Origin of the sequence: Janibacter sp. YB324 (genome assembly GCF_014217915.1) — a bacterium.
Taxonomy (GTDB): Bacteria; Actinomycetota; Actinomycetes; order Actinomycetales; family Dermatophilaceae; genus Janibacter; species Janibacter indicus.
The window spans coordinates 2037711-2259404 of the sequence record NZ_CP060120.1 but is presented as its reverse complement, the minus strand read 5'-3'; the positions used below and the strand labels follow the sequence as shown (position 1 = coordinate 2259404).

Here is a 221694-nt window from a genome sequence, read left to right as displayed (position 1 = left end):
GAGGACGAGTGGCTGGCCAGCGTCCAGCGGTACAAGGACTGGCTCGCAAGCGACGACCAGAGTCCCTTCACGGGCTGAAAGGGCGGTAGGGCCGCGCGGCCAACCGCGAGCCGCAGGTCGTTGGTGCGGATGCATCGGCTCTGAGACGGCCTGTGCGGTGACACCTCGACCACGGTCGTCTGGTGCGGCTCGTCGACGGCTGACCGCCCTGCTCCCACACGGACCCTCAAGGTGACACGATGAGCGCGCGGGGAGACCGCACCATCTCGTCCCAGGAGGATGCACGCGTGGAGCAGGAACGGTCGGGTGAGGACGCGCAGCCGGACGGTGTCGAGGCCGATGTCGTGGAGGAGCCCGTCCAGGAGGAGCCCGACGCGGAGCCGGTGCAGGACGAGGTGACGGACCCCCCTTCGGACGTCGCTTCGAGACGCTCGCATAGCGAGCTCCTCAGCGACCGGGATGGGGACTCGCAGAGCGAGCTCCGCCCACGCGGAACGTGGGACCCAAGCGAGCGTGATGGGGACTCGCAGAGCGAGCTCCTCAGCGAGCGTGAAGGCGAGGAGGTCGTGCACACGACCGACGGGGAGGTGCGGCCGGCCGACGAGGCCGACGACGACGCCGAGACGATCCCCGTTGCCGAGGTGCGGACGCCCGACCCGACCCATGAGCACGAGGCGCCCGAGGAGGAGTCGCGGGTGCGGGTGTCGCTGTCGCCGACCCTGACGATCCTGCTCGGGCTGGCCGCCGGAGCCGTGGCGATCTCCGGCCTGCGGGAGGTGTCGGGCATCATCGCGCCGACCTTCCTCGCGATGACCCTGATCATCGCCGTCTACCCGGTCTACAAGGTGTTGCGCCGTTTCCTCGGCTCGATCATCTCCGGGCTGCTGCTCATCGTCATGCTCTACGGGATCCTCGCCTTCCTCGGAGCGTCCATTGGCCTGGCCGCGAGCCGCTTCGCGACCGAGCTGGCCAGACCGGAGTACACGAGCACCTTCACCGGGCTGGTGCGCGACGGACGTGACCTGCTGCTCGAGCAGGGCATCGAGGCCCAGGAGATCGACGAGGCGATCTCCAACTTCGACCTGCGCAACCTCACCGGCCTGGCGACGTCGCTCGCCAACACGATCACCGGCCTGACGACGACGATGCTCTTCCTGCTGACGGTGATGATCTTCCTCGTCATGGACGCCGGCGGCTTCAAGGGGCGCCTGTCGGCCATCCACCGGCACAAGCCCGACGTCGCCGACGCCCTCGTCGACTTCGGCTACCGGGTGCGCAAGTACTGGATCGTCTCGACCGTCTTCGGCATCATCGTCGCCGTCATCGACTACTTCGCCCTTGTCTGGCTCGGCGTGCCCTTGGCGATGACCTTCGGTCTGCTCGCCTTCGTCACCAACTACATCCCCAACATCGGCTTCGTCCTCGGCCTCATCCCACCGGCCTTCATCGCGCTGCTGTCGGGCGGGGTGTCGACGATGATCTGGGTCATCGCGATCTACTGCGTCGTCAACTTCGTCATCCAGTCGATCTTCCAGCCGAAGTTCACCGGTGACGCCGTCGGCATCAACGCGACAACCGCCTTCCTCTCGCTCGTCTTCTGGGCCTACGTCTTCGGCGCCCTCGGCGCGCTCCTCGCCATCCCGTGCACCCTGCTCGTCAAGAGCCTGCTCATCGACCGTGACCCCAGGGCCCGCTGGATCAACCAGTTCATCGCCAGCGACCCGCGCGAGCGACGCAGCGCCCAGCCGACGTAGGGGAGCGGGCCACCCCTGCCGTAAGGTGACCTGTCGTGGCTGTCGACTTCGAGACCGAGATCAAGCACCTGCGCACGACCATGGCGTCCGTGCGCGAGGTGACCGACCTGCCTGCGCTCGAGCAGCAGATCAGCGACCTCGAGCAGCAGGCCGCCGCCCCCGACCTGTGGGACGACCCCGAGTCGGCCCAGGGCGTGACCTCCGCGCTGTCGCGGGCCAATGCCGAGCGCGACCGCATCGTCGGCATGGACTCGCGCATCGACGACCTCGAGACGCTCGTCGAGCTCGGGACCGAGGAGGGCGACGCCGACACGCTCGCCGAGGCCGAGACCGAGCTGACCAAGGTCGCCAAGTCGGTCAGCGAGCTCGAGGTCCGCACGCTGCTGTCCGGGGAGTACGACGAGCGCGAGGCCGTCGTGACGATCCGCGCCGGCGCCGGTGGCGTCGACGCCGCCGACTTCGCCGAGATGCTCATGCGCATGTACCTGCGCTGGGCCGAGCGCCACGGATACCCGACCAAGGTCATGGACACCTCCTACGCCGAGGAGGCGGGCCTGAAGTCGGCCACCTTCGAGGTCAATGTCCCCTACGCCTACGGCAACCTCTCGGTCGAAGGGGGGACCCACCGCCTGGTGCGCATCTCCCCCTTCGACAACCAGGGCCGGCGCCAGACCTCCTTCGCCGCGGTCGAGGTCATCCCGCTCATCGAGGGCACCGACTCCATCGAGATCCCGGACAACGAACTGAAGATCGACGTCTTCCGCTCCTCCGGCCCCGGCGGCCAGTCGGTCAACACGACCGACTCCGCCGTGCGCATGACGCACATCCCGACCGGCATCGTCGTGTCGATGCAGAACGAGAAGTCGCAGATCCAGAACCGCGCCGCTGCGCTGCGCGTCATGCAGTCGCGACTGCTCCTGCAGAAGAAGGCCGAGGAGGCCGCCGAGCGCAAGGAGCTCGCCGGCGACGTCAAGGCCAGCTGGGGCGACCAGATGCGCTCCTACGTGCTCAACCCGTACCAGATGGTCAAGGACCTGCGGACCGAGCACGAGACCGGCAACCCGTCCGCGGTCTTCGACGGTGACATCGACGGCTTCATCGAGGCCGGCATCCGCTGGCGCATCGAGCAGGCCAAGTCCGAGGACTGATCCTCCCGCTCCCCGGGACTCGATGGGGAGTTCTCCCCACTTCGTGACGCCCGTCATGCCTCTACGGTGGTCCACGGACCATCAGGGGGTGGCGCATGGACCCGAAGGGGACGGCCGTCAAGGCGACGGCCATGAGTCGTGAGGCGTGGGACGTCGTGCTCGACGCCGGGCGCCGGCCGGGGGCGTCGAGCGCCGTCTGGGCCGAGCTCGGTGAGCGGGGCATGGCGAAGGGGAGAGAGCTCACCCCGCTGTGGAGAGACGTCGTGGCGGGCCTGTCGCGCGCCGACGCCCGGCTGGAGGTGCTCGCCCGTTCGGGCGCGATGCGGTTTCGCACCACCCTGTCGGTGATGGGCAACCTCTGCCTGCTGGAGACGTCTCGCGAGCGAGTGATCGGCGAGGGTGGGGTCACCCGGGAGCCGCGGGTCCTCGTGCAGATCGTGCGGCCCGAGGCGGTCTTCGACGCGGTGGCGCGGGTCTTGCCACCGGTCGACGCGCTGCGGGCCGATGACCGGGTGGCTGACGAGGTCGGTGTCCCGGTCCCGGCGACGGACCTCCCCTTCGGCGGGGAGGCGGTCTCACTTGACCAGCGTGATCCGGGCCCGGTGGGCGCGACGGCCGGTGTCGGCGCGCCGACGGGTGACGGGGGCTGGCTGTCCCCGGCGGAGCTGACCGAGGGCCACCAGGGCGACGACCTGCGGCCGGACGAGGCGATGGTGCGGGCCTTCGCCGCTCTGCTCGGCGAGATGTCCGACGAGCCGACTGCTGACGAGTCTGCGGACGCGCTGGCCTCCGTCCCGGGCGTGGACCCGAGGCTGGCCGAGATGCTGCGGGAACCGGAGACCGAGGTGGTCGTGCTGCGTAGTCCGGGGCGCCGTGAGGCTCGCTCGGCGGAAGGCATCATGCAGATGCTGGGTGGGCTCGCGCTGCGCCAGTGGGTGGTCACGGACGAGGGACTGGTCGCCGTGCGCGCGGACGTCGGGGGAGTGCGGATGCTGGGTGTCGAACCGGGCGATCTTGCCGACGAGGTGCGCCGGCTGGTGGCCGGAGACGTCGCGGACATCGAGGCGGTCGCGGAGTACTTCGGGGAGGACTCATGAGCGTGCAGGAAGGGCTGGAGCCCAAGGCTGTTCGTGCGGCCGGTGAGCGCATCGAGTCCTTGGGCAAGCAGGTCTCGGGCATCCAGGACGACGGCAACGCGATGCTCAAGGTCCTGGCCGCGGTGTGGGAGGGGCCCGACCTTGGGACCTTCGAGAGCGGGTGGTCGGAGGCCGGACCGCAGGTGGCGCAGGCGGCCGAGACGCTGCGTGCCGCGGGGGCTGAGCTGCGTCGTCAGGCTGAGGACCAGGTCCGTGCCAGCGATGGCGAAGGGAGTCGCGGCGGCGGTGGCGGCGGCTGGGGTTGGCCCGACTGGGACCTGCCGGACTTCGACTTCCCGGACCTCAACCCCCTTCGACGGGTGGGACTGGGACCTGCCGGACATCGACTGGCCGGACATCGATCTGGGCAAGATGCTCAGCGACTTCTGGGACGGCTTCCTCGACCTGCTCGAGGGCATCGGTGACTGATGGGACGACATCCCGTGGTGGGGTCAGCTGATCATCGGGGTCGTGGCGGTGATCGTCATCGCTGTCGTCCTCTTCTTCGTCGGCCTCGAGGTCGCCGCGATCGTGGCGGCGCTCGGCACGATTGCGATGATCGTCGGGGCGATCATGACTGTCCTCGACCTTCTCGACGAGATCGCCGAGTTCCTGCGTGACCCGAAGGCGGCGATCGAGAAATTCCTGAACGACCCTCTCGCCGCTCTGGACGACCTGATCTGGTTGGTCGTCGGCGCGCTGCCCTGGGGTATCGGCAAGGTCTTGCAGCGCTTCCGCAAGCCGCTCAAGGAGCTCTTCGAAAACGCCGCTCCCTGGCTGAATGAACCGCACTGGGTCTGATGGAGGCTCGGGCTATTGGATTCCGACCAAGGGGTGGTCGGACCGTTGCGTAGCGTAGAACGCTTCCTCGAACTCTGCTGGCGGGACGTCGCCCAGGTAGCCGTGGAGGCGGTCGTGGTTGTGCCAGTGGACCCAGGACAGGGTGGCGAGCTCGACATCCTCGATACTCTTCCAGGGCCGTCCCTGGCGTGCGGGGCCGCGGATTAGCTCGGCCTTGTAGTAGCCGTTCACGGTCTCGGCAAGGGCGTTATCGTACGAATCCCCGACGGTGCCGATCGAGGGCACCGCACCGATCTCAGCCAGTCGTTCTCCGTAGCGAATCGACGTGAATTGGCTGCCCGCGTCGCTGTGACACCGCAGCCCGTCGAGCTGGGTGCCGCGTGACCACCTGGCCATCTCGATGGCGTCGAGGACCATCGTGGTCCTCATGTGCGAGGCGACTCGCCACCCGACGATCGTGCGGGAGTAGGCGTCGATGATGAAGCAGACGTAGGCGACGCCGGCCCAGGTCGGCACGAAGGTCAGATCTGTGACCCACAACTGGTTCGGCGCGGTGGCGGTGAAGTCGCGGCCCACCAGGTCCGGGTGCCGCGGCATGCCCGGGTCTGGCGTGGTGGTGCGCACCCGCTTGGTGCGCCGCACGCCCTCGATACCCTCGGCGCGCATCAGCCGGGCGACCTGGTCGCGGCCGATGTCGTGACCAGAGCGTCGCGCGGCCTTCCAGATCTTCCGTGCCCCGTAGACCCGGTAGTTGGCTTCCCACAGCTGCCGCACCACCGGGCCCATCACCGCGTCACGTCGGGCACGGGCCGATGGCTGCCGGCTCTTGACCTGGTAGTAGCTGCTGGGGGCCACCTGCAGCACGCTGCAGATGAGCTCGACCCCCAGCCGCCGACCCGCGACGACGTCGTCGCGGTTGGCGTCGATGAACGCGGCTACTTCTTGTGCTGGCGGTCGAGCTCCGCCCCGAAGAAACTGGCGGCCCTCTTCAAGATTTCGTTGGCGCGCTTGAGCTCACGGTTCTCCTGCTCCAGAGCCTTCATCTTCGCCGCGTCACTGGTACTGATGCCCGCGACGTGGCCCTCGTCGATATCAGCTTGACGGACCCAGGACCGCACCGACTCGGTGCCGTACCCCAACTGCTGGGCGACGCGCTGGACCGTGCCGTGCTCTGTGCCTAGCTCTGCGCGCAGAGTCCTGACCATCCGCACCGCAGCGGCCTTCTCGTCGGGGCTGTAGCGACGCGTGGTCGGCTTCCCCGGGGTGGTGTCCTTCGGCATGAGTACATCCTCGTTTCCAAACGATGGAGACTCCAACCAACCCAGTGCGGTTCAGAAGAGGAAGTGGGACGACGTTGCGGCCTGGGGTAAGAAGAAGTGGGACGACGCGGAGGGCGCCATCCGTCGAAAGTACGACGAGTTCTTGGACTGGGCATCAGCCAGGCGCAACAAGAAGGACCTTGGAGGTGGCCTCGACGTACACGAAGGGCGCACGACTGAGGGGTCGAAGCGGGGACCGGGGCACGTCCAACGGGACCACGTCGGCAAATCGGATCAAGACATGATCAATCGGGCGAACGGGGACAAGCCAGTGCCGACTTCGAGTTACCCGTCGAATGCTCGCGCCGAGCGTGCAATCGCGGACAACGTGAATGAACACGAGAAGCAGATTCAGAAGTGGCTGAAGAATGCGAAGCCGAATGAGTCGAAATCGTTCGACTCCCAGCACGACTACCCCACTGGACGGCACGTTCCGAAGGGCGGGACGAGCGCTTCCGACGTAACTGGTAGCAGAGTCGTCATCGTGCCCGACCCGAAGATGCCGAAGGGGTACCGAATCCTTACGTCCCACCCGATTCCCTAGGTAGGCTGATGAGCATGTCGCTTGAGCTCAGTTTCCCGGCGTTGCACAACTTGATGAGCGCTGGCTTCAATCAGGACTTTTGGGAGCTCGATGGGTCACCCCAAGCAGTAGTCAGCGCCTTCACCCCTGAGCCGATATTTTGCGCTCGGATCCCCGGCGAGGTGGATCGGCTTGTGGCTCAATTCGAGGGCGAGGCATTGGACGATGCCCTGCAAGAGATGGGTAACTGCTACGACTATGCCAAGGACGGCCTGACCGGAGGAGACTGGCTCGCTGCCGTGGTGGCACAGGTCCGGGCCGAGGCTCCGACGACTGACGAGATCAGCGCGCTGGTGGGACGTGACGTCACGCAGGTGCTGTGGTCGGCGCCGATCAGTATCCGGACTGCCAGTTCGGAAGTCGTGTTCGAGGGAGAAGTGAGTGTCGATAACGGAGTTGACTACTACGACGTTCCAGCAGATGGAGAGCCCAGCATCGATGGTCTGGTTGGCCACGAGATCCTTGCGGCCTTCGTGGAAGACGACCAAGCTTGGCTGGCCACAGCCCAGGTGCGGGTCATCGGTGCGATGGCCGCCGTTTCGTCTCCTTCAGCCTGAAGTGCTGGGGCGCACGTGCGTGTCGGCTTCGTCGATGGCTGGACCTGACCCGGATGTCCTGCAGCCAGCCGCGTCAGGCCAACGCCGCTCATGATCTCAAGCATCGACCCGACGACTGGGAAGGCAGCCAGTCCACTTGATCAGGAGTGCCGGTAGCGGGGAGGCGGCCCTCTCGCCTGAAGGAGCGACGCGTGGATCTCAAGCTCGAGTACCCGGCGCTGGCCGACCTGCTGTCAGGCGGCTTCAACCAGGACTATGAAGACATCTTCGGTGATGCGGAGGACGTCCTCGCCATGTACACGGCGGACCCGGTGTTCTGCGCGCGGGTGCCTCGGGAGGTCGACCAACTGGTCTCGACCAACGAAGGGGCGGCGCTCGACGAGGCACTTGCTGCCCTGCACAACGGGTACGCGTACGAGGCCCACGGACAGACGGCTCGGGAGTTCCTCGAGATGGTCGCCGAGCGGGCGCTGGAGCGCACGGTCGCCCCGGTCGCTCCGTATTCGGAGCTCGTGGGCCAGCAGGTCAGCTCGGTCGTGGAGGGCCCGCCGGTGGGCGTGGTCGTCGGTGACGCGGTGGTCGTTTTCACCTCCGGGATGATGTGCTCTGCGTCTGGGGGAGGTGGTCTCACCGATGTCGAGCAGGCACGTCTCGCGATCGGCCAGCACGTGCTGTGGGCGGGGGAGAGCAACGGCGGGATCAGCATTGCCACGGCGCGGGTGCGGATCTTCACGCCAGCGGGCCCGAACGCGCCGGAGCCGTCCTTCGAGATCCGGCAGGCCGCGGGACACGGGCTACTGCGAAGGGAGGCGGACAACCGGTGAGGCGATTCGATGCCATGGAGGACCCCACGGTGGCAGCTTGGGTCAACGGACTCGAGCCGCCCGGGAACGTGGGCTTGTACGTTAAGTACAAGGTGGGCGTGGCTGGCCTCGTCGCTGTCGCAGACATCGCCTTCCCGGAGCTCATTGAAGTCGACGGGCTGGTGCTCATCAAGGCTCGATATTCCGGTTTCTCCCAGAAGACACTCGATGACTGGCGTGAGCGTCTTGGAGACGATCGAGCGGCCTTGTCCCGTGTGGTGAACCACTTCGTCGTCTGGGACGAGCTCGAGGTGGAAGGGGAGGGCCCTGACGACAGTGACAACATGGCCGCTGAGTTCGTCGCCGCGTGCTGGCGGGCGAGGGCAGCCGCCGACTTCCCTGACCGCAACATCGTCGTCGAAGTCATCGAGCAGTACGGGCCCACCGTGGTGATGTACGAACCGAACGCCTAGCGGGATGGGGCCAGATGCCATGAATGACGAACTCGGAGTCTTGGACGAGACGTACGCAGCGCTCTTCGACGCCTTCCTCAGCGGTGCCGTCGAGGCTGCGGCCTTTCGGTCGCAGTTCCACGCGACCATGACATCGGACGCTCGCCTCGGGGACCACGTCCGCTACGCCATCCTCCAACGGGTCTTCTTCGGCCTCGAGGATCTCGTGCTGGATGCGGATCTTCCCGACGGCGAAGAGCGCGATGACGACGAGATCGACGAGGGCACCTTCCGGGACATCGTGGCCAAGGCTGCCCACGACCTCAAGCACCGACCCGACGACTGGGAAAGCAACCACACCGAGAAGGGGGGACTGTGAGCCCGGTCGACGACGAGACGTACATCGACATCTTCACGGCATTCTTGGAAGGGCGCTGCGGAACGGCTGACATGTTTGCCAGCTATTGGTCTGCATACAGCGAGGACAAGCGAGTCGACGATCTGGCCCTGTACGGCATCCTCCAAAAGGTCTTCTACGTCATGGAGGAGTACGAGTCCGACCCGGAGCTCAGGTCCCGTGATTCCCCTTCGGAAGGGGACGTGCGCGAGACGGTCACGAAGGCGAAGGCTGCTCTCGAAGCCCGTCGGACTCTCTGACGGACGCATCAGACGGTTGTCATCACGAATCGAGGACTGACGTGGCCGACCATTTCAGCCAGTTCCACATCGACCTTCTGACCGCATGCGAGGAGGACTGGCAGTCGGCGGCGGGGGTGTACTCGCTGGCGTTGTCGGCCGGCCTCGATGACCCCGTCGCGACCAGGGCTCTGGCCATCGGTCTCACGGTTGAGGCCCTGCATGCGGGTTGGCTGGTGCCGGGCGATCTCACCGCGGAAGGATTTGTCCCATGGACCGGCGTCTCCCGGGACCACGCGCACCGCGTCGCCCAGGCATGGTTGGGGGCTGACGATGTGATCGTGGGCGTCGGCGACGTCGCGTGGTTCGACATCACGGCTGAAGGATCGGAACGGCTCGCTCAGCGTGACGCCCTGTGACGTCGCAGGGCATGGATCTGGAGCGCGATTAGCCAGCGCTCGCTGACGTGATGATGTCGGGCTTCCACCTGGACTTCTGGGACTTCCACGAGTCGCCGGTCGCCGAGACGCCGTCGGTCGAGATGATCGACGCGCTCGTAGGGGCGCGTCCTCGGTGCGACCGGAGGGAAGGTGCTCACGGTCCGGACGGACGCCGACTCGATCCGCTACCGCGGTGGCGCTCTGGTCCACGCGTTGGGCCGTGGCCGAGTCCTTGCCCCGGGGGCAGATCTTGCGTCCACGGCCGTCGGCGAGACCATCCTCGTCGCCTACGACACCGGGGAGCGGCTGCGGCTTGCCACGCGCTCGCTCCGGCTGGTCAGCGACACAGAGGGTCGCCGGCCACACTGGACGTGCACCCGGGTCGCCGCGTGAGATGTCGCGGACCTGGAGGCGCGCCGTGACGGTCATAGCCTGACCTCATGCACTCGCACCTCACCGGGTCGTCGACGGTCTGCGACTTGAGACGGGTCGCCGGCCTGCTGAGCCCGCCTGGGCCGGGCACCGCTGACCCGTCACCCGGGTAGACCGGCTGAGGGCGGCCACCTAACGCGCCGAGGTCACGCGGGTGTCACGGCCTCGCAGCGAAGCGACATATCCTGCAGGCGGCCGTTCACCCCCTTCGTCCGCGTAAGGCCCCGAGCACCTGATGATCCGTTTTGAGAACGTCACCAAGAGATATCCCAACCAGAGCCACCCCGCTCTCGACGGGATCGACCTCAACATCGACCGCGGTGAGTTCGTCTTCATCGTCGGCGCCAGCGGCTCCGGCAAGTCCACCCTGGTGCGCCTGACAATCCGCGAGGAGGTCGTCAGCTCCGGGCGGCTGCTCGTCGGCGGTCATGACCTGCGCAAGATGCCGCAGCGCAAGGTGCCGCAGCTGCGTCGCCAGGTCGGCACGATCTTCCAGGACTTCCGGCTGCTGCCCAACAAGACGGTCCAGCAAAACGTCGCCTACGCGCTGCAGGTCATCGGCCGGCCCCGCCGCGCGATCCGGGCGCTCGTGCCCGAGACCCTCGAGCTCGTCGGCCTCGCGGGCATGGAGAAGCGGATGCCCCACGAGCTCTCCGGCGGTGAGCAGCAGCGCGTGGCCATCGCCCGCGCGGTCGTCAACAAGCCGCCGGTGCTCCTCGCCGACGAGCCCACCGGCAACCTCGACCCGGCCACGAGTCTGGACATCGTCCAGCTGCTGCGCCGCATCCACGACTCCGGCACGACGATCGTCATGGCCACCCACGACAACGTCATCGTCGACGAGATGCGCAAGCGCGTCGTCGAGCTCGAGGACGGCGTGATCATCCGCGACGAGGAGGGCGGCAGCTACGTGCCCAAGGCCGTCGACTCCCGCGACCGCGACGAGCGCGAGGCCGACCGGGCCCACGACGACCACGACGACGACCACGACGACGGGGCGCTGCCGCCCCAGGAGGACCGACCGATCGGCGAGGTGCACGCACTGGACGACTGGGACGACGACGCGGAGGACCTGCTGCGATGAAGCCGTCTGTCTTCGCCGACGCCTGGGAGGGCCTGCGGCGCAACAAGTCGATCGCCGTCTCGGTCATCCTCGTGACGATGATCTCGCTCTACCTGCTCGGCGTCGGTCTGCTCGCGCAGCGCCAGGTCGACCAGATGAAGGGCTACTGGTACGACCGCGTCCAGGTCTCGATCTACATGTGCACCGACACCTCGGCGCAGCCCAACTGCTCCACGGGGGCGGCAACGCAGGACCAGCGCGAGTCCGTGGCCGCCCAGCTCGAGGAGATGGAGCCGCTCGTCAAGGACGTCTACTGGGAGTCCGAGGAGGAGGCGTACTCGCGCTTCAAGCAGGACTACAAGAACTCCCCGCTCGCCGGGCACATCCGGGTCGGGGACATCCCGCCGAGCTATCGCGTGCAGCTGTCCGACCCGGAGGAGTTCGAGACCGTCGCCTCCGCCTTCGAGGGAGCGCCGGGCGTCGCCAGCGTGCCCAACCTGCGCGAGGTCTTCTCCCCGCTCTTCCGCGCGATCAACATCATCACCGCGGTGATGGTCGGGCTGGCCGCGCTCACCCTCGTCTCGGCGGTGCTGCTCATGGCGACGACGATCCGGCAGGCGGCCTTCACCCGCCGCCGTGAGATCGCGATCATGAAGCTCGTCGGCGCGTCCAACCGCACGATTCGCACCCCCTTCATCATCGAGACGGTCGCCTCCGGGCTGATCGGGGCGCTGATGGCGATCGGCCTGCTGTGGGTGTCCGCCTGGGCGCTCTTCGACAGATATCTCCTGCAGGAGAACTCGGGAACGGCCTTCATCTCGTCCAACGACGTGTGGGTCATCGCACCCTTCCTGCTCGTCGGCGTCGTCGTGCTCGCCATCGGGACCTCGACGGTGACCCTGTGGCGCTACCTGCGGGTGTGATGCGCGGCCACGCCGAGCGGCGCAGGGTCCTGTTCACCGGCCCCCTTCGGGTCTACCGTTGAGCGCGATGCCCCGCCCAGCCCGTCCCCTCGCCACCCGACGCGCCCGTGCCCTCACCGGTGCGGCCCTGTCGGTGTGCCTGCTCACCGGAGCGGGTTACGCCTTCGCCGCCGACCCCGACCCGCAGCAGGAGAAGGACCGCGTCGACGGCCAGCTCTCCGACGCCCAGGGCGACCTGCACGAGACGTCCAAGGACCTGCTCGACGCCTACACCAAGCTCAAGTCCACCCGCTCGAAGCTCCCCGGCGCCCGCAGCGCGGCGAAGTCGGCCGAGCAGGCGGAGACGACGGCCAAGGGCGAGTACGACGACGCGGTCGCGGCCTACGACCTGGCCAAGGCCAACGAGGACAAGGCCGAGCGGGACCTGAAGTCGACGAGCTCGAAGATCACGACCTCGCGCCGAGCCGTGGCCAGCTTCGCCGGGCAGGTCTACCAGCAGCAGGGCATGGGCAGCATGTCCGTGGCCGTCGGCAGCGAGGACCCGGGCGCCTTCGTCGACAAGATGATCATGGCCGAGTCGGTCGGCGACTCGCAGAGCTCGGCGCTCGAGGAGCTGAGCACCTCGCGGGCCAACCTCGTCTCCACGGGCGACAAGCTGAGCGCCCTGCGCAAGAAGACCAGCGACGCCAAGGCGACCAAGGAGACCAAGCTCGCCGCGGCCCGCACCGCCAGCGACAAGGCCGACCGCACCCAACGCAGCCTCGAGACCCTCGAGAGCGACCAGACGACCCAGGCCGCCGACCTGCGCGCGGCCAAGCGCGAGGACCAGAAGAAGGTCGACGGGCTGCAGGCCGAGTCCGACAAGCTGACCAAGATCCTCGAGGAGCGGGCTCGCAAGGCGCGCATCCGCGAGGCCGAGATCCGCAAGGCGCGCGAGGAGCAGGCGGCCCGCGAGGCCGACGCCCGGCGTCGCGCCCAGCAGTCGACCTCGAGCGACGACACCGGGTCGGCCGCGCCGGCCGACCCCAACCCGCCGGCCCCGACGAGCAGCGGCGTCCTGCAGGCCCCCAGCAATGCGCCGGTCAGCTCCGAGTTCGGCCTGCGCTTCCACCCGATCCACCAGACGTGGCGGCTGCACGCCGGGCGCGACTACGCCGGCGCCTGCGGGTCCCCGGTCTACGCCGCGACGGACGGCACGGTCATCGCGGCCAACCCGCCGAGCTCGACCGGTGGCTACGGCAACCAGATCGTCATCGACCACGGCATCAAGCGCGGCTCCTCGCTCGCGACGACCTACAACCACCTGCAGTCCTTCGCGGTCCGCAGCGGTCACGTCAGTCGCGGTCAGGTCATCGGCTACGTCGGCACGACCGGCACGTCGACCGGCTGCCACCTGCACTTCGAGACCCGGGCCAACGGCACCCCGGTCGACCCCCGCGGCTGGCTCTGACCTCCCTTCGGGCACAAAACCGGTGGCGATCCGGTTGTCCCGTCGGGGTACCGTGACCCCTCGACCACCACGAGCAGCGAAGGGGGAGACCCATGGCCAAGAAGACCGAGACGGGTGAGCTCGTCGTCGCACGCAACCGCAAGGCGCGTCACGACTACATCATCGAGGACACCTACGAGGCCGGCCTCGCGCTCATGGGCACCGAGGTCAAGGCGCTGCGCATGGGGCGGGCCAGCCTGATCGACGGCTACGCGATCTTCTACGGCGACGAGCTGTGGCTCGAGGGCGTGCACATCCCCGAGTACGTCCAGGGCACGTGGACCAACCACACGCCGCGCCGACGTCGCAAGCTGCTGCTGCACCGCGCCGAGCTCGACAAGATCATGGTCAAGGCGCAGGGGAGCGGTCGGACCATCGTGCCGCTGTCGCTGTACTTCAAGAACGGCCGGGTCAAGGTCGAGATCGCCCTGGCGACGGGCAAGAAGGCCTACGACAAGCGGCACACGCTGCGCGAGCGGCAGGACCGGCGCGAGGCCGAGCGGGCGATGTCCGACCAGTTCAAGCGGCGGCGCTGACCCGCGACGTGGGTCGAGGAGCGACGAAGGAGCCTCGAGACCTGGGTGTCAAGGCTCGCTGGCGCTCGCACCTCCACCAGCGGGGTGGGGGCGCTCGCACCTCCACCAGCGGGTTGGGGGCGCTCGCACCTCCACCAGCGAGACGGGAATGTGTTTGGCCCCGGCCGCCGTTGAGTCCATACTGAGTGACCACAACTGAACAGCGTGACGTGTCCATCCCATGGGGGTGATCGGTTTCGACACTGGCCGGTCCTTCAGGGGAAGCGGGTCGAGGATGCACGGTCATCTCGTCAACGCCCCGTGCAAACCCAATAGGTGCCAATTCCAAGCGCACCGACTTCGCCCTCGCCGCCTGAGCGAGCCCGAAGTCCGTTGGCCTAGGTGTGATCTCGACCTAGATCCCAGCGTCAGCTAGAGATCTTGCTGCAGTGCCATGTCGCGGGGCACTGCGGGACTCCTACGCGACTGGGCCTGTCGGGGAACGTGTGCGCGCGAGCCCCGGGGCCGAGAAAATCCATAGCGCACTGCACCCGGAGAAGCCCTGATTGTCTGCCAGTGGACGCGGGTTCGATTCCCGCCACCTCCACCATCTGGGCCACGTCACGCACCCCTTCAAGACGCTTGCAGAGCAAGCTCCTCAGGGAACGTTGGGAAGCCGCCCTCAGGGACGGCGCATGACGAAGGGCGGGACCATCGCGGTCCCGCCCTTCGTCATGTCCGTGGTCAGCGGGTCACTTGAAGGCGTCCTTGACCTTTTCGCCGGCGGCCTTGAGGTCGCCCTTGGTCTCCTGGACCTGGCCCTCGGCCTGCAGGTCCTCGTTGTCGGTGGCGTCGCCGGCCGCGCCCTTGGCCTTGCCGACGAGCTGGTCCTTGGCGTTGTCGATCTTGTCGCCGATGCCCATGAATCCTCCTGATGTGGTGGGTGGTCCTCCACGCAACCACAGGATCCGGGTGCGCGCCACCCCCTTCGGTCTGCTGCCTAAGGTCGGGTGCGCCTGCGCTCAGCCCTGCGAGGTCTCGTTGGCGGCGACCTGCGCCTTGACTTCGTCCATGTCGACGTCCTGGACGGCATCGAGGAGCTGGTCGAACTGCGCCTTGGGCAGCGCCCCGGCGCTCTGGTGCAGCAGGATGCCGTCGCGGAAGGCCATGAGGGTCGGCACGGACGAGACATTGGCCATCGACGCCAGCTCCGGGTTGTCGTCGATGTCGACCTTGCCGAAGGTGATGTCGTCCCGGGCGTCCGCCGCAGCCTCGAAGACCGGGGCGAACTGACGGCACGGGCCGCACCAGCTCGCCCAGAAGTCGACGATGACCGTTCCCTCGCCGGTGACGGCGGAGCGGAAGCTCTCGAGATCGAGTTCGGTGATCTTGCTCATGACCTCAACTGTAGGCCGGACCGGCCCTGGGGGTGGTGCCGGTGGTGTGCTGTGCTGTCACGGTGACCCCCTCGACACCTCGGCGACATCTCGTCACCGCAGCGGTGGCGCTGGCCGTCGTGGTGCAGGCCGTCGTGCTCTACGCACCCGAGGCGCCCGGCCCGCCATCCCCGATACCGCACGGGGACAAGGCGGTTCACGCGATGGTCTTCGCCCTGCCGGTCCTCGTCGCAGGTCTCGGGCGAAGGGGGTGGTGGCCCGTTGTCGTGGCGCTCTGCGCCGTCCACGCCCCTGTGAGCGAGATCATCCAGCACACCGCCCTCGCGCAGCGCTCGGGCGACCCGTGGGACGTCGCCGCCGACCTCGCCGGGACCGCGATGGCCGCAATAGGGGTACTATTTGTGGTTCGGCGCCCACGACGTCGCCGGCCATAGAAGCTCGCACGATCGCCTCGACCTCTGCTGTGTCGACCCGCGCCGGAGTTGCGGGTTTACCCATCACACACAGACCGAGAGAGTCGACCCGTGCCTGCGAAGAAAAAAGCCCGCTGGACCACCGCCCAGAAGAACGCCGCCAAGAAGAAGGCCGTGACCAAGGGTCCGAAGAAGCCCTATCACCGCGGCCAGGCCCCGACCGAGGCCCCTCGGGGCAAGGACCGCTGGCGCGACCGCGACGACGTGCCCGCCGGCGACCGCCCCAAGCGCGTGCGACGCGACGGGACCGAGGACCGCGGCCAGCGGACCTGGGAGCGGCGTGAGGACCGCGGCGGGCGACCGCGCCGCGACGACCGCTCCGACGACCGGGGTGGCTACCAGCGCCGGGACGACCGCGGCGGGTACCAGCGTCGCGAGCGGGACGACCGTGGCTTCCAGCGCCGCGACGACCGCGGTGACCGTCGCCGTGGCGCGAAGCCGCGCTTCGAGCGCGAGCAGCAGCAGCGCGGCTGCGCCCCTCGGACCGAGCAGGTCGAGGACCCGGACGTGCTGCGTCAGGAGGCGGACACCTGGACGTCGTCCGCCCGCACCTCACTGACCGGCCCCGTCGAGGTCGCCGAGGACAACGGCTTCGCCGCCCTCGGGCTGCCCGAGGTCCTCGTGGAGCGGCTCGCCCGCGATGCCATCACCACCCCCTTCGCCATCCATGCCGCCGCGATCCCCGACGCCCTCTGCGGGCAAGGACGTGCTCGGCCGCGGTCAGACCGGGTCGGGCAAGACGCTCGCCTTCGGCCTGCCGATGCTCGCCCGCCTCGCCGGCGGCCGGGCGCGCAGCCGCAAGCCGCGCGGTCTGGTCCTCGTGCCGACCCGTGAGCTGGCCATGCAGGTGAGCGACTCGCTCGAGCCGCTCGTGCACGTGAGCGGCCTGCGGATCAAGCTCGTCGCCGGTGGACTGTCCTACACGGGTCAGACCGCGGCTCTCGACAAGGGCGTGGACGTCCTCATCGCGACGCCGGGACGCCTGGTCGATCTGCTCGACCGGGGCGCCCTGACGCTCGACGAGGTCGAGGTCGCCGTCCTCGACGAGGCCGACCACATGGCCGACATGGGCTTCCTGCCCGACGTCACCCGCATCCTCGACGACTGCGCCGACGGCGGGCAGCGACTGCTCTTCTCCGCGACGCTCGACCGCGGGGTCGGTGACCTCGTCGACCGCTACATGAGCGACCCGGTGACCCACAGCACCGACGAGGCCGCCGCGAGCGTTTCGACGATGGACCACCACCTGCTGCTCATCGAGCCCAACATCAAGAAGCAGATCACCGCCCGGATCGCCTCGCGCCCCGGCCGCACCGTGATCTTCGCCCGCACCAAGCTCGGCTGCGAGCGGATCGCCGGCGAGCTGCGTGACGCGGGTGTGGCGGCCGCGCCGCTGCACGGCGGGCTGACCCAGTCCGCCCGCAACAAGACGATCGGCGCCTTCCGCAGCGGCACCCTGCCGGTGCTCGTCGCCACTGACGTCGCCGCGCGCGGCATCCACGTCGACAACGTCTCGCTCGTCATGCAGGTCGACCCCCCGGGCGACCACAAGGACTACCTGCACCGGGCGGGCCGCACGGCGCGCGCCGGCGAGGCAGGCGTCGTCGTCACGCTCGTCCTGCCGCACCAGCGCAAGGAGGTCACCCGGATGGCCGACCAGGCCGGCATCGAGGCGCGTCCGACGAAGACCGCGCTCGACGACGAGGTCCTCACGGCCATGGGCGCCACCGAGCCGAGCGGGGAGCCGATCTCCGACGCGGACTTCCGCAAGCTCGTCGACCCCCGACCGGCCCGCCGACACTCCGGCACCCGCGGACCGCGCGGAGCCCGGGAGCACCGCGGCGGCGGTCGTGGTGGTCGCGGTGCCGGCGGTGGCGGCGGCCGTGGCGGGCGACAGGGCGGTTACCGGGGTCGCCCGCGCGACTAGGGTCGGAGCATGGACACCTCGCTCGCCGGCAAGCTGCTCGTGGCGACGCCCGACCTGACGGACGACCTCTTCGCCCGCAGCGTCGTGCTCGTGCTGCAGCACGACGACGAGACCGCCGAGGGCGTCATCCTCAACCGTCCGCTCGACACCCCGGTCGACGACGTCCTGCCCGGCTGGCAGTCGGGTGCCAGCGCCCCGCAGCTGGTCTTCCAGGGTGGTCCTGTCCAGCTGGACTCGGCCATCGGCATCGCCGGGCTGCCGGGTGACCAGGAGCCCCCGCCGGGGATCAAGCGGCTCTTCGGCGCGATCTCGCTCGTCGACCTCGACTCGCCGCAGGAGATCATCTGGCCCCAGGTGAGCGCCCTGCGGATCTTCGCCGGCTACTCCGGCTGGAGCGCCGAGCAGCTGGCGGGGGAGCGCGCCCGAGGCGGCTGGTATGTCGTCGACGCCGAGATCGGTGACGTCTTCGACGAGGACCCGACGACCCTGTGGCGGCGGGTGCTGCGGCGCCAGGGCGGCTCGCTCGGATGGGTGTCGACCTACCCGGTCGACCCGGACCTCAACTGACCTCGCGCGGGCGGCTGGCAGCGTTGCTGTCACCTGTCGGCGTTGGCGCCACCCGGTTGCCCGGAGAAGGGGGACCGGGTGACACCAACGCCGTCAGGCTGACCGGGGAGACCCACTCGGGCAGTCGGGTGGCAGGGGCGCCCTCGCGGGGGAAGGGAAGCGGGCCGCGTCCTACGATGGAGGCATGAGCACGCCTGCCGACCCCAGCCAGCCCGGAGGCCCGATCGCCGACCCCGGCGGTCCCTCGACGTCGACCTCGGTCCTCGAGCGGACGGAGCCCACGCCGCAGCTGGCCGAGCCGGGCGACCACGAGCGCTTCAGCCACTACGTGCGCAAGGAGAAGATCCTCGAGAGCGCTCTCTCGGGGGAGCCGGTCAAGGCGCTGTGCGGCAAGACGTGGGTCCCCGGTCGCGACCCGGAGAAGTTCCCCGTCTGCCCCATCTGCAAGGAGATCTACGACGGTCTGCGCGACCCGCAGGACGGAGAGGACTGACCGCCGGAGTGGAGTCCTTCTACCGTCAGCTCGACGAGACCACCTTCGACTCCCGCGGCGACCTGCGGTCGACGCTCGACCACGCCCGGGACGCCGAGGCCTCGCAAGACGCCGCGCACGCCCGAGCCTGGCGGATCACGCGGGCGCACGAGGACTTCCCGCGCCTCACCGGCGACGCGCCGAGGGCATCGGTGCGGTGCCCGGTGCCACCGACACCTCGTCGCGCTTGGAGCTGCCGGGCATGCACGCCGACGGCTACGTGGCGGTCATCGAATGGCGCTTCGTCGAGGGTGGGGTCGGTACCGGCGGCACCGCGACCGCGTGGGGGCGCCAGCTCGTCCCGCTGCTGCCCGACGAGGAGCCGAGCCCGTGGGAGCGCACGCTCGTGCTCGCCGACTCGGGCGGCGGGATCACCATGACCGTCGACCCGCGACGGCACGGTCCGCACGACGCTCGCCGACCGTCACGGTGAGATCGGCACCGGCCTGCAGACGATGGTCGCCCAGGACGCGCGGTCCTGACGGACCGTTTGGGAGGACGTCACCTCGGCGATCTAAGGTGACCCTGCGATGAGTCAGTCTGCTGCGTCCCACCTGTCACCCGCCTTCCCGAGACGGGCGGCGTGGGGTACCGCCGGAGCCCTGCGTGCCTGGCAGGCCGAGGCCCTCAAGCTCTACCTGCAGTCCGGTCGCACCGACTTCCTCGCCGTCGCGACCCCGGGGGCCGGCAAGACGACCTTCGCGCTGCGGGTGGCGGCCGAGCTGCTCAGCGCGGGTGAGGTCACCGGCGTGACCGTCGTCGCGCCGACGGAGCACCTCAAGACCCAGTGGGCCGACGCCGCGGCGCGGGTCGGCATCCACCTCGACCCCAAGTTCTCCAACACGACCGCGGTGACCTCGAGCGACTACGACGGGGTGGCCGTCACCTACGCCCAGGTGGCGTCCCGCCCTTCGGTCCATGAGAGCCGCACCAGGGCCGAGCGGACCCTCGTCATCCTCGACGAGATCCACCACGGCGGTGACAACAAGTCGTGGGGTGACGGCATCCGCCAGGCCTTCGAGCCCGCGGTCCGGCGGCTCTCGCTCACCGGGACCCCCTTCCGCTCCGACACCAACCCCATCCCCTTCGTCGGCTACGAGTACGGCGACGACGGGATCCTCCGGTCGAGCAGCGACTACACCTACGGCTACTCCGAGGCCCTGCGCGACGGCGTGGTCCGGCCGGTGCTCTTCATGGCCTACGGCGGGGCGATGCGCTGGCGCACCCGCGCCGGCGACGAGGTGGCCGCGCGGCTCGGCGAGCCGATGACCAAGGACCTCGTGGCCCAGGCCTGGCGCACCGCGCTGGACCCGAAGGGGGAGTGGATCCCGTCGGTCCTCGCCGCCGCCGACAAGCGGCTGACCGAGGTGCGTCGCGGTGTGCCCGACGCCGGCGCGATGGTCATCGCGACCAACCAGACCCAGGCCCGTGCCTACGCGCGGATCCTCACCGAGCTCACCGGCGAGAAGCCCACCGTCGTCCTGTCCGACGACAACGGCGCCTCGCAGAAGATCGAGGACTACTCCGCGAGCACGTCGCGCTGGCTCGTCGCGGTGCGCATGGTGAGCGAAGGGGTCGACGTGCCCCGCCTGTGCGTCGGCGTCTACGCGACGTCGACGTCGACCCCGCTCTTCTTCGCCCAGGCCGTGGGGCGCTTCGTGCGGGCCCGTGGTCGCGGTGAGACCGCGAGCGTCTTCCTGCCGAGCGTCCCGGTGATCCTCGCCCACGCCGGCACCCTCGAGGAGCAGCGTGACCACGCCCTCGACCGGCCCGAGGCCGCCGAGGACGAGGCGCCCCTGTGGTCGGAGGAGGAGGGCATGCTCGCCGCCGCCAACCGCGCCGACGGCGCGAGCGACGACCTGCTCGGGTCCTTCGAGGCGCTTGAGTCCGACGCGCACTTCGACCACGTGCTCTACGACAAGCAGCAGTTCGGTCTGCACGCCGAGGTCGGCTCCGAGGACGAGCAGGACTACCTCGGCCTGCCCGGGCTGCTCGAGCCCGACCAGGTGCACGCGCTGCTCAGCGAGCGGCAGACCAAGCAGTCGAAGAAGACGGGCCGCACCCGCCAGGACGACGACGCGCCGATCGCGGCCCACCGGGCCCTGGCCTCGCAGCGCAAGGAGCTCAACAAGCTCGTCGCCGCCTATGCGACCAAGACCGGTGCACCGCACGCCAACATCCACATGGACCTGCGGCGCGCCTGCGGCGGGCCCGAGCTCGCCCAGGCGACGAGCGAGCAGGTGACCGAGCGGATCGAGCGGATCCGGCGCTGGTTCGTCGGGCGTCGGTGACCTTCTGAGCGCCCCGCCCTCCCCCTATCGGGCGGACGGTGTGGGCATCATGGGTCCATGACCGTCTTCGCGTGGATCCTCGTGGGCCTGGGTGTCCTCGTGCTCGTCCTGACTCCGCTCCGACTGCGGCGGTCCAAGGGCGAGCGTGGGATGACCGACTTCTCCGGGTGGGCGCTCAACGCCCACTCGATCACGCTCTTCGTCGGGCTGGGGCTGATCTCGCTCCGGCTGCTCGACGTGCACTCGTCGACGGGCGCGACGTGGTTGGCCATCATCTGCATGGTCATCGCCTCGCTCATCGGGCTGAGTTTCCTCGGCCGGTGGCGGCGGACGGGGTCGCGGCACTCCGAGGCCTTCGAGGGCGACTCGTGGACGCGCGGGCCCTGGTTGTCGCAGGTCGCCCACTTCGGGGTGACGATCGGGACGATCATCTTCGCCTGGCTGCTGCTCGCCGACAAGATCTAGACGCGAGGCGCCCGGCCGGGCGGTCACTGCCGACGCGCGGCCGCCTCGACGAGGGGACCGGTGCGCATCTCGAGGTGGGTCACGAGGCAGATCGACGTGCTCGCCCGCACGACGTGCACGTCGTCGATGATCGCGTCGATGACCCGGCCGAGGTCGGCATTGTCCGTCGCGACGATCCGGATGATCAGGTCGCCGACGCCCGTCGTGCTGTGGATCTCGAGGACCTCCGGGATCGCGGTGAGGTGGTCGACGACGGCCTGGTGCCCGAGCCGCTGGCGGATCTCGAGGGTGCACAGGGCCGTGACCGGGTAGCCCAGGGCCGCCGGGTCGATCGTCGGGGCCAGGGTGCGGATCACTCCCTTCGTCCTCAGGCGGTCGAGGCGCGCCTGGACGGTGCCGCGGGCCACGCCCAGCTCTCGTGAGGCTCCGAGGACCCCGATCGTCGGGCTCGTCGAGAGCAGGGCGAGGAGGCGGGCGTCGAGGTCGTCGACGACCTTGGACGGCGTGGGGACGGTGCTCATGGTCACATTGTCTCCGTGTCACCGACGTGACGGCAACAGATTGCGCAGCGTGTGCACCCTTCGTGGGGTCCGTTGCACAGCCGGGAGCGCGGCGGCATCCTGACGCCATGTCCAACACCGCGGTTGAACTCACCAGGCAGGAGCGCGAGGCCGAGCTCGACCTCGACCAGCTCAAGCAGCTCGTCGGGCTCGTCGACTACGACGAGGAGCGTGATCCCTTCCCGGTGACGGGCTGGGACGCCATCGTCTTCGTCGTCGGCAACGCGACCCAGACGGCGCACTACTACCAGAGCGCCTGGGGCATGGAGCTCGTCGGCTACTCGGGGCCGGAGCACGGCAACCGCGACCACAAGGCCTTCGTCCTCAAGTCCGGCTCGATCCGCTTCGTCGTCAAGGGCGCGGTCAGCCCGGACAGCCCGCTCATCGCCCACCACACCGCGCACGGGGACGGCGTCGTCGACATCTCGCTCGAGGTCCCCGACGTCGACAAGTGCATCGCCCGGGCCAAGGCGGCCGGTGCCACGGTGCTGCAGGAGCCCGAGACGGTGAGCGACGAGCACGGCTCGGTGCGCACCGCCGCGATCGCGACCTACGGCGAGACCCGCCACACGCTCGTGCAGCGGACCGTCGACGGCCAGACCTACGGCGGCGTCTACCTGCCGGGTTACGTCGCTCGCAGCTCCGCCTTCGTCAAGCGCGAGGGCGCGCCCAAGCGGCTCTTCCAGGCGCTCGACCACATCGTCGGCAACGTCGAGCTGGGCAAGATGGACGAGTGGGTCGGCTTTTACAACCGGGTCATGGGCTTCGTCAACATGGCCGAGTTCGTCGGGGACGACATCGCGACGGAGTACTCCGCGCTGATGTCCAAGGTCGTCGCCAACGGCAACCACCGCGTGAAGTTCCCGCTCAACGAGCCGGCGATCGCGAAGAAGAAATCGCAGATCGACGAGTACCTCGAGTTCTACACCGGGCCCGGCGCCCAGCACCTGGCGCTCGCGACCAACGACATCCTGCGCACCGTCGACGAGCTGCGCACGGAGGGCGTCGAGTTCCTCGACACCCCCGACGCCTACTACGACGACCCCGAGATGCGGGCGCGGATCGGGCAGGTCCGGGTGCCGATCGAGGAGCTGAAGAAGCGCAAGATCCTCGTCGACCGCGACGAGGACGGCTACCTGCTGCAGATCTTCACCAAGCCCCTGGGTGACCGGCCGACGGTCTTCTTCGAGATCATCGAGCGGCACGGGTCGCTCGGCTTCGGCAAGGGCAACTTCAAGGCGCTCTTCGAGTCGATCGAGCGCGAGCAGGACAAGCGCGGCAACCTCTGACGTCACCACGTCGGGACAGGGGCGAGGAGCGGACGACAGCGCTTCTCGCCCCTGTCGTGCGGCAGCGTCCGCCAGTTAGGATGAGGTAACCCTCACCTCATCTGGAGCACCCATGAACCAGCCGTTGTCGCTCGCCCTGCGCGCCGAGACGGCCTCGGCCCACGACGACGCCGAGGGCTCGGCCTTCGTCGAGCAGGACATGGCCTGTCTGTGCGGCGGTGACGTCGACGGCCGTCTCGCCGACGGGGACATCCACATCGTGCCCGACCTGTCCGGCGGGCAGATCAACGCGCGGATGGTGCAACGGCACTACGGCATCGACCCGGCGGGTCTGAGGTTCTACCACTTCGAGGAGATCCCCAAGCCGAAGCCCTACAAGGACTCCTACCGGGCCACCCTGGACTCGCTGGTGCTCGACGAGGCCACGCGACGCCGGGTCCTCGACGCGGCGGTCGACAGCTTCGAGCTCAACCGGCGGGTCTTCGCCGACCTCGGCGCGGCGCGTGCCTCCGAGCAGGCAGCCGCCGGCGGGCCTGCGTGACCTGGTCCCAGTTCCTCGCGGCCTTCGCGGCGCTCTTCGTCATCGTCATGCTCCGGGCCAATGCGACCTACTGGCTGGGCCGCGGGGCCGCCGCCGGGAGCCGCCGATGGCGCAAGGTCGAAGGGGATGGCTCACCCGCCTGGCAGCGTGCCCGCGACCTCGTCAACCGGTGGGGGCCGATCGCCGTGGTCCTGTGCTTCTTCACCGTCGGCATCCAGACCGCGGTCAACGCGACCGCCGGGGTGACCCGGATGCCGCTCCGCAGATACCTGCCGGCAGTGACCCTCGGCTCGATCGTGTGGGCCACGATCTACGCGACCGTCGGGCTGGCAGCCGCGCGTGCGTGGCTCGCGGCCGCGGCCCGCTCTCCGGTCGGCGCCACCCTCGCCGCCGTGGCCCTCGTCGCCGTGGTCGTCACCATCGTGGTGGTGCACCGGCGGCGCGCGCGGCGCCCGGCGCCCTCGGTGGTCGACGGCACGGACCGAGGGATGTCAGAGGCGACGCGGGGGCCGTGAGATCGTGAGGGCATGAGCACCCCCGACCGCGCCGGCTGGTACGACGATCCTGACGACGACTCCCGGCTGCGGTACTTCGACGGCATCATCTGGAGCGACCGCACCGAGCCCAAGAGCACGCGGGTGGCCCGGGTACCGGCCGACCCGGCCGCCGGCGTCGGGGGCGGTTCGCCCGCCGGTGACGTCCCCGGGCACGCAGCTCCCGGCACCGATGTCTTCGGTCGCCAGACCCAACAGCCGAGCGCGCCCCAGTGGCAGCAGCCGACAGCGCACGGCCACCCCGGCCACTCGGGTTACTCCGGGTACGCAGCAGCCCCCGAGCCGACGACCGAGGACGGGCAACCCCTCGCGAGCTACGGCGCCCGTGCGGGCGCCTACCTCATCGACGGACTCGTCGTCGCGGTGCTCAACCTGCTCGTCACCGGCTGGGCGTGGTGGCTGTGGATGGCCGACTACTGGGACTTCGTCTACGGCGCGGCCCTCGACGGCAACCAGGACGCCGTCAACGACCTCACCCCCGCCGAGCTGACCGGCATGTTCGACTGGCAGTACTTCTTCATCGCCGCGGGGCTCTCGCTGCTCCTTCAGGCCGTCTACCACGTCGGCTTCCTGAGCACCCGCAGCGCGACGCCGGGCAAGATGCTGCTCGGCATCTCGGTCCGCAAGGTCGAACGACCGGGGCGGATCAGCGCGGGCACTGCCTTCATGCGGATGCTGCTGCCGCTGTCGGTCGGGGTCTTCTCCCTCATCCCGCTGGTCAGCTATCTCGTCTTCTTCGTCACCCTCGCCGACCTCATCTGGCCGGCCAAGGACCCGCGACGTCAGGCGCTGCACGACAAGATCGCCGGCACCCAGGTCGTCCGGGGCCGTCAGCAGCGCTGACGGACGCGCTCAGTCGACGGCGTCGCCGAAGTGGAGCAGAACCGCGCGGATCAGCGCGCCCATCCGGCTGCGCTCGGGGACGAGCGGCTCGACCCCCTTCGCCCGTAGCGGTGCCGCGGTGACCGGTCCGACGGCGGCGACGAGCAGGTCGTCGCGGGAGCGGCGTACGATCTCGTCGGCGACCCCGGCCTCCTCGGCGGCGGTCCACCACGAGGCCACGGCAGGAGCCGAGGTGAAGACGACGACGTCGATCTCGCCGGCAGCCGCCTCTCGGGTGGATGCGGTCACCGCTGCGGGGTCCGGCGCGGGACCCCAGCGGTAGACGACGAAGGGAGCGACCCTCGCCCCGGCCTGCGCGAGCGCGTCGTCGATGCCGTCGGAGCCGTTGCCGTGGTGCTGCACGGCGACCGTCGTGCCCTCGACACCGCGGTCGAGCAGGTGCTCGATGATCTCGGCGGCGGTCTCGGACTCGGCGACCCAGTCGGCGCGCAGACCACGGGAGATGAGCGCTCCCTTGGCCTTGGGGCCGCGCGCGACGATGTAGGCGTCGGCGAGGGCCGCGCGCAGCGCGTCGTCGAGACCGGCGACCTCGGCGGCCTCCATCCACCCCCGCAGGCCGGCCCCCGTCGTGATGACGAGCGCGTCGGGCGGGTCGGCGACCAGGGCGCGGGTGTCGTCGACGAGCTGCTCGTCGTCGCTGTGGTGGACGATCGTCATGGCGGGCGCGTGACGGATCGCGGCGCCGCGGCGGGCGAAGGCGTCGGCGAGGTCCTCGCTGCGGCGGTCGGCGGTGATCAGGACGGTGCGCCCGGCCATGACCGGGGGCAGGGGTGCGCTCACGAGGCGTCCGTCGTGGCGCCGGCGGAGATCATCTCGGTGAGGGCGGCCTCGGTGGTCGCGGGAGCGACCCCGGCGATCGAGTCGGTGAGCAGGCGCACGGCGAAGCCCTCGCGGAGCCCGTCGAGGACCGTGGCGCGCACGCAGTGGTCGGTGGCGATGCCAGCGACGTCGAGGTCGGTGATGCCGTGGTGGCGCAACCAGCCGGCGAGCCCGGTGTGCCCGTCGCCGGCGGCGACCCCCTCGAAGCCGCTGTAGGCGGCGTCCGTCATCCCCTTGCGGAAGACCTCGTCGAGGTGCGCCAGAGCCGGCTCGAGCGCGGGGTGGAACTCCGCGCCCGGGGTGTCGGCGGCGCAGTGCACCGGCCAGGTCGTCGCGTAGTCGGGCTCGCCGTCGACCGCCCAGTGCTCGCCCGGGTCGTGGTGCCAGTCGGCGGTGGCCACGACGGCGGTGTAGTCGCGGTGCCCGAGGTCGTGCCCCTGCCAGTCGTCGAGCACGCGCTCAACCGCCCGTGCGGCGACCGCGGCTCCACCGGTGACGGCGAGGGAGCCCCCTTCGCAGAAGTCGTTTTGGATGTCGACGAGGACGAGTGCGCGGCCCATGCCTGTGAAGGATGCCATGTCGCTCAGTCGAAAAGGCCCCAGAAGCTGTCGAAGGCCGTGATCGTCGCGGGGGAGTCGACGGTGACCGCCGTTGCGAGGAAGGCGGCCCGCCCAGTGGCCGGGTCGGCGTAGCCGATGGTGCCCAGGCCGCCGGCCCAGCCCACCTGCCCGCCTGGACGGACCTGACGGTGAGGCCCCAGTCGCAGCCCGGCTCGATGAACCCCGCTGCGGTGCGGCGCTGCTCGTCGGTGAGCGTGCCGGTGCGCAGGGCCGCGAGGGACTCGGGCGAGAGGACGGCGGGCCCGCCGACGAGCGAGCGCAGGAAGGCCAGCTGGTCGGGCAGGGTCGACACGAGCCCGGTGGCGAGCGAAGCGAAGGGAGGTGGGGCCACGAAGGTGCCTGCCGGGAGCTCGACGGGCCCGGGCCCTCCCTCCTCGGGTGCCAGCGGTGGGGCCAGGCGGGTGGCGGTGTAGCCGGTCTCGGTCATCCCGAGCGGCTGCAGCACGTGCTCGGTGAGCAGCTCGGGGACGCTCGTCCCCGTGGCCCGGGCGAGCAGCACCCCGAGGACATCGCTGCTCGTGTGGTAGCGCCAGGCCGTGCCCGGCTGGTCGGCCAGCGGCAGGCTGCCGAGCCGGCGCATGAAGTCGTCGGGTGACATGGGTGGGCAGAAGGGGCCGGGGGCGACCTGCTCACGGGCGAGGGCGTCGGCAAGCGGGCCCGGTTCGCTCACCCACCCGAAGCCCGGGGTCATCGTCAACAGGTGGCGCAGCGTGATCGGTCGCTCGGCGGGGACGGTGGCGGTGAGGTCGGCCTCGGGACCGACGAGGACGCGCGGCTCGTCGAGCTCGGGCAGCCAGGGCGCGACCGGCTCGTCCAGGGTGAGCGCTCCGAGCTCGACCAGACGGAGCGCGAGCACGCCCCCGATCGGCTTGGTGCTCGAGCTGAGGGCGACCTGGGTGTCCGGCGTCATCGGCACTCCGCCGGGGGAGCGGGCCCCGCCCACGCGCACGCTCGCTCCGTCGGGATCGGCCACGCCGACCGCCCAGCCCGCGAGGTCGCCGGCGCCCAGCAGCCGGTCGAGGGTGCGGGTGAGGTCCTCGAGTGCACGCATTGCTCCACCGTGGCACGGATCTGCCCGGGCGCGGCGAAGGGAGGGGTGGCTCCCTTCGCACGGAAGAGCAGCCGCTCGGCCTCCTCGTCCTGCGTGGCGTCGGTCGCCGCGGGTCGAAGTGCATCTTGTTCTTGCCGGAGTCGGGCCGGGCACCTCGATGAAGAGCACCCGGTGGTCCGTCGCCGCAAGCGGATTGCCTCAGGCCGTGGCCAGGCGGTAGCCCCGCTTGACGACGGTCTCGACGACGCGGCGGTCCCCGATGGCCTCGCGCAGCCGGCCGACGGCCACCTCGACGGCGTGACCGCTGGCGGAGTCGCCCGGCAGCACCTCGAGGACGTCGGCGCGGGTGACGACGTCCCCCTTCGCGTCGACGAGCAGGTGGAGCACGGACATGCCGCTCGGGGAGACGGCGAGCACGCGATCACCCAGGACGGCGGCGGTGCTGCGCAGCTGCAGCGGTCCGGCGACGGTCTCGACGGCGGTGGCCATCACCGCCTCGTAGTGACCGACGACGGCGCGCACGAGCGACCCCAGCCGCGCCCGCTCCGGGAGCAGCGGGGCGATGCCGACGTGCTCGAGCGGACGTGCGGTGACCGGCCCGACGGCGGCGACGACGAGGCGCCCGGTGCTGGCCCGGCCGATGATCGACGGCAGGACGCCGGCGTCCTGCGCGGCGTCGAGCCAGGCTGCGGCGGCGGGGGCGGAGGTGAAGACGACGACGTCGACGTCGCCGACCGCCGCCTGCTGCACGCCGCAGGTCACCGCGTCGGCGTCCGGTGGTGGGCCCCACCGGTAGACGACGAGGGGAGTCACCGAGGCACCGGCGGCGGCGAGGTCGACGTCGAGCTCCTCGCACCCGGCGCCATGGTGCTGGACCGCGATCCGTTGTCCGGCAACGCCCTCGGTGATGAGGAAGTCGCGGATCTCGGCGGAGGTCTCCGACTCGGCGACCCAGTCGGCGTCGTGCCCGGCGGCCTGGATCGCACCCCGGGCCTTGGGCCCGCGGGCGATGATCCGGGTGGCGTCGAGCACGTCGTGCAGCTCCTCGCCGAGTCCGGCGGCGTCGGCCGCCTCGACCCACCCGCGGAACCCGATCGCCGTCGTCACGACGACGACGTCGGGCGTTGCGGCGAGCAGTGCCCGGGTCCGCTCCACGAGCTCCGCGTCGGCGGTGTGCGGCACGATCGTCAGCGCCGGGGTGTGCACGACCCGGGCACCGCGCCGCTCGAGGGCGGCGCGCAGGTCACCGGCTCGCCGGTCCCCGGTGACGAGGACGACGCACCCGGCGAGCAGCTGCGGCAGGCTCACGTGACGCCACGGTCGAAGGGGGAGCCCGTCACCTCGTCGCTGGACGGCTCGATCCAGACCTCGCCGTCGACGACCGCCACGGGCCAGGTCCGCAGGTCGACCGGGTCGCTGCCGGCACCGTCGAGGCAGGCGCCCGTGCGCAGGTCCCACACCTGCTTGTACATCGGTGAGATGACCGTCGGGACCCCGCCCCGCGTGCCGACGAGCCCGCGGGCGATGACGTGGGCGCCGCTGTAGGGGTCGAGGTTGTCGATGCCGTGAACGACGTCGTCGTGGGTGCGGACGAGCGCGACCTGCAGTCCGTCTACGAGGGCGACGGCGCCACGCTCGGGGACGAGATCGGTGAGGGCGCACAGACGCACCCGGGTCTGCGGGGGAGCAGTGGTCATGAGCGGACCTCCAGGGTCGTGCCGGCGATGAGGACGGACGCGTCCGAGCGTTCCTGCGGGGTGGCGGGGCGGGCCTGGCCGCGCTCGCCGACGTAGGCGAGCGAGTCGTCGACGGCGTCCGGGGCGTTGACGAAGGACGCGAAGCGGGCCAGCTTGTCGGGGTCGGCGAGCGTGGCCGCCCACTCGTCGCGGTAGTTGCCGACGTGCGCGGCCATCGCGGCGTCGAGGTCGTCGGCGATGCCGAGGCTGTCGTCCATGACGACGGCACGGATCGCGTCCAGACCCCCTTCGTGCTCCTCGACCCAGGGGGCGGTGCGCTGCAGGCGGTCGGCGGTGCGCACGTAGTACATGAGGAAGCGGTCGATGGTGCGCACGAGCGTCTCGGTGTCGAGGTCCTCGGCGAGCAGGCGGGCGTGCTTGGGGGTGAAGCCGCCGTTGCCGCCGACGTAGAGGTTCCACCCCTTGTCGGTGGCGATGATGCCGACGTCCTTGCCGCGGGCCTCGGCGCACTCACGGGCGCACCCGGAGACGCCGAGCTTGATCTTGTGCGGTGAGCGGAGGCCCCGGTAGCGCAGCTCGAGGTCGATCGCGAGGCCGACGGAGTCCTGCACGCCGAAGCGGCACCACGTCGAGCCGACGCAGGACTTCACCGTGCGCAGCGACTTGCCGTAGGCGTGACCCGACTCGAAGCCGGCGTCGACCAGCCGCCGCCAGATGCCGGGCAGCTGGTCCATCCGGGCACCGAAGAGGTCGATCCGCTGGCCGCCGGTGATCTTCGTGTAGAGGCCGAACTCCCGGGCCACCTCGCCGATGGCGATGAGCCCCTCGGGCGTCACCTCGCCGCCCGGGATGCGCGGGACAACCGAGTAGGAGCCGTCCTTCTGCAGGTTGGCCATGACGTGGTCGTTGGTGTCCTGGAGGGTCGCCTGCTCGCCGTCGAGGATGTGCCCGGTGCCGAGCGAGGCGAGGATCGAGCCGATGACCGGCTTGCAGATGTCGCAGCCGCGGCCGGTCCCGTGGCGCTCGATGATCTCGCTGAAGGTCCGCAACCCCTGGACCCGGACGATGTCGAAGAGCTGGGCACGCGACTGCTCGAAGTGCTCGCACAGCGCACTGCTCACCTCGACGCCGGCGGCGGCGAGCTCGCTCGTCACGAGCTTCTTGACCAGCGGCAGGCAGGAGCCGCAGCTCGTGCCCGCGAGGGTGCACGCCTTGACCCCCGCGAGGTCGGTGCAGCCACCTTCGCCCACGGCACAGCGGATCTCACCTGCGGTGACGTTGTTGCAGGAGCAGACCGCGGCCTCGTCCGGCAGGTCCCCGGCGGGTGCCGCGGCGGCCCCCTCGGGCAGGAGGTAGGCCGCGGGGTCTCCGCCGAGCTCACGGCCGACCATCGGGCGAAGGGAGGAGTAGGCGCTGGCGTCGCCGACGAGGATGCCGCCGCGCAGGGTGCGGGCGTCGTCACTCATGACGAGCTTCTTGTAGACGCCCGCGACGGGGTCGGAGATGACGACCTCGAGCGAGCCGGGCTCCTGCGCGAAGGCATCGCCGAAGCTCGCGACGTCGACACCGAGGAGCTTGAGCTTGGTCGACAGGTCGGCCCCGGGGAAGGTCCCCGCGCCGCCGAGCAGCCGGTCGGCGACGATCTCGGCCATCGTGTAGCCGGGGGCGACCAGACCGAGGCAACGACCGCCGATGCAGGCGACCTCACCGATCGCGTGGATCGCGGGATCGGCTGTGGCACAGGCGTCGTCGACGACGACTCCGCCGCGCTCGCCGATCTCGAGACCGGCCTCGCGGGCCAGTTCGTCGCGCGGACGGACACCCACGGCGAAGACGACGACGTCGACGTCGAGCGAGGGACCGTCGCTGAACCTCATCCGGGAGACGGCTCCGCGCTCGCCGACGATCTTCGACGTCGCGGTCGAGGTGCGCACCGAGACGCCGAGACCCTCGATGAGCCGCTTGAGGCCTTCGCCGCCTCCCTCGTCGACCTGCAGCGGCATGAGGCGCGGCGCGAACTCCACGACCGTCGTCTCGACCTCGAGCGCCCGCAGGGCACCGGCCGCCTCGAGGCCGAGCAGGCCGCCGCCGACGACCGCGCCGCGCACCGGCCGGTCGAGTTCCTCGCGGCGGGTCTCGACGAACTCGCGCAGGTCGGCGACGTCGTCGATCGTGCGGTAGACGAAGGCCCCGCGCAGGTCCTTGCCGGGCACAGGCGGCACGGCGGCGTAGGAGCCGGTCGCGAGGACGAGGGAGTCGTAGGGCAGGACCTGGCCGGTGCTCGTCGTCACCGTCCGCGCGTCACGGTCGATGTTCTCGGCCCGGACACCGCGGCGCAGCGTGACGAGCGGGTCGTCCCACAGCTCCTGCCCGCCGAGGGCGAGGTCCTCGGGGTGGCGCCCGGTGAAGTAGGAGGTGAGCGCGACGCGGTCGTACGGCGCACGCGGCTCCTCGCACAGCAGCGTGACGGCCCATCGGCCGGCATCGTCACGGGCACGGAGCGCGTCGACGAGCCAGCGCGCGACCATGCCGCCGCCGACGATCACGAGCTGCTGCGGCCCGGTGGTGGGGGTGGTGGTCTCTGGCATGGTGCTCAACTTAGGAAGCCCTCGTTTCGGCTCGGTCTTGGTCGTGTTTCCCCGGTGTGAACCCGTCCTCACCAGGCGTGGTCGGGGGCTGTGAGGGGCCTGCGTCGGCGCCGAGCCAGTCGAGGATCCCGCACACGGCGTCGGTGCAGCCGCCGCAGCCGGTCGTCGCCCGCGTGCTCGCGGCCACCTGCTCCAGCGTCGTTGCGCCGGAGGCGAACTCGGTGCGGATGTCCCCCTTCGTCACGCCGTTGCAGCGGCAGATCGTTGCCCGGTCCGGGATGAGCGAAGGGGAGTCCCGTCGCGTCGTCGTGGCCGCAGGCGCGACCGCCGGCAGCAGCAGGTGCGCCGGGTCGGCCGGCAGGGGCGTGCGGCGGGTGTAGGTGGTGATCAGGTCGGTGCCGACGCGACCCGCGCCGACGGTCGTGGCGCCCAGGAGCAGGCCGTCGCGCACGACGATCTCGAGGTGCCGGCCGGCAGAGGGGTCGCTGAGCCGCACCACGCGCAGTCCGGGGTCGTCGGCCCGGCCGCTGCCGCACACGCCCATCGTCACGATGTCGACGCCGTGGGTCTTGGGCTTGACGACGTCGCCGACGCCGGTGGTCACGGTCTCGGGGTCGCGGCCGGTGAGCAGGTCGGCGAGACGGCGGGCCTGCTCCCACCCCTGGGCGACGAGACCACTGGCGCCACCGGGAGGCTGGGCGCAATCACCGATGGCGTGCACGTGCGGGTCGCTCGTCGTCAGGTCGGCGTCGACGAGGACGCCGCGGTCGACGTCGATCCCGGCCGCCTCGGCCAGCTGGGTGCTGGGCACGGTGCCGGTCGACAGCACGAGCAGGTCGGCGGCGAGCACCTCGCCGTTCGTCAGGTGCACCCGTCGCAGCCGGCCCTCCTCGACGACGATCTCCTGCGCCCCGACGCCGACCCGCTGGTCGACACCGTTCCGGCGCAGGGTCGACTCGACGACCCGGCTGGCGGCCTCGTCGAGCTGGCGCTCCATGAGGGCAGGGGAGGGGTGGACGACGGTGACGGCGAGGTCGCGTCGGGCGAGCCCGCTCGCGGCCTCGAGGCCGAGCACGCCGCCGCCGAGGACGATGGCGCGGCGGGCGTTGAGGGTCGCCGCGATGATCTCGCGGGCGTCGTCGATGGAGCGCAGCACGTGCACCCCGGTCGGCAGGTCACCCGGACCGGGACCGTTACCGAGACCCGGGACCCTCGGGACCCGGGCGGCCGCCCCGGTGGCGATGACGAGCTCGTCGTAGGGGACCCGCGTGTCGTCGGCGAGCAGGACGTCGCGGCGCTCGCGGTCGATCGCCCGCACCGCGACGCCGCGCTGCACCGTGACGCGCGGGTGGTCGGGCGCGGGGAGGGCGATCGCCGAGAGCCCGCGCGTGCCCGCGACGACGTCGCTGAGCAGCACCCGGTTGTAGGGCTCGCAGGCCTCGTCGCCGAGCACCGTGACGAGGTGTTCGCCGGCGTGGTCGGCGGCCGTGAGGTCCTCGACGAATCGGGACCCGACCATCCCGTAGCCGATGACGACGATGTGGCTCATGCGCTGACCTCCAGCGGCTCGGGGACGTGATCGGCCGTGCTGGCGGCGACGTCGACGGCGCACACCTTGAACTCCGGCATCGACGAGATCGGGTCGACCGCGTCGTTGGTCGCCCGGTTGACGCTCCCGGCACCGGCGAAGTGGAAGGGCATGAAGACCGTGTCCGGCCGGACCCGGTCGGTGATCCGCGCGGGCGCGCTGACCGTGGCCCGCGCGGTGCGCAGGTCGAGCTGGTCGCCCTCCTCGATGCCCAGGCGGTGGGCGAGGAGTGGATGCACCTCGACGAAGGGGGTCGGTTGCGCCGCGAGGAGCGCTGCCACCCGGCGGGTCTGTGCCCCCGACTGGTAGTGCTCGAGGACGCGCCCGGTGATGAGGAAGAGCGGGGCATCGCGCCGCAGGTCCTCGGCCGGTCCGACGTGGTCGACGGGCACGAGCCGGGCACGGCCGTCGGGCGTGGGGAAGTCTTCGAGGAAGGCGCGCGGGGTGCCCGGGTGCGGGGCCTCCCCTTCGCCGCTGGCCGGGCAGGGCCAGTGCAGGTCGCTCTCGCGGTCGAGGCGGGCGTGGCTCAGCCCGGAGTAGTCGGCGCGGCCGCCGACGCTCGCCCTGGCCAGCTCGTCGAAGACCTCTGACGGGACCGTCGACCACGTGCCCGGGGCATCGAGGCGAGCGGCGAGCTGCGACCACACCCACAGCTCCGAGACGACTCCCTCGGGCGGATCGATCGCCTTGCGGCGACGGATGATCCGGCCCTCGAGGTTGGTCATCGTGCCCTCCTCCTCGGCCCACTGCGTGACCGGCAGGACGATGTCGGCGAGGGCCACGGTCTCGGAGGGGACGACGTCGCAGACGACGAGCAGGTCGAGTGCGCGCAGTCGATCGGCGACGGCATCGGCGCGGGGTGCGCTCACGACGGGGTTGGCCCCATGGACGAGAAGTGCCCGGGGTCCGCCGGGGGTGCCGAGGGAGCGCAGCAGCTCGACGGCCGGCAGGCCCGGGCCGGGCAGGTCGTCGGCGTCGACGCCCCAGACCGCGGCGACGTGCTCGCGGGCGGCCGGGTCGGCGATCATCCGGTAGCCGGGCAGCTGGTCCGCCTTCTGCCCGTGCTCGCGCCCACCCTGGCCGTTGCCCTGACCCGTGAGGGCGCCGTAGCCGCTCCCTTCGCGTCCGACGAGGCCGAGCGCGAGGGCGAGGTTGATCGCGGCGGTGACCGTCGCGGTGCCCTGGGTGGACTGCTCGACGCCGCGCCCGGTGAGGACGTGGACGCCCGCGCCTCCCCGTGCGGGGCTGGCCGCCGCGAGCAGCCGAGCGGTCGCCCGCAGGTCGTCAGCGGGCACCCCGCAGACCTGCTCGGCCCGCTCGGGCCACCACGCGGCGACGGAGCGGGCGACGTCGTCGAGCCCGCTCGTCCGCTCGGCGAGGTAGGCCTCGTCGGCGAGCGACTCGGCCAGGACGACGTGCAGCAGCGCCTGGAGCACGACGAGGTCGGTCCCGGGGACGGGCTGCAGGTGGACGCCCTGCCCGTCGTCGGTGAGGTCGGCCGTGGCCGAGCGGCGCGGGTCGACGACGACGAGCCCACCGGCCGCGCGAGCTCCCGCCAGGTGCCCGACGAAGGGAGGCATCGTCTCGGCGACATTGCTGCCGAGCAGCAGGATCGCGCCGGAGGTGTCGAGGTCGGTGACGGGGAAGGGCAGGCCCCGGTCCATCCCGAGCGACCGGTTGGCGGCGGCCGCGGCGGAGGCCATGCAGAAGCGGCCGTTGTAGTCGATGTGCTTGGTGCGCAACGCGATCCGGGCGAACTTGCCGAGCTGGTAGGCCTTCTCGTTCGTCAGCCCACCACCGCCGAAGACGGCCACCGCGTCGGGCCCGTGCTCGTCCGCGATCGCCCGGAGCCGGTCGGCGAGGAGGCCGAGCACCTCGTCCCAGCCCGTCGGGTGCAGCTCCCCGTCGGCGCCGCGCACCAGGGGAGTGGTGAGCCGGTCGGGGGCGCGCAGCACCTCGGCCGAGGTCCACCCCTTGCGGCACATGCCGCCCCGGTTGGTCGGGAAGTCGCGGCCCTCCACCTCAATTCGCTGGTCTGGGTCCCACGTTCCGCGTGGGCGGTGGGAGGCCGTCCGCGGCCGACCCTCGAGATCTGCCGTCCCGAGACCCACCGGCTCCATCGTCATCGCGCACTGCAGCGCGCAGTAGGGGCAGTGGCTGTCGACCATCAGATGCCCTCGCCGGCCAGACGCGAGCCGCGGCGGACGTAGACCGCCCAGGTGAGCGCGGCCATGAGGACGTAGGCCGCGATGAAGACCCCGATCGCGGGAACGAGGGAGCCGAAGCTCGTCGTCGACATCGCGAAGCCGCGCGGCACGAGGAAGCCGCCGACGGCACCCACGGCGCCGGCGATCCCGATGCAGCCGGCGGCACTGCGGCGTGCGATGGCGAGCTCCTCGCCGTCACGCACCCCGGCCCGGAAGACGGCCGGGATCATCCGATAGGTCGCGCCGTTGCCGATGCCGGCCCCGGTGAAGAGCACGAGGAAGGCGAGGAGGAAGAGGACGAAGGAGTGCGCGGAGAGGGCGAGGATCGCCAGCCCCGCGGCGAGCCCCATGACGACGAAGGCCGCGATGGTCACCCGCGCGCCGCCCAGCCGGTCGGCGATGGTCCCGCCGAGCGGTCGGCTCGCGGCGCCGAGGACCGCGCCGACGAAGGCGATCGACGTCGTCACCTTCGGGGAACTGGCTCGTAAGCAGCGTCGGGAAGGCCGCCGAGTAGCCGATGAAGGAGCCGAAGGTGCCGATGTAGAGGAAGGAGATGATCCAGGTGTGGGGGTGGGTGGCGGCCTTCGCCCAGCTGCGGTGGTCGGACCGCGCGGTGCTGAGGTTGTCCATGCCGCGCCAGGCGCCGAGCGCGGCGAGCAGCACGAGCGGCACGAAGAGCAGGCCGGCCCGCTCGATCCCGGCGCCGATCGCGATGACGGCGGGGACGACGAGCTGCACGATGCCGGTGCCGAGGTTGCCGCCGGCTGCGTTGAGCCCCAGCGCCTTCCCCTTTTCCGCCTCGGGGAAGAAGAAGGAGATGTTGGTCATCGACGACGCGAAGTTGCCCCCGCCGAAGCCGGCGAGTGCGGCGATGCCGAGGAGCAGCGCGAAGGGGGTCTCCGGCCGGCCCACGACCCAGGCCAGGGCGAGGGTGGGCAGCAGGAGCAGCAGCGCCGAGATGATCGTCCAGTTGCGCCCGCCGACCAGCGGGACCATGAAGGTGTAGGGGACGCGCAGGAAGGCACCGACGAGGCTCGGCACCGCGATGAGCCAGAACTGCTGGTCCAGGGTGAGCGCGAAGCCGACGCCGTTCAGCTGCGGGACGACGACGCTCCACAGCGCCCACACGCAGAAGCCGAGGAACTCGGCGAGCACCGACCAGCCCAGGTTGTGGCGGGCGACCGCCCGGCCGCCGCCCTCCCAGAAGGCCGTGTCCTCCGGGTCCCAGTGGTCGATCCAGCGTCCGGCCCGACGGACGGGACCGGCGGGGGTGGTGGCGTCAGCGGTGCTGGTGGGCAGCGTCGTGGTCATGCCGGGAGGCTTGCAAGACCGTGTTTCGCGCCCGGTCTGAGTACGTAAAGGCCGCGTTACCCTGCCCGCACATCCGGGAGCGGGGCGCTGTGAGGGACGTCCTAGGGGGTGTCGGTGAGGAAGACCGTCTCGACCGCGGGCTGGCCCTGGCTCAGCTGGTGCGCCGAGCGCGGCAGCTCGGCCACGGACGCCTCGTGCCGGGCGCGGGCGGCCTCGAGGCTCGCGTGCTCGCGCCCGACGACCTCGCCGCCCTCGACGAGCCGCACGAGCAGGTCGCGGTCGTCGGCGTCGCCGACGGGCTGCTCGCCGATGCCGAGCACCTCGGCCTCGACGACACCCAGCGGGTTGCGTCGACGCAATGCGTACTTGCGCCCGCCAACCGACTGCTTGTCCTTGCTCTTCTTGGCGACGCCGATCATCCGCCCTTCGTCGTCCTCGCGGGCGACGAGCTTGTAGACCATCGACGCGGTCGGGTGGCCCGACCCGGTGACCACCCGGGTGCCGACGCCATAGGTGTCGACGGGGGCGGCCGCGAGGGCCGCGATGGCGTACTCGTCGAGGTCGGAGGTGACGACGATCTGGGTCTCGGTCGCGCCCAGCGCGTCGAGCTGCTCTCGGACCTCGCTCGCCTGGACCACGAGGTCACCCGAGTCGAGACGCACGCCACCGAGCGAGGTGCCGGCGACCTCGACAGCCGTCCTCACCCCTTCGGTCACGTCGTAGGTGTCCACGAGCAGGGTGGTGTCGGCTCCCAGGGACGCCACCTGCGCCTCGAAGGCCTCGCGCTCGCTCTCGTGCAGCAGGGTGAAGGCGTGGGCCGCGGTGCCACCGGTCGGCACGCCGTGCCGCCGACCGGCCTCGAGGTTGGACGTGGACGAGAACCCGGCGATGTAGGCCGCCCGCGCCGCCGCGACCGCCGCCTCGTCGTGGGTGCGGCGGCTGCCCATCTCGATGACCGGCCGCGACCCGGCGGCACCGGTCATCCGCGACGCGGCAGAGGCCACGGCGGAGTCGTGGTTGAGGATCGACAGGATCACCGTCTCGAGGATCACGCCGTGCGCGAAGTCGGACTCGACGACGAGCACGGGGGAGTAGGGGAAGTAGGTCTCGCCCTCGGCATAGCCCCAGATGTCGCCGTCGAAGCGGTAGTCGGCGAGGAACCCGAGGGTGTCCTCGTCGACGACCCGGCGCTCGCGCAGGTCGCGCAGCTCCTCGGGGCCGAAGCGGAAGTCCTCGATGGCGTCGAGCACCCGACCGGTGCCGGCGAGGACGCCGTAGCGGCGCCCGCTCGGCAGCCGCCGCGCGAAGGTCTCGAAGACGCACCGACGCGAGGCCGCGCCGCTGCGCAGGGCGGCCTGGAGCATCGTCAGCTCGTAGTGATCGGTGAGCAGGGCGGTGCTGGGTCGGATCGTCACGCCGGCCACTCTAGGGTGGAGGGCGTGTCCATCGCCCCAGCCGAGCAGCAGACGTCCGAGCCCGACGTCGTCGAGGCCGTCGACACCCCGTGGATCACGCTGGTGTGGAACGACCCGGTCAACCTCATGTCCTACGTCACCTGGGTCTTCCAGACGCACTTCGGCTACCCGAAGCAGCAGGCGGAGAAGCTCATGATGGACGTGCACCTCAAGGGCCGCGCCGTCGTGGCTCACGGCCCCAAGGAGCAGATGGAAGCCGACACGGAGGCGCTGCAGGGCTACGGCCTGTGGGCGACCTTCCAGAAGGACGCCTGATGGCCCACGCCTTTGCCGCGGACGGGGAAGACCTCGTCGCGATCATGGACGACAACGAGCGGGCCGTCGTGGCCGGCCTGTGCCTGCAGGTCATGGACCTCGTCGCCCCCGCCTCCGTGACGAAGGGGGAGCACGCCGACCCCTTCGAGGCGATCGTCGCCGGGCTGGGTGACCTGTCGACGGACACCGAGCACGGGGCTGCGGGCGTCGAGGTCCCGGACCGGGCCTTCGGCCTCGGCGAGGACCGCGACCCGGCGCTCGACCGGCTCTTCCCCACGGGCAACCGGGAGGACGAGCAGGAGGCCGCGGAGTTCCGTCGCTTCACCGAGCAGGGGCTGCGCCAGCGCAAGCACGACGGCCTCGCGACCACGGTGCGCACCCTCGAGTCGGTCGACGAGGACCGGTGGGTCGTCACCCGCGCGCAGGCGCCGCAGGTGCTCGTCGCCCTCACCGACGTGCGCCTCGTCATGGGCGAGCGGCTCGGGCTGCGCACCGACGAGGACGCGACCCGGCTCGAGGAGCTCATCGAGACGCTCGACGCCGACGACCCGGCGGTCTTCGCCCTCGGCGTCTACGACTTCCTCACGTGGCTGCAGGAGTCGCTGACCCGCGCGCTCACCGGCGAGGACGAGGAGTGAGCGGGCCGGCCACGGCCGCCCAGCCCATCGGCATCTTCGACTCCGGCTTCGGCGGGCTGACGGTCGCGCGCGCCGTCATCGACCAGCTGCCGCACGAGTCGGTCGCCTATCTCGGTGACACGGCGCGAGCGCCCTATGGCCCCAGGCCGATCGCGCAGACCCGTGAGTACGCGCTCGAGTGCCTCGACCGGCTCGTCGAGCACGGCGTCAAGGTCCTCGTCATCGCGTGCAACACCGCCAGCGCCGCCGTCCTGCACGACGCCCGCGAGCGGTACGACGTGCCGGTCATCGAGGTGATCCGACCGGCGGTGCGCCGCGCGGCGCTCGCGACCCGCAACCACCGCATCGGGGTCATCTCGACCGAGGGCACGCACCGCTCCCGCGCCTACCTCGACGCATTCGCCGCCGCGCCGACCGCACAGGTCGTCTCCCAGCCCTGCCCGCGCTTCGTCGAGCTCGTGGAGGCCGGGACGACGTCCGGGCCGGAAGTGCTGGAGGTGGCACGCGGCTACCTCGCCCCCCTTCGTGAGGCGGAGGTGGACACGCTCGTCCTCGGCTGCACGCACTACCCGCTGCTCACCGGTGCCTTGTCCTATGTCATGGGCGAGGGTGTCACCCTCGTCTCATCGGCCGAGGAAACGGCCAAGGACGTCTACCGTGTCCTTGCGGACCACGACCTGCTGCGTCCCGAGTCGCTGCCGGCTCCGGGGCACGGCTTCACCACCACGGGAGACCCGGATCGCTTCCGGTCGCTGGCCCGCCGCTTCCTCGGCCCCGAGGTGGCGGACGTCTTCGGCAACATGGGGGAAGAGTCGTGAGGCTCACCGTCGTCGGGTGCTCCGGGTCCTTCGCGGGCCCCGAGTCGCCGGCTTCCTGCTATCTCGTGACGGCCGAGCACGAGGGGCGCACCTGGCGCATCGTGCTCGACCTCGGCAACGGCGCGCTCGGCGCCCTGCAGCGGCACGCCGACCCCGCCGACCTCGACGCCGTCGTGCTCAGCCACCTGCACCCCGACCACTGCATCGACCTCACCGGCATGTACGTCACCCGCACCTACCGGCCCGAGGGTGCGCTCACCGAGCGCCTGCCGGTCTACGGCCCCGCAGGCGCGGCCGAGCGCCTCGCCGCGGCCTACGAGGGCATCGACGAGGCCGGCATGACCGGGGTCTTGGACTTCCGTCGCATCTCCACGAGCGTGCCGACGCACATCGGACCCTTCGTCGTGCGGCCCTTCCTCGTGAACCACCCGGTCGAGGCGTACGGCTTCCGCGTCGAGGCGGACGGCAGGGTGCTCGCCTACAGCGGTGACACCGACTCGTGCGACGCGCTGTCGCCGCTCTTCGCCGACGCCGACCTCGTGCTCGTCGACTCGGCCTTCGTCGAGGGGCGCGACGAGGTGCGCGGCATCCACCTCACGGGACGACGGGCCGCCGAGGCCGCCGTCGCCGCCGGTGGCGTCCAGCGCCTCATGCTCACGCACATCCCCGCGTGGAACGACCCGCAGGCCTGTCGCGCCGAGGCCGCACAGGTGTGGCCCGGTGAGGTCGAGCTCGCCCGGCCGGACGCCACCTACGAGGTGTGAGCCTCCCGCCGCTGGAGATCAGCGACCTCATCACACCCGGCCCGGCCCGGCGGTCCGAGGCGGCTGCGCGGCTGCGTGCCTCGGGGCAGGAGCGGGCAGCGCGGCTCGTCGAGCGACTGCCGGCCACGGACGACGTCCTCGACGCCGGGCACGTCGAGGCGCTCATGCGGCGCGTGCACGCCGAGCTGCAGCGGTTCGGTGAGGAGATGGAGATGCCGCACCGGATCAGCGAGGAGCTCGGCCGCCTGCGAGGACGGACGGGTCGCCCCCTTCGCCGTGTCGTGGACTTGGGCTGCGGCAGCGGTTACGTCCTGCGCTGGCTCAGCCACGACCCGATCCTCGCCGGGGTCGAGCTCGTCGGCGTCGACCACGACCCCGGGCTCATGGCCTGGGCCGGTGAGCTGGCGCGTGCCGACGGCTGCCGGGCGCGGTTCGTCGTCGGCGACGCCTTCGAACCCGGGCTCGCGATCGACGACCCGGAGGCGACCGTCGTCATCTCGTCCGGCGTGCTCCACCACATCCCGGCCACCCACCTGCCGGGATTCTTCGCCCCCACCACGAGGCCGGTGTCGCGGCCTTCGCCCACGACGACCCGGAGCCAGGGCCGGTGACGCGCCTGGGCGCCTGGGTCTTCCACCGGGCACGGATGCGCGTGGCCCTGTCCCGGCACGACGGCAACCTCTCCGCTCGGCGCGCGCACCCCGCGGCCGTCCTCCTGGCCGCCGTCGCCGAGGGCGCGCCAGGTTACGCCGCCCAGTGCATGGCCGGTCAGAGCGTGCGGCACGTCGTGCGACCGGTCATCGGGACGAAGGGGGCCTGATGGGCTGGGTGGTCCTGCTCGGGGTCGTCGTTGCGTTCGACGGTGCCTTCAGCGGGTACCGCGCGGCGCAGGGCCGCACCGGTCGGTTGCCGTCGTGGCGGCGGGACCTGGCAGCCAACGCTCTCGGACTGGCTGTGGCTGTCGCCCTCCTCGTGGTGCCCGTGGTCGTCGGTGCCGTGGTGACGACCGGACCCGAGCGCGAGGCGATCGCCCGTGCGGGAGTGCTGTGGTCGGCCTGGCTCAGCCTGCCGACCCTGCTGGCGGTGCTCGTGCTCGTCACCCTCGGCTGGCGCTGGCGTTACCTCGCGATGGCACTCGTGCTCGGACCGATGACCTGGCTGCGGCCGGTGGCCGCCCTCGCGACGGGCGCGGCTGGTGCCCTGGCCGCGCCCGGGCCGATCGCCGCAACCGCGGTCCTGCTCGCCATGGTGACGGTGCTGCTCGTCGAGCCGGTCGCGGGGCGTGTCGTCGCGCGTCGTACTGCAGTTCACCTCAGTACCGGTGAGGCGTCAGCGGCCTGACGGGTTCGGACGCCGAACTGCAGTACGACACGCGGTGCCGTTCGACGCAGTGCCCTGCGGCTGCTTGGCTGGACCCATGGACGCGCGACTGCCCGCCCCCCTTCGCCCCGGTGACACGATCGCCGTGACTGCACCGAGCTCGGGCGTGGGTCCCGCGCTCTGGCCGCGCCTCGATGTGGCGATCGCCCACCTGCGGCGGCGTGGCTTCGAGGTCATCGAGGGGGTCTGCCTGCGCGATGCCGACGACCACCACGTGAGCGCCTCCAAGGAGGCCCGGGCCGACGAGCTCATGGCCCTGCTCGTGGATCCCGACATCGCCGCCGTCATCCCGCCGTGGGGTGGTGAGACCGGCATCGACGTCCTGCCCTACCTCGATCTCGACCTCCTCGCCGAGTGCGAACCGTGCTGGTACGTCGGCTTCTCCGACACTACGACGACGATGCTGCCGCTGACCCTGCGCTCGGGGTGGGCGACCCTCCACGGGATGAACCTCATGGACTCGCCATACGCGCCGGCGACCGGTCACCTGCACTGGCTCGACGTCGCCGCGAGTGAAGGGGGAGCGCTCACCCAGTCCGCGGCCAGCCACAGGCGGGCGAACGGTTGGGACGACTACGTCGGGGACCCCGGCGTCGACGAGATGACGCTCACCGAGCCGACGGCGTGGTCCCTGCTCGAGGGGGAGTCGGCGAGCTTCGCTGGGCCGCTCGTCGGCGGGTGCATCGAGGTGCTCTCGCCGCTGGCGGGGACTCCCTTCGGCGACGTGCGCGGCTGGGCTCAGGAGCAGGACAAGGCGCCGATCGTCCTTCTCGAGGCGGCGGAGGGGAATGCCTTCGAGGTGGCGCGGTGCCTCCACGGGATGCGGCTGGCGGGGTGGTTCGACCGCTGTGCGGGCGTGCTCGTCGGACGGACCTCGGCGCCGGACGCCGAGACCCTGACCCAGCACGACGCCGTCCGTGACGCCCTCGGCGAGCTGGACGTCCCGGTCGTGGTCGACGTGGACTTCGGGCACCAGCAGCCGATGATGCCGCTCGTCCTCGGTGCCACTGCGGAGGTGGAGGTCGGCGTCGGCGTCCAGCGGATCACGCAGGACCTGACCCGCGGACGGTGACTGCTAGCATTGCCATCAGGGAGTGATGGCAATGGCAGCGATTACGGTACGCAATCTGGACGACGAGGTACGAGACGAGCTCCGCCTGCGTGCGGCGAGCCACGGCCACTCGATGGAGGCCGAGGTCCGGTCGATCCTGACCGCGGCAGTCAGTCAGAGACGGCATCGGCCCAACGCGCTCATGGATCTCTACTGGGCCGGGCGGGGTGGAGTCGAGGCCGAGGCGGAGTTCGTGGAGCCACGGGGGGAGGCGGAGCAGCCTCGAGTCGACTTCAGCGGAGCCGAGTTCGGATGATCGCGGTCGACACCAACGTCGTGTCGGAGCTGATGAAGGTCCAGCCCGACCCTGAGGTGATCACCTGGGCCGGTGAGGTGGACCCCGCCGATCTGGCCGTGCCCGCCATCGTGGCAGCTGAGTTGCTGCGCGGACTCGATCGACTCCCGGACGGGGCCCGGCGGGATCGTCTCGAGCGAGCTCTCGATGCCTTCTTCGGGCGTCTCGGCGATGATCGCGTCCTGCCCCTGGATGCTCGCGGGGCTGCGGAGTACGCACACGTCAAGACGGCACGGGACCGTGTTGGCATGCCGATGGGCCCCATGGATGCACTCGTCGCGGCGACGTGCCGCTCGTACGGGGCAGTCCTGGCTACGCGCAACACCAAGGACTTCGTCGGCGTGGGTGTCGAGCTCGTGGATCCCTGGTCTGGCGAGGTGCAGGGATGAACGATGTCGTCGCACTCACCGAGTCAGACGCAGGTGAGCTGCTCACGCTGCAGCGCGGCGCGTACGTCACCGAGGCGCAGGCGCACGACGACCCGCGGCTGCCACCTCTCGTCGAGACGCTCGACGACCTCCGGTCGGCGCTGACCGACCCGGCCGTGACGACCCTCGGGATCCGCGACACCACCGCCCGACTCGTGGCATCGGTCCGGTTGACGCTGCGGACGGGGGAGGGCTGGGCGGAGCTGGGCAGGCTCATGGTGGCGCCCGACCTCCAGGGGCGCGGCCTGGGCGGGCGGCTGCTGGACGTGGTCGACGATCACCTGCCGGCGAGAGTTGTCGGGGTGCGCCTCTTCACCGGCGAGCGGAGCCCGGCCAACCTTCGGCTGTACGCCCGCCACGGGTACGAGGAGACGGGGCGGGAGCAGACACCCGCCGGCTACGCCGTGGTGCACCTCGTCAAGCGGCTGCGCTGATCCCCTTCAGGCAGAAGGGCGTCGCTCACTGACACGGTCCAGCGCCCAGGTGGCGATGCGCTCACCGATGATCTCGGGGGAGCGGGCGAAGGAGTAGTGGTCGACCGGCTTGCCCAGGTCGTCGGGCTGCTTGGCGAAGGCGCAGCGGTCGACGTCCGCGCCGGCGAACATCGCGACCAGTCCGTCGACGGCCGAAGGGGGAGCGAGGGTGTCGTTGTCGAGGTCGACCACGAGCAGCGGCAGGTCGCGATGCGCCAGCCCCGGCGCGATGTCGCGACCGCCGGGGGCGAGCCGGCCGGTCCGGCCGAAGGCCGCCCACTCGACCATGAGGGTCTTCGACTGCGTGCCACCGAAGCCGAAGCGCGTGCCCGGCCAGTAGCCCAGCGCCCGGCTGACGAGGCCGATGAACTGGGTCTGGACCAGCGTCTTGATCCCCTGCTGGTCACGCCAGTAGGGCGTACCCGAGCCGATGAGGACGACGGCGTCGACGTCGGCCTCGTCCGCGGAGAGGTGGGCCGCGAGCACGTGCCCACCGAGGGAGTGGCCGATGGCGACGACCGGGCCGGGATGCTCCCTTCGCAGCTCGTGGACCACGGCGGGCAGCCACGCGTGTGCCAGCGCGTCGTACCCGAGGTCCCGGCCCCGGCCGGATCGCGGGCGTGACTCGCCCTGACCCGGGTAGTCGGCCACGGCGGCGCTGACACCGGCCCGGGCCAGCTCGTCGACGAAGGGCCCGTAGTACCCCGCCGGCACGCCCATCGCGGGCAGCAGCAGCGCGACCGGGGCGTCGTCGCCCGCGGCGCGGGTGCCGTGCAGGACGGTGGTCCCGCCGCCGGGCAGGGTGATCTCGCGGTGCTTCTCCACGGCAGTGAGCGTAAGGGGTCGGCCGATCGTTAGCCTTGAGGACATGTCTGACACCCCCCGCCACGACGGACGCACCCCCGAGCAGCTGCGCGAGGTGCGCATCACCCGCAACTGGCTCGACCACGCCGAGGGCTCGGTGCTCGTCGAGTTCGGCCGGACGCGCGTCCTCGTCGCCGCCTCCTTCGAGGCCGGTGTGCCGCGCTGGCTCAAGGGGCAGGGCACCGGCTGGGTCACCGCCGAGTACGAGATGCTCCCGCGCAGCACCAACACCCGCAGCGGCCGCGAGTCGCGCAAGGGCAAGGTCGGCGGCCGCACCCACGAGATCTCCCGGCTCATCGGCCGCAGCCTGCGCGCCGTCATCGACACCAAGGCGTTGGGGGAGAACACGATCGTCCTCGACTGCGACGTCCTCCAGGCCGACGGCGGCACCCGCACGGCCGCGATCACCGGCGCGTACGTCGCGCTCGCCGACGCCATCGCGGACGCCCGGACCCGCGGCCTGATCGCGGCCAAGGCCGAGCCGCTCACCGGCTCCATCGCCGCCGTCTCGGTCGGCGTCGTCGACGGCCGCGCCGTCTGCGACCTCGACTACCCGGAGGACTCGACCGCCGAGACGGACATGAATGTCGTCATGACCGGCACCGGCGAGTTCGTCGAGGTGCAGGGCACGGCGGAAGGCGCCCCCTTCGACCGGGCGCTCCTCGGCGAGCTGCTCGACCTCGCGACCACCGGCTGCGCCGAGCTCACCACGCGGCAGCAGGCGGCCCTGGCCGAGACCCCGCGCGAGCGCGTGCAGTGACCCGGAGTGTCGTGCTCGCGACGCACAACGAGCACAAGGTCCACGAGTTGCAGCAGATCCTCGGCGGTGCCGATCTCGACCTCGAGATCGTGTCGATGGCCGCCTTCCCGGAGGTCGGGGAGATCGCGGAGACCGAGGTGACCTTCGTCGGCAATGCCCGGCTCAAGGCGGAGCACGTGGCGCAGCGGACCTCCCTTCCCGCGCTCGCGGACGACTCCGGCCTGGCCGTCGAGGTTCTCGGTGGCAGTCCCGGCATCTTCTCCGCGCGGTGGTCGGGTCTGCACGAGGGTGCGGACCTGTCGCGGGCCGACAAGGACCGTCGCAATCTGCAGCTCCTGCTCGACCAGCTCGCGGACGTGCCCGACGAGCACCGTCGGGCGGCCTTCCGTTGCGCGGCGGTCCTCGCGATCCCCGGCGGCACCACCGTGACGAGCGAAGGGGAGGTCCCCGGCGTCGTCGTGCGGGAGCCGGTGGGGGACAACGGGTTTGGTTACGACCCGATCTTCGTCCCCGACGGAGACACCCGCACCCTGGCGCAGTACACCGACGTGGAAAAGAACGCGATCAGCCACCGCGGCCGCGCCTTCCGTGCCATGGTCCCGCTGCTGCGCGAGCAGCTCGCTCCCTGAGGAGGCCGCCCGCGGCCGAGCCTCGAAACCTGCCCGGACCCGCGTCCTGCCTCAAGCGCGGCCGAGGGCCGATCTGGGAGCGTGCCCACGCAAGGACCTGACCATTCAGAGGGGGTCGGTGAACGAGACAGGCGTGTCGGTGGCGTGAGCGTAGGCAATCTCTGAACGAGTGGACTCACCGATGTACCCGCCCGGGTTGACCACGAGCACCCTGTCGGCAAGGTCGATCTTCCGCAGGTGGAGTGCGTCCAGCATGGCCTTCTGGTCGCTCGTGACCTCCCCGTCTATCTCGGCGGGCATGAGGGCGATCAGTCCCGAGACGGTCAGGTCCCGGTGGGCCCTACGCAGGTCATCTGCGAACCGCATCGAACCGCAGATGCACACGATCTCCGGTTGCTCTGACACGGTCCAGTCCTCCGCTCAAATTCTTGTGCCGAAGGCGGGACTTGAACCCGCACGCCCGTGGACACGGCATCCTAAGTGCCGCGCGTCTGCCAATTCCGCCACTTCGGCTCGGTCGTGCAGTCTAGGCGCTGGTGTAGCGACCCGTCTGTCGGCCGGCGAACGTTTCGGTTGTGGAATGGCAGTTCGGACATAGGTAGCGAACGTTCTCAGGCACGTTGTTCGTCATGTCGCCGTCGATGTGATCAACATGCAACGAGATGGCGTGGCCTTGCCAGTTTCCATCGCACCCGCACATCTCGCACTCGTATGGCCGACCGATCTCGTTGAGCGCACGTCGGAGTTGCTCAGGCGTGGTCCGGTTTGCGTCGCGAGGCTTCCGGACGAGGATCTGTGCCGCCGTCAGTGGAGGTCTCGTGGGAGGCCGACCACGTTGCGTGAAGTGAGACGTGTCCACTTCGAGCTTCTTCAGCATGCGACCTATGTGCGCCTGGGTGCCTCCGGCTTGTCTCAACCCCAGGTATCTGAGAATCCCCGCGACCGAAGTCGAGTTGGCAGCAGCCTCTTCCAGCAGTTCCTTTGTGTACTTCCTCCCCATGAATGAACTCTAGAGTTGACCACCGACAACGATTCTCGCTCAGGGAGGTGCCCGGTCAGAGACCACTCCTTCACCACGACCCTCGCGTGGTCGGGCTCGACGGGCGTCGGCTACGACGACTACTCCCGCGAGCACGAGCTGACGATGGCGTCGACGGCGACGCGGGCGAGCAGCGACGTCGCCTTCCGGGGCGATGCATCCCTGCCCAACCCCGAGCAGCTCCTCGTCGCGGCGGCGAGCAGCTGCCAGATGCTCTCCTTCCTCGCCGTCGCCGCGCGGGCCCGCCTCGACGTCGTCGACTACCGGGACGAGGCCGTGGGGGAGATGCCCGAGAGTGAGCGGCCGATGTGGGTGACCCGGATCGTCCTGCGCCCGCACATCACCCTCGGCAGCCCGGCCCCTCGCGCCAAGGTCGAGCGGCTCGTCGAGGTCGCCCACCGGGAGTGCTTCATCGCGCAGAGCCTGCGCAGCGAGATCGTCCTCGAGCCGACCTTCGTCGGGCTCGCCTGATCCCGAGCGATCGGGAGCCGGACCGGCATCAGGTGGTCACCTCGTGCACCATGCCCGTTGGCATGCCGCACCAAGCGACCACCTGACCGGGTCGAGCCGGCCGTCAGCCGCGCTTTCGCCCCGGCACCGACCGCGGGTCGAAGCCGTAGGGCAGCTCCAGCCGATGGGCCGCCATGAGCTCGCCGTCCGAGAGCACCTCGCGCGTCGCGGCGTCGGCGACCATCCTCCCTTCGGAGAGCACGACCGAGCGCTCGCACAGCTGGAGGGCGTACGGCAGGTCGTGCGTCACCATGAGCACCGTGATGTCGAGGCCGTCGACGATCTCGGCGAGCTCGCGACGCGAGGCCGGGTCGAGGTTGCTGCTCGGCTCGTCGAGCACGAGGATCTCCGGTCGCATCGCGAGCACGGTCGCGACCGCGACGCGCCGCTTCTGCCCGAAGGACAGGTGGTGCGGGGGACGGTCGGCGACGTCGAGCATGCCGACGGCCGTGAGGGCCTCCTCGACCCGGGCGTCGACCTCGTCCGCAGAGAGCCCGAGGTTGCGCGGGCCGAAGGCCACGTCCTGCGCCACGGTCGTCAGGAAGAGCTGGTCGTCGGGGTCCTGGAAGACCACCCCGACCCGGCGTCGTACCTCGAGCAGGTGATCGCGCTCGACGGGCAGCCCAGAGACGGAGACCGAGCCGCTGGACGGGGTGAGGATCCCGTTGAGGTGGAGCACGAGCGTCGTCTTGCCGGCGCCGTTGGGTCCGAGCAGGGCGACCCGCTCACCGGGGTGGATGTGCAGGTCGACCCCGTCGAGCGCCCGGTGCCCGTCGGGGTAGAGGTGGCGCAGGCCGCGCAGGTCGATGACCGGGATGCTCATGCGCCCAGCCTCGCAAACGCGAGCACGATCGCCGCGCCGAGGGGCAGCAGCATCGCCACTGCCCACGTGGCGCCGGGCACGGGTGTCCGCTCGACGTGGGTCCGCCCGTCGAACCCGCGCGCGAGCATCGCGAGGTGCACCCGCTCGCCCCGCTCATAGCTGCGGACGAAGAGCGAGCCCGCGGTGCTCGCGAGCGCCGGCCACGCCCGAAGCCCGCGACCGCTGAAGCCCCGCGACTCCCGGGCCACCCGCATCGCCCGCAGCTGCCCGGTGACGATGTCGGCGTAGCGAACCATGAAGCCGAGGATGAGCACGAGCTGACCGGGCAGCCGCAGCCGTGCCAGCCCCGTGACGATGTCGGCCGGCTCGGTCGTCGCGGCGAGCAGCAGCGAGGCGCCGACGCCGAGCGTGCCCTTGGCCAAGAGGTTCCACGCGCCCCACAGCCCCGCCTCCGACAGCGACAGCGGCCCGACGTCGACCCGCGGCCCCGTCGCGACGAACGGCATGAGCAGCGCGAAGACGACGAAGGGCACCTCGACGAGCAGTCGCGGGGCCAGGTGCCGCAGCGGGACCCGGCTGGCGAGGACGGCACCCAGCAGGAGCAGTGCCTGCACCCCCAGGGCCCAGACCGCCTCTCGGGGGGTGAGCACGACCGCGACGACATAGGCGAGGGTCGCGACGATCTTGACGTGCGCCGGCAGCGCGTGCAGCCGCGTGCGCCCGTGGGTGGTCAGCGCGTGGCCGTGCGGTCCGCCCACGTCAGTCGCGGCGGCGGACCAGCCGCAGCACGAGCCACATGACGGCGCCGGTGAGCGCGACGCCCACGATGCCCGCGACCGGACCCGACAGGGCGCCGCCCACCCCCTTCGTCTCGTAGTCGGCGAAGGGGGAGCCGGCCGCGCCGTGGTCACCGGCGGCGTCGGCGAAACCAAGGGTCTCGGCGACGTGCTCGAGGCCGTCGGGGTGCCCGGAGGCCCAGGTGCTCACCACGGCAGCGAGGAGCAGGCAGACCACGAGACCGCCGACGACGAGGGTGCGGGTCGAGATGCACGATCTCATCGGACGACCACCGCCTCGACGTCCGCGCCACCCCGGGTCAGGTGCTCGGCGCCGCGCACGAGATCGGGTCGCACCCCCACGACGGCCGAGACGACGAGGCCGGTGATGACCGCCTCCCCGATGCCGATGAGCAGGTGCCAGCTCACCATGGCGGTGAGGAGGGCGCCTCCGTCGACGGGCGCGGTGCCGCCGACCATGAAGAGCCCGGCGAAGACGACCGCGGCGCAGGGCACGGACGCAAAGGCGCCGATCGCGGCGGCCACGGGGATGCTGGCCGGCCGCGCCGGCAGGAGGCGTCGCGCGAGGACGAAGACGACCCAGCCGACCCACACGCCGACGAGCGCCATGAGTGTGACGTTGGTTCCGAGGGCGGTGAGGCCGCCGTCAGCGAAGACGAGCGCCTGGACGAGCAGGACGACGGTGATGCACAGGGTGGCGGTCCACGGTCCCACGAGGACTGCCGCGAGTGCACCGCCGAAGAGGTGGCCGGAGGTGCCGCCGGCGACGGGGAAATTCAGCATCTGGGCGGCGAAGACGAAGGTGGCGACGAGACCGGCGAGCGGGGCCACCCGGTCGTCGAGATCGCTCGGGGTTCGTCGCAGCGCTAGGGCCACCCCCGCGATCGCCACACCCCCCGTGGCGAGGGAGGTCGGAGCATCGAGGAAAGCATCGGGCACGTGCATAGGTCACTCCTACGTGACTCTGCCCCTGGGAGGATAGGTTGGGGAGACCATACTGCATTCCGCCGAGACAGGAGATGCGATCCGTGGGCGAGAGACTCACCCCGGGCGATGCAGCCCCCGACTTCACCCTCCCCGACGACACCGGCGCGCAGGTCACGCTGAGCGACCTGCGCGGCAAGCGCGTCATCGTCTACTTCTACCCGGCGGCGATGACCCCCGGGTGCACCAAGCAGGCCTGCGACTTCAGCGACTCCCTCGAGGCGCTCCGGGCCGCCGACACCGAGGTCGTCGGCATCTCGCCCGACAGTCCCGACAAGCTGGCCCGCTTCCGCGAGCGCGACGGGCTGACCATCACCCTCCTGTCCGACGCGGACAAGTCGGTGATGACGGCCTGGGGCGCTTATGGTGAGAAGAAGTTGTACGGCAAGGTCGTCGAGGGAGTGATTCGCTCGACGATCGTCGTCGGACCCGATGGCGTGGTCACCCACGCCCAGTACAACGTCAAGGCGACGGGCCACGTGGCCCGCATCCGCCGCGACCTCGGCATCGAGTAGGACAGGACCCCACGTGAGCAATGACAACCCGAGCATGACCAAGCTCGAGAACGACATCATCACGACCCGAGACCGACTGGCCCAGACGATCGACGAGCTGACGGTCCGCGCGGCGCCCAAGAACGTCGTCGCCCGGCAGAAGGCGCAGGCCAAGGCCTTCTTCGCCCAGGCGACCCGGACCGAGTCCGGTGAGTTGCGCATGGACCGCGTGGCCATCGCGGCCGCCGCAGTCGTCGGTCTCGTCGTGCTCAAGGCGATCTCCACCAGCCGCAAGCACAAGAAGTGGGAGCGCCAGCGCGCCAAGCGCTCCTGGTGAGCTCTGCACCGCCTCGAAGGGGGTCGCACCGGCGGGTGCGGCCCCCTTCGCCATACCGGGCCGGGCGCCTCGTCAGGCCCCGGCAGCCCTGTCGCGGAGTCGATTTCGTCCCTGCGTCATCGTGGTGCTAATGTTTCTCCTCGCGCGCCAATAGCTCAATTGGCAGAGCAGCTGACTCTTAATCAGCGGGTTCGGGGTTCGAGTCCCTGTTGGCGCACAGTGTCGAAGGCCCGGTTTTCCGGGCCTTTTGCATGTCCGGGACCGGTTGTCCCGTCGACGACGCAGGGCCCCACCGCGATGCGGTGGGGCCCTGCGTCGTGTCGGCCGGGAGCGGGTCAGCCGCGCCACTCCTCGAGGTCGACCTGCTCGTCCTCCTCGGTGTCGCGCCGGCCGCGCAGGGCCAGCCCGATGCCCGCGAGGACCACGAGGACGGCACCGATGATCGCGGCCCAGCCCCAGGCGGGGAAGCCGTCGCTGCTCGAGGTGTCGTCGCCCTCGACGGGCGCCGCGGTGTCGCTGGACGTGCTCGAGCCCTCACCGCTCGGCTCGGTCTCGCCGTCACCGGAGGTGCTCGAGGAGCTGCTGGAACTCGAGGTGCTCGTCGACGACGGCTCGCTCGTCGAGGAGCTCGGGGCGCTCGTGCTCGTCGGAGCCGACGTCGTGGACTCGCTCGGGGGCGGCGGGGTGGTCGCGCTCGAGCTGGGGGAGTCGCTCGTCGCGCCCCCACCCGAGGTCGTGGTCTCGCTGGAGCCGTCGTCCCCGGCGCCGGTGTCACCACCGGGCGGGGCGTAGGTGAAGGAGAGGGACCCGCTGATGGGGTGCCCGTCGGCGCTCACGACCTTGTAGGTGACGGTGTAGGAGCCGGACTTCAGCGAGGACTTGATCGGCTGGTAGACGGTGTTGCCCTCGATCTCGAGGTCCCCGTCGGTGACGTCGGTCGACCCGCTCTTGACGCTCACCTGGTTGAGCCCGTCCTTGATCGGCTCGTTGAAGCGCAGCATGATCTCCGGCGGCGTGGCCGTGAGCGTCGAACCGTCCTTGGGGCTCGAGGCCTCCAGCCGCGCGTGCGCCGCGGCGGGGGAAGCGAGAGTGACCATCGTCGCGAGCATCGCTGCGAGAGCGAGGATCGCGGTCGTGCCACGGGCGAAGGGGGGTGCGGTCCGGGGTGTCGTCGTCACCTGACCCATCGTGCCCGATGTGCCTGCGCGGTCGCTGGAGGTGGGTGGTCATGAGCACCCTCCGAGAGCAGGTACGATGGTCCGCGCTGCCTGAGACAGGCGGTACATGGTGGGTATAGCTCAGCTGGTAGAGCACCGCGTTGTGGTCGCGGGTGTCGCGGGTTCAAGTCCCGTTACTCACCCCAGCAGTCGAACGGCCCCGGGCAACCGGGGCCGTTCGCATGTCCGGGGGCGTCGAGCGGCCCCGGGATCGCGTGTTCTTGGTCACGGGATCAGGTGCGCGATCGGCGTGAACTCCCGATGAACCAGGGCCGTCCGGCGCATCGGCAGGGCACCAATACGACACATTTCGGCACGTCGAGTTAACCTTTGCGACGATTTCAGGCCATTATTGTTCGGATGCAGACCGTACGCAGCTGGCCCTACACCGTTGCTGTGGTCGTCTCGATGCTCGTCGGGGTGGCCGCAGTCGTCGGCACCTACTCTCTCGGGATCCCGATCAAGGACCCCGAGGGCTTCCTCGGCCCCGCATACGTGCGGCTGCCCCTCCTGGCGCTCCTCCTCTTCGGCATCGGCCTGGTCATCGCCGGCGCCCGCCGACGCGGCTGGCGACAGCTGCGGCAGGGCATGGTCGAGGTGGCCCGCTACGAGTGGAGCCTGGGCCGCATCATCTACATCGCGACCGGCCTGCTCACCTTCTACGTCTGCTACGTCGGGTACCGCAACCTCAAGAGCGTCCTGCCTGTCTACCGCGAAGGCGTCCTCTACGACCGCCAGCTGCTCGAGGTCGACAAGTGGCTCTTCGGTGGCACCGACCCGGCCGTGATCCTGCACGCGATCTTCGGTGTCGACCTGACGGCGGGCGTGCTCTCCTTCGTCTACCTGCTCTACCTGCCCCTCGTGCCGATGAGCCTCATGGCCGTGCTCGTCCTGTGCCGTGACCTGGCCGTCGGCGCCTGGTACGCCACCGCGCTCAGCCTCAACTGGGTCCTCGGTGCGATGAGCTACTACGTCCTGCCGGCGCTCGGGCCCATCTACACCCGGCCCGACCTCTTCTCGACGCTGCCCGACACCGGGGTGAGCGACCTGCAACAAGCCCTGTTGAGCAACCGCCTCGAGTTCCTCGCCGACCCGATCGCGAGCGACGCGATCCAGGGTGTCGCGGCCTTCGCCTCCCTGCACGTCTCGGTGACCTTCGCGCTCGCGCTCTTCCTCCAGCGCACCGGCCAGTCGCGCTCGCTGCGGATCGCCGCGTGGACCTTCTTCGGCCTGACCTTCGTCGCGACGATCTACTTCGGCTGGCACTACGTGCTCGACAACCTCGCGGGCGTGCTCATCGGCTACCTCGCCATCGTCATCGGCGGCTGGGCCACCGGTCAGCGCGGCGGCCGGGTCGGCGGTGCCGTGGTGACGACCAAGGAGAGCGAGCCGGCGCCGTCGCTCGTCAACGCCGCCTGATCGACGTCCGTCGGCGGGCGCCCGCGACGCCGCGTGTGTGCGGCGACCGACCGTGAGTTCGCAGCCTGCCGTCGCCACGGCCACCGAGGAGCGCAGCGGCTACATCGCCGTCCTGGTCTTCCACCTGCTCATCGCCGCCGGGGGAGTGATCGGCTACCTGGCCGCTGACACCGTCTCCGGGGCGGCCCCCTTCGTCAACCCGCTGCTCGGGCTCGTGATGTTCACGATGGGTCTGACCCTGCGGCCGGCCGACTTCGCGCTCGTCGTGCGACGTCCGCTGCCGGTCGTCCTCGGGGTGATCGCCCAGTACGTCATGATGCCGTTGTGCGCGGTGCTCGTGGTGAGTCTGCTGGGCCTGCCCTCCGAGCTGGCCGCGGGCGTGATCCTCGTCGGGTGCGCCCCGGGCGGCACCGCCTCCAACGTCGTGTCCTATCTGGCGCGTGGTGACGTGGCTCTGTCCGTGGCGATGACCTCGGTCTCGACGCTCCTCGCCCCGCTCCTCACGCCGCTGCTCACGCTGTGGCTGGCCGGGCGCTACATGCCGCTCGACGGTGCGGGGATGGCCCGCACCATCGTGACGATCGTCCTGCTGCCCGTCATCGCCGGGATCATCGTGCGCCTGCTGCTCGCGCCGCTCGCCGAGGCCCTGCTGCCGGTCCTGCCGTGGCTGTCGGTGGCCGCGATCTCGATCATCGTCGCGATCGTCGTCTCGGGCAGCGCCGACGCCATGCTCTCGGCCGGTGCCCTCGTCCTCGTGGCGGTCATCGCACACAACCTGCTCGGCATGGCGCTGGGCTACGGCGCTGCCACGCTGGCGCGGCTGCCCGTCGCGGCCCGTCGCACCACGGGCATCGAGGTCGGCATGCAGAACTCCGGACTCGCCGCCGGCCTGGCGGCGCAGTACATGGACCCGCTCTCGGCCCTGCCGGGTGCCGTCTTCTCCGTCTGGCACAACGTCTCGGGCGCCCTCTTCGCCGCCTGGTGCCGGCGCCGCGACCGGCGGTCGTAGGACCGCCCGTCAGCCCACCTGGTGGCGCGCGGCGATCTCCTTGAGCTCCGCGGTCTCCAGCCCCGGCTGCGGACGGAAGACCGCCTCGCGGTAGTAGCGCAGCTCGGCGATCGACTCGGTGATGTCGGCGAGGGCGCGGTGGCCACCGTTCTTGTCCGGGGCGGCGAAGTAGGCCCGCGGGTACCACCGTCGGGAGAGCTCCTTGATCGAGGAGACGTCGATCATCCGGTAGTGCAGGTGCGCCTCGAGACCGGGCATGTCACGCACGAGGAAGGCCCGGTCGGTGGCGACGCTGTTGCCTCCCAGGGGCGCCTTGCCCGCGTCGGGGACGACCTGACGGATGTGCGCCAGGACCGCCTCCTCCGCCTCGGCCAGGGTGGTCCCCTCGGCCAGGACGTCGAGCAGTCCCGAGGTCGTGTGCATCTCCCGGACGAAGTCGTTCATCTGCGTCAGCGCGGCCTCCGGCGGGCGGATGATGATGTCGATGCCCTCGTCGAGCTGGTTGAGCTCGTAGTCGGTGATCAGCGCCGCGACCTCGATGAGGGCGTCGTGCTCGAGGGAGAGCCCGGTCATCTCGCAGTCGATCCACACGATGCGCTCGGACGAGTTCGAAGTCGATGAAGTCACGTCCGCCACCATATCCACCGGGGCACGTGGGTAGTCCTCCCCACCGACGCAAGGGAGTTGGCGCACTAGCGTGTAAGCCATGACGACGCCACCTCCTCCGCCCTCCGGGCAGCCTCCGGCTCCCGCCGGGCCTCCGCCGCCCCCTCCGGCCGCCGCCCCCCGGACGGCGACGCCGCCACCGCCGCCCGTGGGTCAGCAGCCCCCGCCGTCTCCGACCGGGCAGCAGCCCCCGCCGCCTCCGGGCCAGCCCGCGCCACCGTCCCAACCGTCCGAGGACACCCTCAGCCGGCGGCTGCTGCGACGTACGGTGCCGGACGAGCCCGAGTGGTACCGCACGGCGACCCGGTCGGTGCTGCTGGCCGAGGAGGAGGCTCGGACCGACTCCCGGGCCGAGGTGCTCGAGCAGCAGCGTGCCTACGAGGAGCAGCAGCGTCTGGCCCAGCAGGCCCAGGCGCAGCAGCAGGCCCAGCAGGCCTACGCCCACCCGGGTGGCGCGCATCAGCAGGCCCAGGCCGCGCTCGCCTACCAGCAGGCACAGCAGGCGGCCTGGCTGCAGCAGCAGAGCTACTCGGCCCACTACGTCACGGCGCAGGCACAGGCCAATCCGACGCCCCGGCCGAGGCTGCGCACGTGGATCCTCAGCGGGATCGTCATCGTGCTCTCCCTCATCGGTGCCGGGCTCATGGCACTGATCATCGGGGCGGAGTCGGGCGTGCTGGCGACCCTGGTCGGCCTGCTCTTCGCCCTCATCCCCCTCGTCTTCGTGCTGCCCCTCTTCCTGTGGCTCGACCGCTTCGAGGCCGAGCCGTGGCGTTACCTCGCCACGGCCTTCCTCTACGGCGCCTTCGGGTCGACCCTCGCGGCGCTCGTCCTCAACTCCCTCGGTGGGTTCGTCCTGATGGGCTACACCGACGCGGAGTCCGCCAACGTGCTGAGCGCGGTCTTCATCGCACCGCTCACGGAGGAGACCTTCAAGGGGCTCTTCCTGCTCGTCATGTGGTGGTTCATGCGCAAGGAGTTCAACGGCCTGACCGACGGCATCGTCTACGCCGGCATCGTCGCCGCGGGCTTCGCCTTCACCGAGAACATCCTCTACCTCGGGCGGGCCCTCGACCAGGGCGGCACCGAGGCACTGCTCGGCACCTTCGCCCTCCGCGGGCTCGTCAGCCCCTTCTGCCACCCGATGTTCACCGCCATGACGGGCATCGGGGTCGGCATGGCCTCGCTGTCGCGCCAGACCCCGGTGAAGATCATCGCTCCCTTCGTCGGGTGGTGCGCGGCGGTGCTGCTCCACGGCCTGTGGAACCTCGGCGCCTCCGCCGGCGTCACCGGGCTCGTCGTCAACCTCTCCTTCGGCTTCGTGGTCTTCGTCGTCTTCGTGGCCTTCGTCGTGTGGACCCGCCAGCGTGAGGGCAAGGTCATCGGTCAGCACCTGCTGCCCTACGCCGACTCCGGGTGGATCTCGCGCGACGAGGTCTCGATGCTCGCGTCGATGAAGGAACGGCGGGTGGCCCGCCGCTGGGCCCGGGCACGTGGTGGCAGCAGTGCCGTGCAGTCGATGCGCTCCTTCCAGGACACCGCCTCCGAGCTCGCGCTGCTGCGCTTCCGGACGTTGCGCCACGAGGCGGACCACGAGTCGCTGCACAAGGAGCGGGTGCTCCTGGACTCGATGACGGCCCGGCGACGGGAGTTCGCCGGAGCCTGACCGTGCCGGCGGGAGCAGCCCGGCCGATGCGGGTCGGGGCGGGTCAGACCGCCTCGACCCGCAGGTCGTCCTCGGTGAGGGCGGCGACGGCCGCCCGGTGGTCGGGCGTCGTCGGGTCGACGTCGGCGAGGGCGATCATCGGTGGGCGGGGCTCGCCGGCGCGCCAATCGACGAGCCGCGCCGGGTCGCGCGGAGCGGACACGAGAACCTCGGAGGGGTCGACAACCAGGCCACGACCGGTGGCCTTGAGCACGGCCTCCTTGCGGGCCCACACCCGGGCGCGTGCGACGAGCAGGTCGTGCCCGTCGAGTCCGTCGAAGCCGGCCACCTCGTCGCGGGCCAGGGTCGCCGCGGCGAAGCCCTCGAAGTCGGCGTCGGTGAGGTCCTCGATGTCGACCCCGACCTCGACCCCCTCGGCGACGGCGACGATCGCGCTCGCACTGGTGTAGGAGAGCGAGAAGTGCCAGTCGGGGACGTCGCGCAGGCTCGGCTTGCCGTGCTGCTCGCTGCCGCAGGTGGTGCAGCGGCGGGCGAAGGCCAACCCGGCGGGGTCGCGGTCGAGGAGCTCGCCGAGCACCCGGCGCACCAGGGCATGACCCGTGACGAAGGGAGCTGCCTCCCGTTTGCGCCCGGCCCGCGCCCGCTCGCCGTCGTCGAGGATCGCCAGGTCGTCGGGGGAGTCGGTGACTCCCCTCTCGCGCACCACGATCCGGACGGACATGGTGCCGATGATGGCAGGTCGTCCCGCTCATTACACTGAAGCCGCCCGGGTCGTGGACACGTCCGTTCACCCGGGCATGCCTCCGTAGCTCAGCTGGACAGAGCAAGGGCCTTCTAATCCCTAGGTCGCAGGTTCGAGTCCTGCCGGGGGCGCCGACCTCCTCGGCGCCGATCTCGTCGACGCCGCTGCCGCCCGTCAGCCGGTCGTCGTCACCGGTGCTGGCGGGTCCACGGCCAGGTCATCAGGGCCCACACGAGGGCGACGATGACGACCTCCACGGCGAGGTAGACCGGCCACGGGCCGAGGAGGTCGAGCAGCGATCCCGTGCCCGGCTTGCCGTTGACGAAGCCGTAGTTGGTACCGAGCAGCAGGTTGAGCGGGTAGAGCACGAGCATCCAGGTCGCGGTGAGCGCCACCGTGCGGCGGTAGCCCGACCAGTCCGGCCGGTGACCCAGCCCGAAGGTGAGGAAGACGGCGGCCCAGACGACGAGGATGTGCATGGCCCAGAAGACGACGAACCGCGGGTCGGGGAAGTCGGCGGCCAGCGCCGGGGTGACGAGTGCCTGCGGCGTGAGGAGCAGTCCCCACAGGTAGGTCACGCAGATCGCGGTGTGGTTGCGGGTCCACAGGGCGATGACGGCGACGAGCGCCGCCAGGTCGCACAGCTGCAGCGGCAGGCTGACCCCGAGCTGGAAGTTGCCCGGCAGATGGTCGAGGACCTGCAGCGGCAGCACCGCCGCGACGAGGACGAGCGCGAATCCTCGGGCGACCGGCTGGGGGTGCGCACGGGCGAGGCGACCCAGCAGCACCATCAGCGGGAGCCCCACGAGGCAGATCCCGATCATCGCCAGGTGGGAGGTGCCCATCGCCTCGAAGCGGTCCGCGCCGGTCATGGCCCGATCCTCCCGCGGCGAGGGGCGAAGGGGGTGAGTACCTCGCCCCATCATCGGTCCGGGCCCGACGCGCGCACGGGTGCGCGTCCACGTCGAGCCGACCCCCTTCGCTGGATAGGGTGTGCCGCATGGGTGAGATGCCGAGGGGACAGGACGACAGCAGCCTCCTGACCCGGGTGACGGCGCTGCGTGACGAGGTCGAACGAAGCCGGCTGACGCTCGATCTGCCGAGCACCCGGCAGGCGCAGTCCGAGCGGCAGGCGCTGCTCGACCAGCTCGACGACTACGTGATCCCCAGACTCCAGTCGATGGACGCCCCGCTGCTCGCCGTCGTCGGTGGGTCGACGGGGTCGGGCAAGTCCACCCTCGTCAACTCCATCCTGCGCCGTGAGGTGAGCCGTTCGGGCGTGCTGCGCCCGACGACGACGAGTCCCGTGCTCATCCACCACCCCGACGACGAGCGGTGGTTCCGCGACGCGCGGGTCCTCCCTTCGCTCGCCCGGGTCACCGGGGGCGACGCCGAGCCGCAGCCCGGCACCGTCCGGCTCACCCCGTCGACGACGCTGCCGCCGGGCATGGCGATCCTCGACGCACCCGACATCGACTCGGTCGTCTCGGCCAACCGCGAGCTGGCGGCGCAGCTGCTGTCCGCTGCCGACCTGTGGCTCTTCGTCACGACGGCCGCGCGCTACGCCGACGCGATCCCGTGGCAGCTGCTGCGGCAGGCCTCCGACCGGGGGACCGCCGTCGCGATCGTCCTCGACCGCGTCGACCGTCCCGCGATGACCGACGTGCGCTCCCACCTCATCGAGATGCTGCGCGAGCAGGGGCTCGAGACGGCGCCGGTCTTCGCGGTGCCCGAGACCGAGCTGGATCCGCAGGGCCTGATCCCCGAGCCCGACATCGAGCGCGTGCGCGGCTGGCTCACCGCCCTGGCCGGCGACCAGCGGGCCCGCACGATCGTCATCCGGCAGACCCTGCAGGGGGCCCTGCGCTCGCTCGACGGGCGGGCGGCCGCGGTCATCGACGCGGCGCGGTCCCAGCGCGAGCAGACCACCTCGCTGACCCAGGTCGCCTACGACGCCTACGACACCGCCGAGCAGGGCGTGAGCGACGGCATGCAGGACGGCCAGCTGCTGCGCGGCGAGGTGCTCGCCCGGTGGCAGGAGTTCGTCGGGACGGGCGAGTTCTTCCGCAAGGTCGAGAAGGGCGTCTCACGCCTGCGCGACCGGGTCACCTCGGCCGTCTCCGGCGGGCCGCCACCGGCCGCCGAGCTCGACCAGGCCCTGCACACCGGGGTCAGCGCCCTGATCCTCGCCGAGGCCGACACCGCCGCGGCGACCATCGCCCGGACCTGGCGTGGCACCGAGGCCGGCCCCGTCGTCCTCGACGACCACCCCGAGCTCGGCCACTCGTCGCGCGGCCTCGAGAGCGACGTCGAGCGGCTCGTGCGTGACTGGCAGGGCGACGTCCTCGACATCGTGCGGGCCGAGGGCGGCAACCGCCGCACCAATGCCCGCATCGCGGCCTACGGGGTCAACGGCATCGGCCTGTTCCTCATGCTCGTCTCCTTCGCCCACACCGGCGGCGTGCTCGTCGCCCCCGAGGTGGCCATCGCCGGCGGCACGACCGCCCTCGCACAAAAGGTCCTCGAGGCGATCTTCGGTGACCAGGCCGTGCGCGACATGGCCCGCAAGGCGCGCCAGCTGCTCCTCGACCGGGTCGTCGAGCTCTACGCCGCCGAGCGCGACCGCTACACCGCGGTGGTCGGTGACCTCAGCGTCAGCGAGGCCCAGATCCGCCGGCTCGAGCAGGCGGCTGCCGCGGTCGGGGAGGAGACCCGATGAGCCCGCGCAATCCCCTTCGCCGTGGTGACACCCCGCAGGCCCTGACGGTCGACGAGCTGAGCGCCCGCGCCGATGCCCTGGCCGGCGCCGTCGAGACGGGCGGCGAGCGGTTGGAGCGTGAGGCGGCGCAACGGGCGACGGCCGTCGTCGACAAGGTGCGCGAGCGCAACTCCCTCGTCGGCGGCCACACCGTCGTCGCGCTCGCCGGGGCGACCGGGTCGGGCAAGTCCTCGCTCTTCAATGCCCTCGTCGGGGCGGACATCGCCCGGGTCGGGCAGCGGCGTCCCACGACGTCGACGCCGACCGCCGCGGTGTGGGGGACCGAGCCGGCAGGAGCGCTGCTCGACTGGCTCTCCGTGGGCACCCGACACCACGTCCCCGAGCCCGGCGACCTCGACGGTCTGGTCCTGGTGGACCTCCCCGACTTCGACTCGCGCGAGTCGGCCCACCGCGAGGAGGCGCAGCGGATCCTCGAGCTCGTCGACGTCTTCGTGTGGGTGACCGACCCGCAGAAGTACGCCGATGCGGTGCTCCACGACGACTACGTCGCCGTGCTGCGCGACTACGGGGCCGTGACGATCGTCGTGCTCAACCAGGTCGACCGGCTGCCGGCCGGTGGCGAGGAGCAGATCGCCGCCGACCTGGCGCGCCTGCTCGAGCGTGACGGGCTCCAGCAGCACGAGGTCATCGGCACCTCGACCCGCACCGGGGTCGGCCTCGACGCACTTCGCTCACGGCTGCACGACGCCGTCGAGCAATCCGACGCCGCCCGCCACCGGCTGGGCGCCGACCTGCGCACCGCGGCCGGCGGCCTGCTCGACTCGGTGGGGGAGAGCGGCGCCGGGGTGCCCGACCGCGCCCGCGACGAGCTCGTCGACGCGCTCGCCCGCAGCGCCGGGGTCCCGACCGTCGTCGACGCCGTCGCCCGCGACTTCCGGATGGAGTCGTGGGCCCGCACCGGGTGGCCCTTCACCCGCTGGGTGCGCGCCGTCCGCCCGGCACCGCTCAAGCGGCTGCGGCTCGACCGCGATGTCGCGGGGTCACCGGACATCACCGAGCAGGACGTACGTGCCGTGCTCGGTCGTTCCTCGATTCCGTCGCCGGCGCCGGCGGCCCGAGCCGCGGTCGACCTCGCCGCCCGGCGCATCGGTACCAGTGCCGGCGAGGGGCTGCCGACGCGGTGGGCCGACGCGGTCGCCGACGCTGCGCGCCCTGCCGACGCCGACCTCGCCGACGAGCTCGACCAGGCGGTGCTGCGCACCTCGCTGCGGGGTCGCAAGCCGCTCTGGTGGGCGGTCCTCGGCCCGCTGCAGGTCGTGCTCGCGCTCGCGGCGCTGGCCGGGCTCGTGTGGCTCGTCGTCATCGCGCTCGCGGGGTGGCTGCAGCTACCCGACGTCCCGACCGCCGACATCGGACCCTTCGCGATGCCCTTCCTGCTGCTCGTCGGCGGCCTGCTCGCCGGACTGCTGCTCGCGGCGATCGCGCGCTGGCTGGCCGCGATCGGTGCCCGCAAGCGGGCCGCGACGGTCGACAAGCGGTTGCGTCGGGCGATCGGCGAGGTAGGCGATGCCCGCGTCGTCGAGCCGGTCGAGCAGGTGCTCTCCCAGCACGACCGGACCCGCGCGGGCATCGAGCGCGCCCTGGGGTGAGGACACCCGGCGCCGTGGGGCTCAGCCCGACGGGAGCAGGGCTGTGCCCTCACCGGTGAGCCCGTGGGCGGCGCGGGCCCGGCCGGCGCAGACCATGAGCAGCTCGAGGACCGGACCGGTCAGCTCTGGCCCGTCACCGCGGACCCAGTCGACGTCTGTGGCGACCATGTGCACGCCGCGCACGAGTCGCCATCCGCCGAGGAGCGAGCTGAGCAGACGGCACCGGTCAGCGGCGACGGCGGCGGCCTCGGGGTCGGGGTCGTGCGAGCGCCCCAGCGGACGCAGCACGTCCTGATGGTGCACGAGCGCGTCCACCAGCGGCTCGACGGCCGTCGTCACGGGGACGTGCCGGGTCGAGTCGGCGTAGGTGGCGAAGTCGGCGAGCACCTGCTCGGGCGTGCGCGTCGCACCGAGGCGCTGGACCTCGCGCCGGATCATCGAGTTGTAGCCACGACCGAGGTTGCGCCCGAGCATCCCGGGCAGCTGCGCCCAGCCGATCTGCGGGTTGGAGATGACATGGGCGGCGACGTCCTTGACGCTCCAGCCCGCGCACAGCGACGGGTGCTCCCACTCCTCGGGGGTCAGGCTCTCGAGGGTGGCGGCCATCGCCGCTCGCTCCTCGTGGATGAGCGCCCAGAGGCGGGTCCGGTCCATGCCCACGATCTTCCTCGTCCCCAGTCCTGAGCGGTAGACCCCGGTCGTCCACAACCTGCGTCGCGCGAGGCCGCGCCCCCTTCGTCTCGGTGAGTCTGGGTGCACGGACCCGCCGACCGCGGTGGGTGGGGAGAGAGGACAGATCATGAACGAAGTCGAGATCACCGTCGCCGGCCGAGTCGTCGCCGACCCGGAGCACCGGGAGACCGGTCAGGGGCGGACCTTCACGACCTTCCGCATCGCCTCGACGGTGCGTCGGCGCAACCGCGAGGGGGTCTTCGTCGACGTGTCGACGAGCTTCTACAACGTCGCGGCCTTCCGCTCGCTGGGGATGAACTCGCACGGCTCGCTGCGCAAGGGCGACCCCGTCGTCGTCCACGGTCGGTTGACCATCAACTCGTGGCAGCGGGCCGACGACTCCTGGGGCAGCTCGGCCGACATCGAGGCGGTGAGCGTCGGGCACGACCTGACCTTCGGCACCACCGAGTACGCCAAGGCCGCCCGGGGTGTCGTCGACAGCCTCGCGCAGGAGGCCGGCGCGCACGGCCTGGACCGGATGACCGAGCGCTACGAGCAGGGCGAGGGCCCTGCGTGGGGCGGCCCGGCACCGTCGACCACGCCGGACGGTGAGACCTCCGCCGGCGAGGGCGAAGGGGAGGACACGCCCGTCGCCGTGCCGGCCTGACCGGTCGGTCGGGGCGCGGAGCCGGGGAGGATTCGGGCGAGGGGGCAGGAGTGGATAGCCTGCCCCCATGGCCGACTACATCTACACCATGGTCCGTGCGCGCAAGGCGCACAACGAGAAGGTCATCCTCGATGACGTCTCGATGTCCTTCTTCCCCGGAGCCAAGATCGGGATGGTCGGGCCCAACGGGGCCGGAAAGTCGACCATTCTCAAGATCATGGCCGGGCTCGACCAGCCGAGCAACGGCGAGGCGCAGCTCAAGCCGGGCGCGACCGTGGGCATCCTGCTGCAGGAGCCGCCGCTCAACGAGGACAAGACCGTCCTGGGCAATGTCGAGGAGGGCGCGGGCGAGATCAAGGCCAAGCTCGACCGCTACAACGAGATCTCCGAGCTGATGACCGAGCCCGACGCCGACTTCGACGCGCTCATGGACGAGATGGGCAAGCTCCAGGAGGACATCGACCACGCCGATGCCTGGGACCTCGACTCCCAGCTCGAGCAGGCGATGGACGCGCTGCGCTGCCCGCCGCCGGACGCCGACGTCACCGTGCTCTCCGGTGGTGAGCGCCGCCGCGTCGCGCTGTGCAAGCTGCTCCTGCAGAAGCCCGACCTGCTCCTGCTCGACGAGCCGACCAACCACCTCGACGCCGAGTCCGTGCTCTGGCTCGAGCAGCACCTCGCGTCCTACCCGGGCGCCGTCGTCGCCGTGACGCACGACCGCTACTTCATGGACAACGTCGCGCAGTGGATCGCCGAGGTCGACCGCGGCCGGCTCTACCCCTACGAGGGCAACTACTCGACCTACCTGGAGAAGAAGCAGGAGCGCCTGCAGATCCAGGGCAAGAAGGACGCCAAACTCGCCAAGCGGCTGAAGAACGAGCTCGAGTGGGTGCGTTCCAACCCCAAGGCCCGCCAGACGAAGAACAAGGCGCGTCTCGAGCGCTACGAGGAGATGGCGGCCGAGGCCGACCGGACCCGCAAGCTCGACTTCGAGGAGATCCAGATCCCGCCGGGCCCGCGCCTGGGCAGCAAGGTCATCGAGGTCAAGGGCCTGAAGAAGGGCTTCGACGACCGCGTGCTCATCGAGGACCTGTCCTTCTCCCTGCCGCGCAACGGCATCGTCGGCATCATCGGTCCCAACGGCGTCGGCAAGACCACGCTCTTCAAGACCATCGTCGGCATCGAGGAGCCGGACGCGGGCGTCGTCGACATCGGCGACACGGTCAAGCTCTCCTACGTCGACCAGAACCGCGGCGGCATCGACCCGGAGAAGAACGTCTGGGAGGTCGTCTCCGACGGGCTCGACCACATCCAGGTCGGCCAGGTCGAGATCCCCTCGCGTGCCTACGTCAGCCAGTTCGGCTTCAAGGGTCCGGACCAGCAGAAGAAGTCGGGCGTGCTCTCCGGTGGTGAGCGCAACCGTCTCAACCTGGCGCTGACGCTCAAGCAGGGCGGCAACGTCCTGCTCCTCGACGAGCCGACCAACGACCTCGACGTCGAGACCCTGGGTTCGCTCGAAAATGCGCTGCTCGACTTCCCGGGCTGTGCCGTGGTCATCTCCCACGACCGGTGGTTCCTCGACCGCGTCGCGACGCACATCCTCGCCTACGAGGGCACCGAGGAGAACCCGGCGAGCTGGTACTGGTTCGAGGGCAACTTCGAGGGCTACGAGGCCAACAAGATCGAGCGCCTCGGCGAGGAGGCGGCGCGTCCGCACCGCGTGACGCACCGCCGCCTGACCCGCGACTGAGGTCTCGCCGCACGACGACGGGCGCTCACCCCTGCCGGGGGCGGGCGCCCGTCGCGTTGGGCTACCGCAGCTCGGCCTCGACGAGGTCGGCCGCCCGTGAGGTGCCCCCCTCGGCCCGTGTCTGGTGTGCCAGCTCGGCCAGCCGAGCGGCGACGTCGCGGTCCGCGAGGAGCTCGTCGCCCGCGGTACGCAGGGCCTCGGCCGTCGCGTCGGCGGTGTCGATCCGCCGCGCCACGCCGAGCCCGACGAGGGTGTCGGCATTGGCGAACTGGTCGACGTCCTGCGGGACGGCGATCATCGGGGTCGCGGTGAGCAGGCCCTCACCGGAGCCGCCCATCCCGGCATGGGTGACGAAGAGGTCGGCCTCGCGCAGGATCGCCAGCTGGGGCACCCACCGGTGGACCTCGACGCCGTCGGGGAGCGCACCCAGCACGTCGATGTCGACCCGTCGCCCGACCTGCAGCACGAGGTGCCAGCCGGGGCGACCGCCGAAGGCGGCCACGCACTCCCGGTAGAAGTCCGGCTGATCGGTGTAGCTGGAGCCGAGCGAGACGAGCACGACGACCTCGGCGCCGTCCGGGCGCTGCCACGACCCCTGGTCGGCGCGCTCGCCGATGCAGGGACCGACGAAGGAGGTCCGCCGCTCGTCGACCCGGTCGGCGTGTGGTTGCATCGCCCGGGGGACCAGGGCCAGCGCCCGGGGAGGGGTGCCGGCGAAGGCGTCCGGGTCGTGCGTCGTGGCCCCCGACCTCTCGAGCCAGGTGGCGAAGTCCGCCCGGTACTCCGCGGCGCCGGGCAGCGCCATGATCTGGTCGCCGACCTCCTGCGCGTAGCCCTCCCAGGCGACATAGGTCGGTGACAGCTGGACGAAGGGAGCCCCCTGCGCCTCGGCGAGCACGCGCCCTCCGTAGCCACCGATGTCGGCGAGGTAGAGGTCGGCGGGGTCGGCGGTGAAGTGCTCGCGGACCTGCTCCAGACCCTGCACGGCGTCCTCGAGGAAGATCCGCATGGCGGCGATCGGGTCGTCCGGCCAGTCGCCCTCGGGCAGGGTCGAGGTGCACGGCACGAGCTGCGCCCCCGTGTCCTCGACCAGCTCGCGCTGGTGCGGGTCGTTGACGACGCTCACCCGGTGCCCGCGGGCAACGAGCTCGCGCAGGATCTCCAGGCTGGGCAGGGTGTGGCTGACGGCGTCGACGCCGAACATCGCGATGTGGGCCATGCCCCGATGGTCGCCCCGGGGACGGGCGCGACGCCAGCGAGTTTCGGGCTGGGTCGGGTCTCGCTGTCGCCCCACGTCGGTAGCGTGCCGTCATGCCCACACTCGCCGAGCAGGTCGACGGACGCACGAGCATCGTCGACGAGGTCCTCACCGGGTCGATGGGGGAGGGCGAGGTCCTCTCGGGGGTCGAGCTGGTCGGGTGCACCCTGCGCGACGCCCAGCTGGCCGGAGCCACGCTCGCCGGCGTCCGACTGGAGGGCTGCGCCCTCGAGCGGGTCGACCTCTCGCGCGTGCGCCTGCCCGACGCGGTCGTCGACGGCTGCACCTTCACCGGGTGCAAGGCGCTCGCGACCTCGTGGTCGATGCAGCGGGCCCCGGTCCTGGCTCCGGACCCGTCGACCTGGGTCGAGTGCCAGCTGGCCATGGGCAGCTTCGGCGGGCTCGACCTGAGCGGCGCGCGCTTCGAGCGGTGCGTGCTCACCGACGCCGACTTCGACGAGGCCGTCCTGCGCGAGGCCGTCCTCGACGACTGCTCGCTGGCGGGGGCCCGCTTCGTGCGGGCCGACCTGCGCGAAGCCGACCTGCGCACCGCCCGCGACTACGTGATCGACGTGGGCGATGCGCGGGTTGCCGGGCTGCGGGTCGACGCGGTCGGCGCGCTCGGTCTCCTCGCCCCCTTCGGCGTCGTCGTCGGCTGAGGCCGGGGCTGGCTCAGCGGTGCTCGGCCGCCTGGCGGGCCGACCAGACCCGGTCTGCGGCGGTGATGCTCGCCGGGGATTCCAGGTCCACCCCGGCCCTCGCGGCGGCGCGGCGCACCCGCGGAGAGTCGAGGTCAGGCAGCCGCACCGTCTTGGGCTTGATCGTGGAGTCGAGGTCGGCCCGTGCGCGCTGGCGCGTGGCCTGCGCGTCCCCGCCGGCCTCCGCCCGCCGCTCGACCTCCTGGGTGACCGCGACCGCGGACCCGCTGATCGAGGACGAGACGAGCGGGGTGTAGCCGTCGCGGTGACCGGCGACATTGGGGTGGTAGCTCTCGACAATCGGGTCGGACAGCCCGTTGAGCCACTCGGGGTCGTCGCAGACCGCGTGACCGGTGAAGGCAGAGGTCGGGTTGACGAAGGTGAAGCCCGCGGACTGCGCGGCCGAGCGCAGCCGGGAGTTGAGCAGGTCGGCGGTGGCGTTGAGCCGGGTCTGCTCCTCGGGGCTGAACCACGTGAGGGCATTGCAGTCCTCGCCCATGAAGACCCGCGGGTAGCCGACGACCACGACCCCGGCGTTGGGCGCCTTGCTGCGGATCGAGCCGTAGAGCGTCCCCAGCCGCCCCGGGAGGGTGCCATCGATGAAGGTCTCGGCGTTGTCGATCGCGCCATTGCAGTCACTGGCCCAGCCGGGCATCGCGCACTCGGTGAGCACGTGGGCGAAGCCCGCATCGTTGCCGCCGACCGAGATGCTCACCCGGTCCGTCGAGGTGCTGAGCGCCGCCAGCTGCGTCGCGGTGACATCGGCGGTCGTGGCGCCGGAGCAGGCGCGCAGGTCGAGGTCCAGCCCACCGGCCGCCGCCGTGAGCGAGGGGTAGGCGAGCGTCGAGCGCAGGCACGAGGTGCCGTCGTCGAGGTACTGACGGGTCCCCGTGCCCGAGGAGTAGGAGTCGCCGAGGGCGACGTACTCGTCGCCCGGAGCGGCCTGTGCGGAGGCCGGTGCCGACAGTGCGGCGATGGTCAGGGCGATGGCCGTGGTGGCGAGCGGACGGGACACGTGCATGCCGGGCTGCTCGGGGGGCGATGTGGTGTGGCTCACGTCGCACGCTAGGGCGCACCGAAGGGGGGTGCCCGCCGACCTGACGAAGTCCGGATGGACTCCTGACCGAGTCCGGACGCCTGCTCAGTCCTCGCGCGCCCCGACGAGACGCAGCGCGAGGGTCGCGTAGGTGCGACCGATCTGCTCGGGCGTGGTGCGCTTGATGCCCGGGTGGTACCAGCGGGCGACGTCGACGACGAGGGAGAGCGCGGCCAGTGCGGTGGCCCGGGTGTCGGTGACGTGGAAGTCACTGGAGGCGACGCCCTCGGCGATGATCCGCTCGACGACGCCGTCGATCTCGCGACGCAGGGTGAGCACCTCGCGCTGGTGGTCGGGGGAGAGGTGGCGGAACTCGTACTGCACGATCCGCGCGACCTGGTGCTGCTCGGCGTGCCAGCGGGCGAAGGCCGAGATGACCTCGGCGAGGGCATGGGGCGGCGAGTCGGCCGCTGCCGCCGCGGCGGCCAGGTCGTCGCGGGCTGCCTCGTGGCCGACCCGGCTGAGCTGGAAGAGCAGGTCCTCCTTGCTCGTGAAGTGGACGTAGACGCCGGCTGGCGACAGCCCCGCGCGGGAGGCGATGTCGCGCGTGGTGGTCGCGTGGAATCCCTTGTCGGCAAAGGCATCCGCGGCCGCCTCGAAGAGGCGCACGACCGTCGGGTTGCTGTGCTCGGGCAGGGAGGGTGTCGGCGTCGTCACGGTTGACAGCATGCCCGCCGGAGGCGAGACTAAGCAAGCGCTTAGTCCGTTCTGCACGTCACGTCCCAGAAGAGGTGGACACATGCCCCGCAACATCTACGACGAGGACCACGAGGCCTTCCGCAGCTCCGTCAAGGAGTTCGTCGACCGCACCCTCGTCCCGCGCGCCGAGTCGATGATCGCCGAGCACTCCATCCCGCGTGAGGTGTGGCTCGAGGCCGGCAAGCAGGGCTTCTTCGGTCTGACCATCCCCGAGGAGTTCGGCGGGGCGGGCATCGACGACTACCGCTTCAACGCGGTCCTCGCCGAGGAGCTGGCGAAGTTCAACGTCGCGGTCTCCTCCTGCTTCGGCATCCACGCCGACATCACCGCGCCCTACATCGTCGCCCTCGGGACCGAGGAGCAGAAGCAGCGCTGGCTCCCGCAGGTCGCCACCGGCGAGAAGATCCTGTCCATCGGCATGACCGAGCCCAACGGTGGCTCGGACCTCGCCGCCCTGAAGTCCACCGCGGTCAAGGCCGACGACGGTTCCGGCGACTGGATCATCAACGGCTCCAAGACCTTCATCACCAACGGTCACCAGTGCGACCTCGCGGTGGTCGCGATCCGCACCGACCCGAGCAAGGGCCCCAAGGGCATCTCGCTCTTCGTCCTCGAGAAGGAGGACGAGGGCTTCACCAAGGGCAAGCCCCTCGACAAGGTCGGCCAGCCCGAGTCCGACACCTCCGAGCTCTTCTTCGACAACGTGCGCGTCCCCGCGGACCGTCTCCTCGGCCCCGAGGGCATGGGCTTCATCTCGATGATGCAGAAGCTCCCGCAGGAGCGTCTCGGCAATGCCGTCGGCTGCGTCGCGCACGCCGCCCAGATCCTCGGCGAGACGATCGAGTACACCAAGGAGCGCAAGGCCTTCGGTCAGCCGATCGGCTCCTTCCAGCACAACAAGTTCAAGATCGCCGAGCTCGTCACGAGCATCGAGGTCGCCCAGGCCTACGTCGACGACTGCGTCGCGGCGCACGCCGAGGGCAAGCTCTCCGCCGTCGACGCCGCCAAGGCGAAGTGGTGGGCCGCCGAGACCCAGAGCAAGGTCCTGGACGAGTGCGTGCAGCTGCACGGCGGCTACGGCTACATGAACGAGTACCGCGTGGCCCGCGCCTGGCGCGATGCCCGGATCAACAAGATCTGGGCGGGCACCAACGAGATCATGAAGGAGCTCATCGGCCGCGACCTGGGCCTGTGACGCCAGACGCATGCGAGGTCGTGGGCGACGAAGGAGCCTGCGGCTGCGCGGAGTCGGCGGAGCGGGCCCCAAGAGTGGGCCTGTGACACCGGGCTAGCGCCGCACGGCAGGCCCACCCCGTGAGACGGGGTGGGCCTGCCTTCGTCTTCCCTGCGTGATTTGAGACACTGGGAGACCAGCGAGGGGAAGGAAGCCCGGTGAGCACCACAGCGCACGTCATCACGGTCTCGAACCGGGTGAGCGCCGGCGAGCGGGAGGACCTGTCGGGTCGCACCGCGGTCGAGCTTCTGGAGGCGGCCGGCCTCGAGACGACGACGAGCGTCGTCCCGGACGGCGCGGACGAGGTCGAGTCCGTCCTGCGCGCCTCCATCGCGGCGGGGTACCGCCTGGTCATCACCAGCGGTGGTACCGGCGTGACGCCCACCGACCGGACGCCGGAGGGCACGGCCCCGGTCCTGGACCGGGAGGTCCCCGGTCTCGCCGAGCTGCTGCGTGCCGAGGGCTCGCGGCACACCCCCTTCGCCGCGATCTCCCGTGGCCTGGTCGGTGTCGTGGACGCCTCGCCCGACCACCCGGGTGCCCTCGTCGTCAATCTCCCCGGCAGCCCCAAGGGGGTCCGTGAGGGCCTGGACGTGCTCCTGCCCCTCGTCGAGCACGTCCTCGACCAGATCGCTGGAGGTGACCACTGATGGCACACACCGCGTGGATCGCCACCGACCCGATCGACCTGACGGACATGCTCGCGAGCGTGAGCGGGCCAACTCACGGAGCCGTCGCGAGCTTCGTCGGGCAGGTGCGCGACCACGACCCCGAGGCGAGTGGCCGGGTCGTCGCCCTGCGCTACACCTGTCACCCCGACGCGCCCGCCCTCATCGAGCAGATCGTCGCGCGGACCGTCGCCGAGCACGACCCGGCGGGCGAGGCCGACGTGGCGGCGACGCACCGCATCGGTGACCTCGACGTCGGTGACCTCGCGCTCGTCGTCACCGTGGGCAGCGCCCACCGTGACCTGGCCTTCACCCTCTGCCGTGCGGTCGTCGAGGCGGTCAAGCACGAGCTGCCGGTGTGGAAGCAGCAGTTCGAGGCCGACGGCTCGCACGCATGGTCGGGGCTGAGCTGCTGATGACTCGCCCCCTGATCGATCCCCACGGTCGCGTCCACCGCGACCTGCGGGTCTCGCTGACCGACAAGTGCAACCTGCGCTGCACCTACTGCATGCCGGCCGAGGGCCTGCCCTGGCTGCCCAAGGACGAGCTGCTCACGACCCCCGAGCTGCTCACCCTCGTCGAGGCGGCGGTCACGGCAGGCATCACCGAGGTGCGTCTCACCGGTGGCGAGCCGCTCGTGCGCCCCGACGTCGTCGAGATCGTCGCGGGCATCGCGGCGATGGAGGGCCCGCAGGGCCGTCCCGAGGTGTCGATGACGACCAATGGCCTGGGCCTGGCCAAGATCGCGCCGGCACTCAAGGAGGCCGGCCTGGCCCGGGTCAACGTCAGCCTCGACACGCTGCACCCGGAGCGTTTCCACGAGATCACGCGTCGTGACCGCTTCGACGACGTCGTCGCCGGCATGGCGGCCGCCCACGAGGCCGGGCTGCGACCGGTCAAGGTCAACTCGGTGCTCCAGCGCGGCATCAACGACGACGAGGTCGTCGACCTCACCCGGTGGGCGGTCGAGCGCGGCTACGAGCTGCGCTTCATCGAGCAGATGCCGTTGGACGCCCAGCACAGCTGGGAGCGCACGGAGATGATCACCGGGCACGAGATCCTCGCGTCGCTGCGTGCCGAGCTCGACCTCGAGGAGCTCCCCGGGCGAGGTGCCGCACCGGCCGAGCGCTTCCTCATCGACGGCGGCCCGGCGACGGTGGGTGTCGTCGCCTCGGTGACGATGCCCTTCTGCGGGTCGTGCGACCGGCTGCGCCTCACGGCCGACGGCCAGCTGCGCAACTGCCTCTTCGCCAACGGCGAGACGGACCTGCGCGGGCCGCTGCGTTCCGGCGCGACGGAGGAGGAGATCCATGCTCTCGTGCACGAGTGCTTGGCCCTCAAGCTGCCCGGCCACGGGATCAACGAGCCCGGCTTCCTCCAACCGCCGCGTCCGATGAGCGCGATCGGCGGGTGACTCACCCCCCGGCGAAGGGGGGCAGCACGTCGATCGTCGCTCCGGCGGTGACCGGTGTGGAGTCGTCGTCGACGTAGCGGCCGGCGTGCAGCACGGAGCACCGCTCGAGGACCTCGCTCAGCCGGTCCCCGTGCGCCCGACGGGCAGCCGCGAGCACCTCGCCGACGGTGGCGCCGTCGAGCTGCTCCTCGTCGGTGCCGGCCGCCTCGGCGGCGCCGGCGAAGTACCGGATCGTCGTGCTGCTCATGCCTGCTCCGTCCTCGACGCCGGGGGCAGCGTCGACTCGAGGTGCGATCGTAGGGACTCCAGGTCGACCGGGCGGCCCTGCTCCTGCAGGCGCCCCACGGCCAGGCCGAGGATGTAGGCACCGACCGGCGCCATAGGTCGCTCGAAGTCGTGGGCGATGGTCTTGGTCATCGCGAGGATGCTGCGCACGTCGACGGCCTCGGGGTCGAGCCCCAGTGCGGCGCAAGCGTGCTCGATCCAGTCGGCCCAGCGCTCCTCGGCCTGACCGTCATCAGTCGGGTGGCTCATCGCTCCTCCTGCTGCGCGGACTCCGACGGAGCGTCCTGCGGATGCTCCAGTCGCTCGGCCCACCGGGCCAGCTCGGCCCAGGTGTCGATGTCGGCGACGTCGTCACGGCTCGCCGGCAGGGTGACGAGCGTCGCCTCCGCGAAGAGCTCGCGCAGCGAGCGGTCACGTGGTGACCCGAGCCGCTCGAGCGCCCGGCGCAGCGTGCTCGTGCGGTGGATGCCGAGCAACCACTGGGGGCGGTCGTCCGCGTCGGCCAGGCACCAGCCGTCGTGCTCGTCGGTCGTGACCTCCTCGCTGCGGACCGCAAAGGACCAGGCCGCCAGCAGCCGCCCGAGTGCCGGGAGAGGGTTGGCGAGGTCGCACGAGGCGAGCAGGGTCCACTCGGCGCTCGAGCCGCCGGCGTCGAGCTCGGACAGCCCGGCGGCGAGCCCGGCCACCGGCCCGCCCCGAGGTGGGTCCTCGAGGGTGCGGTGGACGCCGTCGGGGACCGCGACGTCACCGACGACGGCGATAGCGTCGGCGTCGGCCACGGCGACGAGCACGCGGTCGAGCAGGCGCTGCCCGTCGAGCTCGAGGTCGGCCTTGCTCGCACCGCCGAGGCGCGAGCCCGTGCCGCCGGCGAGGATGACGGCGTCGAAGGGGGCGGGGTCGTTCATGAGTCCTCCCGGGTCCAGGTGCCGCTGCGGCCGCCGGTCTTCTCCAGCAGCCGGATGTCGGTGATGTGGGCGCTGCGGTCGCGCCCCTTGACCATGTCGACGACGGCGAGGGCGGCGACGCTGACGCTCGTCAGGGCCTCCATCTCGACGCCGGTGCGGTCCGCTGTGCGCACCGTCGCGGTGATGTCGACACCCGTGTCGGTGATCGTCAGGTCGACGACGGCACCGTGCACGCCGATGACGTGGGCCAGCGGCAGCAGCTCGGGGGTCTTCTTCGCTGCCTGGATCCCGGCGATGCGTGCGACGGCGAGGACATCCCCCTTCGGCACGGTGCCGTCCCGCAGGAGCGCGACGGTCTCGGCGGAGGTCACCACGCGGCCTGCGGCGGTGGCCGATCGGATCGTTGGCTGCTTGTCGGTGACATCGACCATGCGGGCGTGGCCCGCGGTGTCGAGGTGGGTCAGCGGGTGGTCCATCTACAGGCTCCTGACCCCGACGAGGTCGCCGGGCTCGACGGTGTCGGTCTCCTCGTCGACGACGGCCAGCGCGTGGGCGCCGCCGACCGAGGTGGCCATGTGCGAGGCGGATCCCCGCCGGTGGGCCGGGGTGGCGACGAGGCGTCCCCGGTCATCGCTCGTGAGGCGTACGGGGACGAACTGCCGGCGTCCCTGGGGGGAGCGCCAGCCGGTACCGGCGACCGCGAGCGTCGCACCGCCGGGTGCCTCGCGGCCGAGCAGGCGGTCGACGACGGGCCGGCCGAAGACCTCGAAGGAGATCGCCGTGCTCACCGGGTTGCCGGGGAAGGCCAGCACGGGCACGCCGTGCCACCGGGCCCAGCCCTGCGGCTTGCCGGGTTGCATGCGCACGTGGCGGAAGACCCCGTCGGCGGAGTCCTGCAGGACGATGCGGGAGACGTCGAAGTCGCCCACGCTGACCCCGCCGGTGAGGATGATCAGGTCGCTGCCCCGTGCGAGCTCGTCGAGGCCCGAGGTGAAGGCCGCGCGCTCGTCCGCGAGGACGACGGGTCCGCGCACCTCGACCCCGAGCTCGGTGAGGGTGGCGGCGAGGTGCGTGCCGTTGGACTCGAAGATCTGGCCCCGCTCCAGGGCCCCACCGGGGGCGACGAGCTCGTCACCGGTGGCCGCGACGGCGACGACCGGGCGGCGTCGCACGGAGACGGTGGCGGTGCCCGCGGCTGCGAGCGTGCCGAGCACGCGTGCGGTGATCGTCACCCCGGCGTCGGCGACGACGTCATCGGCCCGCACGTCCTCACCGGCGCCGCGCAGGTGCTGTCCGGGCTCGACGGTCCCGGTGATGGTCACGATTTCGTGGCCGCCGTCGGTGAGCTCGACCGGGACGATCGTGTCGGCGGCCGTGGGCACGGGCGCGCCGGTCATGATGCGCACGCACTCGCCGGCGGCGAGGGCGGGGTCGCGCGAGGACCCGGCGGCGACCGCTCCGACGACGCGCAGCGTGCCCGGCCCAGCGGTGAGGTCGGCGTGCCGCACGGCGTAGCCGTCCATGCCCGAGTTGGCGAAGGCGGGCACATCACCGCGGGCCCGCACCGGCTCGGCGAGGACCCGGCCGAGGGCCTGCGCCAGGGGGACCTGCTCGGTGTCTGTGAGTGGCCCGCTGCCGGCGAGCAGGTCGGTGAGCAGCTCCTCGCGGTACTCGTCGACGGTCAGCAGGGCGCGGGCGGTGGGGCTGGTCATGCGGGGGACTCCTCAGCGAGCGGGACCGGGTCGGGCCAGGCGAGCATGCCGCCGTCGAGGACATGCAGCTGCTCGAAGCCGCGGGCACGCAGCGTGGTCGCCGCGAGTCGGGCCCGCGCCCCGGAGTGGCACACGAGGACGATGTCGCGGTCGGTCGGCAGCGCGTCGCTGGAGGCCGGGTCACCCGTGAGGGTCGGCACGGGGATGTGGACGGCGCCCGGGACGCTGCCGGACGCCAGCTCGTAGGCGTCTCGCACGTCGAGGACGAAGGGGGCGTGCGCCCCGGAGAGCTGGTCGGCCAGGTCGGCTGGGGAGACGAGCGTGGCACCGCCGGGCTCGGTGTCCGCGACCGGGGTGGGCAGGACCGCCGGGGGGCGGGTGCGTGGCCCGCGTGCGACGAGGGGCAGCTCGCGCTGGGTGGCGGCGAGCACGTCGATGAAGAGCAACCGGCCGACGAGGGGCGCACCGACACCGGTGATGAGCTTGATCGCCTCGGTCGCCATCATCGAGCCGACCTGGCCGACGAGTGGTCCGACGACGCCGGCGTCACCGCAGGCGGGCACCGACCCGGGGGCCGGCGGCCGTGGGAAGAGGTCGCGCAGCCCCGGGGCGGGGTGGCCCTCCGGCGCCGCGGTCCAGAAGACGGTGAGATGGGCCTCGGTGCGGTAGACGGCTGCCCAGACGAGAGGGACACCGAGCTCGTCGCAGGCGTCGGCCACCGCGTAGCGGGTCTCGAAGTTGTCGCTGCCGTCGAGCACGACGTCGTGGTCGGCGAGCATCGCGGCGGCATTGTCGGCAGTGAGGTGGTCGGTGACCCCGACGATCTCGACCTCGGGGTTGAGGGCTCGCACCCGCTCGAGGGCGCTGTCGACCTTGGGCCGACCCACGTCCGCGCTCGAGTGGATGACCTGCCGCTGTAGGTTGGTCTCGTCGACGTCGTCGTCGTCGACGACGGTGATCCGACCGACGCCGGCCGCGGCCAGGTAGAGCAGCGAGGGGGAGCCGAGACCACCGGCCCCGATGACCGCGACGCGGGCTGCGAGGAGGCGACGCTGGCCCTCTTCGCCGATGGTCGGCATGAGGAGGTGGCGCGAGTAACGGCTCACCTGCTCCCCGGTCAGCGCCGGTCCGGGGGCAACGAGCGGTGGAAGGCCCATGTCCTGACGGTAGTTCACCACTGCTGCGGGTCGCTGCCCGGTCTCGTCGCGGCGTGCGCCCGACGCTCAGCCCACGGGCTTGATCCGCACCATGGCCTCTTGGGCGATGGTCGCGACGAGGACACCCTCCTCGGTGAAGACCTTGCCGACCATCAGCCCGCGACCGGAGCGGGTCGAGGGCGACTCCTGGTCGTAGAGCAGCCAGGCACCCGGGTCGACGGGGCGGTGGAACCAGATGGTGTGGTCGATGGTCGCCGGCGTCAGCCCGGGCTCGGACCAGGTCAGGCCGTGGGCCCGCAGCATGCTGTCGATCGGCGTGTAGTCCGAGGCGAAGGCGAGGACGGCACACCGGGTCAGCTGGTCGTGGGGGAGCTGGGCGATGGTCCGGAACCACACCCGCTGGTGACCGTCCTGCTCGGGGGCCGGCGCCATCATGATGTCGCCGTCGACGTAGCGGTGGTCGACGGGCCGGGTGGCGACATACTTGGCGCGCGGGTGGTCGATGGCGCTGTAGCTGTCGCCGATGGACTCGAGGTCGTCGGGGGAGGGCACGTCGGGTGCGGCGACCTGGTGGTCGAGGCCGTCGGAGGGGTCCTGGAAGGACGCGGTCATCGACAGGATCGGGCGTCCGTGCTGCAGCGCGTGGACGCGTCGGGTCGAGAAGGAGCGGCCGTCGCGCATCCGCTCGACGGCGAAGCGGATCGGCAGGTCGGAGTCCCCGGGCCGCATGAAGTAGGCGTGCAGGGAGTGCGGCATCCGGTGCGGCATCTCGGGGAGGACGGTGCGCCCGGCCGCCATGAGCGCCTGCGCGAGCACCTGACCGCCGAAGACCCGCCCGTGCGGCATGGCGATGCTCTCGCCCTCGAAGACGTCGGCCGAGCTCGCGCCGAGCTCGCCCACCCCGTCGGCCCCCTCGACGCGGATGGTCGCGTGACCGACCTCCTGGAGCTCGAGCGTCGCCAGAGCGGTGCTCAGGTTGATGCGCTGTGCCTGCTCGACGGAGTCTTCGGCCATGGTGCTCCTCGGTGTCACGTGGTCAACGGACCGAGCCTAGGCGAGAGGGGTGCCCGGGGTCAGCATCGGTCTGCCGTGCGGACCGCGCGGGCTCACCCGTCGACGGCGAGGGCGAAGGGGAGGACCTCCTGTGATCCGGCCCGACGCAGGGCCCGAGCCGCCGTGGTCATCGTCCACCGGGAGTGGACGACGTCGTCGACGAGGAGGACCGGTCCGGTGAGGCCCGGGAGCTGGTGGGCGAGCTCGGGGTCGACGGTCAGCCGCTCCCACACCCCGGCGAGGCGGTAGGCGGAGTTGCCGCCCGGCTCGCCCACGGGTCCGCCGTCGACGGGGGTGAGCGCACCGAGCACCGGCAGCCGGCCGATCTGCCCGAGCTGATCGGCGAGCGAGGTGACGAGCGTCGGGCGAGACCGCGAGGGGACGACGACGATGCCGGCGGGGCGGGTCTGCCACCCCCACTCGGCGAGCACCCGGACGACGGCGCGGACCACCTGGTCCGGTACCGGCTGGTCCTCGGAGAGGAGCTCGCGCAGCCGTGGGCCCCAGCCGAGGTCGGTGACGCGCGCCAGAGCGCGACCGGGCGACATGGCCTCGTCGGCGGGGATGCGTCCCTTGACCGGGACCCCGAGACGGTCCATGCCGCTCGGCCACTGGGCCCGCGGGTCGAGGTCGACACCGGCCCGATCGAGCGTGGAGCGGGCCGAGCCGAGTGCGTCGTCGGCGACCTCGGCGTCGATCCACGGGCCGGCGCAGCGGTCGCAGCGGCCGCAGTCCCGTGCGCTCGCGTCGTCGAGGGTGCGCTGGAGGAAGGCCATCCGGCAGCCGGTGGTGTCGATGTAGTCGAGCATGTGCTGCTGCTCGGCCTCACGGGCGGCGGCGACCCGCTCGTAGCGCTCCGCGTCGTAGACCCAGGGCTGGCCGGTGCCGATCCAGCCACCGCTCACCCGCTCGACCGCGCCGTCGACGTCGAGCACCTTGAGCAGCAGCTCCAGCCGCGTGCGCCGGATGTCGACGATCGTTTCGAGGGCGGCCGTCGACAGGGGACGGCCGGCCTCGGCGAGCGCGGTGATGACGGCCGCGGCCTGGTCCTCGCGGGGCATGGAGGAGGAGGCGAAGTGCTTCCAGATCGACACGTCGTCGTGCCCGGGCAGCAGGACCACGTCGGCCCGCTCCGTGGCGCGGCCGGCGCGACCGACCTGCTGGTAGTAGGCGACGGGCGACGAGGGGGCACCGAGGTGGACGACGAACCCGAGGTCGGGCTTGTCGAAGCCCATGCCGAGGGCGCTCGTCGCGACGAGGGCCTTGACCCGGTTGTGGCGCAGGGCCTCCTCCATCGACGCCCGCTCCTCCGCGTCGGACCGGCCGGTGTAGGCGGCGACCTCGTGGCCGGCGGCCTGCAGCGCGGCGGCGACGTCCTCGGCAGCGCTCACCGTCAGGGTGTAGATGATGCCGCTGCCCTCGAGCCGGCCGAGGTGGGTGGTGAGCCAGGCGAGGTGGCGGTCCATCCCGGACCGTGGGAGGACGGCCAGCCGGAGGCTGTCGCGGGCGAGCGGCCCGCGGACGGTGAGGACCTCGCCCTCGGTGCCGGCTGCCAGCTGCTCGGCGACGTCGTGGACGACGCGCTCGTTGGCCGTCGCGGTCGTCGCGAGCACCGGGGTGCCCGCGGGGAGCTCGCCCAGCAGGTCCTTGATCCGGCGGTAGTCGGGGCGGAAGTCATGGCCCCAGTCGCTGACGCAGTGCGCCTCGTCGACGACGAGCAGACCGCACCGCCGGGTGAGGTCGGGCAGCTGCTCGGCGCGGAACCGGGGGTTGTTGAGCCGCTCGGGGCTGACGAGCAGGACGTCGACCTCGTCGCGGGCGAGCCGGCCCCGGACCTCGTCCCACTCCTGGGCGTTGGCCGAGTTCATCGACACGGCGCGCACGCCAGCCCGCTCGGCGGCGGCGATCTGGTCGCGCATGAGCGCGAGCAGCGGCGAGACGATGAGTGCCGGGCCGGCTCCCTTCGCCCGCTGCAGGCGCGAGGCGACGAAGTAGACCGCGGACTTGCCCCACCCGGTGCGCTGGACGACGAGCACCCGCCGCCCACCCCCGACGAGGGCCTCGATCGCCTCGCGCTGTCCGTCGCGGAAGGTGACGTCGTCGCGGCCGACGAGCTGCCGCAGGACAGCGGTCGCGTCGTCGTGGAGGGAGCTGGTCTGTGTGGTCATCGTGGTCAACCGTAGGTCAGCCCACCGACGACGAGCCGGCCGCCGACGGGGGATGGGGATGACCGCGACGGTCGGTGGGAGGATGTGGACATGACGAGCGAGACCACCGAGCCGGCGGCCCTCACGGCCGAGATCGGCCTGCGCTGGGGCGACATGGACGCCTACGGCCACGTCAACAACGTCCAGTACCACCGCCTGCTCGAGGAGGCCCGCATCCGGGCCTTCGCCGAGTGGTTCCACTCCAGCGGGGGAGAGCGCATGCTGCGCTCGGGCGTGCTCCTTGCCCGGCAGGAGATCGAGTACCTCGAGCAGCTCGTCTACCGCCCGGAGCCGATCCTCATCGACATGTGGGTCACCGCGCTCGGTGGCGCCAGCTGGGACATGGGCTACACGATCCGCGACGAGGAGGTGGTCTTCGCGCGTGCCGAGTCCACGCTCGTCGCCTTCGACATCGCGGCGCAAGGGGCCCGCCGGCTCACCGACGAGGAGCGTGCCGCGCTCACCGCCCGGCAGGGCGGTCCGGTTCCGATGCGGCGCCGGCGATGACCCCCCTACGCCTCGCCGACGCCGAGAGCGCCGCGGACCTCACGACCTATCTCACCCGGGCCAAGCGCCTGGACGAAGGGGGCGACGTGCGCCTGCAGGCAGTCGGCTCCGTGCTGGCCGCCTGGACCTGCGTGCTCCCGGGGCGTGGCCTGGGCAGCACCGGTCTCGTCCTCGGGCTGCGGACCTACGCCCTGGCCGAGGCGAGCTCGATGGACACGACGGTCCCGCTGTCGGCCGTGACCGACCGCCTCGCCCGCGGAGGCACCCAGATCGAGCAGCCGCCGGTGACCTCGCAGCCGACGTGGCGCGCCCTCACCCCGCCGCGGTCCGGCTGGGAGCCGGTCGGCGTGGTCGCCGACGCCGAGCTGCTCGCCGCCGCCCGGGCCGGGATCGCCGAGGTCGCCGAGGGTGCCCCCGAGGGGTCCGGTGCTTCGGCCGTCGCCGACCTGCGCTCGCGGGTCTGGGGCCGCTCCACGTCGACCATCCCGCCGGTGCCGGCCGGGACGGCCTTCGGGCTGCACGCCCTGGGCTTCCTGCGACCCGACGCCGACGCCCGGGCCCAGATCCACACGGTGGGCCCGTGGACTCGGGTGGCGACGGACCGAGGCTTCGTCCTCGCCCGCTGATCCGTAGGGTGGACCGCGTGGACGACCACCTCGCCGACCTCGACGACGCCGCGCTCGCGGCAACGCTGACCCGGGACGCGGCGCGGCTCGCCGCTCGCATGCGCGCCGAGGGGCTGCAGGCACAGCACAAGACGTCGATCTCCGACGCCGTCACGGCGGCCGACCACGCTGCCGAGGAGCTCGTCGCCGGCACGCTCGCCCGGTTGCGTCCCGACGACGGGATCGTCGGCGAGGAGGGTGCCGAGGCCGAGAGCCGCTCCGGTCGCACGTGGGTCATCGACCCCGTCGACGGGACCTACAACTTCCTCTCCGGCCTGGGCACCTGGTGCAGCGCCCTCGCCCTGCGCGACCGGGCCGGGCTGGTCCTCGGGGCCGTGCACCAACCTGCCGTCGACGAGGCCTGGCTCGGTGGTCGCGACCTGCCGACGACGCTCAACGACTCACCCGTCGGTGACCTCGCCGACCTGCCCCTGGCCGAGGTCGCGATGGCGACCTATCTCCACCCCGCGCGCCTGCCCGACGCCACCCTGCGCGAGCCCTGGCTGACCGCGATCGAGGGTGCGGCGACGGTCCGCATGTTCGGCTCCGGCTCGTGCGACCTGGCCGCGGTCGCCGCGGGGCGCATCGGCGTGTGGGCCCAGCAGGCGGTGCCGGAGTGGGACTGGCTGCCCGGCGCGGCGCTCGTCACTGCGGCCGGCGGCCGGACCGAGCAGGTCGAGGTCCGCGGGCACGTGTGGAGCGTCGCCGGGCGCCCCACCGCCGTCGAGCAGGTCCTCGCCGCGCTGCAGTCCTGACCTACCGCGACGACGGGCGAAGGGGGTGACCCCGGTCCGCGAGCACGTCCCGCAGGGTGTCGATCCGGTCGGTGACGATGCCGTCGACGCCGAGGTCGAGCAGGCGATGCATCTCGTCGGCCTCGTCGATCGTCCACACGTGCACCTGCTTGCCGAGGCGGTGCGCCACCTCGACCAGCCGGGGCACGACGAGCGTCACCGACCTCGGACCGACGGCGTGGCTGACCGGGATCTGCAGCGCCTGGGCGGGGGAGTGGACCAGCCGGGAGAGCAACCCCGGGAGCAGCCGGAGCGAGGCGACGCCGACCGGGCCCGCAGACGTCGCGAGGTCCGGGCCGAGCGCGCGGCGCACCCGGCGCAGCCGCGCGTCGCTGAAGGACCCGATGCACACCCGATCGACGGCGTCGTGTCGCCGGATCATCTCGACGAGCGGGGCGACCGCGCCATCGGCCTTGACGTCGATGTTGAAGCGCGCCTCGGGGAAGGTCTCGAAGAGCTCGTCCATCAGGGGCACCGCGTCGATCCCGTGGATCCGAGCCTGCGACACCTGCGCCCACGGCAGCCCGGAGATGGCTCCTCGCGCGTCCGTCACCCGGTCGAGGAGCTCGTCGTGGAAGGCGACCAGCCGACCGTCGGCCGTCGCGTGCACGTCCGTCTCGAGATAGCGGTAGCCCATGCCGACCGCCTCGCGGAAGGCGTGGACGGTGTTTTCCCGGCCGAGGTTGGGCTCGTAGGTCGAGCCGCCGCGATGGGCGAGCGCCAGGGGAGTGGGGTGGTCGAAGTAGGGGTAGTCGCGCGCGGGCCTCACGCGCTCACCGTACGCGCCCGGCAGTGGCCCGCGACGCAGTCCGGCCCGCCGGCGCGCACCGCCCCGAGCGGGAGCCTCCTCAGCGGAGGAAAACGTCGATCCGCTCGATGGTCGCGGACGTGACCGCTTCGTCGTAGCCGGGCAGCTCGGGGTCGGTGAAGAGGTGCCCCCGGCCGGGCGTCACGTGGTCCTCGAAGGGAGCGCCACTCGCCTCGACCGCCGCGCCCAGCGAGGGCACGTCGGCAGGCGAGATCCACGGGTCGTCCTCGTGCCGGTGCACCTGCACGGGCACGCCGGACCACTCGTGGCGGGGCGCGGCGACCGAGTGCAGCAGGATCGCGGCCCGGGCGCGTGGCCGGCGCGCCGCGAGACGCTGGGCGAACCACGCCCCGAGCGAGAAGCCGGCGAGCACCGTCTCGGGTGGCAGGGAGGCCGCGAGCTCACGGACCGACTCGAAGTACTCGGGGTGGGCGTCGCGGTGCGCGATGCCCGGCGCCTCCTCGTCGAAGACGTGCCCCTCGTAGTAGTCGGGCACGACGACCTCGTGGTCGTGCTCGCGCAACCGGTCGGCGAAGGCGTGCACGCCGGGCCGCAGCCCGAGTGCCGAGTGGAGCAGCAGGACGTGGGCCATCAGGCCAGCTCGGCCCAGACGGCCGTGTCGGTCGGCACGCGCCCGTCGACGAGGTCGCCGGAGGCGACGAGCACGACGGCCCCCTCGGGCAGGGTTACGGGCTGGGCGCCGAGGTTGGCCACGACGAGGGTGCGGGTGCCGTCGGGTGAGGTCGCGACGTAGCCCACGACGTCATCGCCCAGGCCCTCGACCTCCTCGAGACCGGCGAGCCCGAGCCGCCGCTCGCGGCGCAGCGCGAGCAGTCGTCGGTAGAGCTCGAGGGTCGAGCCCTCGACCCCCGTCTGCGCGTCGACGGCGAGGTCGGAGTAGGCGGGCGGCTGCGGCAGCCACGCGGCACCGGTGGAGGAGAAGCCCAGGGCGGGCGCCCCCTGCTCCCAGGCCATCGGCACCCGGCACCCGTCGCGACCGAGCTCGAGCCCCTCGGTCCGGGCGAAGGTCGGGTCCTGACGCACCTCGTCGGGCAGGGCGGTGTGCTCGGGCAGCCCGAGCTCCTCGCCCTGGTAGACGTAGGCCCCACCGGGCAGCGCGAGCATCAGGGTCGTCGCGGCACGGGCCCGGCGCAGCCCGAGCTCGGCGTCCGGCTGTGGGTCGTCGGCGCCGATGCCGTTGGGTCGCGGACGGTCGTCGGGCAGGCCGAAGCGACTGGCGTGGCGCAGCACGTCGTGGTTGCTCAGCACCCACGTCGACGGGGCGCCGACGGAGTCGTTGGCGGCCAGCGAGCGGCGCACGCCGGCACGCAGCGCCTCGGCGCGCCAGGGCGTCTCGAGGAAGTCGAAGTTGAAGGCTTGGTGGAACTCGTCCTCGCGCACGTAGCGGGCCAGTCGGTCGGCGGGGTTGACCCACGCCTCGGCGCACATGATGCGCACCGGCTCGCCGTAGGAGTCGAGCAGCTCGCGCCATGCGCGGTAGATCTCGTGGACGCCGTCCTGGTCCCAGTAGGGCGCCTCGTGGGTCACCTCCATCAGCCCACCCGGGTGCTTGTCGAAGGGAGGGAAGGTCGGGTCCTTGACCAGGCCGTGGGCGACGTCGACACGGAAGCCGTCGACGCCCCGGTCGAGCCAGAAGCGCAGCGTCGTCTCGAAGTCCTCGCGCACCTGCGGGTTGGTCCAGTTGAGGTCCGGCTGGCTCGGGTCGAAGAGGTGGAGGTACCACTGACCGGGCGTGCCGTCGGGCTCGGTGACGCGGGTCCAGGCGCCACCCCCGAAGTTGGCCAGCCAGTTGGTCGGCGGCTGCGACCCGTCATCGCCGAGACCGTCGCGGAAGACGTAGCGCTCGCGCTCGGGGCTGCCCGGCCCGGCGCCCAGCGCCGCCTGGAACCAGGCGTGGTCGGAGGAGGTGTGGTTGGGCACGAGGTCGACGACGACCCGCAGGCCGAGGTCGTGGGCCCGGGCGATCATCGCGTCGGCGTCGTCGAGGGTCCCGAAGAGCGGGTCGACGTCACGGTGGTCGGCGACGTCGTAGCCGGCGTCGCGCTGCGGCGAGCGGTAGAAGGGGGAGAGCCACACGGCATCGACGCCCAGGTCGCGCAGGTGCTCCAGCCGCGAGGTGATGCCCGGCAGGTCACCGACACCGTCGCCCGAGGCGTCGGCCCACGAGCGTGGGTACACCTGGTAGATGACGGCATCGCGCCACCACGGGGCGTCTGCCGGGTCCGGGTCGTGCAGCCCCACGGAGTGGTCGAAGGGGGTCGGTCCGGTCGTCACAGGCGCTGCCCCTCGTCGTCGGCGTTGATCATCATGTCCGCGGCCCGGGTGAAGTACTGGCGCATCGCGGCGTCGTGCGCCTCGGGCAGGTCGAGCGTGTCCATCGCGGCGAGCATGTGCCGCATCCACCGGTCGCGCATGTCGGGCGTCACGGCGTAGGGCACGTGCCGCATGCGTAGTCGCGGGTGCCCGCGCTGCTCGCTGTAGGTGTGCGGCCCACCGAAGTACTGCTCGAGGAACATCCGCAGCCGCACCTCGGCCGGGCCGAGGTCCTCCTCGGGGTACAGCGCCCGCAGCGGCTCGTCCTGCGCGACGCCCTCGTAGAAGGCACGCACGAGGCGCACGAAGGTCTCGTGCCCCCCGACCTGCTCGTAGAAGCTGTCTCCGGGCTGGGCGAACATGCCCGCCAGTCTGTCAGGCGTCGCCCCCGACCTTGCGGCGGGGACGCTTCCTCGGCATCTCGACGAGCGGCCGGGTGTCGGCCTCGTCGCGGGCCGTGCTCTTCCTCGTCCCGGTGCGCCAGGAGTTGAGGATGTGGATGAGGCCGAGGGTCTCGCCCGTCGAGGCGCCGGAGGCGCCACCGACGACGGCACCGACCTGCAGGTTGCTACAGCCTCGGCACGCGGGCTTGCCGATCGTGGACCGGTGGACCTTGCCCTGGATGCGTCGACCGCACGAGTAGCACGTGGTCATGATCTCCCCCTTCGTCGTTGGTGACGACCCTACTCAGATCTGGTGCCCGCCACCGGACATCGGGATCGGGGGGCCTGCGATGCCCTCGCGGTCGAAGGTCTCCTTGACCCGACGCCGGATCTCGCGCTGGATGCCCCAGTTCTCGTCCGGGGCGCAGCGCGCCAGGACCCGCACGGTGACGGTGCCCCCGGTGATCGACTCGACGCCCAGCACCTGCAGGTCCTCGCGCAGCACCTCGTGCCAGTGCGGGTCGTCGTCGATCTGCTCGACGGTGGACCGGATGATCCCCAGGACCCGCTCGATGTCCTCGCGGTAGCTGAAGGGGATGTCGACCATGACCGTCGACCAGCCCTGGCTGCGGTTGCCGATCCGGATGATCTCGCCGTTGCGGACGTACCAGACGACCCCGTCGGGGTCGCGGAGTCGGGTGACCCTCAGGGTGACCTCCTCGACGGTGCCGACGGCCTCGCCGGTGTCGATGAGGTCGCCCACGCCGTACTGGTCCTCGAGGATCATGAAGATCCCGGAGAGGAAGTCCTTGACGAGGGCCTGCGCGCCGAAGCCGAGGGCGACGCCGCCGACACCGGCCGAGGCGAGCAGCGGCGCGAGCGGGATCCCGAGGAGCGACATCACGGTGAGCACGGTGATGACGGCGATGGCGAAGGTGGCGATGCTGCGCAGCAGCGAGCCCATCGTCAGCGTGCGCTGGCGATAGCGCTCCTTGGCCGCCGAGGCCGGGATCCCGCTGTTGCGCTCTCGCTTGGCCCGACTGGCCTCGCTGCGGACGATCGACGCGTCGACCGCCTTGGTGATCGCCCGGTGCGCGAGCCAGCGGGCGACGAAGCCGACGACGACCGCGACGAGGATCTGTAGGGGCGCACCGAGGACCCAGTCGAGGGTGGACTCCCAGGTGAGGTCGATGGCAAGCAGGCGGGGCACGTCGATCATCCGACGGAGTCTGCGTCACGCTCCTGAGCAGCAACTGCACGCGCCACCGTGTCGCGGCTCTCCGCGACGGTGCGCCGCAGGCCGGCCGGCGCATCCGGGTGCTCGTCGAGCCAGGTCTGCGTCGTGGCGAGCAGCTCGGGCCCCGCGAGCGCCATCGGGTAGAAGCCGATGACGATGCCCTCGGCGATGGCGTGGGTGCGCTCGGCCCAGACCTGCTCCAGCACCTCGTGGTAGCGCTCTACGAAGGGGGTGAGCAGCGCCGTGTCGCCGGTGCGGCCGAAGCCGAGCGCGTGCGCGTCGACGACGGAGTTGGGCGTGTCGGTGGCGACGACGCCGGCCTGCCACGCGGCCTCCTTGGCCTCGGCCGTGGGGAGGCTCGCCGCGGCCCGGGCCGCGCGCTCGCGACCGGTGGCGGTGTTGTCCCCCTGGGCCTCCGTGGCCACGGCATCTGCGTCGGCGACCCCGGCCGCGGCCAGGCCGGTGAGCAGGGTCCACCGCATGTCGGTGTCGACCGCCAGGCCCTCGAGCGTGGTGCTGCCGTCGAGCAGGCCGGCGACCCACGTGGTGTCGTCGCCGGGGGCCAGGAGGTTGGCGTGGGCGGTGACGAGCTGCAGCTGGGCATCGCTGCCGGGGGTCGCCGCACGGGCCAGGTCGGCCAGGTGCGACACGACCTGCCGGCGCAGCTGCTCACGGTGGGCCGGGGCCGAGTAGGTGAGGATCGCGGTGCTCACCTGGCCCAGCAGGGTGCGCAGCAGGGTCGAGTCGGCCAGCCCGTCGAGGACCGGCAGGACGAGCTCGACGTAGTCGCGCGCCGGCATCTCGGCGTCACGGGTCATGTCCCAGGCGGAGGCCAGCGCCAGCGAGGCCGGCAGCGAGTCCTCGAAGGCGGTGGGGTTGGCCAGCAGGGTGGCGAGGGAGCGCTCGTCGAGCCGCAGCTTGGCGTAGGTCAGGTCGTCGTCGTTGAGCAGCAGCAGGTCGGGCTGGCGCTGACCGACGAGCTGGGGGAGCGGGGTGCGCTCGCCGTCGACGTCGACCTCGAAGCGCTCGCGACGCTGCAGGGTGCCGTCGACGAGGTCGTAGAGCCCCACGGCGAGACGGTGGGGGCGCAGCGTCTCGAAGCCCGCGGCGAAGGTCTGCTCGATGACCGCGTCGACGTAGTGCCCGCGGTCATCGACCTCGACCAGCGGACGAAGGGTGTTGACGCCGGCCGTCTCGAGCCACAGCTTCGACCAGGACCGCAGATCGCGACCCGAGGTGGCCTCGAGCTCGTCGAGGAGGTCGTCGAGCGTGGTGTTGCCCCACGCGTGCTTGGCGAAGTAGGCGCGCAGCCCGTCGCGGAAGGGCTCACGCCCGACGTAGGCGACGAGCTGCTTGAGCACCGACGCGCCCTTGGCGTAGGTGATGCCGTCGAAGTTGACCTCGACGTCGGCGAGGTCGCGGATCGGGGCGACGATCGGGTGGGTCGAGCTCAGCTGGTCCTGGCGGTAGGCCCAGGCCTTCTCGTGGGTGCAGAAGGTCGTCCACGCGTCGGTCCACTCGGTGGCCTCGGCCTGGCAGGTCGTCGAGGCCCACTCGGCGAAGGACTCGTTGAGCCACAGGTCGTTCCACCAGCGCATCGTCACGAGGTTGCCGAACCACATGTGGGCGAGCTCGTGCAGCACGGTGAGGGCGCGGCGCTCGACGAGCGCGTCGGGCACCTTGGAGCGGAAGACGTACATCTCGTGGAAGGTCACGCAGCCCGCATTTTCCATCGCGCCCATGTTGTACTCCGGCGTGAAGACCTGGTCGTACTTGGTGAAGGGGTAGGCGCGGTCGAACTCCTCCTCGAAGAAGGCGAAGCCCGCCTTGGTGAGGGCGAAGAGGTTGTCGGCGTCGAGGTACTGGGTGAGCGACTTGCGGCAGAAGATGCCCAGAGGCACCTCCTTGTCGCGCGAGGTGAGCGAGTCGCGCACGACGTCGTAGGGGCCGGCGACGAGCGCGGTGATGTAGCTGCTCATCCGCTCGGTCGGGGCGAAGGCCCAGGTCGCCGCGCCCTCCTGACCCTCGACGGGCGTCGGCTCGGGGGTCGGCGAGTTGCCGATGACCTGCCAGTGCGCCGGTGCGGTGACGGTCAGGGTGAAGCTCGCCTTGAGGTCCGGCTGCTCGAAGACCGGGTACATGCGGCGGCTGTCGGGCACCTCGAACTGCGTGTAGAGGTAGACCTCGCCGTCGACCGGGTCGACGAAGCGGTGCAGGCCCTCACCGGTGTTCATGTAGCGACCGGTCGCCGCGATCGTCACGACGTTGTCCTCGGCGAGGTCGTCGAGACGGATGCGGTGGTCGGCGTAGACGACGGCCGGGTCGAGCGCGGTGCCGTTGAGCTCCACGGACTCCACGGACTCCCCGATGAAGTCGACGAAGGTGGCGGCGCCCCCCCTCGCCGCGAAGCGGATCGTGCTGGTCGTGGCGAAGGTCGTCTCCGACGTCGTCAGGTCGAGGGTGATCTCGTGACGGTCGACCGTGACCAGCGAGGCCCGCTCGGCGGCCTCCTCACGGGTGAGGTTCTTCCCGGGCACGTGCTGCTCCTTTGGCGTACGACTTTTCGCTCATGCTGTCACAGCGCCGCGGCGCGTCTGAGACGATGGCGTCATGACGCAGACCGTGGAGATGTGGTTCGACCCGCTGTGCCCCTGGGCCTGGATGACGAGCCGGTGGCTCATGGAGGTCGAGCAGGTGCGCGACCTCGAGGTCACCTGGTCGCAGATGAGCCTGTCGGTCCTCAACGAAGGGCGTGACCTCCCCGACGAGTACCGCGAGATGATGGACCGTGGCTGGGCCCCGGTCCGGGTCATCGCGGCCGCCCGCAAGGCGCACGGCGACGAGGTGACCAAGCCGCTGTACGACGCCATCGGGACCCGCCTGCACCTCGGCGGCGAGCGCGACTTCGTCACCGCCACCGCCGCCGCGCTCGCCGAGGTCGGGCTGCCGGCCGAGCTCATCGAGGCCGCCGACACCGACGAGCACGACGCCTTCCTGCGCGAGAGCCACCACCGTGCCATCGCCCTCGTCGGTGACGACGTCGGTACCCCGGTGATCTCCGTGGAGGACACCGCCTTCTTCGGCCCGGTCGTCTCCCCGGCACCCAAGGGCGAGGCTGCCGGCCGCCTCTGGGACGGCTGCGTCCTCGTCGCGGGCACCGACGGCTTCTTCGAGCTCAAGCGCTCGCGCACCCGCGACCCGATCTTCGACTGAGAGGCACTTCCTTGCGCGTCCACATCGGCGGCGACCACGCCGCCTTCGAGCTCCACCAGGAGCTGCTGACCTTCCTCGCCGACGAGGGTCACGAGGTCACCGACCACGGCCCCTTCGAGTACGACGCCCTCGACGACTACCCGGTCTTCGTCATCCGTGCCGCGCAGGCCGTGGCCGCCGACCCGGGCAGTCGCGGCATCGTCCTCGGTGGCTCCGGCAACGGCGAGCAGATGGCGGCCAACAAGGTCGCCGGCATCCGAGCAGCCCTGTGCTACAACGCCGAGCTGGCCCGGCTGGCCCGCGAGCACAACGACGCCCAGGTGCTGTCGATGGGTGGGCGCATGCAGTCCGTCGACGAGTCCAAGGAGATGGTCCGGGTCTTCCTCGGCACCGACTTCTCCGGCGAGGAGAGGCACCAGCGCCGCATCGACATGGTGAGCGCCTTCGAGGCCGACGGCACGGTCCCGCCGCTGCCCTGATGTCCTCCTCCCCATAGCACCAGAGACCCGTCGCACGGTGTGTGCGGCGGGTCTCTGATCGGTTACGACCCTTCCCACAGAGGCGAATCCCCGCTTAAGGTGCGGGCAACGGTCCCGGACGGGGCCGTGACGAACGACCGGGGAGAGCACGTTTGTCCGCCATACTGCCCAGCCGGACCCTGTGGTCCGAGCGACGCCAGCCGACCTGGGCCCTGTCGTCGCTGCGCGGGACCCCCCTCCTGGTCGCCGTCGTCGCCCTGCTGGCGCTCGTCCTCGCGGCCCACCTCGTCTGGCCGCAGTCGGTCCCCCTCGTCGCGCTCGTCCCCCCGTGCCTCCTCGCGAGCACGCTGTGCCCGATCCGCGAGGTCCGCATCGTCTTCGGCCTCGTCCTCGCCGTCGTCCTGTGGTCGCTCGTCATGTCCGACGAAGGGATGGCCCGTCACCTCCCGCTGCTCGTCTCGCTCGGCCTGATGTACGCCATCGCCGCGTCCCGCTCCAGCCACGGTGCCGCGGCCTTCGCCGGTGACCGGATGCTCGGCGACCTCCGCTCACGGCTGCACGGCATGGGTGCCATTCCCACGCTCCCGCGCGGCTGGCACGCCGAGCGGTCCTTCGCCACCGCCCACGGCAGCGCCTTCGCCGGCGACTTCAACGTCTCGACGACCAGCCGCTGCGGCAACACCCTCGAGATGGTCCTCGTCGACGTCAGCGGCAAGGGACAGGAGGCCGGGACGCGCGCGCTCGTCCTCGCCGGAGCGCTCGGCGGCGTCATCGGCGGCACGGCCCCGCAGGACGTGCTGCCCATGGCCAACGAGTTCGTCGAGCGCGACGGCTGGGACGAAGGCTTTGCGACCGCGGTCCACGTCCACCTCGACCTCGTGACCGGCGAGGCCCTCGTCCACTCCGCGGGTCACCCGCCGGCCATGCACTACGACGCCGGGTGCGGCCGCTGGCGCGCCCTCGACGACCAGCGTGGCCCGGCCCTCGGGCTCCTGCCGGGTGCCAGCTACCCCTCGTCGCGCACGGTCCTCCAGCGGGGCGATGCCCTGCTCGTCTACACCGACGGCATCATCGAGTCGCGGGTGCGCGACCTCGACGACGGCATCGACTGGATGCTCGGCCAGGCCGAGGCCCGTGTCTCGCAGGGTTTCTCGGGCCTGGCCAAGCGGCTCGTCGCCGGTGGTCGGGCCGGGGTCGAGGACGACCGCGCGGCCGTCCTCCTCTGGCGCGACTGACCCCCTTCGTTTGTCGAGCGGTCGGGGCCGGGTGCCATCGCGCCGTATCCTTGCGGCCGTGACCTCCGAGCCCGATCCGCACAAGCTGCCCCTGACGGACACCCCGCGCACCGCGGACGGCCGGTATCGGGCGACGGTGCGCACCTTCACCCCACGCTGGCGGATGTCGCCGCGGGTCGAGGAGCTCATGGAGCGGCTCCTGCCGCGCTACGCGGTCCCGAGCGGGCCCCTGGACCCGTCGGCGGTCTTCGGCCGTGACGTGCCCGTCGTGCTCGAGGTCGGGTCGGGCTACGGCGAGGCGGCGGTGGCCTATGCCCGGGAGCACCCCGAGCACGGGATCATCGCGGCCGAGGTCCACGTGCCCGGCGTGGCGACCCTGATGGAGAAGGCCGAGCGGGAGGGCCTGGACAACCTGCGCACCTTCCGCGGGGACGCCCTCGAGTACCTCGTCGAGTGCGTCGGCCGCGGTCAGCTCGAGGCCGTGCACCTCTTCTTCCCCGACCCGTGGCCCAAGGCCCGCCACGCCAAGCGACGCTTCGTCCAGCAGGACACCCTCGACCTGGTCCTCGAGCGCCTGCGCCCGGGCGGTCACCTGCTCGTGGCGACCGACCACGCGGCCTATGCGGAGCACGTGCGCGAGCAGCTCGCCCAGCACCCCCGGGTGGCCGTCGTCGAGGGGGAGCGCCCCGCGTGGCGCCCGTCCGCGGGCTTCGAGGACAAGGGTCGCGCCGCCGGCCGGGCGATCCACGAGTTCCGGGTCACCGAGCGAGGCTGACCCGACGGTCGGGCCGACGAGGGCCCGACCGCGTCACCAGGTGTGGGCGACGTCGATGACCAGGCGCGACCGGTCTCCGGGCCCGTCGAGCTCGGTGACCTTGAAGGGCAGGCGGGCCCGCGTGCCGATGCCCATCGTGGACTGGCCCTCCCAGCTGCCGCCCCAGGCCACCTGGCGGAGAGTGCGGTAGCCCGTGGTGTCAACCAGCTCCTTGCGGTTGGCCGGCGAGTAGGTCGGGTCGAAGTCGTCGTCGTAGGCCGGCGTGCGGACGACGACCTGCAGCTTGGCGCCCCCGCGCAGCGGGATGACCGTGCCGCTGCCGTCCTCGCGGAAGGTCGGGACGTAGCGGACGTCGTAGGAGAGCGAGTGGCGCGGCCGGTCGACGTCGACGACGAGCCGGTCGAAGCACGCGTGCCGCCCGGAGCGGACGTCGGTGAGCGTGCCGAGGCTGTAGTGCCGGTCGTTGGCCTTGGCCAGCGACCCCCACGAGGTGCTGCAGGCGGTGCTGCCCGAGGTGGCCGGTGCAGCCGCCGGGGCGGTGAGCAGGAGTGCCGCGGCGGCCGCGGTCAGGCCGACCCCGATCCGCACGCTGGTGGTCGTCGTCATGATGGTGTTCCCCCCTTGGGTCCGACGGGGGCGTCGTTGCCCCGCGTCGTGAGCACAGACGTGCGAAGGGGGCGGAAGGTTGCCTCGGAGGGCAATGGAGCGGGCGACGGGAATCGAACCCGCGTAGCCAGTTTGGAAGACTGGGGCTCTACCATTGAGCTACGCCCGCGCGCTCGCCCTCGAGTCGGCCTGCGGCGCAACGCGTGGAAGAGCAGGGTTAGCCTAGTGCCCGCTCGCGCCCCGATCACAATCGGGGCCGCGCGGGGTATGGCGCAGCTTGGTAGCGCGTCCGCTTTGGGAGCGGAAGGCCGTCGGTTCGAATCCGGCTACCCCGACCACCTGTCACGCTCCGACGAGCAGCCGCTCGCGGAAGAGGCCGAGGACCTCGTCGAGCGCCTCCCTCGTCGGCTCGCCCTCGCGATCGACCAGGTGCGTCGTGAGGACCGAGTGCGGGGCGCCGAAGCCGTCGGGGTTGGCGGCCGCGTCCGGCAGCTCGATGGCGACGAAGGCATCGCCCAGCCGGCGCCGCAGCGTCGCGAAGCGCGTGCCCGGCGAGAGCCGGTCGCCCTTGAAGCGCACTCCGAGCACCTGCAGCCCTGTGGCGCAACGCTGCTCGACGACCGCCAGGTCCGCCTCGCTGATGTCCGTGGTCTCCCTTCGCCTGCGGCCGAGGGGGAGGGGCAGCGAGGGCTGGGACAGCACCGGGGCGAGGACGCTCTCGTCGGTGGCCATGGCCAGGGCGAAGCCGCCGGTCAGGCACATGCCCACGGCGCCGACCCCCGGGCCACCGCAGCGGGCGTGCTCGGCCCGGGCGAGGGCGCGCAGCCACGGGATGACCGGTGAGGTGCGCCCGAGCGCGAAGAGCGAGAACTCCCGGCTGATGCACACCTGCGCCGCCGTGCGGACGCCACCGGCCGCGACGCGCCGGGAGGACCCCGCGAGGGCGTCCCGCCCGGGGACCCCGAAGAGGACGGGCAGCACGACGGTGCAGCCCAGATCGCGCACCCGTCGGGCGAAGCCCGCGACCTGTGGGGTGATGCCGGGGAACTCGGCGATGACGACGACGGCCGGCCCGGTGCCCGAGCGCAGCACCGGGTGGTCGGTGCCGTCGTGGCGGAAGGACGTGCGCGTGAAGTCCTCGAGCCCGTCGTCGGCCATGGTCAGAACTGCTGGTAGCCGGGGGTGCTGGGGCCGGTCGAGCCGCTGAGGGCCGCGACGAGCCCGGAGCGGCCGCCCTCGCGGTCGAGGCTGCGCTCGAGCCGGGTCGCCACGCGGCGGCTGGGCCACACGTGCCAGGCCATGCAGAGCAAGGACCAGAAGGCGCCGATGAGGTACGGCCACGCCGACCCGGTCGAGAAGGCCCACGCGAGGGCGAGGATCGCCGGGGCCTCGGTGATCGCGAAGCGCAGGATCGTCGTCTGCTGGAGGGCCTCGAGACCGGTCTTGAGGGCCGACTCCGGGTCGGCGTCGGGGCGGACCGCCTCGGTCCGGTAGCCGACGACCTCGGCGACGACGAAGGCGAGGACGTTGATCCCGAAGAGCGCGGCCGCCTCGACGGGCGAGGGGTACTCGCCTGTCCCGAGGGCGACGACGGCCACGACCGCGAAGATCACGAGGCCCCCGATGAGCGCCCCCGAGAGGATGCGTACGGCCTGCAGACGCTGCTGGGTGGTCCCCTGAGCGTTGGTCATGGACCCAACGTAGCGGCGCATTCGGCCTGCGGGCGGCCAACGGATAGAGTGGCTGCTTGTGTCCCGGACCTCCGGGACGGTGCGTGCGCGCCCGAGGGCCGTCCAGCGGACCCGACAGCTTGCGCCGCAACCCCCTTCGTCGTCCAGATCGTGTGGAGTGCCCCCAGTGAAGAGTGCCGTCGAGAACCTCAGCCCGACCCGGGTCAAGCTGACCGTCGAGGTCCCGAGCGAGGAGCTCCAGCCGCACGTCGACGCGGCCCTGAAGTCCATCGGGAGCCAGATCCAGGTCCCCGGCTTCCGCGCCGGCAAGGTCCCGGCCCGCATCATCGAGCAGCGCGTCGGCAAGGGCGCGGTCATCCAGGAGGCGGTCAACGAGGCCCTGCCCGAGTTCTTCGGCAAGGCCGTCGACGAGACCGGTGTCGAGCCGATCGGCCAGCCCGAGGTCGACATCACCGAGGTGCCGATGACCGACGGCGAGGAGCTGAAGTTCACCGTCGAGGTCGACGTGCGCCCCGAGGTCACCCTGCCCGACTACGACGGTGTCGAGATCTCCGTCGACAACCTCGAGGTCACCGACGAAGACGTCGAGGCCAAGCTCACCGAGCTGCGCGAGCGCTTCGGCACCCTCGTGGGCGTCGACCGCCCCGCCGCCACCGGCGACTTCGTCTCCATCGACCTCAAGGCCACCATCGACGGCGAGGACGTCGACGCGGTCGAGGGCGTCTCCTACGAGATCGGCTCCGGCAACATGCTCGAGGGTCTCGACGACGCGCTCGTCGGCATGTCCACGGGCGAGACCAAGGACTTCTCCGCCCCCCTCGCCGGTGGCGACAAGGCCGGCCAGTCCGCCGACTGCACCGTGACCGTCCAGTCGGTCAAGGAGCGCGAGCTGCCCGAGGTCGACGACGACTTCGCCCAGATGGCCAGCGAGTTCGACACCGCCGAGGAGCTGCGCGCCGACCTGGCCAAGCAGGCCGAGCAGTCCAAGAAGTTCGAGCAGGGCATCCAGGCCCGCGACAAGGTCCTCGACCACCTGCTGTCCAACACCGAGATCCCGCTGCCCGAGGGCATCATCGAGGCCGAGGTCAACCAGCACCTCGAGCAGGAGGGTCGCCTCGAGGACGACGAGCACCGCGCCGAGGTCGACGAGTCGACCCGCTCGACGCTCAAGACGCAGTTCCTGCTCGACGCCCTGGCCAAGGCCGAGGAGATCGAGGTCGGCCAGCCCGAGCTCGTCGAGTACCTCATCATGCAGTCGCAGCAGTACGGCATGGACCCCAACCAGTTCGCCCAGCTGCTCGACCAGCAGGGTCAGGTCGAGTCCATGGTCTCCGAGGTCGCCCGCCGCAAGGCGCTGGCCGCGGCCCTCGACAAGGCCAAGATCGTCGACGCCGACGGCAATGCCATCAACCTCGACGACATCGTCCCCGAGGGCGAGCGCACCGGTGACGTCGAGGAGCTCGCCGACGACGAGGCCGAGACCGTCGAGGCCGAGGGCACCGACGAGCAGGCCTGAGCCTCCAGCACCCCGACGAAGGGGGGTCCCCGCCACGGCGCGGTGACCCCCCTTCGCCCTGTCCCGAAAGGGGAGACCCGATGACGACCGGCGCCCGCAATGCCGTGCTCGCGACCTTTGCGGTCAACGGGCTCGGCTTCGCCTCGTGGGCCTCGCGGATCCCGGCGATCCGCGCCCAGCTCGACCTGACGCCCGGCGAGCTCGGCTGCACGCTCCTCGTGGGCGCGCTCGGGTCCGTCCTCGCGCTGCCTTTCGCCGGCCGTGTCATCACGGGCGTCGGCGCCGCACGCACCGTGGCCATCGGTGTCATCGTCGTGGCGGCGGGTCTGCTCGGCCTGGGCGCGGCCGTCGACGTCCTCGCCGACGTGTGGGCCACCGCCGCCGCGATCTTCGTCATCGCCGTCGGGATCTCCCTGTGGGACGTCGCGATGAACCACGAGGGCGCCGCGGTCGAGCAGCGACTCGCCCGCACGGTCATGCCGGTCTTCCACGCCTGCTTCTCCGGCGGGACCGTCCTCGGGGCGCTCGCCGCCGCCGGCCTGGTGCGCCTGGGCGTGCCCGTCCTCGGTCACCTCGCCGGCGCGGCGCTCGTCGTGCTGCTCGTCGGGCTGTGGGTGCCCCGACGGTTCCTGCCCCGCGGGCTCGAGGTGGCCGAGGGCGACGGGAGCGTCGCCGACCGGCCCGCCAGCGCCTGGCGCGAGCCGCGCACCCTGGCCATCGGTCTCGTCGTCCTCGTCGCGGCCCTCACCGAGGGCACCGCCAACGACTGGATCGCGCTCGCGGTCACCGAGGGGCACGACCAGCCCGAGGAGATCGGGGTGCTCGCCTTCGCGACCTTCCTCGCCGCGATGACCGCCGGTCGCCTCCTCGGGGCCCGGCTGCTGGACCGCCACGGCCGGGTGCCGGTGCTGCGGGTGCTCTTCGGCCTGGCCGCGGTGGGCTCGCTGCTCGTCGTCCTCGGCGACACCCTGGCGGCCTTCGTCGGCGTCGTGCTGTGGGGCGTGGGAGCCAGCCTGGGCTTCCCGACGGGCATGAGCGCGGCGGCCGACGACCCGCAGCGGGCCGCGGCCCGCCTGTCCGTGGTCTCGACGATCGGCTACCTCGCCTTCATCGTCGGGCCGCCGCTGCTGGGACTCCTCGGCGACCACGTCGGCGTGCTCCGCTCGCTGCTCCTCGTCGGCCTGCTCGCCGTGCCAGCGGTCCTGGCCGTGCCCGCCGTGCGAGAGCGCGGTGCCTCCCGGAACCGACCACGGACGGCCCCGCCGACCTGAATCCGCATTACCTTAGGGTGATGCGGACATTGAACGCGTGTTCAACCGCCCGTCACGAGGAGGACGCATGACCGACGGCACCTTCGTCTCGCCGTACCCCGTCGAGGACCCGCAGGCCTTGGCCGAGCTCGAGCGGGCGCAGGGCGATCTCGCCCGCGCGGTGGGCCGGCTCGTCGACGCGACCGTGCGCACCCGCCACGAGGGGCCGGTGCTCGACGAGGTGACCGCCCGGGTCGACACGCTCGTCGACCGGCTGCTCGAGCAGGCGCAGGAGGGTCCTCTCGGCATCGAGACGAGCAGCGACGGCCGCCTGCGCGACCATGCCAACCCGATGCTCGGGATGCGCAACCCCATCGCCCCACCCCTGGTCATGACCGACGACGAAGGGGGAGTGACGTGCACCTTTTCGCTCGGAGCCGCCTACGAGGGACCGCCCGGGTGCGTCCACGGCGGCCTCGTGGCGGCGGTCCTCGACCAGGTCCTCGGGACGGCGGCGGCCCGGCGCGGGGTCCCGGGGCTCACGGCCTACCTCAACACGACCTACCGGCGCCCCACGCTGCTCGGGACCGACCTCGTCTGCCGCGGCCGCATCGACCGGGTCGACGGGTGGAAGATCTTCGCCAGCGGCGAGATCGTCGACCCGCAGGGCGAGGTGACCGCCGAGGCCGAGGCGCTCTTCATCGTCCCCCGATGGGCCCGGGAGCACCTCGGTACCCCGACCGGTGACGCCGGGGACTTCGCCCCGCCGGCCGGGGAGACGGGGGTCTCGCCCACGCCGTAACGTGGGGCGACATGAGCGAGTTCGACCCGCCCGCCGACCAGCCCGAGGCCCTCGAGGTCGAGGAGGACGGCGCACCCAACTTCGCCCAGGTCTTCTTCCCGGCGCGACCCAAGGCGCTGCGGCCCCGGGCCAGGTTGCGCCCCCAGGGGGCACCCTCGGCCGCGCAGGTGCGCTCGGGCGAGCCGCTCGGGTCCAACCCGGTCTACGTCGACTGGTTGCGCGGGCAGTCGATGCTCCAGGACGCGAAGGAGATCGCCGCGCAGTTCACCGGCCTCGGGTCGATGTGGCAGAACCCCTTCGCCCAGCCGGACCCGCGGGCGGCCGTGCAGACCGCGTCCGTGTGGTTCACCGCCTACCCGATCTCGATGATCACCCGGCCGGGCACCTCCTTCCTCGCCTCCCTCGCCGACCCGCGGCTGTGGCAGACCTTCCAGCAGATCGGCATCCACGCCCTGCACACCGGGCCGGTCAAGCGGGCCGGTGGGCTCTCGGGGTGGAGCCCCACGCCGAGCGTCGACGGGCACTTCGACCGGGTGGCCACGCACATCGACGAGCTCTTCGGCAGCGAGGAGGACTACCGCGAGATGTGCCGGGTCGCCGCCGACCACGAGGGCACCGTCATCGACGACATCGTCCCCGGACACACGGGCAAGGGCGCCGACTTCCGGCTGGCCGAGCTGGGGGTCGACGACTACCCGGGGATCTACCACATGGTCGCGATCCCAGCGGAGGAGTGGCACCTGCTGCCCGACGTGCCCGAGGGGCGTGACTCGGTCAACCTCGACGAGGCGGCCGAGGCGGCGCTCGCCGACGCCGGGCACATCGTCGGCGAGATGCAGCGGGTGATCTTCCACGTGCCGGGCCTCAAGGACACCAACTGGTCGGTCACCGCCCCCGTCACCGGGCCCGACGGAGTGACCCGACGCTGGGTCTACCTGCACTACTTCAAGGAGGGGCAGCCCTCGATCAACTGGCTCGATCCCACGTTCGCCGGCATGCGTCTGGTCATCGGCGACGCGCTGCACAGCCTCGGCGACCTCGGCTCCGGAGGGCTGCGGCTGGACGCCAACGGCTTCCTCGGGGTCGAGAAGACGCTCGACGTCGGGCCGGCGTGGTCCGAGGGGCACCCGCTGTCGCAGGCGGCCAACCAGCTCATCGGGTCGATGGTGCGCAAGGTCGGCGGCTTCACCTTCCAGGAGCTCAACCTGTCGATCGAGGACATCCGCGACACCGCGGCGGGTGGGGCCGACCTGTCCTACGACTTCGTCAACCGGCCCGCCTACCACCACGCGCTGGCCACCGGTGACACCGAGTTCCTGCGGCTGACGCTGCGCGAGGCGCACGATCTCGGGGTCGACGCCGCCGGGCTGGTCCACGCCATGCAGAACCACGACGAGATGACCTACGAGCTCGTCCACTTCGCCAGCCGGCACCGCGAGGACGGCTACCACTTCCGGGGCGAGGAGGTCACCGGCGAGGAACTCGCCGCGACGGTACGGCAAGAGCTGACGGACGCCCTGACCGGGGAGGCGGCGCCCTACAACCTCGTCTTCACCACCAACGGCATCGCGTCGACGACCGCCTCGGTCATCACCGCGGCGCTCGGGCTGCGCGACCTCGACGCGCTCACCGACGAGGACATCGAGCGGGTGACGCGGGCCCACCTGCTGCTCGTGATGTTCAACGCCCTGCAGCCGGGAGTCTTCGCCCTGTCGGGGTGGGACCTCGTCGGCGCGCTGCCGATCCCGCCCGAGGAGATCGAGCCGCTGCTGCGCGAGGGGGACACCCGCTGGGTCCACCGCCCGGCCTACGACCTGCTCGACGTCGCCCCCCGGGGCGAGCGGGTCCGCCTCCGGCATGCCGCGGGCACGCGCGCTCTACGGTCCGATCGACGCGCAGCTGGCGGACCCGCGCTCCTTCGTCTCCCGGCTCAAGGACCTGCTGCACCTGCGCGGCTACTTCGCCATCGCGACGACCCGCCAGGTCGACGTGCCCGATGTCGCCCACCGCTCGATGCTCGTCATGGTCCACGAGTACGAGCAGGTGCCCGGGCAGCTGCAGGTGACCGTGCTCAACTTCTCCGGCGACCCCATCAGCGGCACCGTCATCAGCGAGCACCTCGAGCCCGGCGCACGGCTGATGGACATGGGCGACGGCTCGGCCGTCGGTGAGGTCGACCAGCTCCACGGCTTCCACGTCGAGCTCGACGGTTTTGCCGGCCTCTCGCTCCTGGTGACGCCGCCGAAGGGGTGAGCACCCCCCTTCGTCATGGTGTTGCGCTCAGGGCGAACACGTGCGGAGGGCGGGAAACATGCGCGGGGAGTGGGCGTTAGGGTCAGTGAAAGTCGTGAACACGAGAGCAACCGCCGACACGGCGGAGAAGCGAGTGAGCGTGAGCAACAGCAGCGAGATCGTCGCAGCCGGCCCGCAGGGCGGGATGGGTCTCGACGACCACATCTACCAGCGCCTCCTCAAGGAGCGCATCATCTTCCTCGGGTCCGATGTGCGTGACGACAACGCCAACGCCATCGCCGCCCAGATGCTGCTCCTCGCGGCCGAGGACCCCGAAAAGGACATCTGGCTCTACATCAACAGCCCCGGTGGCTCGATCTCGGCCGGCATGGCGATCTTCGACACCATGAAGTGGATCCCCAACGACGTGGCGACCGTCGCCATGGGGCTGGCCGCCTCGATGGGCCAGTTCCTGCTCTCGGCGGGGACCAAGGGCAAGCGCTACGCGACCCCCCACGCCCGCGTCATGATGCACCAGCCCTCGGGCGGCATCGGCGGTACCGCCTCGGACATCAAGATCCAGGCCGAGCAGATGCTCTTCGTCAAGACGCAGATGGCCGAGCTCATCGCCGAGCACACCGGCCAGACCGTGGAGCAGATCCACCGGGACTCCGACCGCGACCGCTGGTTCGGCGCCCAGGAGGCCAAGGAGTACGGCTTCGTCGACCACGTCTTCGAGCGCTCCGACCAGGCCGGTCAGGGCAACAACCCCGTCAGCGACTGAGCCCCGACCCGCGAGCCTTCCAGGAGACACCATGAACTTCGACGCACAGCTGCGCACCCACCAGCCGGGCTCGGCCCCCCTTCGCCCCGGGCCGTCCAGCCGCTACATCCTGCCCAACTTCGAGGAGCGCACCTCCTACGGCATGAAGCGGATGGACCCGTACACCAAGCTCTTCGAGGACCGGATCATCTTCCTCGGCGTGCAGGTCGACGACGCCTCCGCGGACGACATCATCGCCCAGCTGCTGGTGCTCGAGTCGATGGAGCCCGAGCGCGACATCCTCATGTACATCAACAGCCCCGGCGGTTCCTTCACCGCCATGACGGCGATCTACGACACCATGCAGTACATCCGCCCCGACATCCAGACCTTCGTCATCGGTCAGGCCGCGTCGGCGGCGGCGGTGCTCCTCGGTGCCGGCGCGCCGGGCAAGCGCTTCGCCCTGCCCAACAGCCGCATCCTCATCCACCAGCCGGCGCTCGCCGGCGGTGAGTACGGTCAGGCCTCCGACATCGAGATCCAGGCCAACGAGGTGCTGCGCATGCGCACCTGGCTCGAGGAGACCTGGGCCAAGCACTCGGGCAAGACCGCCGAGGAGGTCCGCGAGGACATCGAGCGCGACAAGATCCTGTCGGCCCAGGAGGCCAAGGACTACGGCCTCATCGACGAGGTGCTCACCCCGCGCAAGGCCTCGCTCGAGGACTGAGCCACACGCGGTGACCGAGCCACCACGACGCAGGGCCCCGGACCAGTCCGGGGCCCTGCGTCGTACTCGGGGACCCGAACGCATGACGGCGGAACCGGCGGGCCGGTCGTGACGTCCAAGGACCATGCGACGCCTGCTCCTGCCGCTCCTGGCGGCCTTGCTCGCCCTCCCGGTCGTGGTCCTCACCGCGCCCGCGGCTCAGGCCTGCTCGTGCGCCGTGAGCAGCCCGGCACGTCTCGTCGATCGCGCGGCTCTCGTCGCGCAGGTCGAGGTCGCCGCCCGCGACGAGCACACGAGCGCCGACGGGATGGCTGGCTCGCGCTACGACGTCGTCGTGCGAAGGGAGTGGAAGGGGCCCGGGCAGCAGCGGGTCGCCGTCGTCAGCCGCGACGACTCGGCCTCCTGCGGCGTGCGACTCGCCGTCGGGCGGGAGTACCTGCTGCTAGGTACGCCTGCGGGCGACGCTTGGCGGGTCGAGCTGTGCGGCGGGACGACGGTCCTCGCCTCGGGCACCCCCCAGGGCACGGTCACGGTCGCCGACGTCGAGGCGCGACTCGGTGCGGGGACGACACCGACGACGAGGCCTGCTGCTGACGAGCCGGGGGAGTCGCGGGCCGCCGACGACCGGGGGTGGTGGACCCTGGCGGGAGGTGTCGCCGGCCTCCTCCTCGCGGTGCTGCTCGTCGCGCTCGTCGTCGCGCTCGTGCGCCGGGGACCCGGGCGCCGCGCCGGCTGACCGGTCGTTCCGCTGTCAGCGGACAAGGGCGACGCGCCGTGGCGAAGGGGTGTCCAATGGGATGGCGGCCGCAGCCCGTTGGGTACGGTCGGTGGCACGCGACCAGATCGGTCGAGGCGAGTGAGAGGACACCCTGACGTGGCACGAGTCGGAGAGAGCGGCGACCTGCTCAAGTGCTCCTTCTGCGGCAAGTCCCAGAAGCAGGTGAAGAAGCTCATCGCCGGCCCGGGCGTCTACATCTGCGACGAGTGCATCGACCTGTGCAACGAGATCATCGAGGAGGAGCTCACCGACTCGGGTGACCTCGGTCTCGACGAGCTGCCCAAGCCGCGCGAGATCTACGACTTCCTCGAGACCTACATCATCGGTCAGGACAAGGCGAAGAAGGCGCTCGCCGTCGCCGTCTACAACCACTACAAGCGGATCCAGGCCGACGAGGGCGCGGTCGTCAAGCGCGACGAGGACCACGTCGACATCGCCAAGTCCAACATCCTGCTCATCGGGCCCACCGGCTGCGGCAAGACCTACCTCGCCCAGACCCTCGCCCGCATGCTCAACGTCCCCTTCGCCATCGCCGACGCCACCGCTCTCACCGAGGCCGGCTACGTCGGTGAAGACGTCGAAAACATCCTCCTCAAGCTCATCCAGGCTGCCGACTACGACACCAAGAAGGCCGAGCAGGGGATCATCTACATCGACGAGATCGACAAGGTCGCCCGCAAGTCCGAAAATCCGTCGATCACGCGCGACGTCTCCGGCGAGGGCGTGCAGCAGGCCCTGCTGAAGATCCTCGAGGGCACGACGGCGTCGGTGCCGCCCCAGGGTGGGCGCAAGCACCCGCACCAGGAGTTCATCCAGATCGACACGACCAATGTGCTCTTCATCGTCGGCGGTGCCTTCGCCGGTCTCGAGAAGATCATCGAGTCGCGCGTCGGCAAGAAGGGCTTGGGCTTCGGCTCCGAGCTGCACAAGGCGACCGACCTCGCCGAGGCGATCACCGACGTCATGCCCGAGGACCTGATGAAGTTCGGCCTCATCCCCGAGTTCATCGGTCGCCTGCCGATCATCACCACGGTCACCCCGCTCGACCGCGAGGCCCTGGTGCAGATCCTCGCCGAGCCCAAAAATGCCCTCGTCAAGCAGTACCGCAAGATGTTCGAGATCGACGGGGTCGAGCTGGAGTTCACCGACGACGCACTCGAGGCGATCGCCGACTCGGCGATCGCGCGCGGCACGGGTGCCCGTGGGCTGCGCGCGATCATGGAGGAGGTCCTCCTGCCCGTCATGTTCGACACCCCGAGCGATGACGGCATCAAGCGGATCGTCGTCAGCGCAGAGGTCGTGCGCGACAACGTCCTGCCGACGATCGTGCGGCACGAAGAGAGCGGCAAGCGCAAGCACAAGCGCTCCGCCTGACGCGACCGCGCTGGCCGACGAGCCTGACAGGATGTGGGTGTGAACGCGCCCTTCCGTCTCGTGCAGGGGTCTTCCGGTCCGCGCCAGCAGAGCCCGACGACCTGCGGGTCGGCCTGTGCGACGGTCTCGCGGATGCTCGTCGACGCCTCCTTCGCCCGGTGGATCGTCGCGGGTGAGGGCAGCCCGGTGCCCGGCGCCGAGGGCTCGACGACCGCCGAGCGCTTCGCCGCGTGGGAGCGGGTCGTGCACGCCCGGACCAACGGCTGGCGCGCTCCCGGGGGCGGCTTCGTCCTCGCCTGGCCGCACGCCCTGGGCACGCCACCGTGGGGGCTCAAGCACGAGCTCGAGCACGGTGCCGCCCGTGTTGGCACGCGCTACCGGGTGATGTCGGTCCGCGCCCACTCCGAGGAGTCGCTGCGTGCCCGCTACCGTCGTCTGCTCGACCTCGTCGTCGACGGCGAGCCGGCGGTGCTCTACGTCGGCAACCGCCTGCTGCCCCGGCACGTCACGCTCGTGCTCCCGGGGGAGCGGCCGGACGTGCTCGACGTCTACGAGCCGGCGAGCGGCACGGTCCAGGTGCTCGACGAGGAGGCCTTCGCCCACCGGAGGCTGCGCCTCGGTGGCTGGTCGGTGCCCTGGATCCTCGTGCAGCCGACCGGGCACCGCCGGGTGCACGACGCCGCGCCGGCGCCGAGCGCGTGGCGGGTGCCGCGGCTGTCTCCCGAGCCCGACCTGCTGCGCGAGGCCGGACGCTAGTTCTTCGGCGGCTTGACGAAGGGGATGAGCTCGACGTCGCGCAGCGCGACCTCGTCACCCTCGGCGTAGTCGAAGCTGCCCGTGAGGCGCCCGGCGGCCCGCAGGTCGGCCTCGCCGGCGCGCACCCGCTCGGCGGTTGCGACCGGGGCGACGAGCGTCGCCGAGGTGATCTCGCTGCGCATGCCGACCTTGGCGTCGGACTTGGCCTTGCGCACCTGGCTCAGAGCCGTGCCGACGGCCGCGAGGACGTGCGGGTCACCGGCGTCGGCGAGGGCCAGCTCGCTCGCCTCGGGCCAGGTCGCGCGGTGCACCGAGCCCTCCTGCCACCACGACCAGACCTCCTCGGTCGCGTAGGGGAGGAAGGGCGCGAGCAGTCGCAGCAGGACCGACAGGGCGAGCCGCAGCGCGGCGCGCGCCGATGGGTCACCGCCGTGGGCGCGGTCCTTGACGAGCTCGATGTAGTCGTCGCAGAAGGTCCAGAAGAAGGTCTCGGTGACGTCGAGCGAGCGGGTGTAGTCCCACGCCTCGAAGCCGGTGGTCGCATCGCCCACGACCTGCTGCAGGGCCGCGATCATCGCCCTGTCGAGCGGCTCGGTGACGACCGAGGACAGACCCTGGCGCTCGTCGAGCTCGGGCTCGCCGAAACCGAGGGCGAACTTGCTGGCGTTGAGCAGCTTGATCGCCAGCCGGCGGCCGATCTTCATCTGACCGGTGTCGTAGGCCGCGTCGGTGCCCAGGCGACCGGACGCCGCCCAGTAGCGCACGGCGTCGGCGCTGTGCTCGACGACGACGTCCTCGGGCGTGACGACATTGCCCTTGGACTTGCTCATCTTCTTGCGGTCGGGGTCGAGGATCCACCCGGAGATCGCGGCGTTCTTCCACGGGGCGCTGCCGTGCTCGAAGTGCGCGCGCACGACGGTCGCGAAGAGCCAGGTGCGGATGATGTCGTGGCCCTGCGGGCGCACGTCCATCGGGAAGACCTTGCCGAAGAGGTCGCTCTCGCCGCGCTCGCCCGCGAGCCAGTCGCCGGCGATCTGCGGGGTGAGCGAACTGGTCGCCCAGGTGTCCATGACGTCGGGGTCGCCGGTGAAGCCGCCGGGCTGGTCGCGCTGGTCCTCGGTGTAGCCGGTGGGCACCTGCGCCATCGGGTCGATGGGCAGCTGCTCCTCGGTCGGCACGAGCGGGCTCTCGTACTGCGGCTGGCCGTCGCCGTCGAGGGCGTACCAGACAGGGATCGGGATGCCGAAGAAGCGCTGGCGGGAGATCAGCCAGTCGCCGTTGAGCCCGGCCACCCAGTTCTTGTAGCGCGACTTCATGAAGTCGGGATGGAAGTCGATCTCGTCGCCACGGGCCTGCAGCGCCTGGTTGAGATCGGCATCGCGACCGCCGTTGCGGATGTACCACTGGCGCGAGGTGACGATCTCGAGCGGCTTCTCGCCCCGCTCGTAGAAGTTGGCCTTGCGCTGGGTCTTCTGGGGCTCGCCGTCGAGGTCACCCGAGGCGCGCAGCGCCTCGACGACGACCTCGCGGGCGGAGTGCACGGTCTTGCCGGACATCTCCGCGAAGGTGGCGGCGCCCCCTTCGCTCTGGATCCAGTCGGGGGTCTCGCCGAGGATCCGGCCGGCCCGGGTGACGACGGAGCGGGTCGGCAGCTGCAGCTCGCGCCACCAGATGACGTCGGTGAGGTCACCGAAGGTGCAGCACATCGCGATGCCGGCACCCTTGTCCATCTCGGCGGAGGGGTGGGCGACGACGGGCACCTCGACCCCGAAGAGCGGGGAGGTCACCGTGGAGCCGAAGAGCCCCTGGTAGCGCTCGTCGTCGGGGTGGGCGATGAGCGCGACGCAGGCCGGCAGCAGCTCCGGTCGGGTCGTCTCGATGTGGACGGGACCGTCGGCGCCGTGGAAGGCGACGCGGTGGTAGGCGCCCGGGTAGTCGCGGGCCTCGAGCTCGGCCTGCGCGACGGCGGTCTGGAAGGTGACGTCCCACAGTCCGGGGGCCTCGGCCGTGTAGGCCTCGCCGCGGGCGAGGTTGCGCAGAAAGGCGGTCTGGGCCGTCGCGCGGGAGCGGTCGTCGATGGTCCGGTACTGGATCGTCCAGTCGAGGCTGAAGCCGAGGCGGCGGAAGAGGGACTCGAAGGCCTCCTCGTCCTTGACCGTCAGCTCGTCGCACAGCTCGATGAAGTTCTGCCGGCTGATCGGTACCTGGTCGGCGGCCTTGATGGTCTTCGTCGTGCCCTCGAAGGGGGGCGTGAAGTCCGGGTCGTAGGGCAGCGAGGAGTCGCCGCGCACGCCGTAGTAGTTCTGCACCCGCTTCTCGGTCGGCAGGCCGTTGTCGTCCCAGCCGATCGGGTAGAAGACGTTGAGCCCGCGCATGCGCTTGTAGCGGGCCATGCAGTCGGTGTGCGTGTAGCTGAAGACGTGCCCCATGTGCAGCGACCCGCTGGCGGTCGGCGGCGGGGTGTCGATGGAGAAGACCTGCTCCCGGGCACCCTCGCGGTCGAAGGCGTAGGTGTCCTGCTCACGCCATACGGCGCCCCACTTGTCCTCGAGGCCGTCCAGCGAGGGACGGTCCGGGATGCGGGCTGCGTCGGGGGCGGGGGAGTGCTCGGTCATGGGGTGGATCTTCCCATCACCGGTGTGGCGCGGACCAATCGGTCCGTGCCTGCTCCGGCGACCTACGAGACCGTAGGCTGCAGTCATGCGCCGACCCGAGCCCCTGTACCGCGCGATCATCATCGTCGCGCGGACCATCTTCCTCATCAACGGCTACCGCTTCACCATCAGGGGCGACCGCAACGTCCCCAAGCGTGGCGGCGCCGTCATGGCGATCAACCACACCGGGTACATCGACTTCGTGCTGGCCGGCCTGGGAGCACGGCGCAGCAACCGGTGGGTGCGCTTCATGGCGAAGAAGTCGATCTGGCAGCACAAGGTCGCCGGGTTCTTCATGCGGGGGCTGAAGCACATCCCGGTCGACCGGCACGCCGGTGGGGCGGCCTTCAAGGAGGCCGTGGCCAAGCTCAAGGAGGGCGAGGTCGTCGGGGTCTACCCCGAGGCGACGATGTCGCGCTCCTTCGAGATCAAGGAGCTCAAGAGCGGCACCGCCCGCATGGCACAGGAGGCGGGCGTGCCGATCCTGCCGACGATCGTGTGGGGAGCGCACCGGATCTGGACCAAGGACGTCCCCAAGCGTCTGGGGCGCACCAACTTCCCGATCCACATCACCATCGGCGACCCGATCCCCGTCGGGCCCGACGACGACGTCAACGAGGTCACCGAGCGGCTGCGCGAGGTCATGAAGCAGCTCCTCGACGAGACCATCGCGGCCTACCCGACCCTCACCGGTGACGAGCTGCGCTTCCACCCGGCCCGTCTCGGCGGCACGGCCCCCACCTACGAGGACGCCTGGGCCAAGGACCACAAGGACATGACCCGCACCAAGGACCAGTTCACCAAGGACTGACGGGCGAAGGGGGAGCCGCGCACCTCACGCGGTGAGGGCCAGATCCTCTCCGGCGAGCCGTGCGTAGGCTCCGCCCCGCCGCAGCAGGGCCAGGTGCTCGCCCCGCTCGACGACCCGCCCGCCCGAGAGGACGAGGATCTCGTCGGCGGCCTCGATGGTGCTCAGCCGGTGGGCGATGGTGATCGTCGTGCGGCCGCGGGCCAGGGCATCGAGGGCCGTCTGCAGCTCGCGCTCGGTGTCGTTGTCCAGGGCGCTCGTCGCCTCGTCGAGGACGAGGACCGCCGGGTCGCGCAGCAGGGTGCGGGCGATGGCGATGCGCTGCTGCTCTCCGCCGGAGAAGCGGTGCCCGCGTGCGCCGACGACCGTGTCGAGCCCCTCGGGCAGCGCTGCGACGAGGTCGGCGGCCTGGGCGGTCGCGAGGGCCTGCCACAGCCGAGCCTCGGTGGCCTCGGGGTCGGCGAGCAGGAGGTTGGCGCGCACCGTGTCGTGGGCGAGGTAGGTCTCCTGGGTGACGATGCCGATGACCTGGGTGAGGGTCTGGGGGTCGATGTCGCGCAGGTCCACCCCGTCGACGGTGATCCGCCCGCTCGTCGGGTCGGCGAGCCGGACGAGCAGCGAGGCGAGGGTCGACTTGCCGCTGCCGGTGGCGCCGACGAGCGCGAGGTGGGAGCCGGCGGGGATGACGGCGTCGATGCCGTCGAGGGCGAGCCGGTCGCCGTCGGGGTAGCGGTAGCCGACGCCCTCGATGCGCACGTCGCCGCGCACCGTCGTCGGGTCGAGGTCGACCGGAGCGGCCGGGGGAGTGACCTCGGGCTCGAGGTCGAGGTAACCGAAGACCCGGCTGAAGAGCGCCATCGAGGCCACCCACGAGGCACCGACGTTGAGCAGGCCCATGATCGGCCGGAAGATGCCCGACTGCAGCGTCGTGAAGGCGATGATCGTGCCGATGGTCATGCCGCCGCTCGTCGCGGGGAAGCCGGCAGCGAGGTAGATCAGGGCCGGGATCGCGGCGAAGACGATCGACATCGTCGCCATCCGCCAGCGGCCGGCGAGCTCGCTGCGCACCTCGAGGCCGACGAGGTCGGTCGAGGTCTGGGTGAACTCGCGTGCTCCGCGCCCGGACGTGCCCAGCGTCTTGGACAGCAGCGCGCCGCTCACCGACAGCTCCTCGGTGACCTGGGCCTGCAGGTCGGACAGCCGGCGCTGCCGCTGGGAGGTGATCTCGCGCCGGGCCAGCGCCACCTTGCGGGTGGTCCAGATCGCCGGCGGCAGGACGAGGAGCGAGAGGAGCGACAGCCGCCAGCTCAGGGCGGCCATGGCGACGGCGGTGGCGACCGCGGTCGTGAGGTTGGAGGCGATCGAGACGGCCGTGCTCGTCACGATCGACTGCATGCCACCGATGTCCTGGGTGATGCGCGAGGTGATCTCGCCGGAGCGGGTACGGGTGAAGAAGCTCATCGACTGCCGCTGCAGGTGGGTGAAGACGTCGGTGCGCAGCCGGTGCATGACGGCCTGGCCGACGCGCGTGGAGATCCACGTCTGCTGCACGCCGATGAGTGCGGTGGCGATGGTGACGAGCAGCATGCCGCCGACGGCGAGCAGGAGCAGGCGCACGTCCTGGTGGGGGAGCGCATCGTCGATGACGGTGCGCAGGAGGAAGGGGGAGGCCATCGAGATCAGCGAGCTGGCCACGATGAGCGCCACCACCGCGGCGACCTGCCAGCGGTAGGGGCGGAAGTAGGCGATGACCCGCCGCGCGCTCACGGGGCTCTCGGCGAGCTGGGCGCGGTCGCGCGGGTCGATGCGGCGGGGTCCGTGCCCGCCACCGGTCGTGGGGGATGTCGTCGGGGTGTCCACGCGGCCCCTTTCATTCGTCTCAGTTCGTGATGCTGAGGTTACCTCACTATGAGGGAAGGGGGCAACTCGGCTACCGTGGTCGTCATGACGAAGCGGGTGGCCGGGTCGGCCTCGGAGGACCTCGGCGAGCAGCTGCTGCGGGTGGCCCGTGGCCTGCGCCGGGCGTGGATGGTCGACCTGTCGGAGCACGACCTGTCACCCCACGAGGCCCGCGCCCTGCGCGTGGCGGCGGACCGCGCGGAGGCGCCGCGGCTGCGCGACCTGGCCGACTCCCTTCGCATCGCCCCGCGGTCGGTGACCGACGTCGTCGACGCCCTCGAGGGCAAGGGGTATGTCAGCCGCGAGCCGGACCCGCACGACCGCCGGGCGAGCGTCGTCGTCGTCACCGACGCCGGGCGTGCGGTGCGCGCCGCCGTGCACGAGGCCCGCCGACGCAGCGTCGGTGACCAGATGGGAGCGCTCAGTGCCGAGCAGCGCGCGGCGCTCGCCGACGCGCTGACGACCCTCGAGCAGGGGCTGGACTGAGTCAGACCGAGCTGTGCCCCAGGTGGGCCAGGGCCTGCCGCAGCAGCGCCCCGTGGCCACCCGACATCTCCGCGAGCAGCCCGGTCTCGCCGGCCTCCTCGGGCGTGAGCCAGGCCAGGTCGAGGGCATCGTGCTGGGGCGCGCAGTCGCCGCGCACCGGCACGATGAAGCTCAAGGCCACGGCGTGCTGGCGCGGGTCGTGGAAGGGGGTGACCCCCGGCGTGGGGAAGAACTCGGCGACGGTGAAGGGCGCCGGGGAGGCCGGCACCGACGGGAGCGCCATCGGACCGAGGTCCTTCTCGAGGTGGCGCACGAGGGCGTCGCGCACCCGCTCGTGGTAGTTGACCCGGCCGGCGATGAGCTCGCGCTCCATCGTGCCGGTGTCGGAGGCGCGCAGCAGCAGCCCGACCGCCGTGACGTCGCCGTTGTCGGCGACCCGCACGGGCACCGCCGCGACGTAGAGGATCGGCACGCGACCGCGCACGTTGTCGAGCTCCTCGCGGCTGAGCCACGCTTCCTGACGGTCGAGGTCGGTCGGCATGGCGCCATCCTCGCACGCGGTTTCGAGCCTCCGTCGGTGAGTCCTACACTGGTGCCACAGGCGTCTGAGCCGTCATCAGCGGCGAGCCTCCGGCAGAACGGGAGCGGCAGCTCCTCACTAGACCCGGACGGGTGGTCACGTCACGACCGGTGGACCAAGGAGCGGTCCACTCCCTTCGTGACGCAGGGGGTGGACAAGCGGGGTGGTACCGCGGTGGCCGGATGGCCGTCGTCCTCGTGGCAGTTGACGAGTTGACCCGCCGAGTACCCCGGAGCCGCCGCGATGACCTATCCCAAGGTCTCCACCACCGACGCGACCACCGTCGCCTCCTCCCCGAGCTTCCCCGACATCGAGAAGCACGTGCTGAACTACTGGGAGGCGGACGGGACCTTCCAGGCCTCCATCGACGCCCGTGACGCCGGCACGGACGGCAGCAACGAGTTCGTGTTCTACGACGGACCCCCCTTCGCCAACGGTCTGCCGCACTACGGCCACCTGCTCACCGGCTACGTCAAGGACGTCGTCCCGCGCTACCAGACGATGCGCGGCAAGCGGGTCGAGCGGCGCTTCGGCTGGGACACCCACGGACTGCCCGCCGAGCTCGAGGCGATGCGCCAGCTCGGGCTGAAGACGACCGACGAGGTCCGTGAGCTCGGCATCGAGAAGTTCAACGCCGCCTGCCGCGAGTCGGTCCTGAAGTACACCGGCGAGTGGCGCGACTACGTCACCCGCCAGGCGCGCTGGGTCGACTTCGACAACGACTACAAGACGCTCAACCCGACCTTCATGGAGTCGGTCATCTGGGCCTTCAAGTCGATGTACGACCAGGGCCTGATCTACGAGGGCTTCCGCGTGCTGCCCTACTGCTGGCAGGACGAGACGCCGCTGTCGAACCACGAGCTGCGCATGGACGACGACGTCTACCAGATGCGGCAGGACCCGGCCGTCACCGTCGGCCTGCGGATGGACACCACCGGCGAGGACCCGGTGCTCGACGGTGCCCACCTGCTCGTGTGGACGACGACCCCGTGGACCCTGCCGAGCCACCTGGCCGTCATGGTCGGCTCCGAGATCGACTACGTCGTCGTCGAGGCGCCGGTCCCCGGTGTCGAGGGGGCCACGGCGAAGTACGTCCTTGCCGAGGCGCGCCTGGGCCACTATGCCCGCGAGCTCGGCGACCAGCCGGCGGTCCTCGGCCGCTACACCGGAGCCCAGCTGCTCGGCCGCACCTACACCCCGCCGATGTCCTACTACGCCGACCACGAGGGCGCCTTCCGCGTCGTCGCCGCGGACGAGGCGGTGACGACGACCGACGGCTCGGGTCTCGTCCACACCGCCGGCGCCTTCGGTGAGATCGACAAGGAGGTCACCGACCGCGAGGGCATCGCCGCCGTCATGCCGGTGGCCAAGGATGGTCGCTTCACCGCGCCGGTCACCGACTACGAGGGCATGCTCGTCTTCGACGCCAACGGCCCGATCATCGACGCGCTCAAGGCGACGACCCGGGGCGAGCGGGCCGACTCGGTCAGCGAGGGCACGATCCTGCTGCGCCGCGAGTCCTACGAGCACTCCTACCCGCACTGCTGGCGCTGTCGGCAGCCGCTGATCTACAAGGGCGTCGAGTCGTGGTTCGTCGAGGTCACGGCGATCAAGGACAAGATGCTCGCCAACAACGAGCAGATCACCTGGACGCCCGACCACGTCAAGCACGGCCAGTTCGGCAAGTGGCTGGAGAATGCCCGTGACTGGTCGATCACCCGCAACCGCTTCTGGGGCAGCCCGGTGCCGGTGTGGAAGTCCGACGACCCGGCCTACCCGCGCATCGACGTCTACGGTTCCTTCGAGGAGATCGAGCGCGACTTCGGGCGGCTGCCGCTCGGCGCCGACGGCCAGCCGGACCTCCACCGTCCCTTCGTCGACGAGCTGACCCGGCCCAACCCCGACGACCCGACCGGCAAGAGCACGATGCGCCGTGTCGAGGACGTGCTCGACGTGTGGTTCGACTCGGGCTCGATGAGCTACGCGCAGGTGCACTACCCCTTCGACAACGCGGAGTGGTTCGAGCAGCACTTCCCGGCCGACTTCATCGTCGAGTACATCGGGCAGACCCGCGGCTGGTTCTACACGCTGCACATCCTCGCGACCGCGCTCTTCGACAAGCCGGCCTTCAAGTCGGTCATCAGCCACGGCATCGTCCTGGGCAATGACGGGCAGAAGATGTCCAAGTCGCTGCGCAACTACCCCGACGTCTCCGAGGTCTTCGACCGCGACGGCGCCGACGCGATGCGCTGGTTCCTCATGAGCAGCCCGATCCTGCGCGGCGGCAACCTCGTCGTCACCGAGCAGGGCATCCGCGAGGGTGTGCGGCAGGTGCTCATCCCGCTGTGGAACAGCTACTCCTTCTTCGCGCTCTATGCCAACGCCGCGCGCGTCAACGGTGCGGTTGGCTACGAGGCGAAGTGGTCGACCGGCTCCACCGACCCGCTCGACCGCTACCTGCTGGCCAAGCTGCGCGAGTTCGTCGAGGACACCACCGCGCGGATGGACGCCTACGACATCGCCGGCGCCTGCGACAGCACCCGCAGCTTCACCGACGTGCTCACCAACTGGTACATCCGGCGCAGCCGGGAGCGCTTCTGGGCCACAGAAGCAGCGGACGCCGACACCATGTCCAACGCGAGGGAGGCCTGCGACACCCTCTACACGGCACTCGAGGTGCTCTGCCGCGTCGCCGCCCCCCTTCTGCCCCTCATGACCGAAGAGGTCTGGCGCGGGCTCACGGGAGAGCGGTCGGTGCACCTGGCCGACTGGCCGAAGGTCGAGGAGCTGCCCGCCGACCACGACCTCGTCGTCGCCATGGACACCGCCCGCGCGGTCTGCAGCTCGGCCAGTGCCCTGCGCAAGGCCAACAAGCTGCGCAACCGCCTGCCGCTGCGAGACCTCACGGTCGTCGTGCCCGACGCGGCGAAGCTCGCGGACTTCGGCGCGATCGTCGCCGACGAGGTCAACGTGCGCCAGGTGAGCCTGCTCGACATCACCGACCCGGCGGCGGCGGACTTCGGCGTGAGCCAGAAGCTCACCGTCAACGCCCGCGCGGCCGGCCCGCGCCTGGGCAAGCAGGTGCAGATCGCGATCAAGGGCTCCAAGACGGGCGACTGGTCCGTCGCCGACGACGGCACGGTCACCTCGGGTGGCATCGAACTGGTCGAGGGCGAGTTCACACTCGAGACCGTCGCCGCCGATGACGAAGGGAGCCACCGCGCCACCGCGATGCTCCCGGGCTCTGTGGGCGGCTTCATCGTGCTCGACACCGAGGTCACCGACGAGCTGGCGGCCGAGGGGCTGGCCCGCGACGTCATCCGGGCCGTCCAGGAGGCGCGCAAGCAGGCCGGACTCGAGGTCTCCGACCGGATCAGCCTGACGATCACCGGCTCGCAGCAGGTGTGGCAGGCGACCGTCGCCCACCAGGGCCTCATCGTCGACGAGACCCTCGCCGGTCAGTTCGGCTCCGCTCCCAACCTCGAGGCGCTGCCGCTCGGCGACGGCGCCGTCGAGACCGAGCTCTCCGGCAGCGAGAGGGTCCGGGTCAAGGTCACGCGCCTGTGAGCCGCCGATGATCAACGGGATCCTGTGGGTCCTCGGCTGCCAGCTCGTCGGGGAGGTCTTCGTCCGGAGCCTCGGCCTGTCGATCCCCGGGCCGGTCGTGGGGATGGTGCTGCTCTTCGTGGTGCTGTCCGTGCGCCGGCCGGGGGAGGTCTCGGGCACGCTGCGCTTCTCCGACGGCCTGCTGCGCCACCTGCAGCTCTTCTTCGTCCCGGTGACGGTCGGGATCATGGTGCACGCGTCGCAGCTGGGGCGGCAGTGGATGCCGGTGACGGGTGGCCTCGTCCTGTCATGGCTGCTGGGCCTGGTGACCGTGGCCGGGCTGGCCTCGTGGCTGCAGGGGCGCCGGGGAGTGCGGGTGCGCTCGCATGACTGAGGCGATCGACTGGCTGCGCGACTCCCCGCTCACGTGGGTCTTCCTCACCCTGCTCGCGTACCGGGCCGGTGTGTGGGTGCGCGACCGCACCGGCGGTCACCCGCTCGCGCAGCCGGTGCTCGTCGCCGCGTCGCTGCTCATCACGCTGCTCGCCGTCCTCGGCATCGACTACGACACCTACATGACCGGTGGCTCGCTCATCCACCTCGTCCTCGGCCCGGCGACCGTGGCGCTCGCGGTGCCGCTGCACCGGCAGGCGCACCATCTGCGTGAGATGGCGTTGCCACTGGTGGTCGCCCTGCCGGCCGGCGCCCTCGTCTCGATCGGCTCGGCCGTGCTCACGGTGCGCGCCCTCGGCGGGTCCGAAGGGCTCGAGCACACGATCGCGCCCAAGGCCGCGACGACTCCCGTCGCCATCGCCATCGCCGACCACATCGGGGGAGTGCCGGCGCTCGTCGCCGCCTTCACGATGCTCGCCGGCATGCTCGGCGCGGTCTTCGGACCGTGGCTGCTGGACCGGATGGGCGTGCAGGACAGGCGAGTTCGTGGCCTGGCCATGGGCGCGGCCTCCCACGGCGTCGGCACCTCGCGCTCGCTGCACGACCACCTCACGGAGGGGGCCTTCGCGGGACTCGCGATGGGTCTCACCGCCCTGCTGACGAGCGTGCTCGTGCCGCTCGTCATCGCCCTCCTCTGACTCTGCATTGCCCTACGGCAATGCAGAGTCTTGATGTCGAGAGGTTGCATTGCCGTAGGGCAATGCGGACGAAGGGGGGAGGTCGCCGCCGCGGCGACGCGCCGCTTGCTCCCTCCCCCGCCTGCACGTCCGGGGTCAGGCGGCGCCGTCGGCGGCCGCCGGCTCCATCGGCGCGCCCGTCTCGAGGACGGTCTTGATGCCGGAGAGCACCCAGGGCCAGCCGCCGCCCCCTTCGTTGCTCGGGTCGGGGCTGCCGGCCACCTGCTCAGCCGTCGTCGGCGGTGAGGTCGTGCGTGCAAAATGGTCACCTATGAAGGCCTAAGGTATGAGACATGGACACGACCCTGCACTCCGCCTCCGGACTCCTCGACCTCGCGCCGACGAGCGAAGGGGGTCGCCCCGGTGTGAAGAAGGCGCTCGTCGGTCACGGGTGCCGGGTGGTGATGTTTCGCTTCGCGCCCGGCCAGGTGCTCGCGGAGCACACGGCGGCCTTCCCGATCCTCGTCCAGTGCCTCTCCGGCACCGTGGAGTTCGCCGCGGGGGAGCAGGTGGTGACCCTCGGTCCCGGAGCCGTCGCCAACCTCGACGCGCGGGTGCCCCACGAGGTGCGGGGGGTCACCGATGCCGTCGTCCAGCTGGTCATGCTCGACCCGGCGGCCGCTCCCGCCTAGCGGGTGACCGGCTGCACGTGCGGCACGACCATCGGCGTGCCCGACTGCGGGTCGTCGACGACCTCGGCGCCCAGCCCGAAGACCTCGCGCACCAGGTCACCCGTGAGCACCCGCTCGGGAGGGCCGTCGCCGGCGACACCCCCTTCGTGCATGACGATCAGACGCGAGGCGAAGCGCGCTGCCTGGTTGAGGTCGTGGAGCACCGCGACGATCGTGCGGCCCTCGCGGTTGAGGCCGGCGAAGAGCTCGAGCAGCTCGTACTGGTGCGCGATGTCGAGAAAGGTCGTCGGCTCGTCGAGCAGGATCACCTCGGTGTCCTGCGCGAGCACCATCGCGACCCAGGCTCGCTGCCGCTGCCCGCCTGACAGGGTCGCCACCGGCGTGTCCGCGAGGTCGGTCAGGTGGGTGCGTTCCAGCGCCGCCGCGATCGCCCGGTCGTCGTCCGGTGACCACTGCCGCAGCAGGCTGTGGTGGGGGTGCCGCCCGCGGGTCACCAGCTCGGCGACGGTGATCCCCTCCGGGGCCGTCGCGCTCTGCGGCAGCAGCGAGATCCGCCGGGCCACGGCGCGGCCGGGCATCCGGTGCAGGTCCTCGCCGTCGAGCTCGACCCGCCCGCCGGAGGGCCGGTTGACCCGGCACAGCGTCTTGAGCAGGGTCGACTTGCCGCAGCCGTTGGGTCCGACGACGACGGCGAACTGACCGTGCTCGATCGTCAGGTCGAGCCCGCGGATGACCGGCTCCCCGCCGTAGCCGACGGTGACCTGGTGGGCGCGGACGAGCGAAGGGGGAGTCATGTCGCCTTCTTCCATTCGGAGACGAGCAGCGCACCGAGGTAGACGCCGCCGATCGCGAGCGTGAGGATGCCGACGGGCAGCCCGTCGAAGACCGGGACCTGCTGGGTGGCCAGGTCCGCGGCCGAGAGCAGGAGGGCGCCGGTCACGGCGGACAGCCCGAGCAGCGGACGGGCGCTGCGGGCCAGGCGCCGGGTGATGTGCGGCGCCGTGAGCGCGACGAAGGCGATCGGCCCGGCGACCGCCACCGCGCCGCCGGCCAGCAGCACGGACAGGAGGACCGCGCGTCGTCGGACGGCACCGGAGTGCACGCCGAGCGAGGCAGCCACCTCGTCACCCATCTCGGTCAGACCGAGGGGGATCGAGAGGAGGGCGAGCGGCACGACGGCCAGGGCGAGCACGACCCAGATCGTCGCGACGTGGTCCCAGCCGCGCGCGTTGAGGCTGCCGTTGAGATAGGCCGACAGGACCGTCGCCTTGTCGCGGGCGACGACGTAGACGACGTACTGCGTGAAGGCATAGGCCATCGCCGAGACGCCGATGCCGGCGAGGACCATGCGCATGGGGTTGCTCAGCCCAGTGCCGGTGCTCACCGCGACGAGCCCCACGGCCAGGGCTGCGCCGAGGACCGAGCCGAGGACGATCGACGTCGCGCTCGGCATGAGCAACCCGACGAAGGCGGCCCCCGCGCCCGCCCCGGCGCTCACGCCGATGACGTCGGGGGAGCCGAGGGGGTTGCGCGTCACCGACTGGAAGAGCGCGCCCGACGCCCCGAGGGCGGCCCCGGCCCCGAGGGCGACGAGCAGACGAGGGCCACGCAGGTGGCCGAGGACGAAGTTGGCCTTGCCCGTCGCCTCGCCCCGGGCGACGTCGATCATGCCCGCCGGCAGGTCGGGTAGGGCCACCCCGAGGCCACCCATGGTCAGCGTGGCCAGGGCCGTGGCGACGACGAGGGCGAGCAGGGTGAGCCCGAGGAGGCTCGCGCGTCGACGGGCCGGGGCCAGGGCGCTCATGCCTGGGCCTTCCGCCCGAGGCGACGCACGGCGAGCAGCAGGATCGGCGCACCGACGAAGGCGGTGACGACGCCGACCATCAGCTCCTGCGGCCGCAGCACGACCCGGCCGACGACGTCGGCGCCGAGCAGGACGATCGGGCCGACGAGGAGGCACCCGAGCAGCTGGCGGCGCATGTCGAGCCCGACGAGGGCCCGCACGATGTGCGGCACGGCGAGGCCGACGAAGGCGATCGGCCCGACGGCAGCGGTCGCGGCGGCGCACAGCAGCGTCGCCGCGCCGAGGGCAGCGGTGCGCACCAGCGTCGTGTTGACCCCGAGGCCCGCCGCGGCCTCGGCGCCCAGGACCAGCGCGTTGAGGCTGCTCGCGCACAGCAGCGCGAGGACCAGCCCCACGACGACGAAGGGGGCGACCGCCCGCAGTTGGTCGAGCCCGCCGTCGCCGAGCGACCCGACGACCCAGAAGCGGTAGTTGTCGAAGTGCCGGGGCAGGGAGAGCGCGATGGCCTGGACGTAGGCGTTGAGCACCGCCGCGACGACCGCGCCGGCGAGCACGAGCCGGACCATGCTCGCGCCGGTGTCCCCGGCCGTGCCGATCGTGTGGACGACGAGGGCGGCGATGCCGCCGCCGAGCAGGGCCACCCAGGCCGAGGCGACGGTCCCCGTGGAGACGCCGAGCCACACGCTGGCGCTCACCATCGCGGCCGCGGCGCCGGCGTTGATGCCGAGCAGCCCCGGGTCGGCGAGGGGGTTGACCGTCACCCCCTGCATCAGGGCCCCGGAGACGGCCAGCGCCGCGCCGACCCCGACCGCCAGGAGGGTGCGCTCGATGCGGGCGTCGAGCACCGTCGCGAGGTAGGCGTCGGGGCGTCCGGTGAGGGCGTCGACCACCTGGGGCAGCGACGTCGGCTTCGACCCGACGGCCAGCGAGAGCAGGCAGACGAGGGCGAGCACGACGACGCACCCCACGAGGACCAGGACGGTCCGTGGGGTGCGTCGAGAGGTCGAGCCAGCAGTCACCCGGCGGAGGCTACTTCGTGTCGGCCTTGGCGATGGCCGCGTCGATCATCTCCGGGTAGGTCTCCAGGGCGTAGGGGACCGTGAGCGGGTTGATCATCGACGAGGCGGTGACGAAGGAGTTGTCGTCGCTCGAGACGACCGCGCCGGCCTTGATCGCGGGGATCGAGGCGTAGAGCTTGTTGCTCATCGCCTGCTTCTTGGCCTTGGGGTCGCTGTAGAAGGTGAAGATCAGGTCGCTGCCGTTGAGCTTGTCGGCGTTCTCGTACCCGATGACGGCGGAGTCGGTGCCCTCGGTCTCCTTCATCTTGTCGACCGCCGGGTCGCTCTTGAGCCCGAGCTTGCGGACCATGTCGGCGCGCTGCTCGGTGGGCTTGAAGACGCCCAGGGTGTCGGGCGTGGTGTAGACGTAGCTGAAGGTGTAGTTCTTCCAGTCCGGGTGCTTCTTCGCCTCGTCGGCGAGCTGCTTCTCGAGGTCCGTGACGAGCTTCGCCGCGTCGCCCTCCTGGCCGAGCGCCTGGCCGATGATCTCGATCTGCTCGTCCCAGTCGATGCTCCACGCCTGGTCGGGGTAGGCGACGGTCGGTGCGATCTCGCTCAGCGAGTCGTACTGCTCCTGGGTGATGCCCGACCACGGGGCGAGGATGACGTCGGGCTCGAGCTCGACGATCTTCTCCATGTCGAGCTCTTCGCCGGCGCCGACGAACTCGGGCAGCTCGCCCCCTTCGTCCTTGACGGCCTCGTTGACCCACGGGGTGTAGCCGGTCTTGTCGGCGGCCCAGGCGTACTCCTCCATGCCGACGGGGATCGTGCCGAGGGCGATGGAGGTCTCGGTGGAGCCCTGGCCGAGGGTGACGACCTTCTCGGGCTTCTCGGTGATCTCGGCAGTGCCGAGCGAGCTCTTGATCGACACGGGGAAGGCGCCGTCCCCGCCGGACGTCGCGTCGGCGTCCGAGCCGGAGTCGGAACCGCAGGCGCTCAGGGCCAGGGCTGCGGTCAGGAGGGTGGCGGCACCGGTGGCGCGCAGGCGGGTCAGGGGCATCGTCGTTCCTTGCGAAGGGGAAGCCGGTCCGGTGACCGGTGTGAACGTTAGGAGACCCTAACCTAACCTCCCCTGCCGCGACGCGAGGGGTCAGTCCGTGGCGCCGTCCCGCCGATGGACCCGGTGCCCGTCCGGGTCGAAGATCATGACGACCTCGGCCGGCCCGTCGACCGCGACGAAGGCGTGCGGCGTCATCGTCTCGAACTGCGCCGCCTCACCGGCCTCGACGCGCACGATGCGCTCGCCGAGGGTCAGCTCGACGCTGCCCTCGAGGACGAAGAACCAGTCGTGCCCGGGGTGCACCCGCGGCTGCGGGCGGGGGCCGGGCTCGAGGCGCACCTTCATCGCCGTCGTCGTCGCCGTGGCCTTGGTGAGCACCCACGTGGTGCGCCCGTGCTCGCGGGTCGGGGTGGGGCGGATGACGACGTCCTCGTCGTCGTCCTCGGCGAGGAGCGTCTCGACGTCGGTGCGCAGGGCGCGGGCCAGGGGGAGCAGGACGTCGAGGCTGATCGCCCGCTTGCCGGTCTCGATGCGACTGATCGTCGAGGGGCTGAGGTGGGAGCGCTCGGCGAGGTCGTCGAGGGAGAGGGACTGCGCGCGCCGCAGCCCGCGCAGGCGGGTGCGGACGGTCTGCTCGATCTCGCTCACGGGGCTCCTCGGGTGCTGGTTCGTTCTTGCGTATTCTGCAAGAAAGTATGCACTATGCGTCAGGCGCGCCTAGCGTGGGCGTCATGAGCGCACTGCCCCCGCACCCCGCCGTCCACGACTCCGCCGCCCACAGCCACCCCGTCATCGAGCGGCACGTCGACGTCGCCGTCGTCGGCGGGTCCGCCGCCGGCCTCGCGGCGACCCTGCAGCTGTCCCGGCAGCGACGCTCGGTGCTCGTCGTCGACTCCGGCGAGCCGCGCAATGCGCCGGCCGCCCACATGCACAGCTACCTCGGGCACGAGGGGCGGCCGCCGGCGGACTTCCTGCGGATCGCGCGCGAGGAGGTGCGCTCCTACGGGGCCGAGGTCCTCACCGGACGGGTCCTCGACGTCACGCGCGAGGACGACGGCTTCCGCCTCGAGCTCACCGGCGGGCACGTCGTCCACGCGCGACGGGTCGTCGCCGCGACCGGCCTGACCGACGAGCTGCCCGACGTGCCCGGCCTCGCCGAGCACTGGGGCGGCGCGGTCATCCACTGCCCCTTCTGCCACGGCTACGAGGCACGCGACGGACGCATCGTCGCGCTCGTCACCTCGCCGATGGGGCTGCACCCGCTCCCGCTGCTGCGCCAGCTCACCGCCGACCTCACGGTGCTCATCCACGCGGGTGTCGACGCCGACGAGCCGCAGCTGCAGACCCTGCGCGACGCCGGCGTAACCGTCGTCGTCCAGCCGGCTGCGGCCGTCGTCAGCGATGCGGCCGGTGGTCTGCGCGGCATCCGGCTCTCCGACGGGTCCGAGATCGCGGCCGACACGATCCTCGTCGGCACCCGCCTGCACGCCCGGGTCGCCCCCTTCGCCGGAGTCGGCCTGGAGGCGGCCGCGCACCCCAGCGGCGTCGCGACGCACGTCGAGGCGGACCCGATGACCGGGGCCACAGCCGTGCCCGGCCTCTACGCCGCCGGCACCCTCGCCGAGCCGATGCTCCAGGTGCTCCCGACCGCGGCCGCCGGCAGCCGCGTGGGCTCCATGGTCAGCTTCGACCTGGCGCACGAGGACCTCGAGCGGGCGGCCCGGCCGAGTGCGCACGCCGCGGACTGGGACGGCCGCTACAGCGGTGACCTGCAGTGGAGCGGCAACCCCAACGGCTCGCTCGTCGCCGAGGTCGCCGACCTGACCCCCGGCAGCGCACTCGACGTCGGCGCCGGCGAAGGGGGTGACGCCCTCTGGCTCGCGGAGCACGGCTGGCGGGTGACGGCCAACGACATCTCGGCCCTCGCCCTCGAGCGGGTCCGGTCGGCCGCGACCGAGCGCGGCCTCGACGTCACCCTCCTGCAGGCCGACGCCAACGCGGCCGCTCCCTTCGCCGGGACGCGCTACGACCTCGTCACCGCCGCCTATGCCTCGATCCCGCGCACCCCCGATGATCGCGGCGTGGCCCACCTGCTCGACGCGGTCGCCCCGGGCGGCACGCTGCTCGTCATCGCCCACGACCCGCAGGACATGGGAGCCGCCGCGGCCGACCCCGAGCAGACCCGGCCCTTCGACCACGAGGCCTATGTCGACGTCGAGGCCTTCGCCACCGCCCTGGCCGAGGCATCGGGCTGGGTCATCGAGACCCACGAGCGAAGGGAGCGCCCCGCCGGCGCCGTCTCGACGCACCACGTCCACGACGTCGTCCTGCGTGCCCGGAGGGAGGGCTGACGGGTGCGACAATCGGGCGCATGAGTCCCGCCCCCGACGCCGCCCAGCGGCAGGCCGCCGCCTCCCTCGAGCTGCGCAAGCGCATGCGCGAGGTCGAGGACGGCATCCTCGCCCGCGCTCCCGAGCACGACCTCGAACCGAGCCTCGACCGGATCCGCGCGGTCATGGACCTGCTCGGCGAGCCGCAGCGCACCTTCCCCGTCATCCACGTCACCGGGACCAACGGCAAGACCTCGACGGCGCGGATCATCGAGTCGGTGCTGCGGGAGTCGGGCCTGAAGACGGGGCGCTTCACCTCGCCGCACCTGCAGGACATCCGCGAGCGGATCACCATCGGCGGCGAGCTGATCTCCCGCGAGGCCTTCCTCGACGCGTGGGCCGACATCGCTCCCTTCGTCGACGCGGTCGACACCCGGTCGGTCTCCGACGGTGGGCCGCGGATGACCTACTTCGAGGTGCTCGTCGCGCTCGCCTACACGGCCTTCGCGGACGCGCCGGTGGACGTGGCCATCGTCGAGGTCGGCATGGGCGGCTCCTGGGACGCGACCAATGTGGTCGAGGCCGACGTCGCGGTCATCACGCCCGTCGGCATCGACCACCAGCACTTCCTCGGCGACACCATCGAGGAGATCGCGACCGAAAAGGCGGGGATCATCCACCCGGACGCCATCGTCGTCAGCGCCCCGCAGGAGGAAGAGGTCCTGACGATCCTGCGCGACCGGGCCGACGAGGTCGGCGCCCGGCTGCTCGTCGAGGGCCTGGACTTCGGTGTCCTCACCCGCGAGGTCGCCGTCGGCGGTCAGATGATCTCGCTGCGCGGCATCGCCGGTGACCACCCGGACCTGCTGCTCAACCTCCACGGCGAGCACCAGGCCGGCAATGCCGCCCTCGCGGTCGCCGCCGTCGAGGCCTTCGTCGGCGGGGGAGAGCAGCCCCTGGGCGAAGAGGTCCTCGCGGCGGGCCTGGCCGCGGCCACCTCGCCAGGGCGGATGGAGATCGTCCGGCGCAGCCCGACGGTCCTCGTCGACGCGGCCCACAACCCGCACGGGGCCAGGGTGCTCGCCGCCGCGCTCAAGGACTCCTTCACCTTCACACATCTGGTGGGTGTCGTCTCGATCTTCAAGGACAAGGACGTCGTCGGGATCCTCGAGGCCCTGGAGCCCGCGCTCGACGAGATCGTCGTCACCCGCTCGACCTCGCCCCGGGCGATGCGGCCCGACCGGTTGGGTGAGATCGCCGCCGAGGTCTTCGGCGACCACCGCGTCACCGTGGTCGAGGAGCTGCCCGATGCGCTCGACCGGGCGGCCCAGCTGGCCGATGACGGGGGAGTGGCCGGCGGTGTCGTGGCCACCGGGTCGATCGTCACCGTCGGCGAGGTCCGTCTCCTGCTCGGGGTCACCGACGTCGAGCGCCCCGTCGCGCCGCCGGTCGAGGTGCCCGTCGAGGTGGAGGACGAGGACTGACCTACCCTTGTCGACCGTGACTCCCGACCAGCAGCCGCGCCCCGCAGGCAAGTTCACGTGGCGGATGCTCGCCACCGTCGTGGGCGGTCAGGCACTCGTCATCTTCTTCGGCGCGCTGACCAGCCGCGGCCTCGACCCGGACCAGGCGCCGGTGGTGGCGGGGCTGACCCCCTTCGTCCTGCTGTGTGCACTGGCCGTCCTCGCGCTGCTCGCGGCCGGGCTGATGCGACGATCCTTCGGGCCCGCGCTCGGATGGGTCGTGCAGGTGCTGTCCATCCTGTCCGGAGTCTTCGTGCCCATGATGTTCCTCGTCGGCGCGATCTTCGCGGTGCTCTACGGCTACTGCCAGCGCCTGGGCCGACGCATCGAGCGCGAGCAGGCCGCCCGCGCCCTCACCGAGCAGGAGAGCTGACCCCCGTGGACTACCTGACCGCGATCATCCTGGGCCTCGTCCAGGGCCTGACCGAGTTCCTGCCGATCAGCTCCAGTGCCCACGTCTCCATCGTCGGCCAGCTGCTCGGGCAGGAGGACCCCGGCGCGGCCTTCACCGCGATCACCCAGCTGGGTACCGAGTTGGCCGTCGTCATCTACTTCTGGAACGACATCACGACGATCATCCGCAAGTGGTTCCTCGCCCTCGCGGGCAAGGTCGCCCAGGACGACCCCGACGTGCGCATGGGGTGGCTCGTCATCATCGGCACGATCCCCATCGGCCTGCTCGGTCTCCTCTTCCAGGACCAGATCGAGTCGACCCTGCGCAGCCTGTGGATCACCGCGACGATGCTGCTCGTCTTCGCCCTGGTCATCATGGCCGCCGAGCGCGTCGGCACCCAGCGCCGCGAGCTCACCGACCTGACCTGGAAGCACGGCATCATGTACGGCCTCTGGCAGGCACTGGCGCTCATCCCCGGCGTCTCCCGCAGCGGCGGCACGATCGCCGGTGGCCTCTTCATGGGCTACACCCGCAAGACGGCCGCCCGCTACAGCTTCCTGCTGGCCATCCCCGCGGTCGTCGCCTCCGGCGGCCTGCAGGTCGTCAAGGTCGCCGGCGGCGAGGGCACCGGTGAGACCGGCTGGGGCCCGATCATCGCCGCGACGATCATCGCCTTCATCGTCGGCTACGCCGTCATCGCGTGGTTCATGAGGTTCATCGAGACGCACACCTTCACGCCCTTCATGATCTACCGGATCCTCCTGGCGCTCGGCCTGTTCGCCCTGCTCGGTACGGGCACGATCTCCGCGTGACTACGCTGGGCCCCGTGACCGAGACTGCACAGACCGAACGCTCCCTCATCCTCGTCAAGCCCGACGGCTTTCGCCGTGGCCTCACCGGCGAGGTGATCCGCCGGATCGAGGCGAAGGGGTACACCCTCGCCGCGCTCGCGGTGGTCACCCCGACCCGCGACCAGCTCGCGGCGCACTACGCCGAGCACGAGGGCAAGCCCTTCTACGAGCCCCTGCTCGAGTTCATGTCCTCCGGACCGGTCGCGGCCGTCGTCATCGAGGGCCAGGAGTGCATCAAGGGCTTCCGCTCGCTCGCCGGCGCCACCAAGCCGACGGAGGCCGCCCCCGGCACCATCCGCGGCGACCTCGGTCGCAAGTGGGCGGGCACCGTGGACGAGAACATCGTCCACGGCTCCGACTCCCCGGAGTCGGCCGCCCGCGAGATCGGCATCTGGTTCCCGAGCCTCTGACAGTGGCCGGGCCTGCGCGAGGGGCGCGCCTGCGCTTCTCGCGCGACCTGGCGATCGACCTCGGGACCGCCAACACCCTGATCCACCAGCAGGGGCGCGGCGTCGTGCTCGACGAGCCGAGCGTCGTCGCCGTGAGCGCCGAGACCGGCGGCCTCGTGGCAGCCGGAACCCGGGCCAAGGAGATGCTCGGCCGCACCCCCGGCGCCGTGCGGGCCGTGCGTCCGCTCCGTGCCGGGGTCATCAGCGAGCCCGACGCCGCCGAGCAGATGCTGCGGTGGTTCACCGACCGGGTGGGCATGTCGAGCGTCTTCCGTCCCCGGGTCGTCGTGTGCATCCCGAGCGACATCACCGGCGTCGAGCGCCGTGCGGTCGAGGAGGCCGCCCTGCGGGTCGGGGCCCGGCGGGTCTTCCTCGTCGAGGAGCCGATGGTCGCGGCCATCGGCGCGGGTCTGCCCGTCACCGACACCGAGGCCTCGATGGTCGTCGACATCGGTGGCGGCTCGACCGACGTCGCCGTCATCGCCCTCGGCGGCATCGTCGCCTCGCGCAGCACCCGGACCGCCGGCGACGCCATCGACGACGCGATCGTCGAGCACGTGCGCCGCAACCTCTCCCTGCTGCTCGGCGAGCGCAGCGCCGAGCACATCAAGATCGAGGTCGGCTCGGCCTTCCCCCTGGCCCGCGAGGTGAGCACCCGGGTGCGCGGGCGCGACCTCGTGACCGGCCTGCCCAAGACCGTCGACGTCGGCTCGGCCGAGGTCCGCCGGGCCATCGCCGGCCCGGTCGGCGAGATCGTCGGCCTCGTGCGCGACGTCCTCGACCGGTGCCCGCCCGAGCTCGCCGGCGACGTCCTCGAGCGCGGCGTGACCCTCACCGGCGGCGGAGCACTGCTGCGCGGTCTCGACGCGCGATTGCGCCACGAGCTCGGGGTCCCGGTCACGGTGGCCGAGGCCCCCCTTCGGGCCGTCGTGCGCGGAGCCGGACGCTGCGTCGACGACTTCGCCGCGCTGCAGCCCGTGCTCGTCGACGGTTACCGCTTCTGATGCGTCGCCGCGTCCTGCCGGCCCTGCTGGCGCTCACCGTCCTCGTCCTCCTGGCCGACCTCGCCGGCGCACCGCTCGGCCCCGTGCGCGGCATCGGCGACGCGGTGCTCGGGCCCGTCGAGCGGCTCGTGGCCCCGCGGGCCGACGAGACCGACCGGGTCCGAGCCGACAACGTCCGGCTGGCCGAGGAGGTGCGCCGCCTGCGCGACCGCGAGCGCACGAGCGACCAGGTGGCCGAGCTCGACACCGGCGAGCTGCCCTCTGTCACCGCCCGCGTCGTCGCGCTGGACCGCGCCGGCACCTCCGGGCCGGAGCGGATCACCCTCGACGTGGGCCGTCGCGACGGAGTGCGGACCGACTCCGCCGTCGTGGCACCCGACGGGCTCGTGGGCCGGGTCGTCTCGGTCGGGGAGTGGAGCGCCGACGTGAGCGTCATCGGGTCCCCCGGGTCCGGCGTGGGCGTGCGCACCGGCGCGAAGGGGGTCATCGGCACCCTGTCGGGGTCGGACCCGACGACCGCGCACCGCGCGGACGAGCTCGTCATCAGCCAGCTGACCCGTGACCGGGTGCGTGCCGGCGACGCGGTGACCACGCTCGGCAGCCCGGGCTCGCGCCCCTACCCTCCGGGCATCGCGGTCGGCGAGGTCACCCGCGTCGAGCGGGCTCCCGGCCGGCTCACCGACACCGCGGTGGTGCGCCCCGCCGTCGACCTGGCGACCATCGACGTCGTCGCCGTCGTCACCGGTCCCGGCCGCACGAGCGGACGAACCCCGTGACGGGTCTGCGCTGGCCCGTGCGCCTCGTCCTCCTCGGGCTGGCGCTCGTCGTCGTGCTGGCGCTCGGCGCGCGCGGCGTCCTCGCGCCACCGGACCTCGTCGTCATCGTCGTCGTCGGGGTGGCGCTGTCGGCGGGGTCGAGCTCCGGGGCCCTCGTCGGGCTGCTCGGCGGCTGGCTGCTCGACCTCGCGCCCCCGGTCGCCGCGCCGCTCGGGCTCACCGCCCTCGGCTACGCCGCGGCCGGCTGGGTGGCCGGACTCGCGCGGCGCCGCTCCGGGCACCCGTGGTGGTGGCCGGTGCCCGTGGTCGCCCTCGCACTCGTCGTCACCCGCATCGCCCCCGTGCTCGTCGACCTCGGCAGCGCGCGGCCGGTCGCGTGGGCAGCGCTGGCCTGGCAGGTCCTCGCGACCGCCACCCTCGGGCTCGTGCTCGTCGGCCTCGTCGAGCGGCTCGAAGCCGCCCTCGTCACCCGGCGGTGGGCGTGAGGCGCGGGGGCCGGTCGGTCAGCCGCGTCCGGACGCCCCGTCGCGGCCCTCGCCTCCAGCTGCGGATGCTCGCCTCGCTGGCCGTCCTCACCCTGCTGGCCGGGGTCCTGCTGGGGCGCCTCGGGCAGCTCCAGCTGACCGACCACCCGGCCGGGGACGCCACCCTTGCCGGGCCGGGCACGCCGACGGTGCACCTGCCCGCCCTGCGCGGGCGCATCCTCGACCGCGACGGTCGCCCGCTCGTCGACAACGCGGCGCGCACCGACATCACCATCGACCGCCGGACCCTGGCCGACGCCGAGGACGGCGGGCGGGCCACGGTGCGACGTCTCGCCGAGGCGCTGGACCTCCCCTTCGACCGGCTGTGGGGCCGCACGACCCTCTGCGGGGCGCCGGGGGCCGCCGACCCGCCGTCGTGCTGGTCCGGCTCGGCCCTCGTGCCGGTGCCGATTGCCGAGGACGTCAGCGCGCGAGATGCCGCGGCGGTCACCGAGCGACCCGAGCTCTACCCGGGGGTGGCCGTGACGAGCCAACCCGTGCGGGCCTACCCGAGGGCCGCGGGGGGCGGCGCGCCGCAGACCACCGGGTACCTCGCCAGGCCCGACGCCGAGACGGTCGAGGCATCCGATGGGGCGATCACCGCGGACGACCTCGTGGGGGCCACCGGCCTGGAGCGGCAGTACGACGCGCAGCTGCGTGGCACGCCGGGCGATCGGGTCGTGCGCGTCGATGCCCGAGGCGTCGCCGTCGAGGAGCTCTCCCGCACCGACCCCGTCCCCGGGGCGGACCTGGTGACCACCCTCGATCTGCCCGTCCAGAAGTCCACCGAGAGGGCTCTCGCCGACGGCGTACGGCAGGCGCGGGACCGAGGGCACCGGGCGGACACAGCGGCCGCGGTCGTCCTCGACCTGCGCGACGGCGGGGTCGTCGCCTCCGCGAGCGTGCCGACCTACGACCCCTCCGTGTGGTCCGAGGGCGTCTCGCAGGGGGAGTACGAGCGGCTGACGACGGGCGACCGCAGCCCGCTCATCGACCGGGTCACCGGCGTGGCGCAGCCTCCGGCATCCACCTTCAAGGCGGTGACGCTCCCGGGAGCGGTCGCGGCCGGGGCCGACCTCGACGACGAGGTCAACTGCACCGCCTCGCACCGCATCGGGGACCGGACCTTCAACAACTTCGAGTCGCGCGCCTATGGCTGGATCACCTGGCGCGAGGCGATCAAGGTCTCGTGCGACACGGTGTTCTACCGGGTCGCCGAGGACGTCTGGCGTGACCAGGGCGGTCTCTCGGCGCGGGACGACGACGGCGATGCCCTCATCGACACCGCCCGCGACCTCGGGCTGGGGGAGACGACCGGCATCGACCTGCCGGCCGAGTCGGCCGGCCGCATCCCCGGTCGGGCGTGGAAGCGTGAGTGGTGGGAGAGCACCAAGGACGCCTCCTGCGCCGAGGCCCGGCGGGGCCACCCCGAGATCTCCGATCGCTCTCGTCGCGACTACCTGACCGCCCTCGCGCAGGAGAACTGCGACAGCGGCTACCAGTTCCGTCCCGGCGACGAGGCCAACCTGTCGATCGGTCAGGGCGACGTCACCGCCACCCTGCTGCAGATGGCGCAGGTCTACGGCACGATCGCGACCGACGGCACCGAGCCCAGCCCCCACCTGGTGCGGGCGACGATCGCGTCGGACGGTACGCGCACCGGCGTCGACGCCCCGGCCACCCGTGAGGTCGATCTCCCGGGGGAGTCCGGTGAGCTGTTGCGCACCGCGCTGGCCGATGTCGTGAGCCGCCCCGGCGGCACCGCCCGGTCGGCCTTCTCCGGGTTCCCCCTGCGGCAGTGGCCCGTCGCGGGCAAGACCGGGACGGCCGAGGTCTACGGCAAGGAGGACACGGCGTGGTTCGTCTCGTACGCCCCGACCACCAGACCGCGTTATGTCGTCGCGGTCGTCGTTTCGCAGGGCGGCACCGGTGGTGCGACCGCCGCGCCGATCGCCCGCGAGATCCACGAGGAGCTCGCGGGCGTCGAGGAGTGACTCAGCAGCAACGCGTGCCGGGGTTGCGCTCCTGCTCCGCGTAGTGGGCCCGCCAGAAGTCGGCCCGTGCCGGCACCGGCCGCTCCGGGTGCACCCGGCGCAGGTGCTCGACGTAGCGCTCGTAGCGGTCGGCCCCGGTCACCCCCGACACGAAGCGGCCGATCCGCCGCACCACGTCGAAGGGGGTGGCCGTCGCCGCGCTCATCAGTGGCCGCCCTTGGCGGCGGGCGAGGGCTCCAGGCCCGCCTCCCGCCACTCGGCGAGGACCTGCTTCTCCTCGGGGGTGGCCATCGGGCCCGAGGGCGCGAAGATCCGCGACGGGACGCCCTCGGTCTCGCTCGTCGGTAGCCCGCCGTTGCGCACGGCGCGCACCAGGACGACGACGGCCGCGGCGACGACGATGATGACGAGCACGGCGAAGACGATCGACAGGGTGCCCTGGACGAGCGAGTTGAAGATGATCTTGTCCATGTCGGCCGGGGACGCGGCGCCGGTGAGCAGCTCGCCCTTGTCGCGCGCCTCCACGAAGGCGTCACGCTGCGCGAAGTAGCCGATCTTTGGGGTTGCTGCTGAAGATCTTCAGAGCGGATGCCCACAGGGTGATGAGCAGGTCCCACACGAGCGCGATGCCCGGGATCCACGCCCAGCGCAGGTTGCCCTGCTTGACGATGATCGTCGTGACGACCGCCAGCGCGATCGCCGCCAGGAGCTGGTTGGCGATGCCGAAGAGCGGGAAGAGGGTGTAGATACCGCCGAGCGGGTCGAGGATGCCCATGACGAGGATCGACCCCCACCCGGCGACGACGATGAGGCTGCACAGCCAGGCGCCCGGGCGCCACGACGGGTCCTTGAAGCGGGCCATGCCGGGGACATTGCCCAGGGCGTCGGAGAACATGAAGCGCGCGACGCGAGTGCCGGCGTCGACCGTGGTGAGGATGAAGAGCGCCTCGAACATCACCGCGAAGTGGTACCAGAAGGACTTCAGCGACTCGCCACCGAAGACGCTCATGACCTCGCTCATGCCGAAGGCGAGCGTCGGGGCGCCGCCGGTGCGGGAGATGATCGTCTCCTCGCCGACGCTGTCCGCGGCCTGCTGGAGGGTGGCCGCGTCGACCGGTGGCACGGGCCCACCCGACGGGGTGCTGAGCGGCAGGCCGTTGACGTAGTCGGCGGCGCTGCCCGGCTCGCCACCGGTGAGCGCGACCGGGGCGTTCATCGCGAAGTAGATGTGCTGGTCGATGCTCACGGCCGCGACCATCGCCATCACGGCGACGAAGGACTCGGTGAGCATGGAGCCGTAACCGATGAAGCGGGCCTGGCTCTCCTTCTCGATGAGCTTGGGGGTGGTGCCCGAGGAGATCAGCGCGTGGAAGCCGGAGAGGGCGCCGCAGGCGATGGTGATGAAGAGGAAGGGGAAGAGCGACCCGGCGAAGGCGGGACCGGTGCCCGTCGACGCGAACTCGGTGACCGCCGGCATCTTCACCTCGGGGCGCGCGACGAGGATGCCGATCGCGAGCAGCGCGATCGTGCCGACCTTCATGTAGGTCGACAGGTAGTCACGGGGGGCGAGGAGCAGCCAGACCGGGAGCACCGACGCGGCGAAGCCGTAGCCGATGAGCAGCCAGGCCAGCGTGATCGGCTCGAGGGTGAAGGTCTGCGACAGCGTCGGGTGCTCGGCGACCCAGCCGCCACCGATGATGGCCGCGACGAGCAGGGCCACGCCGATGAGCGAGACCTCGCCGACCGCGCCGGGCCGCAGGTAGCGCAGGTACAGGCCCATGAAGAGCGCGATGGGGATCGTCATCGCGATGGAGAAGACACCCCAGGGGGAGTGGGCCAGGGCGCCGATGACGACGATGCCCAGGACGGCGATGAGGATGAGCATGATGGCGAGCACGCCGACGATCGCGGCGGTGCCCCCGACCCGTCCGAGCTCGTCGCGGGCCATCTGCCCGAGGCTGCGTCCGCCGCGTCGGATCGACAGGTGCAGGACCATGTAGTCCTGCACCGCTCCGGCGAAGACCACGCCGACGACGATCCACAGGGTGCCCGGCAGGTAGCCCATCTGGGCGGCGAGCACGGGGCCGACGAGCGGCCCGGCACCGGCGATCGCGGCGAAGTGGTGCCCGAAGAGCACCCGCCGGTCCGTCGGCATGAAGTCCTTGCCGTTTTCGAACTCCTCTGCGGGAGTGGCGCGCTCGTCGCGCGGCTTGAGCACCTTGTACTCGACGAGCCGGGCGTAGAAGCGGAAGCCGATGATGTAGGTGCACACTGCGGCGAAGACGAACCAGACGGCGTTGACGTGCTCGCCCCGGACCACGGCGATCATCGTCCAGCCGACCGCCCCGAGCAGGGCGATGAGCGCGAAGACGAGCTTCTCCCTTCCGCTCACCGTGTGTGGCGTGCGGACGGCGACGGGGGGACGACCGGGGTCGGTGCGGACCGTCGTGACGCCGTCCCGTTCGTCCATGACGGTGCTCGATGCGCTGCGCTCGCTCATCCTTTCCTTCGTCCACGTCGTCGTGATCAGGGCTGTGTGCCGAAGGTAACGCAGTCATGGCTAGGCTGTCGGACATGGCTGATTTCGACGTCGTTGTGCTCGGTGCTGGACCCGGTGGCTATGTGGCGGCGATCCGCGCCGCGCAGCTCGGCAACAAGGTCGCGGTGATCGAGAAGAAGTACTGGGGCGGTGTCTGCCTCAACGTGGGCTGCATCCCGAGCAAGGCGCTCATCAAGAACGCCGAGCTCGCGCACACCCTGACCCATGACAAGAAGAAGTTCGGCATCGAGGGCGACGCCACGATGTCCTTCGGCCCGACGCACGCGCGCTCCCGCCAGGTGAGCGCCGGCATCGTCAAGGGCGTCCACTTCCTCATGAAGAAGAACAAGATCACCGAGATCGACGGCTGGGGCACGATCACCTCCGGCAACACCGTCGACGTCGCCCTCAACGACGGCGAGACCAAGACCGTCTCCTTCGACAAGCTGATCATCGCCGCCGGCGCCACCACCCGCATGCTCCCCGGCGTCGAGGTGAGCAAGAACGTCGTCACCTACGAGGAGCAGATCCTCGACGAAGACCTGCCGGGCTCGATCATCATCGCCGGCTCGGGCGCCATCGGCGTCGAGTTCGCCTACGTGCTCAAGAACTTCGGCGTCGACGTCACGATCGTCGAGTTCCTCGACCGGATGGTCCCCACCGAGGACGCCGACGTGTCCAAGGAGCTGGCCAAGCACTACAAGAAGCTCGGCGTCAAGGTCATGACGAGCACCAAGGTCGAGTCCGTCGAGGACACCGGCTCCGGCGTCAAGGTCACCGTCACCCCGGCGAAGGGCGGCGACGTGCAGGTCCTCGAGGCCGACCGCCTCCTGTCGGCGATCGGCTTCGCCCCGCGCACGCAGGGCTACGGCCTGGAGTCGATCGGTGTCCAGCTCACCGAGCGCGGCGCCATCGAGATCGACGAGTACTGCCGCACCAACGTCGACAACGTCTACGCCATCGGTGACTGCACGGCCAAGCTCATGCTCGCCCACGTCGCCGAGGCCCAGGGCGTCGTCGCCGCCGAGCACATGAACGGCGCCGAGACGATGCCGGTCGACTACGACTTCATCCCGCGCGCGACTTACTGCCACCCGCAGATCGGGTCCTTCGGCTACAGCGAGGAGCAGGCCAAGGAGAAGGGCTTCGACGTCAAGACGGCGACCTTCCCCTTCACCGCCAACGGCAAGGCCATGGGCCTGGGCGACGCGGTCGGCTTCGTCAAGGTCGTCGCCGACGCCGAGCACAACGAGATCATCGGCGCCCACATGATCGGCCCCGACGTCACCGAGCTGCTGCCGGTCCTCACGCTCGCGCAGAAGTGGGACCTCACCGCCGACGAGGTCGCCCGCAACGTCTTCGCCCACCCGACCCTGTCCGAGGCGGTCAAGGAGGCCGTCGAGGGCATCGCGGGGCACATGATCAACCTCTGACCCACGCGACGAGGGGCCCCGGGACGGATCCCGGGGCCCCTCGTCGTGCCCGGGGAGGCGGTGCCCGGGGAGGCGGCTCAGGCCATGTCCTCCAGCTCGACCCCCTTCGTCTCCGGCACGAAGCGCAGGACGAAGAGGAGGGAGAGCAGCGCGAAGACGGTGTAGAAGCCGTAGGCGAACCACAACCCCACGTCGGCCATCGAGGGGAAGGTCGTCGAGATGACGAAGTTGGCCAGCCACTGGGCGGCCGCGGCGATCCCGAGCGCGAGGCCACGGATGGTGTTGTTGAACATCTCGCCGAGCAGCACCCAGACGACCGGCCCCCACGAGACCCCGAAGAAGACGACGAACGCGTTGGCGGCGACGAGCGCGATGAGCGCGGCGTCGTCGGTCAGGTTGGGCTGCCCGTCCACGAGCCGGGCCTGGCTGAAGATCCACGCCATGACCCCCAGGCTGGCCGTCATCCCGGTCGAGCCGATGAGCAGCAGCAGGCGGCGGCCGATCTTGTCGATGAGCGCGATGGCGACGAGGGTGACGACGATGTTGGTGACCGACGTGATGACGGTCTGCTTGAGCGCGTCGTCCTCGGTGAAGCCGACGGACTGCCACAGCGTCGACGAGTAGTAGAAGATGACGTTGATCCCGACGAACTGCTGGAAGACCGATAGGGCGATGCCGATCCAGACGATCGGCAGCAGCCCGCCACCGGGCTTCCTCAGGTCGGCGAACGAGGAGCGGGCCTCGCGGACGATGGTCCGCTTGATCTCGCTGATCCGGGTGTCGATGCCGTCGACGAGGACCTGGCCCAGGACGTCCCGGGCGCGCTGCTCGTCCCCGACCCTGATGAGGAAGCGCGGCGACTCCGGGATCGTCACGGCCAGGACGCCGTAGGCCACCGCCGGCAGGGCCTCGGCGAGGAACATCCAGCGCCACGCGTCGAGCCCGAAGGCCATCGGCTCGTTGGAGCCGCCGGCCGCCGCGGCGATGGCGAAGTCGGAGAGCAGCGCGACGAAGATGCCCGTGACGATGGCCAGCTGCTGCAGCGACCCCATCCGACCCCGGATCGCGGCGGGGGAGATCTCGGCGATGTAGGCGGGGGCGATGACCGAGGCGGCGCCGACGCCGACGCCGCCGACGACCCGCCAGAAGATCATGTCCACGGGCCCGAAGGCCAGGCCCGATCCGATCGCGGAGAGGGTGAAGAGCACGGAGGCGATGACCATGATCCGGATGCGGCCGATCCGGTCGGCGATCCGCCCGGCGAGGTAGGCGCCGAGCATGCAGCCCAGCAACGCCGAGGAGACGACGAACCCGGTGAGGGCCGAGGGCATGCCGAAGTCCTCGCGCATGGCCCCGACCGCCCCGTTGATCACGGCGGTGTCGAAGCCGAAGAGGAAGCCGCCGAGGGCTGCGACCAGGGCGAGCTGGATGACCCTCGCCGTGTGGTACGCGCCGGGTGTCGCCGTCGTCGATGAGCTCATGGTCAACCTCTCCCTCGGGGACGTGACAGCCACGCTAGGGGCGCAGCGTCGGTTCTTGCGGATTAGGGCCCCGGCGGAACTCGCTGCTAATCTTCAACGGTTGCCGTGAGAATCGGCCGCGGATCCACAGAGCCCCGGTGAACCAGCCCGGGCGCGCCGCGCAACAACCCCAGAGAAGGAGCAGTGTCGCAGCATGCCGCTGACCGCTGACGTCAAGAAGCAGATCATGGCCGAGTACGCCACCGTCGAGGGCGACACCGGCTCCCCCGAGGTGCAGGTCGCGCTGCTCACCCAGCGCATCAAGGACCTCACCGAGCACTCCCGCGAGCACAAGCACGACCACCACAGCCGCCGCGGCCTGCTGCTGCTCGTCGGTCGTCGTCGCCGCCTCCTGCGTTACCTGGAGAGCACCGACATCGAGCGCTACCGTGCGCTGATCAAGCGCCTCGGCCTTCGCCGATAACAGCTTCGTGGAGAGCGGTTCCCGCCAAGGGGGCCGCTTCTTCGCGTATCCGGGGGGAATCTCCCTTCGGCACAACTGAAGAGACCCACAACTGAAGATCGTCACAGCAGAAGACCTACCGGGGCACAACGACGATGCTCCCGGTTCGCAGAGAGAAAAGGAGGACCCGATGGAGGGTCCTGAGATCACCGCCGCCGAAGCCACCATCGACAACGGCTCGTTCGGCACCCGCACCATCCGGTTCGAGACCGGTCGCCTCGCCAAGCAGGCTGGAGGCGCGGTCAGCGCCTACCTCGACGGCGAGACCATGCTCCTGTCGACCACGACGGCCGGCAAGACCCCCAAGGACCACTTCGACTTCTTCCCGCTGACGGTGGACGTCGAGGAGCGGATGTACGCCGCCGGTCGCATCCCCGGCAGCTTCTTCCGCCGCGAGGGTCGTCCGGGCACGGACGCCATCCTCACCTGCCGCCTCATCGACCGCCCGCTGCGCCCGACCTTCAAGAAGGGTCTGCGCAACGAGGTCCAGGTCGTCATCACCGTGCTGTCGGTCCACCCGGACCACCAGTACGACGTCCTGGCGATCAACGCCGCCTCGGCGTCGACGCAGATCTCCGGCCTGCCCTTCTCGGGCCCGATCGGTGCCGTCCGCGTCTCGCTCATCGACGGCCAGTGGGTTGCCTTCCCCAACTTCAGCGACATCGAGCGCTCGACCTTCGACATGGTCGTCGCCGGCCGCGTCGTCGGTGACGACGTCGCGATCATGATGGTCGAGGCCGAGTCCACCGAGTCGACGTGGAACCTCGTGAAGAACGAGGCCAAGACCGCGCCGACCGAGGAGGTCGTCGCCGAGGGGCTCGAGGCCAGCAAGACCTTCATCAAGGTCCTGTGCGACGCCCAGGCCGAGCTGGCCCGGGCGGCCGCCAAGCCGGTCGAGGACTTCCCGATCTTCCTCGACTACCAGGACGACGCCTACGCCGCCGTCGAGCAGGTCACCTCGGCCGACCTCGCGACCGCGCTGACGATCGCCGGCAAGGCCGAGCGCGAGGAGCGCCTCGACGAGATCAAGGAGGCCATGAAGGCCTCGCTCGCGGGCACTGAGGAGGCTCCCGGCGAGTTCTTCGGGCGCGACAAGGAGCTCTCGGCGGCCTACCGCTCGGTGCAGAAGGCGCAGGTGCGCCAGCGCATCCTGCGCGACAAGGTCCGCATCGACGGCCGTGGCCTCGCCGACATCCGCGCCCTGGGCGCAGAGGTCGAGGTCCTGCCGCGCGTGCACGGCTCGGCGCTCTTCGAGCGCGGCGAGACCCAGATCTTGGGTGTCACCACGCTCAACATGCTCAAGATGGAGCAGCAGATCGACTCGCTCGGGCCGGTCACCAAGAAGCGCTACATGCACAACTACAACTTCCCGCCCTACTCGACCGGTGAGACCGGCCGGGTCGGCAGCCCGAAGCGTCGCGAGATCGGCCACGGCGCGCTCGCCGAGCGTGCGCTCCTGCCGGTGCTGCCCCCGCGCGAGGAGTTCCCCTACGCGATCCGCCAGGTCTCCGAGGCCCTCGGGTCCAACGGCTCGACGTCGATGGGCTCGGTCTGCGCCTCGACGATGTCGCTGCTCAACGCCGGTGTGCCGCTGCGCGCCGCCGTGGCCGGCATCGCCATGGGTCTGGTCTCCGACGAGGTCGACGGTGAGACCCGCTACGCGGCGCTCACCGACATCCTCGGTGCCGAGGACGCCTTCGGCGACATGGACTTCAAGGTCGCCGGTACCCGCGAGTTCGTCACGGCCATCCAGCTGGACACCAAGCTCGACGGCATCCCGGCCTCCGTCCTCGCCGGTGCGCTGACCCAGGCCCGTGACGCGCGGATGCACATCCTCGACGTCATGAACGAGGCCATCGACGCGCCCGACGAGATGGCGCCGACCGCGCCGCGGATCATCACCGTCCAGGTCCCGGTCGACAAGATCGGTGAGGTCATCGGGCCCAAGGGCAAGATGATCAACCAGATCCAGGACGACACCGGCGCCGACATCAGCATCGAGGACGACGGCACCGTCTTCATCGGTGCGGTCGACGGCCCGTCGGCCGATGCTGCGCGCAACGCGATCAACGCCATCGCCAACCCGCAGATGCCCGAGGTCGGCGAGCGCTTCCTCGGCACCGTCGTCAAGACGACGACCTTCGGCGCCTTCGTCTCGCTGACGCCGGGCAAGGACGGCCTGCTGCACATCTCCGAGGTGCGCAAGCTCGTCGGTGGCAAGCGGATCGACGCCGTCGAGGACATCCTCGGTGTGGGCCAGAAGGTCCAGGTCGAGCTCAAGGAGATCGACCCCCGCGGCAAGCTGAGCCTCGCCGCCGTCCTCACCCCGGAGCAGGAGGCCGAGCTGGCCGCCGGCTCCAAGGGCGATGACGAGGGTGGCCGCGGTGGTCGCCGTGAGGGTGGCCGTGACGGCGGTCGCCGTCGTCGCCGCCGTGGCGACAACGACTCCGGCGAGTCCGCCGAGACCGAGTCGGCCGACGCGGGCGAGTCGCAGGACGACTGACCGCACGGTTCCTGACGAAGGGGGCCGATCCTCCAGCTGGAGGGTCGGCCCCCTTCGTCGTGCTCGCGGATGAGGGCGCGGCACGGGGCGAGCGCGTGGCTCCGGCTCAGCGCAGGGTGAAGCCGCGTGGCTGGCCACCCGAGGGGTGGGAGTTCTCGACCCACCGGTCGACGGCCTCGGTGTCGATGCTCTGCAGGGCCTCTCGTGCGGCGGGCGCATTGCCGCCCCTGACCTTGCAGTCGAGCGAGCCGGAGCGGATCGTGCAGTCGAGGGTGGAGCCCGGGTGCTGCTCGCGCAGCAGCGCGACCCCCTCGAGCCACCAGGCGATGGGTGCCTTGTCCACGGGCGCCAGGTAGTGCACGTCGGCGGTCGAGTCGAGACCGCGGATCGACCAGTCGGAGCCGCTCCAGCCGTGGGAGACGTTGGCCAGGCGGGTCGCCGACGCGGACGGGGTGTCGAGGATGGCCTGGTCGAAGACCACCTCCGACGTCACGGTCCGGATGCGCCCGCTGCCGGGCACCGGGTTGCTGTCGACCTCGACCTCGCTGACCCCCGGGATCGCCTCGACCTGCTCGGCGAAGGTCAGGGGGCGGGGGTCGGGGCGGGTGGCCGCCTGGTATCCCAACCACCCCAGCCAGGCCGCCAGGAGCGCGATCGTCACGACGACGGAGACGCCGACGAGCGGCGATGTCGTGGATCGACCGGTGCTCATGCGCCATCTCCCTGGGTGTCTCTCTGGTGGGGGTCCATCATCACCCACGCGGCCTCGCCTGTGGACAAGCGACGCGCACAACCGGCGCGTCGCTCATACCGTGGGGCGAACGTCGTTGCGACGGCGCCGAACTCACGCCACACCCCAGGGGGGAACCCTGAAGCCGCTACGCCTGCTCGTCGGATTCATCGCGGTGCTGCTCGTCATCGCCGGCGCGACGGTCACCGTTCTGCTCGGACCGGACGACACCTGGGGCGGTGAGCCCGAGGCAGTGCCCGACGCCAAGCCGGTCATCGTCTCCGGTCCGCAGTTGCTCGACGTCGCCGGGCGACCACTCGGTGAGCCCCTGGGGCGGCCGTGCCGATGGGCGCACGGAGCAGGACGGCCCGGTGCGAGTGCTGCGTGTCAAGCAGGGTCTGCTCGTCATCACGAACAAGCAGTGGGAGCGCAACCTGTACCTCGAGCAGGGATTCGAGTGGAAGCAGGCAACGCGCGAGCGCAAGATCCACGGTCCCCATCACCGTGACCTGGTCTACGACGAGCACTACCTGCTGTCGGCTGCCATCCTCATCCCCGACTCGGGGGCGCCCTCGGTCATCGGCAGCGACGGGGAGAGGGTCCTCGAATTCCCCCGCTGAGTGGGTTGGTCGGGCATGAGGAAGCCCCCGGCACCGTGCGGTGGCGGGGGCTTCCCGGCGTGGGGGAGCGGTCGCTCGGTCAGGCCGCGTGGCGCGCGGTGCGACGGGTCTCGTCGATCCAGCGCATCTCCATGCGGGTCCGGCCGTCCTTGCCGCGCACGGCGACCCAGGTGCAGATCAGCTTCGGGGCGGTGCGGGTGCTCTTGATGGTCGTCACGGTCATGTCGGACACCTCCTGTTCATGTTCTGTTCACCTACGACACTAACACCAAGGTGAACACAAGGTGAACGACGCGCCGGGTGAGCCGCTGATCGGGCGTCTTCGTAGGCTGACCCCCATGACGATGAAGGTGGCAGTGATCGGCGCCAAGGGGCGCATGGGTGTGACGGCCTGCGAGGCGGTCGACGGCGCGTCGGACCTCGAGCTGGTCGGGCGCTTCGACGAGGGCGACGACCTCGGCGACCTCGGCGGTGCCGACGTCGTCGTCGAGTTCACCGTTTTGGCCGCGAGCGAGCGCAATGTGCGCCACTGCGTCGAGCGGGGTGTCCACGTCGTCGTCGGCACCTCCGGTTGGACCGATGACCGGGCCACCCAGCTGCGCACCGAGGTCGAGGCGAAGGGGGGAGTGGGCGTGCTCATCGCCCCCAACTTCGCCATCGGTGCCGTGCTGATGATGCAGTTCGCCAAGCAGGCGGCGCGCTTCTACGAGTCGGTCGAGGTGGTGGAGCTGCACCACCCGCGCAAGGTCGACGCACCGAGCGGCACGGCCACCCGCACGGCGGAGCTGATCGCCGCCTCGCGCGCCGAGGCCGGGCTGGGGCCGGTCCCCGACGCGACGACCGAGGACCCCGACGGTGCCCGTGGCGCGAGCGTCGAGGGCGTCCCGGTCCACGCGGTGCGCCTGCGCGGTCTGGTGGCCCACCAGGAGGTGCTGCTCGGCAACGAGGGCGAGATGCTGACGATCCGTCACGACTCCTTCGACCGGGTCTCCTTCATGCCCGGGGTCCTCACCGGTGTGCGTGAGGTCGGCAAGCACCCGGGTGTGACCGTGGGCCTGGAGCACGTCCTCGGTCTCTGACCGCCCGCTGCCTGACCGTGAGCCGTCCCGACGGGTCTGCGCCGGTCAGCCCCAGCCGAGGGCGCGCAGGCCCGCGGCGAGTGCAGCGGCGGCGAAGATCACGACGACGAAGTTGGCCCGCAGCCACAGCAGCACGACCGCCAGGGCCACGGCGGCGAGTCGGGCATCGATGACGATCCCGTCGTCACCGCCGGCGGTCTGCGTGACGACGAGTCCCGCCAGGAGGGCGACGGGCAGCAGCCCGATGACCTTGGACCGGCGCCGTCCGTCGACGAGCGATTCCGGCACGAGGTAGCCGACGAACTTCGTGGCGTAGCCGAGGATGCACGCGGCCAGGACGCAGACCCACAGGGCCGTGGCGCTCACAGCAGGTCCCCCTCGGGCTGCTCGATGTCGTGGGCGCTGCTCGGCCCGGCGGAGGCGAGGCCGACCACGACGGCCGCCACGGCCGCGAGCAGCACCGGGACGCCCGCAGGCATCGGGGCGAAGCTGATCAGCGCGATCAGGGCGGCTAGAGCCGCGGTGACCTGACCGGTGCGATCCCTCAGGCGCGGCCAGATGAGCGCCACGAAGGCCGCCGCGGCGGCGGCGTCGAGACCCCACACCCGCGGGTCGCCGATGGCATTGCCGACGAGGGCGCCGACGAGGGTCGACAGGTTCCAGAAGACGTAGACGCCCAGACCTGCGGCCCAGAAGCCGGTGCGCTGCACCTCCGGCTCCTCCTGGGCCAGCGCGACCGCCGTCGACTCGTCGATCGTCAGGTGCGCGGCGCCCGCCCTTCGCCATCCCGTGAGGCGCAGGACGCGGGCGAGCTGGAGACCGTAGAGGCCGTTGCGGATCCCGAGGAGGGTGGAGGTCGCCACGGCCGTGATCGGGCTGCCGCCGGAGGCGATGATGCCCACGAGGGCAAACTGCGACCCGCCGGTGAAGAGCAGGAGCGAGAGCGCGACGGTCTGCCAGACGTCGAGCCCGGCGGCGATGCCGAGGGCGCCGAAGCTCACCCCGTAGACACCGGTGGCGAGACCGACCGAGATGCCCTGCCGGCGGGCGGCTGCCTGCTCCGCGGCGAAGGGGGTCGCGCTCACGACGGCGAGTCCGTCAGTGCCGCGACGAGCCGCACCTCCCGCGCGGTGTGGCCGTCGGGGGAGACGACGCGGTCGCGGAAGGCGCCGTCGGGGACGAGGCCGGCGCCGGTGAGGAACCCCCGCAGGTCCTCGTGCTCGACGAGGCACCACGTCGCCACGTGCTCCGCACCGGCCTCGCGCAGCAGGTCGACCGCGGCGTTGACCAGCCGCGAGCCGTGGCCCTGGCGCCGGTGGCCGGGGTGGATCCCGAGCGCGGAGATCTCGCCGGTGGTCTGGCCGGCGTCGGGGTCCTGGCTCGGGCCGATGGAGGCGAAGCCGACGACCTCGTCACCGGCGCACGCCACGAGCAGCCGGTAGACGCCGGACGGTGGGGTGCGCAGGGACTCCTGCCACGCGGACTCGAAGGCGCGTGGGTCGAAGCTCGCGTGCACCTGCGGCGGGACGACGCCGTCGTAGGCCTGCTGCCAGACGAGTGCCTGGACCCGGCCGACGGCCGGGGCGTCGTCGGGCCCGGCGGTGCGCACGCTCGCGTCGGCGGCCACCATCAGCGTCCCTCGAAGCGCGGCGTGCGGCGCTCGCCGAAGGCGCGCTGCCCCTCCGCGAGGTCGGAGCTGGCCCAGGCCCGGGAGAAGGCCGCGGAGTAGGCCTCGTCGGGAGCGGGGCTGGATTTCATGCCGATCTTGGACCCGGCCTGCGACAGCGGCGCGAGGGGCACGGCCGACCGGGCCAGGTCGAGAGCGGCGTCGAGGTCACCGCGGAGCTGGGCGAAGCCGAGCCGCCACGCGTCGTCGCCGTCGAGCACGGCCGCGGTGAGCACCATGTGCCGCGCGGCACCCTCGCCCCAGAAGCGGGCCACCCGGTCGAGCGTCCACTGGTCGACCATGAGGCCGAGCTTGGCGACGGGCACGGCGAAGCGGGCCCGCTCGCCGACCACCCGCAGGTCGCAGGCGACCGCGAGCTGCATGCCCAGCCCCATGCACGACCCGGAGATCGCGGCGATGGTCGTGATCGGCACGGCGGCGAGGTGCTGAAGGACCTCGGCCAGCCGCACGGTGAAGGAGACGTCCTCGAGCTCGGTGAGGTCGGCACCCGCGCAGAAGTGCCCCTCGGCCCCGGTGAGGACGAGCGCACGGGCCCCGCCGTCGACCGCCGCGACGACGGCCGAGTGCAGCTCCTCGAGCGTGGCCAGGTCGAGCGCGTTGCGGCGGTGCGGGCGATCGATCGTCAGGGTGGTGACGGCGTCGTGGGTCTCGCTGAGGATGGGCACGGCGTCAGCATACGGAGGGCGCGAAGGGGGAGCCGAGCCCCCTTCGTCCTGCAGGACCCGCCGGCCATTGCTACGGTCGAAGGCAGGGACAGCAGCAACCCGTAGGGGTCTGCAGGACAAGGGATCTGGCGCGGGTGACGTCCTCCCACACGCCCATCACACCCATGCCTGTCAGGGGGCTCGCGGACCTACGCGGCGTCGACGACGTGCACGCCGGCCGTCGGGTAGACCGAGTGCCGGGTGGTCACCACCACGGTGAGCCAGGAGGCACTCATCCTGTCGGCCGCGCTCGCGCTCAGGCGGCGAGCAGCAGCGCGCCGAGCGCGACGAGCCAGCTGACGAAGCTGCCGACGAGGAAGTACTCGGTCACCCGGTCGATGTCGGAGACGCGACGCTCGTCGTCGCTGCGGGCGTGGGACTTCAGCTCGGGCCAGCGGATCAGACCCTTGGCCGCGATGACCAGACCGGCCGCGGTGAGCTCCCCGGCCAGCCCCAGCCCGAGGATGAAGAGTCGCTCGAGCGGCCCGAGCAGACGGCCACCGCGCAGCTGTCCCTCGACCGCACCCGCCACGGGCACAGGCGGCAGGGCGCCGGTGGTGACCAGGACGAGCCGGACCAACCGGTTGCCCGTGGCCAGCTGCACGAGCACGAGCCCGGCGAGCAGCAGGGCGCGGTCCGGGGAGGGCTGCCACGGCAGTGCGCTCCACGTGAGCCAGTCGGCGAGCCACCCACTGACCGGCGGGGCCCAGCCCGAGGCGGCGAGCTGGACGGCGACGGCCACGACGAAGGTCGTGAGAGCCAGCCCGTGCCCGTGACCGGCGTCGGCCCGCTCCGCCGTCACCGTCCACGCGAGCAGCCCGACGGCCGCCAGAGCGGTGAGCGCGACACCGCCCCACGTCGCGAGAAGCCCTGCACCTGCGGCGACGAGGGCGAGCAGGAGCAGCCCGGCTGCGGGGACGCCCCGGGTCTCGCGGGGTCGTGCCGGGTGCGGTCCGAGGCTGCGGAGCAGGTCGGTGGCCCCGACCGCGACGAGGAGGGCGGCGAGGACGCTCATGCGAGGGCCGCCAGCTCGGCGTCGAGGGTGACGACCTGGTCGAGGCCGTCACGGCGCACGCGTCGGGAGACGGCGGTCGGGCTGATGCCCTCGGCCTCGGCGAGGGCGCGCTGGGTGGACCCGGCGAGCAGGCCGCGCAGCAGGCGTCTGGACCGCTCGTCGAGGTCGGCGAGGAGCAGGTCGCGGTGCCGCAGGGCTGCGTCGAGGGCCAGCCCGGTGGGGGAGTCCTCCACCCACCGGGTGCGCACGACCCGGGCGTCGCCGCGAGCACGCTCCTCGTCGGCCTTGGCCAGGGAGATCGCCTCTCGTGCCTGCCACCAGCCGGGGCCGTCCTGGATGTTCCCGTCGTCGCTGAGTGCGGTCACCTCGCCGCGGCCGAGGCCGTAGCGGGTCTCGACCTCGGGCAGCAGCCCGACCCGCAGCAGGAGTGCAGCGTGAGCAGCCTCGCCGCGGCGGCGCCAGGCCCCCTGGAACTCGTCGCCCACGGTCAGCCGCAGGGCCTGCAGCGGCTCGGTGCGGGTGTTGACATCGGCCAGGACCTCCTCGAGGCGCGCGTGCAGGGCGTGTCGGTCGGCGACGGAGCGAGAGCCGACGACGTCTCCGATGAGGGTGGCGACCGCAGTCATGTGAACATCATAGGTTAACTGGCCTCAAAATAAACCAATGCGGTCGACTTAGGTCGAGGTGATCCGGTGAGGTTCACGCTCGTAGGTGACGAAGTCGAAGCCCTCGCGGGGGGTCCGCTGCACCTCGCGCCACCCGTCGTCGACCTCGGGGAAGAAGACCTCGGCCTGCGGCGAGGCGGCGATCTCGGTCAGCTCCAGCCGCGAGGCCAGGCCGATCGTCTGGCGGTAGATCTCGCCACCTCCGACGACGAAGACCTCGCCCGGTCCGGCGACGGTCAGCGCCTCCGCCAGGGAGTGGACGGCGACGGCGCCGGGAGCCGACCACGCGTGGTCGGAGGTGATGACGACCGTGGTGCGGCCGGGGAGCGCACGGCCGATGGAGTCCCAGGTGTGTCGCCCCATGATCATCGTGCCGCCCATCGTCAGGGCCTTGAAGTGCGCCAGGTCCTCGGGCAGGTGCCACGGCATGCCGCCGTCGACCCCGATGGCGCGGTTGGCCCCCAGCGCCGCGACGAGCACCAGGCGCTGGTCGTGCCCCAGCTCGACGAAGGGGGGAAGCCTCCCGTCGCGCAGGCCCTCCAGCACGACCCGCTCGTGGGGGACGACCTGCTCGGGCAGCCGGGCCAGCGGCCACCACCGCAGGTCGGCCGCCTTGTCGGGCTCCTGCACGGTCGGCTCGCCCGACCAGTCGGTGACGTGGAAGAAGAAGTCGGCCCGCTGCTCGAGCCGGCCCGCTGCGCTCGTGCGCTGGAGCATCGTGAGGGGCGTCGCGGCCCCGACGTGCACACCGAGCTCCTCGAGGACCTCGAGGCGCAGGGCCTCGCTCGGGGCGCTCGCGTCCTCGACGTGCCCGGCCGCCCCGCAGGCCCACCAGCCGTCCATGAACCCGGTGCCCTGCCGCAGCTGGAGGAGCACCTCGGTGCCCGAGGCGCCCTCGCGGGTCATCACGGCGTAGGCCGCGGCGATGAGCGGGACCCGGCCGCGCAGCTCGTCGGGGACGCGTCGGGCGAGGCTCATACGGCGATCGGTGCCTTGATCGACGGCGCAGCCTCGTAGCCGACGAGGGTGAAGTCCTCGAGCTCGTAGGCGTCGATCGAGTCGCGCCGGGTGATCTCCATCCGCGGCAGCGGCCCGGGGGATCGGGTCAGCTGCTCGTCGGCCTGGTCGAGATGGTTGCTGTAGAGGTGGGCGTCGCCGAGCGTGTGGACGAACTCGCCCGGGTCCATGTCGACCTGCTGGGCGACCATCATCGTCAGCAGGGCGTAGGAGGCGATGTTGAAGGGGACGCCCAGGAAGATGTCGGCGCTGCGCTGGTAGAGCTGGCACGACAGCCGGGGGCGGCCCCCTTCGCCCGCCGGGGTGACGTAGAACTGGAACATCGTGTGGCACGGCGGCAGCGCCATCGAGTCGATCTCGGCGACGTTCCACGCCGAGACGATGTGCCGTCGGCTGTCGGGGTTGGTCCGCAGCCCCTCGACGACCCGCTCGATCTGGTCGATCGTGCCGCCGTCGGGGGTCGGCCAGGAGCGCCACTGGTGCCCGTAGACCGGGCCGAGCTCACCCTGCTCGTCGGCCCACTCGTCCCAGATGCTGATGCCGCGCTCCTGGAGCCAGCGCACGTTGGTGTCGCCGCGCAGGAACCACAGCAGCTCACCGATGATCGAGCGCAGGTGCAGCTTCTTCGTCGTGAGGACCGGGAAGCCCTCCGACAGGTCGAAGCGCATCTGGTGGCCGAAGACGCTCCGGGTGCCCGTGCCGGTGCGGTCGGACTTGTCCACGCCGTGGTCCCGGACGTGCTCGAGGAGGTCGAGGTACTGACGCATGGCGCCACGATAGACGCCACCACCGACGGCTACGCTGACCGCATGACGACTTCCCCCTTCGGACGGGTGGTCACCGCGATGGTGACGCCCATGACCCCAGACGGCGCGGTGGACGCACAGGGCGTCGCCGCCGTCGTCGAGCACCTCATCGCCACCGGACACGACGGTGTCGTCGTCAACGGCACCACGGGCGAGTCCCCGACGCTCAGCTCCGCCGAGAGCATCGCGATGGTCGAGACCGTCAAGCGCGCCGCGGGTGACCGGCTCGCGGTGACCGCGGGTGTCGGGTCCAACAACACCGCCCACGCCATCGAGATGGCGGCCGCGGCGACCCGTGCCGGCGCCGACGCGCTGCTCGTCGTCTCGCCCTACTACAACAAGCCGACCCAGGCCGGGCTGCTGGCCCACACGCGCGCCATCGCCGACGCGGCGAAGCTGCCGATCCTCCTCTACGACATCCCCGGGCGCACCGCGACCCCCTTCGCCGTGGAGACGCTCATCGCGCTCGCCGACCACGACCGGATCCTCGGCGTCAAGGACGCCAAGGGCGACCTGTGGGCCGCCTCCGAGGTCATGGCCGCGACCGACCTGCTCTGGTACTCCGGTGCCGACGAGCACAACCTCGCCCACCTCGCCCAGGGCGCCCACGGCATCGTCTCGGTCGTCGGCCACGTCGCCGGCCGCGACTACGCCGACATGATCGCCGCCGTCGACGCCGGTGACCTGGCGACCGCCCGCGAGATCCACCACCGCCTGATCCCCGTGACCAATGCCCTGATGTCGACGTCGCAAGGCGCCATCATGGCCAAGGCCGCGCTCGTCGAGCTCGGGGTCATCTCCCACGCCACCGTGCGTCTGCCCTACGTCGAGGGGCCGGCCGAGCACCTCGAGATCGTCCGCGCCGGTCTGGCCGCGTCCGGGATCGGAGGTGCCGCATGAGCCACCCGCACCCCGACCTCGAGCTGCCGCCACCGCTCGCCGACGGAGCCCTGCGCGTCGTCGCGCTCGGCGGTCTCGGCGAGGTCGGCCGAAACATGGCCGTCGTCGAGCACCAGGGGCAGCTGCTCATCATCGACTGCGGCGTGCTCTTCCCCGAGGACCATCAGCCGGGCGTCGACCTGATCCTGCCCGACTTCGAGTACATCCTCGACCGGCTCGACGACGTGCAGGCGATCGTCCTCACCCACGGCCACGAGGACCACATCGGCGCCGTGCCCTACCTGCTCAAGCACAAGCCCGACATCCCGCTCGTCGGCTCGATGCTCACGCTCGCCCTCATCGAGGCCAAGCTCAAGGAGCACCGGATCAAGCCCTTCACCCTCGGGGTCAAGGAGGGCGGGCGCGAGAGCTTCGGCGTCTTCGACTGCGAGTTCATCGCGGTCAACCACTCGATCCCCGACGCGCTGGCGGTCTTCGTGCGCACCGAGGGCGGCACCCTGCTGCACACGGGCGACTTCAAGATGGACCAGCTGCCGCTCGACCGTCGGCTGACCGACCTGCGGGCCTTCGCCCGGGTCGGCGAGGAGGGGGTCGACCTCTTCCTCACCGACTCGACCAATGCCGAGGTCCCCGGCTTCACCACCCCCGAGCGCGAGATCGGGCCGGCGATCGACACCGTCTTCCGCAATGCCCAGCGTCGGATCATCGTCGCCTGCTTCTCCAGCCACGTGCACCGCGTCCAGCAGGTCCTCGACGCCGCCGAGCGCAATGGCCGCAAGGTCGCGATGGTCGGTCGCTCGATGGTGCGCAACATGGGCATCGCCGCCGACCTGGGCTACCTCAAGGTGCCCGACCGGGTCCTCGTCGACGTCAAGAAGCTCGACAACTACCCCGACGACGAGGTCGTGCTCATCTGCACGGGCAGCCAGGGCGAGCCCATGGCCGCTCTGTCGCGCATGGCCAACCGCGACCACCGCATCGACGTCGGCGACGGCGACACGGTGCTGCTCGCCTCGAGCCTGATCCCCGGCAACGAAAATGCCGTCTACCGGGTCATCAACGGCCTCATGCGGCTGGGCGCCGACGTCGTGCACAAGGGCAACGCCAAGGTGCACGTCTCCGGTCACGCCAGCGCGGGCGAGCTGCTCTATTGCTACAACATCGTCAAGCCGCGCAATGTCATGCCGGTCCACGGCGAGTGGCGGCACCTCGTCGCCAACGCCGACCTGGCGATCCAGACGGGCGTCGACCCCGACCACGTCGTGCTGGCCGAGGACGGCGTCGTCGTCGATCTCGTCGACGGTCGCGCGCGCATCACCGGGGCAGTGCCCTGCGGCTACGTCTACGTCGACGGTTCGAGCGTCGGGGGTGCGACCGAGGAGCTGCTCAAGGACCGTCGCATCCTGCGCGACGAGGGCTTCATCTCCGTCATGGTCGTCGTCGACTCCTCGACCGGCAAGGTCATCGCCGGTCCGGAGATCACCGCCCGCGGCTTCGCCGAGGACGACGAGATCTTCACCCAGGTCGAGCCCAAGATCATCGCGGCGCTCGACGAGGCGGCCCGCAAGGGCACGACCGACACCCACCAGCTGCAGCAGGTCGTGCGCCGTGCCGTCGGTGGCTGGGTCGGCGGCAAGATCCGCCGACGCCCGATGATCATCCCGGTGGTCGTCGAGGCCTGAGGACGCCGGGGCGAAGGGGGCCTGCCGGGTCCCCCTTCGCCCTACCCGAGGAGGGTCACAGGGCGCGCAGGACGCCGAGGAGTCGGTCGATGTGCTCGGTCGTGGTGCCCAGACCGGCGCTGATCCGCACGGCGGTGTCCTGCTCGTGCTCCGCGAGGAGGTCGTCGACGAGCAGGTGCGCGCAGAACTTGCCGTCGCGCACGCCGATGCCGTGGTCGTCGCCGAGGACGCGGGCGACCTCGCTGCTGTCGTGGCCGTCGACGGTGATCGTGGCGACGGGCGCGGCGTCGCCACCACCGAAGAGCGAGTGCACGTGCACACCGGGGATCTGCTGCAGTCCGGCGAGCAGGCGGATGCGCAGCGCCTGCTCGTGGTCGACGATCGCCTGCTCGTGCTCGGTGATGATCTCGCAGGCCGTGGCCAGGGCGACGGCGCCCAGGACATTGGGGGAGCCGGCCTCGTGGCGCGCGGGGCCACAGGTCCACTCGGTCTCGTCCAGGCCGACGCGGGCGGTGGCCCCGCCTCCGGCGAGGTAGGGGGTCGCGGCGTCGAGCCAGTCGCTGCGCCCGACGAGCACGCCGGCACCGAAGGGGGCGTAGATCTTGTGCCCGGAGAAGGCCACGTAGTCGATGCCCAGGGCGTCGATGTCGACCCGGCGGTGCGGGACGACCTGCGCGGCGTCGAGGGCGAAGCGCGCGTCGTGCTCGTGGGCCAGCGCCGCGAGGCGCTCGATCGGCCAGTGCTCGCCGGTGACGTTGGACGCGCCCGTGGCGACGACGAGCCGGTGCTCGGCCGGGTGGTTGCGCAGGGCCTGCTCGAGCAGGGCGACGGCCTCGTCGTGGCTGTGCGGCACCGGCAGGCGCAGCGCGTCACCCCACGGCAGCAGTGCCGCGTGGTGCTCGGAGGCGAAGACGAAGACCTTGGTGCCCGCGGGCAGCGCCCGCGCGAGCAGGTTGAAGGAGTCGGTCGTGTTGCGGGTGAAGACGACGTGGTCGTCGGTGCGGGCGCAGACGAAGGCTGCGACGGCTTCGCGAGCGGCCTCGTAGCGCGAGCTGGTCACGCGGGAGGCGAAGCCGGCGCCCCGGTGCACCGAGGAGTAGGTGACGGCCGCGGCGGCGACCTCGTCGGCGACCGCCCGGAAGGCGGGCGTCGTCGCGCCGTGGTCGAGGTGGGCGTACTCGACGCTCGAGCCGTCCTCGTCGCGGTAGCTCAGCCCCTCGGAGACGAGCTGCGGCAGGGCGGTGGTCGTGCGGTGCAGGTCGGAGATGGTCATGACGGTGCTCCTGGTCCTTCGGGGACCCAGGTGGCGACCGTGAGTCCGCGCTTGCCGGGCGACGGTCTGTCGCCGGCCAGGTCGTCACCCGGAGCACCCCACCGCGGAGGAGGGTTGCCGACCAGCTAGCCGGGGCTTGTCGCTGGTACTCGTGACCTTGGGTCAAGACCATAGCCCACGTCCGGAGGCCGCTGTCGAGCCCCGGCCGGCCGTGTCTCGGTTCGTGGACGTCAGGCCAGGGCGAGCGCGAGGACCGCGCCGGCCACGAGGTAGGGGCCGAAGGCGAGCTGCGTCGTGCGCGATGCCTTGCGCGTGAGCAGCAGTGCGAGAGCGGCGATCCCGCCGATGACGAAGCCGAGCCAGATACCCACGACCAGCTGGCTCCAGCCGAGCCAGGCGAGCGTCGGGGCGATCGAGACCATGAGCTTGGCATCGCCCATCCCGATCGAGCGTCCGAAGAGGACGAAGGCGAGCAGCACGGTCCCGCCCCCGACGAGGACGGCGGCGAGACCCGCGCGGGAGAGGGCGCCCCAGTCGCCGGTCACGGCCGACGCGACGGTGAGGAGCACCCCCTGGACCGGCACGAGCGGCAGGGTGATGGCATTGGGCAGGCGGTGCACGTCGGCGTCGATCGCGGCGAGCACGAGCCCGGCCGCGGCGAGGGCGAGCGGCGCCAGCAGCGTCGTCCAGTGCCGGTCGGCGAGGCCGAGCGCGACGACCAGCCCGACGAAGGGAGCGAGCGCCGGGACCCAGAGATGGCGGGGGAGGGGACCCCCTTCGTCATCGCGGCGGTAGTGGCCGGCGCGCAGCCACCGCCACGCGAGGGTGCCGAACACGGTCGCGGCGAGCACGACGACGAGGGTCCGGGTGTCCACGGGGCGAGGTTATCCGCTGTGATCCGTGGCCGGTGGTGCGCGTGTGACGCGTGTGTCAGAGGGTGCTTTCGCCTACCCTGCGGAACATGGCCACTCGTCCGTCGACCACCTCGCGCAGCAAGGGCGCCAGCTCCCGACCCAAGGGCTCCACCCGCCCGTCGGGTCGCAAGGCACCCGCCAAGAGCAGCGCGAAGGGGAGGACCTCCTCCCGCAAGCCCGCGTCCGGTGGGGGTCTGCCCCTGCCCGTCGCCGCGGTCCAGCGCACCTGGATGGGTGTCGCCCACGCGACCGGCTCCGGGGTGCGCCGCATCGGCACCAGCGCGAGCCAGATCGAGCCCGAGCACCGCCGAGACGGCTGGGGCTTCCTGGCGCTGGCGCTGGCGCTCGTCGTCGCCGTGCGCGAGTGGTGGGGCCTCAGCGGCGCCTTCGGCGACGTCGTGCACGCGGTGGCTGCGGGCACCTTCGGCCGGGTCGCCTACGCGCTGCCGATCGTCCTGCTCCTGCTCGGCGTGCGTCTGCTGCGCTCGGCGAGCGAGCCCGCCTCCGACGCCCGGCTGGGCTTCGGCAGCGTCATGCTGCTCTTCGCGGCCTCGGGCCTGACGCACATCGCCAAGGACATCCCGCAGCCGCCCGACGGCGCGGGCCCGATGCGTGACGCCGGGGGCATCGTCGGCTTCCTCGCCTCCGACCCGCTGTCGACGGCCGTGACCGAGTGGCCGGCGACGATCCTGCTCGTCCTGCTGGGGCTCTTCGCCCTCCTGCTGCTCACCGGCACCCCGCTGCACGAGGTGCCGCAGCGGCTGGCCTACGTGCGCGCCGCCTTCACCGGTGAGGTGCCGAGCCACGTCACCGCAGCCGACGTCGACGCCCGCCACGATGCGGCCAAGGCGGCGGTCACCCGCGCCCGGCGCCGACGCGCCATCGACCCCGACGAGGAGCAGTCCGGGGAGCGAGACGGCGACACCGCCTACGACCAGGCCGCCGTCGTGCAGCCGGTCGGCAAGGGCCGTCGCAAGAAGTCGGCGGCACCCGCCGCCGACGTCGAGGAGACGACCGAGACCCCGCAGCCCGAGGCCGGCGGGCCGCGCCCGGGCGAGAAGCGCCCGACGAAGAATCCGGCCGTCGCGCCGGTCCCCAGCGGCAAGACCGAGCTGCAGCCGCCGCCGACGACCCAGCTGCCGCAGCGTGTCGAGCAGCTCGCCCTCGCCGGCGACGTCACCTACACGCTGCCCGACAGCCAGTACCTCAAGCCCGGCGCACCGCACAAGGAGCGCTCCGCGGCCAACGACAAGGTCGTCGAGTCGCTCACGGGCGTCCTCGACGAGTTCGGCATCGACGCCCAGGTCACCGGCTTCCACCGCGGCCCGACCGTCACCCGCTACGTCGTCGAGCTCGGGCCCGGTGTCAAGGTCGAGCGGGTCACCGCGCTGTCGAAGAACATCGCCTACGCCGTCGCCTCGGCCGACGTACGCATCCTCAGCCCCATCCCCGGCAAGTCGGCCATCGGCATCGAGATCCCCAATGCCGACAAGGAGATGGTCTGCCTCGGCGACGTCCTGCGCTCCGACGTCGCCCGCAACAACGAGCACCCGATGGTCATGGGTGTCGGCAAGGACGTCGAGGGCGGCTACGTCATCGCCAACCTCGCGAAGATGCCGCACATCCTCGTCGCCGGCGCCACGGGCTCCGGCAAGTCGTCCTTCGTCAACTCGATGATCACCTCGATCCTCATGCGGGCCACGCCCGACGAGGTGCGCATGGTGCTCGTCGACCCCAAGCGGGTGGAGCTGACGGCCTACGAGGGCATCCCGCACCTCATCACCCCGATCATCACCAACGCCAAGAAGGCGGCCGAGGCCCTGCAGTGGGTCGTGCGCGAGATGGATATGCGCTACGACGACCTGGCGACCTTCGGCTACAAGCACGTCGACGACTACAACAAGGCCGTCAAGGCGGGCAAGGTCGAGCCGATCCCCGGCAGCGAGCGGGTCATCCAGCCCTACCCCTACCTCCTCGTCATCGTTGACGAGCTCGCCGACCTGATGATGGTCGCGCCCCGCGACGTCGAGGACTCCATCGTGCGCATCACCCAGCTGGCACGTGCGGCCGGCATCCACCTGGTGCTCGCGACCCAACGCCCCTCGGTCGACGTCGTCACCGGTCTGATCAAGGCCAACGTCCCCTCGCGCATGGCCTTCGCCACCTCGTCGCTCGCCGACTCCCGCGTCGTGCTCGACCAGCCCGGCGCCGAAAAGCTGCTGGGTCAGGGTGACGCGCTCTTCCTACCCATGGGCAAGTCGAAGCCGATGCGTGTCCAGGGCGCCTGGGTCACCGAGTCGGAGATCGAGCAGGTCGTCGGTCACGTCACCGGCCAGCTCAAGCCGACCTACCGCGAGGACGTCGCGCCCGAGACGCCCAAGAAGCAGATCGACGAGGACATCGGCGACGACCTGGACGTGCTGCTCCAGGCGACCGAGCTCGTCGTCACGACCCAGTTCGGCTCGACGTCGATGCTCCAGCGCAAGCTGCGGGTCGGCTTCGCCAAGGCCGGCCGGCTCATGGACCTGCTCGAGTCGCGCGGCGTCGTCGGCCCCTCCGAGGGCTCCAAGGCCCGCGACGTGCTCATCACGCCCGAGGACCTGCCGACGACCCTGGCCCTGATGAAGGGCGAGGAGCCGCCGGCCGCGGAGGAGCCGGTCGCCGAGGTGGATGCCGACGAGGACGACGCGGCTCCCGCCGCCCAAGGCGTCTCGACCGACACCGACGTCATCGACCTGCGCGAGGGCTCACCGGCCGCCACGCACGACCGCTACGCGGCGGACCCGATCGGGACCGAGGTCGTCGAGGAGTGGACCGAGGACGACGACGAGGACGCCTGGTCGCTCACCGACCGTCGCTGACCGACTCGTCCGTCGTGGCGGACCCGTCCGGGGCGACGGGCCCGTCATCCACGACGCCCGCCTCGACGAGCTCGGCCCGCACGTCCTCGTAGAAGTCGAGGACCTCGGCGCCCTGCACCGGCCCGCCAGCGAGCGCTCCGTCGGCACCCAGCAGCACCGCGCCCGGGGTGCCGACCCGGAAGATCCGGGCAGTGATCGCGTCGGGGTCGCGCAGGACGCGACCGGCGAGGTGGGGCTGGGCGGCCACGGCCTCGTCGAGGGGAGACCACACCACGGCCCGCAGGGAGACCGGCCCGAGCCCGGCGTCCCACTCCGGCAACCGCTCGATGACCGGCAGGCAGGAGCCGCACGACGGGGAGAGGAAGAGCAGGAGCACCGCCCCCGAGCTGGTCAGCTCGTGCATCGTCACCGTCTGCCCGTCCTCGGTCTCCAGCACGGCGAAGGGGATCGGCTGGCGCTCGTAGTCAGCCTCCTCTCCGGAGTCCGCGCTGTCAGCGGTGACCGGCTCGCGGGTGAGCGGACCCCCCTTCGCCCCGCCGAAGGTGACGACGACCACGGCAACGGTCAGCACGACCAGACCCAGCCAGACCCAGGTCTGTGCCGAGGCATCGAGGAGGCGGGCCGCGACAGAGTTGTCGGCCGTGGCCGACCACACGCCGAGGGCGGCGACGACGACGAGCAGCACATTGCGCAGCGCGGTCCGGCGCGTGACCTCACCCAGCCCGAGCCGGCCGAAGCAGCTGCAGGTCACCGGGTAGCCGAACCCCAGCGCACGCACGATCACCACCAGGTAGGCGACGAAGAGCGCCAACACCACGACCGAGACGGCCAGCGCGAAGGGGGGCGGCGTGACGACGATCGCCACCGCGAGCACGATCTCGGCCCACGGCAGCAGGACCGGGGCGGGGGAGCGGGTGACGGCCCGCGGCAGGCGCAGCTCGCCGAATGCGCTGCGCGTCTCCTCGGGGTGACGGACCTTGGCGACCCCGCTCACGACCAGCAGGAGGGCGGCGACGAGCGGCGGCAGCAGCAATGGGGCGACGAGCACAGCGCGAGTCTAAGGTTGCCCCATGACGAAGGTCTGGTACGAGCTCGACAGGCGGCCGACGGGGGTCCGTTACTGGGCCGCCGTCGTGCGCAAGCAGCCCTCGGCAATCCTCGTCGGCATCCAGCTCTTCGCGATCGTGCTGCTGCCCTGGGTGGAGTCGGAGAACTGGGGCCGGGCGGTCATCACCTCGCTGTCGCTCTTCGCGGTGACCTTCGGCATCTGGGTCGTGCGCTCCACCCCGGCCCTCACCTGGCTGGCGCTGGGCATCGGCTTCCCGGCCTTCGTCCTCGAGGTGTGGTCGGTGGTCGACCGGAGCAACGTGCCGGTCACCTTTGCCGCGCACCTGCTGCTCGCGATCTTCTACATGTACGTCGCCTACGGGCTCGTGGCCTACATGTTCGCCGACACCTGGGTGACCAAGGACGAGCTCTTCGCCGTCGGCGCCGCCTTCACCGTGCTGCTCTTCGGCTTCACCTATCTCTTCGTCGCGATCCAGACGCTCGAACCGGGGTCCTTCGACGGGCACACGGGCATCGGGCCGAAGTCCTTCCTCGAGCTGCTCTACTTCTCGGCGGCCAACCTCACGAGCGTCGGCCTGTCGGACGTCGTGGCCATCGAGCCCCATGCGCGGGCCGCGACGATCGTCGAGCAGCTGGGCGGTGTGCTCTACGTCGCGATGGTGATCTCCCGGCTCGTGGCCCTGACGGTGAGCCGGGCGCGCAGCTGACGCCCTGAGGTTGCCCGGCCGGTCGCGTCGTGTCGGCCGACGGCCCCCGGGCCACCTAGAGTGTGGGGCATGTCCGTCTCCACCCGCAGCGTCGCCCTGGTCACCCTGGGATGCACCCGCAACGACGTCGACTCCGAGGAGCTCGCCGGCCGGCTGTCCGCAGAGGGGTGGACCCTCGTCGACGACGCCGCTCAGGCCGATGTCGCGGTGGTCAACACCTGCGGGTTCATCGAGCAGGCCAAGAAGGACTCCATCGACGCGATCCTGGAGGCCAATGACCTGCGCGAGCACGGTCGCACCCAAAAGGTCGTGGCCGTCGGCTGCCTCGCCGAGCGCTACGGCAAGGAGCTGGCCGACGAGCTGCCCGAGGCCGACGCGGTGCTCGGCTTCGACTCCTACACCGACATGAGCGCCCACCTGAGGGCGGTGCTCGACGGGCACGCCCCCGAGGCCCATGTCCCCGGTGACCGCCGCAAGCTGCTGCCGATCTCCCCGGTCGACCGCGATGCCAGCGACCTCGCCCTCCCGGGGCACAACGCCGCCGACCTGCCCCGTGCCCGGCTCGACGACCGCCCGTGGGCCCCGCTCAAGATCGCGTCCGGCTGCGACCGTCGGTGTGCCTTCTGCGCGATCCCGACCTTCCGGGGCGCCTTCGTCTCGCGCCGGCCCAACGACGTCGTGGCCGAAGGGAGGTGGCTCGCCTCCCAGGGGGTGCGCGAGCTCTTCCTCGTCAGCGAAAACTCCACGTCCTACGGCAAGGACCTCGGCGACCTCGACCTGCTCGAGCAGCTGCTCCCCGAGCTCGTCGCCATCGAGGGCATCGAGCGGATGCGCGTGTCCTACCTGCAGCCGGCCGAGATCCGCCCCGGCCTCCTGCGCGCCATGGCGAGCACCCCGGGCGTCGTGCCCTGGTACGACATCTCCTTCCAGCACGCTGCCGGGCCCCTGTTGCGGCGCATGCGGCGCTTCGGTGACACCGACTCATTCCTCGGCCTGATCGAGGGCATCCGTGAGAATCAGCCCGAGGCCGGCATCCGCTCCAACGTCATCGTCGGTTTCCCCGGCGAGACCGAGGAGGACGTCGCCGAGCTCGAGCGCTTCCTCGTCGCGGCGCGCCTCGACGTCGTCGGGGTCTTCGGCTACTCCGACGAGGACGGCACCGAGGGTGAGCTGCTCACCGACAAGGTCGATCCCGAGGTCATCGCCGAGCGGGTCGACCGACTCACCCGGCTCGTCGAGGAGCTGACCGCCCAGCGCGCCGAGGAGCGCATCGGCGAGCAGGTCACCGTGCTCGTCGAGGAGGTCGACGAGGAGAGCGGCGAGGTCGTCGGTCGTGCGGCCCACCAGGGCCCCGACGTCGACGGCGTCACCCTGCTCACCGGCGAGGTCGACGACCTGGTCGTCGGCGCGCTCGTCACCGCCGAGGTCGTGGGCACCGAGGGCATCGACCTCATGGCGGAGGTACGCGCATGAGCACCGAGAGCACGACCCCGGCCCCCAGCCCGTGGAACCTCCCCAATGCCCTGACGGTCATGCGCATCCTGCTCGTGCCGGTCTTCGTCTGGCTGGTGCTGCGCCACGGCGGCGACGACACCGGCACGCGGTGGTGGGCCTGGGGCGTCTTCGCCGTCGCCATCATCACCGACCGCATCGACGGGGACCTCGCCCGCGCCAAGGGCCTGGTCACCGACTTCGGCAAGGTGGCCGACCCGATCGCCGACAAGGCGCTCACCGGTGCCGGCTTCATCACGCTGTCGATGATCGGCGAGATCCCGTGGTGGATCACCGTCGTCATCCTCGCCCGCGAGCTCGGCATCACGCTCATGCGCTTCTGGGTGATCCGGCACGGGGTCATGCCGGCCAGCCGCGGCGGCAAGCTCAAGACCTTCCTGCAGGCCCTGGCCATCGGACTCTTCGTCCTGCCGCTCGCGGCCTTCCCCCTCGAACAGCTCTGGCGGGGTCTGGCGTGGGTCATCCTCATCGCGGCGCTGGTTGTCACGGTCGCGACGGCCGTCGACTACGTCATGAAGGCGCTCACCCTGCGGTCGACGAGTGACCGTGCGCGGATGAAGCGGGAGCGCAAGGCCGCAGGTGGACGCTGACGCAGCAGATCTCCTCGCGGCCCTCGGGGCGCGTGGCTGGTCGCTGGGCACCGCCGAGTCCCTGACCGGCGGGCTGCTCGCGGCGACGGTGGTCGAGGTCCCGGGGGCGTCGGCCACCTTTGCCGGTTCCGTCGTCGCCTACGACCCGGCGGTCAAGATCTCGCTCCTGCAGGTCGACCCCGCTCTCATTGGCCGGGTCGGCACCGTCGACCAGCAGGTGGCGACCCAGATGGCGAAGGGGGCCTGCCGCGCCCTGGGCGTCGACGTCGCCCTCGCGACGACCGGTGTCGCCGGCCCCGGCCCGAGCGAGGGCCACCCGGCGGGCACCGTGTGGCTGGCCTGCGCCTGGCCGGGGGGACTACGCACGCGACGTCTGGCGTTGACCGGAGGGCGTGCCGCCGTGCGCGCGGGCGCGGTCGCCGCCGCGCTCGACTTGGCCCGTGACGTCGTGCTGACCGTTGACGGGGGCACACCTGAGCGTTGAGGGCCGGCCGGGGTACGGTGGACCCAGACGTAGTAGATGTCGAGGAGGTGACCCCCATGGTGGTGCTGCTGCGCGAGGAGCTCGGTGACGTGCTGCGTGATGCCCGCCGCTCCCAGGGGCGCACCCTGCGTGACATCTCGGCCAAGGCGTCGGTCTCCCTCGGCTACCTGAGCGAGATCGAGCGCGGCGAAAAGGAGGCCAGCTCCGAGCTGCTCGCCTCGATCTGCGCGGCCCTCGAGATGCCGATGTCGCACGTCTTCACCGAGATCGCCCAGCGGGCCGACCGCGCCGAGCGCTCCAGCGCGCCGGTCACCCTGCCGGTGGCAGCGCGCGACGACGACGTCGTCTCCGCGGCCTGACGCTCCCGCCGCCTCAGCGCCGGGTTCGGCGACCGGACCCCAGCGGCCCCTGCACTCGCCCGTCGTCGGTCGGAGCGAGCCCACCCTGACAGCTCGGGCAGGAGAAGAAGACCCGATCCGGGCCCGCACGGCCGAGCGGTGCCACCCGAACCGTCGTGCCGCAGCGTCGGCAGGGGAGCCCGGAGCGTCCGTGGACCCACGACCGGCGGTCGGCGCGCAGCACCCCGGTCGAGGACTGCACAGCGTGCTCCTTGCCCCGGTCCATCAGCTCGTGCACCCGGGTCACGAGCGCGGCGATCGTCTCTGCGGGCAGACCGCCGGCGTCTCGCCACGGGTGCAGGCGCTGGGCGAAGAGTGCCTCGCTGGCCCAGAAGGTCCCGACCCCCGCGAGCACCCGCTGGTCGAGGAGCGCCGCCGCGATCGAGGTGCCGGCCGGTTGGCCGGTCAGGCGACGGGCGACGAGGTCGGGGTCCCAGTCGTCACCGAGCACGTCGGGACCCAGGTGCCCGATGAGTCGGTGCTCCTCGGTGCGCGGCACGACGTCGAGCTCCCCGAGACGCAGGCCCAGCGTCGTCCACTGGTCGTTGCCGATCGCCGCGCGCAGGTCGGACCGGCGAAGGGAGCGCCGCGCGGCCTCGGAGCCGGCAGCTTCGACCCGCCAGGAGCCCTCCATGCGCAGGTGCGTGTGCAGGGTCCACCCGGTGGTGAACCGGTGGAGCAGGTGCTTGCCGCGGGGCACGACCTCGTCGACGACCGCCCCCACCAACGGCGCCTCGTCGGCCTCGCCCCACCGCAGGTCGACGAGCGCTGCGGGCGTGCCGGCGAGGGCCGCGTGCAGTCGCTGAGCCGTCCGCCAGACGGTGTCGCCCTCGGGCACGGTCAGCCTCGCCCGCCCGGGCGCAGTCGCAGCCCTCGGGGGGTCATCGTGAACCCCGCGCCCGTGAGGGCGCGGGCCAGTGGCTCCTGCGAGCCGAGCACGGCCGCCCCGTCGGCGCGCTGCACGGTGAGCCGACCCAGGGCCCCGCGCTGCACCGCGTCGGCCAGGCCACGCGCCGCGGCCTCGAGGGTCTCGTCGTCGCTCGGCCACGACAGCAGGGTGCGGCCGCCGCGCTCGACGTAGAGCACCAGCCGTCCGTCGACGGCGACGACGAGCGCTCCCGCCTTGCGTCCGGGCTGGTGCCCGCCCGCGTCGCGCTCGGGCCAGCGCAGGGCCGCACCCCAGGGGTTGGCGGGGTCGGTGGCGGCGAGCACGACGGCCCCGTCGGGCGCCGCGGCCGAGCGGACCTCGTCGACCGCGCCGGGCACCGCGAACTGCGAGGCGCCCAGGCCCTCGATGAAGTAGCCGCGTCGCACCTGACCGGCCTCCTCGGCGGCGCCGAGCACGCGGTGGATCGCGGCGAACCCGCCCTCGACCTCTTCGGCGACGACGGCGCCGCGGGTCACGACGCCGTGGCGGTCGAGCAGCCCCTCGGCGGCCGCGTGGATGCGCAGCGTCGGGTCGCTCTCGGCCACGGGCAGCGCCGACCAGCGCCCGGCGGCACGAGGCGGGCCGCTGCGCTGCGGGACCGTGGGTCGGCCCAGCCGAGGCCGACCGCCGTAGCGGCCACGGGTCGCGGGACGACGCTGCGGCTTGTGGGCGCTGCGGCCACCGGCGAGCAGTCCACGTACGGGCGCGAGGGTGTCGCCGGTGACCAGCCCCCGGTGCGCGAGCGACCACAGCACGTCGGCGAGCTCCTCGTCGTCGACCCGCTCCTCGCCCTCGGTCCGCTCGCGGGCGAGTGCGTCGGAGAGGTCGCGGAAGAAGTAGGCGCCACCTCCGGCCAGGGCCTCGTGCACGCGGGACTCGATCGCGCCGAGGTCGGCGGTGTCGGGGAGCGGGAGGGTCGTCGCCGCACCGTCGGCGAGGTGCAGGCTGATCCATGCGTCGTCACCGGGCAGACTGCCGTGCCCGGCCCAGAGCACCTCGCCCGTCGCCATGAGGTCGTCGAGCACGGGGGCGATGGCGTCGTCGACCCGGGAGGGCAGGACGAGCGACTCGAGGGCGCTGGCCGGCACCGCCACGCCGCTCAGCTGCTCGACGGACCGCAGCACGCCGTCGCGTCCGCGCATGCGGCGCCCCACGCCCTGCCACCCGGGCAGGAAGCGGGCGTACTGCCTCGGCTCGACCGGCTCGACCTCGTGACGCAGCGCCGCGAGGGAGCGCCGGCGCAGCACCCGCAGGACCTCGGCGTCGCAGAACTCACCACCGCGGCCGCCGCACTCGACCGGCAGGAGATCGCCCTCGACGAGCCGGCCGGTCTGCACCAGGCGTCGCAGGGCGTCGGTCGCCACGGCTCGGCCGAGGCCGTAGTGGGCGGCGAGGTCGGCTGAGGCGAAGGGGACGTGCGTGCGGGCGTAGCGGGTGACGAGGTCCCCGAGGGGGTCTGCGGCCGGCTGCAGCAGCGACTCGGCGAGCCCGGGGGGCAGGCTGACGCCGAGCGCGTCGCGCAGGCGCGCGGCGTCCTCGGTGCTGGCCCAGCGGTCCTCGCCGGCGACGCGCACCGCGATGACCTGGCGGCTGTCCTCGAGCTCCGCGAGCGCGGTGCGGACCGCCTCGGTGCCGAGGCGGCTGCGGGCGCCGAGCGCCTGGAGCGACAGCGGCCCCAGGACGCGCAGCAGGTCCAGCAGGTCCTCGCCGTCACGGGCGGCTCGCTCGGGAGTGAGGCACTGCAGCTCGGCGGCGGTGCGCTCGACGGCCGCCGGGTCGAGCAGGTCGGCCAGCGAGAGCTGCTCACCGCGGCCGAGCAGGTCCGCGAGCAGGGTGGGGTCGAGGGTCAGCGCCGCGGCGCGACGCTCGGCGAGCGGGGAGTCTCCCTCGTAGAGGAACTGCGCCACGTAGCCGAACATCAACGACGCGGCGAAGGGGGAGGGGCGCGGGCTCTCGACGTCGACCAGCGTGATCCGGCGCCCGGCGATGTGCCTCATGAGCTCGGTCAGGGCCGGGACGTCGAAGACGTCCTGGAGGCACTCGCGCACGGCCTCGAGGACGATCGGGAAGTCGGCGTGGCCGCTGGCGACCTCGAGGAGGGCGGCGGCACGCTGGCGCTGCTGCCACAGGGGTTGTCGGCGGTCCGGTCGGCGGCGCGGCAGGAGCAGGGCCCGCGCGGCACACTCACGGAAGCGGGCCGCGAAGAGGGCCGAGCCACCGATCTCGTCGGTGACCGCGCGCTCGACGTCGCTCGGGTCGAGGGTGATGAGGTCGAGCACCTCGGCGAAGCCCTGCGTGTCGAGCTCGAGATCGGGCAGACGCAGGACGATCCCGTCGTCGCCGTGCATCGCCTGCACGTCCACGCCGAAGCGCTCTCGCATGCGCCCGGCGATCGCCAGCGCCCACGGGGCGTGCACCTGGGCACCGAAGGGGGAGTGGAGCGCCAGTCGCCAGTCGCCGATCTCGTCCCGGAAGCGCTCGACGACGATCGTGCGGTCGTCGGGTAGGTGACCGGTGGCGGCGCGTTGCTCCTCGAGGTAGGCGAGCAGGTTGTCCCGGGCCCACTCGTCCAGGCCGGCCTCCGCAAGGCGAGCCCTGGCCCCCTGGGCGTCGAGACCGCCGACCTCGCGCACGAAGGCACCGACGGCGCTCCCGAGCTCCGCCGGCCGGCCCAGCTGGTCGCCGTGCCAGAAGGGCAGCCTGCCGGGCTGCCCGGGCGCGGGCGTGACGAGGACCTGGTCATGGGTGATGTCCTCGATGCGCCAGCTGCTCGTGCCGAGGGTGAAGACGTCGCCGACCCGCGACTCGTAGACCATCTCCTCGTCGAGCTCGCCGACCCGACGGCCGGGACCGTCGCCGGAGGCGAGGAAGACGCCGTAGAGACCCCGGTCGGGGATCGTGCCGCCGCTCGTCACTGCGAGACGCTGGGCGCCGCGGCGGCCGGCGACGGTACCGGCGACCCGGTCCCAGGTGATGCGCGGGCGCAGCTCGGCGAAGTCCTCCGAGGGATAGCGCCCGGCGAGCATGTCGAGCGTCGCGTGCAACAGGGTCGAGGGCAGCGAGGCGAAGGGGGCGGCTCGCCGCACGAGTTCCTCCAGGTCGGTGACCTGCCAGTCGTCGAGCGCGCACATCGCGACGACCTGCTGGGCGAGGACGTCGAGCGGGTTGGCCGGGATGTGGAGGGCTTCGATCTGCCCGGCCCGCATGCGTTCGACGACCACGGCCGACTGGACGAGGTCGCCGCGGAACTTCGGCAGGACGACGCCGTGGCTGACCGCGCCGACCTGGTGGCCGGCACGACCGACCCGCTGCAGGCCCGAGGCGACCGACGGCGGCGACTCGATCTGGACGACGAGGTCGATCGCGCCCATGTCGATGCCGAGCTCGAGGCTGCTCGTCGCGACGACGCAGGGGAGACGGCCGGCCTTGAGGTCTTCCTCGATGAGGGCCCGCTGCTCCTTGCTCACCGAGCCGTGGTGTGCCCGGGCCAGGACGGGTGGTGCTCCCGCGGAGGCGCCGGACTGGGCCATGACCTCGGCGGGTGGCCGGCTGGGGAGGGGCGCCTCGGCGGCCTCGGGAGGAGCGACGCGCTCGGCGTGGATCTCGTTGAGCCGGCCGGTCAGCCGCTCGCCGAGCCGGCGGCTGTTGACGAAGACGAGCGTCGAGCGGTGCTGTTCGACGAGGTCGACGACCCGCTCCTCGACGTGCGGCCAGATCGACGCCCGTCGCTCCTCGCCCGCCGCGGCGCCGGAGAGGTCGCCCGTCGGCTCGCCGAGCTCGGTGAGGTCGGCGACGGGGACGACGACGTCGAGCTGCCACTGCTTCGTCGACTCGGGCTGGACGATCTCGACGGGTCGACCGCTGGCGAGGAAGCGCGCGACCTCGTCGACCGGGCGCACCGTGGCCGACAGCCCGATGCGCTGGGCGGGCTGCTCGAGCAGGGCGTCGAGGCGCTCGAGCGAGAGCGCCAGGTGGGCCCCGCGCTTGGTGCCGGCGAGGGCGTGGATCTCGTCGATGATGATCGTCTCGACCCCGCGCAGGGCATCGCGCACGCCCGAGGTGAGCATGAGGAAGAGCGACTCGGGCGTCGTGATGAGGACGTCGGACGGCGTCTTGGCGAAGGCCCGGCGCTCGGCGGCCGGGGTGTCTCCCGAGCGGACGGAGACCGAGACCTCGGGCGCCGGCAGCCCGAGCCGGTCAGCGGCGTGCCCGATACCGACGAGCGGGGCGCGCAGGTTGCGCTCGACGTCGACGGCCAGCGCCTTGAGGGGCGAGATGTAGAGGACGCGGCAGCGAGCCAGCGGGTCCTGTGGTCGCGGTGTCGACGCGAGTCGGTCGAGCGCCCAGAGGAAGGCCGAGAGGGTCTTGCCCGAGCCGGTCGGGGCGACGACGAGCGCGTGGCTGCCAGCGCTGATCGCGCTCCAGGCACCGACCTGCGCCTGCGTGGGCTCGGCGAAGCTGTCGCGGAACCACGTCGCGGTGGCAGGGGAGAAGCGGTCGAGGACGTCGTCGGTCATGGTAGGGGACAGCCTGCCACCCACCACCGACAGGTCAGCGCTGCAGGAGGTCGAGCACCTGGTCCATCTTGGTCCCGAGAGAGTCGACCTTCGTCTCCAGGGAGTCGACCTTCGTCTCCAGAGATCCGACCGTTGTCTCGAGGGAGCCCACCTTGGTCTCGAGCGAGCCCACCTTGGTCTCCAGAGATCCGACCGTTGTCTCGAGCGAGCCCACCTTGGTCTCGAGCGAGCCCACCTTGGTCTCGAGCGAGCCCACCTTGGTCTCCAGGGAACCGAACCTGCTCTCCAGCGAGCCCATCCGGTCAGCGAGGGCCCCGACGTCCTCGGTCAGCTCGTCGAAGCGGTTGGAGTGGCGCCGCTGCGTGTTCTGGATGTCGGCGATCATCGTGTAGAGCGCCGAGATGTCGTTGTCGTGCTGCCGCACCTTGCGCTCGAGATCCATCGCCGTCATCCCTCGACGATACGCGCCTTCGACCGACACACCGAGGGCCCGTCACACATCTGTGGACAACTCTCAGCGGTGCTTGTCGGGCTGCAGTCGCAGGGTCGTGAGGGTCGTGGCGAGCATGTCGTAGTGGCCGACGAGCAGGAGCAGCTCGATGGACTCCCGCTCGCTCGCCACCGACCGAAGTCGCCGCCACTGCTCGTCGTCGAGGTCCTTGGTCGCGACGAGCGCCTGGGCGCTCTCGCGCAGCACCCGCTCGCGGGGGCTGAGTGACGCGACGACCTCGTCGGCGAGGATCCCCTCGATCTCGGCCGAGGTCAGGCCCGCACGCTGCCCGAGCAGGCGGTGGTGCTCCCGCTCGTACTCGCAGCCGCGTGCGGTGGCGACGGTGAGGATCACCAGCTCGGACTCCCTTCGCTCGAGAGAACCGAAGGGCATGAGGCGACCGGCGAAGTGCAGCCAGCCGGTGAACAGCCCCTTGGTCCGCCCGAGCGTGGTGAAGATGGCCGGCGGTTCGGTGCCGGTGACCCGTCCGGCGGCACGGGCGAAGCCCCACCGCACCGGTCCCAGCTCGCGCAGGTTGCCCGGCGCGATCCGGGCGGTCACAGGGCCTTCCTCGACGTCGTGGGCTGGGCGGTCGTGTAGTCGACCTGCTCGGTGCGGGCGATGTCGAGCGACTCCTCGAGCTCGGGCGTCGGCTTGAGCTCGATGACCCGCTGGGCCACGTGACGAAGGGGGACGACCGGCGGCACCCAGCCCGGCGCGGCGATGCGCCGCGACCGCTTGGCAATGCCTCGCTCGAGGGCGCGCAGACCCGCTTCGACGGGCGCGACACCGCTGACGGTGCCGCCGCCGGTGAGCTTCTTGCCGGCGACGGTGTCGAAGCCGCGGCTGGTCATGTCGGTCGCGAGCTCGGAGTAGTAGGCGACGCCCACCTTGGCGCCAGTCGGCTTGATCTCCTGACGGAAGGTGTTGCCGATGGCCTCGACGGCCGCCTTGCTCGCGCTGTAGGCCCCGAGGAGCGGCAGGTGCACCGCTGCGGCGAGCGAGGCGGTGGCCAGGGCGTAGCCGCCCGGGTGGGTGATGTGCGGCCCGGCGGCACGCAGCGTGTAGAAGACGCCCAGGGTGTTGACCCGCAGGTGGGCCTCCATCACGTCGGGCTGGCCACCGATGATCGGCAGCTGCTTGGCGATGCCGGCATTGGCGACGACGACGTCGAGACCGCCGAGCTCGGTCACCAGCTCCTCGACGGCACGGTCGACGGCATCGGGGTCGGAGACGTCGCACTCGCGCCACGGCGCGTGGTTGCGCTGCGCCACCTCGGCGAGCAGCTCGGGCTCCAACCCGGCCAGTGCCACGCGGGCACCGTGGGCGGTGAGCAGGTCGGCGAGGCCGGCACCGATGCCGCGCGCCGCACCCGTGATGAGGACGCGACGGCCACGCAGGGCCGGGGTGTACTTCGGGCGGGGTGAGAGGGGCATTACCCGACAGTAACGACGAAGGGGGCCAGCCGCGACCCCTCAGCCCTCGTCGCGCAGCCCGTGGACGAGCAGGCCGAGCGCCGCCGTGTAGGTCGAGAGGATCACGACGGACGAGATCGCCTGTGCGCGAGGGGTCTTGGCGTACTGCTGCCCGACGATGATCGCCGCGTCGGACACGAGGAAGAGCGCTCCACCGAGCGCGACGGCCCGTCCGTGGCGCGGACGCTTACCGTCACCCATGGCCAACGCGGACATCGACCCGAGCAGCAGGCCGTAGCCGGTGAGCACCGGGTCGGGAGCGCCGCCGTCGGAGTCGAGGACGGCCAGGCCGGCGAGGGTGGTCGCGGCGACGGCCGACGGCACCGGCTGCGGCCGCGCCCCGTCGTGCAGCAGCAGCCCGACGAGCCCGACCTGCTGCACGCCGAAGGCGCTGGCGCCCAGCCGCATGTGGGCACGAGAGCTGTCGCCCTCGGTCCGGCTCGAGCGGTACATGAACCAGTCGCCGACGGTCGAGCCCACGAGTGCGGCCAGGAGGGCCCCGGTGCGCTTGGGACAGCGCTGCGAGCGGGTGGCGAGCACCCCGGCGGCGAGCGTCGGGGCCAGCGCCACCTTGGTCGCCGCGTGCGTGCGGTCACGACCGAGGACGTCGGCGGCGGTCGTCGCGACCGCGAGCGGGACGTAGGCGAGGAGGTCCGCGCGCGAACGGATGAAGGACGAGAAGCTCATGCGGACTCTGGCTGTTGCTGGGTGATGCAGTGGATGCCTCCACCCCGGTCGAAGAGCGGTCGGGCGTCGACGCCGACGACCTCGCGGCCCGGGTAGACCGAGCGGAGCACCTCGAGGGCGCGCTCGTCGTGGGGGTCGTCGAAGACGCAGGCCACGACGCCGCCGTTGCACACGAGGTGGTTGACGTAGGACCAGTCAACCGGGCCCTCGTCGTCGGTGAGGGTCTGCGGTGCCGGGATGCGCGTCACCTCGAGCGGGCGACCTGCCGAGTCGCGGGCCGCGAGCAGCACCGCCTCGATCTCACGGCTCACAGCGTGGTCGGGGTGCGACTCGTCCCCCTGCCAGTGCAGCAGCACGCGGCCGGGCGCGGTGAAGGTCGCGACGATGTCGACGTGCCCGCGGGTGCCGAACTCGTCGTAGTCCCGGGTCAGCCCGCGCGGCAGCCAGACGAAGGTGTCGACCCCCAGCTGTCGGCCGATCTCGGCCTCGATGTCCCCCTTCGTCGCCGAGGGGTTGCGACCGGGGTCGAGCTGGACGGTCTCGGTGAGCAGGACCGTGCCCTCGCCGTCGACGTGGATCCCGCCGCCCTCGTTGACGATCGACGACGGCAGGTGGTGGGCCCCCGCCGCGTCGGCCACCCGCGAGGCGATGCGCGCGTCGAGGTCCCAGGTGGCCCACTCCTGCGCCCCCCAGCCGTTGAAGATCCAGTCGACGCCACCGAGCTCCCCGGTGGGGGAGAGCACGAAGGTCGGCCCGATGTCACGCATCCACGCGTCGTCGAGGTCGGCGATGACGATGTCGATGGGGTGGGCGGTGTCGTTGCGCAGGTACTCGCGGCAGCGGTGGATGTCGCTCGGCGCGACGACCATGGTCACCGGCTCGAAGCGGGCGACCGCCCGGGCCACCGCGGCCCACGTGCTGCGCGCGGAGTCGATCTCCTCGGGGGTGTCGCCGAGCGTGTAGCCGTTGCTCGGCCAGGCCATCCACGTGCGCTCGTGCGGGGTCCACTCGGCGGGCATCCGCCAGGGGGTCGTCGGGCCAGCCATCCGGCGCCCTCCTGTCCTCTCGTCGTGGCTGCAGTATGCCTGCCGGCGGGCACCTACACTCGCCGGATGCGGCTGAGCCACTTCTGGACCCTCATGGAGGACGAGTTCGGGGCGGCCTATGCCCACACGCTGGCGCGTGGCCACGTGGTCCAGGCGCTCGGTGACCGCACGGTCGCCACCGCCCTGGACGAAGGGGAGTCCCCGCGCCTGGTGTGGGAGGCCCTGTGCGAGGACCTCGACATCCCGCCGCACCGGCGGCTCGGGGTCGACCGCGAGCCGATGCCCGTCCCGCCCAAGATCGCCAACGAGGTGCCGGAGTGAACGACGTCCTGCTGAGCGCCTCGGGTCTGACCAAGACCTTCGGCGACTTCACCGCGGTCGACGGCATCGACGTGCAGGTGACCCGTGGCGAGTCCTTCGGCTTCCTCGGGCCCAACGGTGCCGGCAAGTCCTCGACGATGAAGATGGTCGCCGCGACCTCGCCCCCGACCGGGGGAGACCTGCGCATCTTCGGCCTCGACCCGGTGACCGACGGCGCGGCCGTGCGCGCCCGCCTGGGCAACTGCCCCCAGCAGGACAACCTCGACGAGGAGATCACCGTCGAGGAAAATCTGCACGTCTACGGCCGCTACTTCGGCCTGCCGCGCAAGGTCATCCGCGAGCGCACCGACGAGCTGCTCGACTTCGCCCAGCTCACCGAGCGCCGCAAGGACAAGGTCGAGCCCCTGTCCGGCGGCATGAAGCGCCGCCTGACGATCGCCCGCTCCCTGATCAACAACCCCGAGATCCTCCTGCTCGACGAGCCGACGACCGGCCTGGACCCGCAGGCCCGGCACGTGCTGTGGGACCGCCTCTTCCGGCTCAAGCGCCAGGGCGTCACGCTGATCATCACGACGCACTACATGGACGAGGCCGAGCAGCTGTGCGACCGGCTCGTCGTCATGGACCACGGTCGGATCGTCGCCGAGGGCTCACCCCGCTCGCTCATCCAGACCCACTCCACGAGAGAGGTGCTCGAGCTGCGCCTGCCGGTCGACGACCACCTCCACGCGGCCGACCTCGTCGAGGGCATCGGTGAGCGCGTCGAGGCCCTGCCCGACCGCCTGCTCGTCTACACCGACCACGGCGACGGCACCCTCGAGGCGGTGCACGCGCGCGGCCTGCAGCCCGTCTCCTCGATCGTGCGCCGGTCGAGCCTCGAGGACGTCTTCCTGCACCTCACCGGACGGACGCTCGTCGACTGATGGCGACCGTCCAGCTGCAGAGTCCCACCTCGCGCCACGTCCACGGCGAGCGGTCCCCCCTTCGTCCGGCGGAGCGGGTGGGGGCCGTGGCCGCCTACTTCGGACTCGTCTACCGGCGCACCTGGATGGGGTCGGTCTTCAGCCGCTTCGTCATGCCGCTGCTCTTCCTGCTGGCCATGGGGATCGGGCTCGGCTCGCTCGTCGACGACGCGTCCGGCGGGGTCGACGGCGTGCCCTACCTGCTTTTCGTGGCCCCGGCGATGATCGCGGTCCAGGCGATGATGACGGCGGTGAGCGAGTCGACCTACCCGGTCTACGGGCTCTTCACGTGGAACCGCATGTACCACTCGATGCTCGCCACCCCGCTCACGGTGAGCGATCTCCTCCTGGGTCACCTCGCCGTCATCGCCGCCCAGGGCGGGTTCGCCGCGGCCGCCTTCGTGCTCGTGGCCGCGCTCTTCGGCAGCTTCACGTCGTGGTGGGTGCTGCTCGCGGTGCCGATCGGTGTGCTCGTGACGCTCGCCTTCGCGGTGCCGCTCTTCGGCTTCACGGCCCGGGCGAAGGGGGACTCCTCCTTCAACGTCGTCTACCGCCTCGTCATCACGCCCCTCATGCTCTTCTCCGGCGCCTTCTTCCCCGTCGAGCGCCTGCCGATCGTCCTCGAGGTGCTCGCCTGGGTGACCCCGCTGTGGCACGGCGTGGAGCTGTGCCGGGCTGCCGCCCACGGGAGCTTCGCCCCCTTCGACCTCGTGCACCTGGCGGTGCTCGTGCTCTTCGTCGGCGCCGGCTGGCTCTATGCCCGCACCGGCATGACGCGCAGGCTCGTCTCGTGACCACCGGTGTCCTCACGCCCGGCCTGGCGATGTGGCGCTCGGTCGTCGAGCGCAATGTCGTCGGCTTCCGGCGCCAGTGGGCCGCCTTCGTCACCGGCTTCGCCGAGCCGGTCTTCTATCTGCTCTCCCTGGGCATCGGGGTCGGGTCGCTCGTGCCCGTCGTCGTGACCGACGGCGGGCAGGAGGTCGGGTACGCGGCCTTCGTCGCGCCGGCCATGCTCGCCGCGTCGGCGATGAACGGCGCGATCATGGACTCGACCTTCAACGTCTTCTTCAAGCTGCGCTACGCGCGGATCTACGACGCGATGCTCGCGACCCCGCTGGGCCCGCGCGACATCGCCGTCGGCGAGGTCGTCTGGTCGCTCATCCGGGGCGGGGTCTACGCGCTCGTCTTCTACCTCGTGGCCCTCGCGGTCGGCGTTGTCGAGTCGTGGTGGTCGCTCCTCGCCGTGCCGGCGGCGGTCTTCATCGGGCTGGCCTTCTCGGCCGTGGGCATGTTCGCGACGACCTTCATGCGCTCGTGGGTGGACTTCGACTGGGTCATGCTCGTCATCCAGCCACTCTTCCTGCTGTCGGCGACCTTCTTCCCCCTCGGGACCTACCCGGGGTGGGCGCAGCCGATCGTTCAGGCGACGCCGCTCTACCACGGGGTGGCGCTGGAGCGTGGGCTCATGCTCGGCGAGGTCGGGTGGGGCCTGCTGTGGCACGTCGGCTACCTCGTCGCGCTCGGCGCGGTCGGTGTCTGGGCGACCGCGCGACGGATCGAGACCCTCCTGCGTTCGTAGTCCGAAGGGGGAGTGCGGCGTGTCGGCGCGTCGCTCCCGACCTCGAACACGTGTTCGGCTACGGTTGTCCACAGGTGCCCGATCGACAGCACCGGTGTCCACAGCCCCACGGCAGCTGCGGACCGTTGTCGGTGGCGGCCCCTAGCGTCTGACCAGAGCGCACGACACGTCCGACCGTGTGGACCTGGTCGCCGGTGGACGCGCCCGACACGACGACAAGGAAGGTGTGGCATGGCTGAGGTCACCGCCATCGACAGCAAGCTCCACGAGCAAAAGCTCAAGTCCCTCGACAACGTCATGGGCCAGATCGAGAAGCAGCACGGCAAGGGCGCGGTGATGCGCCTGGGCGACGACGTGCGCCCGCCCATCGCGGTCATCCCGACCGGTGCGATCGCGCTCGACGTGGCCCTCGGCATCGGCGGCCTGCCCCGCGGCCGGGTCGTCGAGGTCTACGGCCCGGAGTCCTCCGGCAAGACGACCGTGGCCCTGCACGCCGTGGCCAACGCCCAGCGCGCCGGCGGCATCGCGGCCTTCATCGACGCCGAGCACGCGCTCGACCCCGAGTACGCCAAGAAGCTCGGTGTCGACACCGACGCCCTCCTCGTCAGCCAGCCCGACACCGGTGAGCAGGCGCTCGAGATCGCCGACATGCTCATCCGCTCGGGTGCGCTCGACATCATCGTCATCGACTCTGTCGCGGCGCTCGTGCCGCGCGCCGAGATCGAGGGCGAGATGGGTGACAGCCACGTGGGTCTGCAGGCCCGGCTGATGAGCCAGGCGCTGCGCAAGATCACCGGTGCGCTCAACAGCTCCGGTACGACGGCGATCTTCATCAACCAGCTCCGCGAAAAGATCGGCGTCATGTTCGGCTCGCCCGAGACGACCACCGGTGGCAAGGCGCTGAAGTTCTACGCCTCGGTCCGGCTCGACGTGCGACGCATCGAGACGCTCAAGGACGGCACCGACCCGGTCGGCAACCGCACCCGCGTCAAGGTCGTCAAGAACAAGGTCTCGCCGCCCTTCAAGCAGGCCGAGTTCGACATCCTCTACGGGCAGGGCATCTCTCGCGAGGGCGGCCTCATCGACATGGGTGTCGAGCACGGCTTCATCCGCAAGGCCGGTGCCTGGTACACCTACGAGGGCGACCAGCTGGGCCAGGGCAAGGAAAATGCCCGCAAGTTCCTCAAGGACAACCCGCAGCTCGGCGAGGAGATCGAGACCAAGATCAAGACCAAGCTCGGCATCGGGGTCCAGCCCGAGGCCGAGGAGGAGACGCCGGCCGAGGTCCCGGTCGACTTCTGATCAGGTCCCCTTCCATGAGCGAGCACGACCGGCCGACCGCCGCGCGCACCCACGAGCGACTCGAGGGCTTGCGCGCGGCGGTCTCCGCCATCGAGGAGCGGGCAGGTGAGCCGCCCCGCCCCGACCCACAGGGCCCGCAGGGCGATTCCGACGCCGACCCGCACGCAGTCGCCCGAGCGGTCGTCCTGCGTCAGCTGACCGGTGCGCCCAAGAGCCGCAAGCAGCTGCAGGAGGCGCTGACCCGCAAGGGCTGCCCGCCCGAGGTCGCCCGCGAGGTGCTCGACCGCTTCGAGGAGGTCGGGCTCGTCGACGACGAGGCCTACGCGCAAGCCTTCATCCGGTCCAAGCAGGCCGGCCGTGGGCTGGCTCGACGGGCGATCTCGCACGAGCTGCGGGCCAAGGGCGTCGACGACGAGCTTGCGCAGTCACTCCTCGACGAGGTCGACCCGGAGGACGAGCGGGCTCGCGCGCACGAGCTCGTCGCCAAAAAGCTGCGCTCGATGCACGGCCTGGACCGCGCCGTCCAGACCCGTCGGCTGGCCGGCATGCTCGCCCGCAAGGGCTACGGCCACGACGTCGTGAGAGTGGTCATCACCGAGGCGCTCGACGCCGAGCCGGAGCACCAGCGCGACTGAGCCGCACGCGAGCACCCGGCACGAGCTGGGCCGCACGGTCGCACGACTCCGCGGTGAGCACGGCGATGACGGGGTAGGCCCCGGTCACCAGGTGGTCGCTGAGGAAGAGCGTCGGCTGCCCGTCGCTGCTCACCTGGACCGATCCGCGGACCACCTCCTCGCTCGGCAGCTCGTCGGTGACGGCTCGCGCGAGGGTGGGTCCCTGCAGCCGCGCCCGACCCGGTCGACGTCTGCCGTCACCGACCACTCCGCGCTCGTGAGCGTGCGCCGGCGAGATAGGTGAAGCCCGGGGAAGGTGACCTCCCACCTCGTCCGGACATCTCGCTCGACGACCGCCTCGACAGACGTATTGCAGGCTTCGACGACGACGGCGAGGTCGGCGCCGTCGTAGACGACGGAGATCTCGTGGGCCCGGCTCGTCGGGCCCCCGGTGGGCCGGCCAAGCGTGCCGGCGGCTGAGCGCAGGGGAGCGGCTACCGCCGTCGTCGTCACGCGTGGGTCGAGGGTGACGAGGACGGTGCGCCCCGCACGGCGCGGGCGTCCTCGGCACGACGCAGCCAAGCCGATCCCGCAGCCCGAGCGCGACGAGGTCGTCGCCGAGCGGCCGCACGGCCTCGACGAGAGCGGCAGTCTGCCCCTCGTGGTGGACGACCGCGTTGTAGAGCGCACCGTGCGGCTTGACGTAGGCGACGCGGGCCCCGACAGCCTCGGCGAAGGCGCGTAGGGGCGCCCACCTGATAGACGACCTCCGCCGTCAGCTCGGCCGGGCCGACGTCGATGAAGCGACGGCCGAAGCCCGCGAGATCGCGGTAGGAGACGCGCGACGTTGGCGCTCGTCACGACGTCGAGCAGGCCCTCGTCGTCTGTCAGGGCCCACCGGCCGAAGCCTTCGCCGAGGTCCGCGTTGTCACCACAGCGACTTCGTCGCAGAGGCCTGCCGAAAGAGGCCTCCGGGGGGAAACATCGCGGCAACGTCGGGGCCCTATGGTGTGGGGGTGACCCAGGTACAACGACAGTCCCAGGGCCGGGGGAACCCCGCGACCGCCGAGGGGCCGAGCATGTTCGACGACTACCCGACCGGGGACGCGTGGGACGAGATGTTCGACCATGGATCGGGAGAGCCCCGCGCTCCGTACAAGCCGATCCACCACACGCTGCGCGCGATGGACCCGGAGAGCCTTGAGGAGCGCGCCGATGCGCTCGCCCGGATGTTCCTCGACCAGGGCGTGACCTTCGACCACGCCGGGGAGGAGCGCCCTTTCCCGCTCGACGCCGTGCCGCGCGTCATCGACGCGGAGAGCTGGCAGACCGTCGAGCGGGGAGTCGCCCAGCGGGTGCTCGCCCTCGAGTCCTTCCTCGACGACATCTACTCACGCGAAGGGGCTATGCCACGTGCCGTCGAGGACGGCATCATCCCGTGGCGGCTCATCGCGACCTCGAGCCACTTCCACCGCGCCGTGGCCGGTCTGCGCCCCGCCAACGGCGTCCGGGCCCATGTCTCGGGCATCGACCTCATCCGCGACGAGCAGGGCGACTTCCGCGTCCTCGAGGACAACGTCCGGGTGCCGTCCGGCGTCTCCTACGTCATCGCAAACCGGCGGGCCATGGCCAACGTCTTCCCCGAGGCCTTCGCGACGATGCGGATCCGCCCGGTCCACCACTACCCGCGCATCCTGCTCGACGCGCTCCGTGCGGCTGCTCCCGAGGGCCGCACCGACCCGACCGTCGTGGTGCTCACCCCCGGCGTCTACAACAGCGCGTACTTCGAGCACACGCTCCTCGCGCGGATGATGGGTGTCGAGCTCGTCGAGGGTCGTGACCTTGTCGTCCGCGGCGGCGAGGTCCGGATGCGCACGACGCGCGGCGAGGAGCGGGTCGACGTCATCTACCGGCGGGTGGACGACGACTTCCTCGACCCGGTGCACTTCCGTCGCGACTCGATGCTCGGGGTGACCGGTCTCATCTCCGCCGTCCGGGCGGGTCGGGTCACCCTGGCCAACGCCATCGGCAACGGCGTCGCCGACGACAAGCTCGTCTACTCGTACGTGCCTGACCTCATCCGCTACTACCTCGACGAGGAGCCGATCCTCCACGGTGTCGACACCTACCGCTGCAACGAGCCCGAGGCCCTCCAGGAGGTCCTCTCCCGCCTCGACGAGATGGTCGTCAAGCCGGTCGACGGCTCAGGCGGCAAGGGACTGATCATCGGCCCGAAGGCGAGCGGCGAGGAGCTCGACGAGTTGCGCGCCAACCTCGAGCGGGACCCGCGGGGCTGGATCGCCCAGCCCGTCGTCCAGCTCTCCACCGTGCCGACGCTCATCGACGGGCAGCTGCGCCCTCGGCACGTCGACCTGCGCCCCTTCGCCGTCAACGACGGGGACCAGGTGACGGTGCTGCCCGGCGGGCTGACCCGCGTCGCGCTGCCCGAGGGGCAACTCGTCGTCAACTCCAGCCAAGGCGGTGGCTCGAAGGACACGTGGGTGCTCGCCGGCCGCTACGCCAAGGTCCCGACGAGTGGCGATGAGGTCATCCTCCTCGGCACGAACCGTCCGATGCCGAGCGACGACAGCGCGCCGCCCACCGAGCTGCTCGACTCCGAGACCGAGCCGGGGGACACCTCGCCACCGCAGGCGGGCCCGGACCATGACTCGACGGCAGGGGAGGAGGCCTGATGCTCAGCCGGATCGCGGACTCGCTCTTCTGGATCGGCCGGTACATCGAGCGCGCCGACGGCACCGCGCGCATGGTCGACGTGCTGCGGCTCTCGCTCATCGAGGACCCGGGGCAGGACGTGAACTACACCTCGTGGATGCTTCTCGGCGGGATCATGGGGCTCGACGACGTCAGCCCCGATGTCACCTACGCCGACGTGGCCAGCCGGCTCGTCTTCGACGCGGACAACCCGAGCGCCATCTCCGGCTCGTGGCTGGCCGCGCGGGAGAATGCCCGCCGGGCCCGGGAGACCCTCTCTACCGAGCTGTGGGAGGTCATCAACACCTCCTGGCACCGGTGGAACGGCCTCGGGGCGCAGACCGCGACCCAGCAGCACCTCGGCTGGGTCACCGAGCGCGCCGCCCTCGTCGCCGGCATCGCCGACTCGACGATGAGCCACGACGAGGCGTGGGACTTCCTCAGCCTCGGGCGGTCGCTCGAGCGTGCCGACATGACGGCTCGGATCGTGGCGACCGGCGCGATCGACGGCGGCCCCAACTGGGGCGTCGTCCTCGCGAGCTGCGGTGCCCAGCAGGCGATGCTGCGCACCATGCGGGGTGTCATCACCGACCGCACCGCTGCGGCCTTCCTCTCGCTGGACCGTCGCTTCCCGCGCTCGGTCCTCGCGTCCCTGCGTGAGGCCGAGGACCGGCTGACGACCCTCTCGCCGGACACCGACCGCGTGGGCTTCTCCGACGAGGCCCGCCGCATCCTCGGCCAGACCCGCACCCAGCTCGAGTACGCCGACCCGGACGACGTCCTGGACGACCTGCCCGCGATGATGGGTCTGGTCCAGGAGTCGGTCACCCAGGCATCGGACGCGATCGGGGCCCGCTACTTCATGTCGGGCCCGGTCCAGGAGTGGACGGGGGAGATCCTGTGAGTACCCGACGGCACCGCATCGTGCACCGGACGGTCATGCGCTACGACGACGACGTCGTCGCCTCGCACAACGAGCTGCGGATGACGCCGCTGAGCGAGCCCGGGCAGACCACGCTCGAGGCGCGGATCCGGGTACGCCCGCACTCGTGGAGCAACGTCTACACCGACCACTGGGGCACCCAGGTCATGGCGGTCGAGTCCCAGGGCGCGCACGACACCCTCGAGATCGAGGCGATGTCGACCGTCGAGCGCGCGGAGACAGTCGCGGAGGTGAGCGGCACCGGCTGGGATGCGCTGGCCAACGAGCAGACCGGCGACCTGCTGAGCGAGCTCATCACCGCGACCCCGCGCACGACGACGACCGAGGAGCTGACGAAGATCGCGCAAGCGGCTCGTGACGAGCCGACCCCACGGGCTGCTGCCCAGGCGATCTCGACGCAGGTCCACGAGCGGATGAGCTACGCGAAGGGGGTTACCGAGGTCTCCGACACCGCCGAGGACGCCTGGGCCAAGGGGCAGGGCGTGTGCCAGGACTTCGCGCACATCACCCTCGCGGCGCTGCGCTGCATCGGCATCCCCTCTCGGTACGTCTCCGGCTACGTCGCGAGCGAGCCTGACCTCGAGCGCGGCCAGTCCTGCCCCGGCGAGTCGCACGCCTGGATCGAGATCTGGGACGGCGCGTGGATGCCCTACGACCCGACGAACCTCGCGCCCGTGGGGCTCGACCACGTCGTCGTCGGCCGCGGCCGCGACTACGACGACGTCGCGCCCTTCCGGGGGATGTACGCCGGACCCGAGCTCTCCGAGCTCGACGTCGAGATCACCTTCACCCGGGTCAGCTGAGGGTCGGCGGGTTGCCCCTGACTGCGCCGCGACGGCAGAGCCAGCGGGACTCACTCCGCCCGGTCGCCACGGATCTCCTGCGCCTCGCGGCGGCCCTGAGCGTGGTGCTCGGCACGCTCGGCTGGGGATTCATCGGCTTCGCGCTCTTCATGCTCGTGCTCGGAGGCTCGATGATCCCCCGCGCCCTGGGGACCCCCGCGCCGCTCGATCTCTCCTATTGCGCGACGATCCTCGTCGGCGCCTGGGCCGCGATGCTCGACTGGTACCTCGCCGTCAGCTGGCTCGATGTCGTCGTGCATGCCGCACTGACCGGCCTCGTCGGCGCGATCGGCTACGCCGCGCTCGAGCAGCTCGGGCTCTTCGGTGAGGGCATGACTCGGCTGGGGGTCGTCGTCGTGAGCAGCACCCTGGCCACGACCCTCGCCCTCCTCTGGGAGATGGGTGAGTGGTTCGGGCACACCGTCCTCGACGACCGCATCCAGGTGGGGTACGAGGACACGCTCGGCGATCTCGGGGCCGGGGTGGTCGGGGCGGTCGTCGCCGCGGTCCTGCTCGCCCTGAGTAGACCTGAGCCCGAGGGGTCAGGATGAGAGCACCCGCTGGGCACGGCCTGCCGAGCGTCTCCGTCGTCATCCCGGCTCGCGACGACGCCGTGGCCCTGCGCACCTGTCTGACCTTGCTCGCCCGCCAGCACGTGCCGCCGCTCGAGGTCGTCGTCGTCGACAACGGCTCCCGCGACGACACGGCAGCAGTCGCACGGGCGCACGGAGCGACGGTGATGCACGAGCCACGGGTCGGAATCCCCCCTGCTGCGGCAACTGGCTACGACGCTGCCCGCGGCGAGGTGATCGCCCGTCTCGACGCCGACTCCCGTCCCGGCCCGGGCTGGGTCGAGGGGGTCGCCCGGGCCATGGCCGATCCTGCGGTGAGCGCCGTGACCGGCACCGGCACCTTCTACGACCTGCCCCGCCCACTCGGGCCGCCGGTGGCTGCGCTGTACCTCGGTGCGTACTACGTCCTGAGCCACCTCGCGCTCGGCCAGACCGCGCTGTGGGGCTCGAGCATGGCCGTTCGCCGCAGCACCTGGCTCGCCGTCCGCCACGAGGTGCACCGCGAGGATCCCGAGGTGCACGACGACATGGACCTCGCCTTCGTCCTCGGGCCGGGCCGAAGGGTGCGGCTGGCGCGCGGCCTGCACGTCGGGGTCTCGGCCCGGTCGCTGCGTGGGGCCGCGCAGGTGCGTCGGCGCTTCGCACGGGCTGCGCGGACCCTCGAGCTCAACTGGCAGGTGCACCCGCCGTGGCTGCGGTGGCGCGACCGCATCGAGCGGGCGCGTCTCGAGGTCAGCGACCGGGCAGGCCGATCGTCGCGTCGATGATCAGCTGGATGAGCAGGAAGCCGGTGAGATAGTTGAGCCAGAGGAAGCGTCGCCAGCCTGCGTGCGCGCGCTCGCACTCGGCCTCGTCGAGCCGTAGGTACGGCACGACGTTGGCGATGTAGGGCAGGACGAGGGCCGCAGCGAGCGTGCTTGGCCAGGGCAGGTCCAGCAGGAGCAGCCCGCTGACGAGGTAGGCGAGCAGGGCGAAGCCGGTCGTGCGCCGCGCCCCCAGGACGGTACCGATCGAAGCGATGCCGCCTGCCCGGTCGGCCTCGATGTCCTGCACCGCGCCGAAGGCGTGCGACCCGACCCCCCAGGCGAAGAACCCGGTGAGCGCGGCGAGGGTGACCGGGTCGAAGGTGCCACCGGCCAGCGCGATGCCGAGGACGGCAGGGCTGACGAAGTGGGTGCTCGACGTCAGCGAGTCGAGGAAGGGCCGCTCCTTGAAACGCAGCCCTGGGACTGAGTACGCGACGAGTGCGAAGACGCTCACCGTGAGGACGAGGGTCGAGCGGAGATCGCCGAGGAGGACAAGCGCGACGACGAAGGGGAGGTTCGACACCACCACCGACAACAGGGTGGCCCGGTGCAGGCCACGATCGAGGACGACCCCTTCGACTCCTCCCTTGCGGGGGTTGCGGATGTCCGACTCGTAGTCGAAGACATCGTTCACCCCGTACATGAGCAGGTTGTAGGGCACGAGGCACCACAGCGTCCCGACGACCCAGGCGAGGTCCACCCGTCCTCCGGCGAGCAGGTAGGCGACGGCGAAGGGGTAGGCCGTGTTGATCCACGACAGCGGCCGGGAGGACGCGAGGACGTGGGCGAAGGGAGAGGACTGAGCCGACCGATGCTGCGCTGCGGCACTCATCGCTGGGCTCCGCGGGTGGCTCGTGGGTGGTCGAGATCGAGCAGGAGCGTGAGCGCGGGCAGGATGGCAGCGGCCGCGACCGGCCACGCGAGGTCCTCGAGCGGTGCGAGGCCGATGCGGATGCCGGAGAGCTGGGCCTCGTCGAAGCGGAAGAGGTCGGCGGCGATCATGAGGTTGTCGAAGATCACGGTGAGCAGGACGAGCGCCAGTGCCGTCGCAGCGGTCGCGAGCCACCAGCGCCGGTCGGGTCGGCGCAGCACGGCGGCTGCGACGAGGACGAGCGCCGAGGCGGCGAGGAAGCAGACGGCCAGGCCGGCGTAGGTCATGAGGTCACCTCGCCGCGGGGGATCAGGCTCGAGAAGAGCCCGTGGAGCACGCACGTGAGGTAGCTGAGGAAGACGATGAAGAAGATCTCCTCGACGGGGAGCTCGGGCAGCAGCTCGATGCCGGTCATCGCGGGCGACTCGCCACGCACGTACATGCCCGACTCGATCGCCACGAGGTCCCACACGAGGAAGAGCGATGAGCCTGCTGCGACGACGGCGAGGGTGCGGGCGGGCCGGTCGAAGAGGGCGAGGCGCCACCGGTGGTCGACGAGACCCATGCAGACCGTGGAGACCACGACGAAGCCGAGGTAGAGCAGACCCACTCAGCCCACCTCGGCATCGGCGGTCGGGGTGACGCTCGGCCCGCTCGAGGTATCGCCCCGCAGCCGCTTGAGCACGAGCTCGGCGCTGATGAGACACATCGGCAGCCCGATGCCGGGGCGGGTCGAGTAGCCCGCGTAGTAGAGCCCGTCGACCTTCTTCGAGACGTTGTCAGCGCGGAAGAAGGCGCTCTGGCGCAGGACATGTCCCGGTCCGAGCATGCTCCCGGAGAAGGACGACAGGTCCCGCACGAAGTCCTCCGGCCCGACGGTGCGCCGGACCTCGACGCGCTCGGCAAGGTCCGGCACGCCCGCCCACGCAGCGATCTGATCAATGGCCGCGTCCACGGTTCGCTCCACCCCGGGGTCACCGGCGCCGTCCGTGCCGCCCCGGCCGATCGTGGGGTCGGCGGGGACAGGGACGAGGACGAAGAGGTTCTCCTTGCTGGCGGGGGCGACGGTACTGTCGCTCGCCGACGGCCGGCACACGTAGATCGAGGCCGGGTCGGGCACCCGGGGCTCAAGGCCGAGGATGTCGTCGAAGTTGCGCCGCCAGTCGGTGGTGAAGAAGAGCGAGTGGTGGGCGAGCTGCGGCAGCTCGCCGTCGACGCCGAGCATCGCGAGCACACCCCCGGGCCCGGGGTCGACCTGCTCCCACCACGACTGCGGGTAGGTCTGGAGGTGCTCGGGGAGCAGCGCGGTCTCGACGTGGTGCAGGTCGGCCGCCCCGATCACGGCATCGCACGGGATCTCCTGGGTCTCCCCGTCCGGGCCGGTGACGTCGACGCCGATCACTCGGGCACGCCGACCGCGCGCGGCAGTCGTGCGGATGGCAGTCGCGGTCGTGCTCGTCCTCAGCCGGACGCCGTGGCGCTCGGCCACCCGCACGAGGGCGTCGACGATTGTCGTGAAGCCCCCTGCCGGGTAGAGCACGCCCTCGGCGAGGTCCATCCAGCTCATGAGGTGGTACATGCTCGGGGCGCGGTCTGGCGAGGTGCCGAGGAAGACAGCGGGGTAGCCGAGGATCTGACGCAGCCGTGCGTCGTCGAAGCGGGTGGCGATGTGGGACTCGAGTGAACGAGTCAGCAGGCTCGAGAGGCGGGGCCCGTTGCGCAGCACGTCGGTGTTGAGCAGCGAGCCGCTGGAGTCGAAGCTCGTGTAGAGGAAGCGGTCGACGGCGAGCTCGTACACGTGGCGCGCGGAGTCGAGGTAGTCCGACAGTGCCGACCCAGCACCGGGCTCGAGGGACTCGAACAGCGTCTCGTTGGCCGCACGGGTCGCCCGCACGTCGACGGGCTCGTCGCCATGCTCGAAGAAGACCCGGTAGCCCGGGTCGAGCCGGACGAGGTCGAGCTCGGCGTCGACGGAGGTGCCGAGCATCTCGAAGAAGTGGGCGAAGACCTCGGGCATGAGGTACCACGACGGCCCGGTATCGAAGCGGTAGCCGTCCTGCTCCCACAGCCCCGCCCGGCCGCCGGGCCGCTCCGAGCGCTCGACGAGATCCACCTGCCAGCCGTCGGCGGCGAGCAGCGCTGCGGTGGCCAGCCCGCTCACACCGCCACCGATGACGCAGGCGGTCCCGGGCTCGCGCGGCTGGCTGGTCCGACCGGTCCAAGGCAGGTGCCTCATCGTCGGCCTCGAACGACGCTGTCGAGCACGATCGCGGCCTTGCGGGGGCCCGGGACCCTGACCCGCTCGTGGCGCAGCCGCTCCACGGGTGTCTCGCGCAGTCGGCCAGACAGCTCGGCGAAGAGCCGGTGCGCCACCCGGACCGCACGTCGGCTGCTCGCCGGCAGCTGATCGACGGCGGCTGCAGCGAGGGCGAGGTCGTTGTCGAGGTCGTCGAGGAGCCGGTCACGGTCGGCGTCGTCGATGCGGTGCGGGTCGACGCCCGGGAAGTAGCGGCGACCGAGCTTGTCGCGGTCGGCGGCGATGTCTCGCAGGAAGTTCACCTTTTGGAAGGCGGCCCCGAGGCATCGAGCCCCCGGGGCGAGCCGGTCGTAGCTGGCCTGGGCGTCGGGCTCGTCGGCGAGGAAGACGCGCAGGCACATGAGACCCACGACCTCGGCCGAGCCGTAGACGTACCTCGCGAAGCTTTCCTCGTCGTGGGTGGTGCGAGTGAGGTCGGTGCGCATCGAGGCGAAGAAGGGCTCGATGAGGTCCATGCCGATCCCGCATGCTCGCGCTGTCCGGGCGAAGGCATGGACGACGAGGTCAGAGCTCAGGCCGCGGTCGAGCGCGACGCTCACCTCGCGCTCGAGATGGTCGAGCACAGCGCGCTGCTCGTCGGTGGCCACGTCGGGGCGGGGAGCATCGACGATCTCGTCGGCGACCCGGACGAGGGCGTAGATGCTGCGCACGCGCGCCCGGACGGGCTCGGCGAGCAGCCTGCTCGCCGCACCGAAGGAGGTCGAGTACCGGGCGATGACGAGCTCGGCCGCGGCCTGGGCGGTCGCGTCGTAGCGGACGTGGGGTGGGGCCTCGTCGCGCTGATGTCGGGCCGGTGTCATGCCACGCCGCCCTCGAGGGAGCCCGCGACCTCGCCCACCCACGTCACGAGCTCGGGTGGGAGGCTCAGGTCCTCGGCGAGCGTGGTCGCCTCGCGCAGCTGCTGCGTGGCGAGGTCGTCGACGAAGGAGCGTGATCCGGCAGTCGTGAGGGCGGACCGGACGTGCTCGACGCCCTGCTCGTCGAGGTCGGGATCACCGAGATGGCGCTCCAGGACAGGCCATGCCGAGGTGGTGCGTGCGTGGACGACGAGCGGTGTGCGCTTGCCCTCGCGCAGGTCACCGGCGATGCCGGGCCTGCCGGTCTGGGCCGGCGTGCCGAAGACGGCGGTGAGGTCGTCGACCAGCTGGTAGGCCAGGCCGAGGTGCCGCCCGATGCGGCCGAGGCCGTCGACGAGCCGGTCCGGGGAGCCGGCGAGCACGGCGCCGCACTGCATCGGCAGGCTGAAGGAGTACACCGCGGTCTTTTGCTCGGCGACGCTCAGCGCTTCCTGCAGCGTCGGTTCCTCGGAACCGAGCGAGAGGCGGACGTCCGCCAGCTCTCCTGCGGCCGAGACCGCCAGGGTGTGGTCGAAGAGGTCGAGAAGCTGGAGCATCCGCTCACGTGGCACGGGCGCCGAGGCCACGGCCCGCATGGCCGCGCCGAGCGCCAGGTCCCCGGTGAGGATCGCGCCGGCGGTGGCGTAGGAGCGGGCCGCAGCCGCCGGGGCGCCGACTCTGAGCGCGTCGGCGTGGAAGCGGCCAGGCGTGCTCGGCGCACCCCGTCGGAGGTCGTCGCCGTCGATGACGTCGTCGTGGACGATGAAGGCGGTGTGCAGCATCTCCACGGCGTCGGCGACCTGGTCGACGGCCGGGCCGGCGTCACCGCCGAGCAGGTCGTGGACCGAACGGACGAGACGAGGGCGGAAGCGCTTGCCGCCGCTGCCTGCCGCGGCCAAGGCGTCCCGCAGGACCTGAGCGTCGCTGAGCTCATCCGCCGACACGGCCGCTGCCGGCGATGCGGTCACAGAGGTGGGCTCGGCGTGACGGGGTGCCGACGTCATACGGCCTGGCCGACCTGGTCGAGGGCGCTTCGGCCAGCAGGCAGCTCGTCGAGCTGGAGGACGAGCCACGGGCTGAGCGCCCACGGCGCGACCTCGGCCGTCGTCCTCAGCTCGTGCGGCGTCACCCATCGGGCCTCGACGGCCTCGTCTCGGTTGAGGCTCGGGTCCGATGTCGTATGGGCGAGCCAGACAGGACACACCTCGTGCTCGACGATGCCCGAGGCGTCGACCGCTCGGTAACGGAAATCTGGGAGCAGGGGCTCGAGGTGGTCCAGCCGGAGCCCGAGCTCGTGCTCGGCGTAGCGGTGTACCGCGTCCAGGGGGTCCTCGCCCGGGCGAGGGTGCCCGCAGAAGGCGTTCGTCCAGACCCCCGGCCAGGTCCGCTTGCTGAGGGCGCGTCGGGTGAGGAGGAGGCGGCCGGTGCCGTCGGTGACGTGGCACGAGAAGGCGAGGTGGAGCGGCGTGCGGTCTGTGTGCACGTCGGCCCGAGGGGCGGTCCCCACGGGCCGCGCGTCGTCGGCAAGCAGCACGACCAGATCGGCGGGGTCCTGGTCCTGGTCTGCGGTGCTCATGGTGTCAGCATGTTATCTGAGCAACGTCACCTGGACGCTAGTGTTGAGGGTTTTGCGTTACTGCTTGCTCTGGCGGGCGACTACCCTTCGACTGACATGAGTGCTGCATCCAAGACCTACGACGTGCGCACCCACGGGTGCCAGATGAACGTTCACGACTCCGAGCGACTCGCTGGCCTCCTCGAGACCGCCGGCTACGTCGACCGCGCGAGCCTGCCCGCCGACGAGCGCGGGGAGGTCGCCGACGTCGTCGTCTTCAACACCTGCGCCGTCCGCGAAAATGCCGACAACAAGCTCTACGGCAACCTCGGGCAGCTGCGTCCGCTCAAGCAGCGCCACCCCGACCTGCAGATCGCCGTCGGTGGCTGCATGGCGCAGAAGGACCGCGACACGATCGTCGAGCGCGCCCCCTGGGTCGACGTCGTCTTCGGCACCCACAACATCGGCTCGCTGCCGGCGCTGCTCGACCGGGCCCGCCACAACGAGGAGGCGCAGGTCGAGATCCTCGAGGCCCTCGAGACCTTCCCCTCGACCCTGCCGACCCGCCGTGACTCGGCCTACTCGGGCTGGACCTCGATCTCCGTCGGGTGCAACAACACCTGCACCTTCTGCATCGTCCCGGCGCTGCGGGGCAAGGAGAAGGACCGCCGTCCCGGCGAGATCCTCGCCGAGGTGGAGGCGCTCGTCGCGCAGGGCGTCGTCGAGGTCACCCTCCTGGGCCAGAACGTCAACAGCTACGGCGTCGAGTTCGGCGACCGGCTCGCCTTCGGCAAGCTGCTGCGGGCCTGCGGCGACATCGACGGCCTGGAGCGGGTGCGCTTCACCAGCCCGCACCCCGCCGCATTCACCGACGACGTCATCGACGCGATGGCCGAGACGCCCACTGTCATGCCGAGCCTGCACATGCCCCTCCAGTCCGGCTCCGACCGGGTCCTGAAGGCCATGCGTCGCAGCTACCGCTCCGAGCGCTTCCTCGGGATCATCGAGCGCGTCCGCGACCGCATCCCCGACGCGGCGATCACGACCGACATCATCGTCGGCTTCCCCGGGGAGACGGACGACGACTTCGAGGAGACGCTGCGGGTCGTGCGCGAGTCGCGCTTCAGCTCCGCCTTCACCTTCCAGTACTCGATCCGGCCCGGCACGCCGGCGGCGACGATGCCCGACCAGGTGCCCAAGGCGGTCGTCCAGCAGCGCTACGAGCGGCTCGTCGCACTGCAGGACGAGATCTCCTGGGTCGGCAACCGCGAGCAGGAGGGTCGTGAGCTCGAGGTCCTCGTCGCGACGGGGGAGGGGCGCAAGGACCGCGAGACCGCGCGCCTCAGCGGCCGCGCGCCCGACAACCGGCTCGTCCACTTCGCCCTGCCGGAGGACCTGCCCGAGGCGGAGCGTCCGCGCCCCGGCGACATGGTGACCGTCGGCGTCACCTATGGCGCCCCGCACCACCTCGTCGCCGACTCGGCGCTCGAGGGCGGGGCCTTCGCGGTGCGGCGCACGCGCGGCGGCGACGCGTGGGCGGCGCTGCAGGACAAGGGTGCCGAGGGCGCGGTGGCCAAGCCCGGTGTCAGCCTGGGCATGCCGAGCATCGGCGCTCCGGCACCGGTGGCGACCACCGGTCCGGCCTGCGGGGCCTGAGGCCTCGCCCGCACCACCCGAGCACGACGAAGGGGGCGGGTCACCGACACCTTCGGTTCACATGGTCCTCGCAACACCTCGATCTGAGGAGTTGCGAGGACCATGGTCATTTCGAGCCAAAAGCGGCGTCGTGTTGAGGTCTCTGCGGAGGTAGTTGCTGTGATGGTGGCTGCCTTCGAACGGGAAGGATCGATTGGTGCCGCAGCCAGGGCGGCTGGATGTGCTCACTCCACAGCTCGTCGGCATCTGGTTCGGGCGGGGTTGGTGCAGGCCGAGCCGATGCCGTTGGGCAAGCCGCGTCAGCGGGCCGAGTTTGACGAGCTGATCGCGTCCGGGGTCCACAACGCCGTGGCCGCTCGTCGGGTTGGGGTCACGCTCGACACGGGCCGGTATTGGATGCGGGGCGTGCGTAAGAGTCATGGCCGCACGATCTATCCCGATGGGCGCGTCACGGGCCCGCCGGCCAAGCGAGCGGCTAGGAACAGGCCCATGATCGAGGTCGTGGGTACGGGCAGGTTGCTGTCATTGCAGGATCGTCTGGTGATCGCCGACGGGCTGATCAACCGGGAGTCGATGCGTTCGATCGCTGCCGGCTGGGCCGGCCGACCTCGACGGTCACACGTGAGGTCGCCGCCCACCGCGATGAGCAGGGCCGGTACGCGCCCCACCGGGCGCATCGTGACGCCGCGGATACCCGGGCCCGGCCGAAGGCATCAAAGCTGGCGCGGCCGGGAGCGCTACGCGAGTACGTCGTGGACGGGTTGTCACGGAAGTTGTCACCGGAGCAGATCAGTAACAGGCTCAAGGTCGATCACCCCGACGACGAGAGCATGCGTGTGAGCCACGAGACGATCTACCAGGCCCTGTACTTCCAGGCTCGTGGCGGCCTCAAACGTGAGGTCCAGACCGCGTTGCGCACCGGTCGTACGATCCGCAAACCCCAAGCCCACGGGGTGCGGCGGCCGCGGTTCGTCGACGAGATGATCATGATCAGCGACCGGCCCGCCGCGGTTGAGGACCGCGCCGTCCCGGGCCATTGGGAAGGCGATCTGATCACCGGCAAGAACAACGGCTCAGCGATCGGGACGCTCGTGGAGCGCTCGACCCGGTACGTGATGCTGCTGCACCTGCCGGGCACCCACGACGCGATCACGGTGCGTAACCAACTGGTCGCCGCGATGCATCGCCTGCCGCAGCACCTGCGCGGGTCGCTGACCTGGGACCAAGGCGCCGAGATGGCCGCGCACGCCTCGTTCACCACCGCGACCGACATGCCCGTCTACTTCTGCGACCCGGCATCGCCCTGGCAGCGCGGCTCGAACGAGAACACCAACGGGCTGCTGCGCCAGTACTTCCCCAAAGGCACCGACCTGAGCGTCCACGGCCCCGAAGAGCTGGAGTACGTCGCCCAAGAACTCAACGCCAGACCACGAAAGACGCTCGACTGGGCAACCCCAGCCGAGCGTCTTCGTGATCTACTCCAAGAGGCCTAACCACCCAGGCCGAAATCCACACGGTGTTGCGAACACCCCATGAATCCGCCCACGGTGACCAGCCCCCTTCGTGCTGTCAGTGAGGCAGCCTCACTCGCCGATCTTGCCGTCGAGGAAGTCCTTGCCCTTGTCGGCGTGTTCGGAGCTGGCACCCTTGCCCTCAGCGAACTCGCCGGCCTTGTCGAGGCCCTGGTCGCTCACCTGCTCGACCTTGTCGCTGTTGTCGCCCAGCGCGTCGGTCGCCTTGCCCTTCAGATCGTCGAAGCCCATGGTGTTCTCCTTCGTGTCGGGTTGCCCGGTGACGGGCCGTGCCACCAGCCAAACACGTCATCCCGCGCGCTTCAACCGCTGGGGACGTAGCATGTACATGTCGTTGAAAATCCAATAGTTGACACGACAACAAAGCAGGTCTACTGTCATGTGTGCACCCAGACACCACCCCACATCGCAAGGAGCACCTCATGACCGAGTCCGCCGCCATCACCCCCCTCGCCGACCTGGCCGCCGGTACCTACGTCCTCGACGCCAGCCACTCCGAGGTCGGCTTCGTCGCCCGCCACGCGATGGTCACCAAGGTCCGCGGCTACTTCCGCGAGCTCGAGGGCACGATCACCGTCGCCGACGACTTCGCCGCTTCGACGGCGACCGCCACGATGCAGGTCGCCTCGATCGACTCCGGCTCCGCCGACCGCGACGGCCACCTGAAGTCGGCCGACTTCTTCGACGTCGAGAACAACCCGGTCATCACCTTCGCCAGCACGGGCATCAAGGACGTCAAGGGCGAGGAGTTCACCCTCGTCGGCGACCTGACGATCAAGGGCGTCACCCGCCAGGTCGAGCTCGCCGCCGAGTACGAGGGCACCGCCCAGGACCCCTTCGGCAACATCCGCGCCGGCTTCACCGCCCGTACCGACGTCGACCGTGAGGACTTCGGCCTCACCTGGAACGCCGCGCTCGAGACCGGTGGCGTCCTCGTCTCGAAGAAGGTCACTCTCACCCTCGACCTCTCGGCCATCAAGCAGGCCTGAGGCCCCCAGACCGTCCGGCAGCACTGACGCCGGACACACCCCGCGACGCCGGGGCCGGAACCCCCTGTCCGGTCCCGGCGTCGTCCTGCGTGCAGGTGCCGACCGCGCGCCGTGGCGACATACGATGCCGACCATGACGATCCACCCCATCACCATCTGCGGCGAGCCGGTGCTGCACACCCGCGCCCAGCCGGTCGCCGACTTCGACGCCGAGCTGCGCACCCTCGTCGAGGACATGTACGCCACCCAGGAGGCCGCCCACGGTGTTGGCCTCGCCGCCCCGCAGATCGGGATCGGTCTGCGGATCTACACGTGGAGCATGGCCAACGAGGACGGCGTGCCCTCCCTCGGCCACGTCATCAACCCCTACGTCAAGGCGAGCAAGCCGGCGGTCGGTGAACCGGACCGCGACCACGAGTCCGAGGGCTGCCTGTCCGTCCCCGGCTACTCCTTCCCCCTTCGTCGGGGTGAGCGCGCCGAGGTGACCGGCTACGACTGGGACGGCAAGGAGATCGCCTTCTCGGCCACCGGGTGGTTCGCCCGCTGCATGCAGCACGAGTACGACCACCTCAACGGCTTCCTCTACGTCGACCGGCTGGGTGACAAGTGGAAGAAGAAGGCGCGCAAGGCGATCAAGGCCGAGGGCTGGGGCGTGCCCGGCAACACCTGGCTGCCCGGCGAGGGGCCCGACCCCTTCGGGCACGACGACGAGGAGTGAGCGGGCTGCACCGCCCCGAGGTCGTCGCCGTCGTCGGGGCCACCGCCACCGGCAAGTCCGACCTCGCGCTCGACCTCGCCGAGGAGCTCGGCGGCGAGGTGGTCAACGCCGACGCCATGCAGCTCTACCGGGGCATGGACATCGGGACCAACAAGCTGCCCGTCGCCCAGCGTCGCGGGGTCCCGCACCACCTCCTCGACGTCCTCGAGGTGACCGACGAGGCCACGCTGGCCGACTTCCAGGCCCGGGCCGAGACCGCGATCGTCGACATCCTCGGGCGTGGACGCGTGCCGGTCCTCGCCGGTGGCTCCGGGCTCTACGTCCGGGCCGCACTCGACCACCTCGACATCCCGCCCACCGACCCCGCCGTGCGGGCCCGGCTCGAGGAGCAGGCGCAGGACGAAGGGGGGCGCGCCGCCCTTCGTCGTCGACTGCGGGAGGTCGACCCGGCAGCCGCAGACGCCATCGAACCCAACAACATCCGGCGGATCATCCGGGCCCTCGAGGTCGTCGAGATCACCGGGCGGCCCTTCTCGGCGACGGCACCCACGAAGCGGTACCGACGCCCTTCGCTCGTCATCGCCCTGCGCGACGACTGGGACGCCCTGACCGACCGGATCGACCGGCGCACCCGCGCCATGTGGGAGGCGGGCCTGCTCGACGAGGTCCGGCGTCTCGACGCTGCCGGGCTGCGCGACGGGCGCACCGCCTCACGGGCGATCGGCTACGCGCAGGCGCTGGGCGAGCTCGACGGGCTCTGGGGCCGTGAGGAGGCCATCGCCGACACCGCGCGTGCGACGCGGCGCTACGCCCGCCGGCAGGAGTCCTGGCTGCGGCCCGACCCCCGGGTGCAGTGGCTCGACGCGGCCGCGCCCGGGCTGCGGGAGAGCGCCGTGGGCCTGGCGACCCGACCGGCACAATGGACCCCATGACGCTGCGATTCACCAAGGGCCACGGGACCGAAAACGACTTCGTCCTCGTGCCCGACCTCGACGCCGAGCTCGACCTGACCCCGTCGCAGGTCGCCCTGCTCGCCGACCGCCAGGCCGGCATCGGTGGCGACGGCGTCATCCGGATCGTGCGCACCGCCGACGCGGCCGAGGAGGAGGTCCGGGCGCTCGCCGGCGAGGCCGAGTGGTTCATGGACTACCGCAACCACGACGGCTCGCTGGCCCAGATGTGCGGCAACGGCACGCGGGTCTTCGCGACCTGGCTGCGGCGCGAGGGACTCGTCGGCGACGAGTTCTCGATCGCCACCCGCGCCGGTCTCAAGGGGATCCGCTTCGAGGGGGAGCAGGTCGTGACGCACATGGGGCAGTGGCGCTTCGTCGACGAGGCGAAGGCCCAGGCGCAGGGTTTCGACGCGCTCGTCCACGTCGAGGAGGCCGAGGAGATCACCGAGCCCTACTCGGCGCTCTCGCTCGACCTCGGCAACCCGCACACGGTCGTGGCGCTGCCGCCCAACGTCAACCTCAACGGCCTGCGCCTGCGCCGCCCGCCGGCGGTCAACCCCGTGCCGCCGGAGGGCAGCAACGTCGAGTTCGTGCGGGTCCTGGGGCCCGGCCGGATCTCGATGCGCGTCCACGAGCGCGGCGTCGGTGAGACCCGCTCCTGTGGCACCGGCGTGTGCGCCGCGGCGATCGGCACGGCCTTCTGGTCGGGAGACGTCGACGCCCCGAGCGAGTACACGGTCGAGGTTCCCGGAGGCACGCTGCGGGTGCGGCTGCTGCCCGGGCGCGAGGTGGAGCTCGCCGGGCCGGCCGTGCTCGTGGCCGACGGGACGACGACGCTCGTGTGACCCCCCTTCGTCCCGGGGCGGCCGTGGTGTCCGCTCGCGCTGCGCGTGAGGCCGATCACACCTAGCGTGGATGCATGGGACGCGCCACACCGACCTTGATCAGCACTCTCGCGGCCGGGGCCCTGGCCCTGACCGCCGCCACCGGGGGCGCCGCAACCGCCGACCCCGGGCCGCCACCCGTCGGACACGATCTGCCCAAGGTCCCCGTGATGCGCGGCGCCGGCGGGGCCGTCGCGTCCGTCGACCCCATCGTCAGCCAGATCGGCATCGACGTGCTCGAGCGAGGCGGCAATGCCGCCGACGCGGCTGTCGCGATGGCCGCCGCCGTCGGCGTCGTCGAGCCCTACAGCTCCGGTATCGGGGGCGGCGGCTTCTTCGTCCACTACGACGCCGACACCGGCAAGGTCGAGACCATCGACGGCCGGGAGACCGCTCCGGCGAGCTTTCACGACAAGGTCTTCGTCGGTGCCGACGGCAAGGCGATGGACTTCGACACGGTGGTCAACTCCGGTCTCTCCGTAGGTGTCCCGGGCACGCCCGCGACCTGGGAGATGGCTGCCGAGCGCTACGGGACGATGTCGCTCAACAAGCTGCTCAAGCCGGCCGAGGAGACCGCACGCAAGGGCTTCGTCGTCGACCAGACCTTCCATGACGCGACCGCCGACAACGCCGAGCGTTTCGCGATGTTCCCCGACACGGCGAAGATCTACCTGCCCGGCGGTGAGCCGATCAAGGTCGGTGCCGTCCTGCGCAACCCCGACCTGGCCAAGGCCTACCGACAGCTGCGCACCCATGGGTCAGCGGCCATGCAGCGCGGTGCCATGGGAGAGGCGGTCGTCGACACCGCGCGCAACCCCCGCACGGCGCCCGGGGTCACCGTCCCCTCGGGGCAGATGACCCGCTCGGACATGCGCGCCTACGAGGCCAAGGTCAAGGCGCCCACCCACAGCGAGCACCGTGGCCTCGACATCTACGGCATGGCAGCGCCGAGCTCGGGTGGCATCGCCGTCGGCGAGATCCTCAACCTGCTCGAGTCCTACGAGGAGCGCACCGGCAAGCGCACGCAGGACCTCAGCGAGGGGGAGTGGGCGCACTGGTTCGCCGAGGCCTCCGCCACGGCCTTCGCCGACCGCAACCGCTGGGTGGGCGACGTGCCCGACGTGCCGACGCAGGAGCTGCTCTCGCAGGATTTCGCCGACGAGCGCTCGTGCCTCTTCGGTGAGGACTCGGCGATGACCCGCCCCGTCCCCTTCGGGCAGCCGGACGGCTCCTACGACGACTGCCAGGCCTCGACCGAGACCACCGCCGTCGGGTCCGAGGACCAGCACACGACCTCGCTGACCGCGGTCGACAAGGACGGCAACACCGTGACCTACACGCTGACGATCGAGCAGTACGGCGGCAGCGGCATGGTCGTCCCGGGCTACGGCTTCCTGCTCAACAACGAGCTGACCGACTTCAACTTCACGCCGGTGACCGACGGGGTCCCCGACCCCAACCTGCCCGGCCCGGGCAAGCGGCCGCGCTCGTCGATGGCCCCGACCATCGTCCTCGAGGACGGCACGCCGTGGATGACCGCCGGTAGCCCGGGCGGCGCGACGATCATCACGACCGTCGCCCAGCTCGTCGGCGGGGTCGTCGACCGCGACCTGGCCATCGGCGACGCGCTCGCCGCGCCACGGGTCTCCTCGCGCAACGGCTCGGCGACCGAGCTCGAGCCGGCGCTCGCGGACGGCGACGTCGGTGACTACCTGCGTTCGCTTGGCCACACGACCAAGAAGGTCGACCGGATCGGCAATGCCACGGGGATCCGGGTCCACGGGCTCGACGACCTCGAGGCCGCGGCCGAGCCGACGCGTGCCGGTGGCGGGTCGGCGATGGTCGTCGACGAGGACGAGTGACGGTGGGGCAGCAGCGCTGACGCTCGCCGTAGGCTCCCCGGATGGAGCTGATCACGGAGGTGTCCTGCGGCGACTGGCTGCGTGAGCGGATCGGTGGCTGGGGCCGGGTCGGTGGGACTGCGGGCGCGGGCTTCGAGGCCTACGCGCGCATCCTGCACCCGGTGCCGGTGCACCGTGAGGACCTCACGGTCGCCGACCGGTGGGGCATGCACCCGGTGCTGGAGGAGGGGCGCTGGCGGTGGTCGCGCGTGGCGGCCCGACAGGGGCTGACGATGCACCCGCTCGTCCAGTGGAACCGGCTGGCGGACCTCCACCAGGGGGTCGACTTCGCCGACGGCTGGCGGGTCGGGCAGTCGCGCGACGGGGCCCTGGACGTCGATCTGCTCGCCGGGCTGACCAGGCACCTGCGGGAGGCCACGCGCTCGCCCGAGCAGCTCGTCGTGGGCATCTGGGCGGGGTGGGGCGAGCTGACGGGCTCGACCGTGGTCTATGCGGGCGAGGACGACGGTGGCAAGGAGACGGACGCCGAGGCGGAGGCCGACGCACGGATGCGGCTGCATCTCGAGGAGCAGCGGACCTCGGTCGCGCCCGACGTCGCTGCGGCGGTGCGACGCGGCCCGCTCCTGGTGCTTCCCGGTCGCGAGTACGTGCTGTTGGCGACCGACTGCGACGAGCTGGCCGACGAGACGTGGCCGCACCGGGCGGGCATCGGGTGGACGTCGGTCTTCGACGGGCCGCTCCCGCAGCTCGTCTGGCCTGCGGACCACGCCTGGGTGGTCGCCAGCGAGATCGACTGGGACAGCACGATCGTGGCCGGCTCCCGGGCACTCGTCGACGCGGTGCTCGCCGACGGCCGGTTCGAGGCCTTCGAGGTCGAGGAGGGGAGCGACCTCACCTGGGAGGGCGACCTGGTCAACCCGCCGCGGGCCGGCTGGTCCGCAGGACCCTGAAGCCCTTGCTCGACCCGACGCGCTCGGTCGGCAGACCGAGGTCGGTGCTGATCCAGCGCTGGTAGCCGTCGGCGCCGAGGTTCTTGCCGATGACGAGGTGAGCGTCGGCTCCCGGCGCGAGGCGGGGGAGCCAGGTGCGCAGCAGCTCGTGGACGGCGGGCTTGCCGATGCGGATCGGCGGGTTGGACCAGATGGCGGCGAAGGGGAGATTCGCCGGCACCTCGTCCGGACGGGCGGTCCGCACGTTGGTCAGCCCGAGGGCGGCCGCATTGCGGCGGGTGAGGTCGAGCGCCCGCTCCGTGACGTCGACGGCCCAGACCGTGGCCTCGGGGGCCCGGAGCGCGAGGGTGAGGGCGATCGGGCCCCAGCCGCAGCCGATGTCGAGCAGGTCTGCGGCAGAAGGGGGTTGGGGCACCGTGTCGAGCAGGATCGCCGTCGCCTTGTCGAGACCGGTGGGGGAGAAGGTGCCACCTGCGGTCTCCACCGTGACCTCTCGGCCGGCGAGCGTGACATCCAGCGGGCGTCGCTCGGCATCGGTCGCGGCAGGGGAGTCGGTGAAGTAGTGGTCGGTCACGGGACAACCCTAGGTGCGCTGTCGGTGGTGGGTGACAGGCTGATGCTGTCGAAGGGGGTGCTTCGGCGGGGGCGGTTGCACCGGGACATTTCTTGGCCCGCCCTCGTGAATCTATCGAACAGGTGTTCTATAATGATGGGAGCGAGGGGAGGCGCGATGACCGAGACGACGGTGCGGGGCAGTGGCGAGTGCGACGCCAGCAGTGAGGCGCGCTTGCCCGACGCACTGGCGGCGTCGCTGGCGGCCCTGGGGGCGGCATCGGTCGACGGCCTCGGCGAGGCCGAGCTCCTCGAGGTCGTCGCCCTCCTCGAGTCGACCAAGGGCGCGGCGTCGGCCCTGCAGGCGCGGGCCACCGAGCGCTTCGTCGAGCAGCGCGACGGGCTGGTGTCTGCCGCAGTCGCCCGTGAGGAGCTGTCCGACCGGCAGGCGTCGCTGCAGCGGCGGGCCGCTCGGTCCGAGGTGGCGCTGGCCCGGCGGGTCTCACCCGGGCAGGCCGATCGGCACGTGGGCGTGGCACGGGCGCTCGTCCACGAGCTGCCGTGCACGATGGCGGCCCTGACGGCGGGGCAGATCAGCGAGTGGCGGGCGACGATCGTCGTCCGCGAGACCGCATGCCTGGCGGCGGCCGACCGGCTCGAGGCCGATCGTCGGCTGTCCGGGTGCCTGACGACACTCGGTGACCAGGGCCTGTCTCGGGCGGCCCACCGGGTCTGCGCCGACCTCGACCAGGCGGCACTGGTCGAGCGCCGCCGGCGGGCCGCGGCATCACGCCGGGTCGGCGTGCGCCCCGCGCCCGACGGCATGGCCTGGCTGAGCGTGCTCGGTCCGGTCGCCGAGGTCGTCGGCGCCTACGCGGCCCTGCGGTCTGCCGAGCGGGGCCGCCATGTTGCCACCGGAGACGCGCGGGTCGATGCGGAGCGGGCAGCCGATGAGCGTGGCGAGGGTGCCTGGCTCGCCGACACGGCTCTCGAGCTGCTCTCCGGTCGGGCCGAGGGGCAGCCACAGCCGGTCGAGGTCGCGCTCGTCATGAGCGAGGCGGCCCTCCTGCCCGGTGTCGCCCCGGCCAGCGACGGCCCGGCCAGCGTCGCCCCGGCCAGCGTCGCCCAGACCAGCGTCGCCCCGGCCGGCGGCGAGCAGGTCGAGGTGCCGGGCTTCGGGGCGATGCCCCCGGAGACGGCGCGCGAGATGGTCCTGCGTCTGCTCGACGGCGCCGACGCAGACGACGCCGCGTCGTCCGGGGTGTGGCTGCGTCGCCTGTGGACCTCGCCCGGTGGGCACGAGCTCGTCGCCATGGACTCCACGCGTCGGCTCTTCCACGGCGGGCTGAGGCGCTTCGTCGAGCTGCGCGACCAAGGCTGCCGGGTGCCGTGGTGCGATGCACCCGCGCGCCAGGTGGACCACGTCGAGGCCTTCGCCCGGGGCGGCGAGACCTCAGCGGCCAACGGTCTGGGCGTCTGCCAGCGGCACAACCTCGACAAGGAACAGCCCGGCTGGAGCGCCGAGGTGCTCGCGAGCGGGCTCGATCCGGGCGGGGGGAGGCCCCACGAGGTGGTCCTCAGCACCCCGACCGGCGTCGAGTCCCGCAGCCTGGCCCCACCACCCCTCGGTCACGGCCGTGGGGCGATCGGGCAGGTGTCTACGGGTCCGGTGCCTGCAGGTCCGATGGAGGTGTCGCACCCGGACGTGCTGTGGTCGCCCCTCGAGGTGCGCCTCGGTGAGCTCTTCGCCGCCTGATCATTCGACGTCCTCGTCCACCCAGTCGAGGGTCTTGGAGATGGCCTTGGTCCAGTTGCGGTGCAGCCGCTCGACCTCGTCCTCGTCCATCGACGGCGACCATCGCTTCCCCTCGGACCAGTTGTCGACGATCTCGTCCGTCGACTCCCAGTAGCCGACGGCCAGGCCGGCGGCGTAGGCGGCACCCAGGGCCGTGGTCTCGGCGATCTGCGGCCGCACGACGTCGACGCCGAGCATGTCCGCCTGGAACTGCATGAGCGTGTCGTTGGCGACCATCCCCCCGTCGACCTTGAGCTCGGTCAGCCGCCCGCCGGCCCGCTCGGCGTCGGCCTGCATCGCGTCGAGCACGTCACGTGTCTGGTAGGCCGTCGACTCCAGCGCCGCACGGGCGATGTGGGCCTTGGTGGCGTAGCGGGTCAGCCCGAGGATCGCGCCGCGTGCGTCGGGCCGCCAGTGCGGGGCGAAGAGCCCGGAGAAGGCCGGCACGAAGTACACCCCGCCGTTGTCCTCGACGCTGCAGGCGAGCGCTTCGACCTCGGGCGCCTCCTTGATGAAGCCGAGGTTGTCGCGCAGCCACTGGATCAGCGACCCGGTCACGGCGATCGACCCCTCCAGGGCGTAGACCGCGTCCTGCTCGCCCAGCTGGTAGCAGACCGTCGTCAGCAGGCCGTTGTCGCTGGAGACGATCTCGGTGCCGGTGTTGAGCAGCATGAAGTTGCCGGTGCCGTAGGTGTTCTTGGCGGTGCCCGGCGTCAGGCACGCCTGACCGAAGGTGGCCGACTGCTGGTCGCCGAGGATCCCCGCGATCGGCGTGCCGTTGAGGACGCCCGGCTTGCACTCGCCGTAGACCTCCGAGGACGAGCGGATCTCGGGCAGCACCTGCACCGGCACCCCGATGGCCTCGCACGTGGCCTCGTCCCACTGCAGGGTGCGCAGGTCCATGAGCATCGTGCGCGAGGCATTGGTGACGTCGGTGACGTGGACGCCGTCGTTCTCCCCGCCACCGGTGAGGTTCCACAGCACCCAGGTGTCCATCGTGCCGGCGAGCAGCTCGCCGGCCTCGGCGCGCTCCCGGGCTCCCTCGACGTGGTCGAGGATCCAGGCGATCTTGGGCCCGGCGAAGTACGTGGCGAGCGGCAGCCCGCAGACCTCCTTGAAGCGGTCGAGCCCGCCATCGGACGCGAGCTCGTCGACCAGCGCCTGGGTCCGCGTGTCCTGCCAGACGATGGCGTTGTGGATCGGCTGCCCGGTCGCCTTCTCCCACACGACGGTCGTCTCGCGCTGGTTGGTGATGCCCACCGCGTCGATGTGGCCGCTGTTGAGGTTGGCCTTGCCGAGGGCGCCGCCGATGACGCGGCGGGTGTTGCCCCAGATCTCCAGGGCGTCGTGCTCGACCCAGCCGGCCCGCGGGAACATCTGCTCGTGCTCGATCTGATCGGTAGCGATGACTGCCCCGTCGCGGCCGAAGACCATGGCCCGGGTGCTCGTCGTCCCTTGGTCGATGGACAGCACGTACGTGGTCGGTGCACTCATGTTGGCATCCTGTCAGGTCGGGTTCCTCGGCGGGCAGGTTGCCGACTACCGTTGTGCCATGCCGAATCCCACACCGCTCGATCACCAGCAGCGCGACGCGGCCTGGCGTCGCATCGCCGAGGAGGACCTCGACGTCCTCGTCGTCGGTGGGGGAGTGACCGGCGCGGGCGTCGCGCTCGACGCGGCCACCCGTGGCCTCAAGGTCGCCCTCGTCGAGCAGCGCGACTTCGCCTCCGGCACCTCCTCCCGGTCCTCCAAGCTCTTCCACGGCGGGGTCCGCTATCTCGAGCAGCTCAACTTCGCGCTCGTGCGCGAGGCCCTCCAGGAGCGTGAGCTCATGCTCACCCGCATCGCCCCGCACCTGGTCAAGCCGGTGAGCTTCCTCTACCCGCTGTCGCACCCGGTCTGGGAGCGGCCCTACGTCACCGCCGGCCTGACCCTCTACGACACGATGGGCGGCGGCCGGTCCGTCCCGCGCACCAAGCAGATGACGAAGGGGGGAGTGCGCCGGATCGCGCCCGGGCTCAAGCCCTCCGCGCACCACGGCGGCCTGCTCTACCACGACGCCCAGTGCGACGACGCCCGCCATACCCTCACCGTCGTGCGCACCGCCGCCTCCTACGGCGCCACCGTGCTCAACTCCGCCAAGGTCACCGGCCTGCTCCACGCCGGTGAGCGCGTCGTGGGCGCCCGGGTGCTCGACGTCGAGACCGGCGACGAGGTCGAGGTCAACGCCTCGGTGGTCATCAACTGCACCGGCGTGTGGACCGACGACATCCAGACCATGGCCGGTGGGCGAGGACGCTTCCACGTGCGGGCGAGCAAGGGCGTGCACATCGTCGTCGCCCGCGACCGGGTCAACTCCGAGACCGGCCTGATCCTGCGCACCGAGAAGTCGGTGCTCTTCTGCATCCCCTGGGGCACCCACTGGATCATCGGCACGACCGACACCGACTGGAACCTCTCCCGGGCCCACCCCGCCGCCACCTCGGCGGACATCGACTACATCCTCGAGCAGATCAACGGCGTGCTCCTCACCCCGCTCACCCGCGACGACATCCAGGGCGTCTACGCCGGGCTGCGCCCCCTGCTCGCCGGAGAGTCGGAGGAGTCCTCGCAGCTGAGCCGAGAGCACGCGGTGGCTCGCCCCCAGCCGGGGCTGATCTCGATCGCCGGCGGCAAGTACACGACCTACCGGGTCATGGCCGCCGACGCCGTCGACGCCGCCCGCGAGGACCTCTCGCCCGGCGTCCCCGAGAGCGTCACCGCCCACATCCCGCTCGTCGGCGCCGAGGGGTACCAGGCGCTCGTCAACCAGCTCGACACCCTGAGCCGACGGCACGACCTGCCGGTCTGGCGGGTGACCCACCTGCTCGACCGCTACGGCTCGATGGCCGTCGACCTCTTCGCCATGATCGACGAGGACCGTTCTCTCGCAGAGCCACTCGCCGGTGCCGAGGAGTACCTGCGGGTCGAGGTCGTCTACGCGGCCCGCCACGAGGCGACGCTCCACCTCAACGACCTGCTCACCCGCCGGATGCGCATCTCCATCGAGACACCCGACCGCGGCGTCGAGGCCGCCGAGCCGGCCGCGCGGATCCTCGCGGCCGAGCTCGGCTGGGACGAGGAACGCACGACCTCCGAGATCGACCACTACCTGCGCCGCGTGCGGGCCGAGATCGAGAGCCAGCAGCTGACCGAGGACGAGCGGGCCGACGCCGAGCGCACCGAGGCGACCGACATCCGGGTTCTGGCCAAGGGCTGACCTGCCGGTCACGTGCCGGCCACCTGGTGCCCACGTCGTCGCCACCCGGGCGCGGGAGCCTCGACCCATGCACAAGATCTCCCGTCGCGTCGTCCTGTCCACCACCGTCGCCGCTGCCGGTGCGGCGGCCCTCCAGCCGTCGGCCGTCGCCGCCCCCTTCCAGGTGCACCGCAGCCGGCCCCTGCTGCCCTCCGGCGTCGCCTCGGGCGACGTCACGACCAACTCGGCGGTGATCTGGGCCCGGGCAGGATCGACCTGCGGCAACTCGCCCCGGGGCGGCGGCACGAGATCGAGGTCGCCTTCGAGGACGAGGAGGGGCGAAGGGGGCAGGCCGCGGACCTGACCTTCACGACGGCACCGCGTGGCCGGTCCGGCCAGTCCTTCGTGTGGACCGGGGACACGGCGGGTCAGGGGTGGGGGATCAACCCCGAACTCGGCGGGTACACGGCCTACCGGACGATGCACGAGACCCGTCCCGACTTCTTCGTGCACTGCGGTGACACCATCTACGCCGACGGGCCGATCGAGGCCCGCGTCACCGAGCCCGACGGGCAGGTCTGGCGCAACCTCGTCATCCCCGAGGTGGAGGAGCGGGCGCAGAGCCTCGCGGAGTTCCGTGGGCGGCACCGCTACAACCACCTCGACGACAACCTACGGGCGATGTCCGCGGACGTGCCGGTGCTGGCCCAGTGGGACGACCACGAGACGACCAACAACTGGTACCCCGGCGAGATCCTCACCGACCCCGCCTACGACCGTGAGCAGCGTGTCGACGTCCTCGCCCGCTGGGCCAAGCAGGCGTGGTGGGAGTGGCAGCCGATCAGCAACGGCCAGGACCGTCGGGACGGGCAGCGCATCCACCGCAAGGTCTCCCGGGGCAGGCACCTCGACGTCTTCTGCCTCGACATGCGCACCTACAAGGACCCCAACACCGCTGGGCTCGAAGGGCATCGGACCTCGCTCATCGGCGACGAGCAGGTGCGCTGGCTGGCGGCCGAGCTCAAGGCGTCGAAGGCCACCTGGAAGGTCATCTCGGCCGACCTGCCGATCGGGATCGTCGTCCCGGACGGCGACGCCCAGGAGTCGCTGGCCAATCGGGACCCGGGTGCCCCGCTCGGCAAGGAGATCGAGCTGGCGTGGCTGCTGCGCGAGATCAAGGACGTGCCCGGCGTCGTGTGGATCACCGCCGACGTGCACTACTGCGCGGCCCACCACTACAGCCCGGAGCGAGCGGCCTTCACCGACTTCCGGCCCTTCTGGGAGTTCGTCGCCGGTCCGATCAACGCCGGCACCTTCGGGCCCAACGAGATGGACGCGACCTTCGGCCCGCGGGTCGACTTCGTCAAGAGTGCCGACTACCCCAACCAGTCGCCGCGCGGGGGCAACCAGTTCTTCGGCCACGCCGACATCGCCGACGACGGCACGCTGACCGTCACCCTGCGCGATGCCCGCGGCGGCGTGCTCTACACCCGGGAGCTGTCACCGGAGAGGTGAGCCGCGTCCTCGAGGACGATCGGGGCCCTCCCTTCGTCCCGCACGAGGGTGAACCATGCGATCGTGATGAGCACGAGGGCGCCGGCACCGACGAAGAAGGCGTCGCGGCCGGACTCGGTCGTCGCCAGCAGCACGATGACGCCGACCATGAAGGCCATCGCGATGACGTTGAGGATCGGGAAGAAGGGCATCGCGAAGCCGGTGGGTGCCACGCCCGCGCGGGCCATGCCGGCCCGCATCCGCCAGTGCGCGAGCAGGATCATCAGCCAGGTGAAGACCGTCGCGAAGGACGCGATCGCGGCGACGAAGAAGAAGAGCCGGTCCTCGATGACGAGGAAGAGCACGAGGCCCACCGCACCCGCACCGAACATGCACAGCACCGGGTAGATCGGGATGTGCGCCCGCGGCGACAGGTGGAGGAAGGAGCGCGGCGCGTGACCCTGCTCGGCGAGGCCGTACATCGTGCGTGAGCAGGCGTAGAAGATCGCGTTCATCGCCGACAGGGCAGCGGTGAGGACGACGAAGTTCATCACGTGCTGCGCCGCGGGGACCTGGAGCGCGGCGAAGACCTCGACGAAGGGGGAGGACTCGCCGGTGACCTCGTCCCACGGGATGATCGACATGATCACCGCGAGCGCCGCCACGTAGAAGAGCAGGATGCGGAAGGGCACGGTGTTGACCGCGCGTGCGATGGAGTGCTCGGGGTCGTCGGCCTCGCCGGCCGTCATCCCGAGCGTCTCGATGCCGCCGAAGGAGAAGACGACGACGCTGAAGCTCATGATGATGCCCCACAGGCCGAAGGGGGCGAAGCCGTCGTGGCTCCACAGGTGGGCGACGTCCGGTGTCGTGCCGCCGACCTCGCGCCCCCAGAGGATGAGCGCCAGTCCACCGACGACGAGGGCGATGATCGCCGTCACCTTGATGAGGGAGAACCAGAACTCCAACTCCCCGAAGACCCGCACCGCCATGAGGTTGAGGGCGCCGATGAGGGCGATCGCCGCGGCCATCCACACCCAGCCGGGGACGCCGGGGAACCACAGCCCCATGTAGGTCGCGACGGCGGTCATGTCGGCGATCGCGACGACCGCGAGCTCGAGCCAGAAGACCCAGCCGACGATGAAGCCGGCGTAGGGGCCGAGGAAGGAGCCGGCGTACTGCGCGAAGGACCCGGCCACGGGATGGCGGACCGCCATCTCACCGAGGGCGCGCATGACGATGTAGACCATGAAGCCGGCCACGGCGTAGGCAACGAGGACGGCCGGGCCGGCGGCCTGGATCGTCTCGGAGGAGCCGTAGAATAGGCCGGTGCCGATGGCGGTGCCGAGCGCGATGAACTGCACGTGGCGGGGGTTGAGCCCGCGGTCGAGGTGCTCGTGCTCGGGGACGGTGGCGGGGGAGTCGGACACGGCTGGAGACCCTACGCTCTCGCCCCGGGCGACGCGGTACCGGTGGCACGATGCGGGTATGGGGATCTTCAGCCGTCGCCGTCGGCCGTCACCACCGCCGCCCGGGGGCCACGACTCCGTCCTGCCGACGCTGGAGCAGGGCGCGGCCGACCGGCTCATGGCGCTCGCTCGACAGCATCTCGCCTCACGAGGGGTCGAGACGACGATCGACGCCGGCTACCTCGAGGCCGCTGACGGGCAGGTCTACGGGTTCTGGTGCCTTGGAGTCCCAGCCCGGGCCGGTGACACCACACGCCTACCACCGCGCTGCCGACGGGTCGACCAGCGTCGTCACCCATCAGGGAGAGGAGGGCATCGAGATCCTCGTCGCGGGCGCCTTCGGGCAGGCCTTCAATGCCGTCATGGGGGACGGCCGGGACTAATGGTTGGCCCTGCGGCGTTGCAGGGTGAGATCCTGAGGAGAACATGACCGAACCACTGCACAGCGCCCACGACGACGCCGACGACGACACCACCCCCAGCCCGATCATCGACCGGGTGCTCTCCCGCCGCGCCCAGGCGCTGGCCGACCGCGACGGCTTCCTCGAGCCGGCTGGCGACATCGACTACGACGGCGACCAGTTCGACCGCGAGGAGCGCTCCGCCCTGCGCCGTGTGCAGGGCCTGTCGACCGAGCTCGAGGACATCACCGAGGTCGAGTACCGGCAGCTGCGTCTGGAGCGCGTCGTCCTCGCGGCGGTCTGGAGCGACGGGACCGTTGCCGACGCGGAGAACTCCCTGCGTGAGCTGGCGGCCCTGGCCGAGACGGCCGGCTCCGAGGTGCTCGCCGGTGTCCTGCAGCGGCGCCAGACCCCTGACCCCAGCACCTATCTCGGCTCGGGCAAGGCCCAGGAGCTCAAGGAGATCGTCGTCGCCGAGGGCGCCGACACCGTGGTCTGCGACACCGAGCTGGCACCGAGCCAGCGGCGTGCCCTCGAGGACGTCGTCAAGGTCAAGGTCATCGACCGCACCGCCCTGATCCTCGACATCTTCGCCCAGCACGCCAAGTCCCGTGAGGGCAAGGCGCAGGTCGAGTTGGCCCAGCTGCAGTACCTCCTGCCGCGCCTGCGTGGCTGGGGCGAGTCGATGTCCCGGCAGGCCGGTGGTCAGGCCGCCGGCGGTCAGGGCATGGGCTCGCGTGGTCCGGGTGAGACCAAGATCGAGCTCGACCGCCGCCGGATCAACTCCCGCATCGCCAAGCTCAAGCGCGAGCTCGCCGGCATGAAGACCCACCGCGACACCCGTCGCGCGGCCCGCGCGCACCACGAGGTGCCGGCCGTGGCCATCGCCGGCTACACCAACGCCGGCAAGTCGACCCTGCTCAACCGCCTCACCCACGCGGGCGTCCTCGTCGACAACCAGCTCTTCGCGACTCTCGACACCACCGTGCGTCGCGCCGAAACGCCCGACGGGCGCGAGTACACGCTCACCGACACCGTCGGCTTCGTCCGGGCGCTGCCGCACCAGCTCGTCGAGGCCTTCCGCTCCACGCTCGAGGAGGTCGCCGACGCCGACCTGCTCCTGCACGTCGTCGACGGCTCGCACCCCGACCCCGAGGGCCAGATCTCGGCCGTGCGCGCGGTGCTGGCCGACGTCGACGCGACCGACGTCAAGGAGGTCGTGGTCGTCAACAAGGCTGACGCCGCCGACCCCGAGGTCGTCGACCGGATCCTGCGGCACGAGCGCCACTCGATCGCCGTGTCGGCGCGCACCGGCGCCGGGGTCGAGGAGCTGCTCCAGCTCGTCGCCGACGAGCTGCCCAAGCCCGACATCGACGTCGAGGTCCTCCTGCCCTACTCGCGCGGCGACCTCGTCAGCCGGCTGCACGACGAGGCCGAGATCCTCTCCGAGGAGCACCTGGGCCAGGGCACGCTCGTCGTCGCCCGGGTGCACGGTGACCTCGCGGCCGAGCTGACCCCCTTCGCCACGACGTCGGCGGCCGGCTGACCGTCGCGGTCAACGGCTGACGAGCAGGACCGCCAGCCCGATCATCGTCAGGCCGATGAGGCCGTCGAGGACGCGCCACGTCCCCGGGCGGCCCAGCGGGCCGGCGAGCGCCCGGGCCCCGAGGCCGAGGCCGGTGAACCACACGATGCTGCCGAGCGCCGCCCCCGTCGCGAAGGCCCACCGCTGCTCGCCGTGCCCGTTGGCGATCGACCCGAGCATGAGCACGGTGTCGAGGTAGACGTGCGGGTTGAGGAAGGTGATGGCGAGCGTGCTCGCGATGACCGACCCGCGGCCGGCAAGAGCGGTGGCCTCGAGGCCCTCCGGCGACGCGGCCCGGCGCAGGGCGAGCAGGCCGTAACCCACGAGGTAGGCCGCGCCGAGCCAGGTGACGACGCGCACCGCGGTCGGGTGGTCGCTGACGAGTGCGCCCACACCCGCCGTGCCGAGCATGATGAGCAGGGTGTCGGCGGCGATGCAGATGAGCACGACGGGGGCCAGGTGCTCACGCCGGATCCCTTGGCGCAGCACGAAGGCATTTTGCGCGCCGATGGCGACGATGAGGGTGAGGCCGGTGAGCAGGCCAGCGACGGCGGAGACGATCACGGGCTGACGGTAGGCGTCGGGTCCACCTGAAGGCCAGCGAAAGAGTCTGCAGTGTCATTAGCATTGCTTCATGCAGATCGATCAGCTCCGCGCCCTGCTCGCCGTCGTCGACGAGGGAACCTTCGAGGCGGCGGCCGGTGCGCTGGGCATCACCCCCTCCGCCGTCAGCCAGCGGATCAAGGCGCTCGAGGCCGCGGCCGGCCGGGTGCTCGTCGAGCGCAGCGCTCCCGTGCGGGCCACCGCCGCCGGCACGGCGGTCGCGCGCACGGCTCGGCAGATGGTCCTGCTCGCCGACCAGCTCCGCGCCGACCTGGGCGAAGGGGGGTCCGCTCCCGTCGAGCTCCCGGTCGCCGTCAACGCCGACTCCCTCGCGACGTGGTTCGAGCCGGTGCTCGCGACCGCGGCCGGGTGGCCCGACACCCTGCTGCACCTCGAGGTCGAGGACGAGGAGTACAGCGCCGACCACCTGCGGCGGGGTGCGGTCGTGGGGGCCGTGACCGCCGACCCGACCCCGGTCGCGGGCTGCCGCACCGAACCGCTCGGGTCGATGCGCTACCTGCCGGTGGCAGCGGCACCGCTGGCGGAGGAGTTCGCGAAGGGCCGTGGGCACGACTGGGAGCGCATGCCGGTCCTGCGCTTCAACGCCAAGGACGACCTGCAGCACGGGGTGCTGCGCGACCTCGGGGTCGACGTGGTCCCGCCGACCTCGCAGGTGCCCTCCTCGGAGGGCTTCGCCGCGGCAGTGCGGGCCGGGCTGGGGTGGGCCATGCTCCCGGAGGCCCAGGTGGGCGATGACCTCGACACCGGCCGGCTGGTGCTGCTGCGTCAGCGGGAGCACCGCGACGTCCCGCTGTACTGGCAGGCGTGGACGCTGCGCACCGCGCGGATCGAGCGGCTCGGCGAGGCGGTGCACGAGGCGGCTCGGGCGCTGCGGCCCGTTCGCCCCACGCGGACCAGGTGATGCACGCCAGCCTCGTCACCGAGGCGGGCTACACGATCTTCGCCAGCGACACCCCGCCCGGCATGACCCGCACCCTGGGCACGTCGGTGACGATCAGCATCAGCGGCGACGAGACCGAGCTGCTGCGCAGCTACTGGGCCGGCCTGACGGCCGGGGCCCAGGTCGAGGTGCCCCTCGAGGTGCAGATGTGGGGCGACGAGTACGGCTCCTTCACCGACCGCTACGGCATCCCGTGGATGGTCAACATCACCGTGAGCTGAGCACCGCCACGCTCGTCGAGACCTCGATCTGCGGCGAGTACAGCGCCATGACCTGCAGAGCGGCCTCGTGGTTGTCCTGGGTCGAGCCCGCACAGGCGTCGGCGGCCACCACGACGGTGGCGCCGTCGTCGGCGGCCGGCAGCGCCGTCGAGATGACGCAGCAGTCGGTCGAGACACCGGCGAGCACGACCGTGGGGGTGGGGCCGGTGATGCGGGTCAGCGGCTCACCCCACTTGCCGAAGGTCGAGCAGTCCACCGACCCGCGGTTGCTCCAGCCCGCGGCCGGGGTGACGAGGTCGAAGACCGGGTCGGTCGCGGGGCGATCGGCGAAGGACCAGCGCTCGAAGTAGGGCCCCCACGAGCCGGGTCGCTCCGAGCCGGGGACCCACCGGGTGACGATCGTGCGCCCGGCACCGAAGCTCGAGCGCAGCGACTTGATCGGCGCGAGCGCGTCGTCGAACATCGGCGAGCCCCACTCCGAGGTGGGGTCGGCGAAGATCCGCTGGGGGTCGATGACCACCAGCCAGGCGTCGTCGAGCGGGGGCAGCTCGGTCATCGCTCCTCCTGCCGCCGCACGATGCCCCGTCGCGCGACCAGGGTGATGACGAAGGCGAGCCCGAGGGCGACGATGACGCCGAGGTTGGCGTAGGACCAGTCGCCGGCCCAGTAGTTGCCGGCGGGGTCCTCGACGAGCTCGGCGCCGAGGAAGGCCTTGAGCAGGTAGCCCTGCCAGTTGTTCCACGTCGAGTCAGGCATCGCATTGGTCACCAGACCCCAGCCGATGACTGAGGCGAGGACCATCGTGCCGATGGAGATCCAGTCGACCGAGCCGTAGCGCCCACGGGCGTCGAAGAGCGCCTCCTCGTCGTAGTCACGCCGGCGCAGCGCGAGGTCCGACAGGAAGATGCCCGCCCAGGCGGCCAGCGGCACGCCGAGGGTGATGAGGAAGGACTGGAAGGGGCCGAGGAAGTTCTCGGCGAAGAAGACGACGTAGATCGTGCCGAGCGTGAGCAGCAGGCCGTCGAGGCCGGCAGCCGCCGGGCGGGGGATGCGCACCCCGAGGCTCAGCAGGGTCAGGCCCGAGGAATAGATGCCCAGGACCGCGCCCGAGACGAGCGCGAGCACGGCCGCGACACCGAAGATCACGAGGTACCAGGTCGGCAGGATCGTCGCGAGGGTGCCGACCGGGTCGGCGACGATGCCGGCGCGCAGGGTCTCGTCGGAGCCGGCCAGACCGATGCCGTAGGCGACGAGGAGCGCGGGCGCCAGGGCGCCACCGAGGGTGTTCCACGCGACGATCGCGCCGGAGGAGGCCTCGCGGCTCTGGTAGCGCGACCAGTCGGCGGCGATGTTGATCCACCCGAGACCGAAGCCGGTCATCACCATGATGAGCGCGCCGAGCACCTGCTGGAAGGACCCGCCCTCGAGGGAGGTCAGGGTCGACCACTCGATGTGGCCCACGGTCAGGCCCACGTAGACGATCGTCGCCAGACCGGTCAGCCAGGTCAGCCACGACTGCATCCGCATGATCAGGTGGTAGCCCGCGACCGAGGCGCCGACGATGAGGGCCGCGACGACGAGCATGGCGACGACCTTGGTCGGCGTGCCACCGCCCCAGCCGAGCTCGCGCATGACGGTTGCCGTCGCGAGCGTGGCCATGATCGCCAGGAAGGTCTCCCACCCGATCGAGACGACCCACGAGACGACCCCGGGCAGCTTCTGCCCCCGGACGCCGAAGGCGGCGCGCGAGATGACCATCGTCGGTGCCGAGCCGCGCTTGCCCGCCACGGCGACGAGCCCGCACAGCAGGAAGGAGACGACGATGCCGATGACCGAGACGAGGAGGGCCTGACCGAAGGAGATCCCGAAGTCGAGGACGAAGCTGCCGTAGGAGATGCCGAAGACGGAGACGTTGGCCGCGAACCACGGCCAGAAGAGGTCGGCCGGGCGGGCGGTCCGGTCGGCCTCGTCGATGATCTCGATGCCGGTGGTCTCGACGCCCGCACGCCGGACGGACTCGAGGGTGTCGCTCCGCGGGGAGTCAGCGCTCATTCCGGCAGAATTGCACGGTGGACACGTTGCGCAGCCGATGGCACGCCGATGTGACCGCTCTGTGCCCCGACGCACCCCACGAGCGGGCCGCGGCGGAGGTCACCGACCTCCTCGACCGGTGGCTCGAGGACCACCGCTCCTACCACGACGTCGTGCACCTCGCGGAGGTCCTCGCGGCCCTCGACGAGCTGGCCGAAGGGGGTGACCTCCCCGCGCGGGATCGTCACCTTGCCGGACTGGCCGCGTGGTACCACGACGCGGTCTACGAGACCCACGCCGCCGCCGGCGCCAACGAGCAGGCGTCTGCGGAGCTGGCGCAGCAGCGCCTCGCTGACCTGGGCCTCGGCCCCTCGGATCTCGCCCTCGTCGCCCGGCTGGTCCGGGAGTCGGCCACCCACGAGATGAGCTCGCCGGGCCCTGCGGCTCGTGCCTTCCACGACGCCGACCTGTGGATCCTCGCGGCACCGACCGAGCGATTCGACGCCTACTGCCACCAGGTCCGGATCGAGTACGGCATGGTCGGCGACGAGGACTTCGCGCGGGGCAGGAGTGCGGTGCTCGCTCCCTTCGTCGAGCGCGACCGTCTCTACCTCACCGACCACGCGCACGAGCGGTGGACCGGGCGCGCGCGGGTCAACCTGCGACGCGAGCTCGACCGGCTCAGCGGCGCTTCGCCGCGCTGACGCGCAGGCCGCTGGCGATGAGCCGGCGGATCAGGTCGCTCCCGCTGACCTCGGTGGCCCCCGCCGCCACGACCTCGTCGTAGCGCTCGACGGGCACGTCGTAGTGGTCCTCGTCGAAGAGCCGCCGCGGCAGCCCGACGTGCTGGGCGAACTCGTGCAGCTCCGCCAGGGAGGAGTCCGAGACCAGGTGGCTCCACGTGCGGCCCCAGCCGGGCCACGTGGGCGGGTCGACGAGGATCATCGCAGCGGCACCTGCACCGTCACAGCGGGTCGAGGATCCGCTGGAGGAAGGAGCGGGTCCGCTCGGCCTGCGGGTCGAGGATCACCTGCTCGGGTGCCCCGCGCTCGACGACGACGCCGCCGTCGATGAAGAGCACCTCGTCGGCGACCTGCCGGGCGAAGCGGATCTCGTGGGTGACGACGACCATCGTCCAGTGCTGCTCGGCGAGGTCGCGCATGACCTGCAGCACCTCGCCGACCGTCTCGGGGTCGAGCGCGGAGGTCGGCTCGTCGAAGAGCACGACCGACGGGCGCAGGGCGAGGGCTCGGGCGATGCCGACCCGCTGCTGCTGGCCGCCGGAGAGCTGGAAGGGGTACTTGTCGGCGTGCTCGGACAGGCCGACCTGGTCGAGCAGGGCCAGGGCCCGCTCGCGGGCGGCCTGCGGGTCCTCGCCCTGCACGACGACCGGCCCCTCGGTGATGTTGTCGAGGGCGCTCTTGTGGGCGAAGAGGTTGTGGCCCTGGAAGACGAAGCCACTCTGCCGACCCAGCGCGGTCAGCTGCTCGCGCTGACCCCGGGGGAGCCGGTCGTGACGGCCGGGCGTCAGCTCGCCGAAGTCGAGGCTCGCGTCGCCGACCGTGATGACGCCGGCGTCGGGGCGCTCGAGCCCGCCGAGGGCGCGCAGCAGGGTGGTCTTGCCCGAGCCCGAGGGTCCGAGGACGACCGTCACCTCGCCGGAGCCGACCTCGAAGGAGATGTCGCGCAGGACCTCCTTGTCACCGAAGCTCTTGCGGACGTGGGCCGCGGAGACGACCACCTCAGGCTGCGACATAGCGGCTGAACCTCTCCTCGGCGCGGTCCTGGAGGACGGACAGGATCGTGCAGATGATCCAGTAGTAGAGGGCGGCGAGCGCGAACATCGGCATGTACTGGAAGGTCGGTGCCGCGGCGAACCGGGCGGTCTGGGTCAGCTCGACGACGAGGATGATCGAGGTGAGCGAGGTGTCCTTGAGCAGGGAGACGAGGGTGTTGGACAGCGGCGGGATCGCCGTGCGGCCGCCTGCGGCAGGATGATCCGCCGCAGTGCCGTCCGTGGCCCCATGCCGATCGTCTGCGCCGCCTCCCACTGGCCCTTGGGGATCGACTCGATGGCCGAGCGGATCACCTCGGCCGCGTAGCCGCCGACGTTGAGCGACAGGGCGATGACGGCGGCGACGAAGGGCGGCAGGTCGATGCCGATCTCGGGCAGCGCGTAGAAGATGAGGAAGAGCTGCACGAGCAGCGGGGTGCCCCGGATGATCGAGATGTAGGCGCGCGCGATGGCCCGTGGCACGGCGGAGGTCGACATCCGGCCGATGGCGGTGACGAGGGCGAGCACGAGGCCGATGGCGAAGGAGATCGCGGTGAGTGGGATCGTCACCTTGATCGTCGCCCAGGCCATGGGCCAGGCATTGTCCTTGACGAGGTCCCAGGCACTCGGGGCTGCGTTGTCGGCCGAGAAGTACTTGTCGTAGATCGCCTGGGGTGGTGCCGTCCTCCTCCATCTCGGCGAGGGCCTGGTTGATCTCCGGCATGTAGCCGGTGCCCTTCTTCGCGGCGAAGACCGACTGGGCCTGGTCGTCCGTCTCCGCGACGATCTTGACCCCGGGGTCGGGGCTGGTCGCGATGTAGTTGCGCACGGCGAGCTTGTCGTTGACGATCGCGTCGACGCGACCCTCCTTGAGGCTCGACATCGCCTCGTTCATCCCGTCGACGCCGACGATCTCGGCGCCGTGGTCCTTGGCCACCTCGGCCCAGCTGCTCGTGAGGTTTTCGGCGGCGCGCTTGCCCTTGAGGTCGGAGAGCTCCTCGATCCCCTCGGGGTTGTCCTCGGCGACGACGAGGACGCCGGCGGTGTCGACGTAGGGGTCGGAGAGGTCGTAGAGCTTCTCCCGCTCGGGGTTGACGTTGACCTGGTTGGCGACGACGTCGAAGCGCCCTGCGGCCAGGGCGGCGAACATCGAGTCCCACGGCGTCGCGACGAACTCGACCTCGACCCCGAGACGCTCGCCGACGGCCTTCATCACCTCGACGTCGAAGCCGGTGAAGTCGTCGCCCTGCTTGATCGAGAAGGGGGCGTACACCCCTTCGGTCCCGACCCGAAGGGGGTCGGGGACCTGCGCAGACGCTGCGTCGGGGGTCGTGGGCGCGGCCTGCGCGGCGGGCGCGGACAGCAGCGCCGGGCCGAGGGCGACGGCGAGCGCGAGCAGGAGGTGGGCGAGACGCCGGGGGAGCGTGGTCATCAGGTCGTCAGGATATGTCCGGGCTCACAACCGCCGCAGGGCGGTGGCGAGCACGACCGCCTCGCCGACGCGGTCGGACGCGTCGAGGTCGACGGTGGCCTCGACGACCCAGTCGCCGTCGCCCTCGGGGTCGGCGAGGGTCTGGCGCACCTCCCACAGCCGCGCGTCCGGGGTCACGTCGGGGTCGAGCCCCGGTGCCGGGCCACGGACCTCCGCGATGTGCAGGTGGTGCGGACCGCGCGCGTCCTGGTCGGTCCCGATGCGGTCGTGCTCCTCCCAGTAGTCGCCGAGGGCGACGTCCCAGTCGTCGTGGCGCATCAGTGGCGCGCGGCCGTCGTCGGCGAGCTCGGCCGCCGCGGCCTCGAGGGCCGACAGCGCCGACAGGTCGTCGCGCGCTGCGCGCTCGACACGCTGCCACAGGGCACCGCGCACCATGGTCCGGAAGGGGCCGGTGCGGGCGGACAGCGGGCGCGGCGGTGCCGTGGCCTCGCGGCCCTCGGCCAGCCGGGTGGCCGCATCGGGGTCCGTGAGTGCCTCCCACTCGTCGAGGAGCGAGGAGTCGGTCTGCCGCACGGTCTCGCCGAGCCACTCGACGATCTCGCGCAGCTGCGGCGAGGAGTGCGCCTCGGGCACGGTGCGGGTCAGGGTGCGGTAGGCGTCGGTGAGGTAGCGCAGCACGAGTCCCTCGCGCGGGCCGAGGGTGAAGCGGCGCACGAAGTCGGCGAAGGACATGCCCTCTTCCCACATGAGGCGCACGACCGACTTGGGGACGAGGGCCTCCTCGGGCAGCCACGGGTGGGTCTGGCGGTAGGTCTCGAAGGCGGCCGCGAGCTCCTCGGCGAGCGGCCGCGGCCAGGTGACTTCGTCGAGCAGGCGCATCCGCTCCTCGTACTCGATGCCGTCGGCCTTCATCTCGGCGACCGCCTCGCCGCGGGCGGCGTGCTGCTGGGCGACGAGGACCGCCATCGGCGCCTCGAGGACCGCCTCGATCGTCGAGACGACGTCGAGGGCGTGGGTCGGGGAGTCGGGGTCGAGCAGGTCGAGCGCCGCCAGCGCGAAGGGGGCGAGCGGCTGGTTGAGCGCGAAGTCCGGGGGCAGGTCGAGGGTGAGGGCCACGGTCCGTCCGGTCCCGTCCGGCTCCGGGAGACGCTCGAGCACACCGGAGTCGAGCAGGCTGCGCCCCAGACGGATGGCCCGTCGGGCGAGGCGAGCCCTCCCCTTCGCGTCCTCGTGGTTGTCCCTCGTGAGGCGCGACAGGGCGGTCACCGGGTCACCGGGCCGGGCGACGACGTTGAGGATCATCGAGTTGTCGACCTTCATCCGCGACCGCAGGGTCTCGGGCGCATTGCTCGTCAGCTTGGTGAAGGTGTCCTCGGTCCACACGACGAAGCCCTCGGGCGGCTTCTTGCGCTGGACCTTCTTGCGCTTCTTCTCGTCGTCGCCCGCCTTGAGCAGCGCGCGGTGGTTGTCGATGACGTGCTCGGGTGCCTGCACGACGACGTAGCCCTCGGTGTCGTAGCCGGCGCGGCCGGCCCGCCCCGCGATCTGGAGGAACTCGCGCACCCGCAGCACCCGGTGGCGGGTGCCGTCGAACTTCGTCAGCGAGGTGAAGAGCACGGTGCGGATCGGGACGTTGATGCCGACACCGAGGGTGTCGGTGCCGCAGATGACCTTGAGCAGGCCCTCCTGGGCGAGCTGCTCGACGAGCCGGCGGTAGCGGGGGAGCATGCCGGCGTGGTGCACGCCGACGCCGCGACGCAGCATGCCGCCGAGGGTGCGGCCGAAGCCGGCGGAGAAGCGGAAGCCGGCGAGCCGGTCGGCGATGGCCTGCTTCTCGTCCTTGTCGAGCAGCTTGAGCGTCTGGACCAGGCGCGCGTGCTCGGCGGCATTGGCCTGGGTCTGGTGGACGACGTAGACGGGGGCCCGGCGCCACTCGAGGATCTCCTCGATCGTCTCCTGCAGCGGGGTGAGGGCCCAGCGGAAGGTCAGCGGGACGGGTCGCTCGGCGTCCTTGACCACCACGACGTCGCGCCCGGTGCGCTCGGCGAGGTCGTCCTCGATGGCCCGGGTGTCGCCGAGGGTGGCCGACATGAGGAGCATCTGCGCCTGCGGCAGCTCGAGCAGCGGGACCTGCCAGGCCCAGCCGCGCTCCGGCTCGGCGTAGTAGTGGAACTCGTCCATGACGACGAGACCGACGTCGGCCTCGCGACCCTCGCGCAGGGCGAGGTTGGCGAGCACCTCTGCGGTGCAGACGATGACGGGAGCGTCGGCGTTGACCGACGCGTCGCCGGTGAGCATGCCGACGTTGTCGGCGCCGAAGATCGCGCAGAGGTCGAAGAACTTCTCCGAGACGAGCGCCTTGATCGGCGCGGTGTAGAAGGCGACCTGGTCCTTGGCCATGGCGTGGGCGATCGCCCCGGTCGCGACGAGCGACTTGCCGGACCCGGTGGGGGTGGCGAGGACGACGTGGTCGTCGCCGAGGAGGGCGAGCAGCGCCTCCTCCTGGTGCGGGTAGAGCGCCAGGCCACGATCGGCCGTCCAGGCGGAGAACCGCTCGAAGAGCTCGTCGGGACCGGTGCCGACGGGCACGGAGAGCGGATCTGTCATCCGCCCATCGTCCCAGCGTGGTGACTCGGGTGTCACGATGGGGTCCGTGACCGCACCACGCACCATCACGACCGACCTCGTCTCGCTGCAGCCACCCGAAGAGCAGGACGCCGCCCTCGTCGCCGAGCTCATGGGCGTGCCCGAGGACGCCGAGCGACCGGCAGAGATCGTCCGCGGCTGGCGAGAGCACTGGGACGAGCACGGCTACGGCACCTGGATCGCCACCGACGCCTCGGGGCGGCGCGTCGGCTTCGTCGGCCTGCGGGCGCACGACGACTTCATCCGGGTGACCATCCGCACGCTCGAGGGGCAGGGCGAGGAGGACCTCGCCGGGCCGGCCATGCGGCTGGTCGTCGCGCACGCCCTCGAGTGGCTGCCCGACCTGCCGCTGCGCCTGCGGGTGGCGCCCGAGGACCTCGCGACCCGCTTCGTCGCCGAGTTCGCGGGCATGGTCCACGCGCCCGACCTCGACCACACCGTCGGCGGGGACGACTGGCAGGTCCTCGAGCTGCCGTGGGTGCGGGTCGCCGACAAGATCCCGGCCCGGGCACGTGAGGCGATGCTGCGGATGTGGGTCGAGGTCAACGAGGCCGGGGGAGCGGTCGGCTTCCTGCCCGGCGCCGACGAAGGGGAGGTCGCGGCGGTCCTCGACGGGTACGCCGCGCGGCTGGAGCGCGGGGACACCTCGCTCGTGGCGCTCAACTCCCCGCACGGGGACCTGCTCGGCTTCGGCTTCGTCGTCCGCCCCTCGGGCGCGACCGTGGCGCACACCGCCAATCTCGAGCGGATCATGACCGACCCGGCCCGCCGGGGGACCAACCACGGGGCCCTGCTCATGGCCGGGATGCACCGCGCGGCGCGCGAGCGAGGCGTCGAGCTGGTGACGCTCGACTACCGCGGTGGCACCGGTCTGGGCGAGTTCTACACCCGCTTCGGCTACACCGAGGTCGGTCGCGTCCCGGGCGGCGTCCGGGTCGCCCCGGGCGACGACCGCGACGGCGTGATCATGGCGAGGTCCTTGTGACCCACCTCGAGCCCTTCGGCCCGAAGACGGCCTGGCTCGCGGTCCTGGACCGCTCCCAGGCCCAGGTCGCCGAGGCCCTCGGGCTGACCGGCGGGCGCACTGTCCCGGGCGCCGAGGCTGCCGAGGCCTTCGGTGAGGTCGGGATCCTGCCGCCGGTGCCGGGGGTCGACGGTCGGTGGACGCTGGCCGTCAGCTTCGAGCTCTCGGACATCTCGCCCACTCGGCTCGCCTCGCTCGCGGCGCTGCTCGACACCCGGGTGCAGGCCTACGCGACGCACCGTGTCGCCGAGGCGCACCGCTGGCTCGCGGCCGAGCGGGGGCGACTGCTGCGGCACGTCGAGGTCCTCGGCGACAGCGGTGAGCTCGTCGCCTGGACCGGGGCGCCCACGCCCACCGAGACCGGTCTCGGGCTCCCCGCCCTCGAGGAGATCACCGACGACGAGGCGCGCTTCCAGGTCGTCCTCGCCGTCACCGAGGACACCGTCCTGGCCGTCGCGCACGGCTGGAGCGTCGACCCGATGACCCTCGGCGGCGAGGTCCCGGGGCACGCCCTCCTCTTCGACGACGTCGACGAGGGACCGCCCCCGCCCGAGCCGATGCCGACGCGCCAGCGGCGCTGGTGGTGGCCGTGGTCACCGCCGACCGACCGCTGACCTAGCATTCCGGCCATGACCGAGACCGAGCACGACCAGGCGACGCGACCCCCCTTCGGTCTCGGGTGGACCGTCCACGGCGACGGTCGAGGTGTGCGGCCCGGCGAGGTGGTACTGCCCGGGGAGCGGCTGTCCTGGCCGCGCACGATGGGGCTCGGCGCGCAGCACGTCGTCGCGATGTTCGGCGCGACCTTCCTCGTGCCGCTCATCACCGGCCTCCCGCCGGCCACGACCCTCTTCTTCAGCGGCATCGGCACGATGCTCTTCCTGGTCATCACCGCCGGTCGCGTGCCGAGCTACCTCGGCAGCTCCTTCGCCTTCATCGCCCCGCTGGCCGCCGCGTCCAAGAGCCACGACATGCCCACCGCTCTCGGTGGCGTCGTCATGGCCGGCCTGACCCTCGCCGCCATCGGCGTCGTCGTGCAGGTGGCCGGCGACCGCTGGCTGCGGGCGCTCATGCCGCCGGTCGTCACCGGTGCGATCGTCGCGCTCATCGGGCTCAACCTCGCACCGAGCGCCAAGGCCAACTTCATGAAGTCGCCGGTCACGGCGCTCGTCACGGTCGTCGTCATCCTGCTCGTCACGGTCGCCACCCGGACCCTGCTGTCGCGCATCGCGATCCTCGTCGGCGTGGCCGCCGGCTACGGCACCGCCCTGGTGCGGGGCGAGGTCACCTTCGCCCGGATGCACGAGGCCGACTGGTTCGGGGCTCCGGACTTCCACGCGCCCAGCCTCGACCTCGCCGTCGCCGGCCTCTTCATCCCCGCCGTGCTCGTCCTCGTCGCCGAAAACGTGGGCCACATCCGCTCGGTCGCCTCGATGACCGGGGAGGACCTCGACCCGGTGACCGGCCGGGCGCTCATCGCCGACGGGCTGGCGACGACGCTGGCCGGGGCCGGCGGCGGGTCGGGCACGACGACCTACGCCGAGAACATCGGCGTCATGGCCGCCACCCGGGTCTACTCGACGGCCGCCTACTGGGTCGCCGCGGTCGTCGCGCTGCTGCTGTCCTTCTCGCCGAAGTTCGGCGAGGCCATCGCCACCGTGCCTAAGGGCGTCCTCGGCGGCGCCGGAGTGGTCCTCTACGGCATGATCGGCCTGCTCGGGGCCAAGATCTGGGTCGAGTCGCGGGTCGACTTCGGCAACCCGATCAACCTCATGACCGCCGCCGTGGCCCTGATCATCGGCATCGCCGACTTCACCTGGACCATCGGTGACCTGGAGTTCGCCGGCATCGCCCTCGGGACCGCCGCCGCGCTGGGCGGCTTCCACCTCATGCGCGGCATCAACCTCGTGACCCGGGCCGTGCCCGACCCGCTGATGAAGGCTTCTTCATCCGACCCTCATCCGTGACTCATGCCCCCTTCGTAGCCTCGCCGTCATGACCCCAGCCCCTCGACGTCGGCTCGGCCGCGACGGCATGCTCCTCGCGGCGATGCTCTGCGTCCCGCTGCTCGTGCTGCTCGGCTTCCGGGTGGCGGCCGCGCCCGCTGACCCGCCGCCGGTGCAGGAGCGCCCCCTGCAGCTGACGACCGACCCGACGTCGTCGCCGACGTCCTCGACGTCCAGCAGCTCGTCGTCGAGCAGCACGTCGCGGACCCCGAAGCCCACGAGCACGACGACCTCGAAGCCCACGAGCACGACGACCTCGAAGCCCACGAGCACGACGACCTCGAAGCCCACGAGGACCTCGGCGCCCACGAGGACGTCGGCGCCGAGCACGACGCCGCGACCGACCTGGACGCCCACGCCGACATGGACCTCGCAGACCCAGGCGCCGGCGCCGCGCTACGACGATGACGACGATGATGACGACGACTGGGACGACGATGACGACGAGTGGGACGACGACGATGACGACTGATGGCCGCTGACCGCCCGCGGCCGAGGCTGGCCCGCGACACGATCGTCGGCTGGATGGTGCTCGTCCTCTTCGTCAGCCTGCTGAGTGTCGTCATCGTCGTGCGCGAGAGCCTGCACCTGTCGGTGACCGAGCGCGCCAATTCCGATGTCGCCCAGGAGATCGACGAGTTCCGGACCTTCACCGAGGACGGGACCGACCCCGAGACCTCGAAGCCCTTCACCACGGCCGACCGGCTGCTCGAGGTCTACCTGTCGCGGCAGCGACCGGGCAACGACGAGATCATCGTCGGCTACGTCGGCGACACCGGTCAGGTCCTGCCGGTCCGGGGGCCTGGCGCGCCCGAGCCCGAGGAGTACGACCTCACGCGTGATCGAGAGCTGCTCGCCGAGGCCGGACGGGCGTCGTCGGGGACGCGCGAGACTCCCGCCGGGGAGATGAGGTGGGCCCGCGCGGGGGTCGACGTGCGCGGGGGCCAGGACGCCGTGCTCGTCGTCGCGGTCTTCACCGACCCGGCCCGCGCGGACGCCGACCGGACCGTGGGCACCCTGACCTTCGTCTCCCTGGGAGCCCTCCTCTTCGCTGGCGTCGTCTCCTGGCTCGTCGCCGGCCGCATCCTGCGCCCGGTGCGCCAGGTGCAGGAGGCCGCGGAGGAGATCACCGAGCACGACCTCACCCGTCGCATCGACGTCGGCGACGACGACGTGTCGGGTCTGGCCTCGACCTTCAACCGGATGCTCGACCGCCTCGAGGAGGCCTTCCGCGCGGAGCAGCGCTTCGTCGACGACGCCGGGCACGAGCTGCGCACCCCGATCACGGTGATCCGCGGACACCTCGAGCTCATGGACGACGACCCCGAGTCGCGTCAGGCGACGCTGCGCATCGTCACCACCGAGCTGGACCGCATGGGGCGGATCGTCACCGACCTGCTCGCCCTGGCCAAGGCCGACCGGCCCGACTTCGTCCGGGCGAGCGAGGACGTCGACACCTCGATGCTCACGGTGGCCCTCGAGGCGAAGATCTCGGCCCTCGCCGACCGCCGCTGGCGCGTGGCCCGGATCGCCGAGGGCACCGCCCGGCTCGATGCCCAGCGGATCACCCAGGCGGTGCTCCAGCTCGCGCAGAACGCCGTGCAGCACACCCGCGACGGCGACGCCATCACCCTCGCCTCCGACATCGTCGACGACCCCGAGCTCGGGCGCGCGCTGACGATCAGCGTCGAGGACACCGGGCCGGGCGTCCCGCACGCGGAGCGGGAGCACATCTTCGAGCGGTTCAGCCACGGCGAGCCGCCCGACGGTCGACGCCACAGCGGCGCCGGCCTCGGCCTGGCCATCGTGCGCGCCATCGCCGAGGGCCACGACGGCCGCGTCGACGTGGGGGGGCGAGCCCGGTCAGGGCGCCGTCTTCACCCTCGTGCTGCCCGTCGACACCCCCCTGCCCGACCCGACCGACACGGAGAAGCCATGAGCGCCATCCTCATCGCCGAGGACCACGACGAGATCGCCAGCTTCGTCGACAAGGGGCTGCGGGCGAGCGGCTACCGCACGACGATCGTCGGCGATGGCCGGCAGGCCTGGGCTCTCGCCTCGACCGGTGCCTTCGACCTGCTCGTCCTCGACGTCGGACTGCCCGGGCTCGACGGCTTCGAGGTGCTGCGCCGCCTGCGGGGCGACGGTGTCGACGTCCCGGTCATCATCCTCACCGCGCGTGACGGCGTCGACGACACGGTCGCCGGGCTCGAGGGCGGGGCCAACGACTACATGACCAAGCCTTTCCAGTTCGCCGAGCTGCTCGCCCGGGTCCGACTGCGACTGCGCGAAGGGGGTGCCGCACCTGCCGACGACGGCACCCTGACCGCCGGTGACCTCAGCCTCGACATCCGACGCCGGACCGCCCTCGTGGGCGGGCGCGAGGTCGAGCTGACCGCCCGGGAGTTCTCCCTGCTCGAGGCCTTCGTCGAGCACGCCGAGCAGGTCCTCTCGCGCGAGCAGCTCCTCGGCATGGTCTGGGACATGGACTTCGACCCCGGGTCGAATGTCGTCGACGTCTTCGTCCGCTCCCTGCGGGGCAAGATCGGCGCCGAGCGGATCCTCACCGTGCGGGGCGTGGGCTACCGGCTCAGGGGATGAGGCCGTCCTCGCGCGCTCGCGCCACGGCCGCCGTGCGCGAGTCGACGTCGAGCTTGGTGAAGACGTGCACGAGGTGCGTCTTGACCGTCGCCTCGGAGATGACGAGGGCGCGGGCGATCTCGCGGTTGGACAGGCCACGGGCGACGGCGGCGAGGATCTCGACCTCGCGGGCCGACAGGTCAGCCTGCGGGCGGGAGATGCGCGCGACGACCCGCTGGGCGAGGTCGGGGGAGAGGACCGTCCCACCGGCGGCCGCGCGGATCACGGCGTCGGTGATCCGGGCCGGGTCGGCGTCCTTGAGGAGGTAGCCCGCTGCGCCCGCCTCGACCGCGCGCACGATGTCGCGGTCGGTGTCGTAGGTCGTCAGGACGAGGACCGCTGGTGCGGGGCGGGTCCCGCGGACCGCGCTCGTCACGCCCACACCGTCGAGCCCGTCGCCCAGCCGAAGGTCGGTGACGACCACGTCGGGATGCTCGCGCGCGACGACTCCGAGCGCGTCCTCGCCGGCGCCTGCCTCGCCGACGACCTCGATCCGCTCGTC

Annotated in this window: 228 protein-coding genes, 6 tRNA genes, 1 other RNA gene, 8 pseudogenes, 1 riboswitch and 1 other annotated feature (2 of these 245 running past the window's edge); of the genes and pseudogenes, 138 read left to right on the top strand and 105 right to left on the bottom strand. The window is 71.5% G+C overall.

All coding sequences use genetic code 11. The annotated features are described in order from the left end of the window. The 6 genes from H7A72_RS11065 to H7A72_RS11040 all read left to right on the top strand — a co-directional run. On the top strand, window positions 1-78 hold the 3' end of the coding sequence (locus H7A72_RS11065; RefSeq protein WP_185220546.1) for a hypothetical protein. Its footprint begins 429 nt before the window's first position; only the last 78 of its 507 coding nucleotides appear in the window; its start codon lies off the left edge, out of view; the stop codon is at window positions 76-78. Window positions 79-566: 488 nt separating this feature from the next. After that, a complete protein-coding gene (locus tag H7A72_RS11060) occupies window positions 567-1754 on the top strand; it encodes an AI-2E family transporter (RefSeq protein WP_185220545.1) in 1188 nt (395 codons plus the stop codon). A gap of 35 nt (window positions 1755-1789) precedes the next feature. Continuing rightward, window positions 1790-2902 carry a peptide chain release factor 2 gene (gene prfB / locus H7A72_RS11055; protein ID WP_185220544.1) on the top strand — a complete coding sequence of 371 codons (1113 nt, stop codon included), beginning with the start codon at window positions 1790-1792 and terminating at the stop codon, window positions 2900-2902. Between the two features lie 95 nt (window positions 2903-2997). Next, on the top strand, window positions 2998-3999 hold the full coding sequence (locus H7A72_RS11050) for a hypothetical protein (RefSeq protein ID WP_185220543.1): 1002 nt from the start codon (window positions 2998-3000) through the stop codon (window positions 3997-3999). Then, window positions 3996-4463: a WXG100 family type VII secretion target gene (locus H7A72_RS11045; protein WP_185220542.1), complete on the top strand. Its 468-nt coding sequence runs from the start codon at window positions 3996-3998 to the stop codon at window positions 4461-4463. Before H7A72_RS11050 ends, H7A72_RS11045 begins: the two co-directional genes overlap by 4 nt. A 46-nt stretch (window positions 4464-4509) precedes the next feature. Continuing rightward, window positions 4510-4839 (top strand): hypothetical protein, encoded by a 330-nt coding sequence (locus H7A72_RS11040; protein ID WP_185220541.1) that lies wholly within the window; start codon window positions 4510-4512, stop codon window positions 4837-4839. Between the two features lie 12 nt (window positions 4840-4851). On the opposite strand, the gene H7A72_RS11035 is transcribed toward H7A72_RS11040, so the two are convergent. Continuing rightward, a protein-coding gene (locus tag H7A72_RS11035) for an IS3-like element ISTesp1 family transposase (protein WP_143445633.1) occupies window positions 4852-6119 on the bottom strand; the annotation gives its coding sequence in 2 pieces (ribosomal slippage) (window positions 4852-5816 and window positions 5816-6119; 1269 coding nt in all). Beyond that, window positions 5686-5820: a sequence feature (AL1L pseudoknot), on the bottom strand. It overlaps the preceding gene by 135 nt. Here H7A72_RS11035 and H7A72_RS11030 point away from each other — a divergent pair. From H7A72_RS11030 to ssrA, 13 genes are all read left to right on the top strand, one after another. Continuing rightward, entirely contained in the window at window positions 6118-6702 is a 585-nt protein-coding gene (locus tag H7A72_RS11030; RefSeq protein WP_185220540.1) for an RNase A-like domain-containing protein, read from the top strand. The two genes, H7A72_RS11035 and H7A72_RS11030, sit on opposite strands and share 2 nt — an antisense overlap. A 14-nt stretch (window positions 6703-6716) precedes the next feature. Next, complete coding sequence (locus tag H7A72_RS11025) at window positions 6717-7298, top strand: contact-dependent growth inhibition system immunity protein (protein WP_143445589.1); 582 nt, start codon at window positions 6717-6719, stop codon at window positions 7296-7298. Window positions 7299-7489: 191 nt separating this feature from the next. After that, window positions 7490-8122 (top strand): contact-dependent growth inhibition system immunity protein, encoded by a 633-nt coding sequence (locus tag H7A72_RS11020; RefSeq protein WP_185220539.1) that lies wholly within the window; start codon window positions 7490-7492, stop codon window positions 8120-8122. Next, complete coding sequence (locus H7A72_RS11015) at window positions 8119-8574, top strand: hypothetical protein (RefSeq protein WP_185220538.1); 456 nt, start codon at window positions 8119-8121, stop codon at window positions 8572-8574. The genes H7A72_RS11020 and H7A72_RS11015 overlap by 4 nt, the downstream gene beginning before the upstream one ends. Window positions 8575-8593: 19 nt before the next feature. Continuing rightward, on the top strand, window positions 8594-8932 hold the full coding sequence (locus H7A72_RS11010; RefSeq protein WP_185220537.1) for a hypothetical protein: 339 nt from the start codon (window positions 8594-8596) through the stop codon (window positions 8930-8932). Then, a complete protein-coding gene (locus H7A72_RS11005; protein ID WP_185220536.1) occupies window positions 8929-9210 on the top strand; it encodes a hypothetical protein in 282 nt (93 codons plus the stop codon). The genes H7A72_RS11010 and H7A72_RS11005 overlap by 4 nt, the downstream gene beginning before the upstream one ends. A gap of 41 nt (window positions 9211-9251) precedes the next feature. After that, entirely contained in the window at window positions 9252-9608 is a 357-nt protein-coding gene (locus tag H7A72_RS11000; RefSeq protein ID WP_185220535.1) for a hypothetical protein, read from the top strand. Between the two features lie 171 nt (window positions 9609-9779). Then, the gene (locus tag H7A72_RS10995) at window positions 9780-10022 is read left to right on the top strand and encodes a hypothetical protein (protein ID WP_185220534.1); all 243 of its coding nucleotides are present in this window, start codon (window positions 9780-9782) and stop codon (window positions 10020-10022) included. A gap of 274 nt (window positions 10023-10296) precedes the next feature. After that, window positions 10297-11145 carry a cell division ATP-binding protein FtsE gene (ftsE, locus tag H7A72_RS10990; RefSeq protein ID WP_185220533.1) on the top strand — a complete coding sequence of 283 codons (849 nt, stop codon included), beginning with the start codon at window positions 10297-10299 and terminating at the stop codon, window positions 11143-11145. Continuing rightward, complete coding sequence (ftsX, locus tag H7A72_RS10985; protein WP_084452181.1) at window positions 11142-12047, top strand: permease-like cell division protein FtsX; 906 nt, start codon at window positions 11142-11144, stop codon at window positions 12045-12047. The genes ftsE and ftsX overlap by 4 nt, the downstream gene beginning before the upstream one ends. 67 nt (window positions 12048-12114) lie before the next feature. Then, entirely contained in the window at window positions 12115-13497 is a 1383-nt protein-coding gene (locus tag H7A72_RS10980) for a M23 family metallopeptidase (protein WP_185220532.1), read from the top strand. A 92-nt stretch (window positions 13498-13589) separates the two neighbouring features. Then, window positions 13590-14072, top strand: coding sequence for an SsrA-binding protein SmpB (gene smpB / locus H7A72_RS10975; RefSeq protein ID WP_185220531.1), 483 nt, complete (start codon window positions 13590-13592; stop codon window positions 14070-14072). A gap of 222 nt (window positions 14073-14294) precedes the next feature. Then, window positions 14295-14661: a transfer-messenger RNA gene (gene ssrA, locus H7A72_RS10970) on the top strand. A 142-nt stretch (window positions 14662-14803) separates the two neighbouring features. Here the strand turns inward: ssrA and H7A72_RS10965 are convergent. Next, a complete protein-coding gene (locus H7A72_RS10965) occupies window positions 14804-14974 on the bottom strand; it encodes a CsbD family protein (RefSeq protein ID WP_084452183.1) in 171 nt (56 codons plus the stop codon). Window positions 14975-15073: 99 nt separating this feature from the next. Beyond that, window positions 15074-15448: a thioredoxin gene (trxA, locus tag H7A72_RS10960; RefSeq protein ID WP_084452185.1), complete on the bottom strand. Its 375-nt coding sequence runs from the start codon at window positions 15446-15448 to the stop codon at window positions 15074-15076. Between the two features lie 62 nt (window positions 15449-15510). On the opposite strand from trxA, the gene H7A72_RS10955 reads away from it, so the two are divergent. From H7A72_RS10955 to H7A72_RS10925, 7 genes are all read left to right on the top strand, one after another. Then, window positions 15511-15882, top strand: coding sequence for a VanZ family protein (locus H7A72_RS10955; RefSeq protein WP_143445590.1), 372 nt, complete (start codon window positions 15511-15513; stop codon window positions 15880-15882). A gap of 706 nt (window positions 15883-16588) precedes the next feature. Next, window positions 16589-17848: a DEAD/DEAH box helicase gene (locus H7A72_RS10950; protein ID WP_223277613.1), complete on the top strand. Its 1260-nt coding sequence runs from the start codon at window positions 16589-16591 to the stop codon at window positions 17846-17848. Window positions 17849-17857: 9 nt separating this feature from the next. Beyond that, a complete protein-coding gene (locus H7A72_RS10945; RefSeq protein WP_185220530.1) occupies window positions 17858-18415 on the top strand; it encodes a YqgE/AlgH family protein in 558 nt (185 codons plus the stop codon). 184 nt (window positions 18416-18599) lie between these two features. Continuing rightward, window positions 18600-18908, top strand: coding sequence for a DUF3039 domain-containing protein (locus tag H7A72_RS10940; protein ID WP_072625111.1), 309 nt, complete (start codon window positions 18600-18602; stop codon window positions 18906-18908). A 196-nt stretch (window positions 18909-19104) separates the two neighbouring features. After that, the gene (locus tag H7A72_RS10935; RefSeq protein ID WP_084452189.1) at window positions 19105-19380 is read left to right on the top strand and encodes a hypothetical protein; all 276 of its coding nucleotides are present in this window, start codon (window positions 19105-19107) and stop codon (window positions 19378-19380) included. A 97-nt stretch (window positions 19381-19477) separates the two neighbouring features. Further along, window positions 19478-21238 carry a DEAD/DEAH box helicase gene (locus H7A72_RS10930; protein WP_185220529.1) on the top strand — a complete coding sequence of 587 codons (1761 nt, stop codon included), beginning with the start codon at window positions 19478-19480 and terminating at the stop codon, window positions 21236-21238. A gap of 57 nt (window positions 21239-21295) precedes the next feature. Then, entirely contained in the window at window positions 21296-21703 is a 408-nt protein-coding gene (locus H7A72_RS10925) for a hypothetical protein (RefSeq protein ID WP_185220528.1), read from the top strand. A 23-nt stretch (window positions 21704-21726) separates the two neighbouring features. Here the strand turns inward: H7A72_RS10925 and H7A72_RS10920 are convergent, their stop codons facing one another. Further along, on the bottom strand, window positions 21727-22224 hold the full coding sequence (locus tag H7A72_RS10920) for an Lrp/AsnC family transcriptional regulator (RefSeq protein ID WP_072626278.1): 498 nt from the start codon (window positions 22222-22224) through the stop codon (window positions 21727-21729). Between the two features lie 107 nt (window positions 22225-22331). Here H7A72_RS10920 and hppD point away from each other — a divergent pair, with 107 nt between their 5' ends. The 4 genes from hppD to H7A72_RS10900 all read left to right on the top strand — a co-directional run bounded on the left by hppD (window position 22332) and on the right by H7A72_RS10900 (window position 25490). After that, on the top strand, window positions 22332-23552 hold the full coding sequence (gene hppD / locus H7A72_RS10915) for a 4-hydroxyphenylpyruvate dioxygenase (RefSeq protein WP_185220527.1): 1221 nt from the start codon (window positions 22332-22334) through the stop codon (window positions 23550-23552). Between the two features lie 112 nt (window positions 23553-23664). Next, window positions 23665-24093: a biliverdin-producing heme oxygenase gene (locus tag H7A72_RS10910; RefSeq protein ID WP_185220526.1), complete on the top strand. Its 429-nt coding sequence runs from the start codon at window positions 23665-23667 to the stop codon at window positions 24091-24093. Next, on the top strand, window positions 24090-24608 hold the full coding sequence (locus H7A72_RS10905) for a DedA family protein (RefSeq protein ID WP_185220525.1): 519 nt from the start codon (window positions 24090-24092) through the stop codon (window positions 24606-24608). Before H7A72_RS10910 ends, H7A72_RS10905 begins: the two co-directional genes overlap by 4 nt. A 12-nt stretch (window positions 24609-24620) precedes the next feature. After that, window positions 24621-25490 (top strand): RDD family protein, encoded by an 870-nt coding sequence (locus H7A72_RS10900; RefSeq protein ID WP_185222370.1) that lies wholly within the window; start codon window positions 24621-24623, stop codon window positions 25488-25490. Between the two features lie 9 nt (window positions 25491-25499). Here the strand turns inward: H7A72_RS10900 and H7A72_RS10895 are convergent, their stop codons facing one another. The 10 genes and pseudogenes from H7A72_RS10895 to H7A72_RS10850 all read right to left on the bottom strand — a co-directional run bounded on the left by H7A72_RS10895 (window position 25500) and on the right by H7A72_RS10850 (window position 38855). Further along, complete coding sequence (locus H7A72_RS10895; protein ID WP_223277612.1) at window positions 25500-26330, bottom strand: uroporphyrinogen-III synthase; 831 nt, start codon at window positions 26328-26330, stop codon at window positions 25500-25502. Further along, on the bottom strand, window positions 26327-26929 hold the full coding sequence (locus tag H7A72_RS10890; protein WP_185220524.1) for an isochorismatase family protein: 603 nt from the start codon (window positions 26927-26929) through the stop codon (window positions 26327-26329). The genes H7A72_RS10895 and H7A72_RS10890 overlap by 4 nt, the downstream gene beginning before the upstream one ends. Further along, window positions 26829-28040 carry a serine hydrolase gene (locus tag H7A72_RS10885; RefSeq protein ID WP_185220523.1) on the bottom strand — a complete coding sequence of 404 codons (1212 nt, stop codon included), beginning with the start codon at window positions 28038-28040 and terminating at the stop codon, window positions 26829-26831. Before H7A72_RS10885 ends, H7A72_RS10890 begins: the two co-directional genes overlap by 101 nt. Before the next feature lie 198 nt (window positions 28041-28238). Further along, entirely contained in the window at window positions 28239-29348 is a 1110-nt protein-coding gene (locus tag H7A72_RS10880) for a uroporphyrinogen-III synthase (protein WP_185220522.1), read from the bottom strand. Then, window positions 29345-29737, bottom strand: coding sequence for a nitrite reductase small subunit NirD (gene nirD, locus H7A72_RS10875; RefSeq protein ID WP_084452209.1), 393 nt, complete (start codon window positions 29735-29737; stop codon window positions 29345-29347). Before nirD ends, H7A72_RS10880 begins: the two co-directional genes overlap by 4 nt. Next, window positions 29734-32325 carry a nitrite reductase large subunit NirB gene (gene nirB / locus H7A72_RS10870; RefSeq protein WP_185220521.1) on the bottom strand — a complete coding sequence of 864 codons (2592 nt, stop codon included), beginning with the start codon at window positions 32323-32325 and terminating at the stop codon, window positions 29734-29736. The genes nirD and nirB overlap by 4 nt, the downstream gene beginning before the upstream one ends. A 10-nt stretch (window positions 32326-32335) precedes the next feature. After that, a complete protein-coding gene (locus tag H7A72_RS10865; protein WP_185220520.1) occupies window positions 32336-33874 on the bottom strand; it encodes an FAD-dependent oxidoreductase in 1539 nt (512 codons plus the stop codon). Next, window positions 33871-36081 carry a molybdopterin oxidoreductase family protein gene (locus H7A72_RS10860; RefSeq protein WP_185220519.1) on the bottom strand — a complete coding sequence of 737 codons (2211 nt, stop codon included), beginning with the start codon at window positions 36079-36081 and terminating at the stop codon, window positions 33871-33873. The genes H7A72_RS10865 and H7A72_RS10860 overlap by 4 nt, the downstream gene beginning before the upstream one ends. Then, window positions 36081-37431: pseudogene (locus tag H7A72_RS10855) on the bottom strand (MFS transporter). Before H7A72_RS10855 ends, H7A72_RS10860 begins: the two are co-directional and overlap by 1 nt. A 101-nt stretch (window positions 37432-37532) precedes the next feature. Continuing rightward, window positions 37533-38855, bottom strand: a complete 1323-nt coding sequence (locus H7A72_RS10850; RefSeq protein ID WP_072625095.1) for a nicotinate phosphoribosyltransferase — start codon at window positions 38853-38855, stop codon at window positions 37533-37535. Between the two features lie 15 nt (window positions 38856-38870). Here H7A72_RS10850 and clpS point away from each other — a divergent pair, with 15 nt between their 5' ends. The 11 genes from clpS (at window position 38871) to H7A72_RS10795 (ending at window position 45029) form a co-directional block, all read left to right on the top strand. Continuing rightward, window positions 38871-39161 carry an ATP-dependent Clp protease adapter ClpS gene (clpS, locus tag H7A72_RS10845; RefSeq protein WP_072625094.1) on the top strand — a complete coding sequence of 97 codons (291 nt, stop codon included), beginning with the start codon at window positions 38871-38873 and terminating at the stop codon, window positions 39159-39161. Next, window positions 39161-39799 carry a DUF2017 family protein gene (locus tag H7A72_RS10840; protein WP_185220518.1) on the top strand — a complete coding sequence of 213 codons (639 nt, stop codon included), beginning with the start codon at window positions 39161-39163 and terminating at the stop codon, window positions 39797-39799. The genes clpS and H7A72_RS10840 overlap by 1 nt, the downstream gene beginning before the upstream one ends. Continuing rightward, on the top strand, window positions 39796-40617 hold the full coding sequence (gene murI, locus H7A72_RS10835; RefSeq protein WP_185220517.1) for a glutamate racemase: 822 nt from the start codon (window positions 39796-39798) through the stop codon (window positions 40615-40617). The genes H7A72_RS10840 and murI overlap by 4 nt, the downstream gene beginning before the upstream one ends. After that, window positions 40614-41381: an MBL fold metallo-hydrolase gene (locus H7A72_RS10830; RefSeq protein WP_185220516.1), complete on the top strand. Its 768-nt coding sequence runs from the start codon at window positions 40614-40616 to the stop codon at window positions 41379-41381. Before murI ends, H7A72_RS10830 begins: the two co-directional genes overlap by 4 nt. Continuing rightward, window positions 41378-41992, top strand: coding sequence for a class I SAM-dependent methyltransferase (locus H7A72_RS10825; RefSeq protein ID WP_185220515.1), 615 nt, complete (start codon window positions 41378-41380; stop codon window positions 41990-41992). Before H7A72_RS10830 ends, H7A72_RS10825 begins: the two co-directional genes overlap by 4 nt. Then, window positions 41989-42201 carry a hypothetical protein gene (locus H7A72_RS10820; RefSeq protein ID WP_084452226.1) on the top strand — a complete coding sequence of 71 codons (213 nt, stop codon included), beginning with the start codon at window positions 41989-41991 and terminating at the stop codon, window positions 42199-42201. The genes H7A72_RS10825 and H7A72_RS10820 overlap by 4 nt, the downstream gene beginning before the upstream one ends. After that, window positions 42201-42722 carry a hypothetical protein gene (locus tag H7A72_RS10815; RefSeq protein WP_084452228.1) on the top strand — a complete coding sequence of 174 codons (522 nt, stop codon included), beginning with the start codon at window positions 42201-42203 and terminating at the stop codon, window positions 42720-42722. The genes H7A72_RS10820 and H7A72_RS10815 overlap by 1 nt, the downstream gene beginning before the upstream one ends. Window positions 42723-42798: 76 nt before the next feature. Then, window positions 42799-43833, top strand: a complete 1035-nt coding sequence (locus tag H7A72_RS10810; RefSeq protein ID WP_084452230.1) for a S66 peptidase family protein — start codon at window positions 42799-42801, stop codon at window positions 43831-43833. A gap of 25 nt (window positions 43834-43858) precedes the next feature. Beyond that, complete coding sequence (locus H7A72_RS17195) at window positions 43859-44128, top strand: Arc family DNA-binding protein (protein WP_200811237.1); 270 nt, start codon at window positions 43859-43861, stop codon at window positions 44126-44128. Continuing rightward, window positions 44125-44556: a type II toxin-antitoxin system VapC family toxin gene (locus H7A72_RS10800; protein ID WP_084452232.1), complete on the top strand. Its 432-nt coding sequence runs from the start codon at window positions 44125-44127 to the stop codon at window positions 44554-44556. The genes H7A72_RS17195 and H7A72_RS10800 overlap by 4 nt, the downstream gene beginning before the upstream one ends. Then, entirely contained in the window at window positions 44553-45029 is a 477-nt protein-coding gene (locus H7A72_RS10795; protein WP_084452235.1) for a GNAT family N-acetyltransferase, read from the top strand. The genes H7A72_RS10800 and H7A72_RS10795 overlap by 4 nt, the downstream gene beginning before the upstream one ends. 6 nt (window positions 45030-45035) lie before the next feature. Here H7A72_RS10795 and H7A72_RS10790 read toward each other — a convergent pair whose 3' ends face one another. Then, window positions 45036-45893: an alpha/beta fold hydrolase gene (locus tag H7A72_RS10790; RefSeq protein WP_185220514.1), complete on the bottom strand. Its 858-nt coding sequence runs from the start codon at window positions 45891-45893 to the stop codon at window positions 45036-45038. Window positions 45894-45936: 43 nt separating this feature from the next. Here H7A72_RS10790 and rph point away from each other — a divergent pair, with 43 nt between their 5' ends. Together rph and rdgB are read left to right on the top strand one after the other, a co-directional pair. Continuing rightward, the gene (rph, locus tag H7A72_RS10785) at window positions 45937-46692 is read left to right on the top strand and encodes a ribonuclease PH (RefSeq protein ID WP_084452237.1); all 756 of its coding nucleotides are present in this window, start codon (window positions 45937-45939) and stop codon (window positions 46690-46692) included. Beyond that, window positions 46689-47321 carry an RdgB/HAM1 family non-canonical purine NTP pyrophosphatase gene (rdgB, locus tag H7A72_RS10780; protein ID WP_084452239.1) on the top strand — a complete coding sequence of 211 codons (633 nt, stop codon included), beginning with the start codon at window positions 46689-46691 and terminating at the stop codon, window positions 47319-47321. Before rph ends, rdgB begins: the two co-directional genes overlap by 4 nt. Window positions 47322-47426: 105 nt before the next feature. Here the strand turns inward: rdgB and H7A72_RS10775 are convergent, their stop codons facing one another. The 3 genes from H7A72_RS10775 to H7A72_RS17190 all read right to left on the bottom strand — a co-directional run bounded on the left by H7A72_RS10775 (window position 47427) and on the right by H7A72_RS17190 (window position 48021). Next, window positions 47427-47726 carry a hypothetical protein gene (locus H7A72_RS10775; protein ID WP_143445591.1) on the bottom strand — a complete coding sequence of 100 codons (300 nt, stop codon included), beginning with the start codon at window positions 47724-47726 and terminating at the stop codon, window positions 47427-47429. 26 nt (window positions 47727-47752) lie between these two features. Next, a tRNA-Leu gene (locus tag H7A72_RS10770) sits at window positions 47753-47834 on the bottom strand. 13 nt (window positions 47835-47847) lie between these two features. Continuing rightward, a complete protein-coding gene (locus H7A72_RS17190; protein WP_205703062.1) occupies window positions 47848-48021 on the bottom strand; it encodes an HNH endonuclease signature motif containing protein in 174 nt (57 codons plus the stop codon). A 315-nt stretch (window positions 48022-48336) separates the two neighbouring features. Here H7A72_RS17190 and H7A72_RS10760 point away from each other — a divergent pair, with 315 nt between their 5' ends. After that, entirely contained in the window at window positions 48337-48831 is a 495-nt protein-coding gene (locus H7A72_RS10760) for an OsmC family protein (protein ID WP_185220513.1), read from the top strand. Window positions 48832-48934: 103 nt separating this feature from the next. On the opposite strand, the gene H7A72_RS10755 is transcribed toward H7A72_RS10760, so the two are convergent. The 4 genes from H7A72_RS10755 to H7A72_RS10740 are packed head-to-tail and all read right to left on the bottom strand — an operon-like array spanning window position 48935 to window position 51435. Next, a complete protein-coding gene (locus H7A72_RS10755; RefSeq protein ID WP_084452243.1) occupies window positions 48935-49693 on the bottom strand; it encodes an energy-coupling factor ABC transporter ATP-binding protein in 759 nt (252 codons plus the stop codon). After that, complete coding sequence (gene cbiQ / locus H7A72_RS10750; protein ID WP_084452245.1) at window positions 49690-50451, bottom strand: cobalt ECF transporter T component CbiQ; 762 nt, start codon at window positions 50449-50451, stop codon at window positions 49690-49692. Before cbiQ ends, H7A72_RS10755 begins: the two co-directional genes overlap by 4 nt. A 1-nt stretch (window position 50452) precedes the next feature. Further along, on the bottom strand, window positions 50453-50752 hold the full coding sequence (locus H7A72_RS10745) for a PDGLE domain-containing protein (RefSeq protein ID WP_143445592.1): 300 nt from the start codon (window positions 50750-50752) through the stop codon (window positions 50453-50455). Then, on the bottom strand, window positions 50749-51435 hold the full coding sequence (locus tag H7A72_RS10740; protein ID WP_185220512.1) for an energy-coupling factor ABC transporter permease: 687 nt from the start codon (window positions 51433-51435) through the stop codon (window positions 50749-50751). Before H7A72_RS10740 ends, H7A72_RS10745 begins: the two co-directional genes overlap by 4 nt. An 83-nt stretch (window positions 51436-51518) precedes the next feature. Here H7A72_RS10740 and bcp point away from each other — a divergent pair, with 83 nt between their 5' ends. From bcp to H7A72_RS10725, 3 genes are all read left to right on the top strand, one after another. Further along, window positions 51519-51989, top strand: a complete 471-nt coding sequence (gene bcp / locus H7A72_RS10735) for a thioredoxin-dependent thiol peroxidase (protein ID WP_072625080.1) — start codon at window positions 51519-51521, stop codon at window positions 51987-51989. Window positions 51990-52002: 13 nt separating this feature from the next. Further along, entirely contained in the window at window positions 52003-52305 is a 303-nt protein-coding gene (locus H7A72_RS10730) for a DUF3618 domain-containing protein (RefSeq protein ID WP_223277611.1), read from the top strand. 144 nt (window positions 52306-52449) lie between these two features. Further along, a tRNA-Lys gene (locus H7A72_RS10725) sits at window positions 52450-52522 on the top strand. A 118-nt stretch (window positions 52523-52640) separates the two neighbouring features. Here H7A72_RS10725 and H7A72_RS10720 read toward each other — a convergent pair. Then, window positions 52641-53483 (bottom strand): copper resistance CopC family protein, encoded by an 843-nt coding sequence (locus tag H7A72_RS10720; RefSeq protein ID WP_185220511.1) that lies wholly within the window; start codon window positions 53481-53483, stop codon window positions 52641-52643. Window positions 53484-53592: 109 nt separating this feature from the next. Between H7A72_RS10720 and H7A72_RS10715 the strand changes: the two genes are divergently transcribed. The 3 genes from H7A72_RS10715 to H7A72_RS10705 all read left to right on the top strand — a co-directional run bounded on the left by H7A72_RS10715 (window position 53593) and on the right by H7A72_RS10705 (window position 55950). Continuing rightward, a tRNA-His gene (locus H7A72_RS10715) sits at window positions 53593-53668 on the top strand. 214 nt (window positions 53669-53882) lie between these two features. Beyond that, window positions 53883-54941, top strand: a complete 1059-nt coding sequence (locus H7A72_RS10710; protein ID WP_185220510.1) for a phosphatase PAP2 family protein — start codon at window positions 53883-53885, stop codon at window positions 54939-54941. A gap of 52 nt (window positions 54942-54993) precedes the next feature. Continuing rightward, window positions 54994-55950: a bile acid:sodium symporter family protein gene (locus H7A72_RS10705; RefSeq protein ID WP_185220509.1), complete on the top strand. Its 957-nt coding sequence runs from the start codon at window positions 54994-54996 to the stop codon at window positions 55948-55950. A gap of 9 nt (window positions 55951-55959) precedes the next feature. Here H7A72_RS10705 and orn read toward each other — a convergent pair whose 3' ends face one another. Continuing rightward, window positions 55960-56589: an oligoribonuclease gene (orn, locus tag H7A72_RS10700; protein ID WP_185222367.1), complete on the bottom strand. Its 630-nt coding sequence runs from the start codon at window positions 56587-56589 to the stop codon at window positions 55960-55962. A 295-nt stretch (window positions 56590-56884) separates the two neighbouring features. On the opposite strand from orn, the gene H7A72_RS10695 reads away from it, so the two are divergent. Continuing rightward, on the top strand, window positions 56885-58282 hold the full coding sequence (locus tag H7A72_RS10695; RefSeq protein ID WP_223277610.1) for a PrsW family intramembrane metalloprotease: 1398 nt from the start codon (window positions 56885-56887) through the stop codon (window positions 58280-58282). A 43-nt stretch (window positions 58283-58325) separates the two neighbouring features. Here the strand turns inward: H7A72_RS10695 and H7A72_RS10690 are convergent, their stop codons facing one another. After that, the gene (locus tag H7A72_RS10690; protein ID WP_185220508.1) at window positions 58326-59003 is read right to left on the bottom strand and encodes a 4'-phosphopantetheinyl transferase superfamily protein; all 678 of its coding nucleotides are present in this window, start codon (window positions 59001-59003) and stop codon (window positions 58326-58328) included. Window positions 59004-59081: 78 nt separating this feature from the next. Between H7A72_RS10690 and H7A72_RS10685 the strand changes: the two genes are divergently transcribed. Beyond that, window positions 59082-59155, top strand: a tRNA-Arg gene (locus tag H7A72_RS10685). Window positions 59156-59212: 57 nt separating this feature from the next. Here the strand turns inward: H7A72_RS10685 and H7A72_RS10680 are convergent. After that, complete coding sequence (locus H7A72_RS10680; protein ID WP_185220507.1) at window positions 59213-59896, bottom strand: TIGR02206 family membrane protein; 684 nt, start codon at window positions 59894-59896, stop codon at window positions 59213-59215. Window positions 59897-60024: 128 nt separating this feature from the next. Here H7A72_RS10680 and H7A72_RS10675 point away from each other — a divergent pair, with 128 nt between their 5' ends. Further along, the gene (locus H7A72_RS10675) at window positions 60025-61743 is read left to right on the top strand and encodes a GTPase domain-containing protein (protein ID WP_084452257.1); all 1719 of its coding nucleotides are present in this window, start codon (window positions 60025-60027) and stop codon (window positions 61741-61743) included. Further along, a complete protein-coding gene (locus H7A72_RS10670; RefSeq protein WP_185220506.1) occupies window positions 61740-63392 on the top strand; it encodes a GTPase family protein in 1653 nt (550 codons plus the stop codon). Before H7A72_RS10675 ends, H7A72_RS10670 begins: the two co-directional genes overlap by 4 nt. Window positions 63393-63413: 21 nt before the next feature. Here H7A72_RS10670 and H7A72_RS10665 read toward each other — a convergent pair whose 3' ends face one another. Beyond that, window positions 63414-64046 carry a maleylpyruvate isomerase family mycothiol-dependent enzyme gene (locus H7A72_RS10665; RefSeq protein ID WP_185220505.1) on the bottom strand — a complete coding sequence of 211 codons (633 nt, stop codon included), beginning with the start codon at window positions 64044-64046 and terminating at the stop codon, window positions 63414-63416. Window positions 64047-64191: 145 nt separating this feature from the next. Here H7A72_RS10665 and H7A72_RS10660 point away from each other — a divergent pair, with 145 nt between their 5' ends. Both H7A72_RS10660 and ettA read left to right on the top strand, forming a co-directional pair. After that, window positions 64192-64731 carry a single-stranded DNA-binding protein gene (locus H7A72_RS10660; protein WP_072625070.1) on the top strand — a complete coding sequence of 180 codons (540 nt, stop codon included), beginning with the start codon at window positions 64192-64194 and terminating at the stop codon, window positions 64729-64731. Between the two features lie 67 nt (window positions 64732-64798). Then, on the top strand, window positions 64799-66481 hold the full coding sequence (gene ettA / locus H7A72_RS10655) for an energy-dependent translational throttle protein EttA (RefSeq protein WP_072625069.1): 1683 nt from the start codon (window positions 64799-64801) through the stop codon (window positions 66479-66481). Window positions 66482-66542: 61 nt separating this feature from the next. Here the strand turns inward: ettA and H7A72_RS10650 are convergent, their stop codons facing one another. Continuing rightward, window positions 66543-67700, bottom strand: a complete 1158-nt coding sequence (locus H7A72_RS10650) for a macrolide family glycosyltransferase (protein WP_223277609.1) — start codon at window positions 67698-67700, stop codon at window positions 66543-66545. A 92-nt stretch (window positions 67701-67792) separates the two neighbouring features. Between H7A72_RS10650 and H7A72_RS10645 the strand changes: the two genes are divergently transcribed. Next, the gene (locus tag H7A72_RS10645) at window positions 67793-68398 is read left to right on the top strand and encodes a pentapeptide repeat-containing protein (protein ID WP_072625067.1); all 606 of its coding nucleotides are present in this window, start codon (window positions 67793-67795) and stop codon (window positions 68396-68398) included. Window positions 68399-68411: 13 nt separating this feature from the next. On the opposite strand, the gene H7A72_RS10640 is transcribed toward H7A72_RS10645, so the two are convergent. Together H7A72_RS10640 and H7A72_RS10635 are read right to left on the bottom strand one after the other, a co-directional pair. Beyond that, on the bottom strand, window positions 68412-69494 hold the full coding sequence (locus H7A72_RS10640) for an SGNH/GDSL hydrolase family protein (RefSeq protein ID WP_223277608.1): 1083 nt from the start codon (window positions 69492-69494) through the stop codon (window positions 68412-68414). Between the two features lie 84 nt (window positions 69495-69578). Continuing rightward, a complete protein-coding gene (locus H7A72_RS10635) occupies window positions 69579-70190 on the bottom strand; it encodes a TetR/AcrR family transcriptional regulator (protein ID WP_223277607.1) in 612 nt (203 codons plus the stop codon). An 82-nt stretch (window positions 70191-70272) separates the two neighbouring features. Here H7A72_RS10635 and H7A72_RS10630 point away from each other — a divergent pair, with 82 nt between their 5' ends. The 4 genes from H7A72_RS10630 (at window position 70273) to moaA (ending at window position 73548) form a co-directional block, all read left to right on the top strand. After that, window positions 70273-71427 carry an acyl-CoA dehydrogenase family protein gene (locus tag H7A72_RS10630; protein WP_084452267.1) on the top strand — a complete coding sequence of 385 codons (1155 nt, stop codon included), beginning with the start codon at window positions 70273-70275 and terminating at the stop codon, window positions 71425-71427. Between the two features lie 197 nt (window positions 71428-71624). Next, entirely contained in the window at window positions 71625-72116 is a 492-nt protein-coding gene (locus H7A72_RS10625; protein WP_072625063.1) for a molybdenum cofactor biosynthesis protein B, read from the top strand. Then, window positions 72116-72550 (top strand): molybdenum cofactor biosynthesis protein MoaE, encoded by a 435-nt coding sequence (locus H7A72_RS10620; RefSeq protein ID WP_072625062.1) that lies wholly within the window; start codon window positions 72116-72118, stop codon window positions 72548-72550. Before H7A72_RS10625 ends, H7A72_RS10620 begins: the two co-directional genes overlap by 1 nt. Then, window positions 72550-73548, top strand: coding sequence for a GTP 3',8-cyclase MoaA (gene moaA, locus H7A72_RS10615; RefSeq protein ID WP_072626274.1), 999 nt, complete (start codon window positions 72550-72552; stop codon window positions 73546-73548). The genes H7A72_RS10620 and moaA overlap by 1 nt, the downstream gene beginning before the upstream one ends. 1 nt (window position 73549) lies before the next feature. Here the strand turns inward: moaA and H7A72_RS10610 are convergent, their stop codons facing one another. The 8 genes from H7A72_RS10610 to H7A72_RS10575 all read right to left on the bottom strand — a co-directional run bounded on the left by H7A72_RS10610 (window position 73550) and on the right by H7A72_RS10575 (window position 80828). Then, window positions 73550-73795, bottom strand: a complete 246-nt coding sequence (locus tag H7A72_RS10610) for a MoaD/ThiS family protein (protein ID WP_007925982.1) — start codon at window positions 73793-73795, stop codon at window positions 73550-73552. Beyond that, window positions 73792-74082 (bottom strand): DUF6457 domain-containing protein, encoded by a 291-nt coding sequence (locus tag H7A72_RS10605; RefSeq protein ID WP_185220503.1) that lies wholly within the window; start codon window positions 74080-74082, stop codon window positions 73792-73794. The genes H7A72_RS10610 and H7A72_RS10605 overlap by 4 nt, the downstream gene beginning before the upstream one ends. Beyond that, window positions 74079-74738, bottom strand: coding sequence for a molybdenum cofactor guanylyltransferase (locus H7A72_RS10600; RefSeq protein ID WP_072625060.1), 660 nt, complete (start codon window positions 74736-74738; stop codon window positions 74079-74081). The genes H7A72_RS10605 and H7A72_RS10600 overlap by 4 nt, the downstream gene beginning before the upstream one ends. Beyond that, entirely contained in the window at window positions 74735-75214 is a 480-nt protein-coding gene (gene moaC, locus H7A72_RS10595) for a cyclic pyranopterin monophosphate synthase MoaC (protein WP_072625059.1), read from the bottom strand. Before moaC ends, H7A72_RS10600 begins: the two co-directional genes overlap by 4 nt. Next, a complete protein-coding gene (glp, locus tag H7A72_RS10590; protein ID WP_072625058.1) occupies window positions 75215-76450 on the bottom strand; it encodes a gephyrin-like molybdotransferase Glp in 1236 nt (411 codons plus the stop codon). It abuts the gene before it with no gap. Next, on the bottom strand, window positions 76447-77607 hold the full coding sequence (gene moeB, locus H7A72_RS10585) for a molybdopterin-synthase adenylyltransferase MoeB (RefSeq protein ID WP_185220502.1): 1161 nt from the start codon (window positions 77605-77607) through the stop codon (window positions 76447-76449). The genes glp and moeB overlap by 4 nt, the downstream gene beginning before the upstream one ends. 66 nt (window positions 77608-77673) lie before the next feature. After that, complete coding sequence (locus tag H7A72_RS10580) at window positions 77674-78621, bottom strand: acyl-CoA thioesterase II (RefSeq protein ID WP_185220501.1); 948 nt, start codon at window positions 78619-78621, stop codon at window positions 77674-77676. 92 nt (window positions 78622-78713) lie between these two features. Next, window positions 78714-80828, bottom strand: coding sequence for an ATP-dependent DNA helicase RecQ (locus H7A72_RS10575; RefSeq protein WP_185220500.1), 2115 nt, complete (start codon window positions 80826-80828; stop codon window positions 78714-78716). Window positions 80829-80918: 90 nt separating this feature from the next. Between H7A72_RS10575 and H7A72_RS10570 the strand changes: the two genes are divergently transcribed. The 3 genes from H7A72_RS10570 to H7A72_RS10560 are packed head-to-tail and all read left to right on the top strand — an operon-like array spanning window position 80919 to window position 82794. Then, a complete protein-coding gene (locus H7A72_RS10570; RefSeq protein ID WP_072626273.1) occupies window positions 80919-81374 on the top strand; it encodes a thioesterase family protein in 456 nt (151 codons plus the stop codon). Further along, entirely contained in the window at window positions 81371-82000 is a 630-nt protein-coding gene (locus tag H7A72_RS10565; RefSeq protein ID WP_185220499.1) for a hypothetical protein, read from the top strand. Before H7A72_RS10570 ends, H7A72_RS10565 begins: the two co-directional genes overlap by 4 nt. Before the next feature lie 17 nt (window positions 82001-82017). Continuing rightward, a complete protein-coding gene (locus H7A72_RS10560; protein ID WP_185220498.1) occupies window positions 82018-82794 on the top strand; it encodes an inositol monophosphatase in 777 nt (258 codons plus the stop codon). A gap of 1 nt (window position 82795) precedes the next feature. Here H7A72_RS10560 and H7A72_RS10555 read toward each other — a convergent pair whose 3' ends face one another. From H7A72_RS10555 to pepN, 7 genes are all read right to left on the bottom strand, one after another. Next, a complete protein-coding gene (locus tag H7A72_RS10555) occupies window positions 82796-83602 on the bottom strand; it encodes a glycerophosphodiester phosphodiesterase (RefSeq protein ID WP_185220497.1) in 807 nt (268 codons plus the stop codon). A gap of 79 nt (window positions 83603-83681) precedes the next feature. Beyond that, window positions 83682-84233 (bottom strand): dienelactone hydrolase family protein, encoded by a 552-nt coding sequence (locus tag H7A72_RS10550; protein ID WP_185220496.1) that lies wholly within the window; start codon window positions 84231-84233, stop codon window positions 83682-83684. Continuing rightward, a complete protein-coding gene (locus tag H7A72_RS10545) occupies window positions 84233-85936 on the bottom strand; it encodes a glycoside hydrolase family 13 protein (protein WP_370543533.1) in 1704 nt (567 codons plus the stop codon). Before H7A72_RS10545 ends, H7A72_RS10550 begins: the two co-directional genes overlap by 1 nt. Further along, window positions 85933-86337: a globin gene (locus H7A72_RS10540; protein ID WP_072625049.1), complete on the bottom strand. Its 405-nt coding sequence runs from the start codon at window positions 86335-86337 to the stop codon at window positions 85933-85935. The genes H7A72_RS10545 and H7A72_RS10540 overlap by 4 nt, the downstream gene beginning before the upstream one ends. A 13-nt stretch (window positions 86338-86350) precedes the next feature. Beyond that, a complete protein-coding gene (locus H7A72_RS10535; protein WP_185220495.1) occupies window positions 86351-86629 on the bottom strand; it encodes a hypothetical protein in 279 nt (92 codons plus the stop codon). A 33-nt stretch (window positions 86630-86662) separates the two neighbouring features. Next, window positions 86663-87577: a mechanosensitive ion channel family protein gene (locus H7A72_RS10530; protein WP_072625047.1), complete on the bottom strand. Its 915-nt coding sequence runs from the start codon at window positions 87575-87577 to the stop codon at window positions 86663-86665. Further along, window positions 87574-90132 carry an aminopeptidase N gene (gene pepN, locus H7A72_RS10525; RefSeq protein ID WP_185220494.1) on the bottom strand — a complete coding sequence of 853 codons (2559 nt, stop codon included), beginning with the start codon at window positions 90130-90132 and terminating at the stop codon, window positions 87574-87576. The genes H7A72_RS10530 and pepN overlap by 4 nt, the downstream gene beginning before the upstream one ends. Window positions 90133-90205: 73 nt before the next feature. Between pepN and H7A72_RS10520 the strand changes: the two genes are divergently transcribed. The 4 genes from H7A72_RS10520 (at window position 90206) to trmB (ending at window position 93297) form a co-directional block, all read left to right on the top strand. Then, window positions 90206-90808: a DsbA family protein gene (locus tag H7A72_RS10520; protein WP_185220493.1), complete on the top strand. Its 603-nt coding sequence runs from the start codon at window positions 90206-90208 to the stop codon at window positions 90806-90808. Between the two features lie 11 nt (window positions 90809-90819). Next, window positions 90820-91287, top strand: coding sequence for a ribose-5-phosphate isomerase (locus H7A72_RS10515; protein ID WP_185220492.1), 468 nt, complete (start codon window positions 90820-90822; stop codon window positions 91285-91287). A gap of 152 nt (window positions 91288-91439) precedes the next feature. Then, window positions 91440-92522 carry a PP2C family protein-serine/threonine phosphatase gene (locus H7A72_RS10510; protein WP_083546122.1) on the top strand — a complete coding sequence of 361 codons (1083 nt, stop codon included), beginning with the start codon at window positions 91440-91442 and terminating at the stop codon, window positions 92520-92522. A 58-nt stretch (window positions 92523-92580) separates the two neighbouring features. Next, window positions 92581-93297: a tRNA (guanosine(46)-N7)-methyltransferase TrmB gene (gene trmB / locus H7A72_RS10505; protein ID WP_084452303.1), complete on the top strand. Its 717-nt coding sequence runs from the start codon at window positions 92581-92583 to the stop codon at window positions 93295-93297. Window positions 93298-93330: 33 nt separating this feature from the next. Here the strand turns inward: trmB and H7A72_RS10500 are convergent, their stop codons facing one another. Continuing rightward, complete coding sequence (locus tag H7A72_RS10500; protein WP_185220491.1) at window positions 93331-93903, bottom strand: hypothetical protein; 573 nt, start codon at window positions 93901-93903, stop codon at window positions 93331-93333. Window positions 93904-93998: 95 nt separating this feature from the next. Further along, window positions 93999-94072: transfer RNA gene (locus H7A72_RS10495), tRNA-Gly, on the bottom strand. Between the two features lie 92 nt (window positions 94073-94164). On the opposite strand from H7A72_RS10495, the gene H7A72_RS10490 reads away from it, so the two are divergent. Continuing rightward, window positions 94165-94241, top strand: a tRNA-Pro gene (locus tag H7A72_RS10490). A 4-nt stretch (window positions 94242-94245) separates the two neighbouring features. Here H7A72_RS10490 and H7A72_RS10485 read toward each other — a convergent pair. Together H7A72_RS10485 and H7A72_RS10480 are read right to left on the bottom strand one after the other, a co-directional pair. Beyond that, on the bottom strand, window positions 94246-95061 hold the full coding sequence (locus tag H7A72_RS10485; protein WP_185220490.1) for a dienelactone hydrolase family protein: 816 nt from the start codon (window positions 95059-95061) through the stop codon (window positions 94246-94248). Between the two features lie 2 nt (window positions 95062-95063). Beyond that, on the bottom strand, window positions 95064-95594 hold the full coding sequence (locus H7A72_RS10480; RefSeq protein WP_185220489.1) for a hypothetical protein: 531 nt from the start codon (window positions 95592-95594) through the stop codon (window positions 95064-95066). Between the two features lie 166 nt (window positions 95595-95760). Here H7A72_RS10480 and tig point away from each other — a divergent pair, with 166 nt between their 5' ends. The 9 genes and pseudogenes from tig to H7A72_RS10435 all read left to right on the top strand — a co-directional run bounded on the left by tig (window position 95761) and on the right by H7A72_RS10435 (window position 105792). Beyond that, window positions 95761-97110 carry a trigger factor gene (tig, locus tag H7A72_RS10475; protein ID WP_084452309.1) on the top strand — a complete coding sequence of 450 codons (1350 nt, stop codon included), beginning with the start codon at window positions 95761-95763 and terminating at the stop codon, window positions 97108-97110. An 80-nt stretch (window positions 97111-97190) separates the two neighbouring features. Then, complete coding sequence (locus tag H7A72_RS10470) at window positions 97191-98381, top strand: sugar MFS transporter (protein ID WP_185220488.1); 1191 nt, start codon at window positions 97191-97193, stop codon at window positions 98379-98381. A 67-nt stretch (window positions 98382-98448) separates the two neighbouring features. Then, window positions 98449-99162 carry a PaaI family thioesterase gene (locus H7A72_RS10465; RefSeq protein ID WP_185220487.1) on the top strand — a complete coding sequence of 238 codons (714 nt, stop codon included), beginning with the start codon at window positions 98449-98451 and terminating at the stop codon, window positions 99160-99162. A gap of 11 nt (window positions 99163-99173) precedes the next feature. Further along, window positions 99174-101415 (top strand): annotated as a pseudogene (gene treS, locus H7A72_RS10460) (maltose alpha-D-glucosyltransferase). Window positions 101416-101599: 184 nt separating this feature from the next. Then, complete coding sequence (locus tag H7A72_RS10455) at window positions 101600-102178, top strand: ATP-dependent Clp protease proteolytic subunit (protein ID WP_084452390.1); 579 nt, start codon at window positions 101600-101602, stop codon at window positions 102176-102178. A gap of 31 nt (window positions 102179-102209) precedes the next feature. Further along, the gene (locus H7A72_RS10450) at window positions 102210-102884 is read left to right on the top strand and encodes an ATP-dependent Clp protease proteolytic subunit (protein ID WP_072625038.1); all 675 of its coding nucleotides are present in this window, start codon (window positions 102210-102212) and stop codon (window positions 102882-102884) included. Window positions 102885-103008: 124 nt separating this feature from the next. Beyond that, entirely contained in the window at window positions 103009-103620 is a 612-nt protein-coding gene (locus H7A72_RS10445; protein WP_185220486.1) for a hypothetical protein, read from the top strand. A gap of 138 nt (window positions 103621-103758) precedes the next feature. Beyond that, window positions 103759-105036: an ATP-dependent Clp protease ATP-binding subunit ClpX gene (gene clpX, locus H7A72_RS10440; RefSeq protein WP_185220485.1), complete on the top strand. Its 1278-nt coding sequence runs from the start codon at window positions 103759-103761 to the stop codon at window positions 105034-105036. A 39-nt stretch (window positions 105037-105075) separates the two neighbouring features. Continuing rightward, complete coding sequence (locus H7A72_RS10435; protein ID WP_185220484.1) at window positions 105076-105792, top strand: hypothetical protein; 717 nt, start codon at window positions 105076-105078, stop codon at window positions 105790-105792. Here the strand turns inward: H7A72_RS10435 and valS are convergent. After that, window positions 105789-108407: a valine--tRNA ligase gene (gene valS, locus H7A72_RS10430; RefSeq protein WP_185220483.1), complete on the bottom strand. Its 2619-nt coding sequence runs from the start codon at window positions 108405-108407 to the stop codon at window positions 105789-105791. The two genes, H7A72_RS10435 and valS, sit on opposite strands and share 4 nt — an antisense overlap. Before the next feature lie 85 nt (window positions 108408-108492). Between valS and H7A72_RS10425 the strand changes: the two genes are divergently transcribed. Beyond that, the gene (locus H7A72_RS10425) at window positions 108493-109257 is read left to right on the top strand and encodes a 1-acyl-sn-glycerol-3-phosphate acyltransferase (RefSeq protein ID WP_084452321.1); all 765 of its coding nucleotides are present in this window, start codon (window positions 108493-108495) and stop codon (window positions 109255-109257) included. A gap of 24 nt (window positions 109258-109281) precedes the next feature. Here H7A72_RS10425 and H7A72_RS10420 read toward each other — a convergent pair whose 3' ends face one another. Continuing rightward, entirely contained in the window at window positions 109282-111114 is a 1833-nt protein-coding gene (locus H7A72_RS10420) for an ABC transporter ATP-binding protein (RefSeq protein ID WP_185220482.1), read from the bottom strand. 84 nt (window positions 111115-111198) lie between these two features. On the opposite strand from H7A72_RS10420, the gene H7A72_RS10415 reads away from it, so the two are divergent. After that, on the top strand, window positions 111199-111639 hold the full coding sequence (locus H7A72_RS10415; RefSeq protein ID WP_084452392.1) for a MarR family winged helix-turn-helix transcriptional regulator: 441 nt from the start codon (window positions 111199-111201) through the stop codon (window positions 111637-111639). Between the two features lies 1 nt (window position 111640). On the opposite strand, the gene H7A72_RS10410 is transcribed toward H7A72_RS10415, so the two are convergent. Continuing rightward, on the bottom strand, window positions 111641-112180 hold the full coding sequence (locus H7A72_RS10410; RefSeq protein WP_072625031.1) for an NUDIX hydrolase family protein: 540 nt from the start codon (window positions 112178-112180) through the stop codon (window positions 111641-111643). 282 nt (window positions 112181-112462) lie between these two features. Here H7A72_RS10410 and ileS point away from each other — a divergent pair, with 282 nt between their 5' ends. Genes ileS through H7A72_RS10395 form a run of 3 tightly spaced genes read left to right on the top strand, consistent with a single transcriptional unit; the run spans window position 112463 to window position 116856 of the window. Further along, entirely contained in the window at window positions 112463-115786 is a 3324-nt protein-coding gene (ileS, locus tag H7A72_RS10405; RefSeq protein ID WP_185220481.1) for an isoleucine--tRNA ligase, read from the top strand. Window positions 115787-115793: 7 nt separating this feature from the next. Beyond that, a complete protein-coding gene (locus tag H7A72_RS10400; RefSeq protein ID WP_185220480.1) occupies window positions 115794-116159 on the top strand; it encodes a CidA/LrgA family protein in 366 nt (121 codons plus the stop codon). Continuing rightward, entirely contained in the window at window positions 116152-116856 is a 705-nt protein-coding gene (locus H7A72_RS10395; protein ID WP_223277606.1) for an LrgB family protein, read from the top strand. The genes H7A72_RS10400 and H7A72_RS10395 overlap by 8 nt, the downstream gene beginning before the upstream one ends. A gap of 135 nt (window positions 116857-116991) precedes the next feature. On the opposite strand, the gene H7A72_RS16905 is transcribed toward H7A72_RS10395, so the two are convergent. After that, window positions 116992-117117 carry a hypothetical protein gene (locus H7A72_RS16905; protein ID WP_255494235.1) on the bottom strand — a complete coding sequence of 42 codons (126 nt, stop codon included), beginning with the start codon at window positions 117115-117117 and terminating at the stop codon, window positions 116992-116994. Between the two features lie 71 nt (window positions 117118-117188). On the opposite strand from H7A72_RS16905, the gene H7A72_RS10390 reads away from it, so the two are divergent. Then, entirely contained in the window at window positions 117189-117527 is a 339-nt protein-coding gene (locus H7A72_RS10390) for a cupin domain-containing protein (RefSeq protein ID WP_185220479.1), read from the top strand. Here H7A72_RS10390 and H7A72_RS10385 read toward each other — a convergent pair. From H7A72_RS10385 to H7A72_RS10365, 5 genes are all read right to left on the bottom strand, one after another. Beyond that, entirely contained in the window at window positions 117524-118321 is a 798-nt protein-coding gene (locus H7A72_RS10385; protein ID WP_185220478.1) for an ABC transporter ATP-binding protein, read from the bottom strand. The two genes, H7A72_RS10390 and H7A72_RS10385, sit on opposite strands and share 4 nt — an antisense overlap. Continuing rightward, window positions 118318-119331 carry an iron chelate uptake ABC transporter family permease subunit gene (locus H7A72_RS10380; protein WP_223277605.1) on the bottom strand — a complete coding sequence of 338 codons (1014 nt, stop codon included), beginning with the start codon at window positions 119329-119331 and terminating at the stop codon, window positions 118318-118320. Before H7A72_RS10380 ends, H7A72_RS10385 begins: the two co-directional genes overlap by 4 nt. Then, the gene (locus H7A72_RS10375) at window positions 119328-120350 is read right to left on the bottom strand and encodes an iron ABC transporter permease (protein WP_185220477.1); all 1023 of its coding nucleotides are present in this window, start codon (window positions 120348-120350) and stop codon (window positions 119328-119330) included. The genes H7A72_RS10380 and H7A72_RS10375 overlap by 4 nt, the downstream gene beginning before the upstream one ends. A gap of 10 nt (window positions 120351-120360) precedes the next feature. After that, on the bottom strand, window positions 120361-121389 hold the full coding sequence (locus tag H7A72_RS10370; protein WP_185220476.1) for an iron-siderophore ABC transporter substrate-binding protein: 1029 nt from the start codon (window positions 121387-121389) through the stop codon (window positions 120361-120363). Between the two features lie 90 nt (window positions 121390-121479). Beyond that, window positions 121480-122037, bottom strand: a complete 558-nt coding sequence (locus tag H7A72_RS10365) for a helix-turn-helix domain-containing protein (RefSeq protein ID WP_072625021.1) — start codon at window positions 122035-122037, stop codon at window positions 121480-121482. Window positions 122038-122120: 83 nt separating this feature from the next. Here H7A72_RS10365 and H7A72_RS10360 point away from each other — a divergent pair, with 83 nt between their 5' ends. The 9 genes from H7A72_RS10360 (at window position 122121) to mrdA (ending at window position 131234) form a co-directional block, all read left to right on the top strand. Continuing rightward, on the top strand, window positions 122121-123740 hold the full coding sequence (locus H7A72_RS10360; RefSeq protein WP_185220475.1) for a bifunctional NAD(P)/FAD-dependent oxidoreductase/class I SAM-dependent methyltransferase: 1620 nt from the start codon (window positions 122121-122123) through the stop codon (window positions 123738-123740). Window positions 123741-123760: 20 nt separating this feature from the next. Continuing rightward, the gene (locus H7A72_RS10355) at window positions 123761-125203 is read left to right on the top strand and encodes a folylpolyglutamate synthase/dihydrofolate synthase family protein (protein ID WP_185220474.1); all 1443 of its coding nucleotides are present in this window, start codon (window positions 123761-123763) and stop codon (window positions 125201-125203) included. Between the two features lie 16 nt (window positions 125204-125219). Next, window positions 125220-125615, top strand: a complete 396-nt coding sequence (locus H7A72_RS10350) for a DUF4233 domain-containing protein (protein ID WP_185220473.1) — start codon at window positions 125220-125222, stop codon at window positions 125613-125615. 5 nt (window positions 125616-125620) lie between these two features. Then, entirely contained in the window at window positions 125621-126448 is an 828-nt protein-coding gene (locus H7A72_RS10345) for an undecaprenyl-diphosphate phosphatase (protein WP_185220472.1), read from the top strand. A 14-nt stretch (window positions 126449-126462) separates the two neighbouring features. Next, a complete protein-coding gene (gene ndk / locus H7A72_RS10340) occupies window positions 126463-126897 on the top strand; it encodes a nucleoside-diphosphate kinase (protein WP_084452341.1) in 435 nt (144 codons plus the stop codon). A gap of 2 nt (window positions 126898-126899) precedes the next feature. Then, the gene (locus H7A72_RS10335; protein WP_305066827.1) at window positions 126900-127940 is read left to right on the top strand and encodes a rod shape-determining protein; all 1041 of its coding nucleotides are present in this window, start codon (window positions 126900-126902) and stop codon (window positions 127938-127940) included. After that, complete coding sequence (gene mreC, locus H7A72_RS10330; RefSeq protein WP_084452345.1) at window positions 127940-128716, top strand: rod shape-determining protein MreC; 777 nt, start codon at window positions 127940-127942, stop codon at window positions 128714-128716. Before H7A72_RS10335 ends, mreC begins: the two co-directional genes overlap by 1 nt. Beyond that, entirely contained in the window at window positions 128713-129201 is a 489-nt protein-coding gene (locus H7A72_RS10325; RefSeq protein WP_072625016.1) for a hypothetical protein, read from the top strand. The genes mreC and H7A72_RS10325 overlap by 4 nt, the downstream gene beginning before the upstream one ends. A gap of 65 nt (window positions 129202-129266) precedes the next feature. Beyond that, the gene (gene mrdA, locus H7A72_RS10320; protein WP_185220471.1) at window positions 129267-131234 is read left to right on the top strand and encodes a penicillin-binding protein 2; all 1968 of its coding nucleotides are present in this window, start codon (window positions 129267-129269) and stop codon (window positions 131232-131234) included. Window position 131235: 1 nt separating this feature from the next. On the opposite strand, the gene H7A72_RS10315 is transcribed toward mrdA, so the two are convergent. Continuing rightward, entirely contained in the window at window positions 131236-131439 is a 204-nt protein-coding gene (locus H7A72_RS10315) for a YbdD/YjiX family protein (protein WP_072625014.1), read from the bottom strand. Continuing rightward, a pseudogene (locus tag H7A72_RS10310) lies at window positions 131439-133704 on the bottom strand (carbon starvation CstA family protein). Before H7A72_RS10310 ends, H7A72_RS10315 begins: the two are co-directional and overlap by 1 nt. A 104-nt stretch (window positions 133705-133808) precedes the next feature. Here H7A72_RS10310 and lpdA point away from each other — a divergent pair. Continuing rightward, on the top strand, window positions 133809-135206 hold the full coding sequence (lpdA, locus tag H7A72_RS10305) for a dihydrolipoyl dehydrogenase (protein ID WP_185220470.1): 1398 nt from the start codon (window positions 133809-133811) through the stop codon (window positions 135204-135206). A gap of 77 nt (window positions 135207-135283) precedes the next feature. Here the strand turns inward: lpdA and H7A72_RS10300 are convergent, their stop codons facing one another. Beyond that, the gene (locus H7A72_RS10300) at window positions 135284-136687 is read right to left on the bottom strand and encodes a sugar porter family MFS transporter (RefSeq protein WP_185220469.1); all 1404 of its coding nucleotides are present in this window, start codon (window positions 136685-136687) and stop codon (window positions 135284-135286) included. A gap of 193 nt (window positions 136688-136880) precedes the next feature. Here H7A72_RS10300 and rpsO point away from each other — a divergent pair, with 193 nt between their 5' ends. Continuing rightward, entirely contained in the window at window positions 136881-137150 is a 270-nt protein-coding gene (gene rpsO, locus H7A72_RS10295) for a 30S ribosomal protein S15 (RefSeq protein ID WP_072625011.1), read from the top strand. Window positions 137151-137319: 169 nt separating this feature from the next. Beyond that, window positions 137320-139692 carry a polyribonucleotide nucleotidyltransferase gene (locus H7A72_RS10290; protein ID WP_084452357.1) on the top strand — a complete coding sequence of 791 codons (2373 nt, stop codon included), beginning with the start codon at window positions 137320-137322 and terminating at the stop codon, window positions 139690-139692. Window positions 139693-139798: 106 nt separating this feature from the next. Here H7A72_RS10290 and H7A72_RS10285 read toward each other — a convergent pair whose 3' ends face one another. Next, window positions 139799-140404, bottom strand: a complete 606-nt coding sequence (locus H7A72_RS10285; protein WP_185220468.1) for a hypothetical protein — start codon at window positions 140402-140404, stop codon at window positions 139799-139801. Between the two features lie 389 nt (window positions 140405-140793). On the opposite strand from H7A72_RS10285, the gene H7A72_RS10280 reads away from it, so the two are divergent. Next, entirely contained in the window at window positions 140794-141042 is a 249-nt protein-coding gene (locus H7A72_RS10280) for a hypothetical protein (protein WP_143445597.1), read from the top strand. 79 nt (window positions 141043-141121) lie between these two features. Here H7A72_RS10280 and H7A72_RS10275 read toward each other — a convergent pair whose 3' ends face one another. Next, window positions 141122-141265 carry a hypothetical protein gene (locus tag H7A72_RS10275; RefSeq protein WP_185220467.1) on the bottom strand — a complete coding sequence of 48 codons (144 nt, stop codon included), beginning with the start codon at window positions 141263-141265 and terminating at the stop codon, window positions 141122-141124. Window positions 141266-141380: 115 nt separating this feature from the next. Between H7A72_RS10275 and dapB the strand changes: the two genes are divergently transcribed. Then, window positions 141381-142121 (top strand): 4-hydroxy-tetrahydrodipicolinate reductase, encoded by a 741-nt coding sequence (dapB, locus tag H7A72_RS10270; protein WP_084452361.1) that lies wholly within the window; start codon window positions 141381-141383, stop codon window positions 142119-142121. 45 nt (window positions 142122-142166) lie between these two features. Here the strand turns inward: dapB and H7A72_RS10265 are convergent, their stop codons facing one another. The 8 genes from H7A72_RS10265 to H7A72_RS10230 form a co-directional block, all read right to left on the bottom strand. After that, complete coding sequence (locus H7A72_RS10265; RefSeq protein ID WP_185220466.1) at window positions 142167-142487, bottom strand: AzlD domain-containing protein; 321 nt, start codon at window positions 142485-142487, stop codon at window positions 142167-142169. After that, the gene (locus tag H7A72_RS10260; protein ID WP_185220465.1) at window positions 142484-143206 is read right to left on the bottom strand and encodes an AzlC family ABC transporter permease; all 723 of its coding nucleotides are present in this window, start codon (window positions 143204-143206) and stop codon (window positions 142484-142486) included. The genes H7A72_RS10265 and H7A72_RS10260 overlap by 4 nt, the downstream gene beginning before the upstream one ends. Beyond that, window positions 143203-143751: a GNAT family N-acetyltransferase gene (locus tag H7A72_RS10255; RefSeq protein ID WP_084451327.1), complete on the bottom strand. Its 549-nt coding sequence runs from the start codon at window positions 143749-143751 to the stop codon at window positions 143203-143205. Before H7A72_RS10255 ends, H7A72_RS10260 begins: the two co-directional genes overlap by 4 nt. Then, a complete protein-coding gene (locus tag H7A72_RS10250; protein WP_084451326.1) occupies window positions 143751-144473 on the bottom strand; it encodes an enoyl-CoA hydratase-related protein in 723 nt (240 codons plus the stop codon). The genes H7A72_RS10255 and H7A72_RS10250 overlap by 1 nt, the downstream gene beginning before the upstream one ends. 295 nt (window positions 144474-144768) lie before the next feature. After that, entirely contained in the window at window positions 144769-145527 is a 759-nt protein-coding gene (locus tag H7A72_RS10245; RefSeq protein WP_185220464.1) for a hypothetical protein, read from the bottom strand. Next, window positions 145524-146153, bottom strand: coding sequence for a SatD family protein (locus H7A72_RS10240; RefSeq protein WP_185220463.1), 630 nt, complete (start codon window positions 146151-146153; stop codon window positions 145524-145526). Before H7A72_RS10240 ends, H7A72_RS10245 begins: the two co-directional genes overlap by 4 nt. A 48-nt stretch (window positions 146154-146201) precedes the next feature. Continuing rightward, entirely contained in the window at window positions 146202-147170 is a 969-nt protein-coding gene (locus tag H7A72_RS10235) for a dihydrofolate reductase (RefSeq protein WP_185220462.1), read from the bottom strand. Further along, window positions 147167-147976 (bottom strand): thymidylate synthase, encoded by an 810-nt coding sequence (locus H7A72_RS10230; protein ID WP_185220461.1) that lies wholly within the window; start codon window positions 147974-147976, stop codon window positions 147167-147169. Before H7A72_RS10230 ends, H7A72_RS10235 begins: the two co-directional genes overlap by 4 nt. A gap of 42 nt (window positions 147977-148018) precedes the next feature. On the opposite strand from H7A72_RS10230, the gene dapA reads away from it, so the two are divergent. Both dapA and H7A72_RS10220 read left to right on the top strand, forming a co-directional pair. After that, window positions 148019-148915, top strand: coding sequence for a 4-hydroxy-tetrahydrodipicolinate synthase (gene dapA, locus H7A72_RS10225; RefSeq protein ID WP_084451353.1), 897 nt, complete (start codon window positions 148019-148021; stop codon window positions 148913-148915). Continuing rightward, window positions 148912-150597: a ribonuclease J gene (locus H7A72_RS10220; protein WP_185220460.1), complete on the top strand. Its 1686-nt coding sequence runs from the start codon at window positions 148912-148914 to the stop codon at window positions 150595-150597. The genes dapA and H7A72_RS10220 overlap by 4 nt, the downstream gene beginning before the upstream one ends. Before the next feature lie 55 nt (window positions 150598-150652). On the opposite strand, the gene H7A72_RS10215 is transcribed toward H7A72_RS10220, so the two are convergent. Further along, the gene (locus H7A72_RS10215; protein WP_185220459.1) at window positions 150653-151870 is read right to left on the bottom strand and encodes an aminotransferase class V-fold PLP-dependent enzyme; all 1218 of its coding nucleotides are present in this window, start codon (window positions 151868-151870) and stop codon (window positions 150653-150655) included. A 42-nt stretch (window positions 151871-151912) separates the two neighbouring features. Further along, window positions 151913-152027, bottom strand: a riboswitch (SAM riboswitch). A gap of 73 nt (window positions 152028-152100) precedes the next feature. After that, a complete protein-coding gene (locus tag H7A72_RS10210) occupies window positions 152101-152745 on the bottom strand; it encodes an A24 family peptidase (RefSeq protein WP_185220458.1) in 645 nt (214 codons plus the stop codon). An 86-nt stretch (window positions 152746-152831) separates the two neighbouring features. On the opposite strand from H7A72_RS10210, the gene H7A72_RS10205 reads away from it, so the two are divergent. Next, window positions 152832-155645 (top strand): DNA translocase FtsK, encoded by a 2814-nt coding sequence (locus H7A72_RS10205; RefSeq protein WP_084451318.1) that lies wholly within the window; start codon window positions 152832-152834, stop codon window positions 155643-155645. Here H7A72_RS10205 and H7A72_RS10200 read toward each other — a convergent pair. Continuing rightward, the gene (locus tag H7A72_RS10200; protein ID WP_143445538.1) at window positions 155629-156693 is read right to left on the bottom strand and encodes a MauE/DoxX family redox-associated membrane protein; all 1065 of its coding nucleotides are present in this window, start codon (window positions 156691-156693) and stop codon (window positions 155629-155631) included. The genes H7A72_RS10205 and H7A72_RS10200 overlap by 17 nt on opposite strands. Window positions 156694-156715: 22 nt before the next feature. Between H7A72_RS10200 and H7A72_RS10195 the strand changes: the two genes are divergently transcribed. From H7A72_RS10195 to H7A72_RS10175, 5 genes are all read left to right on the top strand, one after another. Continuing rightward, window positions 156716-157420 (top strand): ion channel, encoded by a 705-nt coding sequence (locus H7A72_RS10195; RefSeq protein ID WP_084451316.1) that lies wholly within the window; start codon window positions 156716-156718, stop codon window positions 157418-157420. Window positions 157421-157489: 69 nt separating this feature from the next. Beyond that, on the top strand, window positions 157490-158893 hold the full coding sequence (gene rimO, locus H7A72_RS10190; protein WP_185220457.1) for a 30S ribosomal protein S12 methylthiotransferase RimO: 1404 nt from the start codon (window positions 157490-157492) through the stop codon (window positions 158891-158893). Next, window positions 158890-159522, top strand: a complete 633-nt coding sequence (gene pgsA / locus H7A72_RS10185; protein WP_185220456.1) for a CDP-diacylglycerol--glycerol-3-phosphate 3-phosphatidyltransferase — start codon at window positions 158890-158892, stop codon at window positions 159520-159522. Before rimO ends, pgsA begins: the two co-directional genes overlap by 4 nt. Continuing rightward, window positions 159512-160006 (top strand): CinA family protein, encoded by a 495-nt coding sequence (locus H7A72_RS10180; protein WP_072624990.1) that lies wholly within the window; start codon window positions 159512-159514, stop codon window positions 160004-160006. The genes pgsA and H7A72_RS10180 overlap by 11 nt, the downstream gene beginning before the upstream one ends. Before the next feature lie 59 nt (window positions 160007-160065). Beyond that, a complete protein-coding gene (locus H7A72_RS10175) occupies window positions 160066-160365 on the top strand; it encodes a helix-turn-helix domain-containing protein (protein WP_305066854.1) in 300 nt (99 codons plus the stop codon). A gap of 13 nt (window positions 160366-160378) precedes the next feature. Here H7A72_RS10175 and H7A72_RS10170 read toward each other — a convergent pair whose 3' ends face one another. From H7A72_RS10170 to H7A72_RS10140, 7 genes are all read right to left on the bottom strand, one after another. Then, entirely contained in the window at window positions 160379-161242 is an 864-nt protein-coding gene (locus H7A72_RS10170) for an Fpg/Nei family DNA glycosylase (protein ID WP_185220455.1), read from the bottom strand. Between the two features lie 2 nt (window positions 161243-161244). After that, the gene (locus H7A72_RS10165) at window positions 161245-165849 is read right to left on the bottom strand and encodes an ATP-dependent helicase (protein WP_185220454.1); all 4605 of its coding nucleotides are present in this window, start codon (window positions 165847-165849) and stop codon (window positions 161245-161247) included. Between the two features lie 34 nt (window positions 165850-165883). Then, window positions 165884-166300, bottom strand: a complete 417-nt coding sequence (locus H7A72_RS10160) for a hypothetical protein (RefSeq protein WP_185220453.1) — start codon at window positions 166298-166300, stop codon at window positions 165884-165886. Window positions 166301-166363: 63 nt separating this feature from the next. Then, window positions 166364-166900 carry a carboxymuconolactone decarboxylase family protein gene (locus H7A72_RS10155; protein WP_185220452.1) on the bottom strand — a complete coding sequence of 179 codons (537 nt, stop codon included), beginning with the start codon at window positions 166898-166900 and terminating at the stop codon, window positions 166364-166366. Then, a complete protein-coding gene (locus tag H7A72_RS10150; RefSeq protein ID WP_185220451.1) occupies window positions 166897-167775 on the bottom strand; it encodes an SDR family NAD(P)-dependent oxidoreductase in 879 nt (292 codons plus the stop codon). The genes H7A72_RS10155 and H7A72_RS10150 overlap by 4 nt, the downstream gene beginning before the upstream one ends. A gap of 39 nt (window positions 167776-167814) precedes the next feature. Continuing rightward, a complete protein-coding gene (locus H7A72_RS10145) occupies window positions 167815-168501 on the bottom strand; it encodes a lysoplasmalogenase family protein (protein WP_185220450.1) in 687 nt (228 codons plus the stop codon). Continuing rightward, on the bottom strand, window positions 168498-169547 hold the full coding sequence (locus H7A72_RS10140; RefSeq protein WP_223277604.1) for an agmatine/peptidylarginine deiminase: 1050 nt from the start codon (window positions 169545-169547) through the stop codon (window positions 168498-168500). Before H7A72_RS10140 ends, H7A72_RS10145 begins: the two co-directional genes overlap by 4 nt. 66 nt (window positions 169548-169613) lie before the next feature. Here H7A72_RS10140 and H7A72_RS10135 point away from each other — a divergent pair, with 66 nt between their 5' ends. The 6 genes from H7A72_RS10135 to H7A72_RS10110 all read left to right on the top strand — a co-directional run bounded on the left by H7A72_RS10135 (window position 169614) and on the right by H7A72_RS10110 (window position 174346). Beyond that, on the top strand, window positions 169614-169868 hold the full coding sequence (locus H7A72_RS10135; protein ID WP_185220449.1) for a DUF3046 domain-containing protein: 255 nt from the start codon (window positions 169614-169616) through the stop codon (window positions 169866-169868). Then, window positions 169865-170791, top strand: a complete 927-nt coding sequence (locus tag H7A72_RS10130; RefSeq protein ID WP_072624975.1) for an ABC transporter ATP-binding protein — start codon at window positions 169865-169867, stop codon at window positions 170789-170791. The genes H7A72_RS10135 and H7A72_RS10130 overlap by 4 nt, the downstream gene beginning before the upstream one ends. Continuing rightward, window positions 170791-171624 (top strand): ABC transporter permease, encoded by an 834-nt coding sequence (locus tag H7A72_RS10125; RefSeq protein WP_185220448.1) that lies wholly within the window; start codon window positions 170791-170793, stop codon window positions 171622-171624. Before H7A72_RS10130 ends, H7A72_RS10125 begins: the two co-directional genes overlap by 1 nt. Next, on the top strand, window positions 171621-172409 hold the full coding sequence (locus H7A72_RS10120) for an ABC transporter permease (RefSeq protein ID WP_223277603.1): 789 nt from the start codon (window positions 171621-171623) through the stop codon (window positions 172407-172409). The genes H7A72_RS10125 and H7A72_RS10120 overlap by 4 nt, the downstream gene beginning before the upstream one ends. Before the next feature lie 231 nt (window positions 172410-172640). Next, complete coding sequence (gene recA, locus H7A72_RS10115; protein ID WP_072624974.1) at window positions 172641-173711, top strand: recombinase RecA; 1071 nt, start codon at window positions 172641-172643, stop codon at window positions 173709-173711. Between the two features lie 14 nt (window positions 173712-173725). After that, the gene (locus H7A72_RS10110; protein WP_185220447.1) at window positions 173726-174346 is read left to right on the top strand and encodes a regulatory protein RecX; all 621 of its coding nucleotides are present in this window, start codon (window positions 173726-173728) and stop codon (window positions 174344-174346) included. Here the strand turns inward: H7A72_RS10110 and H7A72_RS10105 are convergent. From H7A72_RS10105 to H7A72_RS10100, 3 genes and pseudogenes are all read right to left on the bottom strand, one after another. Then, window positions 174303-174548 (bottom strand): annotated as a pseudogene (locus tag H7A72_RS10105) (urea amidolyase); the annotation flags it as partial. The gene H7A72_RS10110 and the pseudogene H7A72_RS10105 sit on opposite strands and share 44 nt — an antisense overlap. Further along, the gene (locus H7A72_RS17185) at window positions 174476-174838 is read right to left on the bottom strand and encodes a carboxyltransferase domain-containing protein (RefSeq protein ID WP_370543532.1); all 363 of its coding nucleotides are present in this window, start codon (window positions 174836-174838) and stop codon (window positions 174476-174478) included. The pseudogene H7A72_RS10105 and the gene H7A72_RS17185, both read right to left, overlap by 73 nt. A gap of 79 nt (window positions 174839-174917) precedes the next feature. After that, window positions 174918-175276: pseudogene (locus H7A72_RS10100) on the bottom strand (LamB/YcsF family protein); the annotation flags it as partial. Window positions 175277-175404: 128 nt separating this feature from the next. Here H7A72_RS10100 and H7A72_RS10095 point away from each other — a divergent pair. The 5 genes from H7A72_RS10095 to H7A72_RS10075 are packed head-to-tail and all read left to right on the top strand — an operon-like array spanning window position 175405 to window position 180161. Beyond that, entirely contained in the window at window positions 175405-177018 is a 1614-nt protein-coding gene (locus H7A72_RS10095) for a circularly permuted type 2 ATP-grasp protein (protein WP_185220446.1), read from the top strand. Next, complete coding sequence (locus tag H7A72_RS10090) at window positions 177018-177941, top strand: alpha-E domain-containing protein (RefSeq protein ID WP_072624972.1); 924 nt, start codon at window positions 177018-177020, stop codon at window positions 177939-177941. The genes H7A72_RS10095 and H7A72_RS10090 overlap by 1 nt, the downstream gene beginning before the upstream one ends. Continuing rightward, window positions 177938-178783 (top strand): transglutaminase family protein, encoded by an 846-nt coding sequence (locus H7A72_RS10085; RefSeq protein ID WP_185220445.1) that lies wholly within the window; start codon window positions 177938-177940, stop codon window positions 178781-178783. Before H7A72_RS10090 ends, H7A72_RS10085 begins: the two co-directional genes overlap by 4 nt. A gap of 11 nt (window positions 178784-178794) precedes the next feature. Further along, on the top strand, window positions 178795-179373 hold the full coding sequence (locus H7A72_RS10080; RefSeq protein ID WP_223277602.1) for a hypothetical protein: 579 nt from the start codon (window positions 178795-178797) through the stop codon (window positions 179371-179373). Then, entirely contained in the window at window positions 179370-180161 is a 792-nt protein-coding gene (locus H7A72_RS10075; RefSeq protein ID WP_185220444.1) for a glycosyltransferase family 2 protein, read from the top strand. The genes H7A72_RS10080 and H7A72_RS10075 overlap by 4 nt, the downstream gene beginning before the upstream one ends. Here H7A72_RS10075 and H7A72_RS10070 read toward each other — a convergent pair. Genes H7A72_RS10070 through idi form a run of 7 tightly spaced genes read right to left on the bottom strand, consistent with a single transcriptional unit; the run spans window position 180127 to window position 185800 of the window. Continuing rightward, window positions 180127-181032 (bottom strand): prenyltransferase, encoded by a 906-nt coding sequence (locus tag H7A72_RS10070; protein WP_185220443.1) that lies wholly within the window; start codon window positions 181030-181032, stop codon window positions 180127-180129. The genes H7A72_RS10075 and H7A72_RS10070 overlap by 35 nt on opposite strands. Next, window positions 181029-181358 (bottom strand): lycopene cyclase domain-containing protein, encoded by a 330-nt coding sequence (locus tag H7A72_RS10065; RefSeq protein WP_185220442.1) that lies wholly within the window; start codon window positions 181356-181358, stop codon window positions 181029-181031. Before H7A72_RS10065 ends, H7A72_RS10070 begins: the two co-directional genes overlap by 4 nt. Then, window positions 181355-181681 carry a lycopene cyclase domain-containing protein gene (locus tag H7A72_RS10060; RefSeq protein WP_072624967.1) on the bottom strand — a complete coding sequence of 109 codons (327 nt, stop codon included), beginning with the start codon at window positions 181679-181681 and terminating at the stop codon, window positions 181355-181357. Before H7A72_RS10060 ends, H7A72_RS10065 begins: the two co-directional genes overlap by 4 nt. Then, complete coding sequence (gene crtI, locus H7A72_RS10055) at window positions 181682-183307, bottom strand: phytoene desaturase family protein (RefSeq protein WP_185220441.1); 1626 nt, start codon at window positions 183305-183307, stop codon at window positions 181682-181684. Beyond that, on the bottom strand, window positions 183304-184188 hold the full coding sequence (locus tag H7A72_RS10050; RefSeq protein ID WP_185220440.1) for a squalene/phytoene synthase family protein: 885 nt from the start codon (window positions 184186-184188) through the stop codon (window positions 183304-183306). The genes crtI and H7A72_RS10050 overlap by 4 nt, the downstream gene beginning before the upstream one ends. After that, complete coding sequence (locus tag H7A72_RS10045; protein ID WP_185220439.1) at window positions 184185-185168, bottom strand: polyprenyl synthetase family protein; 984 nt, start codon at window positions 185166-185168, stop codon at window positions 184185-184187. The genes H7A72_RS10050 and H7A72_RS10045 overlap by 4 nt, the downstream gene beginning before the upstream one ends. 56 nt (window positions 185169-185224) lie before the next feature. Further along, window positions 185225-185800 carry an isopentenyl-diphosphate Delta-isomerase gene (gene idi / locus H7A72_RS10040; RefSeq protein ID WP_072624963.1) on the bottom strand — a complete coding sequence of 192 codons (576 nt, stop codon included), beginning with the start codon at window positions 185798-185800 and terminating at the stop codon, window positions 185225-185227. Between the two features lie 96 nt (window positions 185801-185896). Between idi and miaB the strand changes: the two genes are divergently transcribed. Continuing rightward, on the top strand, window positions 185897-187435 hold the full coding sequence (miaB, locus tag H7A72_RS10035) for a tRNA (N6-isopentenyl adenosine(37)-C2)-methylthiotransferase MiaB (RefSeq protein ID WP_185220438.1): 1539 nt from the start codon (window positions 185897-185899) through the stop codon (window positions 187433-187435). Between the two features lie 396 nt (window positions 187436-187831). Continuing rightward, window positions 187832-188928: pseudogene (locus H7A72_RS10030) on the top strand (IS30 family transposase). Between the two features lie 90 nt (window positions 188929-189018). Here H7A72_RS10030 and H7A72_RS10025 read toward each other — a convergent pair. Then, entirely contained in the window at window positions 189019-189198 is a 180-nt protein-coding gene (locus H7A72_RS10025) for an Rv0909 family putative TA system antitoxin (protein ID WP_072626258.1), read from the bottom strand. Window positions 189199-189389: 191 nt separating this feature from the next. On the opposite strand from H7A72_RS10025, the gene H7A72_RS10020 reads away from it, so the two are divergent. The 6 genes from H7A72_RS10020 to H7A72_RS09995 all read left to right on the top strand — a co-directional run bounded on the left by H7A72_RS10020 (window position 189390) and on the right by H7A72_RS09995 (window position 195323). Further along, entirely contained in the window at window positions 189390-189956 is a 567-nt protein-coding gene (locus H7A72_RS10020) for a YceI family protein (RefSeq protein ID WP_072624961.1), read from the top strand. Window positions 189957-190089: 133 nt separating this feature from the next. Then, a complete protein-coding gene (def, locus tag H7A72_RS10015; protein WP_072626257.1) occupies window positions 190090-190674 on the top strand; it encodes a peptide deformylase in 585 nt (194 codons plus the stop codon). Further along, a complete protein-coding gene (gene miaA / locus H7A72_RS10010) occupies window positions 190671-191606 on the top strand; it encodes a tRNA (adenosine(37)-N6)-dimethylallyltransferase MiaA (RefSeq protein ID WP_185220437.1) in 936 nt (311 codons plus the stop codon). Before def ends, miaA begins: the two co-directional genes overlap by 4 nt. Further along, window positions 191603-192472 (top strand): diaminopimelate epimerase, encoded by an 870-nt coding sequence (gene dapF / locus H7A72_RS10005; RefSeq protein ID WP_185220436.1) that lies wholly within the window; start codon window positions 191603-191605, stop codon window positions 192470-192472. The genes miaA and dapF overlap by 4 nt, the downstream gene beginning before the upstream one ends. Before the next feature lie 74 nt (window positions 192473-192546). Then, window positions 192547-194373: a gamma-glutamyltransferase gene (gene ggt, locus H7A72_RS10000; protein WP_185220435.1), complete on the top strand. Its 1827-nt coding sequence runs from the start codon at window positions 192547-192549 to the stop codon at window positions 194371-194373. Between the two features lie 41 nt (window positions 194374-194414). After that, window positions 194415-195323: a hypothetical protein gene (locus H7A72_RS09995; protein WP_185220434.1), complete on the top strand. Its 909-nt coding sequence runs from the start codon at window positions 194415-194417 to the stop codon at window positions 195321-195323. Here the strand turns inward: H7A72_RS09995 and H7A72_RS09990 are convergent. Then, a complete protein-coding gene (locus tag H7A72_RS09990; RefSeq protein ID WP_072624956.1) occupies window positions 195286-195897 on the bottom strand; it encodes a class I SAM-dependent methyltransferase in 612 nt (203 codons plus the stop codon). The two genes, H7A72_RS09995 and H7A72_RS09990, sit on opposite strands and share 38 nt — an antisense overlap. Before the next feature lie 156 nt (window positions 195898-196053). Between H7A72_RS09990 and H7A72_RS09985 the strand changes: the two genes are divergently transcribed. Beyond that, window positions 196054-197631 carry a DUF222 domain-containing protein gene (locus H7A72_RS09985; protein WP_185220433.1) on the top strand — a complete coding sequence of 526 codons (1578 nt, stop codon included), beginning with the start codon at window positions 196054-196056 and terminating at the stop codon, window positions 197629-197631. Here H7A72_RS09985 and glpK read toward each other — a convergent pair whose 3' ends face one another. Continuing rightward, window positions 197632-199164, bottom strand: a complete 1533-nt coding sequence (gene glpK / locus H7A72_RS09980) for a glycerol kinase GlpK (RefSeq protein ID WP_084451295.1) — start codon at window positions 199162-199164, stop codon at window positions 197632-197634. Between the two features lie 58 nt (window positions 199165-199222). On the opposite strand from glpK, the gene H7A72_RS09975 reads away from it, so the two are divergent. The 3 genes from H7A72_RS09975 (at window position 199223) to H7A72_RS09970 (ending at window position 202423) form a co-directional block, all read left to right on the top strand. Then, window positions 199223-200929, top strand: a complete 1707-nt coding sequence (locus tag H7A72_RS09975) for a glycerol-3-phosphate dehydrogenase/oxidase (RefSeq protein ID WP_084451294.1) — start codon at window positions 199223-199225, stop codon at window positions 200927-200929. A 67-nt stretch (window positions 200930-200996) separates the two neighbouring features. After that, complete coding sequence (locus H7A72_RS17180) at window positions 200997-201272, top strand: hypothetical protein (RefSeq protein WP_370543531.1); 276 nt, start codon at window positions 200997-200999, stop codon at window positions 201270-201272. A 41-nt stretch (window positions 201273-201313) separates the two neighbouring features. Beyond that, entirely contained in the window at window positions 201314-202423 is a 1110-nt protein-coding gene (locus tag H7A72_RS09970) for an alkaline phosphatase (protein ID WP_370543530.1), read from the top strand. On the opposite strand, the gene H7A72_RS09965 is transcribed toward H7A72_RS09970, so the two are convergent. After that, a complete protein-coding gene (locus H7A72_RS09965; protein WP_223277601.1) occupies window positions 202393-203829 on the bottom strand; it encodes an amino acid permease in 1437 nt (478 codons plus the stop codon). The two genes, H7A72_RS09970 and H7A72_RS09965, sit on opposite strands and share 31 nt — an antisense overlap. 281 nt (window positions 203830-204110) lie before the next feature. On the opposite strand from H7A72_RS09965, the gene H7A72_RS09960 reads away from it, so the two are divergent. Together H7A72_RS09960 and hflX are read left to right on the top strand one after the other, a co-directional pair. Continuing rightward, window positions 204111-204251, top strand: a complete 141-nt coding sequence (locus tag H7A72_RS09960; protein WP_164513591.1) for a hypothetical protein — start codon at window positions 204111-204113, stop codon at window positions 204249-204251. 43 nt (window positions 204252-204294) lie between these two features. Next, window positions 204295-205815, top strand: coding sequence for a GTPase HflX (gene hflX, locus H7A72_RS09955; RefSeq protein ID WP_084451292.1), 1521 nt, complete (start codon window positions 204295-204297; stop codon window positions 205813-205815). A gap of 9 nt (window positions 205816-205824) precedes the next feature. Here hflX and H7A72_RS09950 read toward each other — a convergent pair whose 3' ends face one another. Continuing rightward, window positions 205825-206418, bottom strand: a complete 594-nt coding sequence (locus tag H7A72_RS09950) for a LysE/ArgO family amino acid transporter (RefSeq protein WP_223277600.1) — start codon at window positions 206416-206418, stop codon at window positions 205825-205827. Window positions 206419-206488: 70 nt separating this feature from the next. Here H7A72_RS09950 and H7A72_RS09945 point away from each other — a divergent pair, with 70 nt between their 5' ends. Further along, the gene (locus H7A72_RS09945) at window positions 206489-207379 is read left to right on the top strand and encodes a LysR family transcriptional regulator ArgP (protein ID WP_185220431.1); all 891 of its coding nucleotides are present in this window, start codon (window positions 206489-206491) and stop codon (window positions 207377-207379) included. Further along, window positions 207379-207639, top strand: coding sequence for a hypothetical protein (locus H7A72_RS09940; RefSeq protein WP_185220430.1), 261 nt, complete (start codon window positions 207379-207381; stop codon window positions 207637-207639). Before H7A72_RS09945 ends, H7A72_RS09940 begins: the two co-directional genes overlap by 1 nt. Here H7A72_RS09940 and H7A72_RS09935 read toward each other — a convergent pair. Next, window positions 207626-208195, bottom strand: a complete 570-nt coding sequence (locus H7A72_RS09935) for a cysteine hydrolase family protein (RefSeq protein WP_185220429.1) — start codon at window positions 208193-208195, stop codon at window positions 207626-207628. The two genes, H7A72_RS09940 and H7A72_RS09935, sit on opposite strands and share 14 nt — an antisense overlap. Continuing rightward, window positions 208192-209691 carry a cytosine permease gene (locus H7A72_RS09930; protein ID WP_185220428.1) on the bottom strand — a complete coding sequence of 500 codons (1500 nt, stop codon included), beginning with the start codon at window positions 209689-209691 and terminating at the stop codon, window positions 208192-208194. The genes H7A72_RS09935 and H7A72_RS09930 overlap by 4 nt, the downstream gene beginning before the upstream one ends. A 17-nt stretch (window positions 209692-209708) precedes the next feature. Between H7A72_RS09930 and H7A72_RS09925 the strand changes: the two genes are divergently transcribed. Beyond that, entirely contained in the window at window positions 209709-210374 is a 666-nt protein-coding gene (locus H7A72_RS09925; RefSeq protein ID WP_185220427.1) for a metal-dependent phosphohydrolase, read from the top strand. Here H7A72_RS09925 and H7A72_RS09920 read toward each other — a convergent pair. From H7A72_RS09920 to H7A72_RS09900, 5 genes and pseudogenes are all read right to left on the bottom strand, one after another. Continuing rightward, the gene (locus tag H7A72_RS09920) at window positions 210352-210615 is read right to left on the bottom strand and encodes a DUF4031 domain-containing protein (protein WP_072624947.1); all 264 of its coding nucleotides are present in this window, start codon (window positions 210613-210615) and stop codon (window positions 210352-210354) included. The genes H7A72_RS09925 and H7A72_RS09920 overlap by 23 nt on opposite strands. 19 nt (window positions 210616-210634) lie before the next feature. Next, window positions 210635-211426 carry an amino acid ABC transporter ATP-binding protein gene (locus tag H7A72_RS09915; RefSeq protein ID WP_072624946.1) on the bottom strand — a complete coding sequence of 264 codons (792 nt, stop codon included), beginning with the start codon at window positions 211424-211426 and terminating at the stop codon, window positions 210635-210637. After that, window positions 211413-212035, bottom strand: a pseudogene (locus tag H7A72_RS09910) (amino acid ABC transporter permease). The gene H7A72_RS09915 and the pseudogene H7A72_RS09910 overlap by 14 nt, the downstream one beginning before the upstream one ends. A gap of 97 nt (window positions 212036-212132) precedes the next feature. Continuing rightward, window positions 212133-212876, bottom strand: a pseudogene (locus H7A72_RS09905) (transporter substrate-binding domain-containing protein); the annotation flags it as partial. Window positions 212877-212900: 24 nt separating this feature from the next. Beyond that, complete coding sequence (locus tag H7A72_RS09900) at window positions 212901-215483, bottom strand: RNA helicase (RefSeq protein ID WP_185220426.1); 2583 nt, start codon at window positions 215481-215483, stop codon at window positions 212901-212903. A 46-nt stretch (window positions 215484-215529) separates the two neighbouring features. Here H7A72_RS09900 and H7A72_RS09895 point away from each other — a divergent pair, with 46 nt between their 5' ends. The 3 genes from H7A72_RS09895 to H7A72_RS09885 are packed head-to-tail and all read left to right on the top strand — an operon-like array spanning window position 215530 to window position 218513. Beyond that, the gene (locus H7A72_RS09895) at window positions 215530-216507 is read left to right on the top strand and encodes a GNAT family N-acetyltransferase (RefSeq protein ID WP_185220425.1); all 978 of its coding nucleotides are present in this window, start codon (window positions 215530-215532) and stop codon (window positions 216505-216507) included. Beyond that, window positions 216504-217160, top strand: coding sequence for a hypothetical protein (locus H7A72_RS09890; protein ID WP_185220424.1), 657 nt, complete (start codon window positions 216504-216506; stop codon window positions 217158-217160). Before H7A72_RS09895 ends, H7A72_RS09890 begins: the two co-directional genes overlap by 4 nt. A 15-nt stretch (window positions 217161-217175) precedes the next feature. Beyond that, the gene (locus tag H7A72_RS09885) at window positions 217176-218513 is read left to right on the top strand and encodes a uracil-xanthine permease family protein (protein ID WP_185220423.1); all 1338 of its coding nucleotides are present in this window, start codon (window positions 217176-217178) and stop codon (window positions 218511-218513) included. Here H7A72_RS09885 and H7A72_RS09880 read toward each other — a convergent pair. Next, entirely contained in the window at window positions 218493-218909 is a 417-nt protein-coding gene (locus H7A72_RS09880; RefSeq protein WP_185220422.1) for a hypothetical protein, read from the bottom strand. The genes H7A72_RS09885 and H7A72_RS09880 overlap by 21 nt on opposite strands. Before the next feature lie 114 nt (window positions 218910-219023). Here H7A72_RS09880 and H7A72_RS17175 point away from each other — a divergent pair, with 114 nt between their 5' ends. Beyond that, entirely contained in the window at window positions 219024-221153 is a 2130-nt protein-coding gene (locus H7A72_RS17175) for a response regulator (RefSeq protein ID WP_370543529.1), read from the top strand. Here the strand turns inward: H7A72_RS17175 and H7A72_RS09865 are convergent. After that, window positions 221143-221694: the 3' portion of a response regulator transcription factor gene (locus H7A72_RS09865; protein ID WP_185220421.1), read on the bottom strand. Its footprint extends 84 nt past the window's final position; the window shows 552 of its 636 coding nt (coding positions 85-636); the start codon falls outside the window, past its right edge — the gene reads right to left on this strand; it ends in the stop codon at window positions 221143-221145. The genes H7A72_RS17175 and H7A72_RS09865 overlap by 11 nt on opposite strands.

Coding starts and splice junctions, on each gene's coding strand:
- H7A72_RS10930 (WP_185220529.1), top strand. CDS start 19,478: ATGAGTCAGTCTGCTGCGTCCCACCTGTCACCCGCCTTCCCGAGACGG.
- H7A72_RS10290 (WP_084452357.1), top strand. CDS start 137,320: ATGGAGGGTCCTGAGATCACCGCCGCCGAAGCCACCATCGACAACGGC.
- H7A72_RS10455 (WP_084452390.1), top strand. CDS start 101,600: ATGGGTCTCGACGACCACATCTACCAGCGCCTCCTCAAGGAGCGCATC.
- H7A72_RS10965 (WP_084452183.1), bottom strand. CDS start 14,974: ATGGGCATCGGCGACAAGATCGACAACGCCAAGGACCAGCTCGTCGGC.
- H7A72_RS10740 (WP_185220512.1), bottom strand. CDS start 51,435: ATGCACGTGCCCGATGCTTTCCTCGATGCTCCGACCTCCCTCGCCACG.
- H7A72_RS10815 (WP_084452228.1), top strand. CDS start 42,201: ATGGGCTGGGTGGTCCTGCTCGGGGTCGTCGTTGCGTTCGACGGTGCC.
- H7A72_RS17195 (WP_200811237.1), top strand. CDS start 43,859: ATGGCAATGGCAGCGATTACGGTACGCAATCTGGACGACGAGGTACGA.
- H7A72_RS10395 (WP_223277606.1), top strand. CDS start 116,152: ATGACTGAGGCGATCGACTGGCTGCGCGACTCCCCGCTCACGTGGGTC.
- H7A72_RS09940 (WP_185220430.1), top strand. CDS start 207,379: ATGCACGCCAGCCTCGTCACCGAGGCGGGCTACACGATCTTCGCCAGC.
- H7A72_RS10070 (WP_185220443.1), bottom strand. CDS start 181,032: ATGAGTGCCGCAGCGCAGCATCGGTCGGCTCAGTCCTCTCCCTTCGCC.
- H7A72_RS17180 (WP_370543531.1), top strand. CDS start 200,997: ATGCACAAGATCTCCCGTCGCGTCGTCCTGTCCACCACCGTCGCCGCT.
- H7A72_RS10570 (WP_072626273.1), top strand. CDS start 80,919: ATGACGAGCGAGACCACCGAGCCGGCGGCCCTCACGGCCGAGATCGGC.
- H7A72_RS10550 (WP_185220496.1), bottom strand. CDS start 84,233: ATGGCCCACGTCCTGCTGCTCCACTCGGCACTCGGGCTGCGGCCCGGC.
- H7A72_RS10800 (WP_084452232.1), top strand. CDS start 44,125: ATGATCGCGGTCGACACCAACGTCGTGTCGGAGCTGATGAAGGTCCAG.
- H7A72_RS10470 (WP_185220488.1), top strand. CDS start 97,191: ATGACGACCGGCGCCCGCAATGCCGTGCTCGCGACCTTTGCGGTCAAC.
- pgsA (WP_185220456.1), top strand. CDS start 158,890: ATGAGCACCGAGAGCACGACCCCGGCCCCCAGCCCGTGGAACCTCCCC.
- H7A72_RS10690 (WP_185220508.1), bottom strand. CDS start 59,003: ATGTCCGTCCGGATCGTGGTGCGCGAGAGGGGAGTCACCGACTCCCCC.
- valS (WP_185220483.1), bottom strand. CDS start 108,407: ATGACCGAGCACTCCCCCGCCCCCGACGCAGCCCGCATCCCGGACCGT.
- H7A72_RS09935 (WP_185220429.1), bottom strand. CDS start 208,195: ATGACCGAGCTGCCCCCGCTCGACGACGCCTGGCTGGTGGTCATCGAC.
- H7A72_RS10540 (WP_072625049.1), bottom strand. CDS start 86,337: ATGTTCGCCCAGCCCGGAGACAGCTTCTACGAGCAGGTCGGGGGGCAC.
- H7A72_RS11025 (WP_143445589.1), top strand. CDS start 6,717: ATGTCGCTTGAGCTCAGTTTCCCGGCGTTGCACAACTTGATGAGCGCT.
- ftsX (WP_084452181.1), top strand. CDS start 11,142: ATGAAGCCGTCTGTCTTCGCCGACGCCTGGGAGGGCCTGCGGCGCAAC.
- ileS (WP_185220481.1), top strand. CDS start 112,463: ATGACCTATCCCAAGGTCTCCACCACCGACGCGACCACCGTCGCCTCC.
- H7A72_RS10095 (WP_185220446.1), top strand. CDS start 175,405: ATGTTCGACGACTACCCGACCGGGGACGCGTGGGACGAGATGTTCGAC.
- H7A72_RS10890 (WP_185220524.1), bottom strand. CDS start 26,929: ATGGGCCGCGCACTCGTCCTCGTCGACATCCAAAACGACTTCTGCGAA.
- H7A72_RS10230 (WP_185220461.1), bottom strand. CDS start 147,976: ATGCGTCAGTACCTCGACCTCCTCGAGCACGTCCGGGACCACGGCGTG.
- H7A72_RS10610 (WP_007925982.1), bottom strand. CDS start 73,795: ATGAGCAGCACGACGATCCGGTACTTCGCCGGCGCCGCCGAGGCGGCC.
- H7A72_RS10140 (WP_223277604.1), bottom strand. CDS start 169,547: ATGGCTGGCCCGACGACCCCCTGGCGGATGCCCGCCGAGTGGACCCCG.
- H7A72_RS09945 (WP_185220431.1), top strand. CDS start 206,489: ATGCAGATCGATCAGCTCCGCGCCCTGCTCGCCGTCGTCGACGAGGGA.
- H7A72_RS10425 (WP_084452321.1), top strand. CDS start 108,493: ATGCGCCGACCCGAGCCCCTGTACCGCGCGATCATCATCGTCGCGCGG.
- H7A72_RS10535 (WP_185220495.1), bottom strand. CDS start 86,629: ATGACCACGTGCTACTCGTGCGGTCGACGCATCCAGGGCAAGGTCCAC.
- H7A72_RS10530 (WP_072625047.1), bottom strand. CDS start 87,577: ATGATCGACGTGCCCCGCCTGCTTGCCATCGACCTCACCTGGGAGTCC.
- H7A72_RS10605 (WP_185220503.1), bottom strand. CDS start 74,082: ATGAGCCACCCGACTGATGACGGTCAGGCCGAGGAGCGCTGGGCCGAC.
- H7A72_RS10205 (WP_084451318.1), top strand. CDS start 152,832: ATGGCCACTCGTCCGTCGACCACCTCGCGCAGCAAGGGCGCCAGCTCC.
- H7A72_RS09995 (WP_185220434.1), top strand. CDS start 194,415: ATGGAGCTGATCACGGAGGTGTCCTGCGGCGACTGGCTGCGTGAGCGG.
- H7A72_RS10860 (WP_185220519.1), bottom strand. CDS start 36,081: ATGGTCGACAGCCACTGCCCCTACTGCGCGCTGCAGTGCGCGATGACG.
- H7A72_RS10275 (WP_185220467.1), bottom strand. CDS start 141,265: ATGACCGTGACGACCATCAAGAGCACCCGCACCGCCCCGAAGCTGATC.
- H7A72_RS10945 (WP_185220530.1), top strand. CDS start 17,858: ATGGACACCTCGCTCGCCGGCAAGCTGCTCGTGGCGACGCCCGACCTG.
- H7A72_RS10795 (WP_084452235.1), top strand. CDS start 44,553: ATGAACGATGTCGTCGCACTCACCGAGTCAGACGCAGGTGAGCTGCTC.
- hflX (WP_084451292.1), top strand. CDS start 204,295: ATGACCGAACCACTGCACAGCGCCCACGACGACGCCGACGACGACACC.
- crtI (WP_185220441.1), bottom strand. CDS start 183,307: ATGAGGCACCTGCCTTGGACCGGTCGGACCAGCCAGCCGCGCGAGCCC.
- H7A72_RS10410 (WP_072625031.1), bottom strand. CDS start 112,180: ATGCCGACCGACCTCGACCGTCAGGAAGCGTGGCTCAGCCGCGAGGAG.
- H7A72_RS10090 (WP_072624972.1), top strand. CDS start 177,018: ATGCTCAGCCGGATCGCGGACTCGCTCTTCTGGATCGGCCGGTACATC.
- H7A72_RS10480 (WP_185220489.1), bottom strand. CDS start 95,594: ATGACCAACGCTCAGGGGACCACCCAGCAGCGTCTGCAGGCCGTACGC.
- moaC (WP_072625059.1), bottom strand. CDS start 75,214: ATGGACCACCCGCTGACCCACCTCGACACCGCGGGCCACGCCCGCATG.
- H7A72_RS10245 (WP_185220464.1), bottom strand. CDS start 145,527: ATGAGCGTCCTCGCCGCCCTCCTCGTCGCGGTCGGGGCCACCGACCTG.
- H7A72_RS10745 (WP_143445592.1), bottom strand. CDS start 50,752: ATGAGATCGTGCATCTCGACCCGCACCCTCGTCGTCGGCGGTCTCGTG.
- dapA (WP_084451353.1), top strand. CDS start 148,019: ATGACGACTTCCCCCTTCGGACGGGTGGTCACCGCGATGGTGACGCCC.
- H7A72_RS10160 (WP_185220453.1), bottom strand. CDS start 166,300: ATGACGGCGATGGATCTCGAGCGCAAGGTGCGGCAGCACGACAACGAC.
- H7A72_RS10240 (WP_185220463.1), bottom strand. CDS start 146,153: ATGACTGCGGTCGCCACCCTCATCGGAGACGTCGTCGGCTCTCGCTCC.
- H7A72_RS10065 (WP_185220442.1), bottom strand. CDS start 181,358: ATGACCTACGCCGGCCTGGCCGTCTGCTTCCTCGCCGCCTCGGCGCTC.
- H7A72_RS10445 (WP_185220486.1), top strand. CDS start 103,009: ATGCGACGCCTGCTCCTGCCGCTCCTGGCGGCCTTGCTCGCCCTCCCG.
- H7A72_RS10980 (WP_185220532.1), top strand. CDS start 12,115: ATGCCCCGCCCAGCCCGTCCCCTCGCCACCCGACGCGCCCGTGCCCTC.
- H7A72_RS10620 (WP_072625062.1), top strand. CDS start 72,116: ATGGCACACACCGCGTGGATCGCCACCGACCCGATCGACCTGACGGAC.
- H7A72_RS10385 (WP_185220478.1), bottom strand. CDS start 118,321: ATGACTCCCCCTTCGCTCGTCCGCGCCCACCAGGTCACCGTCGGCTAC.
- H7A72_RS10680 (WP_185220507.1), bottom strand. CDS start 59,896: ATGACCGGCGCGGACCGCTTCGAGGCGATGGGCACCTCCCACCTGGCG.
- rpsO (WP_072625011.1), top strand. CDS start 136,881: ATGCCGCTGACCGCTGACGTCAAGAAGCAGATCATGGCCGAGTACGCC.
- H7A72_RS11045 (WP_185220542.1), top strand. CDS start 3,996: ATGAGCGTGCAGGAAGGGCTGGAGCCCAAGGCTGTTCGTGCGGCCGGT.
- H7A72_RS10600 (WP_072625060.1), bottom strand. CDS start 74,738: ATGAACGACCCCGCCCCCTTCGACGCCGTCATCCTCGCCGGCGGCACG.
- moaA (WP_072626274.1), top strand. CDS start 72,550: ATGACTCGCCCCCTGATCGATCCCCACGGTCGCGTCCACCGCGACCTG.
- H7A72_RS10025 (WP_072626258.1), bottom strand. CDS start 189,198: ATGGGCTTCGACGATCTGAAGGGCAAGGCGACCGACGCGCTGGGCGAC.
- H7A72_RS17175 (WP_370543529.1), top strand. CDS start 219,024: ATGGCCGCTGACCGCCCGCGGCCGAGGCTGGCCCGCGACACGATCGTC.
- H7A72_RS10500 (WP_185220491.1), bottom strand. CDS start 93,903: ATGACGACGACCACCAGCGTGCGGATCGGGGTCGGCCTGACCGCGGCC.
- H7A72_RS09920 (WP_072624947.1), bottom strand. CDS start 210,615: ATGATCCTCGTCGACCCGCCCACGTGGCCCGGCTGGGGCCGCACGTGG.
- H7A72_RS09885 (WP_185220423.1), top strand. CDS start 217,176: ATGACCGAGACCGAGCACGACCAGGCGACGCGACCCCCCTTCGGTCTC.
- H7A72_RS10390 (WP_185220479.1), top strand. CDS start 117,189: ATGGACACGACCCTGCACTCCGCCTCCGGACTCCTCGACCTCGCGCCG.
- H7A72_RS10630 (WP_084452267.1), top strand. CDS start 70,273: ATGCCCCGCAACATCTACGACGAGGACCACGAGGCCTTCCGCAGCTCC.
- H7A72_RS10810 (WP_084452230.1), top strand. CDS start 42,799: ATGGACGCGCGACTGCCCGCCCCCCTTCGCCCCGGTGACACGATCGCC.
- H7A72_RS11050 (WP_185220543.1), top strand. CDS start 2,998: ATGGACCCGAAGGGGACGGCCGTCAAGGCGACGGCCATGAGTCGTGAG.
- H7A72_RS10920 (WP_072626278.1), bottom strand. CDS start 22,224: ATGAGCACCGTCCCCACGCCGTCCAAGGTCGTCGACGACCTCGACGCC.
- def (WP_072626257.1), top strand. CDS start 190,090: ATGACGATCCACCCCATCACCATCTGCGGCGAGCCGGTGCTGCACACC.
- rimO (WP_185220457.1), top strand. CDS start 157,490: ATGTCCGTCTCCACCCGCAGCGTCGCCCTGGTCACCCTGGGATGCACC.
- H7A72_RS10925 (WP_185220528.1), top strand. CDS start 21,296: ATGACCGTCTTCGCGTGGATCCTCGTGGGCCTGGGTGTCCTCGTGCTC.
- moeB (WP_185220502.1), bottom strand. CDS start 77,607: ATGGGCCTTCCACCGCTCGTTGCCCCCGGACCGGCGCTGACCGGGGAG.
- H7A72_RS10020 (WP_072624961.1), top strand. CDS start 189,390: ATGACCGAGTCCGCCGCCATCACCCCCCTCGCCGACCTGGCCGCCGGT.
- H7A72_RS10865 (WP_185220520.1), bottom strand. CDS start 33,874: ATGAGCCACATCGTCGTCATCGGCTACGGGATGGTCGGGTCCCGATTC.
- glpK (WP_084451295.1), bottom strand. CDS start 199,164: ATGAGTGCACCGACCACGTACGTGCTGTCCATCGACCAAGGGACGACG.
- H7A72_RS17190 (WP_205703062.1), bottom strand. CDS start 48,021: ATGTGCGGGTGCGATGGAAACTGGCAAGGCCACGCCATCTCGTTGCAT.
- H7A72_RS09900 (WP_185220426.1), bottom strand. CDS start 215,483: ATGACAGATCCGCTCTCCGTGCCCGTCGGCACCGGTCCCGACGAGCTC.
- nirB (WP_185220521.1), bottom strand. CDS start 32,325: ATGCCAGAGACCACCACCCCCACCACCGGGCCGCAGCAGCTCGTGATC.
- H7A72_RS10485 (WP_185220490.1), bottom strand. CDS start 95,061: ATGGCCGACGACGGGCTCGAGGACTTCACGCGCACGTCCTTCCGCCAC.
- H7A72_RS10565 (WP_185220499.1), top strand. CDS start 81,371: ATGACCCCCCTACGCCTCGCCGACGCCGAGAGCGCCGCGGACCTCACG.
- H7A72_RS10215 (WP_185220459.1), bottom strand. CDS start 151,870: ATGACCATCTCCGACCTGCACCGCACGACCACCGCCCTGCCGCAGCTC.
- H7A72_RS10900 (WP_185222370.1), top strand. CDS start 24,621: ATGAGCACCCCCGACCGCGCCGGCTGGTACGACGATCCTGACGACGAC.
- H7A72_RS10150 (WP_185220451.1), bottom strand. CDS start 167,775: ATGCCCCTCTCACCCCGCCCGAAGTACACCCCGGCCCTGCGTGGCCGT.
- H7A72_RS10110 (WP_185220447.1), top strand. CDS start 173,726: ATGAGCGAGCACGACCGGCCGACCGCCGCGCGCACCCACGAGCGACTC.
- ftsE (WP_185220533.1), top strand. CDS start 10,297: ATGATCCGTTTTGAGAACGTCACCAAGAGATATCCCAACCAGAGCCAC.
- H7A72_RS10285 (WP_185220468.1), bottom strand. CDS start 140,404: ATGAGCACCGGTCGATCCACGACATCGCCGCTCGTCGGCGTCTCCGTC.
- H7A72_RS10145 (WP_185220450.1), bottom strand. CDS start 168,501: ATGAGCTTCTCGTCCTTCATCCGTTCGCGCGCGGACCTCCTCGCCTAC.
- H7A72_RS10235 (WP_185220462.1), bottom strand. CDS start 147,170: ATGAGCCTCGCCCGACGCGTCCCCGACGAGCTGCGCGGCCGGGTCCCG.
- H7A72_RS10840 (WP_185220518.1), top strand. CDS start 39,161: ATGGCCCACGCCTTTGCCGCGGACGGGGAAGACCTCGTCGCGATCATG.
- H7A72_RS10415 (WP_084452392.1), top strand. CDS start 111,199: ATGACGAAGCGGGTGGCCGGGTCGGCCTCGGAGGACCTCGGCGAGCAG.
- smpB (WP_185220531.1), top strand. CDS start 13,590: ATGGCCAAGAAGACCGAGACGGGTGAGCTCGTCGTCGCACGCAACCGC.
- H7A72_RS10465 (WP_185220487.1), top strand. CDS start 98,449: ATGACCGACGGCACCTTCGTCTCGCCGTACCCCGTCGAGGACCCGCAG.
- H7A72_RS10645 (WP_072625067.1), top strand. CDS start 67,793: ATGCCCACACTCGCCGAGCAGGTCGACGGACGCACGAGCATCGTCGAC.
- H7A72_RS10675 (WP_084452257.1), top strand. CDS start 60,025: ATGGGTGAGATGCCGAGGGGACAGGACGACAGCAGCCTCCTGACCCGG.
- H7A72_RS10755 (WP_084452243.1), bottom strand. CDS start 49,693: ATGAGCATCCCGGTCATCGACCTGCGCGGCCTGCGCCACCTCTACCCC.
- ggt (WP_185220435.1), top strand. CDS start 192,547: ATGGGACGCGCCACACCGACCTTGATCAGCACTCTCGCGGCCGGGGCC.
- H7A72_RS10940 (WP_072625111.1), top strand. CDS start 18,600: ATGAGCACGCCTGCCGACCCCAGCCAGCCCGGAGGCCCGATCGCCGAC.
- hppD (WP_185220527.1), top strand. CDS start 22,332: ATGTCCAACACCGCGGTTGAACTCACCAGGCAGGAGCGCGAGGCCGAG.
- H7A72_RS10885 (WP_185220523.1), bottom strand. CDS start 28,040: ATGCGTGCACTCGAGGACCTCACCCGCACCCTCGACCGGCTGCTGGGC.
- H7A72_RS10370 (WP_185220476.1), bottom strand. CDS start 121,389: ATGCCCCTGACCCGCCTGCGCGCCACCGGTGCCGCCACCCTCCTGACC.
- H7A72_RS10360 (WP_185220475.1), top strand. CDS start 122,121: ATGAGCGCACTGCCCCCGCACCCCGCCGTCCACGACTCCGCCGCCCAC.
- H7A72_RS09915 (WP_072624946.1), bottom strand. CDS start 211,426: ATGTCGCAGCCTGAGGTGGTCGTCTCCGCGGCCCACGTCCGCAAGAGC.
- H7A72_RS10710 (WP_185220510.1), top strand. CDS start 53,883: ATGCAGACCGTACGCAGCTGGCCCTACACCGTTGCTGTGGTCGTCTCG.
- H7A72_RS10665 (WP_185220505.1), bottom strand. CDS start 64,046: ATGGACCGGACCCGCCTCTGGGCGCTCATCCACGAGGAGCGAGCGGCG.
- H7A72_RS10400 (WP_185220480.1), top strand. CDS start 115,794: ATGATCAACGGGATCCTGTGGGTCCTCGGCTGCCAGCTCGTCGGGGAG.
- mreC (WP_084452345.1), top strand. CDS start 127,940: ATGCGTCGCCGCGTCCTGCCGGCCCTGCTGGCGCTCACCGTCCTCGTC.
- H7A72_RS10670 (WP_185220506.1), top strand. CDS start 61,740: ATGAGCCCGCGCAATCCCCTTCGCCGTGGTGACACCCCGCAGGCCCTG.
- ettA (WP_072625069.1), top strand. CDS start 64,799: ATGGCCGACTACATCTACACCATGGTCCGTGCGCGCAAGGCGCACAAC.
- H7A72_RS10910 (WP_185220526.1), top strand. CDS start 23,665: ATGAACCAGCCGTTGTCGCTCGCCCTGCGCGCCGAGACGGCCTCGGCC.
- glp (WP_072625058.1), bottom strand. CDS start 76,450: ATGACCAGCCCCACCGCCCGCGCCCTGCTGACCGTCGACGAGTACCGC.
- H7A72_RS10195 (WP_084451316.1), top strand. CDS start 156,716: ATGACGAAGGTCTGGTACGAGCTCGACAGGCGGCCGACGGGGGTCCGT.
- idi (WP_072624963.1), bottom strand. CDS start 185,800: ATGAGCACCGCAGACCAGGACCAGGACCCCGCCGATCTGGTCGTGCTG.
- H7A72_RS10575 (WP_185220500.1), bottom strand. CDS start 80,828: ATGACCACACAGACCAGCTCCCTCCACGACGACGCGACCGCTGTCCTG.
- H7A72_RS10580 (WP_185220501.1), bottom strand. CDS start 78,621: ATGGCCGAAGACTCCGTCGAGCAGGCACAGCGCATCAACCTGAGCACC.
- recA (WP_072624974.1), top strand. CDS start 172,641: ATGGCTGAGGTCACCGCCATCGACAGCAAGCTCCACGAGCAAAAGCTC.
- dapF (WP_185220436.1), top strand. CDS start 191,603: ATGACGCTGCGATTCACCAAGGGCCACGGGACCGAAAACGACTTCGTC.
- H7A72_RS09930 (WP_185220428.1), bottom strand. CDS start 209,691: ATGAGCGCTGACTCCCCGCGGAGCGACACCCTCGAGTCCGTCCGGCGT.
- miaB (WP_185220438.1), top strand. CDS start 185,897: ATGAGTGCTGCATCCAAGACCTACGACGTGCGCACCCACGGGTGCCAG.
- H7A72_RS10450 (WP_072625038.1), top strand. CDS start 102,210: ATGAACTTCGACGCACAGCTGCGCACCCACCAGCCGGGCTCGGCCCCC.
- H7A72_RS10165 (WP_185220454.1), bottom strand. CDS start 165,849: ATGACCGACGACGTCCTCGACCGCTTCTCCCCTGCCACCGCGACGTGG.
- H7A72_RS09975 (WP_084451294.1), top strand. CDS start 199,223: ATGCCGAATCCCACACCGCTCGATCACCAGCAGCGCGACGCGGCCTGG.
- H7A72_RS10520 (WP_185220493.1), top strand. CDS start 90,206: ATGACGCAGACCGTGGAGATGTGGTTCGACCCGCTGTGCCCCTGGGCC.
- H7A72_RS11010 (WP_185220537.1), top strand. CDS start 8,594: ATGAATGACGAACTCGGAGTCTTGGACGAGACGTACGCAGCGCTCTTC.
- nirD (WP_084452209.1), bottom strand. CDS start 29,737: ATGACCACTGCTCCCCCGCAGACCCGGGTGCGTCTGTGCGCCCTCACC.
- H7A72_RS10380 (WP_223277605.1), bottom strand. CDS start 119,331: ATGAGCGCCCTGGCCCCGGCCCGTCGACGCGCGAGCCTCCTCGGGCTC.
- H7A72_RS10255 (WP_084451327.1), bottom strand. CDS start 143,751: ATGGTGGCCGCCGACGCGAGCGTGCGCACCGCCGGGCCCGACGACGCC.
- H7A72_RS11030 (WP_185220540.1), top strand. CDS start 6,118: ATGAGTACATCCTCGTTTCCAAACGATGGAGACTCCAACCAACCCAGT.
- H7A72_RS10075 (WP_185220444.1), top strand. CDS start 179,370: ATGAGAGCACCCGCTGGGCACGGCCTGCCGAGCGTCTCCGTCGTCATC.
- H7A72_RS10650 (WP_223277609.1), bottom strand. CDS start 67,700: ATGGCCCACATCGCGATGTTCGGCGTCGACGCCGTCAGCCACACCCTG.
- H7A72_RS10135 (WP_185220449.1), top strand. CDS start 169,614: ATGCGGCTGAGCCACTTCTGGACCCTCATGGAGGACGAGTTCGGGGCG.
- trxA (WP_084452185.1), bottom strand. CDS start 15,448: ATGAGCAAGATCACCGAACTCGATCTCGAGAGCTTCCGCTCCGCCGTC.
- orn (WP_185222367.1), bottom strand. CDS start 56,589: ATGGTGGCGGACGTGACTTCATCGACTTCGAACTCGTCCGAGCGCATC.
- H7A72_RS10125 (WP_185220448.1), top strand. CDS start 170,791: ATGGCGACCGTCCAGCTGCAGAGTCCCACCTCGCGCCACGTCCACGGC.
- H7A72_RS10950 (WP_223277613.1), top strand. CDS start 16,589: ATGCCGCCGCGATCCCCGACGCCCTCTGCGGGCAAGGACGTGCTCGGC.
- H7A72_RS10220 (WP_185220460.1), top strand. CDS start 148,912: ATGAGCCACCCGCACCCCGACCTCGAGCTGCCGCCACCGCTCGCCGAC.
- dapB (WP_084452361.1), top strand. CDS start 141,381: ATGACGATGAAGGTGGCAGTGATCGGCGCCAAGGGGCGCATGGGTGTG.
- H7A72_RS10315 (WP_072625014.1), bottom strand. CDS start 131,439: ATGAGCGCGGCGACGGCCACCCCCTTCGACGTGGTGCGGCGGATCGGC.
- H7A72_RS09985 (WP_185220433.1), top strand. CDS start 196,054: ATGACCGAGACGACGGTGCGGGGCAGTGGCGAGTGCGACGCCAGCAGT.
- mrdA (WP_185220471.1), top strand. CDS start 129,267: ATGCTCGCCTCGCTGGCCGTCCTCACCCTGCTGGCCGGGGTCCTGCTG.
- rph (WP_084452237.1), top strand. CDS start 45,937: ATGTCTGACACCCCCCGCCACGACGGACGCACCCCCGAGCAGCTGCGC.
- H7A72_RS10355 (WP_185220474.1), top strand. CDS start 123,761: ATGAGTCCCGCCCCCGACGCCGCCCAGCGGCAGGCCGCCGCCTCCCTC.
- H7A72_RS10050 (WP_185220440.1), bottom strand. CDS start 184,188: ATGACACCGGCCCGACATCAGCGCGACGAGGCCCCACCCCACGTCCGC.
- lpdA (WP_185220470.1), top strand. CDS start 133,809: ATGGCTGATTTCGACGTCGTTGTGCTCGGTGCTGGACCCGGTGGCTAT.
- H7A72_RS10300 (WP_185220469.1), bottom strand. CDS start 136,687: ATGAGCTCATCGACGACGGCGACACCCGGCGCGTACCACACGGCGAGG.
- H7A72_RS10660 (WP_072625070.1), top strand. CDS start 64,192: ATGAACGAAGTCGAGATCACCGTCGCCGGCCGAGTCGTCGCCGACCCG.